Origin of the sequence: Streptomyces sp. NPDC004539 (assembly GCF_040610055.1) — a bacterium.
Lineage (GTDB): Bacteria > Actinomycetota > Actinomycetes > Streptomycetales > Streptomycetaceae > Streptomyces.
Genome location: NZ_JBEXLS010000013.1, coordinates 57,170 through 286,258 on the forward strand (window position 1 = coordinate 57,170; position 229,089 = coordinate 286,258).

Below are 229,089 nucleotides of genomic sequence, written 5' to 3' on the forward strand. Positions count from 1 at the left end.
AGGCCGAGGACCTCCGTGCGGTGGTCCGGGACGTCGACGAAGACCGGAGGTTCGCAGCCCGCCCACACGGTCGTGGGCAGCCGGTTGGCGACGTGGACGATGATCAGACCCGAACGGGAGCGGTGGGCCATGCCGATGGCGTACGCGAGGGCCCGCTCGCTCGACATGGAGCCGTCGAAGCCGACGACCACGCCGTGCTTGAAGGCGGGATCGCAGGTGGGACGTGCTTCTTCCGCCGCCTGGGGCTCGGCCGCCGTAGGGTCGGCGACGGGCCGCTTGCGGTCTGCGGGTTCGAAGAATTCGTGACCGGCCATGGCTGTCTCGGCGAATCGATCCTTGTGTGGGAGGGCGACAGGAGCGGCGGAGCTGTTGTCCGGGAATCATCTTCCCAACCCCATACCCCCAAGGGTACGGCGGCACGCCTCCTCAGCCCATATCCCGCGCCTGTCCGGTGGGGGTTCCAGGGAGCATGCACGAGGTGGCGCCCGTAACGCAATGGTTGCTGCCCCGTACAGGCGGTTTGCACAGGATTCACTGACGCGGCCCCTACACCCGAGTGACCGACGGGTCGAACAGGCGTTGAACCCGGTGACCGACCGCCCCCACCACCGCCCCGCCACCGCCCCCGGGAGCCAGGGAGACCGCCGTGCCCGTACCCCGTAATACCTCCGAGGGACCGCCAGGGTCCGCCGACGACCGGACGACCGATCTCATCCGCTGGGCGGTCTTCTCCTGTCTCCTCGTACCCGTAGTACTCCTTTGGTACGGCACCTCCCTCGGCGGTACCGCCGGCACCGCCCTGGGGCTGGCCGCGGTGACGGCCGTGTGCCGGGTGCTGCTGCGGCAGTCGGAGCGCTGCGCGGCCCGGGTGCCCGCCGAGGAACGCGCGCCGCACACGCACCACCACAGGCGCCCCCCGCGTGCGGGCGCGGGCGTGCATCGAGGCGGACGTCACACCGGGGGAGGCTCACCGGTCGGTTGACCGGTTTCCGCGCACAACCACATCGCTTTTCAGCCAACTTCCCATACCTGTGCATCAGGTTGGCCAAACACCCCCCACCCCCCGTTTGACCTGCGCGGAAAGGGCTTCCAGGACCCCCCGCACCCTACGCAGATTGGCCACTGCCACGAGGCGCACTTCCCTGCGCGTCCCCGTAGTGCAACGCTTCGTGATCGAATGCTTTACGCCAAGTTGCCATGTCGACAATGTGCCGGGTGGAGAACTGGCCACCGCGGCACGACGCGACACAGTAGATTCGATCTTGACTGTCTACGGCGGGGGACTCGTGCAGGACCGAGGGGAAACGTGCAGGAGCGACACAACCGAGGAGCCGCGACCACCGAGGGGGGCTTAGCAGGATGAGCCACGACTCCACTGCCGCGCCGGAAGCCGCTGCCCGGAAGCTTTCCGGGCGCCGCCGCAAGGAGATCGTCGCGGTGCTGCTGTTCAGCGGCGGCCCCATATTCGAGAGTTCCATACCGCTGTCGGTGTTCGGTATCGACCGCCAGGACGCCGGCGTACCGCGCTACCGCCTGCTGGTGTGCGCCGGCGAGGACGGCCCGCTGCGGACCACAGGGGGCCTCGAACTCACCGCGCCACATGGCCTGGAGGCGATCTCCCGCGCCGGGACGGTCGTCGTGCCGGCCTGGCGCTCGATCACCGCGCCACCGCCCGAGGAAGCGCTCGACGCGCTGCGCCGGGCGCACGAGGAGGGGGCCCGCATCGTCGGGCTCTGCACGGGCGCCTTCGTCCTCGCGGCCGCCGGGCTGCTGGACGGCCGTCCGGCGACCACCCACTGGATGTACGCGCCGACCCTGGCGAAACGTTATCCGTCGGTGCACGTCGATCCGAGAGAGCTGTTCGTCGACGACGGCGACGTCCTCACGTCCGCCGGCACGGCGGCCGGGATCGATCTGTGCCTGCACATCGTGCGCACGGACCACGGCAACGAGGCGGCCGGCGCGCTGGCCCGCAGACTCGTCGTGCCGCCGCGCCGCTCGGGCGGTCAGGAGCGCTACCTCGACCGGTCTTTACCAGAGGAGATCGGGGCCGACCCGCTCGCCGAGGTCGTCTCCTGGGCGCTGGAGCACCTCCACGAACAGTTCGACGTGGAGACGCTCGCCGCGCGCGCGTACATGAGCCGGCGCACGTTCGACCGCCGGTTCCGCTCGCTGACCGGCAGCGCGCCGTTGCAGTGGCTGATCACCCAGCGGGTGCTTCAGGCGCAGCGGCTGCTGGAGACGTCCGACTACTCGGTGGACGAGGTCGCGGGCCGCTGCGGCTTCCGGTCGCCGGTGGCGCTGCGCGGGCACTTCCGCCGTCAGCTCGGTTCGTCGCCGGCCGCGTACCGGGCCGCGTACCGGGCCCGTCGTCCGCAGAGCGAGCGCCAGTTGGACAGTGATCCGCCGCCGGTTCCGCTGGGCCCGCCGTCCTCGGGGCTGCACTCCGAGGCGCCGGTGCCCATGCAGGCCCGCCGTACGGCGTCCGTCGGTTCCCCCGCGACCGCCGGACTCGCCCCGGACCACGCGGTCTCCCGCGACCGGGACCCGTACGCCGGCGCCCGCGCGGCCCTGCCGGGGCAGCGCAGCGGAGCGTGACCGTACCGATCGGTCGACCGGTCTGACGCCTGGCCCGGAAGGGGTAGTCCTTCCGGGCCAGGCTTCTGTCCGTCTCGGGGTGCACCTCTCAGGGGGTACCTCCCAGGTCGCGGTACACCCGATCGGTGGATGTCAGCCTTAGGGTGGACGCATGAACGATCGCATGGTGTGGATCGACTGCGAGATGACCGGCCTCTCGCTGTCCGACGACGCGCTCATCGAGGTTGCCGCCCTCGTCACCGACTCCGAGCTGAACGTGCTCGGCGAGGGGGTCGACATCGTCGTCCGCCCGCCGGACGCGGCGCTGGAGACGATGCCGGAAGTGGTGCGTCAGATGCACACCTCGTCCGGGCTGCTGGCCGAGCTGGCGGGCGGTACGACGCTGGCGGCGGCCGAGGAGCAGGTCCTCGCGTACATCCGCGAGCACGTGAAGGAGCCCGGCAAGGCCCCGCTGTGCGGGAACTCCGTCGGCACCGACCGCGGTTTCCTCTCCCGGGACATGCCCGCGCTGGAGTCCTACCTCCACTACCGCATCGTCGACGTCTCCTCCGTCAAGGAGCTGGCCCGCCGCTGGTACCCGCGCGCCTACTTCAACAGCCCGGAGAAGAACGGCAACCACCGCGCCCTCGCCGACATCCGCGAGTCCATCGCCGAGCTGCGCTACTACCGCGACGCCATCTTCGTCCCCCAGCCGGGCCCCGACTCCGACACCGCGAAGTCGATCGCGGCGCGACACGTACTCCCCGCGAGCTAGAGCCGCAGGTCCCCCGGAAGGGGTGCTGGGAAACCCGTGCGCGAGCACCCCTTCGGACCCTGTACACTTTTTCTCGGCCGGTCGGAGAGAAACAAACTCCAGTCGCCGGTCATGGTGGGTGTAGCTCAGCTGGTAGAGCACCTGGTTGTGGTCCAGGATGCCGCGGGTTCGAGTCCCGTCACTCACCCTCATCGGGCTAAGGGCCGATCTGCTCAGGCAGGTCGGCCCTTAGTCGTATGTGTGCTGCGGGATACCTGAGGGGGACGGGTATGAGGCCACCGGATCTTCGGCGGGCGGTCGAGGCGGCGCGGGCCACCGCTTCGGGGCTGGGTCTTCGGGTGGACGACATGCGGGTCGTCCACGACTCCGACCGGGTCGCCCTGCGGCTGCTCCCCTGCGAGGTGCTGGCCCGGGTCGCGCCGGCGGAGCAGGCGGCCGACTCGGCGTTCGAGGTGGAGGTCGCCCGGCTGCTCGTCGGGGCCGGCGCCCCGGTGGGTGGGCTCGATCCCCGGGCCGAGCCGCGCGTCCATGTGCGTAACGGCTTCGCCGTCTCGCTGTGGACGTACTACGAACCCGTGGGGACGGAGATCGCGCCGGACGCCTACGCCGACGTACTCACCCGGCACCACACCGCCCTGCGCCGGATCTCCCTGGACGCGCCCCACGTCACCGATCGGGTCACCACGGCGCTGCGCGAGGTGACCGAAAGAGCTCCCGAACTCCCCTCCGCCGAGCGGGAGTTCTTGATCGGCACGCTCCATCGCCTGGGAGCCGCCCTCGACGCCGACCGCTCCCGCGACCAACTCCTGCACGGCGAGCCGCACTCCGGGAACCTCCTGCACACGAGTCAGGGGCCGCTCCTCGTGGACCTCGGTACGTGCTGCCACGGCCCCGTCGAGTTCGACCTCGCGCATGCTCCCGAAGAGGTGGACGCGTACTGCGAAGGGGCCGACCGTCAGCTGATCCTCCGGTGCCGGGCCCTGAACTGGGCACTGTTCTCGGCATGGCGGTGGCGAGCGGACGACCGGATGCCTGACCGGGAACGACTGCGGGTGGAGGGGCTGGAGAGGGTTCGCTCGGCGCTGGACCGGTGTGAGGGGTAGGGAAGTTGAGGGGCGGGGTCGACGGGAGGGGGCTTCGACCGGGCGCCGGTCCTCCAGCTGCTCCAACTCCCCCAGCTTTTCCGGGAGCCCTACTCCGTCACCCTCCCCCGCTCCCCCGCCAACTCCCGCACGTCCGCGAAGCGTTCCTCCGGGTTCTCCCGGGTCGCCCGGCTGATCACCGCCGCCTGGGCCTCCGTGCCCCGCCATTCGCGTTCCTCGTTCCCCGCGTCCAGCAGCAGGCGCAGGGCACGTCCGAGGACGTACACCGTCGTCCGGGGGCCGATCCAGGAGCCTCGGTGCCACTCCTCGGGGGCCATGAAGCGGCGGGAGCCGGGGAGGCGGGCGGTGGTCAGGCGGAAGGGGGCGGGGCGGTACTCGTCGAGGTCGATGAGGTGGAGGGTCGCGCGGGGGAAGTCGTACAGGAGGGCGCCGTCGTAGAAGTCCACCGGTTGCCAGGCCGCCGACTCCACGGTCAGGTGGGCGTCCAGCAGCGTGTGCAGGGCCCGGTGGATCTCGGGGAGCGACAACCGGCGGAAACGGGACCGGTGTTGGGGCGTGTGGAGCAGGTCGCCACTCCGCCAGGGCAGTACCGCCGCCGGGCCCAGCCGGTGGAGCTGCGGGACGATCGCGGGGTGCCGTACGTCCTGGTGGAACCGCCAGGCCTGGTCCAGCGTGCGGTGCGCCTCCGGGGTCGTCGGGGCCTTCACGAACCAGCGCTCGCCGTCGGGGAGGCGTACACCGTAGGAGGTACACCCCGAGTCCTGCTCGGGTGCCGTGAAGCGGCGGAAGACCTCACCGATACCCGCGAGGTAGCTCTCCAGGGGGACGGGGACGTGCTCGACGTCCAGCAGGGGGTGCGGGGGCATGGCGGGGAGTGTGTCAGCCTCCCCTGCGCCGGTCCACCGAGAAACTGCCGGGTGGGGTCGGGGGTCGTATCGTCGAGATGTGGGCCGTTCGTGTGGTTGGGAGGCTCGGTATGTCGTACCAGGGATGGAGCAGTCCCAGTCCGGTGCCGCCGCCCGCCGCGCCGCGCCGTCGTCGGCTGCGTCGGCCGCACTGGCGGGTGCTGACCTGGGTGATCCTCGCGTTCAACGCACTGATGCTGATCTGGCTCGTCAGCGTGATCAGCACCGCCCCGAGGGACGGGGCGAAGTGCGGGGCGAGCGAATCGTGTCAGACGGTCAACGAGGTCAGCACCACCATCGCTTCCGGCCTCGTCCTCTTCGCCTGGGCCGCCGGTGCCGTCATCCTCGGCGTCGTCTGGCTCGTCACGAACCGAGCCTCGGGCCGTTCCGCGCGGCGTTCGGAGGCGCCTCCCCCGCCGGCGCCTCGCCGATGGTGAGCCCCGGTCGCCGCTGGGCCCCGGCCGGTGGTGCCGGCGTCGTCAGGACGACGCTCGTACCACCAGCTCCGTCGCCACCACGACCTGCCGGCGCTCCAGCCCCCGGGACACCGCCGGGCGGCGGTCCGCGATCTCGGTGAGGAGGAGGTCCAGCATGTGGCGGCCCATCTCCTCGATGGGCTGGCGGACGCTGGTGAGGGGCGGGGCCATGTGGCGGGCGATGGCGGAGTCGTCGTACCCCACGAGAGCTACGTCCTCCGGGGTACGGCGGCCGGCCTCGCGGAGGGCCTGGCGGGCGCCGGCGGCCATCACGTCGGAGCCGGCGAAGACGGCGTCCAGGAGGGGGCTGTGGGCGAGCAGGCGCTGGGTGGCCCGGTAACCGCTCTCCTCCGTGAAGTCCCCGGGCTCGATCAGCGGCTCCCGGCCCGCGTTCTCCATCGCGTCCCGGTACCCGTCGACGCGCCGCTGAGCACCGTACACATCGGGCAGACCGGTGATGTGGGCGATGTGTTCCCGGCCGCGCGAGAGCAAATGTTCCGTGGCGGACCGGCCGCCGCCGTAGTTGTCGGAGTCGACGGACGGCAGCGTCTCGGCGGCGGAGCGGGGGCCGCTGATGACGGAGGGGATCTCCAGCTGGGAGAGCAGGTCGGGGAGGGGGTCGTCGGCGTGCACGGAGACCAGCAGGACGCCGTCCACACGGTGCGCCGCGAGGTACTGCGCGAGCCGCTTCCGCTCCCGGTCGTTGCCCGCGAAGATCAGTAGCAACTGCATCTCGGTGTCGGAGAGTTCGGCCCCGACGCCGCGCAGGATGTCGGAGAAGTAGGGCTCGGAGAAGAACCGCGTCTCCGGCTCGGGGACGACGAGCGCTATCGCGTCGGTGCGGTTGGCGGCGAGCGCGCGGGCGGCCGTGTTCGGGACGTATCCGAGCTCCGCGACGGCCGCCTCGACGGCCGCCCGGGTGGCGTCGCTGACCCGCGGGGAGCCGTTGATCACCCGGGAGACGGTGCCCCGGCCGACCCCGGCGCGCGCGGCGACCTCCTCAAGGGTGGGGCGGCCACCGCTGCGGCCCCGCGCTCCGTGGGTTGCCATGGGCCCCGCCTTCCCTCGTTCGCTACGCACTGGCCTGGAATCTAACAGCCCTGTCCTGACATGAAACGGCCCGCACCACACCCTCGCCAGCGGGACCCGACCGGCCGAAAACCGATGCGCCCCGCTCTCAGTTAACGTCCCGATAACTGAACGCATCTCTCCGCGTCGACGCCCTTGACACCCCCGCCGGAACCGACGACTCTTCAACACATCACTTGTGGGAGCGCTCCCACACTACCTGACACATACACATCCCGCACGTTCCCCGCCCGAGCCGCAGCGAGAAAAGAACGGGCCCAACCATGCAGTTGGCCGGGGGGTCGGCACGTCAGGGCAACAGGAGGACGCAATGCGAGCACGATCCCGAACCTCCCGTCGGGTGGTGGTCCTGGCGGCTGCCGTGTCGCTGGGCGCCGGGCTGCTGGCCGGCTGTGCCGACGACAGCGGCAGCGGCTCCGACGACCCGTCGGCGTCGTCCGGTGGCGGTGGCGGCAAAGGGCAGACGACGATCACCCTCGGTCTCTTCGGTACGCAGGGCTTCAAGGAAGCCGGGCTCTACACCGAGTACGAGAAGCTCCACCCGGACATCAAGATCGCCGAGAACGTCGTCGAGTCGAACGACAACTACTACCCCGCGCTGCTCAACCACCTGACCACCAACAGCGGTCTGATGGACATCCAGGCCATCGAGGTCGGCAACATCGCGGAGGTCGTCGCGACCCAGGCGGACAAGTTCGAGGACATCGGCAAGGCCGAGGGCGTCTCCAAGAGCAACTGGCTGGACTGGAAGTGGTCGCAGTCGACGACCAAGGACGGCAAGACGATCGGCCTGGGCACGGACATCGGCCCGATGGCCATCTGCTACCGCACGGACCTCTTCAAGGCGGCGGGGCTGCCCACGGACCGTGACAAGGTGAGCCAGCTGTGGGCCGGGGACTGGAAGAAGCTGCTGGCCGTCGGTGAGCAGTACAAGTCCAAGGCGCCCAGCGGGACTTACTTCATGGACTCGCCGGGCGGGCTGTTCAACGCCATCACCAGCGGCGAGAAGGAGAAGTTCTACAACGCCGCCGGAGACGTCATCTACAAGACGAACCCCGCGGTGAAGGCCGCCTTCGACCTCTCCGGGGAGGCCGCGCAGAAGGGCCTCGTGCAGCCGGTCGCACAGTTCGAGACGCCGTGGCAACAGTCCATCGCCAACACCAAGTTCGCCACGATCTCCTGCCCGCCGTGGATGCTCGGCTACCTGAAGGGGAAGTCGAAGCCTGACGCGGTCGGCAAGTGGGACGTCGCCCAGGCGCCGCAGGTCGGCAACTGGGGCGGCACCTTCCTCGCCGTCCCGAAGGCCAGCAAGCACGTCAAGGAGGCCGAGGCGCTGGCGACTTGGCTCACCCAGCCCGCGCAGCTCGCCAAGCTCTTCGCCGTCCAGGGCAGCGTCCCGAGCACGCCGGCCGCGTACACCACGCCCCAAGTCCTCGACGCCAAGAACGAGATGACCGGTGACGCCCCGGTCGGCAAGATCTTCACCGAGGCCGCCAAGAACGTGCCGGTCCAGTCGATCGGCCCGAAGGACCAGATCATCCAGACGGGTCTGACCAAGAACGGCGTGCTCCTCGTCGCGACGGGCAAGTCGATCCAGGAGGCTTGGGACAACGCCACCAAGACCATCGACAACAACCTGGACAAGTGACCCGGATGGCCAGTCACGACACCGCCGCGCCCCCCGTGAAGGGGGGCGCGGCCCCGGGCCGCCCCGCGCCCGGTGAACCCTCCGAGGCGGAGAAGCGCCGCCGGGCCCGGCTCTCGCGGCGCTGGCAGCGGGACATCAAGTGGAGCCCGTACACGTTCGTCTCGCCGTTCTTCCTGCTCTTCCTGGCCTTCGGGCTGTTCCCGCTGATCTACACCGGCTGGTCCTCGCTGCACCAGGTGGAGCTGACGGCGCCCACCGACATGAAGTGGGTGGGGCTGCGCAACTACACGCGGATCTTCGACGACGAGTTCTTCTGGAACGCCGCGAAGAACACGCTGACGATCGGCATCATCTCGACCGTGCCGCAGCTGCTGATGGCGCTGGGACTCGCGCACATCCTCAACTACCGGCTGCGCGGCTCGATTTTCTACCGGGTCGTCATCCTCGCGCCGTACGCGACGTCCATCGCCGCCGCCTCGCTCGTCTTCGCGCTGCTCTTCGGGCACGACTACGGGATGATCAACTGGGGCCTGGATCTGGTGGGTCTCGGCCCGGTCGACTGGCAGAGCGACAAGTGGGCCTCGCAGATCGCCGTTTCGACGATCGTCATCTGGCGGTGGACCGGCTACAACGCGCTGATCTACCTCGCGGCGATGCAGGCGATCCCGGGCGACCTTTACGAATCAGCCGCGTTGGACGGCGCGAGCCGCTGGCAGCAGTTCATCCACGTGACGCTGCCGTCGCTGCGGCCGACGATCCTCTTCACGGTCGTCGTCTCGACCATCGGCGCGAGCCAGATCTTCGGCGAACCCCTGCTGTTCGACTCGGGCAAGGGCGCGTCCGGCGGCTCGGAGCACCAGTTCCAGACGCTCGGCCTCTATCTGTACGAACAGGGCTGGGTCAACCAGCACTTGGGCCGCGCCTCGGCGATCGCCTGGACGATGTTCCTGATCCTCATCGTGATCGGCATCGTCAACTACGTCATCTCGCGCCGCCTGCGCGCCAGCAGTGGCAGTTAGGAGTACGACGGTGACGACGACGTTGCCCAAGCCCGCCCCGGAGGAGGCGGCACCGAAGGCCACGCGCCGCCGGCTCGCCAAGTCGGGCCGCGCGGGCGGACAGTTGCACGGCGGCCCGATCGCCTACATCGTCCTCGGACTGTTCACGTTCGGCTCGCTGGCCCCGCTGATCTGGACGGCGGTCGCCGCCTCCCGGGACACCAACCGGCTGGCCCAGACACCGCCCCCGTTCTGGTTCGGCTCCAACCTCTTCAAGAACCTCGACAAGGCGTGGACCGACGCCAACCTCGGCAAGGCGTTCTTCAACACCACGATCGTGGCCGGGACTTCGGCGATCACCATCGTGATCCTGTCCACCATCGCCGGGTTCGCCTTCGCCAAACTCCGGTTCCGGGGGCGGGGCGCGATGATGCTGATCGTCATCGGGACGATGATGGTGCCGCCCCAACTCAGCATCATCCCGCTGTACATGATGGTCGCGAAGCTGGAGTGGACCGACCAGCTCCAGTCCGTGATCCTGCCGTCGCTGGCGAGCGCCTTCGGGGTGTTCTTCATGCGGCAGTACCTGATCCAGGCGCTGCCCGACGAACTCATCGAGGCGGCCCGGGTGGACGGGGCCGGCAGCTGGCGGATCATCTGGCACATCGTGTTCCCCGCCGCGCGGCCCGCGATGGCCGTCCTCGGCATGCTGACGTTCGTGCAGTCCTGGAACGACTTCCTGTGGCCGTTCCTCGTCCTGAGCCAGACCGGCAACCCCACGGTCCAGGTCGCCCTGGCCGCACTCGGCCGCGGCTACACCCCCGACCAGTCCCTCATCATGGCCGGCGCCTTCCTCGGTACCGTCCCCCTCCTGCTCGTCTTCGCGATCTTCGGCAAGCAGATCGTGGGCGGGATCATGCAGGGAGCGGTCAAGGGCTGAACTCCGTGACTCCGCAACGGAGTTCGGGTACGGCCTCCCAACGCGGGGCAGATGTACGAACGGCCGGCGGGCCGGGACGAGCCGTACGGCCCCGTCGACGCCGCCGGGAGCCGGGCCGACGTCGCCCCGGCTCCCCGCCCGGCCCAAGTCCCCGGTACCGGGCGGGGGTTGCCTCCCCTCGGCCCAACTCCGCCCACCCATCCCCCACTTGCCGAACCCCGCAGGCTCGCCCCACCATCCCCCCTCCACTCTCCGTCGGTCTCGACGACCACCTATGGGAGCGCTTCCATGTCTGAGCCCATTACCCCCGTCTCCTTCCCCTCCACCTTCCTCTGGGGCGCCGCCACCTCCGCGTACCAGATCGAGGGGGCGGTGCGGGAAGGCGGCCGTACCCCGTCGATCTGGGACACCTTCAGCCGTACACCGGGAAAGACCGCCGCAGGTGAGACCGGTGACATCGCTGTCGACCACTACCACCGCTACCGCGACGACGTGGCGCTGATGGCGGAGATGGGCCTGTCCGCGTACCGCTTCTCGGTCTCCTGGTCGCGGGTGCAGCCCACCGGGCGCGGGCCCGCCGTCCAGGTCGGCCTGGACTTCTACCGGCGGCTCGTGGACGAGCTGCTCGCGGCCGGGATCAAGCCGGCGCTCACGCTCTACCACTGGGACCTGCCGCAGGAGCTGGAGGACGCCGGGGGCTGGCCGGCCCGGGACACGGCGCTGCGGTTCGCGGAGTACGCGCAGATCGTCGGCGAGGCCCTCGGGGACCGGGTGGAGCACTGGATCACTCTCAACGAGCCCTGGTGCAGCGCCTTCCTGGGGTACGGCTCCGGAGTGCACGCGCCGGGGCGGACCGACCCGGCCGCCGCGCTGAAGGCCGCCCACCATCTCAACCTGGGCCACGGGCTGGCCACTTCGGCGCTGCGGTCCGTCATGCCGGCCCGTAACTCGGTGGCGCTCAGCCTCAACTCCCATGTCGTACGGCCCCTTTCGCAGGACCCGGCCGACCTCGCCGCCGTCCGCAAGATCGACGACCTCGCGAACGGGACCTTCCACGGGCCGATCCTGCACGGCGCGTACCCGGAGAGCCTGCTGGCGGCGACCTCGTCCGTCACCGACTGGTCCTTCGTCCAGCACGGGGATCTGCGTACCGCGAACCAGCCGCTCGACGCGCTCGGGCTCAACTACTACTCGCCGACGCTGGTCTCGGCGGGCGGGGCGGTGGCGCCGGGGAAGCGGGCCGACGGGCACGGGGCCAGCTCGCACACGCCCTGGCCGGGCGCCGACGACGTCGCCTTCCACCAGACGCCGGGCGAGCGGACGGAGATGGGCTGGACGATCGACGCGACCGGGCTCCACGAGCTGATCATGCGGTACACCCGGGAGGCGCCGGGGCTGCCGCTCTACATCACCGAGAACGGTGCCGCCTACGACGACAAGCCGGACGCGGAAGGGCGGGTGCACGATCCCGAGCGGATCGCCTATCTGCACGGGCATCTCGCCGCGGTGCGGCACGCGCTGGCCGACGGGGCCGATGTCCGCGGGTACTTCCTGTGGTCGCTGCTCGACAACTTCGAGTGGGCGTACGGGTACGGGAAGCGGTTCGGGGCGGTGTACGTGGACTACTCGACGTTGGCGAGGACTCCGAAGTCGAGTGCGCGGTGGTACGGGGAGGTGGCTCGGACCGGGGTGCTTCCGGGGGCGGAGCCGGGGGTCGGCGGGGCGGCGTAGCTCGTCGGAGGTATGTGGCTCGGAGGCATGCGGCTCGGAGGTATCCGGCTGTCGCGTGGCTCGGAGGTACTACGGGTACTCGGGGTGCGGCACGTGGAGGGGACGTGCCGCACCCCGTCCGGGCTCGTCCGGGCTCGTCCGGTCTCACAGGGGCCGCTCAGGGTCCCCGCAGGCGCCTCTCAACTGCCGGGAGTTCCCTGGTCGTACGGGTGATACCCGTAGATCTTCGGGAGGACGGCATGGGGTTCATCACGCTGGTGGTGCTCGGGGTGGTCATCGGCGGGGCGGTGATGTTCGCGAAGCGGCGGGAGGTTCGGGGGGTGGCACCGTCGTACGGGTCCTACGGGTCTCACGGGGCGCCCGAGGGGCCGTACGACGTGGGGGTGGACGCCGCCGCCGAGGCTCATCGGTGGGTCGAGCGGCTCGGTGGGGCGATCTCCACGCTGGACGCGGGGAGCGATCGCGCGGCCCGGCAGTGCCTCGCGGACGCCGCCGAGCGGCATCGGGCCGCCCAGGGGCAGTCGGCCACCGCCTACTCCCCCGCCCAGTACGCCCTGGTGACCCGAACCGCTCTGGAGGGGCTCCACCATGTGCGGGCCGCGCGGACGGCCCTGGGGCTCGATCCCGGTCCGGCGCTGCCCGCGGCGAACGAGGAGGTGGCCTCCGGCGGCGAGGTGAGGGTCGGCGGGCGGACGTACTCCGCGTCGGCCGTTCCGGGGGCGGACACGCCGTACTACCACCCGGGCGGGGTGGTGGGCGGGCGGGCCGTTCCGGGTGGGTGGTACAGCGCGCCGTGGTGGAAGACGGCCGCTGTCGCGGGGGCGGCGGGGGTGGGTGGGATGTTGTTGGCGGATGTGCTGCTGGACGGGTTTCATCACCATCCGCACGGGCCCGGGGGCGGGGCGGGGCCTGGGGGGTTCGGGGGGCCTGGGGGCTTCTGAGGGGGGTGGGTTTCAGGGGGTCGGGGCTCTGAGGGCACGCCCACACCCGCACGCCGACGCCCGCACGGCCGCACCCGCTGAGGCGGAGACGTGTCCGCCCCCTCGATCCGCACGCCCGCACGGCCGCACCCCGGCACCCCGGCACCCCGCACGCTCATACCGGCATCCTGCGTCCCAGGACCTCACACCCCTACCGCCCGCGCCCGCACCCCGCACGCCTCACAGCCACGCCCCACGCACCCCACACCGGCCACGACTCACGCGCCGCACTCGGCACGCGCCGCGCCCCCCCCTGTCCCACCCCGCCGCGCCCATCACCGCCCCACGCCGCCCGCGAAGCCCGCCGGCGATACCCCGCCCCCTCCCCCCCCCACCCCCACCTCACCGGAACACCGAAGCCGGCGGCACCGGAGAAGGCACCGCCGACGCGTCGGTGACCGGCGTCGCGCCGCCCGTGAAGTCCGTGAGGGCGCGGCCGTGTTCGATGCGGACGGGGTGGGGGTCGGAGGCGGCGCGGCGGGTCAGTTCGGGGAGGGGGAGGGGGCTGTCGGAGGCGGCGAGGATCGCGTTGCCGAAGCGTTTGCCGCGCAGGACCGTCGGGTCCGCCAGGAGGGCGAGGTGGGGAAAGCGGGCCGCCGCGGTGGCTATCTGGGCGCGGAGGTACGTCAGGGGCGGCCCGTCGGCCAGGTTCGCGGCGTAGACGGCTCCCGGGCGCAGCGTACGGCGGACCTCGTCCAGGAACTCCGTCGACGTCAGGTGGGCCGGGGTGCGCGCGCCGCTGAAGACGTCGGCGACGACCAGGTCCGCCCAGCCGTCCGGAACCTTCGCGAGGCCCTCGCGCGCGTCGGTCGACCGGACGCGAATACGCGCCCCCGGGTCCAGCGGGAGTTCCCGGCGGACGAGTTGGACCAGGCGCGCGTCCCACTCGACGACCTGCTGGGTGGACCGGGGACGCGTCGCGGCGACGTACCGCGCGAGCGTCAGTCCACCGCCGCCGAGGTGTACGGCGTGGATCGGCTTGCCCGGGGGCGCGACGAGGTCGATCACATGCCCCAGCCGGCGCTGGTACTCGAACGACAGGAACCCCGGATCGTCGAGATCCACATGCGACTGCGGCGCCCCGTCGATCAGCAGCGTCCACGCCCGCGCGCGGTCCCGGTCCGGCACCAGCTGCGCCAACCCGCCGTCGACCTCCTCCACCACACCCTCGGCATCGCCCCGCCGACCACCCTTGCCCTTCGCCATGCCCCCATCGTCGCAGCCCCCACTGACAACCGCCGACCGGCGCCCCCTCCCCCGCCCACCGCAAGCCGCCCCGCCGCGAGCCGCCCCGGAAGGGCCGCCCCCACCCACGCGCGCGGGGCCAGTCAATTCCGCGCCCCGGCAAGCGCACTCCGTACACACACCCGCGAAGCCCCGCCTCCGGCGCGCTCCCGCGCGGACCGCGCGAGCACTCCCCCACCCCTGAAGGACCGTTTCCGCTCCCCCAGGGAATGTTCAGCGGCAGCTGTCCGCGGCCTCGATCAGCCGGGCCGCCTCGCCGAGGGCGCGCCTCAGCTGGGTGGGGTCGGTCGCGAGGTCCGTGTCGCCCGGGGGAAGGAGCCAGTCGGAGCCTTCGACAGGGGGATCGGGGGTGAGCCGCAGGCCGCGGCCGTCGGTCTCCGTGCAGGTGCTGCCGGGGACGTCCCAGGCGGCAGCGGTTCCTGGGGGGACGAGGAAGCCGAGGGTGCGGCCGTCGTCGTCGTGAAGGACGGGGCCGACCGCGTCACAGGCGCCGCGGCGGAGGATGTCGACCGCCTCCAGGCCCTGGCGCGTCGGCACCGTCACGAGATCGCACGGCGCCGTCGACGGCGTCGTACAGGGGTCGTTGCTCTGGCTGGTCTCCATGCCGGCCTCCACCGCGCAGCCTGATTGCAGTCCACAGCGTTCAACGCGTCACTCCGTCAACGGCTACGGCGGAAGTCAGCCGCAAAGGATGGCACTTCATGGCAGATCGCGCATGAGATATCCGGTTTGTAGCCAAATCCCGTGTGGCGACCCCGGAACAGCAGGTACGTTCTTGCCCGCCGGAAACAGTTGGATACACCGGATACAGCCCGATACAGGGTCTCACTCGGTCAAAGCCCCCTGAAACCGGCATGGTTCGACGGTTCGCACGAGAGGACCCGGCCATGGCGTCGTCAACGGTGACCCCACCCCGTCCCGACCGGCCCGCACGCCCCAATCACGCCTTCCGGCGCCTGCGCGGACAGCGCTCGCCCGCCGAGTTCGCCGCCCTGGTGCGGCGGGCCGCGCGGGAGATCGGGGAGCGGGTCAGTTGCGACGCGCGCTACATCGGGCGGGTCGAGGCGGGCGAGATCCGCTGCCCCAACTACGCGTACGAACGGGTGTTCCTGCACATGTTCCCCGGCCGCACGCTCACCGATCTGGGTTTCGCCCCCCGCGCATCCGTCCGCGGACGCGGGGCGCGCGCCCCCGAGAACGCGCCCCGCGCGCACATCCCGAGCCCCACTCGCACCACCGAGTCCGCGGGGAGGACGGGTGAACCGCCGACGGCGGGTCACCCGTATGACACGCAGGACCCGTACGACTCGCACCACGACCACGAGGAGAGCGACGTGCTGCGTCGCGCATTCATGACCGGCGGGGGCGCCACCGTGGCAGCCGCCTCGCTGGGCTCCCTGGGCCTCGCCACCGACGCGTACGCCTCCGGCGGACGGCCTTCGCGCCGCGCCGGGGCGGGCGACGCGGGCGCCCTGGAGGAAGCGGTCCGCAGAATCCGCCTGCTGGACGACCGGCACGGCGGGGACAGTCTGTACCGGCGCGCGGCGGAGCCGTTGCGCCGCGCGTACGCGCTGCTGGACGCCGGGGCGACCCGGCAGGCGACCGCCGACCGGCTGTACTCCGGCGCCGGGGAACTGGCCATCTCGGTGGGCTGGCTGGCCCACGACTCCGGGCGGTACGAGGAGGCCCGCTCGCACTACGCGGAGGCTCTGGCGACCGCCCGGATGACCGGCGACCGCGCGCTGGAGGCGCACGCCTTCTGCAACACGGCGTTCCTCTCGCGCGACGCCGGGCGCCCGCGCGAGGCGGTGCGCGCGGCGCAGGCCGCCCAGCGCGTCGCGCGCCCCCTGGGCTCCGACCGGCTGCTGTCGCTGCTGGCCCTGAGGGAGGCCGGCGGCTGGGCCGGGCTCGGGGACCCGACGGGCTGCACCCAGGCGCTCACGCGCGCGCGTGCCCTGTACGAGCGAGGCCACTCGGACGCCGACCCCGAGTGGATGAGCTTCTACGGGGAGGCCGAGCTGGCGAGCCTGGAGGCGCAGTGCTGGTCCGCGCTGGGCGACTGGTCCCGGGCGGCGCGTCGCGCGCGTGACGCCGCCGATCTCCAGGACCCCGACTTCAGCCGCAACATGGCCCTGTACACCGCCGAACTCGCCGACGACCTCGCCCGCGACGGCCGTCCCGACGAGGCCGCCCGCGCGGGGCTGCGCGTCCTGGACCTGCTGGGGCACGTCCAGTCGTCCCGCATCCGCTCGATGCTGGACGACACCGCCCGCGTACTCCTCCCGCACCGCCGGACACCCGAGGTCTCGGAGTTCCTGGAGCGACGCGCTTCCCGCCCGAGGAGGTTGTGAAACACCCGGGACCGCCGGGGACCGGAGATCGGGGCGAGGGGTTCACCGGGACGACGGGTTCGTCGGCCGCGGCCGTGAGGCGGGCACGCGCCCGCGCGGAACGTGTCGCTCAGGCGCGCGCCCGCGCGCGGGTACGCGTTCCGTGAGCCGAGTGCCCCGGATGAACGGGCCGGCCAGGGGTACCTAGGACAGGTGCCCCAGGTCGTTCCAGCTCTCGATCGCCGGTTCGCCGTAGGCCCAGCCGAGGACGGACAGGGAGGTCGGGTTCAGGCGTATCCGGGCCGCGAAGTCCAGCGGCAGCCCGAGCCAGCGGGCCCCGATGGAGCGGAGGATGTGGCCGTGGGCGAAGACCAGGACGTCCCGGTCGGCCTCGCGCGCCCAGGCGACGACGTCGTCCGCGCGGGCGGCCACCTCCGCGAGGCTCTCCCCCTCGGGCACGCCGTCACGCCAGATGAGCCACCCGGGACGGACGGCCTGGATCTCGTCCGGCGTGAGCCCCTCGTACGCTCCGTAGTCCCACTCCATGAGCGTGTCCCAGGAGGTCGCGCGCTCGCCGAACCCGGCGATGTCGCACGTCTCACGCGCGCGTGCCAGCGGACTCGTGCGCACCTCGACCCCCGCGAGACCGTCGTACGGCATCCTGTGGAGCCGTTCACCGAGCAGCTTGGCGCCCCGGCGGCCCTCCTCCAGGAGGGGGACGTCGGTCCTGCCGGTGTGCTTGCCGGACAGCGACCACGCCGTCTGTCCGTGCCGGGCCAGCAGGATGCGCGGTGCCATGGGGGACCTTTCCGGGAGAAAAACGGGAGCGGAACTTCTCCATCATCGCGCACCGTGGATCAGGGCAACCCGGCGGGCGATCCCGACGTCTTCACAGGCCGAGGGCGCCCGGGGCGGGCGCGCACATACGCCGTAAAGTGACACGTCCGCACGGCTTGGCGACTACTGTCGGAAGGGGAGGCGATCGGATGCCGAAGACCGAGACACCGGGCACCCAGGAGGCTCCCCCGGGACGGCTCCGCTGGTGGACGGAGCTGCCGCTGATCCTGCTGGTGTACGCCTGCTACTCGGCGGGCCGCCTCCTCGCGCGCGGGGACGTCACGACCGCCGTGGACCACGGCCTGGCGATCCTCAAGGTCGAGAAGGCCCTGCGGATCAACGCGGAGCACCCGCTGAACCGGCTGTTCACGCGCGAGCCGTGGATCGGCGTCCCGGCGGACTTCTGGTACGCCTCGCTGCACTACGTCGTCACCCCGGCGATCCTGATCTGGCTGTTCCGCTCGCGCGTGGTGCGCTACCGCGCCGCGCGCACCTGGCTGATGACGTCCACGTTCATCGGCCTGATCGGCTTCACGCTCCTGCCGACCTGCCCGCCCCGCCTCCTCGACGCGGGGCACGGCTTCGTCGACACGATGGCGCAGTACAGCTCGTACGGCTGGTGGGGCGGCGAGGCGAGCGCCCCGCGCGGGCTCGGCGGCATGACGAACCAGTACGCCGCGATGCCGAGCCTGCACGTCGGCTGGGCCCTGTGGTGCGGCGTGATGCTGTGGCGGTTCGGCGGCACGCGCTGGACGAAGGCGGCCGGCGTCGCCTACCCGCTGATCACGACCATCGTGGTCATGGGCACGGCCAACCACTACTTCCTCGACGCGGTGGCCGGCGCGGCCGTGATGGGCGTCGGGCTGCTGCTGGCGCCGTACGTGATGCGCGCGGCCGACGGCCTCAAGGCCCGTTTCCGGACGGCTCGGACGCCTGTCGCAGCCGCCTCGGTGGCCGCACCGGCCCCGATTGTCAGTGGCGGATGCCAGACTTCGACGGGTGAGCACTTCTCCCGGCCCCGCGACTCCCGAGCCGAGCCGAGTGCCTCCTCCGCGGACGCGGGGGACGGCGCTCCGGCAGCAGCTCGCTGAGCTGCGCGGCCCCGACGTCCCGGCCAAGGCGCTGGACGCCCGCGCCCTCGCCGCACTCGCCGCGAACCCGGGCTGCGGGCGCCGCGCCCTCCTCGACGGCGCGGGGGTGGACAAGACGGCGCTGGCGAGCGCGCTGGGTTCACCCGCGGTCTTCGGCCAGTCCCAGTTCGCGCTCACGCGCGGCAACGCCTTCGAGGCGAAGGTCAAGGCCGACGGCGGCGCGGAACTCCTGCGCCTGGCGCACGCGACGCTGGACGCGTCGGCAGAGCCCCCCGTCTCGGCGGCCGTCCCCGACCTGACGGCCGCGGGCCCCGAGGGGCGTACGGCGCGTACGGCGCTGGCGCTGCGCGAGGCGGCCTCCGCGCCGGGGATGTGGACGCTGCTGGACCACCCGATGCTCGCGCTGGACGTCGCGGGTTCCCCGGCCTTCCTGGAGCCGGACGCGGTGGTGGTGCACCCGGACGGCGCCTGGACGGTCGTCGAGATCAAGTCGTTCCCGATGCTGGACGGTTCGGCGGACCCGGCGAAGGTCGGCGCGGCGGCCCGGCAGGCGGCGGTGTACGTCCTGGCGCTGGAGCAGGTCGCGGCGATGCTCCCGGCGCCCCCGCGCGTGCGCCACCGCGTCCTGCTGGTCTGCCCGAGGGACTTCTCCAACCTCCCCACGGCGTCGGCGGTCGACGTCCGCAAGCAGCGCGCGGTGACGGCCCGCCAGCTGGCCCGGCTCACCCGGATCGAGGAGATCGCCGCCGCGCTCCCGGAGGGCACGTGTTTCGCCCCGGGGCTGCCGGCCGAGGAGCTGACGGCGGCCGTCGAGTCCGTCCCGGCGACGTACACCCCGGAATGCCTGGCGACGTGCGAACTGGCCTTCCACTGCCGCGCCCGCTCCCGCGCGGCCGGCGCGGTGACCACCCTGGGCCGCTCGATCCGCGCGGACCTCGGCGGCCTGAGCACCGTGGAGGGCGTCCTGGCGGCGGCGCGCGGCGAGGAGGGCGATCCGGACGACCCGGCGGTGGCGGCGCTGCGCAGGGCGGCCGAGTTGCGCGCGGAGGCGCTGGAGGGGTCCCTGAGCGCTGTTCCAGCTGGAGGTGCGGCCCGATGAGCGGCTCCTTCCGCGGCCCCCGGCACCCCGAGGTGGTCCCATGTCGCTGATCTCCACCCTGGCCCGCCTGGAGGCGGACGCCACGGGCCGCGCGCAGCCGACGGCGACGGTCCGCCACCGGCATCTGTCGCAGCGGCCCATGGTGCTGGTTCCGTTGATCACGGGCGGCGAGGCGGGGGCCCCGCTCGGGGTGCTCGTGGGGACCGACCGCGACGCCCCGCGCGTGTTCGTCGTCCCCCAGCCGCGCAACCCGGAGCTGCGGTTCGCGTTCCTGTCGCGGCTCGCCGACGTCGTCCTGCCGTACATCGACGAGTTCGGTGACGTCGTGGAGGCGGCGGAGCGGAGCGAGACGGACGCGGAGACCGGGAAGCGCGTCAAGGTCGAGGTCGAACTGTGCGCGGACGCTCCGCAGTTGATCGTCCCGAGCCGGGGCGGTGTCGATCTGCTGCGGCTGCTGGGGCGGTCGATGAGGTTCCGGCGGACGGCGGAGCAGGACCCGGAGGCGCCCTACCCGGCGCCCCCGTACGTACCGCTGCTGGGGCGCTGGCTGACGCACTACGCGGAGCGCGCGCGGGTGCCGGGCTCGTCGCTGCTCCTGGCGCTGACGGACGTCCTGGCGCTCCACTGGGCGACCGGGCAGTCCAGCCTGGAGGACCAGCACCTCGGTTCGCTGATGGCGTGGATCGACCCCCCGGAGGGCGCGTCCGGCGCGCGCGAGGCGCTGCGGGTGGAGCTGGAGCGCGACGGCGACGGCCAGTTGACGCACCCCCCGGCGGGTCCCGCGACGGACCCGGCGTTCGACAACAAACTGCTCGCCCCGGCGATCGAGCGCTACGACCGCGCGCGGACGGCGCTGGCACTCGCCGAGGACGGCCTGGAGGCGGACGACCGGCTGGGCGCCCTGACCGCCGCCGAGGAACGTCTGCGGGAGCTGGTGCTGAGCCGGACCCTGCCGACCTGGGAGCGTGTCTGGCGGGGCCTGGACCTGCTGCGGGAGCTGCCGCCGGGGGCGCATGTCGACGAGCGGTGGACGCGCGACCGGTGGTCCTTCACCGGCCACCGCGACCGCGTCCGCGCGGGCGAGCCGCCCCAGCCCCGCCGGGACGACGCGGTGACGGCCGCGAACAAGCTGGCCACGCGCGAGCGCGAACAGGCCCGCCTGGACGCGCAGGAGGCGCTGGACGACGCTCTCGTGATGGCCGGCCGGCGGCTCACCGGGGAGGCGTTCGCCGGGGAGGTCGTCGACGTCGAGATGGCGTACAGCGAGGGCCGTTCGCCACGCCCGCGCCCGCTGGTCACCGTCCGCACCGACGACCGCCCGCAGCTCGGCGGGCGCGTCAAGGTCTACCGCTCGCTCGCCGGCAAGCCCCAGGCCGCCGAGTTCGTCACCGCCGAGGCGGACGGCGTCGTCACGCTGCGGCTGCTCGACAAGATGGGCCGCGGCAAGGAACCCGACCGGGGCTCCGTCCCGGAGAAGGGCGACCTGATCTGCTGGACCCTCTTCGAGCACGAACAGCGCGGCGGCGCGAAACTCCCCGACCCCGAGGACACTCCGTGGACCCACGGCGGGCCTCCCGGCGAGCCGGTGACCGAGGCGGCGGACCCGGTGACCGAGGAGGACGTCCTGTGAACGCGCGGCGCGGGCTCGGGAGGGGCGGCTGCGAGCGGCGGGGCGCGGGGGCGTACGGCGCGGGGTGCCTCGTACGGGTCGTGGCTCGCCCGGCATGCGGCTGCCCCGGCGGCCTCCGGGGGGCGGCGGGCCGACCGCTTCGGGAGGGCCACGCGCGCGTGGTGGTCGGGCCGCCCCGGGAAGGGCGCCTCCGGAAGGGGCGCTCGCCCGATCGCGTGTCCGGTCACGTCCGGTGGGGGCACGTGCCCAGCCGTGTTCTCCTCGCCTCCGCAGCCCCCACACCCCTCACCCCGCAGGACGGCCCGTGACCACTCACCTCGACCCCGGTACCGCCGCCGCCCAGGCCACAGACGCCATCCTCCGCGACACCCTGCACGGCACCGCGCGCGGAGTCGTCGTGGACTCGCCGCCGGGGGCCGGGAAGTCGACGCTCGTCGTCCGCGCGGCGCTCGAACTGGCCGAGGCGGGGCGCCCCTTGATGGTCGTGGCGCAGACGAACGCGCAGGTGGACGACCTGGTGCTGCGGCTCGCGGAGAAGGCGCCGGAGCTGCCGGTGGGCCGGCTGCACAGCAGTGACGCGGACGCGTACGACAAGGCGCTGGACGAGCTGCCGTCCGTACGGAAGTCGGCGAAGGCCGGGGATCTCGCGGGACTGCCGGTGGTGATCTCGACGGCGGCCAAGTGGGCGCACGTGAAGGTCGACGAGCCGTGGCGGCACGCGATCGTGGACGAGGCGTACCAGATGCGCTCCGACGGGCTGCTGGCCGTCGCCGGGCTGTTCGAGCGGGCGCTGTTCGTGGGCGACCCGGGGCAGCTGGACCCCTTCTCGATCGTCGGCAGCGAGCAGTGGGCGGGGCTGTCGTACGACCCGGCGGCGTCGGCGGTGACGACCCTGCTGGCGCACAACCCGGGGCTGCCGCAGCACCGGCTGCCGGTGTCCTGGCGGCTCCCGGCGTCCGCGGCGCCCCTGGTGTCCGACGCGTTCTACCCGTACACGCCGTTCCGCAGCGGTACGTCCCACGCGGACCGGCGCCTGACGTTCGCCGTCCCCTCCGACGGCTCGGGGCCCGACCGCGTCATCGACGAGGCCGCGGCCTCCGGCTGGGGCCTGCTGGAGCTGCCCGCGCGCCACACCCCGCGCACCGACCCGGAGGCCGTCCGCGCGGTCGCCACGGTCGTACGGCGCATGCTGGACCGCGGCGGCGTGGCGACGTCCGAGCGCTCGCCCGAGCCCGCGCCGGTCACCGCCGCGCGGATCGCCGTCGGCACCGCCCACCGCGACCAGGCGGCGGCCGTCCGCGCGGCCCTCGCCGAACTGGGCGTATCGGACGTCACCGTCGACACCGCCAACCGCCTCCAGGGCATGGAGTTCGACGTCACGGTCGTCCTCCACCCCCTCTCCGGCCGCCCCGACGCCACCGCCTTCCACCTGGAGACCGGCCGCCTCTGCGTCCTGACGTCCCGCCACCGGCACGCGTGCGTGGTGGTGTGCCGGGAAGGCGTCGGCGACCTCCTGGACGACTACCCGTCCACGGAACCGGTCCAGTTGGGGACGCTGGTGAAGTTCCCGGACGGGTGGGAGGCGAATCACGCGGTGCTGGGGCATCTCGCGGAGCACCGGGTGCGGTGGAGGCCCTGAGCCGCCCTTGGCTCTTGCGGTGGACGCCGTGTGGCGTGGAGGCCCTGAGCCTTGCGGTGGACGCCGTGTGGCCTGGTGTCTCGGGTGGGTGGGAACACCCCGTGCGTCCCGCGCGTTGGTTCTCGGGGTCACCGTCGGAGTGCCTCTTGCGTTGGCGGGGGACAATGAAGGGTGGTCCGGAATCGCACCGTACGAGGAGGAGAAGACATGGCGGAGCCCACGCCGCGTCGGAACGAACCGCGGTTACGCCCCGCGCCCCTGCTCTTCGAGCCCGCGGAGGCGGCCGGGGACCCGGAGCACTTCTTCGACCTGGAGTCGATAGAGGACCCTTCGGCGCTGCTGGCCCGCTCCAGCGAGCTGGCGCACGCGTTCCGCGCGGCGGCGGACCGGGCGACGGAGTTCCAGGCGATGGCGGCGGCGCAGCTCGCCGACCCCCGCCGGTTCGACCGGCTGACCCCGGCGGACATCGCGGAGCGGGCGGAGTGGACCGAGGACTACGCGAAGAAGATGGTGGAGTTCGGGCGGGATCTGCTGCGGGGCGAGGCGGCGGGCGAGAGCCACAGCCGGGTGGAGCCCATCTGAACGCGCCCGTCCCGGCCCACCCGGTCCGGCGGGCGGTTCCGGTGGTCCGCCCGGTCCGTCGGCTCCGGCCCGTCCCGATCCACCCGGTCCACCGGTTCCAGTGGCCCACCCGGTCCGCCCGCTCCGGCCCGCCCGGCCCACCGGTTCCGATGGCCCGCCCGATCCCCTACGGGTAACCCCGTACCCCTCCGGCGGCAGCCACCGGCATATGCCAGGCGGGCAAGATACCTCCCCCACCACCCATCCGTCCCGGTTTCCCGCAACTCTCCGAGATCCCTCGCTCACCCCCGGTAGATCTTTATCCCATGAGAGGTTCTTGGGACGAATGCGGGGACATCGGCGGGGTCACCCCCGACGGCGCGGCGTGGCTGGCCTCGGCGGGGGCGCATCCGCGCAGCCTGCTGTCCTTCTGGGAGGAACGGCCGGACGCCCCGGTCGTGCTGTCGTGCGGCGCGGTGTTCGACGTCGTCAGCACGGCGGCGGTCTTCGGCCGGCGGATGCTGGACCGGCTGTGGGGCGAGGGGGAGGGCACGGGCCCGGTGGCGGTGTTCCGGGGCCGGATGCTGCTGTTCGCGGCCCCGGGGACGGCCCAGCGGCTCCCGTCGCTGCTGTCCTGGGAGGAGTGGGGCAGCGACGGCAGCCGTACGGCGTGCCTCCCGCCGCTGCTGTGCCACGGCCCCGGCGACGCGATCACCGTCCCCGCGGTCACCGGCGAGGCGACCGCGGCGGCCCGCTGGCTGGTCGCCCCGGACACGCGTCACCCCTGGCTGCCGGGGGCGGAGGTGCTGCTGTGGGCGGCGGTACGGGCCGCCCGGGCGGCCGTCCGTTTATCAATTTCGCCGCGCCCGGATCAGGGTGCTAAGGTCTACGACGTCAGCAGGCGCCGCTAGCTCAGTTGGTTAGAGCAGCTGACTCTTAATCAGCGGGTCCGGGGTTCGAGTCCCTGGCGGCGCACTTGACGAGAAGGCCCTTCGCGGAAGCGGAGGGCCTTTCGCATGCCCCCCAAACCCCCTGCCGCCAAGCCCCTAGCCCCCTAGGGGAGCCGCGAGTACTACGGGTATCACCGGGGCGTGATCTTCACCGTCCACGCCCCCGAAGCCGTCCGCCCCTCCACCTCCACCCGTACCGCCCGCTCCCCCGGCACGGCCGGCACGGTGAAGCTCTCCCCCGCCGCCACCGGCGCGTCCGCGAGCGGCGGGTAGACGGACCGCTCCCAGCACGCCTCGGTACGCGGATGCGCGTCGACGACCTCGACGGGCCCGCGCCCGGAGTCCGCCGCGCTGTGCACCCGGTAGACGAGCACCCCGGCCCGGCAGGCGGCGGCGTCGTCACCGACGGGCCCGCGCGCCTCGAAGGCGAGCGCGCTGCCCGCCCCGGTCCGGACGACCGCGAGCTTCGTCCCGTTGCCCAGCCCGAACGCCGGCGAGCCGGAGGCACGGGTGACGGGTACGCCCGGCCCGGCACCCAGCGGTTCGAGGGTGAGCCGGGTCGTCCCCGCGTCCCGTACGCAGACCACCTGCCGGGGCTGGAGCCACCCCAGCTTCCACTTGTGCCAGCCGAACAGGTCCGGCGCCAGCCCGAACTGACTCCCCATCAGATCCCAGTCTCCGACGTACGTGTCCCAGTCCCCCTTGCCGTCGGCGGGCCGGTGGTAGAGGTCGGGGAGGTCGAAGACGTGCCCGGTCTCGTGGGCGAGGACCAGCCGGTCCGGCGGATGCTGCTCGAAGACGGTGACGACACGCCGGATCGCGGCACCGTCCGCCCGCAGCGGCACGTCCAGGTTGACGACCTTCGTCGCGTCGGAGTCGACGCCGGGCGCGTCCGGATCGGCGACGAGGTAGACGACGTCGTACCGCGAGAAGTCGACGTCCGGATCGGCGGCGGCGAGCGCGTCGCGCAGGTAGGCGGCGCGGTGCTCGGCGTTCCAGTCGCGCTGTATGGCGTACGACGTGGACGGCTTCGGCATCCTGATCCACCGCTTGAGGGGGTGCGCGCGCAGCGTGAAACGGCCGTAGGAGGCGCGGCGGAAGAAGTCGGAGGTGGCCGGGAAGTGGTCGGCGGCCAGCTCGGCGGGGGTGGTGAGCGGGCGGCTGTCGGGGAAGGAGAGGAAGATCATCACCGCGTCGAGGGAGCGGGCGGGGCGCGGGTAGGCGGCGTTCCAGGTGTCGAGGCCCTCGGAGTGGTGGGCGGTGGTGCGGGTGAGGGCGCAGGGGGCGGTGGAGAAGGGTTCGGCCACCGAGGGGACGCCCGCGAGGGAGCTCGCGGCGAGCGCGGAGATCGTCGTGAACACGGCCGCTGACGTGCGCAGGCGGGGGCGCGGGAGCGGACGCGGCACGAGGACCTCCGGAGGCGGCGGATCTGGGGACACCTCCACCCACCCTGTACGGGTTTGTCATACCGCGCGCTGTTTGCCTGCCCCGGACGAGTGAGTCGTACGACGAACCGGGCGACCCCCGACACCCCGGAACACTCACGGAACGTCACATGTGGTCCCAGGTCCGCAGAACCGGTCCGGCTGCGGGCAGAAACGATCTGTCAGAAGAGTGGGTAGGTCATGGACACTTGGCAGTGGCTGCGGTGGTCCGGGCCCAGCCTCTATGATCGGCACACTTTCCTGACACTTTCCTGCGCGGACAGAGATCGAGTGCACTGCGGGAGCGAGCGGTGAGCGGAACGTCCGAAGGGCCGACGCCCGCGGCAGACCTCGACCGGTCCGCCGTTACAGAGAGTGACACTTTGGCATCGGATGGTGCCCGGGGGCCGAACGGTGCCCTCGGCACGTCCACGTATCAGGCGGTCTTCGCCGCGTCCCCGTCGGCGATGGCCGTCGTGGGGCGGGACGGGGTGATCGTCTCCGTCAACGCGGCCTTCGGGGAGATCCTCGGGGCCGCGGCCGAGGGGCTGGTCGGGCGGGTCGCCGCCGATCTGCTCGACCTCGCGTCCGACGCGCGCACCTGGCACGCCTACCGCGAGGTGCTGTGCGGCCGGCAGGCCGAACTGCGGTGCGCGCGGCGGCTGAAGCAGCCCGACGGGCGGGCCGTGTGGGCGCGGGTGACCGTGTCCCCGCTGGGCGGCGACACGCCCGGGGTGCTCCTGTCGGTCGCCGACATCAGCGCGCGGCGCGAACTCCAGGCGCGGCTGCGCCATCTCCAGATGCACGATCCGGTCACCCGGCTGCCCAACAGGGCTCTGTTCTTCGAGCGGTTGTCGGCCGCGCTGGAGCCCGACACGTACGAACGCGGCGGGACCGGGCGGATCGGGCTGTGCTATCTCGACCTCGACGGCTTCAAGGCCGTCAACGACACGCTCGGGCACCGGGTGGGCGACCGGCTGCTGGCCGCCGTCGCCGACCGGCTCAACTCCTGTGCGGAGGAGGCCGGGAGGGCCAGAGCAGCCGCGCCGCTCGTGGCCCGGCTCGGCGGGGACGAGTTCGCGCTGCTCGTCGCGGACTCCACGGGGACCGACCAGCTCGCGGAGTTGGCCGAGGCCGTCCTCAAGTCCCTTCAGGCACCGTTCGATCTGGACGGCCAGCGGCTCAACGTCACCGCGTCCATCGGGGTCGTGGAGCGGCACGCCGCGGGGACGACCGCGACCGGGCTCGTCCAGGCGGCGGACACGACGCTGTACTGGGCCAAGGTCGACGGGAAGTCCCGGTGGACGCTGTTCGACCCCGAGCGCAACGCCCATCTGATGACCCGTCAAGCCCTGGCCTCCACACTGCGGCCCGCCATCGAGCGGGGTGAATTCGTGCTGGAGTACCAGCCGTTGGTCGGGATGTCCGACGGACGACTGCGCGGGGTCGAGGCGTTGGTGCGCTGGGACCATCCGCGTTTCGGCCTGCTGCCGCCGAATCGGTTCGTCGGTCTGGCCGAAGAGGACGGCTCCATCGTGCCGTTGGGCCGGTGGGTCCTCGCGAGCGCCTGCCGGCAGGCGCGCCGCTGGCAGTTGGACCATCCGGACGAGACCCCGCTCTTCGTCAGCGTCAACGTCGCCGTCCGCCAGGTCTGGGACTCCGATCTCGTCGCGGACGTCGCGGAGATCCTCGCCGAGACCGAACTGGCGCCGGGACTGCTCCAGTTGGAGCTGACGGAGTCGGCCGTCATGGGGTCCGCCGGCCGTCCCCTCCAAGCGCTCCAGGCGCTCAGCGACATGGGCGTCCGGATCGCCATCGACGACTTCGGGACGGGGTACTCCAACCTCGCCTACCTCAGCCGGCTGCCGGTGTCCGTCCTGAAACTGGACGGTTCCTTCGTCCGCGGCTTCCAGTACGACGGGTCGGGGGCGCCGCCCAACCCCGCCGACGAGGTCGTCGTCGAGGCGATGATCGACCTCGCCCATCGGCTGGGGCTCACGGTCACCGCGGAGTGCGTGGAGACGGCTTCGCAGGCGGCCCGGCTGCGGCGGATCGGGTGCGACACGGGGCAGGGGTGGCTGTACTCGCGTCCGGTGTCGGCCGAGCGGATCGCGGAGTTGCATGTGGGTGGGGGGCAGGGGGCCGTGTCGGGGCCGGGGGTCGGGCCGGGCTCGGGGCTGCCGGGGCCGGGTGCGGGGGCGGAGGTGGGGGCGGAGGTGGGGCCGGGCTCGGGTTCGGGTGCGGCTTCGAGTGGGGGGCCGGGTGCGGGGTCGGGCGCGGCTTCGGCTGCGGGGTCGGGCGCTGGTTCGGCGCCCGGGAAGAACGGGGAGGTTCGGGCTCTGGGGAGGCCGTAGGGGTGGCGGGACGGGGTGTTCCGTGGGCGATATTCGGCCAACTGTCCGCGAGCACCTCGGGTGTTGCCGTTCGCCCCTCCCAACTCACCTTGCTCATACGTCGGTCGGCGGGACGGCGTCGTATCACGCTCCGCGACCGGTGGGCCGACGGACACCGCGTCGCCGGGCGTCACTCCACGCCCGGCGACCTCACGGCCGTACCGCCGGCACTCTCACACCGTGGGCAACCCGTACGCGTCCGCGATCAACTCGTACGAGCGCAGCCGTAGTTCACCCCGGTGCGCGTGGCTCGTCAGCATCAGTTCGTCGGCTCCCGTGCGCTTCTGGAGGTCGTCCAGTCCGGCGCGCACCTCGTCGGCGGAGCCGTGGACGATGTTCGCGGTCCAGGAGTCGATGAACTCGCGTTCGAGTTCCGACAGTCGGTGGGCCTCCGCCTCCTCGGGGGAGGGGAAGAGGCCGGGGCGGCCGGTGCGCAGGCGGACCATGTTGAGGCCGGTGGCGAGGAGTTGGCGGCGGGCCTCGGCCTCGTCGTCGGTGGCGAGCGCGGAGACGCCGATGAGGGCGTAGGGGGCGTCGAGGACGGCGGAGGGGGTGAACGACTCCCGGTAGAGGTCGAGCGCCGGCACCGTGTTCTGCGCGGAGAAGTGGTGCGCGAAGGCGAAGGGGAGCCCGAGGACACCGGCGAGGCGGGCGCTGAAGCCGGAGGAGCCGAGGAGCCAGACCGGCGGGCGGTGGGGGGACTGGACGCCGCCGGGCGAGGTGCCCTGGACCGGGCCGGGGATGGCGTGGATGCGCCGGTAGGGGTGCCCGTCGGGGAAGTCGTCGTCGAGGAAACGCGTCAACTCGGCGAGCTGCTCGGGGAAGTCGTCGGCGCCCTCGTGGAGCCGGTCGCTGCGGCGCAGGGCCGCCGCGGTCGCGCCGTCCGTCCCGGGGGCCCGGCCGAGCCCGAGGTCGATCCGGTTCGGCGCGAGCGCCTCCAGCGTGCCGAACTGCTCGGCGATGACGAGCGGCGCGTGGTTGGGGAGCATGACGCCGCCGGAGCCGAGCCGGATGCGCTCGGTGTGCGCGGCGAGATGGGCGAGGATCACCGCGGGCGAGGAGGAGGCGACCCCGGGCATCGAGTGGTGCTCGGCGACCCAGTACCGGTGGAACCCGCGCCGCTCGGTGAACTTCGCCAGCTCCACGCTCGTCCGCAGCGCGTCGCTCGCGGTCCGTCCGCTTCCGACGGTCACCAGGTCCAGTACGGACAGGGGCACCGGTGCCGTCCCCTGAACCGTCCCGCGGATCTCCTCCACCGATACCTCCTGCGTCGCGTCCTCGACTGACTGGCCTTCGGGCGACAACAGGAGACAGTCTCCGCTTATTCCCGTACCGGGTCGTACCCGTACCCCTCAGGTCGTACCCGCCGGCCTGCGACCTCGGACGTACCCCGCGTCCGCAGCGGATGCGGGCCGGCGTGCGGGGACGGCGTCCCGCTCACGCCTGGACGATCGGCTCCCGGGTGAAGAGGGTGCCCAACCGGGGCGCGTTGACGCGGCGTTCGGTGAGGCGGAGGGCCTCCCAGACGGTGATCTGGTGAGCGGTGAGGACGGGTTTGCCGAGCTGCCGTTCGAGGGCGGGGAGGTGGGTGACGGTGCGGAGGGAGGTGTCGGGCAGGAGGAGCGCCTGGGCGTCCGCGTGGGCCGCGGGGTGCGCGGAGGCGGCGAGGTCGGGGCCGAGGGGCGTCGTGGAGACGACGCTCACCCCGCCCGCGCGCAGGAACTCCGTGAAGGCGGGGTCCTCGTGCGCGGTCACCACGGCGACCCGGGTCACCCCGAGCTCCCGGGCCGCGCGCACGAACCCGAACGCGGTGGACGACGCCGGCAGCCCCGCCGTCCGCGCCAACCCCCTGACCTGCCCGTTCGCCCCCTCCCACCCCTCGGCCACGGCACCGGTCACACTCGCCCACACGACGGAGTCGGCCCCGGCGAGCCGCAGCTCCTCGGTGCACGCGGCGAGCCGCTGCGGCGAGTCCCCGGCAGGGTCCGCCCGGATCAGGTCGATCCGGATGTCACTGCCGAGGAGCTGCTCGACACGGGGGTAGTCGTCCTCGGCGGGTTCGCCCGGGACGAGCAGTCCGAGTGCGGTCATGGTGGGTGGCCCTTCCTCGCTACGGCGGCTGCTTCTCGGTCACGGCGACGGCTTCTTCGTACGTACGACCCGTACGACCCCTACGGGTCACCCGTCCCGATTCCGGCTGTCTCCCTCCGCCGGGTACCCCGTACGGCGCCCACCCCCGCACGGCTTCCCCCGCAGCCATCCGTACGGCCCTGTTGACGCCACCCGGCGGTGGTGCCAGCGTGTTCCCACCCACCGGCACGAGCCAGGTCACGAGGTGCCATGTCCGCCCCCACCCTCCTGGTCCTCGACGCCGACCCCCTCCCCCGGCTGGGCCGGCTGACCGGCCGGGCCAAGGTCGTGCACACCGACCCGGCGGGACTCGCCGCGCGCCTGCCCGAGGCGGACGTACTGCTGGTGTGGGACACCGCCACCGACGCCGTACGGGAGCGGTGGGCCGGGGACGGGGCGCGGCCCGGGTGGGTGCATGTGGCCGGCGTGCCCGTGGACCGGGTGCTGGGTCCCGAGTTCGCCGCCTCGGACACCGTCCTGACGAACGCGCGGGGTGTCTTCGAGGAGGCGGTGGCGGAGCACGTCGTCGCGCTGGTGCTGGCGATGGCGAAGGGGCTGCCGGGGGCCTGGGAGGCGCAGCGGGCGCGGCAGTGGCGTCACCGGGAAGTACTACGGGTAGGGGGGACCCGGGCCGTGGTGGTCGGGTCGGGGCCGGTGGGCCGTACCGTCGCGCGGGCGCTGAAGGCGGTCGGGGTGGGGGTGGCTCTGGTGGGGCGGGTGCCGCGGACCGGGATTCACGGTCCCGGGGACCTGGACCGGCTGCTGGCGCGCGCCGAGTGGGTGGTCGCGGCGGCGCCGCTGACCGGGGCGACGCGCGGGATGTTCGACGCGCGGCGGTTCGGGGTGATGCTGCCGTCGGCGCGGTTCGTGAACGTGGCCCGGGGTGAGCTGGTGGACGAGGGGGCGCTCGCCGAGGCGCTGCGCCGGCGCTGGATCGCGGGGGCGGCGCTCGACGTCTTCTCTCAGCAACCGCTTGCACAAGGCAGCCCGCTGTGGGACGTGCCGGACCTGCTGGTGACGCCTCGCACGAGCGGCGCGTTCGTGGGCCATCACGACCGGCTGGCGGCGCAGTTCGTGGAGCTGTGGGAGCGGTGGGAGGCGGGGAGACGGCTGGTGAACGTGGTGGACAAGGCCCGCGGGTACGTCCCCGGCCACTGACGCCCGCCGCCGATGCCGTAGATATTTCCGCTCGGGGTGCCCCGGGCGGCCCGCCGACTGTGCGACGTGTGCACGCCAAGCGTGCAGGTCCAGGCTCCGGTTCATGTCAATGGCATATGCCTGTCGAACATTGCCGCACGTGGGAGGCCCTACGGTCACCCCACGTTCTCGTCAACACCCCCTCCGTATCCGGTGGTTGGCGGTTATCGTGGAGGAGATCCGCCACCCGGATCACGGCCTGGAAGCGACCGCAGGGGGAAAACCGTGGCGCTGAAGCACGAGCCGACCACGCCGCACCACTCCGCGCGGGAGGCGTTGCGTGTCCTGGAGACCATCGCCGGGCACGCCGACGGTGTCACCGACACCGCGCTCGCCCGCCGCACCGGCCTCGGCGACCGCAGACTGACCCCGCTGCTGCTCATGCTGCGCCGCGAGGGGTACGTCGAAAGGACCAGCGACGGCGCGTACGTCGCGGGCGCGGCCCTCGCCCTCATCGACTCCACCCGGGACCGGGAGAGCGCCGTACGCGAGAAGCTCCAGCAGACCCTGGACCGGCTGCGGGACTCGGTCGGCGCGGCGGTCTACATGAGCCGGTACGTCGACGGTGAGATAAAGGTCGACCAGTACGCCGCGGGACCTACCACTCCCGTGGTCCACGAGTGGGTGGACTTCCGCTTCTCCGCGCACGCGACCGCGATCGGCAAGAGCCTGCTGGGGCAGCTCGACCGCGACGGGCGCCGGGACCATCTCGCCCGCCACAAGATGGCCCGCCTCACCTCGCGCACGATCACCAGCGACAAGCTCCTGCTGTCCCGGCTGGAGTCCCAGCCCCCTAGTACTCCGGTACTCGACCTCCAGGAGTACGCCGTGGGTACGGTCTGCGCGGCCGTGCCGATCCCCTCCGGGTCGTCCGTGGGGTGCCTGGCGCTGTCGCTGCCGGTCGAGGACGCGCACCGGCTGCGGCAGGCGGCCGACAGACTGCACCGGCACGCGGCGCCGCTGCTGCTGTCGCTGGCGATCTGAGCAGACCGTCCGCGGGGGGCGCGGGCATGGTCATGAGCACTCTTGCGGACCAGGTAGTATTTTCTCTGTCGCCGGGAGAAAGCAGTACAAACCCGGCGAGAGTCACGCGCCGCTAGCTCAGTTGGTTAGAGCAGCTGACTCTTAATCAGCGGGTCCGGGGTTCGAGTCCCTGGCGGCGCACAAACGAGGAGCCTCCTACTTCGGTAGGGGGCTCTTCTCGTGCCATCAGGCGGAACTCGCCGCCCGACCGCCGCCACACCGGGTCCCCGCACCGCACCCCCTCCTTCCGCAGCCCCGCCCGCTGGATCTTGTTCGTCGCCGTCACCGGCATCCGCTCCAGGACCCGCACGAACCGGGGCGCCATCTTCGTCCCCAGATCGGGCTGGGCGCGCAGGAACGCGGCGAACGACTCCGGCTCGAACCGCCCGGCGATCGCCGCCATCACCTGGTCCCCGGTCACCTCGTCCGGCACCGCGTACACGGCGACGGCGTCGGCACCCTCGTACCGCGCGAGGATCGCCTCGATCAGCGCCGCCGCCAGGTTCTCCCCGTCCACCCGGATACGGTCGTCCCCGCGCCCGGCGAAATAGAGGTAACCGTTCTCATCGCGGTAGAAGAGGTCGCCGGTCCAGTACGCGCCGTCGCGCCGGCGTTCGGCCTCGGCGGCGGGGTTGCGCCAGTACCCCTCGAAGGGGCTCGGCGCGTGGTTCACCAACTCCCCTATCGCGTCGTCCCCGTTGAGCAGTTCCCCGCCCGCCCCGAACACCGCCGGCGGGCAGACGGCGGAGGTCAGCGGATCGCGTACGACGAGACCGGGCGCCGCCGGACCGACCGCGCCGGCGGGTGTCCCGGGCGCCCACTGGATCGCCGCCCCGCCCTCGCTGGAGCCGTATCCCTCCACGAGCCGGGCGCCGAACCGCCGTTCGAAGGCCGCCGCGTCGACCGCGCCCGCCTCGGTGCCGAACCCGGTCCGCAGCCGGTGGTCGCGGTCCTCGTCCGGTCGGGGCGGCGTGGCGAGGACGTACTGGATCGCGCGGCCGACGTAAGTGAAATACGTGGCCTGGTAACGGCGTACGTCGGCCAGGAAACCGGTTGCCGAGAAGCGGTCGCGCAGGGCGACTCCGGCGCCGGCGGCGAGGGCGGGGGCCCAGCCGGCGATGACGGCGTTGCCGTGGAACATCGGCATGCAGAGGTAGTGGACGTCGTCCTCCTTCACCGCGAACTGCTCGGCGAGGCGGTGCCCGGCCGCCGCGAGGCGCCCCTGTGTGCAGAGCGCGGCCTTGGGGGCGCCGGTGGAGCCGGAGGTGAAGTAGAGGAGGAGGTGGTCGGCCGGGGTGGCGGCGCTTTCGTAGAGAACGGTTGCCGAGAATTGTGCGAGGAGGGCGTCGTACTCGTCCGTGCCCGTGACCAGGAGGCGGACGCCCGGGAGGTCGAGGCCGCGCAGGAGCGGGAGCCGGGCGGGTTCGGTGATCAGGAGGGCGCAGTCGGTGTGGAGGATGTCGCGGGCGAGGTCGGGGCCGCGGTGGGTGGGGTTGACGCCGGCGACGGCGGCGCGGGCGAGGGCCGCCGCGGCGAGCCAGTGGACGAACTCCGGTGTGTTGTCGAGGAGTACGCCGATGTGGGGTGGCGCGTCCGGGCGGCGGAGGGCGGTCAGCAGGGCGGCCCTGGTGGAGGCTTCGCGGGCGAGATCGTGGTGGGTGAGGACGGTGTCCCGCCACCACAGGGCCGGGCGGTGGTCGGCCCAGCCCCGGGCGACGAGTTCGGCTGCGGTGGTGGTGTACTCCATGGCGGAGCACGGTAGTTGACGGACCGTCAGATGAGGATGGTCACGGCGTGGGGAAGTCGGTGGGGAAGTCGGACGGAAGGTCGGCGGGCAGGTCGCTCGGGCCGCCGCCGAAGAAGCCGTCCGAGAGGTCGAAGAGGTTGTGCGCGCCGATCATGAAGGCGACGCAGATCGCGGCGAAGACCCCGAGGAAGGCCAGCAGCACACCGGACTCCGCCAGGAGGCGGCCCCGCATCGGCGGCAGCGCGGTCGCCCGCTCCGGGTGCTCCGGGGTGTAGTGGACGGTGACGAAGTCCCCCTCGATCACGGTCCCCGGGCCGTTCGCCTCGTCGAAGCGGACGGTGCGGCCGTCGCGGCTCGTGAACTCGTAGACGTGGTGCAGGGTCGTACGGGTATGACGGTGTTCGCCGACGCCGCCGCTGGTCGTCGTGTACGCGCGCAGGCAGCGGGCCTCGGCGGTGAGGCCGCTGTTCCACGCGCCGGTGATCCGCCGGGAGCGGCGGATCACGACGGCGGCCATGCCGACGGCTCCGGCGAGCATGAACGACGGGACGAGGTAGAAGATGACGTCCATGGCGGGTTCCCCTGGTGTGCTGGTCAGTGCACGTGTGGGGAAACTACCCCCGAGGTACTACGGGTTGTCTCAGGGGAAGCTCAGAGTTTCGGGCCCCGGGTCCCGTCAGGCCCCGCCCTCCCCCCGCCCGGCGCAGAACGCGACGGTGAGGTCCTTCACCAGCGCCTTGCGCTCGTAGTCGTCCAGTTCGACCAGGCCCCGCATGGTGAGCCGGGTGACCGTGTCCTCCACGGAGTCGACGACCGAGGTGAGGACGGTGGCGCGGTGCTGGGCGTCGAGCGCGGCGATCCGGCGGCGGTGCATGGCGGCGGCGACCTCGGGGGCGTACTCGACCCGGACCGGCTGGACGGAGTACACCTCAAGTCCGATGGCCCCGGCGTCCGCCGCGACCAGCCGGGTCAGCGCGTCCCCGGCCGTCTCGACCGGCCCGCGCCCGGCGCCCGGCATCTCCACCGGCACCCTCGCCAGCGCCGCCTCGACGCATTCCCGCAGGTAGGTCTCGTGGTCCTCGACCCCGAGCGTGGCCCGCGCGGTGTCGCGCACCCGCCAGACGACGAGGACGACGGCCCGGAGCGCGACCCCGCTGCCGTCGGCGGCCGGCATCGGCTCGCTGCGCCAGTGCCGCAGCCGGACGTCGACGCGGCGGCGCAGCAGCAGGGGGTTCACCCACAGCAGCCCGGTACGGCGGACCGTCCCCCGGTAGCGTCCGAACAGCCCGAGCACCCACGCCCGACCGGTCCGTCCGCGGGCCAGCCCGCCGAACCCGAACAGCCCGAGCGCCCCGGACCCGGCGTACGCGGCCCACTGGACGAGGCCGAGCCCGGTGCCGCCGTACACCGGCAGGTGGAGGGCCTCGGTCGCGAGGTGCGGGAGGACGCCGGCCCACCAGGAGGTGGCGACGCAGCCTGCGGCGCCGCAGGTGCCGGCGAGGACACCGACGGTGCCGGGGAGGACCCGGGCGGGCCGCTCCACCAGGGCGGGGTCGACCTGGGCCGCCGGGCGGGGGGTGTGCCGGCCGGGGCGTCTGAGGCGGGGGGTGGGGGGTGGTCCCTGAGTACTACGGGGGTACCCGGAGGACCCGAGAGGGAGCCCCGGGGCACCGATCCCGCCGGTCTGCGGGCGTCCGATCGCCGCGGGGTCCACGGGTAGTAGGGGTCCCGGCTCGGGGTCGTCCCGGAAGAGGAGGTGTACGGGGATCTCGGTGGTGGCCTCGTTCTGGATGAGACGGGCGGGACGGGGGGCGTCCTTGGTGTCTTTGCCGGGGCCGAGGCCGATGGCGGGCCCCCCGCCGGGAGCGGCCCCCGTGCCCCTGGGCTCCCCGTCCGGCCGTTCCTCCGCGGGCCCCCCGGAACCCGCCGTCTGTGAAGTGGTCGTACTGCTCATGTCTGCCTCCAGCCTCCGCGCCAGATGCGTCACGTCTGTTCGGTCTGCGTCACGACAGGGTCAGGAGAAGAGGCGCCTCCAGGTCTCGGGGCCGGGGTAGCCGTCGGCGGCGGCGCCCCGCCAGCCCTGGGCCCGCTGGAACGCCTCGACGGCCCGCCGGTCGGCGTCCCCCCAGCGAGGGGTGGGGCCCGTCCCGTAGTACCTCCCGTACCCCTTGCGTACGAGCTGTTCGCCCAGCCGGGTGACGTACGGGTTCTCCGCGCCCGGCCTGAAGTACGCGCGCCCCGGGAAGGCGGGGGCGGCGGGCGACGGGAGGGTGGGCGGCGGGGAGGCGGACGAGGGGGCGGGCGGGCCGGGGGTGCCGGTGACGATGTCGCGGCCCTTGCCGGTGATCAGCAGCGCCCAGGTGTCGGGGCCGGGCAGGCCGTCCGCGTCGGTGCCCTTCCACCCCTGGGCCTGCTGGAACGCCTGGGTGGCACGCCGGTCCGCGTCTGACCAGCGGGGGCCGGGGCCGGTCGTATAGAAACGTTTCGCCCCTCGGTCGACGAGCATCGTGCCGAGGAGGGTGACGTGGGCGTTGTTGGCGCCGGGGCCGAAGTAGGCGCGGCCCGGGAAGAGGGTGGTCTCGTCGGGGGCGGTTCCGTTGGGGGCGGTCCCGTCGGGGGGCGCACCCTGAGTACCCGTAGTCACTCCGGTGTAGCGGTAGGCGAGGTACCGGTCGGAGTGGGTCCAGTAGGCGTAGGGGGTGGCCTGGCGGCGGGTGCCGGGGCGGGTCTGCTCGTACGCGATGTAGTAGCTGTGCGTGTAGTCCGTCCAGCCGCCGAAGATCACGACGTGGGACCCCTTCTGGGGGTCGACCGGGTTGTGGAACAGGAGGATGTCGCCGGGCTGGAGGTCCTCCTTGGCGATCCGGGTGCCGTACCGGTCGAGGGTGCCCGTCCACTCGTTGCCGGGCAGGCCCCACGCCATCGAGACGAACCCGGAGCAGTCCTGGCGGTACCCGTCCGACCAGAACGCGGTCATGCTGTACGGCACTTTCGCGGCGACCCAGGTCTTCGCGCGCTTGATGATGTCGGCGCGGGTGGTCGCGGGGGCCTTGACCGGGGCGGCCGGACGGCCGGCCGGACCGTGCAGCGGGGTCGCGCTCCCCTGGGGGGTCTCGGGCTCGTCACCTGCGGGAACGGCACGGGTCTGGAGGCGCGACGCGGCCTGGGCGGGAGGTGCGTGCGCGGCGCCGAGAGCCGCGGTGGCGGCCGACGCGGTCGCGACGACGATCACCGCGCGGGGGGTGACGGCGAGCGCGGGGCGGGCGGGGCCGCCGAGACGCCGCCGTACGCAGCCCGTGCAGCCGCAGTCGCTCGCGGGATCGATCTCCTCGAACACCGGAGTCTCCATGAGACGCCCCTCACACTCCGCCGGACATATCCAAACTCGTGCACATTCGTCAGTTTCTCAACTGTCGTCCCGGCTCGCATGTTGACGGTCCGAATGATGTACCCGCGAGGTATCACCCGGCCCGGGCGTTCGGACGACAGTTCGGCCGGTCGGGAGCACGGTCCGTAGTCCTGTAGAGTTACGACGTCAGCAGGCGCCGCTAGCTCAGTTGGTTAGAGCAGCTGACTCTTAATCAGCGGGTCCGGGGTTCGAGTCCCTGGCGGCGCACAGACGAGAGAAGCCCTCCGATTCGTCGGGGGGCTTTTTCTTGTTCGCCGAGGGATTGCCGTTACTGCTCCTCCCACCGGGGTAGGTGCCGCGCCAGGGGGCGGCCGGAAGGGGAGCGCGCATGCAACACACCACCCGGGAAGGCCGGTTGGCGGCGGCGCTGCTGGAGGCCGCGGACACCCTGACGGACGGCTTCGACACCACCGCCCACCTGCGCCGCGTCTCCGGCCGCTGCGCGGAGCTGCTCGGGGCGCGGGCCGTGGGCATCATGCTCTTCGACGGCTCCGGCGAGACCGTCGCGTCCGCCGGCAGCGGCCTGCTCGCGCTGCTGGCGGCCCAGCAGGGCGGCGGGCCGTGCCCCGAGAGCCACCGCACCGGCCGGCCGGTCCCGCCCGTCTCCCTGAACGACCCCGAAGTCGCCGCCCGCTGGCCGGAGTTCACCGCGTGCGCGCTGCGGCACGGGATCGGTACGGCCTTCGCCGTGCCCTTGAGACGCGGCGGCGTCCCCCTCGGGGCACTCGCCGTCTTCGACCCCGACCGGCAAGGGACCGGAGGCGGTTCGGCCTCGGTCGTGACGGCACTGTCGTTCGCGGACGCCGCCGCGCTCGGCCTGCACAACCATCGCGCCCACGACCGGTTCCGCACCCTCGCCGGGCAGTTGCAGCACGCGCTGACGAGCCGGGTGCGCATCGAGCAGGCGAAGGGGATGCTGGCCGAACGCCGGCACGTCGGCGTGGACGAGGCGTTCGAGGTGCTGCGCGGCTATGCCCGCCGCAACCGGCTGCCGATCGACACGGTCGCCCTCTCCGTCGTCGAACAAACCCTGGACGACACGGAGTTGGGGCGCGGCGAGAGGCGGCCACCCCTCGGGCCGTCGTACACCTGGCGGGACACCTGCGGAAATGACGGATAGTCACGTGTCCGGGACTCGGCGTCGGAACGGCCTGGGCCCGAGTGCCTGAACCGTTCCACGGTCTTTCTCGGAACCGCCCCTCCTCGGCCCTACAGCCTTGTGCCCCGGCTCCGTTAGTCTTCTCAGACGGCCCCAGTCCCCGGCCGGAACACAACCACCGAGGTTTCCACGAGCCTCCCGCGCCTGCCGCCGGGTTTCTCCCGCAGCCCGTGCGCGCGCGGTCGAGGACCTGCCCGGTCGGCGGTTTCGGGGGAGCGGGCCGCCGGCCGGGACAGGTGTACTCCGTTGAGGGCGGAGGCAGTTGGGCGTCAGGGGCCCGTTCCCGTGAGGTACGCCGAGACGATCACGTTCGCCGTGTAGCTGCGGCTGACCCGGTCGAACGTGCCGCCGCAGGTGATCAGCCGTAGCTCCGCCCGGCCCGACTCCCTTGTGCCGTAGGCCCGTTGGGCGTCGAAGCGGTCGCGCTGGACGACCTCCACGTCGTCCACCGTGAACTCGGCGACCTTTCCGTCGCCGCGCGTCACCCGGACCGTCTCGCCCGCCTTCACCGTGCTGAGCTTGTAGAAGACGGCCGGACGGGTCTCCGTGTCGACGTGTCCCACCAGCAGCGCGGTGCCCCGTGCGCCGGGAGTGACGCCGGCCGCGTACCAGCCGACGACGCCCGCCTGGTCGTACGGCGGCGGGTCGATCGCGCCCCGGGTGTCGAGGCCGCGGGCCACCACCGGGGCCTGGACGCCGAGTTCGGGGATGTCGACGCGTTGCGGGAGTGCCGATCTCAACGGGCTTGCGGCGGGCGGGAGTTGGCGGTCGGGAGGACGTCCCACCGCGGCTATGTCGCCAGTTGTGGGGGACGATATGCCGTGGCGGACCTCGGTGACCTCGCGCCCCCAGAGCCAGAGTCCGAGCAGGAGGACCGCCCAGGCGACGCCGGTGAGGAGGCGGGCGGAGTGGGGGCGGGGGTGGTCGGACACGGGTCAGTTCTTTTCGGGGGCCGGGGTGGGGGGTGTCGGGGCGTTCGGGGTGTTCGAGGCGTTCGGGGCGTTCGGGGCGGGTGCCGTGGGGGCGGGCGCGGCGGTGCCGGTCAGGGCGGTTCCGGCGGCGCTGCTTCCGAGGGTCGCCGAGCCGGTGCTCAGAGCCGCCGCGTTCCGTCTGCGCAGGACGCCCCGGAGGGCGAGGACCGCGAGGGCGGCCAGGCCGGCGAGGGTGAGGCCGGTGACCGTGTGGGCCGTGTTGGGGGCGGTGGCCTCGGGCTGGGCCAGCGTTCGGGGGCCGGCGTCGGGACGCGCGTCCGCCTTGTCCCGTGCCTGCGCCGCGAGTTGGTCCGCCGCTCCGCCGCCGCCCGCGTGGACGGGGGCGACCGGGGTGGCGTGCGGGGTCGCGCCGGGGCCGGCGACCGTGATCCGGCCCTTGAGCTCCAGATCGGCGCAGGTGATCGTCACGTCGTAGGCACGCGGTTCGGCCGTCGAGCGGATCTTCGTCTCGCCGGCGAGGGTGCCGCCGGTGCCGATCAGCCGGGCGTCCGAGACGAAAGCGTCTGAAACCGCTTTCGCCGTCTTTCCGGTGCAGCCGCTGACCTTGAGCGCGACCTCGCCGCCGGCCACCGGCGTCGACGGGATCACCGAGACGCCCCGGCCTCCGTCCGCCGCGTACGCCGCTGGTGTCACCGGGGCGAGGACGAGGGCGGTGGCCAGCGCACCGGTACAGAGTGTGAAGCGGGGTGAACCCATCGTGAACCTCCAAGTATCTGGAGGCTCTCTCACGGGGCTGCCTCGTGCACCCTCAGTAGGGGGTGGGCTACTCCGTACGGGTGGGGGTACGGAAGGGCCGGGCGGCCCCGGAGGGTGTCAGATCCGCTCGACGAGGTCGGCGATCGAGCCGACGATCTTCGAGGGGCGGTACGGGAAGTTCTCCACCTGCTCGGGCTGGGTGAGCCCGGTGAGCACCAGGTAGGTCTGCATGCCCGCCTCGATGCCGGCCAGGACGTCCGTGTCCATCCGGTCGCCGATCATCGCGCTGCTCTCGGAGTGCGCGCCGATCGCGTTCAGCCCGGTCCGCATCATCAGGGGGTTCGGCTTGCCCGCGAAGTACGGCTGCTTGCCGGTCGCCTTCGTGATCAGCGCGGCCACGGCGCCGGTCGCGGGGAGGGGTCCCTCTGTGGAGGGACCGGTCTCATCGGGGTTGGTGCAGATGAAACGGGCGCCGTCGTTGATGAGCCGGACCGCCTTCGTCATCGCCTCGAAGGAATACGTGCGGGTCTCGCCGAGGACGACGTAGTCCGGCTCGTGGTCGGTCAGGACGTACCCGATGTCGTGCAGCGCGGTCGTGAGGCCGGCCTCGCCGATGACGTACGCGGTGCCGCCGGGCCGCTGGTCGTCCAGGAACTTGGCGGTCGCCAGCGCCGAGGTCCAGATGTTGTCGACGGGCACCTCCAGGCCCATCCGGCGGAGCCTGGCGTGCAGGTCACGGGGGGTGTAGATCGAGTTGTTCGTCAGCACCAGGAACGGCTTGCCCGACTCCCGCAGCTTCTTCAGGAACGCGTCGGCCCCCGGGATCGGGACGCCCTCGTGAATCAGCACACCGTCCATGTCGGTGAGCCACGATTCGATGGGCTTGCGGTCTGCCATGTGCGGGGTCTCCTGCCGTGCCGTACGCGAACGCACCGTGAGTGCGTCGTGGGGCCAGACTATGCACAGGTCGGATCTTGAGGGAATGGGTGGATTTCCTGGGGGCGGCCGGATCGGCGTACGGCGGGGTGGGGGTACTGGTAGGGGGTACCTGAGGGGGAGGTACTCCGGAGGTACGGGATCGCCCTGACTACCGGTAGTACTTCCTGCGTACGACGATGAGGGCCGCCCCCGCCGCGACGAGGCAGCCGGCGACGGCCGCCACCCCCGCGACGGCCGGCCGGAGCCCGGTACCGGCGAGTTCGTGGGCCCCTGCGACGGGGGAGCCGCTCTCGTGCGGCGAGGTGGGTGCGGTGGAGCCGGGAGCCGCCCGGACGGTGAAGCGGTAGGCGTCGGACTGGCCGACCCACTCCCCGTCGTCGCCCCTCTTCTGGACGACGGCGGCGCGGGCGGTGATGTCGTTGGCGACGGCGTCGGAGGTGAGGGAGAGGCGGAGCTTCACGGTGAGGGTGCGGTGGGCGGGGACGGTGAAGCCGGGGAATCGGGTGTCGGGGGTGTTGGGGGTATGGGGGATGTCGGCGTCGCCGCTGCCCGCGCCGGAGGCGGCATCGCCGGTCGCGGCCCCGGCATCCTCACCGAACGGCCCGACCAGTTCGTCCGCGTCGGTCTTCTCGAACGGGACCGCGCGGGGCAGCGGACCGTCGTAGAACTCCAGCCGGGCCTGCCCCGCCTTCAACTCTCGTCGCCCGTCGACCAGTACGACCACGGGGTGGACCCCGGTGCAGTCGCGGGCGGTGGTGTTGACGAGGTCCAGGTACCAGACCCCGTACCCGCCCCCGGCCTCGTAGCTCTCAGGTCCACCCCGGAGCCGGGCGGCGAGGGGGAAGTCCCGGGCGTCGGGGGCGGCACAGGCGGGCACCTCGGCCGCCTGCGCGGGCAGGGCGGCGGGGCCCAGAAGGAGGGCGAGGACGGGGGCGCCGAGGAGGGCGGGGCCAAGGACGGACCCGGCTGGTCGGCGGGCGGGGGACGGGCAGGGTCGCATGGTCACGTGAGCCTGCCGCAGCAGGGCCGGGGTTGCGGGGTGACGCTCCGGCGCGGGGGTGGAGTCCGCCCGTTCAGCTCATACGACGTACACATGATCGGCGGGCGGCGGGATGGCGGTGGGCTGATTGCGGAGGGTGGTGGCGGTCGCCGGTGGATCGCCGAGGGTGGTGGCGGTCGCGCGTGGATCGCCGAGGGTGGTGGCGGTCGTGGGTGAGGGCGGCGGCGAGTGAGGGCCGGAGGCGAAGGGGCCGCGAGTGAAGACGGCGGCGAGTAGAGGCCGTGAGTGAGGGCGGCGGTGGCGTCCGGCCGCGGGTGTCCCCGAGGCGGCGCGTCAGCCCCGTACCCCTCCAGAGCCACGCCCCCTACCTCCCGAGCCCTACCCCCTCCCGAACACCGGCCCCAGCCACAACTGCGCCGCCCCCGCCGCGACCCCCCACGCCCCGCCCCCGGCGACCCGCACCGGCACCTCCCCCACCACGGCGGAGACCCCGGCCACGAACACCTCCGGCGCCTGCGCGACCCGGCGCCCGCCCAGCAGCACCAGGTCGATGTCGAGCAGCCCCACGAGGTTCGCGGCCCCCACCCCCAGCACCCGGGCCGCCTCCCCCAGGTCCCCCCGCCCCAGGGCGGCCAGGCACAGGACCTCGACGCAGCCGGACTTTCCGCAGGGACAGCGGGGCCCGTCGAGGAGGATCACCTGGTGGCCGAACTCCCCCGCCCCGGTCCGCGCCCCCCGGTGCACATGTCCGCCGACGACCAGCCCGGCGCCGAGCCCCGTACCGAGGTGGAGGTAGGCGAAGGAGCCTCGCTCTCCGACGGAACTCCCCATCTCGACGGCGCTCCCCGTCCCGGCGGAGCCGCCCGTCCCGACGGAGTTCCCCGCATCGGCTCCGCTCCCCACCCCGACGGAACCCTTCTTCCGAGCGGCGCCCTCCTTCACGGCAGACCCGCCGGAGCCCTCCTCCCCGACCCCGTCGGCAGACCCGCCCGCACCCCCCTCCCCCGACACCGCGAGCCCGAGCGCGGCGGCGTTGGTGTCCTTGTCGACGACGACCGGCACCCCCAGCTCCCGCGTGAGGACGTCCCGTAGGGGAAACCCCTCCCAGTCCGGAAAGCCGGTCACCCGCCCCAGCACCCCCCGTGCGTGGTCGAGCGGCCCCGGAAGGGCGACCCCGACCCCCAGAAGTCCTACGACCCCTCCCCCGAGCACCCCCCGCACCTCACCCACCACTCCCCCTACGACCTCGGAGGCACCCGCCCCTAGGTCCAGCGGGGTACACCGCTCGGCGACGACCCGCCCGTCCAGCCGGACCAGTACGACCCGTAGCTCGTCCCGGTCGAGGTGCACCCCCACCGCGTGCCCGGCCTCGGGGACGAGCCGCAGGACGGTACGGGGTTTGCCGCCGGTGGACGCCCGGTGCCCGGCCTCCGCCGCGAGCCCCTCCTCCCGCAGCCGTGCGGTGATCTTGCTGACGGCCTGCGGGGTGAGCCCGGTCCGCTCGGCGAGTTCGAGCCGGCTGATCCCTTCGGCGCCGGCCGTGCGCAGCAGGTCGAGCACGAGCGCGGTGTTGTGCCCGCGCAGGGCGAGGAGGTTGGCGCCGGTCGTACGCCCCGGATCGTTCGTCCTGTTCACGCCTCCATTCTCGCCCGCGCTTGCACTTTGGCAACAGCGTTGCGAAAGTGGGTGGTATGAGTACTGGCGCTGCTGCGAACCCCCTCCGCGTGGGCCTGATCGGCTACGGCCTCGCGGGCTCCGTCTTCCACGCCCCGCTGATCGCCGCGACGAAGGGCCTGGCCCTCGACACGGTCGTCACCTCGAATCCGGAACGTCAGGCGCAGGCGAGCGCCGAACACCCGGGCGTCCGGATCGCGGCGACGCCGGACGAACTATTCGCGCGGGCGGGCGAGTTGGACCTGGTGGTGATCGCCTCCCCGAACAAGACCCACGTCCCGCTGGCCACCGCCGCCCTCGACGCGGGGCTTCCGGTCGTCGTCGACAAGCCGATCTCGGGCACCGCCGAGGAGGCCCGCGCGCTCGCCGCGCTCGCCGACGAACGCGGTGTGCTGCTGTCGGTGTTCCAGAACCGCCGCTGGGACAACGACTTCCTGACCCTCAAGGGCCTCCTCGCCGACGGCGCGCTCGGGGACGTCTGGCGGTTCGAGTCCCGCTTCGAGCGCTGGCGCCCGCTGCCGAAGGGGGGCTGGCGCGAGTCGGGCGACCCGGCAGAGATCGGAGGTCTGCTGTACGACCTCGGGAGCCACGTCGTCGACCAGGCACTGGTCCTCTTCGGCCCGGCCACGTCGGTGTACGCCGAGGCGGACGTTCGCCGGCCGGGCGCCGAGACCGACGACGACACGTTCATCGCCCTGACGCACGCGAGCGGCGTCCGCTCGCATCTGTACATGTCCGCGACGACCGCCCAACTGGGTCCGCGCTTCAGGGTGTTGGGCTCGAAGGCGGGATACGTGAAGTACGGGCTCGACCCGCAGGAGGCGGCGCTGCGGGAGGGCGCGCGGCCGGGGGCGGGCTGGGGCGTGGAACCCGAGGAGCTGTGGGGGCGGGTCGGCGCCGGGGAATCGCCGGTCAGCGGGGGCGGCGAGGCCGTACCGACCCTACCGGGGGACTACCCCGCCTACTACTCTGCGGTGACCGAGGCACTGATCGGCGGCGGTCCGAACCCGGTGCCCGCGATCGAGGCGGCTGCCGCCCTCGACGTCCTGGAGGCGGCCCGCCGTTCGGCACGAGAAGGATTGACGGTGACCCTGTGATGGCGACCCCCGAGATCACCCCGAGCGTGCAGGAGCTGGAGGCGCAGGAACGCCGCCTGGTCTTCCGGCAGTTCACCCATGACGACGCCTGGGCGCTGGGCTCGCTGCTGGTGGAGCTGGCCCGGGAGCGCCAGGCGCCGGTGGCGATCGACATCCACCGCGCGGGCCAGCAGCTCTTCCACGCCGCCCTGCCCGGCTCGGCCCCCGACAACGACGCGTGGATCGCGCGCAAGCGCCGGGTCGTCGAGCGGTACGGGTCGGCGTCATACCTGGTGGGGACGCGGTTCAGGGCGAAGGGGACGACGTTCGAGGAGTCCTCGCGGCTGGACCCCGACGAGTACGCGGCGCACGGCGGGTCGTTCCCGATCACCGTCGAGGGCGTGGGCGTGATCGGGGCCGTGACGGTGTCGGGGCTGCCTCAGCTGGAGGACCACCGGTTCGTGGTGGAGGCGCTGGAGGAATTCCTGAGCAAGGGCTGAACGCATTCACGTTCAGGGGGTGCCTTCTTTTTCAGAGGGCACCCTTTTCTCATGCGTCCTTGAATTCCTGCCGCTGCCTTCCGAGCCCTTCGATCTCCAGTTCCACCACATCCCCGGAACGGAGATAGGGCTTGGGCTCGGGCTCCCCCAGCGCGACCCCGGCGGGCGTCCCGGTATTGATGACGTCCCCGGGATAAAGGGTCATGAACTGACTCACATATCGCACGACCTCACCGACCGGAAAGATCTGCTCGGCCGTGGTCCCGTCCTGCTTCAGTTCGCCGTTGACCCACAGCCTGAGGGCGAGTTCCTGCGGGTCGGGGACCTCGTCTGCGGTCACCAGCCACGGCCCGAGCGGGTTGAACGTCTCGCAGTTCTTCCCCTTGTCCCAGGTCCCGCCCCGCTCGATCTGGAATTCCCGCTCCGACACGTCGTGCGCCACCGCATAACCGCCGACATGCGCGAGCCCGTCCGCCGCGGATTCCAGATAACGGGCGGTGCGGCCGATGACGACCGCCAATTCGACCTCCCAGTCCGTCTTCACGGAACCGCGCGGCACGAGAACGGTGTCATAAGGCCCTACGACGGTGTCGGCGGCCTTGAAGAAGATCACCGGCTCGGCGGGCGGCTCGGCACCGGTCTCCCGGGCGTGGTCGTGGTAGTTGAGCCCGATGCAGACGATCTTCCCGATCCGTGCGAGAGGCGCCCCGACCCGCGCCGCGCCGGGGTCGAGCACGGGCAACTCACCGCCGGCCACGGCGTCCCGGACCCGCGCCAGGGCCGCCGCGTCCGCGAGGAGGGCGCCGTCGACGTCGTCCACGATCCCCGAGAGATCCCGTAGTACTCCAGCGGTGTCCAGCGCCGCGGGGCGCTCCGCTCCCGCCGTGCCGACTCGCAGCAGCTTCATGGCCGTGCCTCTCCCTCGCCGGCGGTGCGTGTCCCCGGCAGCCCCAGTCATCCGATGTCTGCTCGATCCTCCGACCTCCCCGTTCCGTACGCAATACCCCGTTCACGTACTGGACCGAAGCGCCCACCCGCCGGACCGGAGCCAAGGGGTCACCTGTAGAGCAGCACGCGCTCCGCCGTCCCCCACGCCGTGCTCGTCACGATGTACAGCGCGGCGGCCAGGGGGACGACGGCGACGCTCACCAGCGTGAGGAACGACATGAACGGCATCGCCCGGGTCAGCGCGCCGAGCCCCGGCACCGCGCTGCCCGAGTCGACCGGCAGGCTCGCGCTCATGGTGCGCCGGCTCTGCCGGTACCCGAACCACGCGACGACCGTGACGAGCGCGAACAGTCCGAGGTAGACGAGGCCCGCCGGGCCGAACAGCCCGCCGTCGCCCAGCGCGTCGGTCCAGCGGTCGCCCAAGGGCGCGGCGAGCAGCTCGTGTTGGAGCAGGCCGTTGGTCTCGCCGCCGATCGTGGGGCGGGAGAAGAGGGTGAACAGGAGGAAGAACGCGGGGAGTTGGAGGAGGCCCGGCAGGCAGCCCGCGAGCGGGGACACCTGTTCCTTCGTGTGCAGTTCCAGCACGGCCCGCTGGAGTCGCTCGGGGTCCTTGGCGTGCTTCTTCCGCAGTTCGGCGATCTTCGGCTGGAGTGCCGTCCGTGCCTTCTGGCCCCGTGCGGACGCCCGGGACAGGGGGTGGACCAGGAGGCGTACGAGCAGGGTCAGGAGGATGACCGCGGCGGCTGCCGCCGAGGCGTGGAAGAGCGGTTCGAGCAGGTCGGCGAACCGCTCGACCAGGGACGCGAAGACGGACATGGGTGAGCCCTCCGGGGGTCTCGTCGTGCCGGAAGTGGGGGCGGTGCGGCGGCATGACGAACCCACGCGGGGTACCCGGGTAGTACTACGGGGTGACTCGGCCCTTGGCCTGCGGGTGCCCTACGCGGATGTCGTCCGGAGGGTGCGGCCGGGCGCTCGGGGGCGGGGGCGGCCCGAGGCGTCGGGGTCGCGCTGGGGCAGGAAGGCCGTACGGCGGGCCCGGTCCCGGATCGCCGTGCGGACGCGGTTGCCCGGGACGGGGGTGGCGCAGCGGGCGGCGAGGAGACAGCAGACGGCGAAGGCCGAGCCGATCGCGGCGGCCACGGCGAGGGCGGTGAAGAGGGGGCCGGTGTCCAGGAGGAGGGCGCCGAGGAAAAGGACGGCGAGGGCGCCGAACGCCCTTACCGGTAGCCGGCTTTGGAGACGCGCCATCGTTCACTCCCCCCGTTGCCGTTCGGCTGTTCTCGCGGCTGGACCGATCACCGCCTGCGCTCTGAAGACGAACGGGGCCGGCAGGTGGTTCCCGGGCCGGGGCGGTCTTTCAGCTCCGGGAACCGGTGGCGTTCTGGGAGTCGCCTGAGTTCCGGGCCTCGGTGGAGACCAGTTTCCCCCACACCACCAGCCGGTACCGGGAGGTGTACTCCGGCGTGCAGGTCGTCAGGGTGACGTACGCCCCGGGTATGTCGTACCCGTACCCCGGGTGGACGGTGGAGCGGGGTACGACCCGTAGTACTCCGGAGTCATGGGCGGAGGTCTGCGGCAGGACGCGGTCGACGGTGTACGTGTACCGGGTGGTCGCCGTCTCCACCCGGACCGTGTCGCCGCGCCGGAGCCGGTCGAGGTGCCGGAAGGGCTCGCCGTGGGTGTTGCGGTGGGCGGCGAGGGCGAAGTTGCCCTGCGCGCCGGGCTGCTGGGTGCCGGGGTAGTGACCGGCGTACCCCTTGTCGAGGACGGCCCGCTTGTCGATGCCCTCGGCGATGGGGACGCGGACGCCGATCCGGGGGAGGACGAGGACGGCGTACGCCTGGGAGCGGCGGGGCGCCGGCGTCGTACGCGGTGAAGTGCCGTTGCCGGAGGGGGAGTCGCCGGACATGTCCGTCTCCGGGGCGGGGTCCGCGGCCGGGGAGCCGCTGCCGTCCGCCCCTCCGCTCCCCCACTGCCGCTCCAGCGCCCGCACCTCGCGTTCGGCGCCCGCTCTGGCCTCCTGGTTGGTCCACCACAGCTGGTGGACGACGAGCAGCAGCCCCAACACGCCTGCGGTGACGAGGAGTTCGGCACCGGTCCACAGGAACCGTCGGCGCCGGGCGCGACGGCGCAGGACACGGTGCTGTACGACGGCGCGCGGCACGCGGGATCACCTCCGCCACCTCCGGGTCCACGGACGATAAGGGCTGCGGGCCGAAGTCTCCAGACCCGTATGCGCACCGCGTCACGTTCGTCCCGTCGAACCCTTCTTCCACAGGTTTGCGAAAGGGGTGTCAAAACTCTCGACAACACGCCTGACGCACCTGATGCTTCCTGTCACACCCCCACAAGGCCGGTTGGACGACCGGCCCTCCCCCAACCGTCGATCGACGACGATCGAAGCGGAGTAGCCATGATCCGACGCAGAACCCTGCTCGCTGCCACGGGCGGCGCCTTCCTCGGCAGCGCCCTGGCCACCGGCACGGCCCACGCCGACGCGACGATTTCCGTGAACCCCGCGACCACGTACGGCACTTGGGAGGGCTGGGGCACCTCGCTGGCCTGGTGGGCGAACGTCTTCGGCGGGCGGGACGACTTCGCGGACATCTTCTTCACCACCAAGTCGACGACGTACAACGGCACTTCGCTCCCCGGCCTGGGCCTGAACATCGCCCGCTACAACCTGGGCGCGTGCAGCACGAACTCGGTGAGCGGCGAGTCGATGGTGGCCTCGCCCAACATCCCCGCGTTCAAGCAGATCGAGGGCTACTGGCAGGACTGGAACAACGAGGACCCCACGTCCTCGGCGTGGAAGTGGACGGCGGACACCACCCAGCGGGCGATGCTCCAGAAGGCCGTCTCGCGCGGCGCGACGACCGAGCTGTTCGCCAACTCCCCCATGTGGTGGATGTGTTCCAACCACAACCCGTCCGGCGCGTCGGGCGGCGGCAACAACCTCCAGACCTGGAACTACCGCCAGCACGCCTCCCACCTCGCGGCGGTCGCCCTGTACGCCAAGAACAACTGGGGCGTGAACTTCGCGACGGTCGACCCCTTCAACGAGCCCTCGTCGTCCTGGTGGACGGCGACCGGCACGCAGGAGGGCTGCCACATGGACTCGACCGTCCAGGCCGCCGTACTCCCCTACATGCGCAGCGAGTTGGACAAGCGGGGCCTCACCGGCGTACGCATCTCCGCGAGCGACGAGACCAACTACGACACGGCGCGCAGCACTTGGAGCGCGTTCTCGTCGACGACGAAGGGGTACGTCAACCAGGTCAACGTGCACGGCTATCAGGGCTCGGGCGGCCGAAGGGACCTGCTGTACACGGACGTCGTGACGACGTCCGGCAAGAAGCTGTGGAACTCCGAGACCGGTGACAACGACGGCACCGGTATGTCCATGGCGAGCAACCTGCTCTACGACTTCCGCTGGCTGCACCCGACGGCGTGGGTCTACTGGCAGGTGATGGACCCGTCGTCGAACTGGGCGATGATCGCGTACGACGCGAACACCCTGGCGCCGGGCGCCGTACAGACGAAGTACTACGTGATGGCCCAGTTCAGCCGGCACATCCGCCCCGGTATGACGATCCTCGACACGGGGGTGAGCTACGCGGTCGCGGCGCTCGACCGGTCGGCGGGCCGGCTGGTGATCGTCGCGGCGAACACGGCGACGTCGGCGCAGACGCTGACGTTCGACCTGTCCCGCTTCACCACCGTCTCCGGCGGCTCCGGGGGTCTCGTCCCCCGCTGGAACACGGTCACGACCGGCGGCGGCGACCTCTACACGGCCCGCTCCGACATCCGCGTCTCCGGCAAGACGGTCGCGGTGCCGTTCGCGGCGCAGTCGGTGCAGACGTTGCAGATCGACGGGGTGGCGGTGTAGCGGAGTCGTACGGAGGTACTACGGGTCCGTAGGGGTCCGGCCGTCCGGAATGCGCCGACGACCGGCGGCAGTACAGCCCCGTACGCCCCGTACTACCCGCACTACCTGTGGACCCCGTACATCCGACGGTGTACGGGGTCCACGACCGCGGGCCGGTGCGCGGGCTGAGGCACGGGCCGGTGCCGGGGACCCACTCCGGCCTGCGGATACCTCACCTTTGTCACCGGCGGGCAGTACCGTGTCGTCCATGCGCCCCGACACGCCCGCCGAGAACGTCGACCACACCGCCGAAGCCGCCCGCCTGGAACGCACCGTCGGCCTCCACCCGGAGGACGCGGAACCGCTCCTGCTGCGGGCGGCGGCCCACCTGGAACTGGCCGGCGACCGCCCCGCGGCAACCGCTCTCTACGACCGTCTGCTGGCGACCCCGGACACCCTGGACGCCCCGCACCTCACCCGCGCCCTGAAGGCGGCCAACCTCTGGGAGTACGGCCACGAGGCCGAGGCCCGCGCGATCATCGACGGCATCCGCGTGGCCGCTCCGCGCGACCCGGCGCCGTGGGTGATCGTCGCGGAGGCCCTGGAGTCCCACGACGAACTGGAGCAGGCGGAGGCGACGTTCACGGAAGGCGCCCGCCTCCTCTTCACGAACGGCTCCGAACCCCCGTACTCCGCACACCCGTTGCTCTTCGGCCGGCACCGCGTACGGCGCATGCTGGGCGCCGACCACGACGACTGGGACCGCCTCGCCGACACCCTCCACACCTCGCCCGTCTCCCTCGACGAACTCCACGACCCCAAGCGGGTCTGGTCGTTGGGCTCGGAGAACCCCGCGGAGCTGGAGGCCGAGATCTCCCGGCTGCGTGCCGAACTCGGCGCCTACCGGGAGGAGTTGTCCCGCCCGTTCCCGGTGGCGATCCTCCACTGGCCCACCGCCGAACTGACCGAACTCCTCGCGGCGTACCCCTCCCTCACCACCGAATACCCCTCCCACGACGCCCACTTGTCGACCATAGAGTCCTCCCTCCGCGAACTCTCCGCCTCCGGCACCCCCAACCTCGGCATCGTCACCGGCACGGTCCCGTCCTACGAGGCGTTCGCGGCGTCCGAGGGCACGTCCCCGTCCGACCCGACGCTGCTCCCCCAGTACGCGACGACGTTGGCGGCGCGGGGGCGAGCGGTGGCGTGGCCGCCGCAGCGGGGGGCGGAGTGTTGGTGCGGGTCGGGTGACGCGTATGGAGAGTGTCACGGAGTGAACTGACGGTCCGCCGTCTGCTTCGCGCCTTGGGGCTGCGCTAGCGCGTCGAGTATCCGGTGCCGGGCATGGCCCGCCGCCGGATCGGCGGTTTCTTCTGGCACGGCTGCTCGGAGCACGCCTCAGCGTGGAGAAAATAGCCTGAAAAGTTCGCACATCACGTCTTCGTCGACTGCCTCTCCATCTTCCGATGAAGCTCCTTAGCCCTGTCTCGAAGCTTTCCTTGAAGAGCCTTCCGATTAACGCCCCGAGTCTTTAGAGCATGACAGTTCGGACAGAGAGCGATCATCGACTCAGGCACGTCTTGGCCGGTAAGTGCCAGCCCGTTCACATGATCCACTTCAAGGATGGGCTGGCCCGCATCAGTCTTCTCAAGAGAATGACCAGGGCAGGCCAGATTTTCACATCGGCCATCGCTCCGTATGATCACTGCTTCACGGGCAGCAGGAGATCTCATATACCGCTCCACCATGACAGTTTTGGATGGCTTGCGACGGCCTCCTTGCGCTTCCCGTGCAGCTTTCGCGAGTCGCCTATACCTCTCTTGGCGAGTGAGGTCCTTCCCACACACCAAATCCTCCACCTCGACAGGAAAAATTTCCTCGGACTCGTCATGAACGGTCTTATCATCCCGTTCGAGATACTTGATTATGTCGGCAGGCCAGGTATCGCGCATAGGCGATGGAACAGGGGCAAGGACCCAAACGTACTCTCGACGCGGTTTCTTGTCTTCTCCCTTACCCCATCGCCGATAGCATTGAACGACGACGACCCATGACTCGAAAGACCAGTTTCCCCGATGCGGCTGGTGCCAGTATCGAAGAGCCCTCTCCGCTTTCTGATACCTCTGCAAGGATAGATTTCCGTTGGTCATGGCCTGATCGCCGCGCAAGCCGTCTCCGGTGTAAGCCACCCACCCCGTCTCAGGGATGAGATGATCGGAATACGGACCCTTCTCGCGCGAGTAAACCGCAAGGATTCCATCCTCAAGAGGAGTAATTCCTCCCGTACCATTACCACCATAGATATCTCTGATAACGGTGCGATTCTTGTGAGTCTCGCCAGCGATTGGGCGCAAGAAATAATCGACTCGTTCCGACCAGAATCCCGCCAAGTTCAAGGATTGAAGCAGAAGGGTAGACTTCTCCGGAAAGAAGCGCACCATCAGATTACTGACAGCCCGGGCTGCCACTTCTGGATCTCTCACCAATTGGTCGTAGTCCTTCTGTGGCAGACCTGCGTGAGGATTCACTTCCTCCAGTTCGGCAAGTTTCAGCCGCTCCCCCCGCGCCGAATGATGGGGCGTTTCCCAGAGCCCATCACCCTGAAGAGCTTGGAAGGCTGCCACGAGTTCGCGCTCATCCTGGCCACCCGCGAACTCCCCAAAAAGCAGCTGCACTTCTCGCTTCACTACAGACCACGGTTGAAGACGCGGACGCCCGTGCAGAGCTTGAGCGATGCCCCACAGGACGAGCAACGGGCGATGCAGGGGCATACCTGTACGTCGCTCCTTGGGCCTCAGCCACCCGATCCGAGTGAGGAAGTCCCGCTCGTCAGCCATCACACACTCCAGTCCCCGAGTACTTGCATGACTATCTGACCAGACGGCACTGACAGTGGCCTCGAGAGGGCCCCGAGAGAGCCCCGAGAGAGCCCCGGGAGGAGCGAAGCGCCGACTCCAGCTTCGTCGGGTGCTCCTGTTAACTGGTCCTTCGCAACACGCGATCAAGGGGGTCAAAGTGGTTCGACCAGGGGACATGTCACAGCCTGTGCCTGGTGTGTACGAGGAACTCGTCACCGAAGGCATGCAGGCACAGTTCGCTCAACTGGACAAGGCCGGCTGGAAGCCGATTCAAGGCGAGGTCAGCGCCGAGTCCTCGCCTCACGTGTTGGCCCGCTACATCGGCAACGCCGTGGGACGCCGGCTGAGCCAGCTGCCACACGACAAGCAAGTTGCCGCGGCCAACCAGATCATGCAAGCGCTGATCCGGAGCGCGCCCGACCCCGACGTGGACGAGGCCATGACGACCATCGCCGATGGTCCCCGTCAACTCCTGGCCATGGCCGAGCAAGAGGCCCCCGGCGTCTTCGCCATCAGACCCCTAACGCCGTTGTCCGAGACCGCGCTGATCACCAATGCTCCCGACGACCCAAGCCTGGGAGCGGAGTTGCGGGCTGAGCTTGCCACTGCTGACCGCGTCGACCTGCTCTGCGCGTTCGTGAAGTGGTACGGGATAAGAGTCCTTGAGGATGCGCTCCACGCAGCCAAAGAGCGCGGCGTTCCTATCCGGGTCATCACCACCACTTACATCGGCGCAACCGATCGCCATGCGCTGGATCGACTCGTACGTGATTTCGGCGCTACGGTGAAGGTCAACTACGAAATCCGGTCGACGCGGCTACACGCCAAGGCATGGCTGTTCCGTCGAAACACTGGTTTCGATACGGCGTACGTCGGCAGTTCCAACCTATCGAAAGCAGCTTTGCTCGATGGATTGGAGTGGAATGTACGCCTGTCGTCAGTAGCCACTCCTCGGGTACTCGACAAGTTTGAGGCGACCTTCGATGCATATTGGGCTGACTCGGCATTCGAGTCGTACGACCCCGAACGCGACGGAAATCGGCTAGCCACTGCGCTTTCTCAAGCAGGGAAAAATGAAAGCACACAGGGACTCAAAATCAGCCTTTCAGGTCTTGAAGTGCATCCCCTCCCTCACCAGAAAGACATGCTGGAGCGTCTCCAGGTAGAGCGCACTGTTCGTGGACGCAACCGCAATCTCCTTGTCGCAGCGACAGGGACGGGGAAAACGGTCATGGCTGCGCTCGACTACCGCAGAATGCGTGACGAGCAAGGCGGAAAGCTCCCCCGACTCCTCTTTGTTGCCCACCGCAAGGAGATCCTTGATCAGTCACTGCGGACGTATCGAGAGGTGCTCGACAACGCTTCTTTCGGCGAGCTCCTCCACAGCGGTAAAGAGCCACGCGATTGGACGCATGTTTTTGCGAGTGTCCAATCACTCAACCTTCGCCGACTGGAGCAACTGTCCTCCGACAACTTTGACGTTATCGTGATCGATGAGTTCCATCACGCTACCGCTGAAACGTATAGGCGAGTTATCGATCACTTCGATCCGTCCGAGTTGCTGGGTCTTACAGCAACTCCGGAACGGATGGACGGACTTAATGTTCAGGACGAGTTCTTCAATGGCCGTATCGCCGCTGAACTACGCCTCTGGGAAGCTCTAGAGAATGACCTCCTCTGCCCCTTCCACTACTTCGGCATTCCGGACGGCACAGACCTGACTCGCCTGAACTGGCGCTCCGGCACCTACGATCGCGATCAACTCGGCCATCTCTTCACCGGCGATGAAGCTCGGGCGCGGATCGTCATCAAGCAGGTCGAGGACAAAATCTCCAATCCGGCAGGGATGCGGGCACTTGGGTTCTGCGTCACCAAGGCCCACGCACACTTTATGGCTGACTGCTTCCGCAGAGCAGGATTCCAGGCAGTAGCTCTCGACAGTGATTCGCGTACCGACGTACGTGAGCAGACACTCAAAGACCTCAAAGAAGGGCGAATTCAAGTAGTTTTCTCTGTCGACCTGTTCAATGAGGGGTTGGATGTCCCTGACGTCGACACGCTATTGCTTCTTCGCCCCACCAACAGCGCGACAGTCTTCCTTCAGCAGCTTGGACGCGGCCTGCGTCGCACTCCGAACAAGCCTGTCCTGACCGTCCTTGACTTCATTGGTCAGCATCGTGCCGAATTCCGCTTCGAGGAGCAGTTCCGGGCTCTGACTAACCTCTCCCGTAATCGTCTCTTCGAGAGCATCGACCGAGGTTTTCCACAACTCCCATCTGGCTGCCAGATCATCCTGGAAGGGAAGTCGAAGGACATCATCCTCGACAACATCCGCGCCCAGATCAAGGCCACGATCACCACGCTGACGAAGGAAGTAAAGGACTACAACACCCCACAACTCTCGGACTACCTTCGCGAAAGTCGACGCGATATTCAGGAAGTCTACAAGAGCGACAATTCTTGGACCAAGGTACTACGCAAGGCAGGATTCATCCAGGAGGAAGCGCCTACCGGTGAGGCTGAACTCCTCAAGCGGGTTCACGCTTTCCTCCATGTGGACGACCCTGACCGAATCCATGCGTACCTACGTCTACTCACCGATGATGCACCGAGCTACGACTCCCTCCCTACTCGGCAGCAGGCATACGCCCGCATGCTCTTCTTCAACTTGTGGGATAACGCCGGAGAGTTCACCAGTTATCAGCAAGGACTTGAGTCGCTGCGTTCCCAACGGGAGCTGCGGGACGAACTACGGCAAGTCCTGTTGTACGCACTCGAAAAAGCCGACCATTTTCCCCTCCCCCTCGATGGACCCCTCGCTGACGTCCCCTTGAAGATCCACAGCTCTTACAACCGCTCCGAGATCCTCTCGGCTCTGGGAGTAGCTGAACTGGGTGGACAGATGCCGAGGGACTTCGGACAAGGGGTCCGTTGGATTCAGGAACTCAAAACCGATGCCCTTCTCATCACCTTGGAGAAGAACGAGCGCGACTTCTCACCTACTGTCAGATACCAGGACTACGCTCTGAGTCCTACACGTTTCCACTGGGAATCGCAGAGCACTACACCGGAAAACTCCGCGACAGGTATGCGTTATCAGCAACACACGGAACAAGGAAGTCACGTTCTCCTGTTCTTGCGTCGCTACAAGCGCAACAGCATCGGCAAAGCCGAACCGTGGATGCTTCTGGGACCGGCCACCTATGCGGGCCACACCGGTAGCAAGCCCATGGCAATCACCTGGGATCTGCACCACGAACTTCCTGCCGATGTGAGTGCCTACGCCTCGATTAAGAACTGATCCAACCTGCCGCTCGGACGGGGGTACGGGCCCCGGCCTCGTGTGGAGGAGGTCGAGACGATGTCGATCGCGGCCTCCTCCGCTTGCACCATGCTCAGCAGCCCCGAACTGTCACCTGGCAGCAGGTGACTTTGCGATCGACGCGCAATTCGACGCTCCAACGTACGGAGATGGCGTCGACAAGTGTCATCCTCCACCCGTCCGCGAAGTCCGTTCCAGGCATGGTCGCCCTTCATGACTCCCCTACGCCACACAGACCCACACGGTTGAGCAGACACACGCCGCCCCACGTGGTCAGAATGGCCCATGCACCGTCTCGTAGTCATCGACGCCCCCTCCAACCTCGGCCTCCGCCCGCCCACCGAAGGCACTGTGCCCGGCTGTTACAAACTCGCGGGCGCGCTCCGTGAGCAACGGATCGTGCAACGTCTCGGTGCGAATGAAGGTGGAGTCGTCGTTCCGCCCCGCTATGACCGTGGTGACTGGCAAGAGGGCGATGGTGTGTTCAACGCCGAGGCGATCGCCGTGTACACCCGCAGGCTCGCCGACCGCATCGAACACCACGTCCGTGCCGGGGACTTCCCTGTCGTGCTGGGCGGGGATTGTTCCATTCAACTCGGGGCCTCGCTCGCGCTGCGCCGTATCGGACGGTACGGGCTTGCGGTCATCGACGGGTCCGCCGACTTCCGGCACCCCGGCAACTCCGACCGTGTCGGTGCGGCGGGCGGTGAGGAGTTGGCCATTGCGACGGGCCGGGGCCAGCGGGACCTGTCGGACCTCGAAGGGCTGCGGCCGTACGTGAGGGACGAGGACGTACAGGTCCTCGGCATCCGGGACTACGACGAAGAACGGGCCGAACTCACGGAGTTGAGGATCTCGAACGCCACGGTCGGTGAGATCCGGAAGTGGGGTGCCGAGGACATCGCGGGCGCGGTCGTGCAGACCCTCGAAGTGCCGGTGACCGACGGGTTCTGGGTGCATCTGGACGCCGATGTCCTGGACCCGTCCGTCATGCCCGCCGTCGACGGCCCCGACCCCGACGGCCTCCTTCCCGCCGAACTCACCCCGCTGCTGAGGACCTTGGTGCAGTCGGAACGCTGCGTCGGGTTCAATCTCACGATCTACGACCCGGACCTCGACCCCGACGGCTCCTGCGCGGCCCTCCTCGCCGACATCGTCCAGGCGGCCTTTCAGCCACCCCTGTTGAGTTCGTGAGACATCTGGGCACCATCACAGGCGGAACCGGCGGCTTGCGACATCTCTGAGGAGATCTGATGACGACTTCCACTCCCTGGCAGCAGCGACTCGCCACCGGTACCGAGGACATTCAGGACGAGGTCGTCACCCTTTACCGGCAGAGCCGCAGCAGCAGGGCGTTCCTGCCGACCATGATCTGGGGCACGCTCCAGACGGAGGAATACGCGACGGTGATTCTCCGGCAGGTCGTGGAGTTCCTCGGGGTACCGGACGACGTGCCGGCCGGGGTCGCCAAACGGATGGAGCGGCAGGGCGTGCTGTACGACGGGGAGCACGAGTACGAGGTGGTTCTCGGAGAGCAGGCGCTCTATACGAATGTCGGCGGCGCGAAGGTCATGCGGGGGCAGCTGGAACGGCTGCTCAGGGAGATCGAGTTGCCCTCGTTGAAGCTCGGCATCCTTCCTGCGACGGCGGAGACGGACGTCATCCCCATGCCCGGCTTCAACATGTACGACGGCACCCTCGCGTCGTACGAACTCGTGTCCACCGGCGTCGACATCACCGACCCCGCTGAACTCGCCCTCCACGTCAAGGCGTTCGAGGCCATCAGCCGGGCGGCGGTGTACGGGGACGACGCCAAGTTGCTGATCTCCGAGGCTCTCACCCGCTGGAGCGGCGGGAGTTGAGGAATGCCGAGATCGCCCCGTACAACTCGCCGGGCCGGTCCAGGTGGACGTCGTGGCCCGCGTTCGGAATGACGGTGATGTGGGTGTGGTCCGGGCGGCGGGACCGCATCTCCGGGGGTTCCGAGTGGGGCATCGTGCCCTGTGCGCCCCGTACGACCAGGGTGGGACAGCGGAGGCGTTCCCACTCCGCCCAGCGGTCCCGGGTGGCTGGTTCGCGGACGGCCGCGGTCATCATGTCGCGGTCGACGCGGGGGTGGCCGGTTCCGTCGGGGTGCCAGTTCAGACCGTCGGCCCAGGCCGTGTGGCCCAGGAAGGCGACTGCGTCTTGGTACGACGGGAAGGGCACCGGCCAGCTGTCCAGCCAGGCAGCGATCTGCTCGGGGAGGTCGGGGGCCGCGATGGCGGGGCCCGCCTCGATCAGGATCAGGGCTTCGACGAGATCCGGGTGGGCTGCCGCGGTGAGGAGGGCGGTCAGGCCGCCGAGGGACTGGCCCAGAAGTACTACGGGTCCTGTTCTCAGGGTCGTCAGCAGAGCCACCGCGTCCGCCGTCGCCGCCGCGCGGGACATGTCCGGTGGGTTGCGGGTGCTGGCGCCGTGGCCTGCCGCGTCGTAGCGGATCACTCGGTGGCCGGCCGTGAGGAGGCGGGTGGTCAGGTCGTTCCATTCGCCCATGTGGCCTGCGAGACCGTGCAGGAGGAGGAATGGAGGGACCGGTTCGGGGTGGGGTGGGTGTTCGTCGTAGTAGGCGAGCCGGGTGCCGGTGGCGGTGTGAAGGAAAGAGGGCGGGGGTGGGGACAAGGGCATGGGGGGAGTCTGGCCGATTGGCTGCCGCCCCCGCCTTCGGGTTTCCGGGGGTCCGTCAGGGCTTTCGCATCAGTTCCGCCCTGCCGAACAACAGCGCGTAGCCCTGCGGGAGTTGGTTGATGATGCGGGCCGTCAGGGTGGGGCCCGCCAGGTGGGACAGGACGGTGAGGACCGAGGTGACGTGCCAACGGGCCTTGTCCGGGGATTCGTTGTTCAGGTGGGCGGCGACTGCCGTGACGAACTCGGCTGCGGGGGAAGGGAGGTTGGCGGGGGTGCGAGGGGTGAGGAGTGCCGCTGCCTCTGGGGGGAGGGTGCGGGTGAGGGCCGTGCGTTCCGGGGCGGGGAGGAGCGGGGCCAGGGACGTCAGTGTGGTGCGGGTGATCCGCTCCGCGTCCGCCGTCGTGGGGTACTGGCCCGTGCGCTTGACCCTCGCCACCAGGTGCGGCCAGGGCTCCGGGGTGCGGATCAGGGAGTGTCTCGGGGCCGGGATCGCCCTCCCCGAGGTGTCCTCGGCCGGCTTCGGGTCGGTCGCGTGAGGCTCCGTCTTGGTCATCTTCTCGTTTCCGCTCGGCGTTCCCTCTTGTTCCCCGTCTGTCGCTCCTGCCCCGGATTTCCGCGTCGACACCTCCGGGAAGTTGACAGAGGTGCACTCAGGTTCGAGGGCGCCTGGTGGGTCGGGGTTAGCCTCGGGGTGATCCCTAGGAGGTACTCCATGGCCAAGGTTCCCAGCTCGCTCGTCGCCGCCGGTGGGCTCGTCGGTGGGTACGGTGTCGCCCGCTGGACGAAGAAACGGCATCTCGGCGGGGTCGTGCTCGCCGCCGCCGGGGCCGCTGCCGCGTGGCAGTGGAAGGAGCGGGCCGGCGGGAAGGCCGCGGGGGCGCTGGGGGTCGCGTATCTCGCCGCGTTCGCCGGGTCGCATCCGCTGGCGAAGAAGGTCGGCGCCTGGCCGTCCGTGTTCGGGGTCGCGGGGGCCGTGGGGCTCGCGTCGTGGGCGGTCGCCGACCGCAAGGGGGTCTGACGGGGCAGGGGACTACGGGGGCAGGGGGGTACTGGAGTACTACGGGTAGTACGACCTTTAGCTCCCGGGAGGCGAGGGCGGTGAGGTGCGGGTGGGCTCAGGGTCGTAGGGGTACGGCCTCCCCTCCAGTACCCCGGCCCCCTCCCCCCATCTACGACGCCCCAGCCCCCTCCCCTCGAAACGCCCGCCGGTACCCCTGCGGGCTCGTCCCCACCACGCTCCGGAACCGTTCCCGGAACGCCGTCGGTGACCCGAAGCCCACCTGCGCCGCGATCCGCTCGACCGGATACGGCGTCGTCTCCAGCAGGTACTGGGCCCGCCGCACCCGCGCCCGGTGCAGCCAGCGCAGCGGCGTCGTTCCGGTCTGCTCGCGGAACCGCCGGTTGAGGGTCCGGGTGCTCATCCCGGCCCGCGCGGCGATCTGATCCAGCGTCAACTCCCGCGCGCACTCGGCTTCGAGCCACTCCAGCAGGGGTTCCAGCGCGGTGCCGGACGGCGCCGGGGGCAGGTCGTGGACGATGAACTGCGCCTGGCCGCCCTCGCGTTCGAGCGGCATGACACACATGCGGGCGGTGTGCGCGGCGACGGCCGAGCCGTGGTCGGTGCGGACCATGTGCAGGCACATGTCCATCGCCGCCGCGGCCCCCGCCGACGTCAGGAACTGGCCGTTGTCGACGTACAACACGTCCGGGTCCACGTCGACTTGGGGGTAGCGCGCGGCCAGGTCGGACGCCGCGAACCAGTGGGTCGTCGCGCGCAGCCCGTCCAGCAGACCGGTCGCCGCGAGGAGGAACGCGCCCACGCAGACGGAGGCGATCCGGGTGCCGTTCGCCGCCGCCGCGCGCAGTGCCTCGGCGACTCCGGGCGGGAGTTCGGACGGTGGCTCGTCCACCCCGGGCAGGATGATCGTGTCGGCCTCGGCGAGCAGTTCGAGCCCGTACGTCGGCCGCATCGTGAACGCCTGTGTCCGCATGGCGACCCGGACGTCGTCCTCCGCCCGCACGCCGCACACCTTCACGTCGTACGGCGGACGCCCGTCCGGCAGCCGCGCCCAGCCGAAGGCGTCGATCGGGAGGGAGAGGTCGAAGGGGATGACCCCATCCAGCGCGAGCACGGCCACGGTATGCATGGCGAGATTCTATCGATCACCGGGTTCCAGCCACATCCCGGCTCCCTTCACGCCCCCGTCGTCGACCCCGGCCGTACGATCATCAGGATCGTCACCGTCGCCCACAGCAGGTTGAACACCCCGGTGAACATGCCGAGTCGAGCCGTCGTCCGGACATCCCCGCCGCCCTCGACGAGCACCTCCTGCCGGGGCAGGACCAGGACCACCAGCACGAGTGCGGCGGCGACCGTCAGGGCCGTCGACACGACCAGCCACGTGTCCCCCATCACGCCCATCGCGCTCGCCGTGGCGAACCCGAGCACCGGCACCGCGATGCCGACCCCCGCGTACACCCGGCAGATCCGGTGCAGGAGCCGTACGGCGGACCCCGCCCGTTCGTCCTCCGGCGCGGCCAGCGCCTTGCGGGCGGCCGGCGGGAACATGCTGGCGGCGACGGTGACCGGACCGACGGCGACGATCGCGGCGAGGACGTGCAGGGAGAGGAGGAGCTTGGTCATACGGCGACGGTAGGAGGAGCGCCGATCTTGGAGAAGTGGCGGAACTGACAGGGTTCAACGGATTCTCGCCAGGACTGTGTGCCCCTTCGTGTCCCTGACACCTCGCGGCAGAAAACCCCCGCAACCGCTTACCCCACTTTTCGTTATCGCCCCCACCTCCACCCCGTCTCCCCCGCATGCACCTCACCCGACGCACCCTCCTCAAGACCACCGCCCTGACGGGAGCCGCCCTCACCGGAGCCACCGCCCTCACCCTCCCCACCGCCAGCCCCGCGACCGCGGCCCCCGCCTCCTACGCCCACCCCGGCCTCCTCCACACCACCGCCGACCTCACCCGCATGGCCGGCAAGGTGAAGGCGAACAAGGCCCCGTACACGGCCGGTTACGCGAAACTCGCCGCCAACCGCCACTCCCAGACCACCTGGAACCCCAACCCGCAGCAGACGGTGTACCGAGGCTCGGGCAGCCCGCAGAACTACGGCATCCTCTACAACGACCTGCACGCCGCCTACCAGAACGGCCTGCGGTACCACGTGACCGGCGAGGACGCGCACGCCGACACCGCCGTGAAGATCCTCAACGCCTGGTCGGGCACGCTGACCTCACTCCAGGGCTCCGCCGACCGCTTCCTCGCCGCCGGCCTCTACGGCTACCAGGCCGCGAACGCTGCTGAACTGGTCCGCGACCACCCGGACTTCGAGCTGGACCGGTTCCGGCAACTGCTCACGAGCGTCTTCGCGCCGATCAGCGACAGCTTCCTGCTCCACCACAACAACGCGGTCGTCACGAACTACTGGCCCAACTGGGACCTGACCGCCCTCGCCTGCGTCCTCGCGACCGGCATCTTCTGCGACGACAAGGCCCAAGTCGCCCGCGCCGTCGACTACTTCAAGAACGGCGACGGCCTCGGCGCGGTCCGCAACGCGATCCCGGTCGTGCGCGACGACGGCCTCGCCGAGTGGCTGGAGGCCGGCCGCGACCAGGGCCACTCCCTGCTGGGTGTCGGACTCATGGGCACCGTCTGCGAGATGGCCTGGAACCAGGGCATCGACCTGTACGGGTACGACGACAGCCGTTTCCTGAAGGGCGCCCAGTACGTCGCGAAGTGGTGCCTTGGCGAGTCCGTCCCCTACACCCCCAACACCCGTGCGAAGGGGGCGATCGGCGGCTGGTCCGGCAAGGAGACCGCGTCCGCCGCGGCCGGCGTGAACCCCGACATGACCCGCCCGGTCTGGGCGATGATCGCGAACCACTACACGAAGCGCCGCGGCCTCGACGCCTCGTACGTCACCCGTATCGCAGCGAAGTCGGCCCCCGAGGGCGGCGGCGGTGACTACGGCCCCAACAGCGGCGGCTACGACCAACTCGGCTTCGGCACACTGTCGTTCACGCGGGACAAAGCGACAGGGAACGGGCGGCTCCCGGGAGTCGGCGCGAGAGCGGGCGCCGCGAGCCCCACCGCGAACGCCACCGCAGGCACCGACGCTGACGCCAACACCGGCACCGGCACCGACACCGGCACCAGCCCCGCCCCCTCGACCGCCCCCAACCACCCGAAGACCCAGGACCTGGCCGCCACCGGCCCCACCGACCTCGCCCCCTGGGCCGCCGCCACCGGCCTCACCACCCTCGCCGCCGGCTTCCTCCTCCTACGCCGCCGCAACAGGAACCGCGAACTCCAGCCCCAGGCCCAGCAGACCCCGCCTCAGTAGCCCCCGGGCCCACCGCCCCGGCCCGACCGCCCCCGGCACCTCGGCACCCCAGCCCCCAGCCCCCAGCCCCCAGCCCCCAGCCCCCAGCCCAGCACACCCGACAAGACCGCCCCGAACACCCCCGGCAGGCACCATCCCCCCGCCCCGCCTCAAGCCCCCACAGCCCGCGACACCGTGTAGATCAGCACCCCGGCGAGCGCCCCCACCACCGTCCCGTTGATCCGAATGAACTGAAGGTCCCGCCCGATGTGCGCCTCGATCTTCCGCGTCGTGTGCTCCGCGTCCCACCCGGCCACCGTGTCCGTGATCAGGGACGTGATCTCCGTCCGGTACGTCGTCACGACGTGCACGGCCGCCCCCTCGACCCAGCCGTCCACCTTCTCCTGGACGGAGGGTTCGGCGGCCATCCGCGCGCCGAGCGACAGCAGCGCGGCCCGTACCCGCAGGCGCAGTTCGCTGCGCTCGTCCTCGGCGGCGGCGACGATCATGGAGCGGACGGCGGTCCACGCGGAGGCGATGAGGTCCTGGACCTCGCCCCGGCCGAGGACCTCGGTCTTGAGGCGCTCGACCCGCGCGCGGGTGTCCGTGTCGGACTGGAGGTCGGCGGCGAAGTCGGCGAGGAAGCGGTCGAGGGTGCCGCGCGCGGGGTGCGAGGGCATGTCCCGCATCTCCGTGACGAACCGGAGCAGCTCCTTGTAGACGCGCTCGCCGATCCGCTTGTCGACGAACCGGGGTGTCCAGCCGGGCGCCCCGCCCTCGACGGCGTCCATCACGGAGTCGCTGTGCAGCACCAGCCAGTCGTGCGCCCGGGTCACGATCAGGTCGACGGCCCGTTTGTGGCCGCCGTCGGCGACGACCTTCTCCAGCATCTTGCCGATGCCGGGGGCGATCTCCTGCGCGTCCGCGCGCCGGGTGATGGCCTCGCCGACGACGGCCTGGACGTCGGAGTCGCGCAGGACGGCGAGCGCGCCCCGCAGCGCCGTGGCCAGCTCGGCGGTGACCCGGTCGGCGTTCTGCGGCTCGGCCAGCCAGGCGCCGAGGCGGCTGCCGATGCCGACGGAGCGCAGCCGCTGCCGTACGACGTCCTCGGAGAGGAAGTTCTCGCCGACGAACTCACCCAGGGACACCCCGAGGGCGTCCTTCTTGGTGGGGATGATCGCCGTGTGCGGGATGGGCAGGCCCATGGGGTGGCGGAAGAGGGCGGTGACGGCGAACCAGTCGGCGAGCGCGCCGACCATGCCGGCCTCGGCGGCGGCGGCCACATAGCCGGCCCAGGCGCCCGCGCCCTCGTGCGACGCCCACTTCGCGAGGACGTACACCACGGCCACGAACAGCAGCAGCCCGGTCGCGGTGAGCTTCATCCGCCGCACCCCGCGCCGCCGCTCCTCGTCGGCCTCGGTGAAGGCGGTCATGGTCCGGTACGACGGGGCAGGCCGGCCGGGGCCCGCGGAACCCTCCGCACCCCCAGAGCCCCCGCCACTCCCCGCACCCGAAGCGCCCGAAGCACCGGAAGCACTCAGACCTCCCGCAGCACCCGCACCTTCCGAAGCACCCGACCCGCCCGGCACACCCCCACCCTCTCCGACAGCCCGCACCCCCTCCGCACCGCGCACCCGCTCAGCGTCCCCCGCGTCCACTCCACTGCGTTCCATAGGCTCCACCCGTTCGCCGATCTCCTCCCCATTGTCCTTCTTGCTCCTGGAACGGGAGAGGCGTCCCCGATGGTTCCCACGATCCCCGCGATCACTCGCGCGGGTGACGCTCCCCACGCCGGTGGGACTCGCCCAGCAGGTCATGGACCGAGTCGCGGTGGCCCTCCAGCATGCGGCGCCCCTCCCGCTCCTCCCGGCGGTCCCCCCGCCGCTCCTCCTTCAGCCGGCGCCGCTCCTCGCGCCGGTCCAGCTTCTCCTGCCGCAGCGCCGCCTTCGTCCGCTTGCGCTCGATGTCGACGCCGCCCCAGAACGCGAACCCGGTGATCACGACGCGCGGCGCGCCGGGCCCGGCGGGCACCCCGCTCTCGCGGTGGCTGAAGTCGCCCATGATCCCGATCCCCTTGGAGACGATCTCGACCCCGGGCGGCACGATCACCTGAAGACCGCCCATGATCGCCACACAGTTGATCTGGACCTCGCCCGCCGAGAAGTCCGCCTCGCGCAGATCGATCTCGCCGCCGCCCCAGAAGGCGACGCAGTTCATCCGCCGGGGCACGGTCCAGCGCCCCTTGCGCTGGAAGCCGGCCATCACCGCAACGGCCCAACTCGGCGACGCGTCACCGCCACCGATCACCTGCCCGGTCCAACTCCCCTCGGGAAGCGGCTCCTTGACCAGGTTCACCGGCGCCTGCGGCACCCCTCCCGGCGCGGGCAGATCACGGGTGATCGGCGCCAACTCCCCGTAGGTGCGCGCCGTGTACGTCGCTTCGAGGCGTTCCTCGAACTCCTCCATGTCGAGCCGGCCCTCCGCGAGGGCGTCCCGCAGGATCTCCGCGACGCGTTCGCGGTCGGCGTCCGATGCGCGCAGTTCCGGAGCGTTGTCGGTCATACGGCCAGCCTACGAGGAACCGGCGTACGGCACTATGCGGTGGCCCTGTCCGACGGCGGCCCGGGGGTGTCCCCCAGCGAGCGCAGCATCTTCGCGATCACCGCCTCGATGTCCGGCTCGCGCACCGACAGGTCGACCAGCGGGCACTCCGCCGCGATCCGCGCGACCAGGGGCGCGGCCGACTCGGACGCCGGGAACGCGAGCCACTGCCGTACGCCGTCCACGCGGACGACGCGGGCGCGGGGGCCGGCGTCGATGGGCGGGAGTTCGCGTTCCAGGTCGACGACGAGGACGCGTTCGCTCTCCCCCACCTCGTGCAGGCCGGCGAGGGGGCCGTCGTACATCATGCGGCCGTGGTCGATGACCATCACGCGTTTGCAGAGCTGCTCGATGTCCTGGAGGTCGTGGGTGGTGAGCAGCACCGTCGTACCGCGTTCGGTGTTCAACTCCCGCAGGAAATCACGGACCTTGGCCTTGGAGACGACGTCGAGGCCGATGGTCGGCTCGTCGAGGTAGAGGACGTCGGGGTCGTGCAGCAGAGCCGCCGCGATGTCGCCGCGCATCCGCTGGCCCAGGGAGAGCTGGCGGACCGGGCGGTCCAACAGGTCGCCGAGGTCGAGGAGTTGGACGAGGCGGTCGAGGTTCTCGGCGTAACGGGCGTCGGGGATGCGGTACATGCGGTGCATCAGGCGGTAGGAGTCGATGAGCGGGAGGTCCCACCAGAGCGTCGTGCGCTGCCCGAAGACCACGCCGATGCGGTGGGCGAGGCGGGTTCGTTCGCGGGCGGGGTCGATGCCCGCGACGCGCAGCCGGCCGGCGCTCGGGGTGAGGATTCCCGTCAGCATCTTGATGGTCGTGGACTTCCCGGCGCCGTTCGGGCCGATGTAGCCGACCATCTCGCCGCGCGCGACGGTGAACGTCAGGGAGTCGACCGCGCGGACCTGGCTGCGCTCGCGCCGCAGGAACCCGGTCTTCCTGCGGACGTCGAACACCTTCTCCACGTCGTCGAGTTGAATGAATTCGGCCACGCTCAGCTCCCTGTGCTCCGGTACGTCCTGAGGCCCGCCCGCCAGCCGATCCCGGCCAGCGCGCAGCACAGCGCGGCGACCAACGGCGGTGCCCACGCGGCCCCTTCGGGCAGGCCCAGCGGATAGGGGCGGCCCAACACATGTGACGCGGGCACCCAGTTGACGAACGCCAGCGGGAAGACGAACGTCACCCCGCGCACCAGCTCCTTGGCGAACACGGTCGGCGGGTACTGGAGCATCGTCCCCCCGCCGTAGGTGAACGCCGCCTGCACCTCCGAGGCGTCCTGCGCGACGAACTGGAAGGCGCCCCCGGCGACGAACACCGCCGAGAAGATCGCCCCGCCGGACAGCACGGTCACCGGCACGAGGAGGACCTTCTCCGCCGTCCAGGGGATGTCGAGCGCAGTAAGCGCGTACACAAAGATCAGCGCGCCCTGCGTGATCCGGCTCAGCCGGCGCAGCGCGAACCGGTCCGCCGCGACCTGGACGAGCACCGGCGCGGGCCGGACGAGGAGGGTGTCGAGGGAGCCGTCGCGGACCCGGGTGCCGAGGCGGGCGACCGAGCCGATCACGAGGTCCGCGAGGCCGAACGACATCGCCGCCAGGCCGTACAGGAAGGCCACCTCGGGCAGGGTCCAGCCGCCGAGGGAGTCGACCTGCGAGAACATCAGGACGATCCCGACGAAGTCGAGGCCGGTCAGCAGCAGGCCGCTGACCAGCGTCATCGCGAAGGACGCCCGGTAGGCGAGGGTGGAGCGCACCCACATGCCGGCGATCAGCAAGTACGCCCGCAGCCCCTCCGTGAGCCGGTTGCCGACGCGCTCGCCGGCGTCGTACGCGGCAGGGTCCCGAAGCCGGTCAGCCACCTTGGACCACCACCCTGCGGGTCGCGGCGCCCGTCAGGAGGCGGCCGGCGGTCAGGAGGAGCAGGGCCCAGGCCGCCTGGAAGGCGAAGACGTGGAGGGCGGGGGTCTTGCCCATCAGGAGGTCGGCGGGCATCTGGAGCTGGGCGGCCCAGGGGAGGGCCTGGACGACGTCGCCGAGGGCGCCCGGGAAGGCGTTCAGGGGGAGGGTCATGCCCGAGCAGAACAGGCCGGTGATCATCATCACCTGGATCGCGCCGGTGCCGTCCATCAGCCAGAAGCCGCTGAGAGCGACCAGAAAACGGATACTGAAACTCACCAGCGCCGCCAGGAACAGCGCGACCAGGAAGAGCAGCCAGCGCAGCGGGTCGACGGGCAGGGCCGTGGGGAAGAGCAGGGCGCCCACCACGAACGGGATCACGCCCCGGCCGACCAGCTGGAACGCCGCGCGGCCGAGGTCGGCGGCGAGCCACCAGAGCTGGAGGTCGACCGGGCGGTACAGGTCGACCGCGATGTCACCGGAGCGGATGCGCTCCATCAGGTCCATCTCCATGCCGCCGCTCTGGAGGGCGAGGGTCGCGAAGAGGGCCTGGCCGAGCCAGACGTACGTCACGGCCTCCGCCTGGTCGTATCCTCCGAGGTGCGGACGCTCGTCCCACAGCGCGAGATAGGTGTAGACCAGGATCAGGCCGAAAACCGTGTTCGTGAACACCCCTGCGGCGGTCGCCACCCGATACGTCGCGTACCTTCTGAACCCCCCTGCCACAACGGCCGCGTACAACCGCGCCGGACCCACGGCAACCGGCCCCCTGTTCTCTGTTTCTCTGTGACATTCCTCGCACGACACCGAAGCGCAGGAGCCTAGTGCGCAGGATCGGTGACCTGCCACGCGTTTTCTTCACCAACGCGTGCCGATTGCCGGGAACGGTTCGCATGGTGCGAGAGTCTTCAAACCAGGGGCGCGCGAAAAATCGAGCACAACAGGCAGTAACAGACAGTAACAAATGGCAACGAGCAGGAGTCCGAGCAACACATGAGCGACGAGCCGCAGCCGCAGCGACCGACCCAGGGGTGGGCGCCGAGAGAGCCCCTGGGCGACGCCACGGGCGTCCCGGACGCCCCTGAGGACGGCAAGGTCAAGAAGGCCAAGCGGCCGAAGCGCACCGGGTGGCGGCGGATCATCCCCACCTGGCGGATAGTGCTCGGCACCTTCATCGTCGGCGTCCTCGGGCTCGTCGGCCTGTTCTACCTCGGCTACTCGATGGTCAAGATCCCCCCGGCCAACGCGCTCGCCACCAAGCAGTCCAACCTCTACCTGTACGCGGACGGCACCGAGATCGCCCGCGACGGCGAGGTCAACCGCGAGAACGTCACCCTCGCGCAGATCTCCAAGGACGCGCAGCACGCCGTACTCGCCGCCGAGGACCGCGACTTCTACAGCGAGTCCGCCATCGACCCCAAGGCGATGCTCCGGGCCGGCGTCAACACCGCCCTGGGCAAGGGCAAGCAGTCCGGCTCGACCATCACCCAGCAGTACGTGAAGAACTACTACCTGGCGCAGGAGCAGACCGTCTCCCGCAAGGTGAAGGAGTTCTTCATCTCCATCAAGCTGGACCAGGAGCAGAGCAAGGACAAGATCCTTGAGGGCTACCTGAACACGTCGTACTTCGGACGTAACGCGTACGGCATCCAGGCCGCCGCCCAGGCGTACTACGGGGTCGACGCGACCGCCCTCACCCCGGCCCAGGGCGCCTACCTCGCCGCGCTGCTGAACGCCCCCAGCGAGTACGACGTCATCGCGCACCCCGAGAACAAGTCGGCGGCCCTGGCCCGCTGGAACTACGTCCTCGACGGCATGGTCAAGAAGGGCTGGCTGGAGCAGTCGAAGCGGACCGGGATGAAGTTCCCGACCCCGCTGGAGTCCAGCGGCGCCGCGACCGGCATGTCCGGGCAGCGCGGGTACATCGTCACCGCCATCAAGGACTACCTCAAGGACAACAAGATCCTCACCGAGGAGCAGCTCGACGGCGGCGGCTACCGCATCACCACCACCCTGGAGAAGGCCAAGCAGGACGCCTTCGTCAAGTCGGTGAACGACAACCTGATGTCGAAGCTCGACAAGAAGGACCGCAAGGTCGACAACTACGTCCGCGCGGGCGGCGCCGCCGTCGACCCCAAGACCGGCAAGGTCCTCGCGATGTACGGCGGCATCGACTACGTCAAGCAGTACACGAACAACGCGACCCGCCAGGACTTCCAGGTCGGCTCCACCTTCAAGCCGTTCGTTTTCACCTCGGCCGTCGACAACAAGTCGGAGACCCAGGACGGCCGCCTCATCACCCCGAACACGGTGTACGACGGCACCAACAAGCGTCCCGTGCAGGGCTGGAGCGGCGGCAGCTACAACCCGGCCAACGAGGACGACGTCAACTACGGCAACGTCACCGTCCGCACCGCCACCGACAAGTCGATCAACTCGGTGTACGCGCAGATGGCCGTGGACGTCGGCTCCGACAAGGTCAAGGAGACCGCGATCGCCCTGGGGCTGCCCAGCAGCACTCCGGAGCTCACCGCCTCCCCCTCGATCGCGCTCGGCGTCGCCACCGGCAGCGTCCTCGACATGGCCCAGGCGTACGCCACCCTCGCGAACCACGGCAAGCACGGCACGTACACCCTGATCGACAAGATCACCAAGGACGGCAAGACGACGCTGGAGCTGCCCGAGCAGAAGTCCAGCCAGGCCGTCAGCCGCGAGGCCGCCGACACCACCACCGCGATCCTCCAGAGCGTCGTCGAGAACGGCACCGCGACCGCCGCGCAGGCCGTCGGGCGGCCCGCCGCGGGCAAGACCGGCACCGCCGAGGAGGACCAGGCCGCCTGGTTCGCCGGCTACACGCCCGACCTCGCGACCGTCGTCGCCGTCATGGGCCAGGACCCGGAGACCGCCGCGCACAAGTCGCTGTACGGCGCGATGGGGCTGCCGCGCATCAACGGTGGTGGGGCGCCGACCGAGATCTGGGCGCAGTTCATGAAGGACGCGCTCAAGGGGACGCCGTCGTCCGAGTTCGACCTCCAGCTCCAGGACGGGGCGGACGTCGTGCAGGACGTGCCGTCGACGCCGTCGGACACGGAGAGCACGGGGCCGGAGGACGGGGCGTCGCCGACCGCCGGGGCGACCGACGGGGGTGCCGATCAGGGGCAGTCCCAGGGAGCCACCCAGGGGGCCGCTCAGGGGGCCACCAACGGGGGCAACACCGGGGCGACCGGGGACACGTCGTCCGGAAGTACTGCGGGTACCACGGCCGGGGACACGTCCGCGGGGACCACTGCCGGGGATACCTCCAGCGGTAGTACCGCGGGTACTACCGCCGGGGATACCTCAGCGGGCACTACGGCCGGGGACACCTCCGCCGGGACCGGGACGTCGGTGGGGCCGGCGTCGGGCGGGGCGAACGGGGGGAACACCGGGACGCAGGGGTAGTACGGGTAGTACGGGTATCGGGACGTAGGGGTACTCAGGTACTACGGGTAGTACGGGTGGGGCTCAGTGGCCGGAGGTCGCTTTGAGCCCCACCACTGCTATGAGGAGCAGGGCGACGAAGAAGATCCGCGCGGCCGTGGCCGGCTCGCCCAGCGCCGTCATCCCGACGACCGCCGCACCGGCCGCGCCGATCCCCACCCAGACGCCGTAGGCGGTGCCGATGGGGAGCGTACGGGCCGCGTACGACAGCAGGAGCATGCTGGTGACGATGCCGGCGCCGGTGAACAGGCTGGGGACGAGACGGGTGAAGCCGTCGGTGTACTTCATGCCGATCGACCAGGCGACCTCGATCAGACCGGCGACGATGAGCAGAATCCATGCCATGACGGCACCTCCGGAGACGGGACTCGTACGGGGTGCGTCGTCTTTGCGTCTGCCCGGTACGGCGCGTCTCGTCGGGTGGTACCCACGCTAGCAAAGGAACGGCAAAGGGGGCCGGTGACGATGGTCACCGGCCCCCTCCCTGGTATCGGGGTACCGCCCCTACCGCTCGGGTACTACAGGTACAGCCCCGTGGAGTCCTCCGACCCCTCGAAGCGGTCCGCGGCGACGGCGTGCAGGTCGCGCTCGCGCATCAGGACGTACGCCACGCCCCGCACCTCGACCTCGGCACGGTCCTCCGGGTCGTACAGGACCCGGTCGCCCGGCTCCACGGTCCGGACGTTCTGCCCGACCGCGACGACCTCCGCCCAGGCCAGCCGCCGGCCCACCGCCGCCGTCGCCGGGATCAGAATCCCGCCGCCCGAACGCCGCTCGCCCTCGCTGCTGTCCTGCCGTACCAGCACCCGGTCGTGCAGCATCCGGATCGGAAGCTTGTCGTGCTGGGTACCGCGCTCTCCACTGTTGCCGCTCACACCTCGAACCTACCTGCCTCGGGGGGACCCGTACTCCCCAGGTACTAGTCCTTGCGGCGCCGGGTGCCCAGGACCAGGAGGCCGACGACGCCAGCCGCCAGGAGGGCGACGGGGACGATGCGTTCGACGCGGGGGGCGCCGTCGTCGTCCGTGAACTTGGCCGTGACGTCGCTCACGACCCGGTTGACCTGGACGTACGCGCGTCCGAGGGTGTGGTCGACGTTGGCGACGACCTTGGCCTTGGCGTCCCCGACGATCGTCTTGGGGTGAACCCGTACACCGATCTCGTCGAGCGTCTCGGCCAGCGTCTCGCGGCGGCGCTTGATGTCCGCCTCGATCTGCGCCGGGGATCTCGTGTCCGGCGTGTCCGCAGTGTCCGCCACCGTACGGCCTCCGAAGTCTGCTGATGCGTTGTTCCGCACAGTCTGTCAGTTTCCCGGCCGGGTGCACGGGCAGGGGCCGTCCTTGTCGCGCGCCCGCCTTGTCGCGCGCCCCGATACGCTGGCTGAATGAGCGAGCGACTCCAGCCCGGCGAACCGGCCCCCGCCTTCACCCTCTCCGACGCCGACGGCAACGAGGTGTCCCTTGCGGACCACAAGGGCCGCAAGGTCATCGTCTACTTCTACCCGGCGGCCCTGACGCCGGGCTGCACGAAGCAGGCGTGCGACTTCACCGACAACCTGTCCCTGCTGGCCGACGCCGGGTACGACGTCCTCGGCATCTCCCCCGACAAGCCCGAGAAGCTCGCCAAGTTCCGCGAGCAGGAGTCCCTCCGGGTGACCCTCCTCGCCGACCCCGACAAGGCCGTACTCGAGGCGTACGGGGCTTACGGGGAGAAGAAGCTGTACGGCAAAACCGTCGTCGGCGTCATCCGCTCCACGGTCGTCGTCGACGAGGCGGGGAACGTCGAGCGGGCGCTGTACAACGTCAAGGCGACGGGGCATGTCGCGAAGATCATCAAGGACTTGGGGATCTGACGGGCCGTCCGTCCGCGCCCGCGCGCCGGCGCCCGGTGGGCCGGCGTGCGGTACCTCCGCCGGGCGGGAACCCTCTCGCCCGGCACCTCGTCATCCCCGTACACTGAGTGTCGCCGGTCGAGCACGATGACCGTTTTGGGCGGCCGTGATGGAATTGGCAGTCATGCTGGGTTTAGGTCCCAGTGGGTTAACACCCGTGTGGGTTCGAGTCCCACCGGCCGCACCGAGAGAGCACAGAGGGGCCGCCCCGTCAGCGGCCCCTCTTCCATTTCTCACCCCAACAGCTCCCGCACCACCGGCACCAGCCCCCGAAACGCCTTCCCCCGATGGCTGATCGCGTTCTTCTCCGCCGCCGTCAGTTCCGCGCACGTCCGGGTCTCGCCCTCCGGCTGGAGGATCGGGTCGTAGCCGAAGCCGTTGGTTCCGCTGGGGGCGTGCCGGAGGGCTCCTCGGAGTTGGCCCTCGACCACCCGCTCCGTGCCGTCCGGCAGGGCCAGGGCCGCCGCGCAGGCGAAGTGGGCGCCTCGGTGTTCGTCGGCGATGTCGGAGAGCTGGGCGAGGAGCAGGTCGAGGTTGGCGCGGTCGTCGCCGTGGGTGCCGGACCAGCGGGCGGAGAAGATGCCGGGGGCGCCGCCCAGGACGTCGACGCAGAGGCCGGAGTCGTCGGCGACGGCGGGGAGGCCGGTCGCCCGGGCGAGGGCGTGGGCCTTGAGGAGGGCGTTCTCGGCGAACGTCACGCCCGTCTCCTTGACGTCGGGGACGTCGGGGTAGGCGTCGGCGCCGACCAGTTCGTGGGGCAGTCCGGCCTCGGCGAGGATCGCCCGGAGTTCGGCGATTTTGCCGGCGTTGCGGGTGGCGAGGATCAGGCGGGTCATGGGCCCCAGTATTACGGGGGCTACGGCTGCGGGGTCACGGGGTGGAGGTCGGCGGGATCACGGGGTGGAGGGGGTACAGGGCGGTGGGTTACAAACCCGAGGGGTACGGGGCGGAGGAGGTACGGGCGGAGGGCAGCGGAGTCCGGAGCCGAGGGCGGCGAGTTCGTGAACGTCACGGCGCCGACGGCGTCGTCCTCACCTCGCCGAGCCGCCGCCCCGCATGCCCGCCCCCACGCCCCGCCACCCTGTACGCCCCGAACGCCCGTGCCCCGTACGCCCCGTAGCCCCGCCAGGAACCGTCCTCACCCCACCGGCCCGCCCCCGCGCGCCCCGCGGAGCCCCGTACTCACCCGGCCCCCGCCCCCCGTACTCAAGAGCCACCCCTCACGGCGTGCAGACCTTCGTCAGTTCGCCCGCCGCGTCCGTCAGGGGGCTGAGGTCGGGTGTCTTGTCGCCGCTGTCCACCGCCTTGCGGACGTTCGTGACCGCCTCTCGGAGGCTGTCGACCGCCTTGTTGACGTCCGTGTCGTCGGTCTTGTCGCCGAGGCTGTTGAGGTCCTTGTCGATGCTGGCGAGGGATTCGTCCAGCTGGGTGGGGTTGGTGGCAGCGTTCTCCACCGCCTGCTGGAGGTCGGTGACGCTGTCGGCGACGGTCTCGGCGGTCTGGACGCAGTCGAGCGCCTTGTTGACGGCGTCGCAGCCGGTGGTGGTGAACCCCATGGTGAGGGCGACCGCAGCGGTGGCTGCGGCGATGGCGGTTCGACGACCTCGGCGTCGGCGGAGCGCGGCCATGCGGTGGTTCCTCCCGTTCGACAGGCCCCGACTCTCGCCGCGAGGCCCCCGTCCCCAAGGCTTCCGGTCGGAAGCCTCCTCTGTACTGCCCAAGACGCGAGGAAAAGCGGCACAGTTGCTCCACCGTACCGCTTTCCTTGGTTTTTTCTTTACCTTTCCAGGGCCTGCTCCAGCGCGGCCTTCTGGAGCGCCGTGAGGTCCGCGCAGCCGGAAACGGCCAGGTCCAGCAGGGAGTTGAGCTCGTCGCGGGCGAACGGCTCGGCCTCGGCGGTGCCCTGGACCTCGACGAAGCGGCCGTCGCCGGTGCAGACGACGTTCATGTCGGTCTCGGCGCGGACGTCCTCCTCGTAGCAGAGGTCGAGGAGCGGGACGCCGCCGACGATGCCGACGGAGACGGCGGAGACGGTGCCGATGAGGGGCCGGCGGCCCGCCTTGATCAGCTTGCGGCCCTGCGCCCAGCCGATCGCGTCGGCGAGGGCGACGTACGCGCCGGTGATAGCGGCCGTGCGGGTGCCGCCGTCCGCCTGGAGGACGTCGCAGTCGAGGACGATCGTGTTCTCGCCGAGCGCCTTGTAGTCGATGACGGCGCGCAGCGAGCGGCCGATGAGGCGGCTGATCTCGTGCGTGCGTCCGCCGATCTTGCCGCGGACGGACTCGCGGTCGCCGCGGCTGTTGGTGGCACGGGGGAGCATGGAGTACTCGGCGGTGACCCAGCCCTCGCCGCTGCCCTTGCGCCAGCGGGGGACGCCTTCGGTGACGGAGGCCGTGCAGAAGACCTTCGTGTCGCCGAAGGAGACGAGGACGGAGCCCTCGGCGTGCTTGCTCCAGCCGCGTTCCAGGGTGACCGGGCGGAGCTGTTCAGGGGTGCGGCCGTCGATTCGAGACATGGTGACGAGCCTATCCGTACGGGCGAAAGGGGCTGCTCCCGCCGTGGGAGTAGCCCCTCAGAGGTAGATCTCCGGTAGCCCCCGGAGCTCTAGTACCCCCGGCTCACATCATGTCCTCGATCTCGCCCGCGATCGGGTCCGCGTCGGTGCCGATGACGACCTGTACGGCCGTCCCCATCTTGACGACGCCGTGCGCGCCGGCGGCCTTGAGGGCGGCCTCGTCGACCAGGTCGGGGTTGATCACCTCGGTGCGCAGCCGGGTGATGCAGCCCTCGACCTCCTCGATGTTCTCGATCCCTCCGAGCCCGGCGACGATCTTCTCTGCCTTGGTGGCCATGTCGGTCTCCTCATGCACAGTTGGCCCAACTTCGCGAGCGATTGCGCCGTGTGTACCGAAAGATGGCGTCACAGCTTCCCAATCGTCGAGAACTGGTCTACACCACCTGACAGGCGGTCGCCAATCCATGAGTGCCGACAGTGCAGTGAGCCCGGCCCGTGCCCGCTGGGGCGCGGTGTTCCAGGGCTTGCAGAAGATGGGCCGCAGCCTCCAGTTGCCGATCGCCGTGCTGCCGGCCGCCGGAATCCTCAACCGGCTGGGCCAGCCGGACGTGTTCGGGGACGACGGGCTGGGCTGGACGAACGTCTCGAAGGTGATGGCGAGCGCGGGCGGCGCGCTGCTCAACGCGGATCTGGGGCTGCCGCTGCTGTTCTGCGTGGGCGTCGCGATCGGCATGGCGAAGAAGGCGGACGGGTCGACGGCGCTGGCGGCGGTCGTCGGGTTCCTCGTCTACCACAACGTGCTGCACGCGTTTCCGAAGGACTGCGCCGCGGGGGCGAAGGCGGTCCCCGACATCGGCTGCCAGGCGGCGGACGGCAGCGTGAGCGCGTTCACCTTCCAGAACCCCGGGGTGTTCGGCGGGATCGTGATGGGGCTGCTGGCGGCGTTCTTCTGGCAGCGGTACCACCGGACGAAGCTGGTGGACTGGCTGGGGTTCTTCAACGGCCGGCGGCTCGTCCCGATCATCATGGCGTTCGTCGCCATCGCGGTCTCCGCGCTGTGCCTGTGGGTCTGGCCGCCGATCGGTGACGGTCTGGAGAACTTCAGCGACTGGCTCAACGGGCTGGGCGCGTGGGGCGCCGGGGTCTTCGGGATCGCCAACAGGGCTCTGCTGGTGGTGGGGTTGCACCAGTTCCTGAACGTGCCGATCTGGTTCCAGTTCGGTTCGTACACGAAGCCGGACGGCACGGTCGTGCACGGCGACATCAACATGTTCCTCCAAGGGGACCCGCACGCGGGGCTGTTCACGTCCGGGTTCTTCCCCATCATGATGTTCGCCCTGCCTGCGGCGGCACTTGCGATCGCACACACGGCAAGACCCGGGCGCCGCAAGGAGGTCGGCGGTCTGATGCTGTCGGTGGCGCTCACCTCGTTCGTCACCGGCATCACCGAGCCGATCGAGTACTCGTTCCTGTTCATCGCGCCGGCCCTGTACGCCGTGCACGCGGTGCTGACCGGCGTCTCGATGGCGGTGACGTGGGGGCTCGGGGTGCATGACGGGTTCAGTTTCTCGGCGGGTCTCATCGACTACGTCATCAACTGGAACCTCGCGACGAGACCGTGGGCGATCATCCCGATCGGGCTCTGCTTCGCCGTCGTCTACTACGCGGTGTTCCGGTTCGCGATCGTCCGGTTCGATCTGAAGACGCCGGGGCGGGAGCCGGAGGAGGAGCGGGAGGACGTCACCAAAGCGTGACCGCGGGCGTCTTCACAGGGGACTTACCTCACCCACTCCCCCGTGCTACAAAAGGTCTACACCACTGACTGGTGTAGACCTTTTCGCCGTCCCCAGCACCCTTGAGGAATCCGTCTATGAGCACGGCCGGCACCGCTCCCGCGGCAGAGAAACAAGTCTCCCGAGGCACGGCCGTGATGGCCGTCATGCAGCGCATCGGCCGCAGCCTGATGCTGCCGGTGGCGGTGCTGCCCGCCGCCGCACTGCTGGTGCGCCTCGGCAACACCGACATGCTCGGCAGCCCGGACTTCCCCGGCTTCCTGACGAAGATCGCCTCCTTCATGGCGGCCGGCGGCGGCGCGATCCTCGACAACATGGCGCTGCTGTTCGCGGTCGGCGTCGCGATCGGGTTCGCGAAGAAGTCGGACGGCTCGACGGCGCTCGCGGCGGTCACCGGCTACCTCGTCTTCAAGAACGTGCTCGGCACGTTCACCGACAAGAACCTGCCGAAGGTCGCGACGGCCGTCGACGGCAAGGTCGTGATGGTGGACGCGCCCGTCGACGCGAAGGTGCTCGGCGGGGTCGTGATGGGGCTCGTCGTCGCGCTGCTCTACCAGCGCTTCCACCGCACCAAACTCCCGGACTGGGCAGGGTTCTTCGGCGGCCGGCGGCTCGTCCCGATCCTCTCCGCGTTCGCCGGTCTGCTGATCGGGATCGTCTTCGGTTACATATGGCCGGTGTTGGGCACGGGGCTGCACAACTTCGGTGAGTGGCTGGTGGGTTCGGGCGCGGTCGGGGCCGGGATCTTCGGTGTGATGAACCGGGCGCTGATCCCGATCGGCATGCACCACCTCCTCAACTCGTTCCCGTGGTTCCAGGCGGGCGAGTACCACGGCAAGAGCGGTGACATCGCGCGCTTCCTCGCCGGGGACCCGAGCGCCGGGCAGTTCATGACCGGGTTCTTCCCGATCATGATGTTCGCCCTGCCGGCCGCGTGCCTGGCGATCGTGCACTGCGCCCGCCCCGAGCGGCGCAAGGCCGTCGGCGGCATGATGTTCTCGCTCGCGCTGACCTCGTTCATCACGGGCGTCACCGAGCCGATCGAGTTCACGTTCATGTTCATCGCGCCGCTCCTGTTCGCGATCCACGCGCTGCTCACCGGCGTCTCCATGGCGCTGACCTGGGCGCTCGGCATGAAGGACGGCTTCGGCTTCTCGGCGGGCGTGATCGACTTCGGCCTCAACATCGGGATCGCGACGAACCCGTGGGGGCTGGTCCTGGTGGGCCTGTGCTTCGGCGCCCTCTACTACGTCATCTTCCGCTTCGCGATCACGAGGTGGAACCTGCCGACACCGGGGCGCGAGCCGGAGGGCGAGGACCTGACCAAGGGGTAGTACCTGAGAGGGACAAGAAAGCACCCGGCGCCCTGAACTGCGCCGGGTGCTTCTCTCATCCCTCAGATCTCGTACGACGCCCTCGCCGCCGCCAGTTCCACCGGGCCGTCGTACATCGCGCGGGCGTCGGCCAGGTTGACCCGGGGGTCGGTCCACGGGGGGATGTGGGTGAGGACGAGGCGGCGGACGCCCGCCCTGGTGGCCGTCTCACCCGCCTCCCGGCCGTTGAGGTGCAGGTCGGGGATGTTCTCCTTGCCGTGCGTGAAGGCGGCCTCGCACAGGAACAGGTCGGCGTCCCGGGCGAGTTCGTCGAGCACGGGCGTGACACCGGTGTCGCCGGAGTAGGCGAGCGCCTTGCCCCCGTGCTCCACGCGGATGCCGTACGCCTCGACCGGGTGGGCGACGCGTTCGGTGTGGACCGTGAAGGGGCCGATGTCGAAGGTGGACGGCTTGACCGTGTGGAAGTCGAAGACCTCGCTCATCGAGGACGCCGACGGCGTGTCCGCGTACGCCGTGGTCAGCCGGTGTTCGGTGCCTTCGGGGCCGTAGACCGGGATGGGGTCGCAACGGCCGCCGTCGTGGCGGTAGTAGCGGGCCACGAAGTAGGCGCACATGTCGATGCAGTGGTCGGCGTGCAGATGGGTCAGGAAGATCGCGTCGAGGTCGTAGAGACCGCAGTGGCGCTGCAACTCGCCCAGGGCGCCGTTGCCCATGTCGAGAAGCAGCCGGAAGCCGTCGGCCTCGACGAGGTAGCTCGAACAGGCCGAATCCGCGGACGGGAACGACCCCGAGCAGCCGACGACGGTGAGCTTCATAATGCAGAAACCTCCGCTGGCGGGAACCGAAGGGGACACCGGCGGTCACCGATGGCGCCGGGGGTCCGGATGCCACCGGCACTGCCGGGGATGGCCGGCGCCGCCGGGCCTCGCGAAGGAACCGGAAGGCCGGGAGTGCCGGTGGACCGGGCCCGAAGAGTGCGTGGGAACGGGCGTCGGGGGTCGTGCGGTCCGTAGAGCGTAAGGCGCAAAACCCCCCTTCGCGCCGTTGCCAGGGGCCGTTGTGGGGGAACTCACCTGCGGTGTCACCGGTTCGGCTGGAAGTGGGGCGTGTGGGGATCGCGAGAGGGCGCGCGGTGACCGGCGCGCGCCGGTAACGTCGTCCTCATGGACACGTCCTGGTGGCTGGCGCTCGCGGCGGTGGTGCTGCTCGCGCTGGTCGCCACGCTCGTCGACGGCTGGGGCCGGTCGGGCAGACCGCCGCGGCGTACGGCGCGCGGGCGGACGGACGCCGATCCGCGGCCGGCGGAGATCTGGTGGGCGGACGGTCACCGCTGTCTGGTGCTGACCGTGCACGCGGGGTACGTCACCGTCGCGCGGATCAGCGGGAAGTTCCGCGACGAGCGGTCCGGGGTGATCCCGCTGCCGCCCGGGGCGGTGGGGGACGCGCGGGGGCGGCCGAGTTTCCTGGAGACCGACGAGTTGCTGGAGGTCCCCGTGGGGGAGCTGCGGGAGCGGGTCGGGGTGGTGGACCCGGCCCTGTGGGACCAGGTCCGTCACCTGACCTGAGGTACTACGGGTACTACGCCCAGAGCTGGCCTTGCAGCGTCTTGATCGCTTCCTCCGTGGTCGCCGCGGTGTACACCCCCGTGGAGAGGTACTTCCAGCCGCCGTCCGCGACGACGAAGACGATGTCGGCGGACTCCCCCGCCGCCACGGCCTTGCGGCCGACGCCGATCGCCGCGTGCAGGGCCGCGCCGGTGGAGACGCCCGCGAAGATGCCCTCCTGCTGGAGGAGTTCACGGGTCCGGGTGACCGCGTCGGCGGAGCCCACGGAGAACCGGGTGGTGAGGACGGAGGCGTCGTACAACTCGGGGACGAAGCCCTCGTCCAGGTTGCGCAGGCCGTACACGAGGTCGTCGTAGCGCGGCTCGGCGGCGACGATCCTGACGTCCGGCTTGTGCTCGCGGAGGTAGCGGCCGACCCCCATCAGGGTTCCCGTAGTACCCAGACCGGCGACGAAGTGGGTCACCGAGGGGAGGTCCGTGAGGATCTCGGGGCCGGTGGTCGCGTAGTGGGCGCCCGCGTTGTCGGGGTTCCCGTACTGGTACAGCATCACCCAGTCGGGGTGCTCGGCGGCGAGTTCCTTCGCCACGCGTACGGCGGTGTTGGAGCCGCCCGCCGCCGGGGAGGGGATGATCTCGGCGCCCCACATCGCGAGCAGCTCGCGGCGTTCCTGGGAGGTGTTCTCGGGCATCACGCAGACCATGCGGTAGCCCTTGAGCTTGGCCGCCATGGCGAGCGAGATGCCGGTGTTGCCGCTGGTCGGCTCCAGGATCGTGCAGCCCGGGGTGAGCCGGCCGGCCTTCTCCGCCTGCTCGATCATGTGCAGCGCGGGGCGGTCCTTGACGGAGCCGGTGGGGTTGCGGTCCTCCAGCTTGGCCCAGATCGAGACCTCGGGGGACGGCGACAGCCGCGGCAGGCGCACCAAGGGGGTGTTGCCCACCGCGGCCAGCGGGGAGTCGTAGCGCATACCGGTATCAGGCCATGCCGCCGGCGACGGCCGGCAGGATCGTCACCGTGTCGCCGTCGGTCAGCTTGGTGTTGATGCCGTCCACGAAGCGGACGTCCTCGTCGTTGAGGTAGACGTTGACGAAGCGGCGCAGCTTGCCGTCGTCCACGATGCGGGCCTGGATGCCCGAGTGCCGCGTCTCCAGGTCGGAGAACAGGTCGGCGAGGGTCTCCCCGGCGCCCTCGACGGCCTTCGCGCCGTCGGTGTACTGGCGGAGGATGGTGGGGATGCGGACCTCGATGGCCATGGCTCAGGGCTCCTGTCGGAAGGTGGGCGGCGCAGGGACGTGCGAGTGGGCGCCGAGGCCCTGGGGGGGGCGTACGGCGCGGGCAGGGCCGGCGTCAACAGATGGCGGCGGCGCACCTGCACAGGTCGACGTGCAGCCGCGCCACGAGCAGCTCGCCCGGCGTCCTCGTGCTCACGTCGTTCACAACCATGGGCTCATCGTATCGATTCCCGTCCCGCCTTCCGGAAGACGCTTCCACATGCCGGACGGATTGCGACCACTACCTGAGATGTACGGGCTTCCCCGGCATACCTGAGATGTACGGGGCTCCCCCGTCGTACCTGAGGGGTACGGGGCTCCCCTAGGCCGACTCCCGTACCACCAGCCGCGTAGGCACCACCACCGACCCGGCGGTCCGCCCCTCGTACACCGCCCCGCACAGCAGCTCGGCCATCAGCCGGCCCATCCCCTCGACGTCCTGGTGGACGGTGGTCAGGGGCGGGTCGGTGGCCTCGGCGATCCGGGTGAGGTCGTCGAAGCCGACGACGGCGACGTCCTCGGGGACGCGGCGGCCCCGTTCGCGCAGGGTCTGGAGGGCGCCGGCGGCCATCAGGTCGGAGGCGGCGAAGACGGCGTCGAGGTCGGGGCGCCGGTCGAGGAGGGCGTGCATCGCGCGGGCGGCGCCGTCGCGGGTGTAGTCCGCGCGTTCCGTGAGGGCGGGGTCGGCGTCCGGCAGGACGTCGTGGTAGCCCGCGAGGCGGTCGTCGGCGGAGGGCTCCTGGTCGTAGGGGCCGGTGACGGTGGCGACGCGGGTGCGGCCGAGCGCGGCGAGATGGGCCACGGCCTGCCGGGCGCCGCCGCGGTTGTCGCAGTCGACGTGGACGTACGGGGTGTCGTCGGCGCCCGCGCGGGAACGGCCGCCGAAGACGGCGGGCAGGCCGGTGCGGGCGATGAGCGCGCCGAGGTGGTCGTCGGGGCGCAGGGAGAACAGGACCGCGCCGTCGACGTGGCCGCCGCCGAGGTAGTCGGCGACGCGCGCGTGGTCGTCGGGTTCGTCGAGGAAGAGCAGGACGGCCTGGGCGCCGTGCCGGGCGAGTTCGCGGCGCACCCCGCGCAGGAGGCAGTCGAAGAACGGGTCCATGAACAGGCGGTCCTGGGGCTGCGTCGCCACCACGGCGACGGCTCCCGTGCGCCGGGTGACGAGCTGGCGGGCGGCCTGGTTCGGGACGTATCCGAGGTCCGCGATCACCTCGCGGACCCGTTCGATCACCTCGGCGCGGACCTTCGGCGCACCGTTGAGGACTCTCGACACCGTGGTCCTGGAGACTCCGGCCCGGCGTGCTACGTCCTCGATCGTGGGGCGCCTTGCTTGCGTCAACACCGTCTCCGTCAGGGTGAGTTGGGTTGCGTACGACTCAACTCGGGCCGTACGGAGTCAGTATGCCGCGACGACCGTGACGTCCTCCTCGGTGATCTCGCCGTCGACGATGCGGAACGAGCGGAACTGGAAAGGCCCGTTGCCGTCGGTGTCGGCGGTGGAGACGAGGACGTAGTGGGCGCCGGGTTCGCCCGCGTAGGAGACGTCCGTGCGGGAGGGGTACGCCTCGGTGGCGGTGTGGGAGTGGTAGATGACGACGGGTTCCTCGTCGCGGTCGTCCATCTCGCGGTACAGCTTCAGCAGGTCGCCGGAGTCGAACTCGTAGAACGTCTGCGACATCGCGGCGTTCAGCATCGGGATGAACCGCTCCGGGCGGTCCGAGCCCGCCGGGCCCGCGACGACTCCGCACGCCTCGTCGGGGTGGTCCTTGCGGGCGTGGGCGACGATCTCGTCGTGCAGGGCCTGGGTGATGGTCAGCATGGTCGCCAGGATAAGCAGCGGGACGGATAGAGGCCCCGTAGTACCGAGGGGTGGTACTACGGGGCCCCTTGAGGCGTACGACCTGGGGGTTACCCCACCTGAGGGTTACCCCGCCTGGGGGTCACCCCACCTTGTCGTACGCCTCCCGGCCGTCGCGCCGGGTGACCTCGGGGCTCGCCTTCTTCAGGACGGCCCAGCCGACGGCCAGCGCGGCGACCCAGCCGGCCATCACGAGCAGGCAGATCCGCGCGTCGGCGTCGTACGCGATGATCCCCGTCACGAACAGCAGGAAGACGATGGCGATCCAGCTGCACACCGAGCCGCCCGGGGCCGGGAACGAGGAGGCGGGCAGGCGGCCCGCGTCCACGGCCCGGCGGTACAGGACATGGCTGATCAGGATCATCAGCCAGGTCCAGATGCCGGCGGCGGTCGCGACGGAGGTGACGTACCCGAACGCCTTCTCCGGGACGACGTAGTTGAGGACGACGCCGATGCCCATGAAGAGGACGGAGACGGTGATGCCGAAGGCCGGGGTCTTGGTGGACGACAGCTTCTTGAAGACGGCCGGGGCCTCGCCGTTCTCCGCGAGGTTACGCAGCATGCGACCCGTGGAGTACATACCCGAGTTGCAGGAGGACAGGGCGGCCGTGAGGACCACGAAGTTGACGATGGCGGCGCCCGCCGGGATGCCGATCTTCGCGAACGCCTCGACGAACGGCGAGACCCCGGGCTGGAACTCGGTCCACTTGACGATGCAGAGGATCACGGTGAGCGCGCCGACGTAGAACAGCGCGATCCGCCAGGGCAGCGTGTTGATCGCCTTGGGCAGGGTCTTCTCGGGGTTCTCGGACTCGCCCGCGGTGACGCCGACCAGCTCGACGGCGAGGTAGGCGAACATGACGCCCTGGAGGGTCATCAGGGAGGAGCCGACGCCCTTGGGGAAGAAGCCGTCGAAGGCCCAGAGGTTGGAGACGGCGGCGGTGTCGCCCGCGCTGCTGAACCCGAAGGTGATCACGCCGAGGCCGATGACGATCATGCCGATCAGGGCGGTGACCTTGACCATCGAGAACCAGAACTCCAGCTCGCCGAAGAGCTTCACGGAGATCAGGTTGACGCCGAAGAGGATCACCAGGAACACCAGCGCCGTCACCCATTGGGGGATGCCGGGGAACCAGTAGTTGACGTAGATCGCGGCGGCGGTCAGCTCGGCCATGCCGGTGACCACCCACATCAGCCAGTACGTCCAGGCGGTGAGGTAGCCGAAGAACGGGCCGAGGAACTCCCGGGAGTACTCCGCGAAGGAGCCCGAGACGGGGCGGTAGAGCAGCAGCTCGCCCAGTGCCCGCATGATGAAGAAGATGATCACACCGGCGAGGGCGTACATCAGGATGAGGCTGGGGCCGGCCTTGGCGATGTTGGCCCCGGCGCCGAGGAAGAGGCCGACGCCGATGGCGCCGCCGATGGCGATCATCTGCACCTGCCGGCTGCCGAGCCCGCGCTCGTAGCCCTCCTCGGGTGCTTTGTCCGTGCCGCCGTTCTCTGTGTCGACCTGAGCGGAGGTCATGTGTGTGGTGCGCCTTTCTCCATGCCGATCCGGGCCTCTCGTCGACCACGGATCGGGTTGCGATCCCCCCGGAACTGCTGGAGCGGGCCCCCTAGGGGATACCTCTGGGGTACCTGGGAGTGCCCTTGCCTGGCCGGCGATCGACCGGCTCGGTGGCGCACCCGGCGGCGCATACGGATGGTGCTCTCGCCGGGCGGTCGTGAAGATTTATCACGACTGCAATATCAATTGCCCGGGCGAGATGTGGCGCACCACACAGGAAGAAGCGGACGAACAGCTCATCGGCCAGCCAAAACCGGCTGAACCGGTGACGGGATCGTTATCCCGATTTGAGCGCCGTCTGAGCAAGTGCAAACGGCGAAGGATCAGGGCATCAGGGTGCCGACGAGGGTCTCCTGGAGACCTCCGAGCCACAGGTATGCCATGACCATGGGCTTACGGGGGTCGTCGTCCGGGAGGTGGTAGAGGACGTCGGTGTCGTCCTCGGCGGTGATGTCGAGGCGGGAGCCGATCGCGAGGCGCAGGTCGTTGAGGGCGCCGAGCCAGGTGCGGGAGTCGTCGGTCGACAGCTGGAGGACGGCGCCGCCGACGCCTTCGGAGTCCAGCTCGTCCAGGGAGCGGATCACCGCGAGGGCGTTCGCACGCTTGCCGGCCCGCAGGTCGTTCTCGGTGAAACGGCGGAACTCCGCGGAGTGCGCCCGCTGTTCGTCCTTCTGACGGGGGGTCGCCTCGGGATCGGTGTAGGCGTCCGGGAAGAGGCGCAGCAGCACCGGGTCGGACGGCGGTTCGCTCGGGCCCTCGGCGAAGAGTTCGGCGAGCGGGTCGGCGGAGGCGTCCTCGGCGGGCCCGGGGCCGATCAGCTCCAGGAGCTGGACCGCCAGCGAGCGGATGATCGAGATCTCGACGTCGTCGAGCGCGACGGCCGCGCCGCCGCCGGGGAGCGGTTCGAAGATGCCTGGCATGAGGTCTTTTCGCAGAGCTGGCGGGGACAGGGGTACTACCTCGGAGGGGCTACCTCCGGAGAGTCACTACTTGCGGTCCTGCTGGAGCGTCGCCCACAGCCCGTACCCGTGCATCGCCTGCACGTCCCGCTCCATCTCCTCGCGGGTGCCGTTGGAGACGACCGCGCGGCCCTTGTGATGGACGTCGAGCATGAGCTTGGTGGCCTTGTCCTTGCTGTAGCCGAAGTACGTCTGGAAGACGTACGCGACGTAGCTCATGAGGTTGACCGGGTCGTTGTGCACGATCGTGATCCAGGGGACGTCGGGCTCCGCCACGGCGAAGACCTCCTCCACCGTCTCGGTGCGTTCGATCTCTGCGGGAGCGGGTGACGTCACACGCCCCATGCTGCCACGCGACCCAGAAATCGTCACACTGACGAAATGGGAGTACGATCCGCTGCATGAACCCTGCGGACCTTGGGCTGCCGGTCGACGTCCCGTCCACGGCGCTCTTCACCGACCAGTACGAACTGACGATGCTGCGGGCCGCCCTGAAGGCGGGTACCGCCGAACGGCGCAGCGTGTTCGAGGTCTTCACCCGGCGCCTCCCGGAAGGCCGCCGCTACGGCGTCGTCGCCGGTACCGGCCGGGTGCTGGACGCGGTCGAGAACTTCCGTTTCGACGCCGGGGTGATCGGCTTCCTGCGGGAGCGGAGCATCGTCGACGACGAGACGCTGGACTGGCTGGCGGCGTATCGCTTCTCCGGGGACATCTGGGGGTACCCCGAGGGTCAGGTGTACTTCCCTGGCTCTCCGGTACTACGGGTCGAGGGCTCGTTCGCGGAGTGCGTGCTGCTGGAGACGGTGATCCTCTCCATCCTCAACCACGACTCCGCGATCGCCGCCGCCGCGTCCCGGATGTCCTCGGCGGCGGGCGAGCGCCCGCTGATCGAGATGGGCGCGCGCCGTACGCACGAGCTGGCCGCCGTCGCCGCCGCCCGCGCCGCGTACGTCGGCGGTTTCGCCACCACCTCCGACCTCGCCGCCGGTTTCCGGTACGGCATCCCGACCGTCGGCACCAGCGCCCACGCCTTCACCCTGCTGCACGACACCGAGCGCGACGCCTTCCGCGCCCAGATCGACTCCCTCGGCCGGGGTACGACCCTCCTCGTCGACACGTACGACGTCGCCGAGGCCGTCCGTACCGCCGTGGAGGTAGCCGGACCCGAGCTCGGCGCCGTCCGCATCGACTCGGGCGACCTGCTCCTCGTGGCCCATCGCGTACGACAGCAACTGGACGCCCTGGGCGCGACGGATACGCGGATCATCGTCACCTCCGATCTCGACGAGTACGCCATCGCGTCGCTCGCGGCGGCTCCGGTGGACGCGTACGGCGTCGGCACCCAGCTCGTCACGGGGTCGGGGCACCCCACCTGCTCGATGGTCTACAAACTGGTCGCCCGCGCGGAGTCGGCCGATCCGAAGGCGCCCCTGGTGCCCGTGGCCAAGAAGTCCTCCGGGGGGAAGACCTCGCTCGGGGGACGGAAGTGGGCCGCCCGCCGCCTCGACCCCTACGGGATCGCCGAGGCCGAGGTCGTCGGGACCGGGCCCGTGCCCACCGAACTCGCCGATCACCAGCTTCTCGTGGAGCTGGTGAAGGGCGGTGAGGTCGTCGCCCGTGAGCCGCTGGACGTAGTACGTGAGAGGCACATCGCCGTCCGGGCGAAGCTGCCGCTGTCGGCCACGCAGCTCTCCCGAGGGGAACCGGTTCTTCCGACGGAGTACCTCGTGGGGAGGTCGGGTAGTTAGGCCGGTGTGCCGCCCCCGCACGCCGAGGTACTTCCCGTAATACCTCGGTACTCCCGTAGTACCCGTAGTACCGAGGTACCTCCGTAACCGATTTCCCGTGACCGAAGGACACCGACCATGCGCCGCGCACTGATCGTCGTAGACGTGCAGAACGACTTCTGCGAGGGGGGCAGCCTCGCGGTCGCGGGCGGCGCGGACGTCGCCGCCGCGATCACCGAACTCGTCGGGCAGGCCGCCGGCACCGGCTACCGGCACGTCGTCGCCACCCGCGACCACCACATCGCCCCCGGCGGCCACTTCGCCGACGACCCCGACTTCGTCCACTCCTGGCCCGCGCACTGCGTCGCCGGCACCGAAGGGGTCGGTTTCCACCCCAACTTCGCCCCCGCCGTCGCCTCCGGCGCGATCGACGCCGTCTTCGACAAGGGGACGTACTCGGCCGCGTACAGCGGGTTCGAGGGGGCCGACGAGAACGGGGTACCCCTCGCGGAGTGGCTGCGCGAGCGGGGCATCGAGGAGGTCGACGTCGTCGGCATCGCAACGGACCACTGCGTGCGGGCGACCGCGCTGGACTCCGCCCGGGAGGGGTTCCGTACGCAGGTGCTGCTGGATCTGACGGCCGGGGTGGCGAAGGAGACGACCGAGCGGGCGCTGGAAGAGTTGCGGGGGGCGGGGGTGGAGTTGTCGGGGAAGCCGGTGGTTTGAGGGAGGGGTGAGCGGGGCGGGCGGGGTGTGGGGGACGGCGGGGGGCGGTCTGGGTGAGGCCGCCGGCGGGTGAGGGGGCGGCGTAGGGCGTCGCCAGGTGGTGGGGCCGTGTGCGTCTTGTCGGCGCTGTCGGCCCTGTCGGCCCTGTCGGCCTTGTGGGACCGTATGGGCCGGCGTCGGACGAGGCGTGTGCGCCATCGAGGCAATCCCCTTACGCCAGAGGGAAGTTCGGCCGGGCCGTCAGCCGGGCGGTCCCCACCCGCCCTCGGCCGTCCGCCGTGCACCCTCGGCCATGTCCCGCACCCCACCCGCGATTTCCCGTACCCGCCCCTCAAGTCCCCTCCCCCATCAGCCCGTTGCTCCGACCCGGCCCGTTCGGTTTCTCGTGTGGTGTGGCGGGGCAGGATCGGCTCGCATGTCATCCGCATGATCAGGAAGGGGCCGGAGATGCCGCAGCAGGGGACCGTCAAGTGGTTCAACGGGGAGAAGGGGTTCGGGTTCATCTCTCCGGACGACGGCGGCTCGGACGTCTTCGTGCACTACTCCGCGATCGTGGGGACGGGCTTCCGGAACCTGGAGGAGAACCAGCGGGTCGAGTTCGAGACGACGCAGGGCCAGCGGGGTCCGCAGGCCGCTGACGTACGCGGGGTCTGACCCTCCTCCGTACGGGCCCCCCTGTGCCGACCGATGAGTTTTCGCCGCCCGGCGAGTCCCATCTGTGTCATCGTCGTGGCCGTCGGCACAGGAGGAACCCATGACCCAGTTGGTGAAGGTCCAGAACTTCAACGTCTCCAGCGACGGGGTCGGTGCGAGCGAGAACCAGTCGCTCGAACACCCTTTCGGTGACGCGGTGGACCCCGGGCGACTCTTCGCCTGGGCCGGTGCGACGGCAAGTTGGCCGAACCGCACGGAGCCCGGCGGCACCCGGGGCCTGGACGACTACCTCACCCGGGACTTCGCGCACAACATCGGCGCCGAGATCATGGGCCGCAACAAGTTCGGCCCCCAGCGCGGGCCTTGGGCCGATCACGAGGAGTGGCAGGGCTGGTGGGGCGACGAACCCCCCTTCCACACACCGGTGTTCGTGATGACCCACCACCAACGCCCCTCCCTCACCCTCTCGGACACGACGTTCCACTTCGTCGACGGCACCCCGGCGGAGATCCTCGCGGAGGCGAAGAAGGCCGCCCAGGGCAAGGACGTCCGCATCGGCGGCGGTGTCTCCACGGTCCGCCAGTTCCTCGACGCCGACCTCGTCGACACCCTCCATATCGCCGTCTCCCCCTTCGAGTTGGGCACGGGGCTGCGCCTGTGGGACTCCCCGGACGACCTTCTCGACCGCTTCCACCTGGAGGTCGTACCGAGCCCCAGCGGGGTGGCGCACCACCTGTTCTGGCGGAAGTGAACCGAGCCGCCCCCTCGCCCGCCCGGAAGAGTTCGGAAACCGAAAGGCATGTCTCACGGGAGCACCGATAGAGTCACCCTGAGTAGCTACCCATACGATGAACGAGTCGTTCGTCGGCGGGTCGGTGCGACGGGAGGGGGAACCGGTGCGTGACGCGGAGAGTTCGGGCGGGACGTTCTTCGACGGGATGAGTCACGAGCAGATGCTGGCGTGGCTGGATCAGGCGAACTCGGGTGTGGTGTCGAGCGCCGCGACGCGCCTCGTGTCGGCCGCGGCGGAGATCCTGAGCATCGCGGAGGAGTTGAGGGTCCGTCCGCAGTGGGTGGCGTGGAAGGGGGACGGGGCTGACGCGTTCCGTACGTGGGCTTCGGACCTGGCGAACGCGACGCTTCGGCTGAGTGACTTCAGCCAGGAGTCGGGGACGTGGCTGTCTCAGGCGTCCGATGCGATCTCGCTGGCGCAGTCCTCGATTCCCCGTGATCTTCCCTCGGCTACGGCGAACCTCGCTGCCGCCGACTCGGCCCGTAATGATCCTGATGCTGCGGGCATCGCGTCCAAGTCCTCTGCTGAGCTTGCGGCGTTGGCTGCGGATCGGGAGAAGGTGCGGTTGGAGGCGGCGTCGCAGATGACGAAGCTGGCGCAGTCGTATTCGTGGTCGGCTGCGCAGTTGAATGCGTTGGAGCGGCCGAAACTTCCGCCGCCGCCGAAAGCGTTCCTTCCTGATGACGTCGGAAAGGTTGATGTCAGCACTGCTGACAAGACCAACCTGGGTGGCCTCTCAGGCATCTCATCCACGGCTGAACCCGGTCGCCTGTCCGGAGGAGGCAGTTCGGCTGTCGCTTCTCCTGCGGGGCGTGTCTCCGACACTCCCGTGGTCCAGCCGCGTGTCTCGGGTGAGACCTTGTCTCCGGTGCGTACGGGTATCGATTCGGTCGGCACCTTTCCGACGCAGACTCCTCCGGTGGAGGCTCCGCGTGTGCCGGTCGATCCGGGTGCGGTGAAGGGGGCGGGTCCTGTTCCCCCGTTGTTCGGTGGTGGGCAGGTCCTCCCGGTCAGCAGTCCGGCGCCGCAGGGGCGTGCGTCCGGTGTGGGCAGGGTTCCCCTGTCTCCGGTCGGTCAGGGTCCGGGTACGGTCTTCGGCCGCACCCCCGGCGTCCCGGGCGTCCCGGGTGGTGGCAGCGGCATCATCGGTGGCCGTCCGGTTCTGCCGTCCGAGGGCTGGCCCACCGGGGCCATCCCGCGCGGGATGGTCGTGGGCGGGGAAGGTACGCCCGTGCGCGGTCCGATGGGGCCGATGGGCCAGACCCCTGGCATGGCGAACCCCGTCGGCCGGGCGGCGGGTGCGTCCTCGGGTGTTCGTCCGGTGTCTCCGGCGGGTGGTGTCGTCGGTGGGCGTCCGGTGTCCGGCTCCGGCGTCGTAGGAGGCAACTCGGCTCAGCAGTCGGGGCGTTCGGGCGGGCGTGTGCCGGGTTCCGGGGCGATCGGGTCGGGTTCCGCGGCCGGGACGGGGCCACGGAGTGCGATCACGGGTGGTACGACCGTCCCGGCCCGCTCCGGCGAGGGCCAGGGCGCGGCGGCGGGTTCGGCGTCACGTTCGCCCCAGTCGACTCCCGGCCCGCACACGAGGGCCGGCAGCAACCGGCCGTACGGTGTGACCGAGGACGAGGAAACCTGGCGGCGAAATCAGCGGCCCACCGTGCCGCCGGTCGTCGACTGACGTGTGTCCGGGATGAGGGAGAACGAAGTCCATGGGTAGCGGTAGTACTCGACGCGAGGTCCGTCGTGTCGCGGCGGCGACGCTGCTCGGCCTGCTGCTGACCACCGCTGCCGCGACGCCTGCGGTCAGCGCTGAGACAATCCGCCAGGAGCAGTGGTACCTCGACCGGATGCAGGCCGAGGGCATGTGGAAGACCAGTACCGGCACGGGCGTCACCGTCGCGGTCATCGACACGGGCGTAGATCCTGCCAACCCCGACCTCGTCGGACGCGTTCTCCCGGGCAAGGACTACGCCACGGACCAGTCGGGCGACGAGCACACGGACTACGACGGTCACGGAACCGGCATGGCTGGGATCATCGCGGCGACGGGCGCAAACGGTGGTGGCCGGGGTTCCTTCGGTCTCGCCCCTGGAGCCAAGATCCTGCCGATCCGCCTGCCCAAAAGTGGCGTGGCAGCCAACTTGGCCGAAGGGGAAAAGGTCTTCAACGAAGCGCTGGCTCCCGCGATCCGTTACGCCGCCGATCATGACGCGAGGGTCATCAACATCTCCCAGGCCGTCCAAGGCGACACACCGGAAGTGGTCGATGCGGTCAAGTACGCCTTGAAGAAGGGTTCGTTGATCTTCGCCGGCGTCGGCAACGACGCGCAGAAGGGCAACTTGCCGATGCACCCGGCGGCCACCCCCGGAGTCGTCGGTGTCGCAGCGGTCGGCAAGGACCTGCACCGAACCGACTTCTCCCAGTACGGCCCCCAGGTCGACATGGCCGCCCCCGGCGAGGACATGGTCCACGCCTGCGGCGGCAAAACCGGTCTCTGCACCACCACCGGCACCAGCGACGCCACCGCCCTCGCCTCCGCCAGCGCCGCCCTCATCTGGTCCGCCCACCCCACCTGGACCAACAACCAGATCCTCCGCGTCATGCTCAACACCATCGGCGGCCCCACCGACGGCGCCAAACGCAACGACGCCATCGGCTACGGCATCGTCCGCCCCCGCATCGCCCTCCAGAACCCCGGCGACCCCGGCCCCGCCGACGTCTACCCCCTCCCCGACCTCGCCGAAGCCGCGAACTCCGCCTCCCCCACACCCTCCGCGAAGGCGAGTGAGCCAGCGAAGGCCGCCGCCACCCCCAAGAACGACAACAGCACAACCCCCTGGCTCGGCATCGGCCTCGGCACAGCCGCCCTCGCAGCAGCCGCCCTCGCCACAACAGCCGTCGTACGAAAACGACGCACCGCAACCACCCCACAACAACAGCCCCACCCGGCAACCACACCACAAGGCTTCGGCCCACCCCCCACCATGCCCGGCCACATCCCCCCACCCCCGAACCAACACCACCACCCCGAAGCCCCCTGACTCTCTTCTCGGGCGCCCAAGAGGAACCCTTTCCAAGGGCAGTTCGGCTCGGCGGAATCGGCCGAGCAGGAAGCTCGTGGCGGGTCGGGACGGCTGCCATGGCCGGGCCCCGGAGGGCGGCGTGTGCGGGATCTTGAGGTCGGGGGCGGGGCGTGGCAGGCTCGGGGCGCATGATCGATGAGTTCGCGAAGGGCAGTCTGCATGGGAGGCTGCGGCGGGATCGTGAGGCGTTGCTCTGGAAGCTTGACGGGTTGGCCGAGTATGACGTGCGTCGGCCGCTGACGGTGACGGGGACCAATCTGCTCGGTCTGGTCAAGCATGTGGCAACTGTCGAGGCCCGGTACTTCGGTGAGGTCTTCGGGCGGCCTTCTCCGGAACCGCTGTGCAGGTGGCAGGAGTCCGACGGCGGCGATCAGTGGGCGACCGAGGACGAGACCCGTGAGCAGATCGTCGGGTTCTACCGGCGTACGTGGGAACACTCGGACGCGACGATCGACGCGCTTCCTCTTGACGCGGTCGGCCATGTGCCGTGGTGGCCGGAGCCTCATGCCGACACGAACCTGTTCGCCGTCATGCTCCATGTCCTCGGCGAGTCCATCCGGCATGCCGGGCACGCGGACATTCTGCGGGAGGGGCTCGACGGGCGGACCGGGTTGCGCGCCGAGTATGAGGGGCGGGTCGATGAGGGGGCGCGGGCGGATCACTGCGCGAGGGTCGAGCGGGCTGCGAGGGCGGCTGCGGCGGTCAGAGGGTAGGGGGGCAGGGGGTAGAGGGGGCAAGGGGTAGGGGAGTTGGCTGGTCCGTCGCCGCGTGTATTCCGGCGCGCGGATTCGGACGGGGGGTGCCGGGTGGCCCTCCGGTGGGGGAGGTTCTTCGAGTCGTGGGGAGAGGGGGAGTTGGCGGAGGGGTGGGCTGCGGACGGTTCCACAGCCCTGGTCCGTCCGCGCCTCAGAGGGTGCCGGTTTTGAGGGCGGTGAGGAGGGTGGTGAGGGCGGGGTGGGGGTAGAGGATGGCGGGGCCGTGGGGGGACTTGCTGTCGCGGACGGCTATGAGGCCGTCGTACGGGGCGAGTTCGACGCAGTTGCCGTCGCCTCCCGATGCCGACGCCTTCTGCCATGCGACATCGATCGTGGATGCGTCAGCGATGCTGTACTGCGACATTCCTAGCCATCCTTGCGGTAATCATCGAGGTGACGCTCGATCAGCTTCAGCGACTCCGGCCCTCGGAGCGAGTCTGCCATCATCAAGTGCCTGAACAGCCTGCTGTATTCCTGCACTTGCTCGGTCTCCTCCAGGAACCTGGTGCTGAAGAGGCCCTCCAGGTAGACGACGTCGGGCTCCCAGCGCTGGGGGAACGAGAGGATGACGAACGGTCCGAACAAGGCCCCGTGCGACGGTGATTCCTCCGGCAGTACGTGGATGTTGATCGTGCCGGGGTAGTCCTTGGCCAGACTCAGTAGCTGTTCGAGCTGGCCGGCCATGACCTCGGGGCCGCCGATGACATGTCGGAACACCGACTCCGAGATGACACCCCAGAAGACCAAGGGGCGAGGGCGGTCGAACACCTCACGCCGCTTGTCCCGGATCTCAAGTCGCTCTCGGCGCTGGTCCTCGGCCATGTTGGGGAACTGCTGGTCGAGGATGGCCGCGCCGTACTCGCGTGTCTGCAACAGCCCGGGAATCAGCATCGTCTCGGCGTTGTACATCTCCGCCGCGTCCGACTCGTAGCCGATGAAGTCGGCGTACAGAGGGCTCACGACCGAGCGGATGTCCGTCTCCCACCCCCGGACGTTCCCTCGCCGCCGCAGGTCGACGACGTAGCCGCGCAGGCTCCGGTCCTTGACGTCGTAACGGTCGAGCAGAAGTTGCAGGTCGCTCTCGCTGATTCCGAGCTGGCCGGACTCGATGCGGCTCAACTTGGATTCGGGCCAGCCGAGTTCACGGCAGATGACGGCCTGGCTGCCCTTCCTGCCGCCTTCCCTCAGACCGCGAAGGATGGACCCCAAACGGACCTGTCGCGCGGTCGGCTGCTTCATCCGGTTCGTCGCCATGGCTCACGCCCCCCTTTCCAGGTCTGACCAGCGATAGCAGACGCCGGAGCGCTCACACACCATACAACTCACCTACCACTCGAACGGGCGAACTTCCTCTACTGGCTTGTGCAACCCAACCATCAAGCTACAACCTTGCATCACTCACTCGGTGCCGTGCCGCCCGAAGGGACGTCAGCCATGTCCGAAACGTTCGCCACCTTCCACTACCCCACCACCAAACTCGCCGCCACCCGCGCCCGAACCGACTGCCGCAAATTCCTCCTCACCTGCGGCATCCCCGTGGACGACACCTTCACCGACGAACTCGTCCTCGTCGTCGACGAGTTGGTCACCAACGCCGTCACCCACGGCCGCGTGCCCGGCACGACGGGGCGTCAGGTTCGGCTCGGTATCGCCCGGGACGGCGACCTCTTTCGCGTCGAGGTGCGGGACACGCAGAGCGACCGGATGCCGCAACCTTGCAAGGCCGACGCGGACGACGAGGGCGGACGCGGACTCGCGCTCATCGACTCGCTCGCCACCTCCTGGGGAGTCGTCGGCGAGGTCATCGGCAAGACGGTGTGGGCCGAGAAGACGCTCACGTAGGACCTGCCGCGCGGCCCCCCGTCAACGCGCCGCAGGCAGAGGTTCCCGGTCACCCCCCGCTCGGCCGGTCGAGCCTCCGTCGGCACCTCGGGCGGTCCGCCCCGCCCGGGGTGTCGGCGTCACGAACGCCCCGACGACCACTCCGGAGCCGTACGCCATGGGACGCCTGCTCGCAGCACTGCTTTCGTACCGACGCCGCCGACAGGAGCGGCGGCACGGCCGTACCCGTAGTACCCGCACCACCCCGTACGTCCACGACCCCTACGTCTCCCCCCTCCTCACCCTCGGTCACTCCTCCCTACAACCCCTCCCATTTGAACGCATTACCCCCACCATCCGTGAAACAGGACAACCGCACACCCCCGGCGCCCCACCCCACCCCCCGGTGAGGCGCCCCGGAACGACAGGGGACCCCACGGTGACGACATCCCCCGAACCCCCCGAGGACCCCCCGCACACCCGCGCGGCGAACCTCTACCGCGACTGGCTCGTCCACGCCGCCTCCTGCAAGGGCACGTGTCGCATACAGGGTGTGGACTGCGAGGAGGCCCGTCACCTGAGGGAGGAGTACCGCGCGGCGAGCGACGCGGTGAGGGCATTTCCGGAGGGGTGACCCGCCCCCTGACGCGGGGATGAACAACGGCTCCCGGTATCTCCACACGACCCCCACCGGTTTACTTGACTTACGCAACCTCAATCTGATTGCGTAAGTAAAGCAAGTAGATGACGCGCTGAGTCTCGACCCCACACGAGAAGCAGGAGACGCCCATGAACCGCGCCCTGATCGTCGGCGCCTCGGCCGCCGGGCTCGCCGCCGCGGAGACGCTGCGCCGGGAAGGCTACGAGGGGACGATCACGCTGGTCGGGGATGAACCGTACGACCCGTACGACCGGCCACCCCTGTCGAAGCAGGTGCTCGCGGGCGAGTGGCCACCGGAGCGGGTGAGGCTGCGTACCTCTGAGGAACTAGGGGGCGTAGAACTGCGGCTGGGCACCCCGGCGACCGCGCTGGACACGATCAACCGGGTAGTACTTCTGAGGGACGGGACGACCCTCCCGTACGACGGACTCGTCATCGCGACCGGCGTCCGGCCGAGAAGGCTCGCCAGCGCCAGCGCCGACACCGGCACCGGCACCGGCACCGGCACCCCGCACGTGCTGCGCACCCTGGACGACGCCCTCCGCCTCCAGGCCCGCCTCACCCGCGGCCGGCGCCTCATCGTCGTCGGCGCCGGATTCCTCGGCGCGGAGGTCGCCGCCGTCGCCCGGAAGCTCGGCGTGGAAGTGATCATGCTGGAGCCCGCCGCCGTACCGCTCGCGCATGCCGTCGGCGAGGACGTCGGCCGCGTGCTGACCGAGGCCCACCGCGAGCACGGGGTGGACCTGCGCTGCGGGGTCTCCGTGACCGAGACCCGCGAGGGAGGGGTACGGCTCGCCGACGGGACGGAGATCGAGGCGGACGACGTCCTCGTCGCGATCGGGTCGGTGCCCAACACGGAGTGGCTGGCCGGGAGCGGGCTGACGCTGGACTCCGGCGTGGTGTGCGACGAGTACTGCGCCGCCGCGCCCGGCGTCTACGCCGCCGGTGACGTCGCCCGCTGGCACAACCCCCTCTTCGGCACGCCGATGCGCATCGAGCACCGGACGAACGCCGCCGAGCAGGGCATGGCCGCCGCCCGCAACCTCCTCTCCCCCGACGCCCCCAAGCCGTTCGCGCCGGTGCCGTACTTCTGGTCGGACCAGTACGACATGAAGGTGCAGGCGTTCGGTCACCTCCGCGAGCACGACGAGGTCGCCGTGGCGGACGGCTCCCTCGCGGACCGCCGCTTCATCGCCGCCTACCGCAAGGGCAACCGCCTCGTCGGCGCGCTCGGCGTCGGCATGCCGCCCAAGGCGATCCGGCAGTGGAGACAGTCCATCGCCGTCTCGGCAGGGTGGGACGACGCGGTACGCCCGTCGTCCGCCTGACCCGGCCACACCGGACGCCACCGACACCGGACACCGGCAGCCAGACGCCGGGCACCGGAAGTACTACGGGGCCTCATACCCGTACGCCCCGTAGTACCCCCATCTCCCGCACACCCCGTACGACCAGTACGACCCGCACACCCCACCCCGTAATACCCGTAATACCCCCACCCCCACCCCCTCCTCCCCCACCTCAAGGAGCCCCCCCATGACCACCACCGACGACCACTCCCCCACTGCCCCCTCCTACCCCTTCGACCAGCCCCAGGCCCTCCAGCCGCCCCCCGAGTGGGCCGAGGCCCGTCAGGGGTGCCCCGTGGCCCACGTCCGGATGGCCAGCGGGGACGTCGTCGGCCTGGTCACCGGGTACGACGACGCCCGCGCCGTCCTCTCCGACCCCCGCTTCAACCGCCGCCTCGACAAACCCGGCGCCGCGAAGACCTCGAACACCGAGGACGGCGGCCTCTACAGCCGGGAGAACGAGACGACGTCCGAGATGATGGGCGAGGGCCACCGCCGCTACCGGCGCCTGCTGACCTCGGCGTTCACGGTCAAGAAGATGGAGCTGTGGCGCCCCCGCATCCAGGAGATGACGGACGAGCTGCTCGACGACATGCTCGCCAAGGGCGGCCCCGTGGACCTGCGGACGGAGTTCGCGCTGCCCCTGCCCGTAAGGGTCATCTGCGCGCTGGTCGGCGCCCCCGCGAGCGACCAGGACCGGTTCTCGCACTGGTCCGAGGTCATGATGACGACGACGAAGTACACGCAGGCCGAGGTGGACGAGGCGCTGCGGGAGTTCCGGGAGTACGCCTCGGCGCTGGTCGAGGAGAAGCGGGCGGACCCGCAGGGCGACCTGATCAGCGAGCTGACGCAGATCTCGGACAGCGAGGACGGCCGGCTCAGCCACGCGGAGCTTGTGCAAACGGTTGTGGGCCTGTTGCTGGCCGGCCACGAGACCACCTCGAACATGATCGCCAAGATGACGGCCCTGCTCCTCGCGGACCGCGCGCTGTACGAGGCGATCGTGGACGACCCCTCGCTGGTGCCCGGAGCAGTCGAGGAGTCGCTGCGGCTCGACCCCGTGGGGGGCCTCGGGATTCCGCGGTTCATCACGGAGGACATCGAGGTCGGCGGGGAGCCGGTGGCGGCCGGGACGACCCTGTTCGTGAACCTCAGCGCGGCCGACCGCGACGAGCGCAAGTTCCCCGACGCCGACCGCTTCGACGCCCGCCGGGCCAACGCCCAGCAGCACCTCGCGTTCAGCGCGGGCCCGCGTTTCTGCGTCGGCCAGACCCTCGCCCGGGTCGAGCTCCAGGTCGTCCTCGCCAGCTTCGTACGGCGGCTGCCGGAGCTGCGGCTGCGTGACGATCCGGCGGCGCTCAGCATCCGCACCGGCGTGGTCGCCACCGGGCTGGACGAGCTGTGGGTCACCTGGTGAACCGCGCACGGCCGACGCGCTGATCCCCCCGACCCACGACCCCCACCCCACCCCACCCCGTAGTACGACCCGTAGTACCAAGGAGCCACCGACATGAAGATCACCGTCGACGAAGAGCTGTGCTGCGCAAGCGGTCTGTGCACCGTCCAGGCCGGTGAGGTCTTCGACCAGGACGACGACGGCATCGTCGTCCTCCTCACCGAGGCCCCGGACCCGGAGCACCACGACGCCGTGCGGGAAGCCGCCGCCGTCTGCCCGGCCGCCGCCATCCGTCTCACGGCGTAACCGGTTACTACCTCACCGCGGTCGCCCGCCGCAGCGCCTTGATCGGATGCCACAGCTCCATCGACCCGTCGGTCCGCCATATCAGCCCGTCGGGGTGGTGGAGCACGGCCGTGATCTCGTCCGGCGTAGGGGGTGCGGTATTACCTCTCAGGTACACCGCGCGCAGTCCGTTGTTGCGCAGGCGCGTGAGGGCGCGTGCCCGGTTCGTGGCGTGGACGAGAACCCGCACGACAGCGTCCGCGGCGGCCGGGCTGGGCAGGTTCAGAGCCACCACGACGGTGCCGCCGGGCAGCTTCGAGAAGCCTCCTGTGGCCATGCGGTCATACCCCCGTACGGGTCGGCGCCGAGGTCGGCGTCAGCGTCGGTGTCAATAAGGCGTGCACAGGAGGCACCTAAACACGATCGGCGGCAACCCGCCAGGGGGTTGCCGCCGATACGCTTCTGACCTGCGGAAATGCTGACTACTTGGTCGAGGGACCAACCTTCAGGGTGACCGTCTGACCGCTCAGCGGCTCGTTGACGATCTTGATCGAGGTGTTGGTGTCAGTGACCTTGACACCCGCGAAGGGGCTCGACTCGTCGTAGTAGCTCGACTTGCCGTCGTCGAAGACCGGGACACCGGGACGGGCCTTGATCGTCGTCGGGACACCCGCCTTGTGGAGGGTGATCCGGTCCGTCGGGTACCAGCTGAAGGTGGAGTCGAACGCCTGGATGCGGTTACGCATCAGGGTGCCGTCGGACCACTTCAGCGGGGCGGAGTGGGCGTCCACCGGAAGGACCAGACCGGTGCCCGGGTGGGCGCTGGTGTTGTTGTCCCGCTGCGAGGTGTCCCACTTCCAGATGAGCAGACCGTTCTGGTACGGGTAGTGCTCGACCCAGTCGGGACGGGTGTTCGTGAACCCGAAGTTGTACGGGCCGACCTTGAGGGTCTTGTCGTACGACACGTACTGGCGGTTCTCGGCGATGTAGTACTGCGCGTAGGTGTCCTTGATGGCCGCGCCGACCCGGGAGAACCCGTTCGCGGTCCACGCGGCGTCCGCGCTCTCCACGTCGTCGGAGAAGACCGTCGCGCCGTCCGCGGTGACCTTGATCTCGTCCGCGGTGAAGCCCTTGAGGGCGACGCCGCCGTCCGTCTGGTAGCGGAAGCGCAGCGAGATCTGCTTGCCGGCGTACGCGTCGAGCGAGAAGGTCAGCTTCTGGTGGGCGTCGACCGAGCCGGTCAGCGCCGGACGGCCGCTGCCGTCACGCGGGATCGCGGTGCCGTCGGCGAGGGTGCCGTCGACCGGGGTGTAGCTCGCGCCGCCGTCCGTGGAGACCTCGACGTACGCGTAGTCGAAGTCCTTCTCGATGTCCCACCAGGCGTCCAGGGCCAGGGCGGCCGAGGACTTGCCGGTCAGGTCGACCGAGCGGGTCAGGGTGTTGCGCAGGTCGTCACCGCTGCCGCTCCACCACTGCGTCGCGCCCTGGGCGGGAGGCACGATCTCCGTCGAGACCTCCTTCTCCGGGAGTTGGACGACGACGGCCTGCGGGTTCTTCGTGTTGTACTCGGCAACTCCGAGCTTGTGCGTCGACTTGACGCCCGCCTTCGCCACCTCGTAGTCCAGCCAGCCCAGTTGGAGCTTGTCCCAGGCGTTCATGTCGCCGGGGAGGTCGCCGATCTGGGTCTTGCCGGTGCCGAGCCAGGAGCCGGACGACATCAACGTCCAGAAGCCGGTGGAGTTTTCGCCGCCCGCGGTGTCGTACAGGTCGGGCAGGCCGAGGTCGTGGCCGTACTCGTGGGCGTAGACGCCGAGTCCGCCGTTCTCCGGCTGGATGGTGTAGTCGCCGACCCAGACGCCGGTGTCGCCGATCTGGGTACCGCCGAGCTTGTTGTTCGCGGGACCGGTGACGCCCTCGTCGGTGGAGAAGGCGTACCAGCGGTGCGCCCAGATCGCGTCGGTGCCCTGCGCGCCGCCGCCCGCGGACTCGTCCTCGCCGGCGTGCACGATCTGGAAGTGGTCGATGTAGCCGTCGGGTTCGTTGAAGTTCCCGTCGCCATCGAAGTCGTAGCGGTCCCACTGGTCGTACTCGGCGAGCGTCGACTTGATGACCGCGTCGGAGACCCCGGCGGCCTTCTGGCCGGCGACCCACGCGTTGACGCCGTCCTGAACTGCGTACCAGGCGCCCTGCGGTGCGAGGTTCGAGCCGTAACGGGCCTCGTTGTAGGGGACCTTGACCCAGTCCTGCACGGTGCCGTCGACCGAGTAGCGGCCCGAGGACTGCTTCTCGTAGTACTTCTTCACGGAGGCGTTGCCGTTGCCGAAGTACAGGTCCTGGAAGTGCTCGCGGTTGTAATCGGCCTGCCAGGCGGTCGAGTTGTCGACCGCGCGGTCCGGCTGGGCGATCTGGTTGTGCAGCGGACCGGGGGTGCCGCCGTAGCGGGGGTCGGTCTGGTCGCCGAACTCGACGAGAATCGTGAAGATCTTGTCGGTCTTCTCGCGGCCCAGCTCGACGTACTTGCTGTCGCCCTTCTTGCCCTTCAGCTGCACGACCTTCGAGCCGTCGCGGTTCTTGACCGCCGCCTCGCCGGATATGACCTGCTTCAGGGCCTCTTCGCGCTGCGCCGCCTGTGTCTTGCTGAGCGGGCCGTCGAAGTCGTGTTCCTTGTTCGCGACCGGCTGCGGGTCGTGCCGGTCCACCGCCGGGGCCGCCGCAGGGCCGTTGTCGGCCGCCTGAGCCACGGCGAACGTCGAGAACGTGGCCGAGGCCGCCGCGAGGGCGACGGTGATGGCGGCCGTTCTGAACGTCCAGGATCTACTGGTCACTTCTTGTCCTCCCCTGCACGCGCCCGCTCCGTGCAGGGGGTGACATGGGCATGACATAGGACATGCCGGATCTGCGCACGGGGATACGCGTGTTAGCCAAGTGCCGTCATTTGACTACTGGTTGAGAAGAAAAGACAGACCTTGACTCGACCATGGAACGTGCACTATTGGGAGCTGGCGTTCGCATTGCGGACACATGAACTTCACAACGCGGGCGCGCGCCCCGGCCTCGCGACCTGTGGCCATGACTCCGTGCGCCCCCTGTGCTCCGGGCCCGTGGGTCAGGTCACGCTTACCTTCCGTTCCGCTCGGGCATGCACGCGAATAGAGTCGAGATCTCCCCCGCATCCGAGGACACGATTGCCATGCCTCGTCCGACTGTCGCACAGCTCACGTACGGTACTTGCACCGTCATTCTTTCGACGCTGGCCATGCTGCTGCTGTCAGAGACCAGTTCGGGTCCAGGTGTCGCGGTGATCGCCGTCGCGGCCCTCGCCCTCGGCCTGCTCGTCGCCCTGACGGTACCGGCCAGGGCCTCCCGCACGGCACGGACCGCCTCTCCGGTGGTGGCCCGCTCCGCGGCCGAACGACCGGCGAAGGAGCCGGTGGCACCCTAGATCTTCCGTACGGCAGTTCCTCCGTACAGCACAGTAGAGGGCCCGAGTCGAGACACTCGGGCCCTCTACTGTGCTGTACGGGGCGGCAGTTGGCGCCCGTGGCCTCAGACGCTCACGACGACCGTCTTCGCCGCCTTGTCGTGCAGGCCCTGTTTGTAGGGCTTGTCGAAGTAGCTCCAGCCGCCGGAGATCGCGGTCCACACGCAGGCGCAGCAGAACGCGAACGGAATCCACAGGACCGCCGCCCTCGCGAGCGACGTCTGCATCGAGGGGGTCGAGCCGTTGTCCAGGTTCGCGACCCGCATGCCGAGCCACTTCTTGCCGAGGGTCTGGCCGGTGCGGGCGGTCAGGACGGTGTCGTACGCCATGTAGAGCACCGCGGCGACGAGCGACTGCCACAGCGACCTGCCGTAGTTCACGTCGTCGCCGCTCACGTCGTACTCGTTGACCCGCAGCGCCCAGGTGAGCAGGGCGACGACCACGCCGACCAGGATCATGTCGACGATCCTCGCGAGGGTGCGCTTGCCGCTCGGGGCGAGCGGGGGCATACCTGAGAGGGGGTCGTTGCCGTGGGGGGCGCCGCCGTACGGGTCGTTCCCGTAGGGGCCGCCCTGGTAGGGGGGCTGCCCGTAGGGCGGGGGCTGGTTCCCGTAGGGGGAGCCGTACGGGTCCCCCGAGGGGGGCTGCTGGTTCCCGTACGGGCTCCCGTAGGGGTCGCCGCCGCCTGCCGGGGGCTGCTTCCTGAACGGGTCGTCTTCCGGTGGCTGTCCGCCGGAGCCGGGTGGCGGTTCGGAGGTCATGGCCCGAGTGCACCGCGAAGCGCCCGGCTCCGCATCCGGCGGAAGGCCGTACGAGGGACCGGGTCGGATGGGCCGTACGCGGTAGGGGGTCAGCCCGCGACGAACGTATGTGCGGCCTTGTCGTGCCAGCACTGGCGCCACGGCTTGTCGAACACGCACCACAGGACCCCTACGACCCCTACGACCAGGAGTCCCGGGACGCTGTAGACGAGCCAGCGGCGCAGCGCGGCGCCGAAGCTCGGGGGTTCGCCGCCCTCGATGTCGCGCACCTCCAGGCCGCACAGCTTCTTGCCGAGGGTGCGGCCCCATCGAGCGGTGGGCAGCGCCTCGTACAGGACGCCGAAGAGGAGGAGGACGGCGAGGACGATGCCGAGGTAGCCGGCGGTCGTGCCGTCCAGGAGCCAGACGGTGACCGTGCGGCCGGAGAGCTTCGCCTCGTCGATCTTCGCGTTCACGTGGTCCAGGGCCTTCGTGCCCAGCGGGACCGCCGCGGCGCCGGTGACGGCGGCGAGGACGAGGGTGTCGACCAGGCGGGCGGCGAAGCGCTTGCCGAGGCCGGCGGGGCGGGCGGACGCCTGGCGGCGGGCGGCGGCCTGGAAGACGTCCTCGACCGGGGGGCGCCAGGGGGTGACGGCCTGCGGCTGGTCGTCGGCGGCGAGCTGGTGGACCTGCTGGGCCCAGGAGTGCTGGCCGGGGGCGGCGGCGGGGGGCGGGGAGTCGTCGGGCCGGTCGAGGAAGGCGGGGGCGGGGACGGTGATGCCGGGGGGACGGGAGGGGGCGGGGGTGCCCTGAACGCCGGGGGCACCGATCGCGCCGGGGGCGCCGGAAGTATTAGGGGTACTAGGGGGTGCCGAAGCCGCGCCGCCGGGGCGGGACGTCGTCGTACCACCCGTACTACCCGTAGTACCCGCGCCACCCGAACCACCAGCACCGGCACCACCGACCCCACTGCCCGTGCCCTGCGCGGCAGCCCGTGCCGCCGCCGCCTTCCCCGCGCCGAACCCCGGCTTGGCCGGAGCCGTGCCCCCGGACTGCTCCCCCGTGCGCGGGCCCGGCGCACGGAAGGTGACCGTCCCGTGGTCGCCGTCCGGACCGGACGCGTGACCGGCGGGTGGCTCGGCGGACGCACCGGGGCCGGCGGGCCGCTCGGGTGCCCTGGGGTCCCTGGGCGCGCGGGGGTCGGGGGTCTGCGGTGAGCCCCAGGAGACGCGGCGGTCCTGGTCGCCGCCGAAACCGGACTGGCGGGCGGCGTCGGCGGCCCACGCGGAGGCGGGTTCGGCCGGGACGGGGTCCTCGTCGAAGAAGTGCGGGCCGGTCTCCTCGACCGCGGGGACCGGCCGGGCCGGCGCGCCCGGCGGGGGTGTGAGCGGGCGGCCGTCGGACGGGGCCGGGCGGCTGGTGCCCGGTACCCAGGCGGCACCGTTCCAGTACCGGACGTATCCGGGGATCGACGGGTCCGGGTAGTAGCCCTCGCGGGGCCTGTCGTCGCCGGGGGCCGGAGTTGGGGCGCTCATGTCCGTCGTCCCGCTATCTGCTCGGAGGTGGGAGGGGGCCGTCCGTCCATCTTCCCGGACAGGTCGTCCACGAGATGGGTGAGGGCGTCCACATCTACCAGAACCGCGCGCGGCCCAGCACCAGTCCGTCCGTACCGGTCCCGTTCCGGCCGGGCTCGCACACCGTCTTCACCCGTTCGGAAAAAACTTCTCCGAACCCGCGTAATGCTCCGCCGGAAAGCCGCTCTCTCCTCGCGCGGGCCCACTCCGGGGCCGCACAGAGAGGAGTACGGACATGCAGCCCACCGTGGTCGAGCGTGAACTGGAACTCAAGCTGATCCTGTCGCCGGAGCGCAGCATCCCGGTACCGGCACGGCTGAGCTACCGCTCGGACGACCCCTTCGCGATCCACGTCACCTTCCACATCAACTCCGCCCTGCCGGTCAACTGGACGTTCGCCCGCGAGCTGCTCGTCGAAGGTGTGTTCCGCCCCTGCGGCCACGGCGACGTCCGGGTCTGGCCGACGAAGGTGGACGGCCGCAGCGTCGTGCTGATGGCGCTCAGCTCCCCCGACGGCGACGCCCTTCTCGAAGCGCCCGCCGCCCAGATCTCCGCCTGGCTGGAGCGCACCCTGAGGGTGGTCCCCCCGGGCTCTGAGGGCGAGCGGCTCGGCCTCGACGACGGCCTCGCCGAGCTGCTCGCGGTCACCCCGGCCGACGACCTGTGGCTGCGCGACCCGTGGCCCTCGGACGAGTCGAAGGACGGCGAGTGAGCGGGGCCGCCCTGCGGCCCGGCACGTCCCTCTCCAGACCTACGGGGTCTCCCTCAGTACCTGCGGGGTACCCCTCAAGTTCTACGGGTCCCCCCTCCGTGCCCACAGGTCCCCCCTCCGTGCCCACGGGTCCCCCCTCAGAACAGCTTGCCCGGGTTCAGAATCCCCTGGGGGTCGAAGACCTCCTTGATGCGGCGCTGCATCTCCAGTCCCACGGGGCCGAGTTCCCGGGCGAGCCACTCCTTCTTCAGGATGCCCACGCCGTGCTCACCCGTGATGGTCCCGCCGAGCTCCAGGCCGAGGGCCATGATCGCGTCGAAGGACTCACGGGCGCGCCGGGACTCGTCGGGGTCGGTGGCGTCGAAGCAGACGGTGGGGTGGGTGTTGCCGTCACCGGCGTGGGCGCAGACGCCGATGGTGAGCTTGTGCTCCTCGGCGACGCGCTCGACCCCTTCGAGGAGGTCGGCGAGGCGGGAGCGGGGCACGCAGACGTCGTCGATCATCGTCGTCCCCTTCACCGCCTCCAGCGCGTTGAGGGACAACCGGCGTGCCTGGAGGAGGAGTTCGGACTCGGCGGCGTCGTCGGCGGGGACGACCTGCGTCGCGCCGGCGGCCTCGCAGAGCAGGCCCACGGCGGCGAGGTCGGCCGCGGGGTCGGCGGTGTCGAAGGCGCACAGCAGCAGCGCCTCGGTGCTCTCCGGCAGCCCCATGTGCGCGAGGTCGTTGACGGCCTTGACGGTCGTACGGTCCATCAGTTCGAGGAGGGACGGCAGATGCCCGGCCTCCATGATCGCGCAGACGGCGTCGCAGGCGGCCCGCGCGGAGGCGAACTCGGCGGCGAGGACGAGCTGTTGGGGCGGCTGCGGCTTCAGCGCGAGGGTCGCGCCCACCACGATCCCGAGCGACCCCTCCGAGCCGACGAACAGCCGCGTCAGGTCGTACCCCGCCACCCCCTTCGCGGTACGCCGTCCGGTGGACAGCAGACGGCCGTCGGCGAGGACGACGTCGAGGCCGAGGACGTACTCGGCGGTGACCCCGTACTTCACGCAGCACAGCCCGCCGGAGGCCGTGCCGATGTTGCCGCCGATCGTGCACATCTCCCAGCTGGAGGGGTCCGGCGGGTAGTACAGGCCGTGTTCGTTCACGGCCCGGGAGAGCGTCGCGTTGATCACGCCGGGCTCCACGACGGCGATGCGGTCGACCGGGTTGATCTCCAGGACGCGGTCCATCTTGACGAGGGAGAGCACCACGCAGCCCTCGGACGCGTTGGCCCCGCCGGAGAGTCCGGTTCTGGCCCCCTGGGGTACTACGGGTACCCCCAGCTCGGTGGCGACCCGCATGACGTGCTGGACCTGCTCGACGGTCCGGGGCAGGACGACGACCGCGGGGGTGCCCGCCGGGCAGAAGCTGGCCATGTCGTTGGCGTAGGAGGCGGTGACGTCGGGGTCGGTGAGGAGCGCTTCGGCCGGGAGGCCGTCGCGGAGTCGGGCGAGAAGACCTTCGGAACGGCTCATGATCACAGCGTCGCACCCGGGGCCATCGGTGTGAACCCCGCCGCGCAGGCCACCGGGTGACGTGATGTGTTCGTCGTATGGACGCACAGTAAGCGCATGCACAACCCTCGCGTCACGGACCACGCGGAGAACCCTGCGGAGCACCCCGTACCCCCCGTACCCCCCGTACTCCCCGTACTCCCCGTACCTCCCGTACTCCCCGTACTTCCCGAGCACGACCGGCACCCCCCGTACCTCGGAGCCACTCCCCGGCGTCTGCGCCCCCGGCTCCTCAAGGTCCTCGCCGGCTGTCTCACCCTCACCGGCGGGGTCCTCCTCTTCCTGCCCGGCGAGTCCGCGAAGGTCCACCGGGCCCCCGCGCCGGCCCCCGGCGCCCAGGCACACACGGCGGTCACGACCGGCATGGCCGCCGCGCTGCCCGACCTGACAGCGCTCATCGGCGAGCGGGAGGCGTTCGTGCGGCGCCATCCGGGGGACGCGCCCGCGTGGGCCGTGCTCGGTGCCGCGTACGTCGAGCGGGGGCGGCGGACGGGCGACGCGACCGTCTACTACCCGAAGGCCGAACACGCCCTGCGCACCTCCCTGCACGCGGCCCGCACCGCCGACGCCCTGACCGGGCTCTCCCAACTCGCGGTGGCCCGGCGGGACTTCCGGGGCGCGAAGGAGTGGGGCGAGGCCGCGGTGAAGGCGGCCCCGAAGCGCTGGCCGGCGTACGGCCCGCTGATCGACGCGTACACGGGCCTCGGCGACTACAAGAAGGCCCGCGCCACCCTGGAAAAGCTGACGGAGCTGCACTCCGGGCCGGCCGTGAAGGCGAAGGCGTCGGCGGTGTACCGGGACCGCGGCTGGCGCGAGGACGCGGCGGCCGTGCTGTACGACGCCTCGGCGAACGCGAACTCCCCGGCCGAACAGGCCGCGTTGCTGGAGCAGGCCGGTCAACTCGCCTGGGAGCGCGGCGATCTGCCGGACGCGCTGCGCCACTTCCAGGAGGCCGTCCGCCTCGACCCCGACCAGCGCGCGGCCCAGGCCGGCCAGGGCCGGACACTCGCCGCGCTGGGTCGTACGACCGAGGCGCTGGCCGCCTACAAGTCGGCGCTCGCCGGCCAGCCGCTGCCCGAATACGCCCTGGAGCTGGGCGAGTTGTACGAGGCGCTGGGCCTCGCCGAGCCCGCCCGCGCCGAGTACGAGGTGCTGCGCGCCCGGATCAGGCAGGACGGCGCGGCCGGGGTCGACAACGAGTTGCTGCTCGGCCGGTTCGAGGCCGACCACGGCGATCCCGAGGCGGCCGTGACGCGGCTGCGCGCGGAGTGGCGCCGTCAGCCGGGCATCGCGGTCGCGGACGCGCTCGGCTGGGCGCTGTACCGGGCGGGCGAGGCCAAGGAGGCGCTCGGGTACGTGTCGATCGCGACGGACGGCACGAAGGGCGGCGGGGTGCGCAGCGCGTCGTACATGTTCCACCGGGGCGTCGTCGAGCGGGAGTCGGGGAAGGACGCCGCCGCCCGGCGGCATCTCGCGGACGCGCTGCGGATCAATCCGCGGTTCTCCCCGCTGTGGGCGCCGCAGGCTCGCGCGGCGCTGGAGGCGCTGGGTGAGCCCGCGGACGTGCCCGTGCCGAAGTCCCGTAAGGGGTAGGCGGGTTACAAGTTGCCGCGCTTGGCCTGTTCGCGTTCGATGGCTTCGAAGAGGGCCTTGAAGTTGCCCTTGCCGAAGCCCATCGAGCCGTGGCGTTCGATGAGTTCGAAGAAGACGGTCGGGCGGTCCTGGACCGGCTTGGTGAAGATCTGGAGCAGGTAGCCGTCCTCGTCGCGGTCGGCGAGGATCTTCAGCTCCCGCAGGGTGTCGACGGGGACGCGGGTGTCACCGACCCACTCGCCGAGGGTGTCGTAGTAGGAGTCGGGGGTGTCGAGGAACTGGACCCCGGCCGCCCGCATGGTCTTCACGGTCGCGACGATGTCGTTGGTGTTGAGCGCGATGTGCTGGACGCCGGCCCCGCCGTAGAACTCCAGGTACTCGTCGATCTGGGACTTCTTCTTGCCGGGCGCGGGTTCGTTGATGGGGAATTTGACCTTCAGGGTGCCGTCCGCGACGACCTTCGACATGAGGGCACTGTACTCGGTGGCGATGTCGTCGCCGACGAACTCCTTCATGTTCGTGAAGCCCATGACGCGGTGGTAGAAGTCGACCCACTCGTTCATCCGGCCGAGTTCGACGTTCCCGACGCAGTGGTCGATCGCCTGGAACGTGCGCTGTGCGGGCGCCTCGACCAGGGGGGTCATCGCCGTGAACCCCGGGAGGTAGGGGCCGTCGTAGTCCTTGCGTTGTACGAGGGTGTGGCGGGTCTCGCCGTAGGTGGCGATCGCGGCGAGGACGACGGTGCCGTGCTCGTCCTTCAGCTCGTACGGCTCGGCGAGCGAGCGGGCGCCGTGTTCGACGGCGTAGGCGTGGGCGCGGCGGGCGTCGGGGACCTCGATGGCGAGGTCGACCACGCCGTCGCCGTGCGCGGCGACGTGGGCGGCGAGGAAGCGGCCCCGGTCGGTCGCCGGGCGGACGACGGAGGTGAACACGAAGCGGGCGGAGCCGCTCTCCAGGACGTAGCTCGCGGTCTCGCGGCTGCCGTTCTCCGGTCCGGAGTAGGCGGCCAGGCGCATGCCGAAGGCGGTGGAGTAGTAGTGCGCCGCCTGCTTGGCGTTGCCGACGGCGAAGACGACCGCGTCCATCCCCTTGACCGGGAAGGGGTCGGCCTGCCGGGCGGTGTCGGGGATGTGGTGTGTGGTCTGCGTCATACCGAAAGGGTCACTCCGGCTTCGCAAGGTGCGCAACGGTTCGCCGGGAAGCCGGGCAGGATGTACAGCGCGAGAGCGGTTACCGCGTCCTTTCTGTACAGGATGACCATCGAGGAGACCGGACCATGGGGATCGACCGGCTGGACGGGCGGATCATCGTGCTGCTGGCGCGCGAGCCGCGGCTCGGGGTGCTGGAGATGTCCCGGCGGCTCGGGGTGGCGCGCGGGACGGTGCAGGCGCGGCTCGACCGGCTTACGTCGAATGGAGTCATCCGCGGATTCGGCCCCGAGGTCGATCCGGCGGCCCTCGGCTACCCGGTGACGGCGTTCGCGACGCTCCAGATCCGTCAGGGCCAAGGGCCCGCGATCCGGGCGCACTTGAGCGGTGTGCCGGAGGTCCTCGAACTGCACACCACGACCGGCAGCGGGGACATGCTGTGCCGGCTGGTCGCGCGGTCGAACGCGGATCTCCAGCGGGTGATCGACCTGGTTGTCGGTTTTGATGGGATCGTCCGGGCCTCCACCGCGATCGTGATGGAGAACCCGGTGCCGCTGCGGATCATCCCGCTGGTGGAGGAGGCGTCGCGCGAGTGAGCTGAGGTGAACGTGTGTGAGCTTCTGGGAGTATCTCGACAACCGGCATCAGCAACTTCTGACCGACGCGTTGCAGCACGCGAGCGCGGTCTTCCAGTGCATGCTGCTGGCGACGGTCATCGGGGTCGCGATCGGGGTGCTCACCTACCGCAGTGACTGGGCGGGCAACCTCGCGACGACCGCGACTTCGACGATCCTGACGGTCCCCTCGCTGGCCATGATCGGCCTGCTCGTCCCCGTGGTCGGTCTCGGGGTTCCCCCTACGGTCATCGCTCTCACGTTGTACGGGTTGCTGCCCGTCGTACGGAACGCGATCGTCGGGCTGCGCGGTGTGGACCCCGCGCTGGTGGACGCCGCGAAGGGCATCGGGATGTCCCGGCCGGCCCGGCTGGTACGGGTCGAACTGCCGCTGGCCTGGCCGCCGATCCTGACCGGCATCCGGGTCGCCACGCAGATGCTGATGGGCATCGCCGCGATCGCCGCGTACGCCTCCGGGCCCGGTCTCGGGAACGAGATCTTCCGCGGGATCGCCTCCCTGGGCAGCAAGAACGCGCTCAACCAGGTTCTCGCCGGGACGCTCGGGATCGTCGTCCTGGCGCTGCTGTTCGACGCCGCGTACGTCCTGATCGGGCGGCTCACGATTCCGAGGGGCATCCGTGTCTGAGTCTCCGAGGGGTACCCGTGTCTGAGTCCCAGAACGCCGGCCGCTCCCTGGGCGCCTCCATCGAGCTGGAGAACCTCAGCAAGCGGTATCCGGGCAACCCCAACCCGTCCGTCGACAACGTGAACATGGAGATCAAGGCGGGCGAGACGGTCGTCTTCGTCGGCCCCTCCGGCTGCGGGAAGTCGACGACGCTGAAGATGATCAACCGGCTGATCGAGCCGTCCGGCGGCCGGATCAGGATCGGCGGCGAGGACGTCACCGACATCGACCCGGTGAAGCTGCGCCGCAAGGTCGGGTACGCGATCCAGTCGTCCGGCCTCTTCCCGCACATGACGGTCGCTCAGAACATCGCGCTGGTACCGAGGATGGTGGGCTGGGCGAAGGGCCGGATCAAGGAGCGGGTCGAGGAGATGCTGGACCTCGTCGGGCTCGACCCGGGCGAGTTCCACGGCCGCTACCCACGGCAGTTGTCCGGCGGCCAGCAGCAACGCGTGGGCGTGGCAAGGGCGTTGGCGGCCGATCCGCCGGTGCTGCTGATGGACGAGCCGTTCGGCGCCGTCGACCCGATCACCCGGGACCACCTCCAGGACGAACTCATCCGGCTCCAGCACGAGTTGCACAAGACGATCGTCTTCGTCACGCACGACTTCGACGAGGCGATCAAGCTCGGCGACCGGATCGCGGTGCTGCGCGAGCGGTCCCACATCGCGCAGTTCGACACCCCCGAGGCGATCCTCACCAACCCCGCCGACGACTTCGTGTCCGGGTTCGTCGGCGCGGGCGCGGCGCTCAAGCGGCTCAACCTCACGCGTGTGCGGGACGTGCCGATCACCGACTACCCGACGGTGACCGTCGACGATCCGCTCCAGGTCATCTTCGACCGGCTGCGCGACAGCGGGACCAACGAGATCCTGCTCCTCGACAAGCGGGGCCGTCCCTACAAGTGGCTGCGGCGCGGGGACTTGATGCGGGCCAAGGGTTCGCTCGCGCGGGCCGGGACGCTGGTCCACGACACGGTGACCCGGGACGCGACGCTGCGGGACGCGCTGGAGGCCGTCCTCACCGACAGCTCGGGGCGCACGGCCGTCACCGGGCGGCGCGGGGAGTACACAGGGGTCGTCGACATGGAGACGCTGATGAACTCCGTGCACGAACTCCTGGAGGCCGACCGGCTCGAAGCGATGGAGCACCAGCACGAGTTGGAGGAGACCCGGGCGGCGCGCACGCATGCCGAGCAGGAGGGTGACGGCGGGGAGGCGAAGGCGTGAGCACTCCAGAGGTGGACTCCCCCGAGACAGAAGCAGATGCGGAGGCCGACGCCTCGGGCGAACCGACGCCCACGGCCGTCGGCAAGGCCCAACCCCGTATCGGCTGGCCCAAGTTGACCGTCCTCCCCGGCTTCCTCGTCGCCCTCCTGCTCGGCACCTGGCTCTGGTTCCAGCAGGCCGACCTGGACCCGATCTCCGAGAACGCGCTCTCCGGGGGCCAGGTCTCCAAGGCGCTGTGGCAGCATGTCCAACTCACCGCGATCTCCACGTTCTTCGTGCTGATCATCGCGATCCCGCTCGGTGTCCTGCTCACCCGGGGCGCCGCCCGCAAGGCCGCGCCGGTCGTCATGGCGATCGCCAACATCGGCCAGGCCACCCCGGCGATCGGCCTGTTGGCGCTGCTCGTGATCTGGCTCGGCATCGGCGAGAAGGCCGCGCTGATCGGCATCATCGCCTACGCCGTCCTGCCGGTCCTCTCCAACACGATCGCCGGGCTGCGCGCGAACGACCCGACGCTCCTGGAGGCCGCCCGGGGCATCGGCATGTCCCCCGTCGGGGTCCTCTCCCGCGTCGAACTCCCCCTCGCCGTACCGCTGATCCTCGCGGGCGTCCGTACGGCGCTCGTCCTCAACGTGGGTACGGCGGCGCTGGCGACGTTCGGCGGGGGCGGAGGGCTCGGGGTGCTGATCACGACCGGGATCACCAACCAGCGTATGCCCGTACTGGTGTTGGGCTCGATCCTCACGGTGGCGCTCGCGCTGCTCGTGGACTGGCTGGCGTCGATCGCCGAACTCCTGTTGCGGCCAAGGGGATTGGAGACCGGCCGATGAGACGCTGGATCACCTTCCTCGGTGTCGCCGCCCTGTTGTCCGGCTGCGGGCTGACGTCCGGCTCGCCCATGGTCGACGACGTCGAACCGGGGACCATCGGGCAGGGCAAGCCCCTCAAGGGGGCCGATCTGACGGTGACTTCGAAGTCGTTCACCGAGAACCTCATCCTCGGCGCGATGATGGGCATCGCCTTCCAGGCGGCCGGTGCGCACGTCCTCGACCGGACCGGTATCCAGGGGTCCATCGGGGCCCGGGAAGCGGTCAAGAAGGGCGACGCGGACGGGATGTACGAGTACACCGGGACCGCCTGGATCACCTACCTCGGCAACAGCAAGCCGATCACCGATCCGCAGGCCCAGTGGGCCGCCGTCCGCGCGGCCGATCTGCGCAACGGGCTGACCTGGCTGCCCCAGTCGCAGGTCAACAACACGTACGCGCTCGCCATGAACCGTTCGGCCTACGAGAAGTACCGGACCAAGACCCTCTCGCAGGTCGCCGCCCTCGCGAAGTCCGATCCCAAGGCCGTGTCGCTGTGCGTGGAGAGCGAGTTCGCGAACCGGGCGGACGGGTTGCCGGGGATGCAGAAGGCGTACGGGATGAGTGTGTCGTCGTCGCGGATCACACAGATGGACTCCGGGATCATCTACACGCAGACGGAGAAGGGGCACTGCACCTACGGCGAGGTGTACACCACCGACGGGCGCATCAAGGCGATGGACCTCGTCGTGATGGAGGACGACCGGCACTTCTTCCCCAACTACAACGCGGCGCCCGAGATCAACTCCGAGGCGATGAAGAAGTGGCCCGCGATCGCCGAGGTGCTGAACCCGATCTCGGCCCGGCTGAACAACACGGTGGCGCAGGAGCTGAACGCGAAGGTGGATGTGGACGGGGAAGATCCGCATCAGGTGGCGTTGGAGTGGATGAAGGGGCAGGGGTTCGTCAAGTGAGGTGAGACGGGCGGGAGTTCGGCGCGGCAGAGTTGCAAAGGGTTCGTTGCAAAAAACCCTTGCAGAGATTTCTTTGCATGGCTATCGTCGTACCTGTGACCGACCCTCAAGACCCCCAGGCCCCCCAGGACCTCCCAGACCCCCAGGTGCGCACGATCGACGCCCGCTCCCTCCGAGGGCTGGCCCACCCCCTGCGCATGCGCCTGCTGGACTCCCTCCGCTTCGGCGGCCCCGCGACGGCGTCCCAACTCGCCGAGAAACTGGGCGAGTCCAGTGGCGCGACGAGCTATCACCTGCGGCAGCTCGCCGAGTACGGCTTCATCGAGGACGACCCCGAGCAGGGCAAGGGCCGCGAACGCTGGTGGAAGGCCAGCCACACCGGCCTGGTGTTCGGCGACGACCTCCTCACCGACCCCGACCCGGCCGTACGCGGAGCCGCCGACCTCTACATGCACGAGGTGGCGACCAAGCACACCAGTGAACTGTCGACCTGGCTGGGCAACCGCGCCTCATGGCCCGAGGAGTGGAACCGCACCTGGGACATGAGCAGCACGACCCTGCGGCTCACCCCGGAACAGGCGCAGGAGTTCATCGCGGACATCCACCGCGTCTACGAGGAGTACCGCGTCCGCGCCGCCGCCGAGGACACCCCCGGCGCCCAGCAGATCCGCGCCCACAGCCACGTCTTCCCCCTGATCTGAGAGGAACTCCCGTGTACCACCCCGACTTCCACCTCCCCCTCCACCACCAACGCACCGCCGAACTCCAGGCCCGAGCCGCCACCCACCACCTCGCTCACACCCCCACCCCACCCTTAAGGGTCCGCGCCGGCTGGACCCTCGTAGCGGTCGGGCTGCGGCTCGCCACCACCTCCCGGCGGCCCGCGATCAGCAGCTAGGGACGCTGCCCTTGCCGGTCTCCAGGGCCTTCAGGGACCCCACGGCACCCTTGAGGTCGGCGACCGGGATCAGCCGCAGGCCGGAGGGGAGTTCGGACTTCGCGTCGGCGCACTCGTCCTTGGGGACGAGGAACACCGTCGCCCCGTCCCGCCGCGCCGCCTGCGTCTTCAGCGCCACCCCGCCCACGGCCCCCACCGTGCCGTCCGCCGCGATCGTCCCGGTCCCGGCGACGACCCGCCCGCCCGTGAGGTCTCCCCCGCTCCCGTCGCCGTCGAGCTTGTCGATGATCCCCAGCGTGAACAGCAGACCGGCGCTCGGCCCGCCCACGTCCGACAGCTTCAGGCTCACCTTGACGTCCTTCGAGGACCGCCCCAGATACGTCAACGCCGCCTCGGTGGCGGCGTCCTGGGACTGCGTCATCTGCTCGGTGTTGTGCCGCTCGATCTCCTTGACGGAGTCCCCGCTGGGATAGACGGAGTCGCGGGGCATCACCGCGGAGTCCGTCCGGAACCAGCCGTCGACCACATCGCTCAACGACACCTTCGCTTCGGGGCCGGTCGCGACGATCGTCGTCATCCGCAGTTGCCCGGTCGTCTTCCGCACAGTCGTCCCGGACACCGTGATCACCGCCTCCCCCTTGTTCTCCCCGAGCACGTCGGCGGTCATCCCGGGCTGGGCGATGGCGAAGGGCAGGGGGGCGAAGAGGGCCACACCGAGCAACGCCACGAGGGGCACACCGCAGACGGCAACGGTCTGGACACGGGAGAGACGAGAGAGCACGACTCAAATCTAACGTGACGCGATGTACCTCAGGAGTACCCCCTACCTCAGGGCTACCCCCGCACCCCAGAAGTACCCCGTACCTCGGGGCTACCCCCGCACCTCAGAAGTACCCCGTACCTCGGGAGTACCCCTACCGAAGCGCCTCCGCCACCTCCCGAGCCGCGTCCACCACCCGAGGCCCCACCCGCTCCGGCACCGCGTCGGCCAGCATCACGACCCCCACGCTGCCCTCCACCCCGGTCACGCCCAGCAGCGGCGCGGCGGCACCGCTGGCCCCCGCCTCCAGCTCCCCCTGCATGAGACAGAACCCCGGCTCCCCCATGGGCTTGCGCCGCCCGGCGAGTATCGCCATCCCCGCGGCCCCCCGGTCCAGCGGATGCCGGAACCCCGCCCGATAGGCGACGTGATAATCCGTCCACGTCGGCTCGACGACCGCCACGGCCAACGCCTCCGCCCCGTCCACCAGCGTCAGATGAGCGGTCGCCCCGATGTCCTCCGCGAGCGCCCGCAGCGCGGGCAGCGCGGCCTCCCGTACCAGCGGATGCACCTGCCGTCCGAGCCGCAGCACCCCGAGCCCCACCCGGGCCCGCCCCCCGAGATCGCGCCGGACCAGCGCGTGCTGCTCCAGCGTCGCGAGCAACCGGTACACGACGGTCCGGTTGACGCCCAGCTTGTTGGACAACTCGGTCACGGTCAGCCCGTGGTCCGTGTCGGCCAGCAACTTCAGAACCCTGAGTCCCCGGTCGAGCGTCTGGGAGGTCTCCGCGGTCACGACGCCCACTCCTTACGGTGATGAGGCGCAGCTCTTTCACACGGCTGCACTCTGCGGCGGCACTGCCACAGGGCGTGTGCGTAGCGGGACAGTAACGGGGTGGGTTCGCTGAGCGGAAGACTCCGTCCAGAATCCGGTCAATGACCGGTATGGACTACTTGGAAATGTCCCGATACGCGGGACCCCACTTCACAGGGGCCCCACAGTCCCCTCATTTCATCCGCGTCGCCCACTCCTGGACCTTCGCGATGCGCTGCCGCAACTGCCCGCCGGTCGCCTCGGCGCTGGCCGGCCCGCCGCACACCCGCCGCAGCTCGGTGTGGATCACGCCGTGCGGCTTCCCGCTCTGGTGGACGTACGCGCTGACCATCGTGTTGAGCTGTTTCCGCAGCTCCATCATCTCCTTGTGGGAGACGACGGGACGCCGCTCGGCGGGGAGTTCGAGGAGGTCGGCCTCCGCGTCCGGGCGCTTCTTGCTGTGGGCGATCTGCTTGGCCTGGCGCTTCTGGAGGAGGAGCTGCACCTGGTCGGGTTCGAGGAGACCCGGAATACCCAGGTAGTCCTGCTCCTCCTCACTCCCGGGGTGGGCCTGCATACCGAACTCGGCGCCGTTGTACATGACGCGGTCGAAGACGGCCTCGGACTCCAGCGCCTCGAACTTGAACTGCTCCTGTTCGCCGGTGTCCTCGTCCTGCTGCTTCTCCGCCTCCGCGAGGAGTTTGTCCTCCTCGGCGTACGGGTCCTCCTCGCCGCCCTTCTTGGGCTTGTCGAGGGCGTGGTCGCGCTCGACCTCCATCTCGTTGGCGAAGGTCAGCAGGTCGGGAACCGTCGGCAGGAACACGGACGCGGTCTCGCCGCGCCGCCGGGACCGCACGAAGCGGCCGACGGCCTGGGCGAAGAAGAGGGGGGTGGAGATGGTGGTGGCGTACACGCCGACCGCCAGGCGCGGGACGTCGACCCCTTCGGACACCATCCGCACCGCGACCATCCAGCGGTCGTTGCCGGCGGCGAAGTCGTCGATGCGTTTGGAGGCGCCGGTGTCGTCCGAGAGGACCACCGTCGGCTTCGTGCCGGTCAGCTCGCGGATCAGTTTCGCGTACGCGCGTGCCGAGTCCTGGTCGGAGGCGATGACCAGCGCGCCGGCGTCCGGGATGGCCTTCCTGACCTCGGTGAGGCGCTGGTCGGCGGCGCGCAGCACGCTCGGCATCCACTCGCCGCGCGGGTCCAGCGCCGTACGCCACGCCTGGCTGACGGCGTCCTTCGTCATCGGCTCGCCGAGGCGGGCCGCGATCTCGTCGCCGGCCTTCGTGCGCCAGCGCATGTTGCCGCTGTACGACAGGAAGATCACCGGGCGGACGACGTGGTCGGCGAGGGCGGAGCCGTAGCCGTAGGTGTAGTCGGCGGACGACCGTCTGATGCCGTCCGTGCCCTCCTCGTACGTCACGAAGGGGATCGGGTTCGTGTCCGAGCGGAACGGCGTACCCGTCAGCGCGAGGCGCCTCGTCGCCGGTTCGAACGCCTCCAGGCACGCCTCGCCCCAGGACTTGGAGTCGCCGGCGTGGTGGATCTCGTCCAGGATCACCAGGGTCTTGCGCTGCTCGCTGCGGTTGCGGTGCAGCATCGGGCGTACGCCGACGCCCGCGTACGTCACGGCGACGCCGTCGTACTCCTTGCTGAGCGGGCCCGCGCTGTACTCGGGGTCCAGCTTGATGCCGACCCGCGCCGCCGCGTCCGCCCACTGCTTCTTCAGGTGCTCGGTCGGGGCGACGACGGTGACCTGCTGGACGACGTGGTGGTGCAGCAGCCAGGACGCCAGGGTCAGCGCGAACGTCGTCTTGCCGGCGCCGGGGGTGGCGACGGCGAGGAAGTCTCTCGGCTGTTCCTGGAGGTACTTCTCCATCGCCCCCTGCTGCCAGGCCCGGAGCTTGCTCGCGGTACCCCAGGGCGCACGGCCCGGGAAGGCCGGGGAGAGGTGGTGGGAGGGGGCGGAAGAGGCGGCGGTGGTAGTCACGGTCTCCGGTTCGGGGGGTGGGTCTCGGGGGGCGGGGGTCTGGGCCGGCGGGCCGGGTTGGGGGCTGGTGGGGCGGGTCGGGGGGCGGTGCCCGGGTTCGGGGCCGGCTTGGAGGTCCGGCACCGGTTTCCGGGAGCCAGTAACGGTCCCAGAGGTCCGGTGTCGGTCCCAGGGGTCCGGTGTCGGTCCCGGGGTCCGGTGCGGGCGGGTCCCGGTGTCGGGCGGGCCCGGGGTCGGGGAGCCCGGCTCCGAGGGGGCGGGTTCCGGGGCGCTTGGGTCTCGGGGGCGGCTCCAGAGGTGCCGGATGCCTGGCGCCGGGTACGTGTCCCGCGTCCCGGTTTCGGGTGGGTCCCGTGTCTCGGGAGTCACGGTTCCGGGGGGATCACGTGTTCCGGTGTCTCGGTTCCGGGTCGGTCTCGGCTACGTATGACAACCGGGCCACCCTACCGGCGCGGGCTCCCGAGAGGGGTGCGGACAAGGCCGGAGCGAGCCCGGTTGGGACCCACGTCACAACCCCCTCAGCCGTCCCGCGATCACCCCCACGTCCCCCTCCTCACCCGACGCCACCTCCACGACCAGCGCATACGCCGCTTCCTGATCACACCCGCTCATGTCGACGCCGTTCACCCCGAGGAACGTCACCGCGGCGAGCCACGCCGTGCGCTTGTTCCCGTCCACGAGGGGGTGGTTCACGGCGAGGGCGTGCAGCAGGGCGCCGGCCTGCTCGTACACGTCTCCGTACGCCTCCGCCCCGAACATCCGGGCGCGGGGCCTGTGTACGGCCGACTCCAGCAGCCCGGCATCCCGAGCCTCCGGCGCCCGCCCCCCGAAGGCGACCCTGGCAACCTGCTCGACCTCGGCAACAGTGAGAAACCTGGCCACGCCTACTCCCCCAGCCTCTTCAGCAACCCGGCATGCGCCACGGCAAGCCCCTCGGCAACAGCGAGCACCCGCCCTCGCTCCCCCTCCACATAACCCCGGACGACCTCCCCCACAAGCTCCTCCACCGTGCGGCTGGTGGCATCGGCAAGGTCTTCCAGGCGCGCGTGGAGGTCTGAGGGCAAGGCGATCCGATCCATGCCCCCGAGGCTAACAACCCCCTTCATGAACGCCGTATGGCAGTCACATTGCAGCCCCACGGGTCCCCTTGATCCCCCAATCCGCCCCGCCGTACGGTTCTTCCACCAAGCCGGGGAAGCCCGGAGAACTTGGCCGTGTGCCCGAGTGGTTTAGGGGCTCGCCTGCGCTGCATCCAATAGCGAGCTCCGCTCGCGGGGAGTTACGCGGGTTCGATCCCCACCACGGCCAGACAACTGAACAGCAAGTACACGGCCGTGTGCCCGAGTGGTTTAGGGGCTCGCCTGCAAAGCGAGTTACGTGGGTTCGATTCCCGCCACGGCCTCTCATCAGCGGCGAAGGGCGAGCCCCCGAGGTTGTTCGGGGGCTCGCCTGCGCTGTGTCTGTCAGCGAGCTCCGCTCGCGGGGAGTCACGTGGGTTCGATTCCCGCCACGGCCTCTTTTTGATCAGCCAGCGTTCCGTGGCGCATTCCTGTGGGATCGAGCCTCGGTCCTGGCAGAGCGGATCGCTTCGCCCGAGCCGTCGCTCTCACCAATGCACGCAGTTCCGGGGGTGTGGGCCAGGGGGCGCTGCGGTGGATCATGCGGTGGCAGTTGGAGCAGATCAGGGCGAGGTCTGCGAGTTTGGTGGTGCCTTCGCCGGCCTCGTGGAGCGGTATTACGTGGTGGCATTCGATATAGCCCTGCCCGCGCTCACCGTAGAACTCGTGGAAGTTGAAGTCGCATACTTCGCAGGCCAGAACTCCGCCCTTCTTGAGGACTGCGGCGATCTTTTTCGAGCGGAGCGCCTTGTTCCGTTCGCGGGTCCGGTGGCGGCGGTAAAGGACACGGCCTTCCGGCGCGCTGGCCTCGTCGTCGATGCCGTCGTCGGGCGGGGTGGGATGCAAGTCTCCGGACCGGAGCCCCGCTCGAAGCAGCTCCGCGGCCAACGCCATCTCCACCGGCCGTCGTAGAAAGTCCTGCAACACCTCACGGTCCAGCTGCCCGCCATTGGTCGGAGCTCCCCGATAGTCGGGGTGGAAGCTGGCGATGTTCAGCGTCTTGTAGGCGGCGCCGTTGCGGTTGCGGTACTGAGCAGCTCGTTCTTCGGGTGGATAGGCCGCCAGCAGCTGAAGGAGTTCGGACAGCTCGCCAATCCGGGGGTCGGAGGCAGACAGTCCGTGCCAGCCGTTCCGCGCGACCACATCGCACGCCAGGATCAGCTCGTCTCGCGTCCACTTCGGGCTCCGTGAAACTCCGACCTGGAACCCCTCGCGCTTGAGCCAGTCCACGGCATGCCCAACGCCTCCGCTGAACTCCTGCCAGGTGAGGGGACGGCCGTGCCGGTACTGGTGGGCCACGGCTGCGATGGCTTTGGAGTCGTACTCCCTGCCCTCGTGCAGGATGAGGAACTTACGGGCCGCCTTGAAGCCGTACCGCTGGAGGAACTCCGGTCCCCCCACCTCGTCGTACTCCTGCATGGCCTTCAGAATGTCGTCCCGCGAGATCGCACCCTTTTCCATGGCCAAAGCGTACGGGCCCAGTTGAGCCGGGCTACGCGTACAGCCCGCCCCCGGACTCGTCTCCGAAGACCTCTGGCCAGTAGCGCCAGTCGTCGGTGGGGGTCGGGGGGACGGCGGTGGGGTCGAGGGTGGCGAGGGTGTGGGTCATGGCTTGGGTGAGGTGGTCGTAGGTGGCGGTGAGGTCGTGGAGGGCGTCGAGGGTGCGTTCGCGGTGGATGAGCCAGAGGGTGAAGGCGAGGGTGGAGAGGTCGGCGTTGAGGGGGCGGAGGGTGCGGTCGGGGAAGGTGTAGGAGAGGACCGCGCCGGTTTCGCCGTCCAGGAGGAGGCTCGTGTCTTCCAGGAGCGCGCCCAGGCGGATCAAGTGGGCCGTGCGGGGCGGGAGTTCGTGGGTGGGGAGTTCGTCCGCGCAGTAGTCGGCGAGCGTGCGCAGGGGCGCGTCCGTGTCGAGGGTGAACCAGACGGCTTCCTCGGGGAGGCCGACGGAGGTGAGGAAGTGGCGGGAGGAGGCGTGGGTGAGGGCCTCGGGGACGTCCATCTCCTCGAAGCGGACGATCTCGCCCTGGCCGTACTCCTCGTCGAGGAGGCGTGGGGGGAGGTCCAGGGCCAGGCCCGAGGTCGTGCCGGGGCCGGCGATCAGGGAGAGGGGGCGGATCACCGCGACGGTCTTCCAGTACGGGGCGATCTCGCCGTCCGTCTCGCCCTCGTAGAGGGAGAGGAGGTGTTTCGTCGCCTCGGCGACCGCCTGCGCGCCGAAGCGGCCCGCGTACGAAGCGAACTGGCCGCGCAGGGCCGCCAGTTCGTCCGCCGCCGTGGCGAAGCGGACCAGCTTCTCCAGGGAGGGGGCGAGCGGGCGGACGTCCATCAGGTCGGGGCGGTCGTGGAGGAAGTACGTCGTCGAGACCGCGCCCGTCGCGCCGTCGAGGAGGACCGACTCCGTCTCCTGGCCGCGCGCGCCGAGGAGGCCGCCGATGACGAGCTGGTCGCGGAGGTCGGCGGCGAGGACGCCGCGGGCCTCTCCCGTCGAGTCCCCCACCGTCCGCAGGCCGTCTCGGCGCAGCGCCTCGAAGGTCAGCAGCCCGCCCACACCGGGGAGTCCGGGGCCGGTCAGCCAGCGGCGGGTCGGTGCGTGCGTGACGTACGGGTCCAGCGCGTCCTCGGTGAAAGTGATCGTCGTCGCCGTGCCGTTCATTGCTGCCCCCGTGCCTGAACATGGTCGTTCACCAGGCGGAACGCCCCGCTCGCACCCCGAGCCGCCCCACTGCCCAGAACACTACGCCGCCCCACTGACAACGCCCCGCCACCAGCCAAGACGTCACTCCACGCACGCACGTTGCCTCTCGGCGAGACTTTTTCGACCGTCGAGCAGGACGAGGCCCTCGGGAGGGATCTCGTGGAGCGGGACGGGCCGCTGCGAACGCGTCAGCTGTACGCAGTGACGGCCGCGCGGGAGGCAGGCCGGAACCACCTCTCGCCGACACCAGCGTGACAGCCGGCTTCCCCGACACCAGCGTGACAGCCGGCCTCCCCGACACCATCACCCCGATGATCGGAAAAACGCCGCGCGGAGATCCCGCCCGGCAACCGCCCGCCCCCTACTGCGTCACCACCGCCGCCTGAGGCCGTATCGGCAACCGGTTCACCGGCCGCCCCGTAGCCGCCCGCACAGCCGACGCGACAGCCGCCGGAGACGTCACCACGGGGACCGCGCTGACCGCCTTCGCCCCGAACGGTGCGACGACGTCACGTTCCTCGACGAGCTTGACGATGGTGATGTCGGGGGCGTCCAGGGAGGTGGGGAGGGAGTAGCCGGTGAGATCGGGGTGGCGGATCAGCCCGCGCGGGGTGCGGAGGTTCTCCGTGAGGGCGATGCCCACCCCTTGGGTGACGCCGGCCTCGATCCGGGCAGCCAGTTGCGAAGGGTTCAGCACCCGCCCGACGTCCTGGGCGACGGCGAGTTCGACGACCCGCACGGAACCCAGCTCGATGTCGACGTCGACGACCGCGCGGACGGCGCAGAAGGCGAGTCCGACGAAGGCGTCGCCCTGACCGGCCCCGTCGAGCGGCTCGGTGGGGTGCGGACGGCACTGCGCGGTGGCCCACAGCTCCTTGCCGTGCAGCTCCTCGGCGACGGTGGTGGAGAGCACGCCGTCGTAGGACGTGATCTTCCCGTCGGTGATCTGGAGCAGCTCGTGGGACATGCCGAACTTGTGCGCCAGGGGCTGCAACAACTGCGTACGGACCATCTTGGCGGCCCGCTCGACGGCCCCCCCGGAGACCCAGGTGTGCCGGCCGCGGCAGCCGGGGCCCGCGGGCGGCTGGTCGGTGTCGACCGGCGCGACGTGCACCTCGTCGATCCCGAGGGTCTCCTGGACGATCTGGCGCGCGAGCGTGGTGAACCCCTGGCCGGACTCGACGGCCGCGCACAGCACGGTCGCGACGCCGCCCTGCACCTTCACGGTGGCCGTGGAGACCTCGTCGGCGCCCTCGGCGCCGAGCATGTGGACCATGCCGAGCCCGTACCCGACGCCCCGGCGGACGGCAGCGGGCTCCCCGGCGCCCTCGGGACCGCCCGGGAGGAGCCACTCGTCCTCGGGGGTGTCCTTGGGGAGCGCGGGCAGGGGGTGCTCCTGGACGGCCTGGAGCAGCTCCGCGACGGGCGCGGGGCAGGTGACGGTCTGGCCGGTCGGCAGGACGTCCCCGGTGGCCATCACGTTGCGCAGGCGCAGCTCGGCGGGGTCGAGCCCGAGCTTCTTCGCGAGCTTGTCCATCTGCGCCTCGTAGGCCGCGCAGACCTGCATCGCGCCCTCCCCGCGCACGTGCCCGGAGGGCGGGTTGTTCGTACGGACGGCCCACCCCTCGATGAACGCGTTCGGGACGACGTACGGGCCGCAGGCGAACGACACGGCGGCGGCGAGCGCCTCGGACGACGTGTCCGCGTACGCGCCCGCGTCGAGCAGGATCTGCGCCTCGACCTTGACGAGCCGGCCCTCGGCGTCGGCGTGGTGGCGGTAGCGCAGGAGCGTGGGGTGGCGGTGGGCGTGCCCGAGGAACGACTCCTCGCGCGTGGCGGTGAGTTTCACCGGGCAGCCGGTCTTCAGCGCGAGCAGCCCGAGGGGCAGCTGGAAGCCCTGGTCCTCGCGGTCGGCGGTGGCCCCGGGGACACCGGTGACGACGATCTTGACGCGCTCGGCGGGCAGTCCGTAGACGGCGGCGGCGGTGTCGCGGTCGGTGTGCGGGTCGGTGGAGGCGAGGTACAGCTCGACGCCGCCGTCCGGGCGGGGCACGGCGAGTCCGGCCTCGGCGCCGATCGGGGCGGGGTCGGCGCGGCCGATGCGGTACTGGCCCTCGACGACGATCTCGCCGACCGCCTCGGGGTCGCCGTGGCGCAGCGGGATGTGCCGGATCAGGTTGCCGTCCGGGTGCAGCGGTTCGGCCTCGAACGCCTGCTCCGGGTCGGTGACCGGGTCGAGGACCTCGTACTCGACGATGACGGCGGCGGCTGCCATCCGCGCGGTGTCGGGGTGGTCGGCGGCGACGGCCGCGAGGGGTTCGCCGTGGTGGCGGACGATCTCGGAGGCGAACACCGGGCGGTCGACGACGCCTCTGCCGTGCCGGGGGGTGCCGGGGACGTCCTCGTGGGTGATGACGGCGCGGACGCCGGGCATCTCGCGCGCGTGGGACGTGTCGATCGACACCACGCGCGCGCGTGGGTGCGGTGAGCGCAGGACGGCCGCCCAGAGCAGCCCCTCCGCCCACAGGTCGGCGGCGTAGGGGAAGGTCCCCTCGGTCTTCGCGCGCGCGTCCGCCGGATGCAGCGACGAACCCAGCCCGTGCGCGATCGCCTCGGGAACGGGCACCGCCTCCGCGACGATCGGCGGCGGCACGGCGGCGACAGCATCCTGACTCACGCCTGGCCTCCGTCCTGGCCGAACACCTGGCCCTGACCTCCCAAGGTCCCCGTGTCGAAGACCGACGGGTGTGCCCCGCCGGACCCCGGGCCCGCCTGATGCGGAATACGTGCCCCGTCGCCGTCCGACTCAGCCTCGGCGGCGGCGATGGCCTCACGTTCCTGGACGACCTCCTGGACGGCGTCCAGGACGCCCCGGTAGCCGGAGCAGCGGCACAGGTTGCCGCACAGGGCCTGGCGCGCCTCCAGTTCGGTGGGCGCCGGGTTGCCCTCCAGCAGGTCGTGCACGGTCATCGCCATCCCGGGGACGCAGAAGCCGCACTGGACGGCGCCGCACCGCGCGAGCGCGCGCTGGACGTCGGACGGCTGTCCCTCGACGGCGAGACCCTCGACCGTACGGATCTCGCTCCCGGCGGTCGTCACGGCGGGGACGAGGCAGGAGGCGACGAGCCGGCCGTCCACCTGGACGTTGCAGGCGCCGCACTCGCCCTGCGAGCAGCCGTCCTTGGCGCCGGCGAGGCCGAGGCGCTCGCGCAGCACGTACAGCAGCGACTCGCCGATCCACGCGTCGGTGACGGGCCGGTCGGCGCCGTTGACGGACAGGACGTAGGAGGCGAGGGGGTGTTCCTCGGCGGGCGGCGGGGCGACTTCCTCGGCCTCGTCCGCCCCCGCGTCCCCCTGAGCCCCGTCCAGGCCCTCGGAGCCACTCGGGGTGACCTCGGGGTCACTCTCGGCCTCGGAGGCGCTCTCAGCGCCCTCCACGGGCTCCTGCGGGGCTTCGTACGACGGTTCGACGGTCGGGGTCTCGGCCGCATCGCCGGACCCACCCGCGCCGGACGACCCACCCGCGCCGGACGGCTCGCCCGAACCGGACGGCTCGCCCGAACCGGACGGCTCGCCCGAACCGGCGTCCGGGACCTCCTCGGCCTCCGGCGCGAGCCGCTGACCGGCGCCCAGCGTCAGCCGGTTGATGGCGGCGGAGGCGGCGTCGGGCTCGGCGACGGTGTGCGCGCCGCCCCCCGACTCGACAGGGGCATGACCAGCGGAAGCGGCCGACTCGCCGGACGGACCAGGGAGTTCGACCCCGCGCCCGTCGGTGTGCCCACCGAACAGATCGACACCCCGCCCCTCGGAGTGCCCGTCGGGGTGCCCCTCGCCCGGCTCGCCGCCCGGCACCTCGGGATAGCCCACCCCGTGCCCGTCGGAATGCCCCACCGACCCGGCGTAGTCGACACCGCGGCCGTCCGAGTACCCGGAGAGACCCGGGAGTTCGACCCCGCGCCCCTCGGACCCGTCGGCGTGCGCCCGCTGCTCCCATCCCGCCTCGGCCCAGGGCTCGGCGGCCCCGCCGGGCAGGCTCGGCGGCTGATCGCCGCCCCACTGCTGCTCGACCAGCGCGGAGGCGGTGAACTCCCCGGACTCGTCCGGCAGATCGCCCCCGGCGACGGGGATGGACCACTGTCCGGTGACGTCGTGCGCGGGCGCGGCGGGCGGCGGCTCCTCGTAGGTCCACTGCCCGGTGTGCTGCCCGGGGTAGGTGAAGCGGTCGTGCCCGGAACCGGAACCGGAGCCGGGCCCAGGGCCGGTGGGCGCCGGCCATTCGACGCCGTCCGCGGGGGCGGCCCAGTTCTCGGCGCCCGGCGTGGGCGCTATCGGCGGCGGGACGTAGCCGTGGCCCGGCGCGGCGAGGGGCTCGCGCGCGAGGAGCGCGTCCACGCCGCCCTCGGGCAGCTTGACGAAGGCCGTCGCGCCGTCGTCGTAGTCGCCCTGGGGCAGCGGGTCCCAGCGGCTGACGCCCTGGGGCGTGCCGTGTTCCTGACTGTGCTGCTCGTCGGTCACGACAGCGCCCTCCCCAGTGCTCGTCGGGCCAGCGCGGCGACGGTGCGCCGCAGGTGCAGTACGGCGGGCGGCAGCGGGACGACGCTGCCGTCGACCTCCGGGACCGGGTCGGGGATGCAGGCGGCGGCGACGTACTCGCCGAAGGCGGTGAGCGCCTCGGGGACGAGCCGCCGGTTGTTGTCCCAGTCGATGAGCCGGGCGACCCACGCCTCGGCGTCCAGCGGGCGCAGCGGCATCGGGGCGATGGCGCCGACCGCGCACCGCACGCCGCGCCGGGCGGGGTCGAGGACGAGGGCGACGGAGGCAACGGCGCGGCCCGGTCCGGTGCGGCCGGTCGCCTTGAGGAAGACCTGGGGGGCGTGCAGCAGCGGCACGCGCACGTACCCGATGAGTTCGCCGCCGCGCAGCATCTCCATGCCGGCCAGCAGGTGGGAGACGGGGATCTCGCGGCGCGCGCCGTCGGCCCCCGCGATGACGAGGGTGGCCTCCAGGGCGGCGAGCACCGGGAGCGCGTCCCCGGTGGGCGCGGCGGTGGCGATGTTGCCGCCCAGCGTGCCCGCATTGCGGATCTGCGGAGGGCCCGCCGCGCGCGCAGAGGCGGCGAGGGCGGGGATGAGGGCGGCGAAGTCGGGGCGTCCCATGCGCGCGTGCGTGAGGCCCGCGCCGAGGAGGGCGTGGCCGTCCTGGTACTGCCAGCCGCGGATCTCGCTGATCCGGCCGAGGCCGACCAGCGCGGCGGGCCTGAGCTGGCCGGAGTTGACGGCGGCCATCAGGTCGGTGCCGCCCGCCACGGGGACGGCCGTGGGCATCGCCCCGAGGGCCGCGACGGCCTCGTCCAGGGTCGTGGGCAGCGTCACGGACTGCGCCGCCTGCGGTGCGTGCGTGGTCAAAACCGGCTGCCCCTTCCCGCTGCCCCACCTGGTCCCACCTGTTGCGCCGTACGGTACGTGCTGACAGGGCGGACGTGGCAACTCTGGCACATGTTCGCAACACCCGAGGACAGGGGTCCACTTGGGGACGTTCGCCCACCTCAGACCCGTTTTCTCCGACCGTCCCCGCTCTGCTCGAATTGCCCCTCTTCGGTGACCCTGAGCGGATTTTCCCCTACATACCTACAAGGTGCGTATCGGAACCCGCCCGAGCGCACGGAAGCCTCCGGCACGCGCACACACGCGCGTGCCGGAGGCTTCCGTCGAGACCGGCCGAGCTACTTCTTGCCGTCGCCGCCCTTGTCGTCCCCGGAGCCCATGGACTCGTAGATCTCCTTGCACATGGGGCACACCGGGTACTTCTTGGGGTCCCGGCCGGGCACCCAGACCTTGCCGCAGAGCGCGACGACGGGAGTCCCGTCGAGGGCGCTCGCCATGATCTTGTCCTTCTGGACGTAGTGCGCGAACCGCTCGTGGTCGCCGTCGCCGTGCGACACCTGCGGCGTCGGCTCGACGAGGGTTCCCGTACCGGTTCCGCGCTCGGGTTCGAGAGTGCTCATGGGCCCAGGGTACTGAAGCTCACACCCGTCAGTTGAGCGAAGGGTCGTCCGGGTACGTGGCCACCATCGCGAGCTGGCTGCGCTGGCGGCGCAGGACCTCGCGCCAGAGTCTCTCGGGGGCCGGCGAGGAGACGTCGCCGGGTTCCGACTCGACGACGTACCAGGCGCCGTCCCCCAGCTCGTTCTCCAGCTGTCCCGGGCCCCAGCCGGCGTACCCGGCGAAGATGCGCAGCGAGCCGAGCGCCTTCGCGAGGAGCTCGGGCGGGGCCTCCAGGTCGACGAGGCCGATCGCGCCGTGCACCCGCCGCCAGCCGAGCGGGGCGCGCTCCCCGGAGGCGCCGCCGGGGATCACGGCGACACCGAGCGCGGAGTCGAGGGAGACGGGGCCGCCCTGGAAGACGACGCCGGGTTCACCGGCGAGGTCGGCCCAGCCCGCCAGGATGTCACCCACGCCGACGGGCGTCGGGCGGTTGAGGACGACACCGAGGGAGCCCTCCTCGTCGTGGTCGAGGAGAAGCACCACCGCACGGTCGAAGTTCGGGTCCGCCAGGGCGGGCGTTGCCACGAGCAGCCGCCCTGTGAGCGAGGACACCTCGGTCATGCCAGACATGATCCCGCATCTTCCCCGCGCGTGGGGAGGCAATCCGCTCAGAGCCGACCTGGAGAGATCCGGGCAGCTCCGGGCACCTGAAACGTGCTCCACGCGTGCGTGCCCGGTCAGTGACCGCACGTACCCGGCACCACACCGATCGTGTTGTGACACGGCTATGACGGTCCTGAGCGCCTCCCGGGCTTCCGGAAGGGGGGCGAACGGCGATTACCCTTTCCCTTCTGGCCCCTGACCCACTCCACGGAACGCGAGATTCATGACCGTCAACGGCTCTGACGACGTACTGATTGTCCACGGCGGGACTCCGCTGGAGGGGGAGATCCGTGTCCGCGGTGCGAAGAACCTCGTACCGAAGGCCATGGTCGCCGCCCTGCTGGGCAGCGAGCCGAGTCGGCTGCGCAACGTTCCGGACATCCGTGACGTGCGTGTCGTACGCGGACTGCTGCAACTGCACGGGGTGACGGTCCGTCCGGGCGAGGAGCCCGGCGAGCTGGTGATGGACCCGACGTACGTGGAGAGCGCGAACGTCGCGGACATCGACGCGCACGCGGGCTCCAGCCGTATCCCGATCCTGTTCTGCGGTCCGCTGCTGCACCGGCTCGGGCACGCGTTCATCCCCGGGCTCGGGGGCTGCGACATCGGCGGCCGGCCGATCGACTTCCACTTCGACGTACTGCGGCAGTTCGGCGCGACGATCGAGAAGCGGGCGGACGGTCAGTACCTGGAGGCGCCGCAGCGGCTGCGCGGTACGAAGATACGGCTGCCGTACCCGTCGGTCGGCGCGACCGAGCAGGTGCTGCTGACGGCGGTGCTCGCCGAGGGCCTCACCGAGCTGTCCAACGCGGCGGTCGAGCCGGAGATCGAGGACCTCATCTGCGTCCTGCAGAAGATGGGCGCGATCATCGCCATCGACACCGACCGCACGATCCGCATCACCGGCGTCGACAAGCTCGGCGGCTACACCCACGCGGCCCTCCCGGACCGCCTGGAGGCCGCCTCCTGGGCTTCCGCGGCCCTCGCGACCAACGGGAACATCTACATCCGCGGCGCCCAGCAGCGCTCGATGATGACGTTCCTGAACACGTACCGGAAGGTCGGCGGGGCCTTCCAGATCGACGACGACGGCATCCGCTTCTGGCACCCCGGGGGCCGGCTCAAGTCCATCGCGCTGGAGACCGGCGTGCACCCCGGCTTCCAGACGGACTGGCAGCAGCCGCTCGTGGTCGCCCTCACGCAGGCCACCGGGCTCTCCATCGTCCACGAGACGGTCTACGAGTCCCGCCTCGGCTTCACCTCCGCGCTCAACCAGATGGGCGCGCACATCCAGCTCTACCGCGAGTGCCTCGGCGGCTCCGACTGCCGCTTCGGGCGCCGCAACTTCCTCCACTCGGCGGTCGTCTCCGGCCCCACCAAGCTCCAGGGCGCCGACCTGGTCATCCCCGACCTCCGAGGCGGCTTCTCCTACCTCATCGCCGCCCTGGCCGCCGAGGGCACCTCCCGGGTCCACGGCATCGACCTGATCAACCGGGGCTACGAGAACTTCATGGAGAAACTCGTGGAGCTCGGCGCGAAGGTCGAACTTCCGGGCAAGGCGCTGGGTTAGAAAGCCTTTGAGTACGACGTCGGGGCGGCCCTCCCGGAAAGGAGGGCCGCCCCGACATTTGTTTTAGCGAGGCTAGGCCGTGGGGCCTTACTTGCCCTTCGCCGCTTCCTTGAGCTTGCTGCCCGCGGAGACCTTGACGGAGTAGCCCGCCGGGATCTGGATGGGGTCGCCGGTCTGCGGGTTGCGCGCGGTGCGAGCGGCACGGTGGGTGCGCTCGAAGGTCAGGAAGCCGGGGATCGTGACCTTCTCGTCGCCCTTGGCGACGATGTCACCGACGACCTCGGCGAACGCGGCCAGCACGGCGTCGGCGTCCTTACGGGTCACCTCGGCGCGGTCGGCCAGCGCGGCCACCAGCTCACTGCGGTTCATGTTGTTACTCCCGTGTTCTTCATTGCTGTTGGGGCGTGCCCTGCGGCAAAGCCTCGGGCACAGCGAAGCCGATACGCTCGCGCCCAGGGTCGCATCCTGCCCCTACCTGCGGCGCGAAAGCCAATCCGGCACCCCTAGGGGTCGTGAGAACCCCCCTGGGAGTCACACGAAAAGCGCCTGTTCGGCCGCAACCCTAGAGTCAACGCCTGTGTGCGCGGTTTCGCGACGCGCCGGGCAGGAGGCGTGGGAAGTCTCACAGAAACCGCGTCCGGGGGCGCGAGGATTTACCCCCCGACCGCCCCCGGACGCGCGTTCTTACGACTATTAGGAGGCCGAGGTGGAAGCCGACGCGCCCGCCGCCTTCGCCGCGTCCCGGACGGCCCCGGCGACCGCGCCGGCGACCTTGTCGTTGAAGACGCTCGGGATGATGTAGTTCGGGTTCAGCTCGCCCTCGGTGACGACGTCCGCCAGCGCCTTCGCGGCCGCAAGCATCATTTCCGTGTTGACGGTCCGGGACTGCGCGTCGAGGAGACCGCGGAAGACACCCGGGAAGACCAGCACGTTGTTGATCTGGTTCGGGAAGTCGGAGCGGCCCGTGGCGACGACGGCGGCGGTCTGCCGGGCGACACCCGGGTCCACCTCGGGGTCCGGGTTCGCGAGCGCGAAGACGATCGCGCCCTCGGCCATCGCGGCGACGTCGTCCCCGTCGATGACGTTCGGCGCGGAGACCCCGATGAAGACGTCCGCCCCGCGCACGGCCTCCTTCAGCGTCCCGGTGAGGCCCTCGTGGTTGGTGTTGTCGGCGATCCAGCGCAGCGGCGAGTCCGCCGGGGCGTCCACGAGGTCCGTACGGGCGGCGTGGACGACGCCGTGGATGTCGGCGACGACGGCCTGCTTGACGCCCGCCGCGAGGAGCAGCTTGAGGATCGCGGTACCGGCCGCGCCCGCGCCGGACATGACGACCCTCACATCGGAGACGTCCTTGCCGACGACCCGCAGCGCGTTGGTGAGGGCGGCGAGGACGACGATGGCGGTGCCGTGCTGGTCGTCGTGGAAGACGGGGATGTCGAGGGCCTCGCGCAGCCGGGCCTCGATCTCGAAGCAGCGCGGCGCGGAGATGTCCTCCAGGTTGATGCCGGCGAACCCGGGGGCGATGGCCTTGACGATCGCGACGATCTCGTCGGTGTCCTGGGTGTCGAGGCACAGCGGCCAGGCGTCGATGCCGGCGAACCGCTTGAAGAGGGCCGCCTTGCCCTCCATGACCGGCAGGGCGGCCTTGGGGCCGATGTTGCCGAGGCCGAGGACCGCGGAGCCGTCGGTGACGACCGCGACGGAGTTGCGCTTGATGGTGAGGCGGCGGGCGTCCTCGGGGTTCTCGGCGATCGCCATGCACACGCGGGCGACGCCCGGGGTGTAGATCATCGAGAGGTCGTCACGGTTGCGGATGGGGTGCTTGGACTGCATCTCGATCTTGCCGCCGAGGTGCATCAGGAACGTACGGTCCGAGACCTTGCCGAGGGTGACGCCCTCGACGCCGCGCAGCTTCTCGACGATCTCCTCGGCGTGCACGGTCGAGGTGGCCGCGATCGTGACGTCGATACGGAGCCGCTCGTGACCGGACGCGGTCACGTCGAGGCCGGTGACGGAGCCGCCGGAGGATTCCACGACGGAGGTGAGGGCCGATACGGCGGTCCCGCCGGCGGGTACCTCCAGCCGGATCGTCATCGAGTAGGAGACGCTGGGCGCCGTTGCCATGGCCGACTTCCTCTTTCACCGTAAGAACTTCACCGTAGGCTTCGCCGTTCGGCTGAATCTTGCTGTCCGATCGTCGCACCTACCGTCGGGTAGGCGTTAGCCGGTCCCGCATTGCGAACCTTTTGTTCACGACGCGAAGAGGCCCCCGTCCGAACGGACGGGGGCCTCCTGCGTCAAGCCTGCGACACCGGCCCGCCATGCTCGCCTCGCGGCAAGTGGTCGCTCGAAGCGACTAAGGTTGGGCCCGGGGGCTTGGATCGAGCCGGTGTCACAGCAAGGCTAACAAACACCCGCCACCGAACCATTCCCGTCCGGGGAGTTCACAGGAAACCTAGGCCGTGTCTTTCGGATCAGCCCTGGGCGCGGGGCGTGGCACGCACATCTGCCGCGTTGTCGTCAGTCGCCGACGCGCCGCGTCGACTCCCTCCTCCGCCTTGCAGCTGCACGCACCACGCCCCGCTCACCGGCGTTACGAAGGCACCGCCTCTTGAGGCGGACTGATCCGAAAGACACGGCCTAGTCCCGCAGCAGGTCCGGGACGCCCTCCCCGTCCGGCTGGTCGCGGTCCGCCGAGACGACCGTGAGCTGCTGGGTGGCGCGGGTCAGGGCGACGTACAGGACGCGCAGGCCCGCCGGGGACTCGTCCGCGATCTCCGCCGGGGAGACGACGACCGTCGCGTCGTACTCCAGGCCCTTCGCCTCCAGGCTGCCGAGGGCCACCGCGCGGTCGCCGAGGCCGTCGAGCCAGCGGCGGGCCTCCTCGCGGCGGTTCATCGCGACGACGACGCCCACGGTGCCGTCCACCTGCTCCAGCAGCCGCGCGGTCTCCTCGCGGACCGTTTCCGCAAGCGTTTTCCGTACGGTGCCGGCGCGCTCGCCGTTCGTGCCGTTCACGCCGTTCGCGGCGCTCGGGCTGCTCGCGCCGTTCATCGCGACGAAGCGCGGGACGATCCCGGTGGAGCGCACCGCCCTCGGTGACTGCGCGCCCGGCATCGCCAGGGCCAGCACCTTCGCGGCGAGGTCGGCGATCTCGGCCGGGTTGCGGTAGTTGACGGTGAGGGTGAAGCGGCGGCGCGGCCGGGTGCCGAGGGCCTCGTCGCGGGCCTCGGCGGCCTCGTCCGGGTCGGACCAGGAGGACTGGGCGGGGTCCCCGACGACCGTCCAGGTCGCGTGCCGGCCCCGGCGGCCGACCATCCGCCACTGCATCGGCGTCAGGTCCTGCGCCTCGTCCACGATGACGTGCGCGTACTCCACCCGTTCCTGCGCGAGCCGCTCGGCGCGCTCCCGCTGGGACTCCTCGCGCACCGGCATCAGCTCGTCGAGGCCGGTGAGCTGGTCCAGGGGGTCCAGTTCGCGCTTCTTGCGCGGCCGGGCCGGGGTCCCGAGGATCGCCTGCAACTCGTCGAGCATCGCGATGTCGTGCACGGAGTGGCCGTCCCGCTTCAGCGAGCGCGCGACCCGGCGCACCTCGCCCGGGTTCAGAATCCGCCGCGCCCAGCGCCCGAGGCGCCGTTCGTCGGACATCGCCGCGAGCACGCCCTTCGGGGTCAGCTCGGGCCACCAGGCGTCCAGAAACTCGATGAAAGCGTCTTCTGTCGACACGTCCTCGTCGAAGGAGAGGCGCAGTTCGGCGGCGAGTTCCGGGTCGGTGTGCCGGGTCGCCGCGCCCGACCGCTCCCACAGCGCGTCCAGCAGCAGCTTCCGGGCGCGCGGGCGGAGCATGTTGACGGGCGCGGTGCCGCTGAGCGCGGTGTGGCGGACGCGCTCCAGGGCGGGGGCCTCCAGCTCCAGCCGCCGGTTGAAGGCGACGACGCGGAGGCGGGTGGGGGGACCGGGGGGTACGGGGTGTACGGGGGACGCGTCGGGGTCGTCACCGAAGGCGAGCTGACCCGTAGTACCCGTAGTACCGGTACCCGAGCCCGTAGTACCCGTAGGGGTCACCTCCAGCGCCCCCCGGGCCGCCTTCCGCAGCACCCTCAGCATCCGGTACGACCCCTTGGCGCGGGCGACGGCCGGCGCGTCGTACAGGGTGGCCTCCGCGCCGTCGACGAGGGAGCCGATGGCCCGGATCGCCACCTGGCCCTCCTCGCCCAGGGACGGCAGCACGCCCTCCGTGTAGGCGACCAGGAGCGGGGTCGGGGAGACGATCAGGATGCAGCCCGCGTAGCGGCGCCGGTCCTGGTAAAGGAGGTAGGCCGCGCGGTGCAGGGCGACGGCCGTCTTGCCGGTGCCGGGCCCGCCCTCGACGTACGCGACGGACGCGGCGGGGGCGCGGATGACGAGGTCCTGCTCCGCCTGGATGGAGGAGACGATGTCGCGCATCGTGTGCGTACGGGCCTGGCCGAGCGCGGCCATGAGGGCGCCGTCGCCGATCGCGGGGAGCTTCGCGCCGTCCAGGAACGCCGTCAGCTCGGGGCGCATCAGGTCGTCCTCGACGCCGAGGACGCGGCGGCCCTTGGAGCGGATGACCCGGCGGCGGACGACGCGGCCGGGGTCGACCGGGGTGGAGCGGTAGAACGGCGCGGCGGCGGGCGCGCGCCAGTCGATGACGAGGGGGGCGTACTCCTCGTCGAGGACGCCGATCCGGCCGATGTGGAGCGTCTCGGCGATGTCGGCGGTGTTGTCCTCCCGGATGACGCCCTCGGCGGGTTCGACGGCGGTGTAGGCGCCGTCGGGGCCCTTCTTGCCGTCCTTGCCGAGGAGCAGGTCGATCCGGCCGAAGAGGAAGTCCTCGAACTCGTTGTTCAGCCGGTTGAGATGGATACCGGCGCGGAAGACCTGGGCGTCCCGCTCGGCGAGTGCGCCGGGCGTACCGACCTGGCCGCGTTGCGAGGCGTCGTGGAGCAGGAACTCCGCCTGATGGATCTTCTCCTCCAGGCGCCGGTAGACCCGGTCGAGGTGTTCCTGTTCGACGCTGATCTCGCGGTCCCGTACGGAGTCCTGGACCTGGTCCTGGACCGTCGTGGTCGCTGATCCGAGCGCGGTTTCCTGTTGAGCCTGAGCGGCCACCGGGCCCCCTTCTGACGTGCTGGGCAGCCGTCAACCGTACGCGAAAGGGGCCCGTACGTGGAAGTCACGCGCGCGTGTGCGCCGTTTTGGACTCAGGCGTCGATCTGGACGAGCTTCTTGCCGCCCAGGGTGACGACCTCGTAGTGGTCGATCTGGTCGGGTGTCATGGACGTGCCGCCCATGACGTAGAGCGGGTTGCGGGCCTGCTCGGTCTTGGCACCCGGGAGGCCGTAGCCCCATTCCGGGACGGCCCAGGTGGAGACGGTCTCCCGCTCGCCGTTCTTGCCGACGGCGATGAGGACGCACTTCTCCGGACCGGCCACGTTCTTCAGTTCGATCACGGCCTCGGTGCCCCACGCCTTCTTGGCGTAGGCGACGGTGCCGGTGACCTTCGTGGAGGCGTCGGTCGCGGTCTTCTTGTCGGAGAGCGTGCCGAAGACGTCCTTCGCGGGGTTCGCGGAGGCCACGACGTTCTTGTCCTTGGCGCCGCCGCCGTCACTGCCGCCGGTCGCGGCCATGACGCCGAGCGGGCCGCCGATGATGAGCGCGGCGGCTGCCGCCACCAGGAAGAACGAGCGCCGGCGTTTGACCGCGCGGCGGTCGGCGACCTCGTCGACCAGCTTCTCGACCAGGCGGGGGCTGGGCTTGGCGGAGAGCGACTCGCCGATGGCGGGGGTGCCGGTGCCCGGGAGGTCCGCGAGGGCGGCGAGCATGGGCTCCATGCCGGCCAGCTCGTCGAGTTGCTGGGCGCACCATTCGCAGCCCGCGAGGTGAGCCTCGAAGGCGGTCGCCTCGGCGTCGTCCAGAATGCCGAGGGCGTAGGCGCCGACCGTCTCGTGCTCGTTGGGAGCCGGTGCTCCCTGCCTGGGGCTCATGGGTCCAGACATACCCGGACCACCTGTGCCGAATCCGCCGCCGTGTCCCCCGTACACACTCATCACGCCGTCACCCCCCGCTCCTCCAGAGCCAGCTTCATCGACCGCAGGGCGTAGAACACCCTGGAACGGACGGTTCCGCTGGGTATGCCCAGGGTTTCCGCCGCCTCATTGACGGTACGCCCCTTGAAGTACGTCTCGACGAGCACCTCCCGGTGGGCCGGGGTCAGGTCGTCGAGCGCGTCCGACAGGGTCATCAGCCACAGCGCCTTGTCGATCTCGTCCTCCGCGGGGATGACCTCCAGCGGTGACGGGTCGACCTCCTGCGGCCGGGCCTGCCGGCTGCGGTGTCCGTCGATGACGATGCGCCGGGCGACCGTCACCAGCCAGGGGCGTACCGATCCGGTGGCTCGATTGAGCTGTCCGGCGTTCTTCCAGGCACGGATGAGTGTCTCTTGTACGACGTCCTCGGCGCGTTGGCGGTCTCCGGCGACCAGGCGCAGGACATATGCGAGGAGGGGTCCGGCGTGCTCCCGGTACAGGGCACGCATCAGCTCCTCATCAGGCTCCGAGGGCTGGGACATGCGATGTCGGGCCCTCGATCCACGTTCATTGGCCACGACGGAATCCTTGCGCACGCCCACCTCCGATGTCCGGGGGTTCCCCCAGTCGGTCGCTCCGCCACGAGTACGGGCGGGGTGTTCGGAGTGTTCAAGGTCATCGACAACTTTCCTCGCGGTGCCGTGACGAGGTGGACATGGCCGCACATTCCCACCCGCGGTTCTTTACATTTCCGCCACATCGACAAGATCGCGCCAGCTGCCCGGGGGTCACACAAGTGAAACGGAGTGTTGTCGAAATCACTTCAACTGGTGCGGGGAGGTGATACGGCGTTTCCCGGCGAATGCTCTATATGGGACAGCCGCCTCACAGTTTGACGCCCCATCAAACCCACTCTCCCCTCGAACCTTCGTCCGCAATACGGGATTTCACGGCCTGTCGAAGGGGTTACGCCCCGGCAAACACCAGACCCCCCTCCGATACCCACCACCCCCCATCTTTCAAGCACCCCCCAACTCCCCACCCCCACACCCACCCCCACTCACCCCCCTCCCCAAGCACTCGGCGCCGGAGGCGGGTTGGCGGAATACCGACGGCGGGGGTGGGGGGAGGACTCCACGCCATGAGGACGAATCAGGGAGAGAAGGACAGCAACCGAAGAACCGAGGCGCAGCACAGGGACCCCTCCCCTCCCTGCCTGCAACCGACCGGCCGAGCCGCACCACCCACCCCCTCAGGGGCGCGGGGAACTGCGCGAACACCCCCCACCCACCCGCACCCGCACCCCAACCCGCCCTCACCCCACCCCCCTTCAAGCCCGAGCCAACGCAGCCCTACGCCGATGCCGGGCCACCCTCTCCCTGTTCCCGCAGATCTCGCTGGAGCACCAACGGCGTCGGCGTCCGCGGGAGGTGTCGAGGTAGACGATGGGGCAGTTGTCGCCCTCGCACTGGCGCAGGGCGGAGAGGGAGCCGGGATCGGTGAGGAGGTCGAGGGCGTCGCGGGCGAGGGTGGAGAGGAGGGCGGGACAGGTGGGCGGTTCGGCGAGACGGCTGGTGAGGCGACCGTCGTCGAGAAGGACCGCACGGGGAACGGGAGGCGCGGGCCGGGCGGCGTCGTTGAGGACGGCGAGGGGACGGTCGTACGGATGGACGTCGTACGCGACGCCCTCACGCGAGCCGGCGTCGTACAGACCCGCGTCGTACAGACCCGCGTCGTACGGACCCGCGTCGTAGGAACCCGCCCTCCGCCGCACCCCCTCCGGATGGAGCACCGCGTGGATCAAGTGGCCGACCGCGTCCCGGAGTTCGCGGAAGGAGGTCAGCCAGGGCGGGGTGGCGTCGGGGAGGGGGGTGGACGGGGGGAGGAGGCCGGAGGCGGTGATCCAGGTGGTGAGGGAGGGCAGGTCGGGGAGGCGTTCGTGGGGGTGGGTGGTGGCGAGGAGGTCGAGGCAGAGGCGTCCGGCGTCGAAACGGGGGAAGGGGGGTCCCGGGACCGCCGCCGTACGTAGCGTCATGTGCCTGTCACCACCCGGGGGAGGACGGAGAGGAGCGTGTTCCCTCCCCACAGTGCCTGCCCGGCCCACTCCACCGGAACCCCTCCGTACCCAAGCCGTACGGTTCCCCGCGTGAGCGCTCGCGCACTGTCCCCGAACGAAAACAGTGGGTCGCCGACGAACCCCCGAGCCGCCCCCACACACCCCACGCCCCCTGGTACACCCCCACCGGCACAAACCGGAGCCCACCCGCACGGCCCCCTCACACGAGACCCCTCCAGCCTGGCCCGTACAAGCCCCCACCCCTCCCAGACCGACCCCCCGCACACGTCCCACCGCCCCCGCCGGCGCGCGGGCGCTTCCCCACAGACACAAGCCGCCCCTCGCCCTCCCAACCCCCAGCCCCGCCCTTACCCCCTCCCCCCTCCCGATCCCCCGCACGCATACGCCCCCCTCCCCTCCGCCCCAGCCGGCCCTCGCGCACTCCCCACTCCGGAAACCGGCCTCCGCCCGCCCCGGCCCCTTTCCCCCGCACACAAGCCACCCCTCACCCGCGCGATCACCCTGCCCCCCACCCCACCCAACCTCTCAAACCGTCCCCCCGCGCGGTGAGACCAACGTTCCCTTCCGGTCACCGCCTGGCACAGCCTGGAAACGCGTGGTCCCTACCTTCGGGACAGCAGCCGAGTCCAGGACCCACCGTGGAGGCGTCATGACATCCCCCGGCACACTTCCCGCAGCGCCCAAGAAGGGGCGCTGGATAGAGAACTGGGACCCGGAGGACGAGGCGTCCTGGAACGCGGGCGGTGAGAAGATCGCCCGCCGGAACCTGATCTTCTCCGTGCTGTCGGAGCACATCGGCTTCTCGATCTGGACCCTGTGGTCGGTCCTGGTCCTGTTCATGGGCCCGGAGTACGGCCTGACCCCGGCGGACAAGTTCCTGCTGACGTCGATGGTGACCTTGGTCGGCGCGGTCGTCCGCGTCCCCTACACCTTCGCCGTCGCGATCTTCGGCGGCCGGAACTGGACGATCATCTCGGCCGCCCTCCTCCTCATCCCGACGATCGCCGCGTTCACGGTGATGGAGCCGGGCACGTCGTTCGGGACGTTCCTGCTGGTCGGCCTGCTCGCAGGCATCGGCGGCGGAAACTTCGCCTCGTCGATGACGAACATCAACGCCTTCTTCCCGCTCCGCAAGAAGGGCTGGGCGCTCGGCCTGAACGCGGGCGGCGGCAACATCGGCGTCCCGGTCATCCAGCTCATCGCCCTCGCGGTGATCGGCGCGAGCGGCGGCCCGCGGGTCCTGCTCGGCATCTACATCCCGCTGATCGTGATCGCCGCGACCCTGGCCGCGCTGTTCATGGACAACCTGACGTCCGTGAAGAACGACACCGGCGCCGCGATCGACGCGGCGAAGGACGGCCACACCTGGATCATGTCGTTCCTGTACGTCGGCACGTTCGGCTCGTTCATCGGCTACTCGTTCGCCTTCGGCCAGGTCCTGACGAACCAGTTCGGCCGCACTCCGCTCCAGGCGGCCTACCTGACCTTCATCGGCCCCCTGCTGGGCTCCCTGATCCGCCCGGTCGGCGGCTGGCTCGCGGACCGCTACGGCGGCGCCCGCATCACCCTGTACAACTACGTCGGCATGGCGGCGGCCACGGCCGCGCTGGTCGTCGCGAGCATGCAGAAGTCGCTCCCCTTCTTCGTCACCGTGTTCATCGTCCTGTTCGTCCTGACGGGCCTCGGCAACGGCTCGACGTACAAGATGATCCCCGGCATCTTCCAGGCGAAGGCGCAGGCCAAGGGGCTGACGGGCGAGGAGGCCGCGGCGTACGGCCGGCGCCTGTCGGGCGCGTCGATGGGCCTCATCGGGGCGGTCGGCGCACTGGGCGGCGTCGGCATCAACATGGCGTTCCGCCAGTCGTTCCTGTCGTACGGCTCCGGCACCGGCGCGTTCGTCGCCTTCCTCGCCTTCTACGCCGCCTGCTTCGCGGTGACGTGGGCCGTATACCTTCGCAAGCCCGCCCCCACGATCATCACCACGGAGTCGAAGCCGCAGCTCAGCTACGCCAAGGTGTGACGTAACACCGCCGACACCGACCGGAACCGAGCCTGTCACGCACCGTTGACAGGCTCGTCGGTCATGCGGCCTCAGTAACCGGGACGCCTCAGCAAGCCGGGACGAGAGTGACTATGTACGACGAACAGCAGCGACCGGAACACGGTCCCCTCGCCGGATTCACCGTCGGCGTGACCGCCGCCCGCCGCGCCGAGGAGCTGGGTGCCCTGCTCCAGCGCCGGGGCGCGGCGGTCGTCCACGCGCCCGCGCTGCGGATCGTGCCGCTGGCGGACGACAGCGAGCTGCTGGCCGCGACGAAGGACCTCATCGACCAGGCGCCGGACATCGTCGTCGCGACGACGGCGATCGGGTTCCGCGGCTGGATCGAGGCGGCGGACGGCTGGGGCCTCGGCGAACCGCTGCTCGCCCGGCTCGCCTCGGTGGAGGTGCTGGCGCGCGGGCCGAAGGTGAAGGGCGCGATCCGCGCGGCGGGGCTGACGGAGGAGTGGTCGCCGTCGAGCGAGTCGATGGCGGAGGTCCTGGACCGGCTGCTGGAGCAGGGGGTGGAGGGTCTGCGGATCGCCGTCCAGCTGCACGGCGAACCGCTCCCGGGGTTCGTGGAGGCGCTGCGGGAGGCGGGCGCGGAGGTGGTGGGGGTGCCGGTGTACCGCTGGATGCCCCCGGAGGACCTGGCGCCGCTGGACCGGCTGCTGGACGCGGCGGTCTCCCGAGGGCTCGACGCGGTGACGTTCACCAGCGCGCCCGCCGCCGCCTCGCTGCTGTCCCGCGCGGAGGAACGCGGGCTGCTGACCGAGCTGTTGACGGCGTTCCGGCACGACGTCCTCCCGGCCTGCGTGGGTCCGGTGACGGCACTTCCCTTGCAGGCGCTGGGAGTTGACACGGTCCAGCCCGAACGCTTCCGGCTCGGGCCGCTCGTCCAGCTCCTCTGCCAGGAACTCCCGTCCCGCGCACGGGCGTTGCCCGTCGCCGGGCACCAGGTCGAGATCCGGGGGCACGCGGTGCTGGTGGACGGGGAGTTGAAACCGGTGCCGCCGGCCGGGATGTCCCTGCTGCGGGCACTGTCCCGCCGCCCCGGGTGGGTGGTGGCCCGCTCCGAACTGCTGCGGGCGCTGCCGGGGGCGGGGCGGGACGAGCACGCCGTGGAGACGGCGATGGCCCGGCTGCGTACGGCACTTGGGGCGCCGAAGCTGATCCAGACGGTGGTGAAGCGGGGGTACCGGCTGGCGTTGGACCCGGCGGCGGATGCGAAGTACGCGGACGCGTGAGGGGGTGGCGGTTACGGGGGGGCAGGACGGTTGGGCGGGCCTGGACGGGCCTGGACGGGGCAGGGCGCAGCCAGGCGGGGCGGGGCGGGGCGGGGCGGGGCGGGGCGGGGCGGGGCGGGGCGGTGACGAACGTCTGCGGGGTGTCCGGCGTCTCAGTCGCGTGAGGCTGAGCCACAGGAGGACCCATGCGCCGTCTGCTCGTGTCGACCGTCGTAGCCGTGACGATGTCCGTGGGGGGCTGCGGGAGCGGCCTCACGGCGAACTCGGGGGGTCCCGAGCGCGGGGGGACGGAGAGTGCGCCGCCTTCCGGTGAACGGGCCCGGCAGGTGGCCGCCGCCTGGAACGGCTCGCGGGCGGCGGCGAGTTGGCGGGCGGGGTACCACCCGCTGGGTGAGTGGACCCGGTATCCGGCGGGGGCGGAGAACGCGAGCCTGACCCTGCGGACGAACCTCCCCGACCCCCCGGCCACTCCAGGCCGGATCAAGTGGCCCGACGGCACATCCGTCACCCGCCCGCTCCAGCCCGCGTCCACGGCGTACGACGTCCTGAACCGCTACGCCGGATACGGCCCCCAACTCGCAGTCACCTCGGTGAAGTTGGGCGAGACGACCCTGCCGACGACCCGGGGCCCGGCAACGGTCCCGGCGTGGCTCTTCACGGTCGCCGGGTACGACACTCCCGTGACCCGAGCCGCCGCACTCCCCTCCGAACTCCCCGAGAGCCCCATAGCGGGCAGCCGCGTCGAACAGTGGTCGGTGAGCCGGGTGGCAGCGGTACGGGGCGCCACGCTGAACGTCATCGTCCCGCACGGCACTTGCGCCGCCGGAGCCTTCGTGGATGCCCTGGAGACGCCGGGCAGCGTCGTGCTGTCGGCGCACGTCCCGGACCCCGAACCCGGCCCGTGCACGGCGGACTTGAAGCTGGACCCGGTGACGGTACGGCTGACGGCACCGCTGGGCACCCGGGTCCTCCTGGAGGCGTCGACGGGGCTGCCCGTGCCGTACGACCTCCCGAACGGCTCGTCCCCGTCCTGGAGTTGAATGACGGGGTGAGCGAAGAGACGGCTGCCCGTTCGGTGTTCGGGGCGTTGGGCGGGATCGTGGAGATCGGTGCCGTGACGGCGGCGGGCGGGGATCTCCGGTCGGCGTCGGTGGGGGAGTTCGCGCGGACGCACTCCGCCACCACGGACAGGCTGATGCAACTGGTCCGTGAGACGGGCGACTTCGGCGATGCCGTCATGGGGATCGGCGAGGAGCTGTGCTGGCGCCGGGACCACGAGGTGACCGTGCCGTCCCTGCTGCTGTCCGCCGGATGGAACGGCGGCCTGGAGGAGGACGCGGAGTCGGTGCGGCGCCTGTGCGAGGTGGGCGCGGACCTCCAACTCGCCCTGTTCCTGGACGGCTTGCTGGAGTCCGCGCTGACCAGGACGCCCCGCCCCACGGACCCCGGCCCCATCCCCGAGGCCCTGGAGATCGCCGTCCGCCTCACGGGTCTGGCCCACCGCGTCACACCGTCCGGCGTCTTCCGTACCTGGCGCGCCGGCTTCCTCCCGGCGATCCTGCGCCCCGACTCGTCCGCCCCCGACTGGGGCCGCGAGGGCTACCGGACCCTCACTCGCGCTCTGGAGGACACGCTGGACCGGTAGGCATCCGCATCTCGAACCACACGGCCTTCCCGATCCCGTAAGGCCGGGGCTCGGCACCCCACTTGTCCGCGATCGCCGCGACGAGCGCGAGTCCGCGCCCGCTCTCGTCGAGCGGGCCCGCGTCCCGGGGCGTGGGCAGCGTGTTGTCCGCGTCCTCCACGGCGACGCGGAGAACGTCGTCGTGCAGGACGGCGTGCGCGTGGACCTCCCGCCCGGGGACCTTGGCGTGCCGATAGGCGTTCGTCATCAACTCGCTCAGCAGCAGCACCGCGTTGTCGACGACGTCGTCCGGCAGCTTCCACGCGGTGGCCTGCTCACGGAAGAAGAAACGGGCCTGACTCGCGGCACGGCGGTGCCGGGCGAAGCACCAGCGCATGTGGTGGGTTGGTGAAGGGAACATGGGCGAGCGGTTCCTTTGCGTGTGATTCTCCGACGTTCGCCCAACACAGACTGCTCACCTCCACTTACTCTCGGAAGTCACAGCGCGGCTACACCGAAGTGCTGTAGCCACCCCGTACACAGGGCGAGAGGGCGGGTTCGACAGTGAGTTCGGAGGAACCCCAGAAGACGCAACCCAACTGGCGGTACTGCGGCGACCAGATCAAGCTGTGGCGCGAGGAGTCCCAACTCAGCCGCCAGAAGCTCGCGGACGCCACCGAGTACTCCTACGACTACGTCAAGGCGATGGAGAACGGCCGCCGCAAGCCGACCCTACGGTTGTTGCAGACGGCGGATCAACTGTGCGGGGCGAAGGGGAAGTTGGTCGCGGCGTACGAGTTCTTGAAGCCGGAGCCGTATCCGGCTCGGTCGCAGGAGTACATGGACCTGGAGGCCGAGGCGATCGCTGTACACGACTACGCGCTCGGGCTGATTCCGGGCCTGTTGCAGACGGAGGAGTACGCCAGGGCATTGATCAGCGAGACCTGTCCGCCGCTGGACGACGAAACGGTGGAGGAACGCGTACAGGGACGGTTGAAGAGGCAGGAGGCCCTGAAGCGGCGCAAGGGCACGGTGTACGGCTTCGTGATCCACGAGGCCGCGCTACGAACTGTCGTAGGTGGGCGGGACGTTATGCGTCGTCAGCTGCTGAACCTTTTGGAAGTCGGCGAGTTGCGCAACGTGTCCATCCAGGTACTGCCGTTCGGCAGGTGCAACGGACTGGCGCTTCACGGCTCGTTCATCCTGCTGGAGTCCAAAGAACATGAGCACTACGCCTACGTCGAGGCTCCGAAGACGGGCGTACTGCACGAACATGGGGACATCCTGAGCAACCTCACACAGATGCATGGCATGATCCGCATGCAGGCTCTGAGCGTGGAGGAGTCGGCGGAGTTCATCAGAAAGCTGGCGGAGGAGCTATGAACGAGCGGCTGACCTGGTTCAAGTCGAGCTACAGCGACTCGGACGGCGGTGCCTGCCTCGAAGTAGCCCTCACCTGGCGCAAGTCGAGCTACAGCGACTCACAGGGCGGCGAATGCCTCGAAATCGCCCCCTGCCCCCACACCCTCCACATCCGCGACTCCAAACTCGGCCCGGACAGCGCCCACTTCACGGTCGCCGCCGACACCTGGGCCGCCTTCCTCACCTACACCACCTGACCGGAAGGGGCGGCCCCTGAACCCCCAGCCGGCCGCCCCCTCTCGATCACCGACTCGCGCTTCACGCTCCCCCAGCGGCGAGATACACCCGGGCCTTCCGCAGAGCCACCGACCCGGCCCGGAACCTGATCCCGGCCCCCTCACTCCCCAAGGCGACGGAAACCACCCCGCCCGGCCGAACCCCCACCTCGAACCGAGCGGCCTCGACGGAACCCCACCCGTCGACCGAGAACTCTTCGACGCCTGGGAAGAAGAGGAAGAACTCCAACGTGTTGTACTCCACGCCGAGCCAGGCGTCCGCCGGATACGCCGGCATGACCTCCGTCTGAAATCCCACCGTCACCGACTCCCCTCGTTCATCGACATGAACATAGAAAAGTCGGCAATCCCCGGCAGCCGGTACGGAATCCCCGTAGTACCGACCAAGGGAATCGGGCGACGCAAGAATCTCACCCCAGTCAGAAGCGCTCATAGTACGTCCTCTCACAAGTCCCCGGAAGCGACTGGTACAGCCGATTCTCCAGCCGCTTCAAATGAACCCGCGGACCCCCGTCCATCCCATCCCCCTGAATCTTGAACGCACCCACCCGCCCAACGGTGACCGAGTCCGAACACTCAAAGGAAATCCCCACCTCCCGCCCCACAGGTCGAACCTCCACCCGAATCCGCCGACGCTCCAGCCGCGAAACCACGCCCACCCGGGCGACAACCGGAGGACGCCACCCCTCCATGTCCAGCCGCCCGACATCCAGAAACCGCAACTGACACTGCACCGTGTCCAATCCGGCCTCTCTCCATTCCTGCGGCGCGAATTCAGGAAAAGAAGCGAGATCCACCCGCAAGGTCACCGTAGGCCCGATCCAGTTCAGATTGACAGAACGCAACCTGAGATCCCCGGCCAACGGCAACACGTCCCCGTAGAGCGGGCCCAGCACATCTGAGTTCGCGACAAATTCATCAACGGTCATAGTAGTAATGCTCCTGTGCTCCAGGCACCTGTCCATTTCGGGTGTCTTCATAAGGTCGCACATGCACATGCGACGGCTGATGTCCCGGTGTACCAGGTTCCTGATGACCAAAATGATGGTCCTGGAAAACGATCAGGTCGCGTCCGTTAGGATGCTCGTACACCTCTTCGGTGTAATAAATGGGCTGATGATTCTTATCCAGCAACTGCTTACCGCCCTGCCATTCAGGCAACGTGGCTGGAACGTAGTTATTCACCTCCAGCGGCTCAGCACCCTCCGGAATGCCCGCATCGCGCAACGCCTCCGCTTTCGCATCTGCAAGGCTCTTCCCAACCTTGCGCGGATATTCAGGCGCCAATCCGAGCGAGTCGCACCAGTTATGAGGGTTATGGACATAGGTAGATGGATTGTATGCCGGCGCCAGCCCAAGTGGATCAGATGTAAGATACCGGGCGGCCTCAGGGTCGTAGTGCCGAAAAAAGTTGTAGTGAAGACCGGTCTCGGAGTCGTAATACTGCCCGGGAAAACGTAGCGGTGTGTAGGTCGTACTGTTGCTGGTCCAGGCTGTAGAACCCCACAAAGTGGATCGAGTACGCCAGGCGATCTCCCCTTGTTCGTCCACCAGTTCGGTCGGCGTGCCTACGAGGTCCGTGACGATCGCGAAGAAACGGGAGTCGATCTCGTTCTGTGGGGCTTCCGCTGCTGTGATGCGCTCCGTCTGGGAGATCGGATAGAGACCCCGGTGGTCCCAGGTGACCGTGACCGGGTTCGGTAGGTCGGGGGATGTTGTGGTCTGTTCGCAGAGGGTGGTGCCGTCCCAGGTGAAGTCGACGCGTTCCACGACCGTTTCGCCGTCGTCCGCGAGGCGGAGTTTTGAGGTACGGCGGCCGAGGGGGTCGTAGGTGTAGCGCCAGCGGGTGCCGTCTGGGGTGGTGACCGAGGTCAAGCGGTCTTCCGGGTCCCATGCGTAGCGCCAGGTGTCCGGCTTGCGGGAGAGGCGGGTTTTCTGGCGGAGGGTGACGCGGCCCAAGGCATCGTGTTCGTAACGGACCTGGCCCGCACGGGTGATACGGGTGCCCGTGTAGGCGCGGGGGCCGGTCGCCTCGTGGCCGGGGTGGGTGGCCGGCCAGTCCGCCTGGGTCTGGTTGCCCGCCGCGTCGTAGGCGTACGTCTCCGTCCAGTCGGCGGCGTGGACCGCCGTGACGCGGCCGGTCGCGTCGAGGTCGAAGCGGCGGAGGCCGATCAACTGGTCGTCGATGCCTGTGAGGTTGCCGTCGGCTCGGTACGTGTACGCGCGGTGCTGGACCGAACGGCCCGCCCGGTCGGTCACCGACTGGGCTGTCAGGCGGCCGAGTTGGTCGAAGGTGTGGGAGAGGGTGACCGACTCGCCGATGTGGCGGGCGAGTTCACGGCCGGCCTCGTCGTACGTGAAGTCGATGTCCCGGCCGGACGCGCGCATGTCGGTTCGGCGACCTGCCGCGTCGTAGGACCAGGTGGTGACGGCGCCGGTCGGGGTGGTGCGGCCGGTGCGGCGTCCCAGGTCGTCGTAGGTGTAGGTGACCGTGCGGTCGCCGACCGTCTCCGAGCGGACTCGGCCGAAACGGTCGCGCAGGATGCTGAGGATGGTGCCGTCGGGGCCGGTCGCCAGGGCGAGGCTGTCCGTCAAGTCGTAGGCGTACGTGGTGACTTGGCCTGCCGAGTCCTTGCGGGTCGGCCGGTTCAGGTGGTCGCGCTCGAAGGTGGTGGTCTCACCGAGGGTGTTCGTACGGGAGACCAGGCGGCCCGCGAGGTCGTAGGCGTACGTCAGGACACGGTCGTCGAAGTCCGTCTCCGTGGTGAGGTTGCCCGCGGCGTCGTAGGTGTAAGTCCAGGTCAGGCCCTGGGGGTTGGTGACCTTGGTGAGGCGGAGTTCGGAGTCGTGGTCGAACTCGTAGCGGACGCCGTCGGGGCCGGTGCGGGCGGTGAGGAGGTCGAAGTGGGTGTGCTCGAAGCGGGAGACGCCGCCCAACTGGTCCGTGTGGGTGGTGCAGTTGCCCTCGCCGTCGTACGTCCACGACTCTGTGGTGCCGTCCGCTGCCGTGCGGCGGGTGAGGTGGCCCTCGGTCGTCCACTCCAGGTGGGTCGGCGCGCCTGTCGGGTCGGTGATCGTCGTGGGGCGGCCGTGGGCGTCGCGAAGGTAGCGGGTAGTCGCCCCCAGGGGGTCGGTGACGCGGAGGGGCAGGCCCGCGCGGTCGGCGACGATCGTCGTCGTGTTGCCGTCGGGGTCGGTGATGGTGGTGAGGTGGCCGGCCTCGTCGTGGGTGAAGTGGGTGGTGCGGCCGGCGGGGGGTGTGACCGAGGTGCGGTTGCCCCTCGTGTCGTACGTCTGGCGGGTCGTCGTGCCGTCGGGGGCGGTGAACTTCACCAGCAGGCCGAGGTCGTCGTACTCCGCCTTCGTCTCCCGGCCGTCGGGGCGGACGATCGAGGTGAGGTTGCCCCGCTCGTCGTAGGTGAACGACGTGGTGTGGTCCAGGGGGTCCGTGTGGGAGAGCAGCCGGTTGTAGCGGTCGCGCCGGTAGCGGGTGACGGCGCCCAACGGGTCGATGTCCGCGACGACTTGGAGGTCGTCGTTGATCAGGAAGCGGCGAGTGTGGCCCTCGCCGGTGGTCGTGGTGGTGACCCTGAGACCGGTCTCGGGGTCGGTGTCGTCGTACGTGACACGCAGGGCCATGTGACCGGCCGCGCCGGTCTCGGCGACACAGCGGTCCTGGTCGTCGTACTCGTACGCGTAGCTACGGTCGTTGGTGTCGGTCCAGGAGGTGACCCGGCCCGCCTCGTCGTACGTGAAGCGTAGGGGTAGCCCTGAGGAGTTGACGACCTCGGTGAGGTTGCCGTCCGTGTAGCCGTAGCTCTTGAGTACCTCGTACGTGGGAGCCAGGAGGAGGGCCGTGATACGACCGTCGGTGGTGGTGACCCGGATGTCGTGGCCGGAGCTGGAGACGATGCCCTGGGGAATGCCTTCGGCGTCGTACTCCAGAGTGATCCAGTTGCCGTTGCGGTCGTCGATCTGTTCCAGGACGGCCAGGCCGGTGCCCCGGTCGCCGAAGTGGTGGACACGGCCGGTGAGCGGGTCGGTGACGGTGTAGCCGTCGTCCTCGCGGTCCAGCAGCCGGCGGGGACCGTGGCTCGGGAGGGTGGGGACACCGGGCGCGGGGTGCGGGTAGGCGAGGAGCAGACCGTCCTCGGTGACGAGGACGACGCCCTCGGCGTCGATCTCCAGGCGCTGGTCGAACGTGGAGGACCAGGAGGGGCCGAACCAGCGGCCGAGACGGTATCCGGACTCCACGCGCCTCTGGAGTACTACGGGTAGGGGGCCGGGAAGCGTGACGTCCGTCTGCGGCAGGTACATCTTCCCGCTGGCGAAGTCGATGGGGTCCGAGCCGGTGCTCTCGACGCTGTCGTCCGTACGGGACACCTTGCTGGGGCCGTCCGAGACGGTGTCCCGCGCGGAAGCCTCCCCCGCCTCCTTCACCCCGCCACGCACCGCCGCCCGCTCGGCGGCGCCCTCCGCCCCTTCCCGTGCTACCCGTAGTACCCCCTTCAGCTCCCCCAGCCCCTTGGAGCCGAAGGCGTCGGGGAGGAGGCGGCCGATTCCTTCGGAGGGGTCCTTCTTGAAGCCGTCCCACATGGCGTCGAGGGTGCGGCCGGGGTGGGCGCTCGCGGAGACGAGGCCGGAGAGGGTGAGGCTGGCGTTCTGGAGGTACTCGGCGGGGTGGGTGAGGTTGTAGGGGTCTATGGGGTTGAGGCCGCGGGCGAAGTTGACCAGGCCGCCGGTGCCTTTCACCACCCCGCCCGCCACGTGCAGGATCTCGGTGTTGGCGGCGGTCAGGCCGTCGGAGAGGTCGGACTTGAGGCGGTCCAGGGGCGGGGGTTCCTGGGGAGCGTGGGCCAGGGCCGCGCGTACGCTGCCGGCGGCCGTCGCCCCTGCGGAGTTGCGCTGGCGCCGGGCTTCGGCGAGGACCGCGCGAGCGCGGGTGATCAGGGATATACCGGGGTCGGTGAAGGGTTCGGGACGCGGACCGGGGTCCTGGTCGGCGGCGATCTTCGCGTTGTACGCGTCGACTTTCTTGTTGTACGAGGTCCTGGCCTGCTCGGACGCCTTCTTGCCCTGCGTGTAGAGGTCGATGGCCTCCTGGGCCTGCCCCTGCGCCCAGGTCACCGTTCCGGCGTAACTCTCCAGAGCCACGGCGGCCTGCTCGCAGGCGGCGGCAGCGTTGAGCCACTGCTCGGGGTGGCGGATGAACTTCTCCCGGAAGGTGTCGGCCGCCGCGCCCTTCCAGGAGGCGGAGTCCACCTTCTTCAGCCCCGAGGCGACGGTGTCGAACGCCTTCTGGAAGTCGCCCAGGTGCTTCGCCGCGGCGGTGATCGCCTTGGGGTTGCCGTGGATCAGCTCGTTCGCCTGGTCGGTCGAGCCGAGTTCCTGTTCGCCCGGCGTAGCTCCCAGGTCTGACGCGAGCTGGTCTCCGAGGTCCTCGACCTTGTCGGCGAGGCCGCCCGCGCCGATCTTCTCCAGGCCGTCGCCGACGAGTTCGCTGCCCTTGTCGATACCCTCGCCGAGCATCTTCTTGCCCGCGTTCCAGCCGTCCTCCAGCTTGCCGAGGCCGGAGTTGACCAGGTCGTCGAAGCCCATCAGCGCGACTGCCCTTCCTGCTGGGCCTGTTGCTGGGCCTGCTGGGCGCGCTCCTCGGGCGAGGGGCCGAAGGTGTGGTCCAGCATCTGTTCGTACTCGGCGTCACTCACCCCGGCCGCACGCCGCAGGCTCTCGGGGGTCGGGCCCAGCACCCCCATCGGGCCCAGCGTCTCGGACGTCATCACGTCCCGGCCCGCGTCCTTCCAGCCCTGCTTCGCGGCCTCGGCCGCCTTCTGGAAGGACTCCGCGCTGTAGTCGGGGTTGGTGACGGCGTCGTACTGGCCGAGCGCGATGTCGTTCCAGCTCTTGGCCTCCACCTCCTCCTCTGAGGCGTAAGGGCTGCCGCCCAGAACGGAGTTGGCGAGGACCTTCACCGAGCCGCTCACGTATTGGTCCGTCTCGTACAGCAGCCCCGCGGCGAGGCCCACGGATTGGGCGAAGGCGTTCGCCTGCACCACCAGGGCGCGCACCCCCCAGTCCCAGCGCTCACAGAACGTGGAAAACTGCGAGCGCAGCTCTTCGTTGCCCAACTCCAGCCCGGAGAGGGAGAGTTCGGAGAAACCGCGCCCCGCTCCCGCGAGGCTGTCGATGCCGATCTCCCGGAGTTCGTCCAGGGTCAGGGTGATGCCCTTCGCGACCTCGGCCATCCCCGCGGTGTTCAGGTCGTCACCCGCGCCGCCGGCCGGCTTCCGCTGCACCGGATCGATGTTCACCGTCGTCCCTCCCCGTCCGTCCCCATGTCCGCGGCCGTCCCGGAATCCACGGCCGCCCCGTCCGGCACGATCCCCCTCACAGGCGGGAACAGCACGCCCTCGCCGTCGCTGCCGACGTCCAGCGCGACACCGCACGGCACCCCGGCGACCACCGTCCCGACGTCCAGCAGCCGGGCGCCGAGCACGCGCCGGTACGGCCATTCGCGCTGGATCTCCCCCCTCGCGATCGCGAACCTGCTGAGCGCCTCCTCGTTCGAGAAGGCGTAGATCCAGCGGATTCCGCCGAAGTCGGCGACCAGAGGTGCGCCGCCCTCGGCAAGCGGCAGGAGGACGGGGGTGCGGCGGAACCCGCCGAGCAGGGCGGCGAATTCACGGCGGCGGGCGGCTTCGGCGGGCTCGGATGCGTTCTGTGGTGGCGCAGAAGGTGGCGGGGGCGGGAGTTCGGCCGCCGCGTCGGCGGTCTTCCCGAACTCCGTGCCGGACACCGGCCCCAAGCCCCCCTGCGACGACTGCGGGTTGCCCGGAGGCGGGTCCAGATAGTCGCGCAGGCGGGACGGGCGCACCGGCCCCGCTGTCTCCTCGCCCCCGTTCTCAGCCATGCCCGGAATCATCACACCTGCGTATCGCGAACCGCAACGCAGGTTGTGGGTGAGACCGGGCGGGGCTCAGCGGGCGTGGGTTCGGGAAGTGTTCCGGCGGGTTCCGGGGGGTTTGCCGTTCGGCCAGAGGGTGGGGTGTCGGCCGGCGGCGAGGTCCTCGACCCAGCCGAAGGCGAGGACGCAGAGGGCGGTGAGGAGCCAGGTCAACGGGAGGACGGGCCAAGGGGAGTTGAGGAGCCAGGGGGTGTGCTGTTCGAGGAAGGGGATGCTCCAGGCGTGGTCCCAGAGGGGTTCGGCAATGACGATGCAGAGGTTGTGCCAGAGGTAGATCGTGACGGCACGGGAGTTGAGGAGGGTGATCAGGCCGTCCCAGCGGCGCAGCGCGGGGGGCCAGCTCTGCCAGCTCGGGCTGAGGTGGAGGAGCAGCAGGACCGTCGCGAAGGACCAGAGGGACTGCGCGAAGGGCATGTCGTCCAGGTCGTGGTCCTGGTGGAGATCGTGCGCGAGGGCGTACCAGAGAGCTACGGCGGCGACGGCCGGGGCCAGAGAGGGGACGGTGTACCGGGGCAGCCGCTGGAGGACGCCCTGATGGTGGGCCATACCCAGGAGCCAGCAGGAACCGAACGTCGCGAAGTCGGTCAGCGTGGAGTCGAGGCGCCAGCTCGTGGTGGTGGCCGAGGTGAACTCCAGGGCACCCGAAAGTACTAGGGGGGCCAGAATCGTCGGCCAGGGCGCGGCGCGCAGGGCCCGGCGCAGCAGCGGGGAGAGGAGGACGAACCAGAGGTAGGCCCTGATGTACCAGAGAGGTACGCCGAGCGCGGTGGGCCAGTCGTCCGCGACGAGCCCCTGGATGCCGTGCGAGACCTCCGCGTACGGGGGGTCGCTGAGCGGGAGGACCCAGTACCCGAGGTGGAGCCACCACCACACCGGGCGCCCCTCCGCATCGGGGCCCCAGCCCGCGAGGAGCATGCCGGTCACCCCGATCACTCCCAGGAGCCACAGGGGCGGGAGCAGCCGCCGTAGCCGACCCCGGATGACCTCCGGCGCCGGACGCCTGTCCAGGGAGCGGGACATCAGGTTCCCCGCGAGGGCGAACATCACGCCCATCGAGGGGAACACGATCGGCAGCCAGGCCCACCCCATGAGGTGGTAGAGGACGACCCGGAACAGCGCGATCGCCCGCAACAGGTCGAAGTACCGGTCCCGTCCGCCCTTCCGCCCCGCCGGAGGGGCCCCCGCCTCCGCGGCGACGGGGACCGTCACCGTCTCGAAGGCGGTGGTCGCGTCCAACTTCCCGTCCGTGTACGACTCCGGCGTCCTCGGCGCCGGGATCTTCGGCGTGGGAATCTTCGGGGTGGGAATCTTCGGCGCCCGTCGCCGTCCGGAACCGGGCGCCGGCGAGGCCCCCGGCTCCGGTATCCCGGAAGTGCTCGTCATCCCCGCCCCCCGTTCTCCGCAGCCAACTGCCCTGGCGGGGCCGCGACTTGGCCCACCCGCCGCAGCTTCTGCCAGCGCAGCCGGCCGCCCGTCAGCGCCGTGATCCAGGACTGGAGCAGGACGATGTACATGAGCTGCCGATAGAGGATCTGTTGGAGCGGCAGAGAGATCAGCGGCGTCAGACGCTCCTTGTCGAGGGCGAACGCGTAGGCGGCGCAAGCCCCTTGGATCGCGAGGACGGCGAACCAGGCCGCCACGGTCTTGCCGGTCGGCCCGAAGATCAGACCGTAGATCAGGAACAGGTCGATCAGCGGGGCGAGGAGCGGCGCGACGACCATGAAGAGGGAGACGAGCGGGAGGCCGATGCGTCCGAAGCGGCCCGAGGGGCCTCGTTCGATGACGGCGCGGCGGTGTTTCCAGATGGCCTGCATGGTGCCGTAGCACCAGCGGTAGCGCTGCGACCACAACTGCTGGACGGATTCCGGCGCCTCGGTCCAGGCGCGCGCGTTCTCCGCGTAGACGACCCGCCACCCGTCACGGTGCATCGCCATGGTGATGTCGGTGTCCTCGGCGAGGGTGTCGTCGCTCATCCCGCCGACCCGCTCCAGCGCGGTCCGCCGGAACGCCCCCACCGCGCCGGGGATCGTCGGCATGCAGCGCAACACGTCGTACATCCGCCGGTCCAGGTTGAAGCCCATCACGTACTCGATGTGCTGCCAGGCCCCGATCAGGGTGTCCTTGTTGCCGACCTTCGCGTTCCCCGCGACGGCCCCGACCCGCGGATCGGCGAACGGCTGCACCAACTCCCTTACGGTGGACGCCTCGAAGACCGTGTCACCGTCCATCATGACGATCAGGTCGTGCGACGCGTTCGCGATCCCCCGGTTCAGCGCGGCCGGCTTGCCCGCGTTGAGCTGGCGCACCACCCGCACACCGGGCAGGGCGAGTTCCTCCACGATCCGCGCGGTCCCGTCACTCGACCCGTCGTCGATCACCAGGATCTCGATGGGGTGCTCACTCTCCATCAGCGAACGCACCGTGTTCTCGATGCACTTGGCCTCGTTGAACGCCGGGACCAGCACCGTCACCGGCTCCGTCACCGGCGCACCCGGACCCCAGGTGAAGCCCCGGCGCCGGGTGCGGCGGGTGTGCGCGGCGGACAGGAGCAGCATCAGGCCGAAGCGGGCGAAGACGAGGAAGCCGATCACCGCGAGGCCGATGACGAGGACGCCGGTGAGTTCGTCGGAGGCCGTGACGAGGGCCGTCCACGCCTTGCCCTTCCACAACTCGGCGCCGGTGACCGGGATATGGGCGCTGGGGGCGTCGAGGGCCTCGGTGAGGTTCTGGAACTTGTAGCCGCGCGCCTGGAGTTGGGGAAGGTAGCGGTCGAGGGCCTGGACCGTCTCGTGCCGGTCGCCGCCGGAGTCGTGCATCAGCACGATGCCGCCCTTGCCCTTCGGCGGGGTCGAGTTGGCGATGATCCTGGCCACCCCGGGCTTCTGCCAGTCCTCGCTGTCGACGCTCGTGAGGACCGTGAGATAGCCCCGGCTGCCGACATAGCGCACGACCGGCCACGAGTTGTCGTCGAGGGCCTCGGCCGTCGAGGAGTACGGCGGCCGGAAGAGCGAGGTGCGGATACCGGCCGCGCCCGCCAACGCCAGCTGGTTCTGGGTGAGTTCCCAGTCGATGCGGGACCTGGACTGGTAGGAGAGGTCGGGGTGGTTGAAGGTGTGCAGGCCGATCTCGTGGCCCTCGGCGGCCATCCGCCGGACCAGGTCGGGGTAGCGGGAGGCCATCGTGCCGGTGATGAAGAAGACGGCGTGCGCGTGGTGCTTCTTCAGGACGTCCAGCACCTCGGGCGTCCAGCGCGGGTCGGGGCCGTCGTCGAAGGTCAGGACAATCTTGCGGTCGGGGATGTCCATGCTGGTCGCCTGGCCGCCCCGGGTGTCCACGACCGGGCCGCCGTTCAGGATCTTCTCCGGCACGCTGTCCGACGCCGCCTCCGGACGCACCCGGTAGTCCGCGAGGATCTCGCTGTGCACGTAGCCCCGCAGCATCAGCATCGCCATCACCGCACAGAGCAGGAGAAGCGGGAGCAGATGCCGCATGGGGAGAAAACGGCGGCGGGGGGTGGAGGGGGGCGGGGACGCGGAGGGCGCGGGAGGAGGCGCCTGGTACGACGACGTCGGTGGCTCTTGGGAGGGATGCGGGGTACCCCCCGTAGTACCCGTAGTACTCGAACCGCCCGACCCCGGGCCGCCCGTAGTACCCGTAGTACCCGCGCCGTCCGACGCCCCCCGCTTCCGGCGCGTCCCCCCCCTACGACCTGAGGACGACCCCGGGGACCGGTGCGAGGGTAGGGCTGAGGAACCGGTCGACCCCTGTGCGGATCGCCGGTGTGGACGTGGTGCCATCAGGAGACGCCCTCCGCCGAGGAGAGGGGCGCGGTGGAGGCGAGCGCCTTGCGTGCCACGAGCACTCCGGCGCCGGATCCGGGCGCGCTCTCGGGCGCGTCGATGTTCGCCGCCAGGACGGACCCGGGCGTGTCGGCCCCGGTCGACGAGCCACCGGAGGCGGCCCCGCCCGACCCGGACGACCCGGACCCGGACGACCCGCCCGCCCCGGACACCGACGCGGGCGCCACCTTGCCCGAAGCGGGCGACGACGCGGGCGAGGCCCCCACCACGGACGGCGCGGGACTCCCCGCGACCGTGCCCCCGCCGCCCGAGGCCCCGGACGCCTGCCGCTTCTCCGTCACCCCTTGCGAGGCCGACGCGTCAGGCGACGGGTCCGGCGAGGGCGCCGCCGAGGACGGTGGCGGCGACGACACCGCCGGGCTGCTGCCGGCCGGCGACGGGCTGCCGGTGCCGATACCGGGTCCGGGCCCGGTCCCCGGCTTGGTCGCGCCGGCGCTCGGCGAGGCGGTGGCCGAGGAGGACGGCCGGGGCGACGCGGCTGCGGTGCCCGAGGCGGACGGCCCCGGGGTCGCGCCGGGGGCCCTGGTCGTCGTACCGGACGCGGTGGCCGACGAGGTGCCGCCCGGGGCGAACACGTCGCCCGGCGTGGGTCCCTCGGAAGTACTAGGGGTACGGGTCGCCTCGACCTGGCTCGCGGGCTTGCTGTCGTCGCCGGGACCGGGCAGCGGGAGCCAGGGGGCGCCCGCGTTGCCGGAGAGGAGCGTGCCGACGATGACGGCCGCGTAGGCGCCGCACGCCACGCCGACGGCGAGTCCGAGGCGCCGGAAGGTACGGCTTCGGCGGCCCGACTCGTCGACGAACACGGGGCGTTCGGACGCGTCGCCGTCGGACTCGCCGCCCTTGAGCGGGTCGAGCTGGACGGTCACCTCGGCGGGGTCCTGCCCCTCACCGGCCTGCCCCGCCACACCCGACGCCCCGTCCGCCGCGCCGCTCCCGTCCCGTACACCCCGTACTCCCGGAGAGCCACCCCCACGGTTCGGCCCCCCGTCCGCTCCGCTCTTCGCCCGACGCCCCCGAGGAGCCACCGGCCACCCCCCACCACTCGCCCCACCGGAATCGGCCCCGGACCCCGACGCCGACGACCCCGACGACCCGGACCCCGACCCCGAGGCCCTGCCTCCGGACCCGTACGACCCCGAACCCCCCTCAGGGTTCGCCCCCCACGGGTCCCGCCCCACCGCCCCACTCCCCCGAGCCGACTCCGCCGAAGCGACCGACAGCGGCCGACCCGACCCCGACCCCGAGCCCAGTCCCACCGACCCAAGTCCCAGCGAACCCCGTCCCACCGAACCCGGCCCAACCGACCCCGGCCCGACCGGCATCGGCACAGCCGAGTCCGGCACCCGGGTCGACGGGTCCGGTGCCCGCCGCCCGCTGTCGAGGACGTCGTCCGGGAACCCCTCCCATCCGGTCAGCCCCGGCAGGGCCCGCTCACCCGGTTCCCCGGATATCTCCCGCCGTTCACCGTCGGCCGGCACCGGCCCGGGAAACGTCTGGGTCCCGCCCCCGACCGCCGCGACCCCCTGCGTCGGCGACGCAGGCTCGGGCCATTCAGGTTGGGCGTCTTCTCGCCATTTCTTCACGTGCGCACTTCCCCCCACGGGAGCACTCCGGGAACACCCGGGTCCATCCCGGGAAACAGTTCTGGGCGCGTGTTCGACTACCGAGCACACGTCGCACGACCAGGCCCCCACCCGGTCTCACGCGCCCCGGATGTCTCACCGTGCTCGGGGCGCCGAATCTAGCGCAGCGAATGTGCGCCGCGTGTGCGATGTGTCATTTGTATGTTGATGCCATGCTCATGTCGATGGCTGGAATCCATCCACCGCTCGGAATCTCCAACCACGATTCCTCGACCGCGAGTTCGAGCGCAGATTGACGCAGTACAGCCAAGGCCGGATGGACCAGCCCCTTTCGCCACACGAGTGACACGGGGGACAAAGGGACGGGCTCGACGAGCGGTCGCCGGACCGTCCCCGGCATGGCCGGAAAACCCTCCACGGCGAGCACCGGCCAACTGGACCGGGCCATGACACGCCGGAACTCCTCCTCCCCCACGGCCATCGGCGTCGGCGGCGCGACCCGCACACCCCGCCCCTCGAACAACCGCCGTGCCAGATCGGTCCATTCGGGGGTGCGCGGATTCCCGGCCCCCGCGTACACCGTCTCCCCCGCCAACTCCGCCACCGGCACCACGTCCCAGGAGGCCAGCCGGTGGTCCTCGGCAAGGACGACGGCCATGGGCTCGTACCGGACGAGCTGATGGTCGAGGCGTGCCCGCAGCGCCGGGTCCAGCCCGGCGTACCGCCCGAACGACGCGTCCAGCCGGCCGGCGATCATCTCGGCCGCGGCCCAGGTCAGCCCGCTCTCGAAGCGGGCCATCAGCTCGTGTTCCGGGGCGAGCCGCCGGGCCCGTTCCAGGACGAGCGAACCCGTCGCGAGACGCGGTGAGTTGAGGTCGACGAGCAGCGCGCGGGCCTGGCCGAACGCGGCACGCAGCTCCTCCTGCGCGTCCAACACCCGCCGCGCGTACGGGATCAGACGCTCACCCTCCGAGGTGAGGGCGACCTGCCGCGTCGTCCGGACGAACAGCTCGGCCCCCAACTCCCGCTCCAGCCGCCGCACATCACGGCTCAACGCCTGCTGTGCGACGAACAGCCGCGCGGCGGCCCGCGTGAAGTGCAGCTCCTCGGCCACGGCGAGGAAGACCCGGAGCAGTCGGGGGTCGAGATCCTGAGACATCCGGCGAACCTAACAAGGACTGACAACACAGGTGCGTGAATTACCGCTCGGCAGGTGTTGGACCGGACGATCACCGCCGTACGACCGTGGACGACATGCCCGACGCCCACAAGGAATCCCCACGCACCCCCAGAAACGCACCGGAAACCCTTTACACAACGACCGCCGACACCCTGATCGCCGTCGACTTCACCCCGCGAACCGCCCGAGCCGCCCGCCGCGACGCTCACGCTCAGCCCGCCCGAACACCCCGCACCCCCAAACCCCCTCGCCCCACCCGAACCCCCCACACCCCCCGAACCCCCGGCCCCTACCGCCGCCTCCTCTCCCACCCCGGCGCCCGAGCCTTCACCGCCGGCAACCTCGTCGCCCGCCTCCCCTCGGGCATGTTCAGCGTCAGCGCGGTGATGATGATCGCCGAGCTGCGCGGCTCGTACGCGCTGGCCGGAGCGGTCACCGCGACCGGCCTCGCGGCGACGGCGGTCGTCGCCCCCTGGACCGCACGGCTCGTCGACCGGCACGGCCAGGCCCGTATCGCCGTCCCCGCGGCCCTGTTCGCGGCGCTCGGCTCCCTCGCCCTCGTCCTGTGCGTCCGCCACGACGCCCCGGCGTGGACCCTGTTCGCCGCGTACGCCGCGACGGCGACCACCCCCAACACCGGCGGCATGTCCCGCGCCCGCTGGGCCCACCTCCTGGCCGGCGACGAGGAGGCCCTGCACACGGCGAACTCCTTCGAGCAGTCGGTGGACGAACTCTGCTTCCTGCTCGGCCCGTTGCTCGCGGCGCTGCTCTGCGCGAACGTCTTCCCCGAGGCCGGCACGCTCACCGGCGCCGCCCTCCTCGTCACCGGCATCCTCCTGTTCGCCGCCCAGCGCTCGACGGAACCGCCCCCGCACGGCCGCACCACCACCGGCTCCCCGCTCACCGCCCCCGGGATGCCGCCCCTGCTCGTGGTGTGCCTCTGCCTGGGCACGGTGTTCGGAGCGACCGAGGTGGTGACGGTCGCCTTCGCGGACGAGGCAGGCCATCGGGCCGCCGCCGGGCTGGTGTTGGGACTCCAGGCGGGCGGATCGGCCGTCGCGGGGCTGGTGTTCGGAGCGCTGGCGAGCCGCGCCGAACCGGCCTCCGGCACCGAGCCGACCACCACACCCGCCAACCCCAGCCCAGCAGAACGCCGTTACCCCTGGTGCATCGCCGCCATGACCACCCTCCTCACCCTCCCCCTCCTCGCGGCCTCCCTCACCGGCTCCCTCCCCCTCCTCGCCCTCGCTCTCCTCGTCGCCGGTGCCGCGACCGCCCCCACGATGATCACCGGCATGACCCTGATCCAGCAGCGCACCCCCGAGGGCCGCCTCAACGAGGGCATGACCCTCGCGGTCACCGGCCTCCTCGCCGGCATCGCCGCCGGCAGCGCGACCGGCGGCTGGACAGCCGAACACGCCTCCCCCGCAACGGGGTTCGCCCTACCGGTGGCAGCGGCGGGCACGGCACTGCTCGTCTCACTGCTGCGCCGAGGACGAGGGCGAAGGCGAACACCGCACGAACGACCGCAGCACGGCCGACCGAACAGCTGACGACACGCCCGAACACCCCCACCGAAGAACCCCCACCCCTCACCACCCCCCACCAGCGCCTCTCAGTCGAATCGCTTCCGCCATTCCCCGCCACCCCATTGACGCACCCCCACCCACCCAATAACTTCCTCCGTCGAAGCGCTTCGACGTCACGCATCGAATCGATTCGACGGACATCGCGTGACGCCGGCCCGGCCCGAAGACCCATCCGACTCCCTTGGAGACCAAGGATGTTGACGGCACAACGGCGGACACTGACGACAGCGGCGGCGGCGCTGAGCGCGGCCCTCCTCCTCGCCTCCTGCGGCGGCACGGACAGCGGGGAAGCCGACGGGAAGACCCTGCGCCTGTGGCACTACGAGGCCCCCAACAGCGCGATGGGCGCGGCCTGGACGGAGGCGATCAAGGAGTTCGAGGTCCAACACCCGGGCGTGAAGGTGAAGTTCGAGGAGAAGAGTTTCGAGCAGATCCAGAAGACGGCCCCGATGGTCCTCAACTCCTCCGACGCACCCGACCTGATGGAGTACAACAAGGGCAACGCAACGGCGGGCCTCCTCTCCAAGCAGGGCCTGCTGACCGACCTCACGGACGAGGTGACGAAACGCGGCTGGGACAAGCTGCTGAGCCCGGGCGTCCGTACGACCAGCCAGTACAGCACCAACGGCGTGATGGGTTCGGGCAGTTGGTACGGCGTCCCGAACTACGCCGAGTACACGATGGTCTACCTCAACAAGGACCTCTTCGAGAAGTACGCCGTCCAGGTCCCGACAACGTTCTCCCAACTCACCTCGGCCCTCCAGAAGTTCAAGGAAGCCGGCGTCACCCCGCTGGCCAACTCCGGCGCCGAGTACCTGGCCCACCAGTACCTCTACCAGCTCGCCCTCTCCAAGGCCGACCGCTCCTGGGTCGACGCCTACGAGCTGTACAAGGGCAAGCCCGACTTCCACGACGCGGCCTGGACGTACGGCGCCGAGACGTTCGCGGACTGGGTCGAGAAGGGGTACATAGCGAAGAGTTCGAGCGGGGCGACGGCCGAACAGGCGGGCGTCTCCTTCCTCCAGGGCAAGGCGCCGATCCTGTTCTCGGGCAGCTGGTGGTACGGCCGCTTCCAGTCCGAGGCGAAGTTCGACTGGGGCACGACCCTGTGGCCGGACTCGAAACTCACGCTCGGCTCGGGCGGCAACCTGTGGGTCGTACCGAAGAGCGCGAAGAACAAGCAACTCGCCTACGACTTCATCGACATCACCCTGTCGAAGAAGATCCAGAACCTGCTGGGCGAGAAGGGCGGCGTCCCGGTCGCGGCGGACGCGAACGCGATCACCGACCCCAAGTCCAAGCAACTCATCACGGACTTCAACACGTTGAGCACCCGCGACGGCCTCGCGTTCTACCCCGACTGGCCCGTCCCCGGCTTCTACGACGTCCTGGTCTCCGAGACGCAGAAACTCATCACCGGCAGCGCGAAGCCCGAGGAGTACCTCGACGCGATAGGAAAGGCGTACGACAAGGGCGCCCCGGCCTCATGACAGCCCCCCGTCGCCCGCTCACCGCCTCCTACGCCCCCTTCCTCCTCCCCGGCGTCCTCGCCTTCCTCGCGGTCGTCATCGTCCCGTTCCTCATGAACACCGGCCTCAGTTTCACGAGTTGGCAGGGCGTCGGCACCCCGGAGTGGTCGGGGCTCGCCAACTACCGTGAGCTGCTGGACGATTCGGCGTTCTGGGAGTCGTTCCGGCACAGCCTGTTCATGGTCGTGGCGATGGCGGCGCTGCCCACGGCGATCGGACTCGTCCTGGCCGCCGCCCTCTTCGACCACATCGGCAAACACTTCGGGAGCCGGATCACGACGGTCCTGCGGGCCTGCTTCTATCTCCCGCAGGTCCTGCCGATCGCGGTCGCGGGCATCGTCTGGAGCTGGATTCTCGCCCCGGAGAACGGCTCCCTGAACGAACTCCTCGCAGCGGTCGGCCTGTCGAGCTGGCAGCAGGACTGGCTCGGCGACCCGGACTTCGCGCTCTACAGCGTCATGGGCGTCATGGTCTGGGTCCAACTCGGCTTCCCGCTCGTGGTGTTCATGGCCGGCCTGGAGCGCATCGACCCCCAGCTGCACGAGGCCGCCGAACTGGACGGCGCCGGCTGGTGGCGCCGCTTCTGGCACATCACGCTGCCGCAGCTCCGCCCCGAGATCTCCGTCGTGCTGACCTGGTGCACGATCGCCGCGCTGAAGGTGTTCGGCGCGGTGTACGTCCTGACCAAGGGCGGGCCCGGCGGGGCGACGGACGTGCCGTCGTACTTCTCGTTCACCACGTTCTTCGAGAAGACGCAGGTCGGGTACGGGGCGGCGATCTCGACGGTGCTGACGGTCCTGATCCTCGCGCTGTCCCTGATCGCGCTGCGGCTCCAGAACAGGCAGGAGGAGACGCAGACATGACAGCCCCGAGCCGTTCCGAACACCACCCCGCCCTCACCCGCTACCCCGTACTCCTCGCCCTCTGCCTCGCCGCCCTCCTCATGATCACCCCCTTCCTCATCGTCACCCTCAACGCCCTCAAGTCCCCCACGGAGTACGCCCAGAACGGCCCCCTCAGCCTCCCCGACGGCCTCTACCTCGACGGCCTCAAGGACTTCTGGACCCGCGTCGACTACACCCGGAAACTCGTCAACTCCACCCTGATCAGCGGCGCGGTGGCGATCCTCGCGACCGCCCTCTCCCTCCTCAACGCCTACGCGATCGGCATCGGCCGCATCAAGGGCCGCCCCTGGATTCTCGCCTTCTTCGTCCTCGCGAACATGATCCCGCAGGAGGCCCTGGTCTACCCCGTCTACTACTTGAGCAAGCAACTCGGCCTGTACGACACGAGGTTGAGCGTCATCATCGTGTTCACGGTGATCCAGGCAGCGTTCGGCACCTACCTCCTCTCGGCGGTCCTCGGCAGATTCCCCCGCGAGGTGATCGAGGCGGCTCACGTCGACGGCGCGGGCAAGTGGCAGGTGCTGTGGCGGATCGTCGTCCCGATGAGCCGTCCCACCCTCGGCGTCCTGCTGGTCTTCTTCTTCGTGTGGACGTGGAACGAGTTCCTGCTCCCGCTCGTGATGCTGATCTCGAACGACAACCAGACGGTGTCCGTCGCCCTCGGCGTCCTCCAGGGCCAGCGGCTGATGGACGCCACCATGACCAACGCGGCAGCCCTGCTGGGCGTGTTGCCCGCCCTCGTCTTCTTCCTCGCCTTCCAACGCACGCTCACCCGAGGCATCGCCGTGGGCGCCGTCAAATAAGTCCCCTCCAGTCGAGTAAGGACCAGCCCCGTGAAGTTCACCGATGGTTACTGGCTGTTGCGCGACGGCATCACCGCGGCCCACCCGGTCGAGGTGCTCGACGTCGCCGCGTCGGACGGCGCGCTGGAGATCCACGCGCCGACCCAGCCCATCCGCCACCGCGGCGACCTCCTGAAGGGACCGGTCGTGACGATCAGCGCGCACACCCCGATGCCCGGCGTCATCGGCGTCACCTTCACCCACTTCCGCGGCGAACGCCCCCAAAGCCCCCGATTCGACCTGTCAGCCGAGGAGTTCACCCCACAGCTGTCCTACGACGACGACCACGCGACCCTCACCTCCGGCGAGCTGTCCCTGAAGGTCACCCGCACCGGCCCCTGGCACCTCGACTTCCGCGCCCACGGCCGCTCCCTGACCTCCAGCGGCCCCAAGAACATGGGCATCATGCGCGACACCACGACCGGCGCCCACTACCTGCGCGAGCAACTCGCCCTGGGCGTCGGCACGTCGGTGTACGGACTCGGCGAGCGGTTCGGCCCGCTCGTCAAGAACGGCCAGACGGTGGACATCTGGAACGCCGACGGCGGCACGGCCACCGAACAGGCGTACAAGAACACGCCGTTCTACCTCACCGACGCCGGGTACGGCGTCTTCGTCGACCATCCGGGCAAGGTGTCGTTCGAGGTCGGCTCCGAGGCGGTCTCCCGGGTCCAGTTCAGCGCGGAGGCACAGGAGTTGACGTACTACGTCATCCACGGCCCCACCCCGAAGGACATCCTCCGCAAGTACACGGCGCTCACCGGCCGGCCCGCGCTCCCGCCGCCCTGGTCGTTCGGGCTGTGGCTGTCCACGTCGTTCACCACGTCCTACGACGAGGCGACCGTGACCTCGTTCATCGAGGGCATGCGGGAGCGCGAACTCCCGTTGTCCGTCTTCCACTTCGACTGCTTCTGGATGCGCGAGCTGAACTGGTGCGACTTCGAGTGGGACCCGCGCGTCTTCCCCGACCCGGAGGGCATGCTCGCCCGGCTGAAGGCGAAGGGGCTGCACGTCTGCGTCTGGATCAACCCCTACATCGCCCAGCGCTCCCCGCTGTTCGCGGAGGGCAAGGAGCTGGGCCACCTCCTGAAGCGGCCGGACGGCAGCGTCTGGCAGTGGGACCTGTGGCAACCCGGCATGGCCCTGGTCGACTTCACCAGCCCGACGGCCCGCGACTGGTACGCGGCGAAGCTGGAGCGGCTCCTCGCCCAGGGCGTCGACTGCTTCAAGACCGACTTCGGCGAGCGCGTCCCCACGGACGTCGCCTGGTCGGACGGCTCCGACCCGGAGCGCATGCACAACTACTACACCTACCTGTACAACCACACGGTCTTCGACGTCCTGCGCAAGCACAGGGGCGAGGGCGAGGCCGTCGTCTTCGCCCGCTCGGCCACCACCGGCAGCCAGAAGTACCCCGTCCACTGGGGCGGCGACTGCGAGTCGACGTACGAGGCGATGGCGGAGTCGCTGCGCGGCGGCCTCTCGCTCGGCCTGTCCGGCTTCGGCTACTGGAGCCACGACATCGGCGGCTTCGAGGGCACCCCGACCCCGGCCCTGTTCAAACGCTGGCTCGCCTTCGGCCTGTTGTCCTCCCACAGCCGGCTGCACGGCAGCTCCTCGTACCGCGTGCCGTGGCTCTTCGACGACGAATCCGTGGACGTGCTACGGCTGTTCACCCGTCTGAAGCTGCGCCTCATGCCCTACCTGTACGAGGCGGCGCGCGCCGCGCACGAGGAAGGGCTGCCGGTGATGCGCGCGATGGTCCTGGAGTTCCCGGACGACCCGGGCTGCGCGCATCTGGAGCGCCAGTACATGCTGGGCCCCGACCTGTTGGTCGCGCCGGTCTTCAACGACCAGGGGGACGTGCGGTATTACGTCCCCGAGGGCGTCTGGACCGACTTCGTCACCGGGCGTACGGTCACCGGCCCGCGCTGGGTGCGCGAGACCCACGGGTTCCTGAGCATCCCGCTGCTGGTGCGGCCCGGCGCGGTGATCCCGGTGGGCGCGCACGCCGACCGGCCCGACTATCCGCACGCCGACGGGGTCACGCTGCGCACGTACGGTCTGGAGCGGGGCGCCCAAGTCACCTTGCGGGTCGGGGAGGTGAGCTTCACCGTCGTACGGGAGGGCGACACGCTGCGGGCGTCCGCCGGTGATCCGTCGGCGCCCTGGGCGCTGGCCGCCGGGGACCGGGTGGCTCGGGCCGAGGCCGGATGCGGTTTCCTGACGGTGGAGTTGGGCTGATGGTCAAGATCACCGATGTGGCACGGCTGGCCGGTGTCTCGCCGAGCACGGTGTCGTACGCGCTGAGCGGCAAGCGGCCGATCTCCGAGCAGACCCGGCGCCGGGTGCACGACGCGATCCGCGACCTCGGCTACCGGCCGCACGCCGGGGCCCGCGCGCTGGCCGGCAGCCGCTCCAACGTGCTCGCCCTCGTCGTCCCCTTACGCGCCGGCATGCATCTCCCGGTCGTCATGCAGTTCGTGGTGTCGGTGGTGACGGCCGCCCGCCACTACGACCACGACGTGCTCCTCCTGACGCAGGAGGAGGGCGAGGACGGGCTCCGGCGGGTCGCGGACACGTCACTGGTGGACGCGCTGATCCTGATGGACGTCCAACTCCACGATCCCCGGCTGCCGTTGCTGCGCTCCCCGGTCCGGCCGACGGTGATGATCGGCTTCCCCTCCAGCCCGCAGGGCCTCACCTGCATCGACCTCGACTTCCGGGCGGCGGGCGAGGCGTGCGTGGACCATCTCGCCGAACTCGGCCACCGCGCGGTCGCGTTGGTGGGCTCACCGCCCGAGGTGTACGTCCGGCAGACCGCGTTCGCGCAGCGCGTCGTCCAGGGTTTCACCGCCGCCGCCGACCGCGCCGGGCTCCAGTCGGCCGTCCACCCCTGTGCGGCGACGCCCGGGGCGGCGCGGCGGGTGGCCGAGCAACTGCTGCGGGAGCAACCGGCGTTGACCGGGGTCGTCGTGCACAACGAGGCGGTGCTGGAGCCGTTGATCGACGCGTTCCGGGAGCTCGGGCTGCGGGTGCCCGGGGATCTGTCGGTGGCCGCGATCTGTCCCGCCGACCTCGCCGAGCACCTCCAGGTCACCGCGGTCGCCCTGCCGTCGGGGCAGGTCGGCACGCGGGCCGTGGAGCTGCTGATGGAGAAGCTCGCCGGGGAGCCGGTGCCGGAGTCGACGCTGCTGCGGCCGACGCTGACGTGGCGGGCGAGCACCGCCGCGCGGAACGCCTGAGCCCGCGGCACAAAAGCCGAGGGCCCCGCTGCTCGGAAGCAGCGGGGCCCTCGCCCACATGGGATGAGTGGAGATGGCGGGAATCGAACCCGCGTCCAACGGTGCAGAATCAGGACTTCTCCGTGTGCAGTTCGCTGTGATTTTCTCGGCCCCGGCAATCACGCGAACAAGTCGCCGACGGGCCCAGCCACTGTTTGATTTCCCGTCTCACCCCGTGACCGGGTCAGACGGTTTAGTCCCCTAGATTATGCCAGGGTCCGGGTCGGGAACACTCCCGGGCTGACACCCGTTAAGGGCCTCCGCTCACTGCTTATTAGGCAGCGAGGGCGAAGGCGCGGGAATCGCTCTTGTTATTGGCGATTATTTTTTGCGACATATGGTTAACGAGATCATTGCCGCTTTCTCGACACGCTTCCCCTGCTTCGACAACCGCTGTCGAAACCGATCATCCCCATGTTGATTTTTCAAACCCCCGAGGGGGTGCGCACCGACCGGAGTCGGCGTTGATGCCATCGTACGTGACCAACGCGCACGCATGCCACCGTATTCCCCGTGGCTACACGCCCCGCTGCCGGCGCTTCGCCGCCGCGATCGCCCGGTCGGTCTCACGCCGGTCCTGCTGCTCGCGCAGGGTCTGCCGCTTGTCGTACTCCTTCTTGCCTCGCGCGAGCGCGATCTCGGCCTTGGCGCGGCCGTCCTTGAAGTACAGGGCGAGCGGCACGATCGTGTGGCCGGACTCCTCCGCCTTGGCCGCGAGCTTGTCGATCTCCTCGCGGTGCAGGAGCAGCTTGCGCTTGCGGCGGGCGGAGTGGTTGGTCCAACTGCCCTGGTGGTACTCCGGGATGTGGGCGTTGTGCAGCCACGCCTCGCCGCGGTCGATCTGGACGAAGCCGTCCGCGAGCGACGTACGGCCCTCGCGCAGCGACTTGACCTCCGTGCCGGTCAGCACGAGACCCGCCTCGTACGTGTCGACGATCGCGTAGTCGTGCCGCGCCTTCTTGTTCTGCGCGACGATCTTCTTCTTGCCCCCCTTCTCGCCGTCCCGGCTCTTGCCGCCCCCGCCGCCCTGCTTGGGCTGGGACTCCTTCGGTACGTACATTCCCTTGCTCATAGTCCCGCCATTTTCGCACCAGCCGGGCCCCGGAGGGAAAGCCGTTTCCGCAAGGACGGCCCGCTCGCCCCTAGGGCGCCCGCCCCGACCCGCTCAGCACCCGCTCCGCCCGCTCCAGCACCCCGTCCGCCACCTCGAGGTCCGGTGTGATCCCCACCCCGTCCACCGCGTGCCCCGAAGGGGTGCGGTAGTGGCCGACGGTCAGTTCCGCGACCGAGCCGTCCGGCAGCCGGGTCGGCATCTGGACGGAGCCCTTGCCGAAGGTCCGCCCGCCGACGACGACCGCGCGCCCCCGGTCCTGCAAGGCCCCGGTGAGCAGCTCCGCCGCGCTCATCGTCCCCCCGTCGACCAGGACGACCAGGGGTCTCGCGGTGTCACCGCCCGCGTCGGCGTGCAGGGCGCGCTGCGCGCCGTCCATGTCGTACGTCGCGACGAGGCCGCCGTCCAGGAAGACCGAGGCCACGCCGACCGCCTCGGTGACCAGCCCGCCCGAGTTCCCCCGCAGATCCAGCACCACACCTCCCGAGGCCGCCCGGACGGCGGACCGTACCGACTCGCCCACTCCCTTGGTGAACGCGGAGACTCGAACAAGAGTTCCCCCGCCGCGGATCTTCTCCGCGCTCACCGGTTCCGTCGAGAGCGTCGCGCGCCGGACGGTCTCGGCCCACGCGCGCGTGCCGCGTTCGAGGCCCAGCCGGACGGCCGTCCCGGCGGGCGCGTCGGTCGCGTCACCGCGCAGTAAGGAGAGGACGTCGGTGACGGGCAGGCCGTCCACCGCACGGCCGTCGACGCTCTTCAGCCGGTCCCCCGCGCGGATGCCGGCCTCGGCCGCGGGCGAGTCGCCCCGCACCTTGCTGACCGCGATCCGCCCGTCCGACTCGCGCCGCGCCCAGAGCCCGACGCCGGTGTACTCCCCGTCGAGGGACTGCTCGAACTCCTCGTACTCCCCCTCGGAGTAGACGGCCGCCCAGCGGTCCCCGCTACGGCTCACCGCGCGCTCGGCGGCCTCCGTCGGGGACTTGCCCTCGGCCATCGCCTCGGCCGCCGCCTGCGCCACCTGCCGCCGCGCGTCGGGGACGACGGACCGGGCCGCCCCCGTCTCCTCGCCCCCCTGCGGCAGCGATCCCGTCGCGGCCCCCGCCACCAGCACGCTCGCGAACACCAAGGTCAGGGCGGCCCCGCGGCCGAGGCGGCGGGGCTGGGAGAACAGGTCGGGACCTGACATGGCGGTGAGTCTAGGGGAAGCGAAAGGGCCGTACGGGCAGTTGTCCGTACGGCCCTCTTGGCATGTGTCACACCTTCAGGTACTTGCGCAACGCGAAGAACGCGGCAAGGGCGGGCATCAGCAGGCTCGCCGCGAGGATCAGCGGGAGCTTGGTCAGCAGGGCGTCCCAGCCGATGAAGTTGATGAGTTTCATCTTCTCCGCGAGGTCCATGCCGTGGTCGATCGTGAAGTACCGGCCGAGCGTCAGCCCGACGCAGGCGAGCACCCCGCCGATGAACCCGGCGACGGCCGCCTCCGCGATGAACGGCGCCTGGATGTAGAAGCCGGAGGCGCCGACCAGCCGCATGATCCCGGTCTCACGCCGACGGCTGAAGGCGGAGACGCGCACGGTGTTGACGATCAGCATCAACGCCACGATCAGCATCAGCGCCATCACCCAGAGCGCCGCCCCGTTCAACAGGTTCAGCAGCTCGAAGAGGTTGTCCAGGATGCCCTTCTGGTCCTGCACGGACTGCACGCCGTCGCGCCCGTTGAACGCGGTCGCGATGACCTGGTACTTCTCCGGGTCCTTCAGCTTGATCCGGTACGACTCCTGCATCTGGTCCGGCGTGAGGGACGCGGCCAGCGGCGAGTCGCCGAACTGCTCCTTGTAGTGCTTGTACGCCTCGTCCTGCGATTCGTACGTCACCGTCTGGACGACCGACATCTTCTCCAGGTCGGTCTTGATCTGCTTCTTCTGGTCCGCGGTGACCGCGCCCTTGGCGCAGTTGGGGTCCGACTCGGCGTCGCTCTTGTTGCAGAGGAAGATCGAGACGTTGACCTTGTCGTACCAGTAACCCTTCATCGTGCTGACCTGGTCGCTCATCAGCAGCGAGCCGCCGAAGAGCCCCAGCGAGAGGGCCACGGAGACGATGACCGCGAAGGTCATCGTCAGGTTGCGGCGGAGACCGACACCGATCTCCGAGAGGACGAACTGGGCGCGCATGGCGCTTCAAGCCTTTCCGTGGGACCGGGGGACGGTCAGTGCTGGTAGCCGTAGACGCCGCGGGCCTGGTCGCGGACGAGGCGGCCCTTCTCCAGCTCGATGACGCGCTTGCGCATCTGGTCGACGATGTTCTGGTCGTGCGTCGCCATGATGACCGTCGTACCCGTCCGGTTGATGCGGTCGAGCAGCTTCATGATGCCGACGGAGGTCTGCGGGTCGAGGTTGCCGGTCGGCTCGTCCGCGATCAGCAGCTTGGGGCGGTTGACGAAGGCCCGCGCGATGGCGACGCGCTGCTGCTCACCGCCGGAGAGCTCGCCGGGGCGGCGGTCCTCCTTGCCGCCGAGGCCGACGAGGTCGAGGACCTGCGGCACGGACTTGCGGATCTCGCCCTTCGACTTGCCGATGACCTCCTGGGCGAAGGCGACGTTCTCCGCGACCGTCTTGTTCGGCAGGAGGCGGAAGTCCTGGAAGACCGTCCCGAGCTGGCGGCGCATCTGCGGCACCTTCCAGTTGGACAGCCGGGCGAGGTCCTTGCCCAGCACGTGCACCTGGCCGTGCGTGCAGCGCTCCTCGCGCAGGATGAGCCGCAGGAACGTGGACTTGCCGGAGCCGGAGGAACCGACGAGGAAGACGAACTCGCCCTTCTCCAGCTCCAGGGAGACGTCCCTGAGCGCGGGGTGGGTCTGCTTGGGGTAGACCTTGGAGACGTTGTCGAATCGGATCACGGGTGCACCACGGGTCGCCGGGGGTAGATGAGCGTGACCATACGCGAAGCGGGTGAGGGAGCGCAGGCGCCCGTCACTGTTGGGTGTGGCTTGTGGGTATTTGCGTGCGCGCGGTGAAGGGGTGGCCGCCCTCGTACGGAGCGATCCGGCGCGGGTCCCGGGGGAACCTGGCACAGTAGGAGGGAAGGGAACGTATCCGTTTCCCGGTGCGTTGTAGAGAGAAGAACCGGGTTGTAGAGAGCAGAACCTGTGCGAAGGAGGGCGAGCGCATGACGTACGACCGGCTGGTGTGCGCCAACTGCGCGGCGCCCGTGAGCGAGGGCCGGTGCCCCGTGTGCCGGGCGAACCGCGAGCGGTTGCAGCAGGAGAACTGGCTGGGCGGGCTGGGCGGGCTGAGCCCCGCGGCCCTGGTCGCCGCGCTCGTCGTCCTGATCGCGGCGGTGGCCCTGCTGGCCCACCAGACCGCGTAGCGGCCCGTACGGACACCCGCGCAGACGCCGAGGGGCCCGGAGCTTGTGACAAGCTCCGGGCCCCTCTTCGCTACTGAGCGTGTACGACCCGCCGGTCGCGTACGACCGTCAGTGACGGTCAGGCGGCAGCGCCGCCACGGCCCTCGGCGAGGCGCGGGAGCACCCGGAAGCCGACGCCGCCGACGATCATCGTCGCCGCGCCGATCACCAGGAACATGGTCTGCCCGGCACCGGTCTCGGCCAGCTCCTCGTTCCCGCCCTGCGCGGTGGCCTCCGAGGAGGACGACGCGCTCGACGAGGTGTCGGTCAGCGCGGAGCTGCCGAGGTCCTGGGTGGAGGCACCGCCGGTGGAGCCGCCGGTGGACTCGGGGGTGGCGCCACCGGTGGTGGAGCCGCCGTCGGTGGACCCGCTGGTGCCGGTCGAACCGCTGGTGCCCGTCGAGCCCGTGGTACCGGTGGAGCCGCTCGTGCCCGTGGAGCCCGTGGTCCCGGTCGAACCCGTCGAGCCGCTGGTACCCGTCGAACCCGTGGTGCCGGTCGAGCCGGTGGTGCCCGTAGTACCCGTAGTACCCGTGGTCCCGGTGGTGCCCGTAGTACCCGTGGTCCCGGTGGAACCGCTCGTACCGGTCGAGCCGCCGATGGACGCCACGCCACCGACCGACGCCACACCACCCGCGTTGTCACCGCCACCGGCGTTGTCACCGCCACCGGCGGAGTCGGTACCGCCAGCGGAGTCGGTACCACCCGCAGAGTCAGTGCCACCGGCGGAGTCGGTACCGCCGGCGGAGTCCGTGCCGCCGGCCGAGTCCGTACCGCCCGAGTCGGTGCCACCGGCAGTCGTCGGGTCCGTGCAGACCACGATCGTGCAGTCGTCCGGCGGCGGCGGGTCGGCCGGGTCGGCGGAGGCGATGCCCGCCACCGTCAGGGACGCGCCGGCGGCGACGATCGCGCCGGCGGCTACACGCGCTATACGGACGCGCGTCTTCTTGGTCATATGGCTGCTACCCCCAGTAGCTGTTCGTCAGGGAGGGACAGCGTCGTCGAAGCGGTGATCGACGGGGGACGGCTGAGTCGATCCACGTCCCCCGGTTCACATGCGCCTCGCAGACAACGCGTGCCAGCTTGCACCCTCCCGATTTTCCCCAGCACCGTCAAGGCCGTTGCGCGCGCAATGTCCACCTGCGCACGCTATGCCGGGCGTCGGATTCTGTGAGTGTGACGTAAAACCCAGAACCACAGCCCACACCGGAACGCGAAAGGCAATCGCCCCCGGTCCGGGGGCGATTGCCTTGTCGACAAACCTACAGAACTACTTCTCCTGCTGCTTGCGCCAGCGAATCCCGGCCTCCAGGAACCCGTCGATCTCGCCGTTGAACACGGCCTCGGGGTTACCGACCTCGAACTCGGTCCGCAGGTCCTTCACCATCTGGTACGGGTGCAGGACGTACGAACGCATCTGGTTGCCCCAGGAGTTGCCGCCGTCCCCCTTGAGCGCGTCCATCTTGGCCTGCTCCTCCTGCCGGCGCCGCTCAAGGAGCTTCGCCTGGAGGACGTTCATCGCGGTCGCCTTGTTCTGGATCTGCGAGCGCTCGTTCTGGCAGGAGACGACGATGCCGGTGGGAAGGTGGGTCAGCCGCACCGCGGAGTCGGTCGTGTTGACGCCCTGCCCGCCGGGCCCGGAGGACCGGTAGACGTCGACCCGCAGCTCGGACTCGTCGATCTCGACGTGGTCCGTCTGCTCGACGACCGGCAGCACCTCGACCCCCGCGAACGACGTCTGCCGCCGCCCCTGGTTGTCGAACGGCGAGATCCGCACCAGCCGGTGCGTCCCCTGCTCGACGGAGAGCTGGCCGTACGCGTACGGCACGTGCACCGCGAACGTCGTCGACTTGATGCCGGCCTCTTCGGCGTACGACGTCTCGATCAGCTCGGTCTTGAAGCCCTTCTGCTCCGCCCACCGCAGGTACATCCGCTGGAGCTTCTCCGCGAAGTCCGCGGCGTCCACGCCACCGGCCTCCGCGCGGATGTTGACCAGCGCCTCCCGGGAGTCGTACTCGCCGCTGAGCAGCGTACGGACCTCCATCTCGTCCAGCGCCTTGCGGACGGACGCGAGCTCGGACTCGGCCTCCGCGCGGGTGTCCGGGTCGTCCTCCTCGTCGGCCATCTCGAAGAGGACGGCGAGGTCGTCGATCCGACCGCGCAGGGTGTCCGCCTTCCTGACCTCGGCCTGGAGGTGGGAGAGCTTGCTGGTGATCTTCTGCGCCTCGTCCGGGTTGTCCCACAGGGACGGGGCCGCCGCCTGCTCCTCAAGCACGGCGATGTCTGCCCTCAGCTTGTCGAGGTCCAGGACGGCCTCGATCGACTCCATGGTCGAGGAGAGGGACTTCAGCTCTTCGGATACATCGACGACTGCCACACCCCCAGCCTAACGGCAACCACCGACAGAGACTCCGCGCGCCCGGGAAGTACGGCCTCAGGGGGCGGCGGGCGAGGTGTTCCCGGTCTCCTGCGCGGGCGCCGAGCCGTCCGACGTCGCGAACCAGGCGCCCACCCCCACGGCGGCGGCGACCGCGACCCCGGCGACGCCGATGACGACGCGACGGCGGCGGGCGGCGGGCCGGTTGCGCGCGGAGCCCGGCCGGGGAGCGCCGGAGGCGCGCGGCACGCGCGCGGTGCCGTGCGCACCGCCCGCCAGCTCGTCGGCCGCGGGGACGCGCATCGAGGTGTGGGTGTCCCGGTTGGAGTCGGGCTTGGCGCCGGGCACGAGCGGTACGGCGCCCCGGCGGACGGCGCCCCGGGGGGTGGCGTCCGCCTCCGCGTCGTCCGGTGCCGCCTCCGCGGGCTCGGTCTCGGGTTCGTCGACGTCCAGGGGCGGCATCCCGGCGAGGGACGGCAGCAGCTCGCGCAGCCGCGCGGCCAGCTCGGAGGCGCGCAGGCGCGAGGCGGGCGCCTTGGCGAGGCACTGGACGAGGAGCTGCCACAGCTCGTCGGGGATGCCGGGCAGGGGCGCGACGGACTCGGTGACGTGCCGGCGCAGGACGGCTCCGGGGTGGCCGCCGCCGAACGGGGTGAAGCCGGCGAGGAGTTCGTAGAGGACCGTCGCGAGGGCGTAGATGTCGACGGACGCGCGCGGGGGGAGCCCTTCGACTATCTCGGGGGCCAGGTAGTCGGGCGTGCCGATGATCTTCGTGGCCTTGGTCCGCTTCGGCGTGTCGATCAGCTTCGCGACGCCGAAGTCCGTCAGGAGCGCCTGGTGGGACCCGCCGGGTCCGAGGGGTCCCTGCATGTCCAGGAGGACGTTCTCGGGCTTCACGTCGCGGTGGACGACCCCTGCCGCGTGCGCGGCGGCGAGTCCCTCGGCGATGTCGGCGACGATCGCGACGGCCGCCTCGGGGGCGAGCCGCCGGTCGCGGTCCAGGCGGGTACGGAGGTCCGTGCCCCGGACGAGGTCCATGACGAGCGCGAGGTCGTTGCCGTCGACCACCAGGTCGCGGACGGAGACGACGTTCGGGTGGGACAGCCCGAGCAGTGCCGTGCGCTCCTGCACGAACCGTCCGACCAGCTCCTCGTCCGAGGAGAGGTCCTCGCGCAGCAGCTTGATCGCGACGGGCCCCTCGGGACCCTCACCGAGCCACACCGTGCCGGCGCTGCCCCGCCCGAGGATCTGGTGGGCGGTGTACCGGCTGCCGATCTTCCGTGCCAAGACTGCTCCTACCGACGCGTGTTGCAGACAACGTACGCGCCCGGGGAGCCAACCTCCGCAGCGGAGGCGGAAATCACCCGCCGGATGTCGACAAATCCCCAGACTCGCCGATCAATTGCCCGTTCGGCCGCCCGTTCAGTTCCCCGACAGGGTGTCGAACCACCCGGTGACCGAGTTGAACCAGTCGGTCAGCTGGTCCCAGTAGCCCTTGCCGCTCCCGATCCAGTCCTGGAGGGGGGAGAACTCCCAGATCAGCCAGCTCGCGACGAACAGGATGACGATCGTGAAGAGGCAGCCCTTGAGGCAGCCGAGCCCCGGGATGCGCATCGGGTTGGCGCTGCGCCGGCGCGGCTCGCGGGACTCGCGCTCGCGCGGCTCGGGGGCGGGCCGCTCGGGTCGCCGCCGCTCCGGCGCGGGCGCGGGCGCGTACCGCTGCTGTTGCTGTTGCTGTTGCTGGGGAGGCGGCTGCGGGGGCGCGTACTGCTGTTGCTGGGGCGCCTGTTGCTGCTGGTAGCCGTACGCCTGGGCGGACGGGGCCTGCTGCCGCCCCTGGGGCGGGCGGCCCTGCGGCGGACGCCCGGGGGGCGGGCCCTGGTGCGGCGGGCCCTGCGGGGGCTGCTGCGGGTGCTGGGGGCGGGCCACCTGCCGCTGGGGGCGGCGGCGCAGCGGGTCCTCGCCGGGGTCGAGGTACTGGACCTGCGTCTGTTCGTTGCGGTCCCGGGCCGCGCGCAGCTGGTTCTGCCAGGGGTGCGGCTCCTGCGGGCCGGGGCCCTGCTGCTGGCCCGGAGGGACCGGCGGGAGGACGGCCGTGGGGTCCGCGCCGGTGTGCGGGAGGACGGCGGTCGGGTCGGCGGCGCCCGCGGGGTGGGGCGCGCCGGTGTGCGGGAGCACGCTGGTGGCGGCGTTCGGGTCGTACGCGCCCCCGGGGGCGCTGTGCGGCAGCACCTGTGTGGGGTCGGCGGAGCCGTCGGCGCCGGGGACGGCCGCGGGGGCCGGGTCGGGCGTGAGGATGTGGCCGACGCCCTCGGCGGCGGCGATCTGCATCGAGTTCGCGTGCACGCCGATGCCCTCGGCGACGATGCGCAGGGCGCGCGCGAGGCTCTGCGCGCCGGGGCGCTGTGCCGGGTCCTTGCGCAGGCAGCGCTCGATGACCGTCCACAGGGGTTCCGGGACGGTGGAGGGGCGGCGCGGTTCGGCGCTCAGGTGCTGGTGGAGGACTTCGAGGGCGGAGCCTCCGGCGAACGGCGGACGGCCCGTGACCAGCTCGTACATCAGGATGCCGGCGCCGTAGATGTCGACGGCGGAGGTCTGCGGGCGGCCCTCGGCGGACTCCGGCGCGACGTACGCCGGCGTGCCGACGAACTCGCTGGTGCGGGTGAGGCCCGGGGAGTCGGCGAGGCGGGCGATGCCGAAGTCGGTCAGCAGGGGGTGCATCCGGCCGTCGTACTGGCGCAGCAGGACGTTGGCCGGCTTCAGGTCGCGGTGGACGACGCCGTCCGCGTGGCTCGCCGCGAGCGCGTCGGCGACCTGGGCGGTCAGCAGGGCGGCGGCGACGGGGCTGAAGGGGCCGTTCTCGCGGAGGTAGCGGTGCAGGTCGGGGCCCTCGACGAGGTCCATGACCAGGGCCAGCAGATCGCCCTCGACGACGAGGTCACGGACCCGGACGATGTTCGGGTGGGTCAGGCGCAGCAGGACCGAGCGCTCCCGCAGGAACCGCATCACGACGTCCGGGTCGCTCGCCAGCTCCTCCTTGAGGACCTTGATGGCGACGGTCTCACCGGGCTGTCCGGCCACGGCGGCCTCGGCACCCGCGGCCTCCCGCTGGCGGGCACGCCAGACGGTGCCCGTGGCGCCGCGTCCGAGCGGCTCCTCAAGCAAGTACTTGCTGCCGACTGGCCGCACGTCACGCGCTCCCTGGTGATTGCCGATGTGCCTGCATATGTTCCGACCCACTGTAGTGCTGTGGCCCCCGGAGGGGGCTGTCGTCCTGCTATGGGTACGGGCGTCCTCCCGCGCGCGTTCGAGGTCCTGCCGACGTCCTGTCAACTCCATGACGGCGAATGACCGGGTAAGACCGGGAAGTCCCCCGGCTTCCCCGGAAAGACGCGTTCCGCGGTCCGATGGTTGCCGGTCCCGAAACGTGACGGATCTCAAGTGATCATCGGCGGAACATCCGTCAGGCACTTTTACGGGCAGAGCCGACCAATCAAGATCACTCGGCGGCCGGTGGCGTCCACGTTGTCAGTGACAGGTGCGAGGATGCCCCCAGTACTGGCCGACGTGCTCGTGCGGGGCGGGGGAAGCCTCCGCCCGGGGCAGAAGGGACCGCTGACGGCGATGCAGATCCGGCTGACCGTCGTAGACCCGCAGGCCCCGGTCTCGGAGGGCCGGGGCCGGACCGCGAGCCGCGACGTGCTGGTGACGGCACCGGCGGGTACGGCGCTGTCCGCGGTCGCCTCCGCGCTGGCGTCGGCCGTGACCGGCGAGGCCCCCGGAAGCGGGGCGGTCGCCCTGTACGCGGGCGAGCAGCGGCTGGACGCGACGCGTACGACGCTCGGCGAGCCGCCCCTGACCGACGGCGCCGTCCTCTCCCTGGCCGCCCCCGCCGCCCCGGAGGCCCACCCCGAGATCGACGACGCGCCGGCCCGCCTGCACGTCGTGGCGGGCCCGGACGCGGGCGGGGTCCACCTCCTGCACGGCGGGCAGATCCGCGTCGGCCGCTCCACGGAGGCGGACGTCCCGCTGGACGACCCGGACGTCTCGCGCGTGCACTGCGCGGTGACCCTCTCCGCCGACGGCCGCGTCACCGTCACCGACCTGGGCTCCACGAACGGCACCACCCTCGACGGCGCGCGCGTCGCCGACCGCCCCGTCCAATTCCCCCCGGGCGCCCTCCTGCGCATCGGCGAGTCCGCCCTCCGCCTGGCCCCTCCCGGCGACGCGACGTCCCGGGTACCGACCACTCCGGACGGCGAAGGCCACGTCCGCGTCGCCCACGCACGCGTGGAGCACGAGAACGGGTCCACGGCCCATGCATACGGCGCTCTCGACCCGGAGTGGGGTTCGTCGCGTCCCTCGCACGCGGGCGCGGGCGCCGGGCGGCTGGTGCCGGGACAGGGGGGTGCGCCTCGGATCGAGAGCCACGCGGGGGACGGGCGTGCCGACGGGGACGGCCGGGCGCGGTTCGACGGGACGCTTCCCGGAGGGGCCCGCCCGGTCGGCAGGCGCTCCGGTGGGGGCACCGGTGCTTCCGACGGGGCCTCGGACTCGTACGCCGCGGCGCCCGGCTCCGGTGAGACCCACGGCGGTCGTTCCGGGTTCGGGTCCGTCGCCGAGCAGGCCGAGGTGGCGCGCGCACGCGCGGGCGACGGTGTGCACGGCGCGCAGGAGGAGCCGTCCCAGGGCGGTGGCCGCAGGCGCGGGGGCCTCTCCGCGTGGGCGCGCCGGCTGACCGGGAACCGGAGCGCGCAGGAAGCGGGCGGCCCGGAGGACGACGCGCAGGACCGCGCCTCCGAGGACGCGCCGACGGCCACCGCCGCGCCCGGCCCCGAGATCTGGCCCGACCCGGCGGCCCTGCTGCTCACCGCGCTGGGCCCGGGGCCCCGGCTGTGGGAGCGCGCCCCGGAGCACTCCGAGTTCCTGACGGTCCGCCTCGCGACCGCCGACCGCACGACGGCCGACGGCGCGGTCCTGCCCGCCGTCCCGGTCACCGCCGGCCTGCGCGAGGCGGGGGCGCTGGGGCTCGCCGGTCCCCGTCCCCGGCTGTCGGGGCTGGCCCGCGCGGTCCTCGCCCAGTTCGCGGCGCTGCACTCCCCGGACGCCCTGGAGGTCGTGCTCCTGACGACCGACCGGGCCCGCCCGCTGGAGGAGCGCGTAGCCGAGTGGTCCTGGCTCGGCTGGCTGCCGCACGTCCGCCCGGCCCACTCCCAGGACTGCCGCCTCCTCCTGGCGCACGACCACGACCAGGCGACGGCCCGCGTGGAGGAGCTGCTGCGCCGGCTCGACGAACGCGACACCCCGCGCGCGGGCGCACCCTCGCGGGGCGCCGGAGCGACGCCCGGGACCGGTACATCGTCCGGAGTGGTCCTCCCGGCGCAGTCCCGGGGGCCGGCCGCCGCCTCTCCAGGGCCGGCCGGCACCGAACGGCGCCCCTCCTGGGCGCGGCCCGACGCCGCGCCGGTGTTCCCGGGGCCGTACGCCGTCGTCGTGGTGGACGGCGACCCCGGCACGCCCGCGCTGCGCGAGGCGCTGGTCCGGCTGGTGCGGCGGGGGCCCGAGGCCGGGGTGCACGTGCTGGTGCTGTCGGAGACGGACCCGGGGTCGCTGACGCTGCCCGTGGCGGGGGCGTACGAGGCCGCGTGCGCGGTCGTGCCGCTGTTCCGGGAGTGCGGGGCCGTCGGGCTGCTCGGCGGAGACGTGGCGACGGTGCTGCGGCTCGCGCGGGTCGCGCCGGGCGCCGGGCCCGTGGGCGAGGGCACCGCGGGCGCGGTGGACGCCGTGTCCGCCGCGTGGGCCGAGCGGTTCGCGCGGGCGCTGGCCCCGCTGCGGCCGGACGCGGCGCCGGGCGACAAGCACGCGCGCGTGGCGGTCCCCCTGCCGCAGTCCGCGCGCCTCCTGGACGAACTGGGGCTGGCGCGGGCCACCCCGGCGTCGCTGATGGCCCGCTGGGCGGACGCCGCGGACGACGCCGAAGCGGTCGGCGGACGCGCGCTGGCCGTCCTCGGCGCGGGCGCGCGCGGGCCGGTCTTCGCCGACCTCGTCGCCGACGGCCCGCATCTACTGATCGAGGGCCCGGACGGCAGCGGCCGTACGGAGCTGCTGCGGGCGATCGTCGCGTCGCTGGCGGCGGCCGAGCGCCCGGACCGGCTGAGCGTCGTCCTGATGGACGGCCGGGACAGCATCGGCCGCTCCGGCGAGGGCCTGCGGGTGTGCACGGACCTGCCGCACGTCACGACCCACCTGACCGCCAACGACCCGGTCGTCATGCGGGAGTTCGCCCAGTCGCTGACGGCCGAGCTGAAGCGCCGCGCCGAGCTGCTGGGCCGGACCGACTTCACGGACTGGCACACCCACCGCACGCTGTCGGGCCGCCTGGTCGACCAGCGCGCGGCGTCGCCGCAGAGCGCGCAGCGCCCGGCGCAGGACCAGGCGCCGCAGGGCACGGCGTCCGTCCCCGCCCAGAGCGCCCCCGCGCACAGCGCCGCGGCGCAGGTCGCCGCGGGCCAGAGCGCGCACGCGGGCGGCTCCCGGGCCACCGCGAGCCCGACGCTGGCCCCCCAGACCGCCCCGCACTCCCCCGGCGCCGCCGACCTGGACGCCCCGCCCAGCACGACCCTGCGGCTGCGCCCGAACGCCGCGAAGGCCCGCCGCGAGGCGGACGCCGCGCCCCCGCTGCCCCGGCTGGTCGTGGTGGTCGACGACCTGGACGCGCTGATCTCGCCCGCCCTCGGCTCCCCCGGCCGCCCCTCGGCCGGGTCGGTCACGCGCGCGTTGGAGGCCGTCGCCCGGGAGGGCGCGCGGCTCGGCGTGCACCTGGTGGCCGCGGCGGGCCCCGGGGGCCGTACGGCGGAGTCCGAGCCCGCCCGGCAGGCGACCCTGCGGGTCACGCTGGAGGCGCCCGGGACGGCCGCGGAGGACCCGGTGGCGGGCCGGGGCCGGCTCGGCACGCCGGACGGCCGTACGGCGCCGTTCCAGGGCGGCAGGGTCACCGGCCGCATCCCGCGCACGGCGACGCTGCGGCCGACCGTCACGCCGCTGGAGTGGCACCGCATGGGCGACCCGCCGACCCGCCGCCCGGTCCGCGAGCTGGGCAACGGGCCGACGGACCTGGCGCTGCTGGCGAGCGCGCTGGAGCGGGCGGCGAAGGAGGTGTCGGCGGCGGAGGTGGCTTCGCTGCTGACGAGCTGAGAGGGCAGCGCCTGAGGCGGTGCGAGAGCTGAGGGGCGCGCGAGAGCTGAGGGGTGCACGAGAGCTGACAGATCCTCAACTCCGGCCCCCGGAAGCACCGTCCGTCATCACGACGCCGTCACAATCACCCGCTTGACACCGTATGCGCTCTTGCCGACCCCCTCCACCCGGCGTAGACCCGTAGGACCAAAGTCCACAAGTCAGCAAACCCACGGGGCAGTGATGCGCAGCAGCACCGGCAGAACCGTGAAGACAGCGACCGCGACCCTTCTCGCGGGGGCCCTCGCGCTCTCGCTCGCCTCCTGCGGCGACGGCGGGGACGACAAACCGAGCGGCGACAGCAGCAGCAAGGGAACGGAGACGACGGGAAGCGGCCTCACCCTTCCCAAGCTGAACGGCACCACGCTGGAGGTCGCCGCCGTCTGGACAGGAGCCGAACAGGCCAACTTCAAGAAGGTGCTGGCGGAGTTCGAGAAGCGGACCGGGGCGAAGGTGACGTTCGTCCCGGCGCAGGACCCGATCATCAACTTCCTGGGATCGAAGATCGCGGGCGGCAAACCGCCGGACATCGCGCTGCTCCCGCAGCCGGGCGCGATCAAGCAGGCGGTCGACAAGGGCTGGGCCAAACCCGTGACGGGCGAGGCTCTCAAGGAGGTCCAGAAGAACTACGCGCAGGGCTGGCAGGACATCGGGAAGGTGGGCGGCAAGCAGTACGGGGTCTACTACAAGGCCGCCAACAAATCGCTGGTCTGGTACAACGCGAAGGTCTTCGAGAACGCGGGCGCGACCCCGCCGGACACCTGGCCCGAACTCCTCAGCACCGCGCAGACGATCTACGACTCCGGGGTGACCCCGTTCTCCGTACCGGGCGCGGACGGCTGGCCGCTCTCCGACTGGTTCGAGAACGTCTACCTCTCGCAGGCGGGCCCCGAGAAGTACGACCAGCTCACCAAGCACGAGATCAAGTGGACGGACCCATCGGTCGCGCAGGCGCTGAAAACGCTTGCACAAATCTGGGGGAAACAGGACTACCTGGCGGGCGGCGCGAGCGGCTCGTTGCAACTCCAGTTCCCCAACTCGGTGACGCAGACGTTCACCGGCGGCGACCAGCCGAAGTCGGCAATGGTCTACGAGGGTGACTTCGTGCAGGTCAACATCGGCCAGACGAAGGCGAAGATCGGCACGGACGCGAAGGTGTTCCCGTTCCCGAAGGTCGGCTCCACCGCGCCGGTCGTCTCGGGCGGCGACGCGGCGGTGATCTTCAAGGACTCGCCGGGCGCGCAGGCCCTCGCGGCGTTCCTCGCCTCGCCGGACGCGGCGGTCATCCACGCGGGGCTGGGGGGGTACCTCTCGCCGAACAAGAGCGTGCCGTTCTCGGCGTACCCGAACGACGTGCAGCGCACGATCGCCGAGGCGCTGATCAAGGCGGGGGACGACTTCCGCTTCGACATGTCCGACCAGGCGCCGCAGGCGTTCGGCGGGACACCGGGGAAAGGCGAGTGGAAGGACCTCCAGGACTTCCTGATGAAACCCTCCGACGTGGCCGGCGCGCAGGCGAAGCTCGAAGCGAACGCAGCTGCCGCGTACGGGAACTGACGTGGTGTCGGCCAAGTCGGCCACGCCCGGCGGAAAGAGTGTGACCGGCACCAGGAGAACGGTCGCGGCGCTGTTCCTGCTGCCGGCCCTGGTGCTGCTCGGCGCGCTCGTGGTCTACCCGATCGGGTACTCGGTCGTCAGGAGTTTCTACGACCAGTCCGGCGATTCCTTCGCCGGGATCGACAACTACAAGTCGCTCTTCTCGGACGACGGAATCCGAACGGCCCTGAAGAACAACGTCATCTGGGTCGTCTTCGCGCCGACCCTGACGACCGCGCTCGGTCTGGTCTTCGCGGTGCTGACCGAACGGGTGCGCTGGGGAACGGCGTTCAAGCTGGTCGTCTTCATGCCGATGGCGATCTCGATGCTGGCCGCCGGGATCATCTTCCGGCTGGTGTACGACCAGGACCCGGACAAGGGTGTCGCCAACGCGGTCTGGGTGGGCGTGCACGACACGTTCGCCCAGTCCTCGGCGTTCCCGAAGGCGCACCCGGGGCGGGACTCGCCGCTGGTCGCCGAGGGGGACGGCTTCATCACCAAGTCTCCGGTGCGGATGGGTGATTCGGTGCTGCTGCCGCTGGTCGGGGTCGCTCCGGACCAGCTGCCGGACGACGCGAGACGTGCCGTGGTCAAGGCGCCGCAACTGGGCAAGGTCACCGGCACGACCTGGCAGGACTTCACGCGCGGCAAGGGCGTCGGACGCCTCGGGCAGCCGGACCCGGCCGAGTTGGGGTACGCCGGGATGAAGGTCGAGGCGGTGAAGGACGGCAAGGTCGTCGCCTCGGCCGAGGCGGGGGCCGACGGCTCCTTCACGCTTCCCGCCTCCGCCGACGGGGCTCAACTCCGGCTCCCCGGCAGCAACTTCGGGGCGCCCTACAACGGACTCGACTGGCTGGGCCCGTCGTTGGTGACCCCGGCGATCATCGGTTCGTACATCTGGATGTGGGCCGGGTTCGCGATGGTCCTGATCGCCGCCGGACTCGCCTCGGTGCCAAGGGAGTTGATGGAGGCCGCGCGGGTGGACGGGGCGAACGAGTGGCAGGTGTTCCGGCGGATCACCGTGCCGATGCTCGCGCCGGTCCTCGCGGTCGTCACCGTCACGCTGATGATCAACGTGCTGAAGGTGTTCGACCTGGTGTTCATCATCGCCCCGGGCTCCTCGCAGGACGACGCGAACGTCCTCGCGCTGGAGCTGTACCGCAAGGGATTCTCCGAGGACCAGCCGGGGGTCGCGAGCGCCATCGCGGTGTTCCTGCTGCTGCTCGTCATCCCGGTGATGTGGTTCAACGTACGGCGGCTGCGGCGGGAGGTGCGGCGGTGATCGCGAAACTGGTCGAGAAGGTCAACAGCGGTGCCGTACGCGTCTTCCTGGTCGTCGTCGGGCTGTTCTGGCTCGTGCCGACGATCGGGTTGCTGCTGTCGTCGCTGCGGGCGCCGGACGAGATGAGCGCCAGCGGCTGGTGGAAGGTGTTCGAGGAACCGTCCCGACTCACGTTCTCCAGCTACGAGAAGCTGCTGGAGAACAGTGACATCACGGACTCGATCCTCAACACCGTGCTGATCACCGTGCCGGCGACCGTGCTGGTCGTCGTGATCGGGGCGCTCGCGGGGTACGCGTTCGCGTGGATGGAGTTCCCGGGGCGGGACTGGTGGTTCCTGGGCGTGGTGGGCCTGTTGGTCGTGCCGGTGCAGGTGGCGCTGATCCCGATCGCCGAACTCTTCGGGAAACTGGGGCTGTTCGGCTCGGTGTTCGGGGTGATCCTGTTCCACACCGGGTTCGGGCTGCCGTTCGCGGTGTTCCTGCTGCGCAACTTCTTCGCGGAGATCCCGCGTGAACTGCTGGAGGCGGCGCGGCTCGACGGGGCGGGTGAACTCCGGCTGTTCACACGGGTCGTGCTGCCGCTGGGGGGTCCGGCGATCGCGAGCCTCGGCATCTTCCAGTTCCTGTGGGTGTGGAACGACATGCTGATCGCGCTGGTCTTCACGGACGCCGACAGCCAGCCGATCACGGTGGCGCTCCAGACGCAGGTGAGGCAGTTCGGCAACAACATCGACGTGCTGGCGCCGGGCGCGTTCATCTCGATGGTGATCCCGCTGGCCGTGTTCTTCGCGTTCCAGCGGCAGTTCGTGTCGGGGGTGATGGCGGGGGCGGTGAAGTAGCCGGTCCCGGTGCGGCGAGACAGCCGGCCGTGTTTCGGCAAGCGGTTGCACAACCCGGGGGCGCGTCGGCCGTCTCGCGCACGGCGCGTCCCCCGGATGCCGTAACCCTGCGTAACCAACGCACGTGGGAGCGCGTTGCCGGGCAGAACGCCCGCGCCGACCCATGGATGTCCCCCTTGCCCAGGTTCAGTGTCATCGTCCCCGCGTACAAGGTTCAGGCGTATCTCCACGAGTGCCTCGAATCCGTCCTGTCCCAGTCGTACCGGGACTTCGAGCTGATCGCCGTGGACGACGGCTCGCCGGACGCCTGCGGCGAGATCATCGACGAGTTCGCCGCCCGGGACGCCCGGGTGAACGCGCTGCGCCTGCCGGAGAACGCCGGTCTCGGCGCCGCCCGCAACGCCGGGATCGCGCGGGCCACCGGCGACTACCTGGTCTTCCTCGACGGGGACGACACCCTCACCCCGGACGCGCTGCGGGCGATCGCCGACCGGCTGACGGAGACGGGCGAGCCGGAGGTGCTGGTCTACGACTACGCGAGCGTCCACTGGACGGGCGACCGGGTCCGGGACCGATTCGCGGACCAGCTCAGCGAGTTGGGTCCGGCGCCGTTCACTCTGGAGGACCGGCCGGGGCTGCTGCGGGTCCTGATGGTCGCCTGGAACAAGGCGGTCCGCCGCGACTTCGCCGCCCGCGAGAGCCTCTCCTTCCCGCCGGGCTACTACGAGGACACGCCCTGGACCTATCCGGCCCTGATGGCCGCCGGGTCGATCGCGACCCTGGACCGCGTCTGCGTGCACTACCGGCAGCGCCGCCAGGGCAACATCCTCTCCACGACGAGCCGCCGGCACTTCGACGTCTTCGACCAGTACGACCGGGTCTTCGCGTTCATCGACCAGCGCCCGCAACTCGCGCGCTGGCGGCCGGTGTTGTTCCGCCGCATGGTCGACCACCTCTCCACGGTCTTCACCCGGCCGGGCCGGCTCCCCGAGGACGCCCGCGCCGAGTTCCTCCGCACCGCCCGTACGCACTACCGCCGTTACCGGGTCCCCGGCGCGAAGGTCCCGCTGCGTTCCCGGCTGCGGCACTCCCTGGTCCACTTCGGCCTGCACCGCACCTACCGGGCCGTCCAGTCGGCGACGGCCCTGCGCGGCCGGGTCCGGAAGTTCAACTCGCAGGCCCGGCGCGCTCTTCGGGCCGCGCTCCTCCAACTCCACTACCGCATTCAGCTGAAGCTCCCTCTGCGCGGCAACTCGGCGGTGTTCTCGGCCTATTGGGGACGCGGATACGCCTGCAACCCGGCGGCCCTGGAGTCCGCGTTCCGGGTGTTCGCGCCGCACGTCCGCACGGCGTGGATCGCCGACTCGGAGCACCAGCACACGATTCCGCCGGGCCCCCGCCGCGTCACGCCCGGCACGGCCGCCCACTGGACGGCGCTGGCCCGCTCCAAGTACCTCGTGAACAACGTCAACTTCGACCGCAGGCTGGTCAAACGGCCCGGCCAGGTCTTCGTGCAGACCCAGCACGGCACCCCGCTCAAGCACATGGGCCTCGACCTCCAGGACCACCCGGCGGCCGGCCGCGACCTGGACTTCGCGGAGCTGCTGCGGGGCGTCGACAAGTGGGACTACGTCCTCTCCGCGAACCGCCACACCACGCTCACATGGGAGCGGGTCTACCCGGGCGGCTACCAGACCCTGGAGACCGGCTACCCGCGCAACGACCTTCTCCTGCAAGCGACTTCGGACGACGTGGCACGCATCCGCGCCTCGCTCGGCATCCCGCACGACACGGTCGCGATCCTCTACGCCCCCACCCACCGCGACTACCGCCGCTCGCAGCGCGTCTCCCTCGACCTGGAGCGGGTCCTCGCCCGGCTCGGCGAGGGCTTCACGGTCCTGGCCCGCGCCCACTACTGGCAGCCGGACGTCCTGCCGCGCGGCGGCCGGGTCATCGACGTCACCGGCCATCCGAGCGTCGAGTCCCTCTGTCTCGCGGCGGACGCGCTCGTCACGGACTACTCGTCGATCATGTTCGACTACGCGGTCCTGGACCGGCCGATCGTCGTCCACGCGGACGACTGGGAGGCGTACGAGGCGGCCCGGGGAACCTACTTCGACCTGCGCGCCTTCCCGCCCGGCGCGGTCGCCCGCAGCGAGGACGAGCTGATCGACATCTTCGCCACCGGCCACTGGCGCGGCTCCCGCTCCGCCGAACTGCGCGCCGCGTTCCGCGACCGCTTCTGCCCGTACGACGACGGCCACGCCGCCGAACGCGTCGTACGGCGGGTCGTGCTGGGCGAGGACACGGCGTCGCTGCCCCCGTTCGTCCCCCCGGCGGGGCGGGCGCCGGCCGCCTCGGCGCGGCCCGGTGTCCCCCGCCCGGCCGGGGTCGACTCCCTGTCGCCGCAGGGCAGTTGAGACCACGGCCCGTCCCGAGGAAGTCGCAGTCCGGACCGGCAAGACCACAGGAAGACCGGCATGCCCCGTTTCAGCGTCATCGTCCCGTCCCACGGCGTCGCGGGCCGGCTCGCGCTCGCGCTGGACTCCGTACTCGCCCAGCGCTTCTGGGACTTCGAGGTGCTCCCGGTCTGCGACGGCCCCGACTGTCCGGCGGCGACGGTGGCCGCCGGGTACGCCGAGCGGGACGTCCGGGTCGTCCCGGTCCACTCGCCGCCGTCGGCCGGGCTGCCCGGGGCCCGCAACACCGGTCTGCGCGCGGCGCGCGGGACGTACGTGCTGTTCCTGGACGGCGACGACCGGCTCACGCCGGACGCGCTGACCGCCGTGGCCGCGCGTCTCAAGGAGACCGGCGAGCTGGACGTCCTGCACGTCGAGCACGAACGCCTCCCGTGGTGGGAGGGCGAGCCCACCAACCCGACGGCCAAGTCCCGCGCGCCGAAAGGGGTGTTCGGCCCGGCGCAGGCCCCGCACCTCACCGGCGTCCAGCAGCCCGCGTGGAGCGCGGTGTACCGGCGGGCCTTCCTGGCGGACCATCAGATCGAGTTCCCCGAGGGCCACTTCACGGACGTCGGCTTCGGTGGTCTGGTGGCGCTGCACGCCGAGCGGGTCGCGCTGCTGCGCGAGGTGGTCGTACGGCATCTGCTGCGGCGGCAGGGCGGGCGGCTGAATCTGCCGGGGGAGCATCACCTCCAACTCCTCGACCAGGCGGAGCTGGTGCTGTGGCGGGCGGTGGGGCTGAAGCTCGCTCCGGAGCGGTCGGGGCCGCTGTTCGCGCAGCTCTTCGCCGCCGTCCTCAAGACCGCCGCGCACCCCGGCCGGCTCACGGGGTGGCGGCGGCGGGCCTTCTTCCGGCGGGCGGGGCGGATGTACCGGCGGTACCGGCCCGCCGGGTTCCGCCGGCCCGGGGGGAGTCTCGGGGTGCAGCATCTCCTGCTGGCGGCGGGCGCGTTCACGCTGTTCGGGGCGGTGCAGCGGGCCCGCCGGAAGGCGACTGGGCTGAGGCTGCCGCGCTGGAGACGCCCGGCCGCGCTGCCGCCGCTGGACCCCAACCTGGCGGTGTACTGCGCCTATTGGGGCCGGGGGTACGTCTGCAACCCGGCGGCGATCCACGCCGAGGCGGGCCGGCTCGCCCCGCACATCAGGTCGGTGTTCCTGGTCGAGCGCGGCTGGGAGCACACAGTCCCCGAGGGGGTCGAGTACGCGACGCTGGGCAGCCGGCGCGCCGGGGAGCTGCTGGCCACGGCCGCCTACCTGGTGAACAACGCCAACTTCCCGGCGGCCGTGGTGAAACGGGAGGGCAGCGTCCACCTCCAGACCCAGCACGGCACCCCCTTGAAGAAGATGGGCGTCGACCAGGCGACGTACCCGGTGGTCGCCTCGGTCACCGGCAGCTACACGACCCTGATGCGCAAGGTGGACCGCTGGGACTTCAACCTCTCCTCCAACAGCCACTCCACCCGGGTCTGGGAGCGCGCCTTCCCCAGCTCCTACCAGCAGTTGGAGTACGGCTATCCGCGCAACGACGTCCTCTACACGACGACCGCCGACCAAGTCGCCGCGATCAGAAGGACGTTGGGTGTTCCCGACGGCAGGACGGCCGTCCTGTACGCCCCGACGTACCGCGACTACCACGCGGGCTTCGAACCCGGCCTGGATCTCGCGGAGTTCGGCGCGGCGGCCGGTGAGGACGTCGTCGTCCTGCTGCGGGCGCACTACTACTACGGCCGTGGCCACCGGCCCGGCACGGACCGGGTCATCGACGTCACCGGGCATCCGTCGGCCGAGGAAGTCTGCCTGGCCGCCGATGTGTTGGTGACGGACTACTCGTCGATCATGTTCGACTACGCCAACCTGGACCGGCCGATCGTGGTGTACGTCCCGGACTGGGAGGTGTACGCCGAGACGCGGGGCGTGTACCTCGACCTGCCCGGGGCGCCGCCGGGGCCGGTGGCGCGGACACCGGAGGAACTGGCCCGGATCTTCGCCGAGAGGACGTACGCGTCGCAGGAGTCGACGGCGCTGCGAGCCGAATTCCGGTCCCGTTTCTGCGAGTTCGACGACGGGCGGGCCGCCGAGCGGGTCGTCCGCCGGGTGCTGCTGGGCGAACCCCCGGAATCCCTCCCGCCGTTGATCCCGCTCGCGGAGCGCACCCCCGCCCCGTCGGCCTCGCCCGTAAGGAGCTGACGTGCCTCGTCTCAGTGTGATCGTGCCCTGCTTCCAGGTCCGGAGCTTCCTGCGGGAGTGTCTGGACTCGCTGTTGGAGCAATCCTTCGGGGACTTCGAGGTGATCGCCGTCGACGACTGCTCGCCGGACGACAGCGGCGCGATCCTCGACGCGTACGCGGCCCGCGACGAGCGGGTGCGGGTGCTGCACCTGCCGGAGAACGGCGGCCTCGGCCCCGCCCGCAACGCGGGGATGCGACTGGCGCGCGGCGACTACCTGTTCTTCCTCGACAGCGACGACACCCTCACCCCCGGCGCCCTCGCGGCGATCGCGGACCGGCTCGCGGAGAGCGGCGACCCGGACGTCCTGGTCTTCGACTACGCGCGCTCCTACTGGTGGGGCGGTCTGCGCAGGAACGTCCTCGCGCCGGTGCTGGCGCGGACCGACGGGGTGTTCTCGGCGGCCGAACTCCCGGAGATCCTCGACCTGATGATGGTCGCGTGGAACAAGGTGCAGCGCCGCGACTTCGTCGAGCGGGAGGGCCTCGCGTTCCCGCCGGGCTACTACGAGGACACGCCGTGGACGTTCCCGCTGCTGTTCGGCGCCGAGCGGATTGCGCTGCTCGACCGGATCTGCGTGCTCTACCGCCAGCGCCGCCAGGGCAGCATCCTGTCCACCACGAGCCGTCGGCACTTCGACGTCCACGAGCAGTACGGCCGTGTCTTCGCGTTCCTCGACTCCCGTCCTGAGCTGGCGAGTTGGCGTCCGTTCCTGCACCGCAAGCTGGGCGAGCACTGCCTAGACATCCTCGGCAGGCCGAACCGGCTGCCGCCCGCCGACAGGGCCGAGTTCTTCCGCCGCACGGCCGAACTGTTCCGCGCGCACCGCCCGGACGAGGAGTCGATCCCGCCCGAACTGCGGGTGCTGTACGGGAGTTGGGCCGCCTACCTCGCCCGGCGCCGCGCCGAAGCGCTCCGCGAGCGGCTGCGGAAGGCGGCCGTGCCCCGGGCGCGCCGGACAGTCGCCAGGGCCCGGCTGAACCGGCCACTGGACCCCGACCTGGTGCTGTACTCGGCGTTCTCGCACCGAGGTGTCCTGGGCGACCCGGCCGCGATCTACCACAAGGCCCGTGAGATCGCCCCGCACCTGCGCGGGGTGTGGGTCGTCCGGGACGAGGCGACGCCGGTCCCGGAGGGCGTGGAGCGCGTCCTGCCCGACTCCCGCGCCTACCGTCAACTGACCCTCAGGGCCTCCTGCTTCGTCAACAACGTCACCTGGCCCGCCGGTCTCGTGAAGCGCCCCGGCAGCACGCACATCCACACCCACCAGGGCACCCCGCTCAAGTTCATGGCCGCCGACCTCCTCACCAAACCCGGCGCCCGCTACGGCCTCGACGTGCCGAGGACGCTGCGCCAGGCCGACCGCTGGGACCACAGCCTGGTCGCCAACCTGCACTCGGAACTAGTGTGGGAGCGGGCCTACCCGTGCCACTTCACGTCGGCGCGTACCGGCAGCCCGCGCAACGACGTCCTCGTGACCGCCGTACCCGACAAGGGAGTTGCCGTCCGGGAGCGGCTCGGCATCCCGGCCGGGCACACCGTCGTCCTGTACGCCCCGACCCGCCGCGACCATGTCCGGGGCGGGCACGTCGACCGGATCGACCTCGCCCGGTTCGCCGCCGGCCTCGGCGAGGGCCACACCCTCGTCGTCCGCCTGCACCCCTCGCTCGCGGCGGGCCCGGTGCGCGGGATGGGGCTCACCGAGCTGCACCGGCGCGGGGTGCTGGTCGACGCGACGGACGAACTCCACGTCGAGGACGTCATGTTGGCGTCGGACGTCCTCGTCACCGACTACTCGGCCCTGATGTTCGACTACGCCAACCTGGACCGCCCGATCGTCGTCCACGCCGACGACCTCGCCACGTACACCGCCGCGCGGGGCCTGTACTTCGACGTCACCGCCGAACCGCCCGGCCATGTCACCCGCAACCAAAGCGAGTTGGCGGCACTGTTCGCGTCCGGAAGCTGGCGGGACGAGGAATCGGCGCTGCTGCGAAAGGAGTTCAGGGAGCGGTTCTGCGCGTTCGACGACGGGCGCGCCGCCGAGCGCGTCGTAAGGACCCTGCTGCTCGGTGAACCGGGCTTCGGCGAACCGGGGTGAGGACGCGGACCTGGGCGTGGCTGCTGGCGGCGCTGTTCGCCGTGTGCCAACTCGCCAATGTCACAGGGCGGGACACGCCCGACACGAAGAACTACCTGTCGTACGCGCTGTCGTTGAGCGGTGACGGCAAGCGGGCCGCCGCCTCGGCGACGATCGACTACGTGTGCGCGGGCCGGGGTGCGACGGCCTCGCGGCGGCAGGGGGTGGACGTCACCCGGTTCCGCGAGCCGGACCCGGGGGCGCGGGTCGCCGCCCGGTGCCGGGCGAAGGAGTGGCGGGCGGTCGACGCACGGCTGCGGGCGGGCCAGGCCGGGGGCCGGACCGTGCCGTTCGCGTCCGCGCGGTTCATGCGGATCTTCGAGGCGCGGCCCGGGTATCCGGTGTATCTCGTGCCGTTCCTCGCGGTGCTCGGGGTGGCGTGGGGGGTGTGGGCGGCGAGCGTGACCGTGGCCGTCCTCGGGGGGCTGCTGGTGTTCCTGATCCTGCGGACGCTGCGCGCCCCGCCGTTCGCCTGCCTGACCGGGCAGGGCCTGTACTACGTCCTGCCGGTCGGCACGACCGCGATGCGCCCGATGACCGAGGGCCTGCTGCTGGCGCTCACCCTGGCGGCGCTGTGGGGGTGCGCGCTCGTCCTGGAGGGCCGGCGGGGCGGCGCGGGGCTCTGGCTGATCGGCGCGGCGCTGGCCGCGCTGTTCACCGTCAAGCACGCGCAGGCGCTGTTCCTCGGGGTGTGCCTCGGGGTTGCAGCAACCGTTTGCTGGTTCTTGTGGCGTCCGCGCCGGGTGCTCGCGGTCGCCGGGGTGGGGTTCGGCGGGGCGCTGGGGGTGGTGCTGCTGGCCCGGCTGCTGCACTTTCCGTCGGCCTCGGAGAGCGTGCAGGACCTGCTGACCGGGCATTTCGCGGACCCCGACCGGGCGCGGCCGTGGGCGGAGCTGCTGCGTCTGGAGGCGCGTTTCTGGGTGGAGTGGCTGCGGCGGCAGTTGTGGGAGCCGTTGCTGCTCGTCTCCGTCGCGGCCGGGGTGTGGGGGGTGCTGCGCCGGCGGGCGTTCGGGGTGTTCGCGGTCGGCGCGGCGGGCACGGGAGTGCTGACGCAGGCGGGGCATCCGGACATCGGGATCTGGGGCGGACGGCTGGTCGTGCTGGTGTGGGTGGTGGCGGTGGTGGGGGTGCCGTTGTTGCTGGAGAGGCCGGGGAGCGGGGTGCGGGGTGGCGGGGAGCCGGTGGAGGGCGCTTCGACGCGGGAGGGCGAGAGGCCGGCGCAGGTCGCTTCCGCGCGGGAGGGCGAGGCCCGCTTGTGCGATCACCCGACCGGGTGATCGTCAGCTAAAGCCGCTCCCCGCGCCGGGAAGACACTCGGAATGCCGCTGATCCCCCTCCTGTCCCCCACCCGGTGAGCGCCGACGCCCTGACCCGTCGTCCCGCGCGCGGGGCGACGGCGTTGCGCGGTGGCCGGGTGTGGCGGCCGAGCCCCTATCAGGTGGCCGGGTTCGGGTTCTTCCTGGTGATGACGCTGGCGTGCTGGCGGGTGCCCCTGTGCTGCGACGCCGGGCAGCACGCGGCGGTGATCGAGCGGCTGAAGGCGGATCTGCTGAACCCGCGCCACCCGACGGCCGACCTGCCGGGTACGGGCAGCCCGTACTACTCGCCGTACGCGCTCGCGCAGGCGGTGTTCGCGCGGCTCACCGGGCTGACGGGCTGGGAGGTGCTGCGGCTCGCGGCCCCGCTGAATCTGCTGGTGCTGCTCACCGGGCTCGGCCGGCTCGTGCGGGTGCTGACGCCGCGCCCCTGGGCGCCCGTGCTGGCGCTGGCCGCGATGACGCTCCTGTGGGGCACCGACCGCGCCTGGTGGAGCGGCTATCTGGGCCTGATGTCGATGACCGGGACGCTGCCGTACCCATCCGCGTTCGCCGTCGGGCTGACCTTCTGGGCGTGGGCCCTGACGGGTGCACGCGCGCGTGACGCGCGCCGGGTGCGTTTCGTCGGCCCGCGCGGGATGCGCGGTTTCACCGGGTACGCCGCCGTGGGGGCGCTGTACGGGGTGATCCTCCTGGTGCATCCGATCACCGCCGTGGCCGCGTTCCTCGGGGGTGCCGCCTTCGTCCTCGGCTGGGAGCGGGCGTGGCGCTCGGGCGCGCTCGCGCGCTGGGCGACGGCCGGTGCCGTGGCCCTCGCCGTGGCGGCGGCCTGGCCCTGGTACGACGTGTTCGCGCTGGCCGGGGACACCGGTGTCGACGGCATCCACAAGCGCCTGTACGTCGACCTGTGGGGCCACTTCTGGCTCGCCCTGCTCGGCCTCCCGGCGCTGTGGGCGCGGGCTCGGCGCTCGGCGCGCGATCCCCTGGTGCTGCTGTTCGTCCTGGAGTGCGCGGTGGTGGCGTACGGGTGGGTGAGCGGGCACTACACGTACGGGCGCGTGCTGGGGCTCGCGTTGGTGCCGCTCCAGTTCGCCCTGGCCGTGGAGCTGGCGGCGCCCCGGCCCTGGGCCCCCGGGCGCCGGGTCCTCGCGGTGTGCGCGGCGGTCGCCGCCTGTGCGGGGTTCTGGACGGTGCAGGCCGGCGCCGTCGTCCCGCGCGCGCTGGACCCCGTCGGCTTCGACCAGCCCCCGGACTGGCCGTCGTACGACTGGGCCGCCCGGCACATCCGGCCCGGCGAGGTCGTCGTCACCGACGGCTACCACGCGGTCCACGCGATCGCCGGGTACGGCGCGAACCTGGCCGCGCCGGTGTGGCCGGACGCGTCGGTCGCCGAGGAGGTGCGGGCGGCGCGGCTCGCGGACGTGCGCGCGTACCTGGCCCCCACGACCGGTCCCGCCGAACGGGCCGCGCTGGGCCGGCGGTACCACGTGCGGTGGCTGCTGCTGACGCGGTGGCATCGGGTGCCCGGGGAGGCGGTGGTGGTGGCGTGGAGCAGGCGGACGGGGGAGGTGCTGGCGCGGGTGGGGTATTAGCGGGGGTGGCGGAGGGGCGGGTGCCGAAGCGGAGGGGTACCGGAGGGCGGGCCGTCCGGAGGGTTTGCCTGGCGACCCGACGTTCCGGAAGGTCGTCCCCACGCACGCGCCACCGCCGTAACCCGGCCGCTCGCCGGCCCCCACCCCTCCCCCGGCGCGACACGCCGAAGGCCCCTCAGGCTGCCTGGAAGGCCGTTCCGTCCAGCCGGGGGAAGTTGGACGGAACGGCCCACCGGACGGCCTGAGGGGCCTTCAGGGGGCTTTCCCGGGGCCCTCGGGGCCGCCGGTGGGGGCGGGTCGGGCGACCCACCCCGGGGCGAAACGATTACTCGATGACGAGGTCGACCTCGACGTTGCCGCGGGTGGCGTTGGAGTACGGGCAGACCTGGTGGGCGGTCTCGACCAGCTTGCGGCCGGTCGCCTCGTCCACGGTGTCGGGCAGCTCCACGCGGAGCGTGACCTTGAGGCCGAAGCCCTCGCCCTGCTTGCCGATGCCGACCTCGGCGGTCACGGCGGCGTCGCTCACGTCGACCTTGGCGTTGCGGCCGACGAGACCGAGCGCGCTGCCGAAACAGGCGGCGTAACCGGCGGCGAAGAGCTGCTCCGGGTTGGTGCCCTGGCCGTTGCCGCCCAGCTCCGCCGGGGGAGCCAGCGCGACGTCGATCTTGCCGTCGTTCGTGAAGGCCCGGCCGTCACGGCCGTGCGTGGCGGTGGCGACTGCGGTGTAGATCGCGTCCATGGTTGAACCATCCCTCTGGATAAGTCGTGACGGGGGTGGCCGGTCCTTCCGCGTCTCCGCCTCGGGACCGCCTCACGGAGATAAGTAGAGCACACAATTAAATTGTGCACAACTAAATGGCCCGCAAGAGCTACTCTGGGGTCATGAGCCCGACGACGCCGACGCCCGCCGCAGCCGAAGAGAGCTGGCTGCGCCTGGACCGCCAGATCTGCTTCTCCCTGCACGCCGCCTCGCGCGCCTTCAACGGGGTCTACCGAGTGATCCTCAAGGACCTCGGCCTGACCTACCCCCAGTACCTCGTGATGCTGGTCCTCTGGGAGGAGGGCACCCTCCCGGTCAAGAGGCTCGGCGAACACCTGCGCCTCGACTCCGGCACCCTCTCCCCGCTCCTCAAGCGCCTGGAGTCGGCCGGTCTCGTCCGGCGCGAGCGCAGCGCGCGCGACGAGCGCTCCGTGGAGGTCCGCCTCACCGACGAGGGCAGCGCCCTGCGCGAGCGCGCCCGCCAGGTGCCGCGCCGCATCCTGTCCGCGACGAGCTTCGACCCGGAGGAGATCCGCGCCCTGAAGAGCCAGCTGGACGCGCTCACCACCGCGCTGGACGAGGCCGCGCAGAGCGAGGCGGCACCGGAGGAGGCGCGCTCCTAGGAACCCGCGGGACCCCTACGAGCGGCCCGCGTCCGAGTCCTTGCGGACGTAGAGCCGGATCACCGTGCCGCGCAGGACGGCGACCTGGCTGGGCCGCGCCGCGACGAAGTCGTCCTTGACGATCGCCAGCTTGGCCTTCTCGACCGGGTCCTGCGGCGCCCACTCGCTGCCCTTCCACAGGGTGTACGACTGGGAGACCACCCAGAGCCGGTCGACGCCCTTGAGCCCGGCCCGTATCTCCTCGGGGGACAGCGCCGTCCCGTAGAGCGTCCCGGAGTCGGGCCCGGACACGGCCAGCGTCGTGTCCCGGGTGCCCCGGAAGTCGGCCGGGTAGGCCAGTTCGGAGCGGCGCGAGATCTCCGGCAGGTACATCACGTCGTCCCCGGGCCGCATCATGCGCGCGGCGGCGGCGCCGACCTGGGCGAGGTCGTCCGCGCGCGAGGCCGTCGTCCGCTCGACCCGCTGGACCGGGAGCTGGAACACGAAGGTGCCGGCGATCGCCAGCACCCCCGCGAGGGCGACCGCCCCTTGCAGCAGCACGCGCGTACGCCCGCGCGCCTGTCCGGCGGGGGGCACGTCGGACGGCGGTCCCGAGGGCGCCACCGGTACGACGGGGAGGCCGCGTCCCTCGGAGTCGTCGCCCCGCGCGGGCGCGCCCGCCGGCACCGGGTCGAGCCGCAGGGCGAGGGTCGGCGCGTCCACGCGCGCGGGAGGGGCCCCGGTCGCGTCGTCCCCCGCGCGCGGGGTGATCCGCGCCGCCGCGAGGGACACGCCCCGCAGCACCCGGTCCGCTCCCGCGGCGACCAGCAGGGGCGCTCCGGCGAGCGCGTACAGGATGTACCGGTCGTCGTACATGGGCCGTTCCTGGGAGACCAGGAGCAGCACGGCGGGCGGGAGCACCAGGAGGGGCGCGGCGACGGTGGCGACGGACAGGCGGCGCCGGCTCGGCAGGGCGACGAGGGCGAGCAGCAGGCTCGTCCAGTAGACGGCGCCGTACGTGCCGAAGAACTCGCGGGTCAGGCTCTCGACCCGCTCCAGGTCCGGCCGGGCCAGCCAGGACACCTGCTTGGACTGCCCGTTGGAGATGTAGACGAGCGGCAGGAGGGCCAGCACGGCGGCCCCGGAGGACGCGATCCAGCGGGTCCAGGTCCGTCGGGAGGCGCCGGACAGGACGAGGGTGACGCCGTGGGCGAGCAGGACCAGCACGGCGAACTCGTGCAGGACGCAGGTGACGGCGACGGTGAGGCCGTAGGGCCACCAGGAGCGGCCGTCCAGGGCCCGCAGGAACAGGAGGGTCGCCCCGAGCGCGCCGGCCGCCACGAGGGCGTAGGAGCGGCCCTCCTGGGCGTAGTGGGAGACCATCGGGGTGCAGGCGAACAGCAGGCCCGCCCAGAGCCCGACGCGGGGCCCGGCGAGGCGGGTGCCGAGGGCCGCGACGATCCCGGCGGCGAGCGCGGCGCCGACGACGGAGGGCAGCCGCAGGGTGACCTCGCTCGCGTGCACGCCGAGGACGACGTGCATGAACAGGTAGTACAGGCCGTGCACGGCGTCGACCTCGTGCAGGAGCCGCCAGATCTGCGGCAGCGACCGCTGTCCGACCTCGTAGGTCACCGCCTCGTCGCGCCACATGCCGCCGCGGTCGATCCGCCACAGCCCGAGGGCGGACATGACCACGACAGGTATGGCTATGGGAACGGCGGCGGCAAGTCGCGAGCGCGCGGAGCGAGTGGTCGTCACGGGCCGATTCTGCGGCATCTGAGCCATAGGAGCGGTCTTACCTGGGATTCACTGTGTTCTAGGTGTCCATTAGTGCAGCAACGGGATACAGCCCGCTTACGATCCGGCAAATGACCACCCCTTCCTCCCGCCTTCCAGGCGGTGTGAAGAAACGTCATCGCCTGCTCGTTCTCGGCGCCGGATGGCTCTTCACGCGCGCGTGGATGCTCTGGCTGCTCACGCACGGCGACGCGCGATGGCTCGGCGAAGGCAGCGTCACCCGCGAGGTGTGGCGGCTGTACCACGACTGGTATCTCGTCCTCGTCCACGGCACGTTCCCCACCCACGACGCCCTGTGGCAGTACCCGCCGGGGGCGGGCGCGGTCATGCTCTCGCCCGCGCTGTTGCCGTTCCTGTCGTACTTCCAGGCGTTCGTCGCCCTGACCCTCCTGTGCGACGCGGTGACGACGGCCGTCCTCGCGCGCGCGGGGCTCGCCCCGGGCCGCTCCCTGGCCGGCGCCGCCCTGTGGGTGGGCGGTCTGCCGCTCCTGCTGCACACCCCGCTGGCCCGGTACGACGTCCAGGTCACCATGCTCGCGGTGATCTCCCTGGTGACAATGGCCCGGCGCCCGCGCGTGGGAGGCGCGTTCGCGGCGCTGGGGGCGCTGGTGAAGGTGTGGCCGGCGCTGCTGCTCCTGGGGGCGCCGAAGGGCCGTCCCACGCGCGGGGCGTGGGCGGGGGCGGCCGTCACCGCGGTGACCGTCCTCGCCGTCCTGGTGGCGGCGTTCGCGCACCCGTTCTCGTTCCTGCGGGAACAGGGCGGGCGGGGCGTGCAGATCGAGTCCCTGGGCGGCACGTTCCTGATGTTCGCCACGCACGCGGGCTGGCCGGGCGTCGTCCGCTACCAGTACGGCGCCATAGAGTTCGTCGGCCCGCACGTCACGGCCGTCGCCGACGCCTCCCTGGCGCTGACGGCCGTCGCCTTCGCCCTGCTCCTGCTGTGGCGGCTGCGCTCCCGGCGCCACACCTCCGCGACGCCGTTCGACGCGGCCCTGTGCGCCGTCCTGCTGTTCACGGTCACCAGCCGGGTGATCAGCCCGCAGTACATGATCTGGCTGATCGGCCTGTCCGCGGTGTGCCTGACCTCCCGGCACACGGCCCAGCGGCCGGTCACCGTACTGGTCCTGGCGGCGACGGCGGTCAGTTCGGCCGTGTACCCGGGCCTGTACTTCACGCTCACCACCTGCTCGTGGACCGGCTGCTTCCTGATGCTGCTGCGCAACGGCCTGCTGCTGGCGGCGGCGGTGCTGTCCTTCGTCCGCCTCTGGCGCACGACCACGGGCCGCGCCGAGGGCGGTACGGAGAGTTATCCACAGGCTCTGCGCCGGGAGCCCGCGCCTGCTTGACTGGGGTGAACGAGGCCGAGACGTGGAGGGGAAGGCCGTACATGACGTGGCTGATCACGGGGGGCGCCGGCTACATCGGCGCGCATGTCGTCCGGGCGATGACCGAGGCGGGCGAGCGGGCGGTCGTGTACGACGACCTGTCGTCGGGGATCGCCGAGCGGCTCCCGGCCGGGGTGCCGCTGGTGGAGGGGTCGACGCTGGACGCGGAGCGCCTGGCGTCGACGCTGGCCGGGCACGGCGTGACGGGCGTGGTGCATCTGGCGGCGAAGAAGCAGGTCGGCGAGTCGGTGGAGCGCCCGCTGCACTACTACCGGGAGAACGTCGAGGGGCTGCGCGTCCTGCTCGACGAGGTGACGAAGGCGGGCGTCGCGTCCTTCGTGTTCTCCTCCTCGGCGGCCGTCTACGGCATGCCGGACGTGGACCTGGTCACCGAGGACACACCGTGCCGTCCGATCTCGCCCTACGGGGAGACGAAACTGGCGGGCGAATGGCTGGTGAACGCGACCGCGCGGGCGACCGGCCTGTCGACGGCCTGCCTGCGCTACTTCAACGTCGCGGGCGCGGCGGCCCCCGCCCTCGCCGACACCGGCGTCTTCAACATCGTCCCGATGGTCTTCGAGCGCCTCACCGCCGGCGAGGCCCCGCGCGTCTTCGGCGCCGACTACCCCACCCCTGACGGCACGTGCGTGCGCGACTACATCCACGTCGTGGACCTGGCCGACGCCCACGTCGCGACGGCCCGCGCCCTCCAGGCGTCCCCCGGACGCACCCTGACCCTCAACATCGGCCGCGGCGAGGGCGTCTCCGTCCGCGAGATGATCGACCACATCTCCGCCGTCACCGGCCACACCCTCCCCCCGACCCTCCACCCCCGCCGCCCCGGCGACCCCGCCCGCGTGGTCGCCTCCGCCGAGCGCGCCACCGCCGAACTGGACTGGAAGGCCAAGCACGACGTCCGGGACATGATCTCCTCCGCCTGGAAAGGCTGGCTCCGCCTGCACCCCGAGGCGGCCTCCGAGTAAGACTCCGGCGCGGAAGGGGCGAGTTATTAGGAAGACGGTAGGAAGGGGGCCGGTGTCCACAGACCGGAAGCAGAAGCAGGTGTCCCGGCTCTCCCGCGCGACCGGTGCCGTCCTCGGCTCGGCCGTCGGGGACGCGCTGGGCGCGCCCTTCGAGTTCGGCCCCGAGGGGGCGTTCTCCGCGCGGTTCCCGCCGGGTGTCCCGGCCGAGGAGATGTGCGGCGGCGGAGGCTGGGACCCCGGGGAGGCCACGGACGACACGCAGATGGCCGTCCTCGTCGGGGAGTCCCTCCTGGAGCGCGGCGGGCTCGACCCGGCGGACGTCTTCGGCCGCTTCCGGCGCTGGGCGGCGGCCGACCCCAAGGACATCGGCCTCCAGACCGAGGCGGTCCTCACCGGCGGGGACCCCTGGGACGTCGCCGCCGCGCTCCACTTCCAGGTGAGCCAGCGCGCGGCGGGCAACGGCGCGCTGATGCGGGCGGCCACCTCGGCGGTGTACTTCGCCGGCCGGGGACAGACCGCCACGCTGGACGCGGGCCGCCGCCTCGCCGCGCTCACCCACGGCGACGCGGCGGCCTGGGAGGGCACCGCCGCCCTGCACGAGCTGATCCGGGCCGCCCTCACCGGCACCGACCCCCTGACCGCCGTACCGAGCACGCTCGCGCTCCTCCACCCCCGCCACCGCGACCGCTACGCCACGGTCCTCGCCCCGGACTGGCACCCCGACCGGGCGACGGAGTTCAACGGCGCGGTCTGGCCCTGTCTCGGCTCCGCCGTGTGGGCGCTGCGCACGACCGGCGGTTTCGAGGACGCCCTGCGGGCCGCGATCGACCTCGGGGGCGACACGGACACGGTGGCGGCCGTCACGGGAGCGCTGGCCGGGGCGGTGTACGGGGCGGAGGCGATACCGGAGCGCTGGGCGCGGGCGGTACGCGTGCCGTTGCCGGGGTTCGGGAGGCGGGTGCTGGGGGCGGGGGAACTGGTGCGGTTGGCGGGGCAGTTGGCGGAGTCAGGGAGCGGCCGGACGCACCCCGCCCCCTGAGAACCACCCCTACGAGATCGCCCTCAACCCTCTCCCCCGCTCCCCCCGCACCCCCTCCAACACCCCTTCCGTCACCTCGTCCGCCGCGAGATAGACCACCAGCTGCTGGGCGTCGTCGGTGAGTTCGAGGGTCTCCCGGTGGAAGCGCAGGACCGCCCCCGAGGGGTGGGTGAGGCGGAGGGGGCCCCGGCGGGGGACGACGTGGCGGTGGACGCGGGTGGTGAGGGCCTCGCCGGCGTCCGGGGCGAGGGCGGCGGTGAACCAGGCGGAGGACTCGGCGGAGGGGCCGAGCCAGAGGTCGAACGCCTGCTCGTCGGCGACGTCGTCCCAGTCGGGGAAGAGGTCCCGCGCGCGGGGGTCGGTGAAGACGTAGCGGGTGAGGTTGGGGGCGGCGGGGTCCAGGAGGCCGGAGGCGGCGGTGAGGGCGGCGAACGCGGGGGTGTGGGCGAGGATGTCGCCGAGGCGGTTGGTGAGCGTCGCGGGGGCCGGCTCCAGGAGGCGCAGGGTCGCCAGGGCCGCCGGGCGGACCTCGCGGGACGCGGGCGCGGGCACGAGGTGCGAGGGGCAGGCGCCGCCGGTGATCTTCGACAGGTAGCGCAGGTGGCCCCGTTCCGCGCGGTCGAGGCAGAGGGCGTCCGCGAGGGCGTTCACCACGGACGGCGACGGATTGCGGTCACGGCCCTGTTCCAGCCGGGTCAGGTACTCGACGCTGATGCCGGCCCGCTCGGCGAGGTCCGACCGGCGCAGCCCCGGCGACCTGCGCCGCCCCCGCTCCGGCAACCCCAGCTCCGCGGGCTGGATGCCGTCCCTCTTGGTCCTGACGAAGTCCCCGAGCGGTGTCCCCATGCCCCCGAGCGTACGACCGTCCCGGCGCCCTGGCGTGGCCCTGCGGGGGCCAGCCTGAGGCCGGTCTGGCTGCTTGCCGCGCCCGCCCCGAGGGTGGACGGCATGAACACCGTCAAGCCCCGGCTCGTCATCGTCGTCGGCAGCGTCCGCACCGGCCGCTTCGGCCCCGTCGTCGCCTCCTGGACCGCCGAACAGGCCCGTCTGCACAACGCGTTCGAGGTCGAGGTCGTCGATCTCGCCGACGTCGAGCTCCCGTTGGAACTGCCCGCCGCGTCCCCGAAGCACGCCGGGGACGACTACCCCCGGCCCGCCGGGATGGCCCCGCTCACCGCCGCGCTCGACCGCGCGGACGCGTTCGTCGTCGTCACCCCGGAGTACAACCACAGCTATCCCGCCGCCCTGAAGGCCGCGATCGACTGGCACTTCACCCAGTGGACGGCGAAACCGGTCGCCTTCGTCAGCTACGGCGGCGCCGCGGGCGGCCGGCACGCCGTGCTGCACCTGGAGAACGTGCTGACCGAACTCCACGCGGTGACCGTCCGGGACGGGCTGTCGTTCGCGCGGTACTTCACCGCGTGGGAGGACGGCAGACCGCTCGACCTGGAGGCGGAGGGGTACGCGAAGGCCCTGTTCGACCAGTTGGCGTGGTGGGCGCGGGCGTTGCGGACGGCTCGGGCGGCGGTGCCGTATCCGGGGTGAACCCGGGGTGAACCCGGGGTGCGGGTGCGGGTGCGGGTGCGGGTGCGGGTGCGGGTGCGGGTGCGGGTGCGGTCAGATGCTCATCACACTTACGAGCCCCTCGCCACCAACCCCGTCACCAACCCCGCCATCAACCCCACCCCGCCCGCCCCCTACGCGTTGTTGAGGTACGCCAACACCGCCAGCACCCTCCGATGCCCGCTGTCCGTCGGCGGCAGCCCCAGCTTCAGGAACACGTTCCCGATGTGCTTGCTCACCGCCCGCTCGGTGACCACCAGCATGCGCGCGATGGTCGTGTTGTCCCGCCCCTCGGCCATCAGCTTGAGCACCTCGCGCTCGCGCGGCGTCAACTGGTCGAGCGGAGAATCACGCCGACGGGTCATCAGCTCGGTGACGACCTCGGGGTCGAGCGCGGTCCCCCCGGAGGCGACCCGCTCCAGCGCGTCGAGGAACTCGTCGACGCGCCCCACCCGGTCCTTGAGGAGATAGCCGACCCCGCTCGCACCCCCGCCGAGCAGCTCGGCGGCGTACGACTCCTCGACGTACTGGGAGAGCACCAGCACCGGCAGCCCGGGGATCTTCTCGCGCGCCTGGAGCGCGGCGACGAGCCCCTCGTCACGGAAGTCCGGGGGCATCCGGACGTCGAGGACGGCGATGTCCGGACGGTGCTCCAGGAGCGCGGGCAGGATCTCGGGACCGCTGCCCGCGACCGCCGCCACCTCGTGACCCGCGGACGTCAGCAGCAGCACCATGCCCTCCCTGAGCAGGGCGTTGTCCTCGGCGATGACGACCTTCACAGCGTTCCCCACCCCTCCTTCACGGCATTCCCCGCCTCCCGCCCCCCGCCGCTCACAGCGCCCTGAGCGCGGCGGCGGTCGTGCGCGCGAGGTCGGCCGGATACGCCTTGTCGACGTCCTGGCGCACGACCAGCGCCCGCCAGTACATCGGCCCGGAGACCAGGTCGAGGGCCAGCTCGTCGTCGAAGTTCTCGTCGATCTCGCCGCGGTTCATCGCGGCCAGCAGGATCTTGTTCGCGACGCCCTCCTGACCGTCCCGCAGCGCCTTCTGGACGGCGTCGGCGATCTCCGCGTTGCGCGCGGACTCGGCCTGGAGGTCGGGGACGATCTGCGAGACCACGGGGTGGCGCAGCGCCCGCGACATGAACTCGTACAGCAGCCGCAGGTCGCCCTCCAGGCTGCCCGTGTCCGGCACCGGCAGGCCCTGCACCGCGACCGCCGAGACGATCTCCAGCACCAGGTGCAGCTTCGACTTCCAGCGCCGGTACACCGCCGTCTTGCCGACCCCCGCACGCCGAGCGATGCCCTCGATCGACATCCGCGCGTAGCCGACGGACGCCAGCTCCTCGAAGACGGCCGCCCTGATGGCCTCCGTCACGTCCTCTCGGAGCACCGCGGCCCCGGCCGGCGCCCTACGGCGCGTCCGCGTCCCGGCACTCTCGGCGTTCGTCGTCATGCGCCCCAGCATAGGGCGTCGCGACGATACGGTCCCGTCCCCACGCAAATCGCCACGACGCGACTGTTCCGTCCCGACGTCCTCACGGCTCCAACTCCCCGCGACCATACCGCTCCACCTCCCGCTCCACGCCACGACGATACGGTTGCGTTCCGACGCCCCGTCGGCCTACGCTCACGTTGCGACGATACGGTGCCGTCCCGTCGTAAGAGAACATCAAGAGAACCGTAAGAAAACACGGCCCCCGAGGCGTTCCCACAGCGACGACGGCAACAGTGAACGCACCCTTCCGGATCGCGCACCCCCACCCCCCGAAAGAAAGCAGCGGATGTGAGCCAGGCACTCGACACACCGCCCCGCAGCACCACCCCCGCCCCGCCCCAGGACCTCAGGGCGCTGGCCGAGCGCCACGGGCTGTCGGTGAGCGGGGCGCGCCCGTCGCTGCCCCAGTACGTCCGCGACCTGTGGGCCCGCCGCCACTTCATCACCGCGTTCGCCACGGCGAAGCTGACCGCGCAGTACAGCCAGGCGAAGCTGGGCCAGGTCTGGCAGGTCATGACGCCGCTGCTGAACGCGGCCGTGTACTACCTGATCTTCGGCGTGCTGCTGGGCACGAAGAAGGGCGTCCCGGACTACATCCCGTTCCTGGTGACGGGCGTGTTCGTGTGGACGTTCACGCAGAGCTCGATCCTGGCGGGCACCCGCGCGATCTCCGGCAACCTCGGCCTGGTGCGCGCGCTGCACTTCCCGCGCGCGGCGCTGCCGATCTCCTTCTGCCTCCAGCAGCTCCAGCAGCTGATGTTCTCGATGGCCGCGCTGGTGGTGATCCTGCTGGCGATGGGGGTGCCGCCGGCGGTGTCGTGGGTGCTGATCATCCCCGCGCTGACCCTCCAGTTCGTGTTCAACGCGGGCGTCTCGATGGTCATGGCCCGGCTCGGCGCGAAGACCCCGGACATCGCGCAGCTCATGCCGTTCGTGCTGCGGACCTGGATGTACGTCTCGGGCGTCATGTGGAGCATCGACCAGCTCGTCAAGAAGCACCACGACTGGCCCGCCTGGGCCGGCCACCTGCTCCAGGCCAACCCGGCCTCCGTCTACATCGACCTGATGCGCTACGCCCTGATCGACAGCTTCCACGCGAGCCAGCTCCCGCCGCACGTCTGGCCGCTGGCCACGGGCTGGGCGCTCCTCGCGGGCGTCGGCGGCTTCATCTACTTCTGGAAGGCTGAGGAGACGTACGGCCGTGGCTGAGAACCCCGACACCGCACAGAGCACCACGCAGGGCGCCGCCCCCACCAACGCCCCCACCAACGCCCCCGGCACCCCCCTCGCCCCCACCCCCGAAAACCTCGTCCCCACCGTCGTCGCCGACGGCGTGGACATCATCTACCGCGTCAACGGCACCGGCAGCCGAGGCTCCGCGACAGCCGCGCTGAACCGCATCGTCCGCCGCAAGAAGACGGAGAAAGCGGCCGGCACCCGTCTGGTCCACGCCGTCAAGAACGTCTCGTTCGTCGCCTACAAGGGCGAGGCGATCGGTCTCATCGGCACGAACGGCTCCGGCAAGTCGACGCTACTCAAGGCGGTCGCGGGCCTGCTCCCCGTGGAGAACGGCAGGATCTACACGGACGGCCAGCCCTCCCTCCTCGGCGTCAACGCGGCCCTCATGGGCGACCTGACCGGCGAGCGCAACGTCTACCTCGGCGGCCTCGCGATGGGCATGTCCCGCGAGCAGATCAAGGAGCGCTACCAGGAGATCGTCGACTTCTCCGGCATCAACGAGAAGGGCGACTTCATCTCGCTCCCCATGCGCACGTACTCCTCCGGCATGGGCTCCCGGCTGCGCTTCTCCATCGCCGCCGCCAAGGACCACGACGTCCTCCTCATCGACGAGGCCCTCGCGACCGGCGACGCGAAGTTCCAGCGCCGCTCCGAGGAACGCATCCGGGAGATGCGCCGGCACGCGGGCACGGTGTTCCTGGTCAGCCACAACAACAAGTCCATCCGGGACACCTGCGAGCGGGTGCTGTGGCTGGAGCGGGGCGAGCTGCGGATGGACGGGCCGACCGAAGAGGTCATGAAGGAGTACGAGGACTTCACGAACGCCGGCACCAAGAAAAAAGCTGCCTGAGTAACAGTTCTTTTCATATGCCGCCTCGCGTAAGGGCGGCACCGACAAGGGCGCCCCCGACCGAACCCGGCCGAGGGCGCCCTCATCGTCGTACAAGCCCTACAGAGTCGTACAAGCCCTACAGATGCGTACGCAACATCGTCCGCATCGTCCGCATGGCCACCGACAGATTCGCCAGGTCGAACGAGTCCGACCCCTGGATCTCCTCCAGCGTCACCCGGGCCCGCCCGAGGATCGCCGAGTTCTTCGACTCCCACACCTTGAACCGCTGCTCGGGCGTGGACGTGCCGTTCCCGACGGCCAGGACGTCGGCCGTGAGGGAGGCGTGCGCGGCGTAGAGGTCCTCGCGGATCGAGGCGCGGGCCATGGACTGCCACCGGTCCGCGCGCGGCAGCTCGATGATGCGGTCCATGAGCTGCGTGATGCTCAGCCGGTCGGCGAGGTCGTAGTAGACGTCGGCGACGTCCAGCGGGTCCTTCCCCATCCGGTCGCCGACCGACACGATGTCCAGCGTCGGGAAGGCGGAGGAGAACCCGGCGACGCGCGTGGCGCACTCGTCGGGCACCCCGGCGGAGGTCAGCTCGTCGTGGATCTGCTGGTACCACTCCAGATCGGCCCCCCGCAGCAGCTTGGGCAGCCGCGACCAGACCAGTTCGACGCGCTCGGCGAAGAAGTCGACGGTCTCGGCGAGCTGGAGCGGCTGGGGCCGGTTGTTGAGCAGCCAGCGCGTGCCGCGCTCGACGAGCCGGCGGGAGTGCAGCCGGATACGGGTCAGGACGTCGGCCCGGACCCGGTTGTCGAGGCCCTCGACCGCGTCCCACACCCCGGCCGAGCGGAAGATGATCCGCGCGGCGGTCTGCGCGCGCACGATCTCCTCCAGCGAGGCGCCGGTCTCCTCGCGCAGCCGGTGCAGGTAAGTCGTACCGCCGGTGTTGACGGTGTCGTTGACCAGGACGGTCGTGGTGATCTCGCGGCGCAGCGGGTGGCTGTCGATCTGCTCGGCGAACCTCTCGCGCAGGGCGCTCGGGAAGTAGGCGTGGAGCAGGGTGGCGAGGAAGGGGTCGTCGGGGAGCGAGGTCTGGAGCAGCTCGTCCGAGACGGTGATCTTCGTGTACGCCAGGAGGACGGCCGTCTCGGGGCTGGTGAGCCCCTGTCCCGCGGCGAGCCGTTCGCGGATCTGGCGGTCGGTGGGCAGGAACTCCAGGGCCCGGTCGAGGTGCTTCTCGCGGACGAGGTGCTTCATGAACCGCTGCTGCGCGTGGAGCATGTCGCCGGACTGGGCGAGCGCGTTGGCGAGCGCGGTGTTCTGCGCGTAGTTGTTGCGCAGGACCAGGTGTCCGACCTCGTCGGTCATCTCGGCGAGGATCTTGTTGCGCTGCTTGACGGTCATGTCGCCCTCGGTGACGAGCCCGTTGAGCAGGATCTTGATGTTGACCTCGTGGTCGGAGGTGTCGACACCGGCGCTGTTGTCGATCGCGTCCGTGTTGATCTTCCCGCCGGCCAGCGCGAACTCGATGCGCCCGAGCTGCGTGAGCCCGAGGTTGCCGCCCTCGCCGACGACCTTGACGCGCAGGTCGGCGCCGTCCACGCGGATCGCGTCGTTGGCCTTGTCCCCGACGTCGGCCTGCGATTCGGCGGACGCCTTGACGTACGTCCCGATGCCGCCGTTCCACAGCAGGTCGACCGGCGCCTTGAGGATCGCCTTCATCAGGTCGGCCGGGGTGACCTTCGCGATGCCGGGCTCGATGCCGAGGGCCTCGCGGATGTGGCTGTTGAGCTGGATCGCCTTCGCGCTGCGCGGGAAGATCCCGCCCCCGGCGGAGAGCAGGTCGACGTTGTAGTCGCCCCAGCTCGACCTCGGCAGATCGAAGAGCCGCCTCCGCTCGGCATAAGAACTGGAAGCGTCAGGATTCGGGTCGATGAAGATGTGCCGGTGGTCGAAGGCCGCGACGAGCCTGATGTGCTCGGAGAGCAGCATGCCGTTGCCGAACACGTCCCCGGACATGTCCCCGACGCCGACGACGGTGAAGTCCTCGGTCTGCGTGTCGACGCCCAGCTCCCTGAAGTGCCGTTTCACCGACTCCCAGGCGCCGCGCGCGGTGATCCCCATGCCCTTGTGGTCGTACCCCGCCGACCCGCCGGACGCGAAGGCGTCCCCGAGCCAGAAGTCGTACGACTCGGCGACGGCGTTGGCGATGTCGGAGAAGGTCGCCGTCCCCTTGTCGGCGGCGACGACGAGGTACGTGTCGTCCTCGTCGTGCCGGACGACGTCCTGGGGCGGGACGACCTCCCCGCCGGCCAGGTTGTCGGTGATGTCGAGGAGCGCCGAGATGAACGTCTTGTAGCTGGCGACCCCTTCGGCGAGCCAGGCGTCCCGGTCGGCGTTCGGGTCGGGCAGCTGCTTGGCGACGAACCCGCCCTTCGCGCCGACCGGCACGATCACGGTGTTCTTGACCATCTGCGCCTTGACCAGGCCGAGGATCTCGGTGCGGAAGTCCTCGCGCCGGTCGGACCAGCGCAGCCCGCCGCGCGCGACCTTCCCGAACCGCAGGTGGACGCCCTCGACGCGCGGCGAGTACACCCAGATCTCGAACGCCGGGCGCGGCGCGGGCAGATCGGGGATGGCCTGCGGGTCGAACTTCATCGACACGTACGCGTGCGGCGAGCCGTCGGCCGTCTTCTGGAAGAAGTTGGTGCGCAGGGTCGCCTTGATGACGGTCAGGAACGAGCGCAGGATGCGGTCCTCGTCGAGCGAGGCGACCTGGTCGAGGGCGGCGTCCAGCTCTTCGAGCAGGGCGTCGACGATCTCGCGCCCGGCGCCCTGCCGCCCCGGGGACATCCGCGCCTCGAAGAGGGAGACCAGCAGCCGGGTGGTGTGGACGTTCGTGCGGAGGGTGTCCTCCATGTAGTCCTGGCTGAACGTGGACCCGGCCTGGCGCAGGTACTTGGCGTAGGCGCGCAGCACCATCGCCTGCCGCCAGGTCAGTCCGGCGCCCAGGACGAGCGCGTTGAAGCCGTCGTTCTCGGCGGCGCCGGTCCAGGTCGCGGCGAACGCCTCCTGGAACCGCTCACGCCCGTCGTCGCCCAACTGGTCGCCGTTGCCGGTGAGTTGGGGGATGCGCAGGCCGAAGTCGTAGATCCAGGCGGACGCGGACCGGTCCGCCGTCCGCAGTTCGTAGGGGCGTTCGTCGACGACCTCGACGCCGAGGCGGCTGAGGACCGGGAGGACCGCCGACAGGGAGACGGGCTCGCCCTTGCGGTAGATCTTGAAGCGGCGCTCGTCGGGGGCGGCGCCCACCGGCTCGTACAGGCTGAGCGCGAAGTCTTGTCGCTCGCCCAGGCGTTCGAGGTGGACGAGGTCGGCGACGGCGGCGCGCGGGGTGTGGTCGGCCTTGTAGCCCTCGGGGAACGCGGAGCCGTAGCGGCGGGCGAGTTCGGCCGCGCGCTCCTCGCCGCACTCCGCGTTCAGCGCCTCCGCGAACGCGTCCGCCCAGGACCGGGCGGCCTCGACGAGCCGGGCCTCGATCCGGTCCTTGTCGGCCTCGGAGAGCTGCGGCAGCTCGGTGCCCTGCGGTACGCGGACGACGAAGTGCAGCCGGGACAGGATGGATTCGGTGTTCCAGGCGGTGAAGTCGACGTTCGTACCGCCGAGTTCCTCGCGCAGGATGTCGATGATCCTGAGGCGTACGCCCGTTGTGTACCGGTCGCGCGGGAGGTAGACCAGCGCCGAGTAGTAGCGGCCGTACTCGTCCTGGCGCAGGTACAGGCGCAGCCGGCGGCGCTCCTGGAGGTACAGCACGCTCGTGACGATCGACCGCAGCTCGTCCACCGGGATCTGGAACAGCTCGTCGCGCGGGTAGGTCTCGATGATCTGGAGGAGGTCGCGCCCGTCGTGGCTGTTGCGGGTGAACCCGGCGCCGGTCAGCACCTCGTCGACCTTGCGGCGGATCACGGGCACCCGCAGCACCGACTCGGTGTACGCGGCCGACGAGAACAGCCCGAGGAAACGCCGCTCGCCGACGACGTTGCCCTCCGCGTCGAACTTCTTCACGCCGACGTAGTCCAGGTACGAAGGCCGGTGCACGGTCGCCCGGCTGTTGGCCTTCGTCAGCACCAGCAGCTTGTGCTCGCGGGCCTTGGCGCGGGCGTCCGCCGGGAGCCGCTCGAAGGAGGGGCTGACGGGGTGGGACTCGTCGGCCGCGTGATGCGGGTCGGAGCGCAGGATGCCGAGGCCCGTACCGGGGACGGCGCCCAGCGAGTCGTCGTCGCGGAGTTCGTACTCGCGGAAGCCCAGGAACGTGAAATGGTCGGCGGCCAGCCAGCGCAGCAGCTCGCGGGCCTCCTCGACCTCCGGGGAGGGCAGGTCGCCCGGCACGGACTCGGCGGGCAGCTCGTCGGCGATCCTGAGGGCCGCCTCGCGCATCTTCTCCCAGTCCTCGACGGCCTCCCGGACGTCCGACAGGACGCGCAGCAGGTCGGCGGTGATCTGCTTGAGGTCCGCGCGGTCCGTCTCGCGGTCGATCTCGACGTGAATCCAGGACTCGACGTGCGCGTCGTGCGGGAGGTCGGCCCGGGAGCCGAGGATCTCGATCAGCTTGCCCGTGACGTCACGCCGGACGACGACCTGGGGGTGGACGACGAGGTGGATGCCGCGGGACTGGCGGGACAGCTCGTTGGTGACCGAGTCGACCAGGAACGGCATGTCGTCGGTGACGACCTCGACGACCGAGTGGCTGCACGTCCAGCCGTTCTCCTCGACGGTCGGGGTGTGCACGCGGACGTTCGCGGTGCCCTGGGGGCGGTTCTCGGCCAGCCGGTGGTGGGAGTGGGCGGCGCCGAAGACGTCGACCGGGTCGCGGTCGCCGAGGTCCTCGGGGGCGGTGTGGAGGTAGTACCGCTGAAGGAAGGTGAGCACGGAGTCGTGGTCCGGGGGCGAGACGGCCGAACCGGGGGGATCGCCGGGGGTGCCGTCCTCGGTCGTCCCGGTCGGTAGGTGCCCCCCGACCGGGCTGTTCTCAGCGACCCGGGCGGCCCTTTCGAGCAGCTCGGCCTTGGCTTCGTCCAGCTTGGTCTGCATTGTCCTCTGGCTCCTGTCGCGCGCCGTTGCGTGACGTTGAAGGAAGTTCGGTCTCTTCCCCCGGCACGGGACGCCTCGACGCGGGGTGTCCGGTCTGTTTCGACGCTATGCCGCGGGGGGAGATGAGCGAGGAGATATCCACGCCTCGAAGGTGTGACGCCGCTCTCGGCGCCGCCGTCCGGGGTGTGTACGACGGCCAGGGAACCGTCTGTTTCCCGCCTCGCCCGCGAAGACCAGCGACCGCCGCCCGGTGCCGGAGAGAATCCGTGCCGACCGGGCGCAGGGCAGGGGAAAACGCACCCCCGCGAGATATCGCGCTGATCACGCCACCAGGCTATCGCCCTTCACCGGGGGGTCGTCATGAGCCGTATGTGTACAAAACAGAGCACTGATCTTCGACACCCTGCACACCCCGAGCACGAAATGCCCCCCATGCTCCCCCCGCCCGCCCCCTTGCCCTCCCCGCCCGCCCCTACCGATGCCGCCCAAACCGACCTGGGTTCCTACCGGCCTCTCACCTTCGGGGGCGCCGGCCAGTGCGAGGCGGGGTCGGTGGGGTGGGTTTTCGAGGCGAGGTCGGCCGGTTCAGGGTGGCGCCGGTACGACGCTCTCCCTACGGCGCGATCCGCCCCGCCAGTTCCACCGCCTCCGCCAGGGAGTCCACCACCGGTACGCCGGCCTCCTCCAGGCTGGCGCGGCTGTGGGAGCCGCCGGTGTAGAGGACGGCGTGGGCGCCGACGTGGCGGGCGGCGAGGGCGTCGTCCGAGGCGTCTCCGATGACGACCGTGCGGTGGGGGTCGACGCCGGTGAGGGACTGGAGGTGACGGACCATGTGCTCGGCCTTGCTGCCGCCGGAGGGGCCGATCCGACCCTCGACCCGGACGAAGTGCGGCTCGATACCGAAGCCGCGGACCAGCGGGACCAGTTCGTCGTGTTCGTACATGCTCAGGATGGACTGGCTGTGCCCCGCGTCCGCCCACTGCCCGAGGAGGTCGGCCACGCCGTCCGTGAGGGAGCAGAGGGAGCTGTGGCGGGCGTAGTACCGATGGAAGAGAACGTCCATGACCTCCCACTCCGCCTGGGTGGGCAACCGCCCCATCAGCCGCTCATAGAACCGGGGCACCGGAACCGTGTACAGCTCGCGGTACCGCTCCATCGTGATCGGCGCGAGCCCGACCTCCGCGAACGCCGCGTTCGTCGCCCCGATGACCGCCTCGTTGTCATGAAAGAGCGTGCCGTTCCAATCCCAGACGATGTGCGTCCCCGCGTACTTCCCCATACCCGCAAACGTACCCGCCCCCACCGACAATCCCGTCCCCTGGGGGCTGCTCCGCAGGTCAGCGAAGGGGAGGCAGGCTCGGCGGGTGAGCGGGCCGGGGCTCGGCGCATCGGCCACCGCCCGCCCGACCCACCCGGTGCGGCTCAGCCGCCCAACCCCACCAACCCCGGGATCTCCTGCGTCGCGAACCACAGCAGTTCGTGGTCCTCGGCGCCGTCCACCAGGAACTGCGCGTCGTCGTCGCCGGCGTCCGCGGCGGCGAGGGCGTCGGCCGCCGCGGCGACGTCGCTCTCCGCGTCGGACGCGTCGACGTGGACGGCGGCGGCCTTGCCGAGGCGTACGTCACCGGAGACCCGCACCTCGCCCAGCGCCGCCGGATCGAGCCCGCGGTCGGGGTCGGCGGCGGCGCGCCCGTCGGGGACGTCCACCGCGACGACCACCCGGCGCCGAGGCGCCCCGGGGTCCGCGGCGAGCTGCCGGAGAGAGGCGAGGGCGGCACGGCTGAGGGCGGCGTACTCCAGCTCCTCGATGTCGTCCGAGAGGTACCACTCACGCAGCGCGGGCGTCACGGCGTACGCGACCAGCGACCCGGCGCCCAGCTCACCCGTCTTGTACGACTCGGCGAGCCCGGGAAGGGTCAGGGGGACGTAGACGCGCATGGACGGCCGCTTTCCTGCTCGGAGACTCCGCTTGATTCCCCCCGAGGATACGTGCGGCGGTCCCCTTTCGAGTCCCCCCACCTCTCCGGGAAACCGTCAACGCCACGAAAAAACCAGCTCATCGCACGGCCGCCGGACCAGCACGGATCGCCCCGCGTTCACCCGTAACGGTTGACTTCCCCCCACTTTTCCCGGCCCAGGAGACCCCCTTGCACTCCACACATCACTCCCCGTACAAGATCCGCAACGGAAAGTTACCGACGAGTACTCACGACACCGAGAAACGGGGACCCCCATGCGCAAGGTCATGACGAGGACGGCCCGGACGGCGAGCACGACGACCGCGACGAGCACGCAGAACCGCACCACCACCCCCGCACCCCCCGGAGGCCGCCCCCCAGGCCCCCCGAACACCCGCACCGCACCCCCCTCCGGCCGCCCCCCGAACAACCGCCCCACCTCCCGCACCCGCCCCACCGACAACCGCCCGCCCACCACCCGCACCCCCCTCACGACAGCCACCGCCCCGACCACCCCCCGAGTCCCCGCCCAATCCCCCCGCCGCCCCATCGCCCCACCCCAGCCCCACCCCACCGACCTCTTCGCCGAACGCCTCCTCGCCGTCCTCACCGGCCGCCGCCCCGTCCACGCCATGCTCCGCCACACCCTCGGCACCGCCTACGACGACCTCGCCCACCTCGCCGAACACGGCCCCCTCCGCGCCCAGGACAGCCGCGGCACCCGAAGCTGCGCCCCTCTCCTCCGCGACGTCGGCTACGAGATCCCCCGCCCCGGCGCCATCGAAGCCTTCGCCCGCATCACCACCGGCCCCCGCCTCCGCGCCATGGCCTTCCGCCTGGAACTCGGCACCGACCGACGCTGGCGCTGCACAGCCGTGGAACTGGACGGTCCCCGGGGACGCAGGCCCCAGGACACCTGAAACCCGAAGGGCCGGACACCCACCAGGTGTCCGGCCCTCTCGGTCTACCTCAGACGGCGTACGTCACTTCCTCCGCCGCCGAGTCCCCTTCGCCTGCTTCCGCCGCTCCGCCCGCGTGAGCCCGTCCGCCTCGGACCGCACCGGCTCGTCGTCGGCGTCGAACTCGCCCTCGATCGTCCCGCCCTCCCCGTCGACGGTCGGGGCGGAGAAGTGGAGCGCACGGCGCTGCGGCGCGTCCAGCCCCTTCGCACGGATCTCCGGCCGCGAACCCGCCTGCGCGGGAACCGCGTCCTGCTTCTCCAGGTCGGCCGGCGCGTCGGAGACGGGCACCTCCTCGACCTGCTGCTCGACCTGGACCTCCAGGTTGAACAGGTAGCCGACGGACTCCTCCTTGATCCCGTCCATCATGGCCGTGAACATGTCGAAGCCCTCGCGCTGGTACTCGACCAGCGGGTCCTTCTGGGCCATCGCGCGCAGCCCGATGCCCTCCTGGAGGTAGTCCATCTCGTAGAGGTGCTCACGCCACTTGCGGTCGAGGACGGACAGCACGACCCGCCGCTCCAGCTCCCGCATGATCTCGGAGCCGAGCTGCGTCTCTCGGTCCTCGTACTGCGCGTGGATGTCGTCCTTGATGGACTCGGAGACGAACTCGGCGGTCAGCCCGGCCCGGTCGCCCGCGGCGTCCTCCAGCTCCTCGACGGTGATCTTCACCGGGTAGAGCTGCTTGAACGCGCCCCACAGCCGGTCGAGATCCCAGTCCTCCGCGAAGCCCTCGGCGGTCTCGGCGGAGACGTACGCGTCGATCGTGTCGTCCATGAAGTGGACGACCTGCTCCTGAAGGTCCTCGCCCTCAAGCACCCGGCGGCGCTCGCCGTAGATGACCTCGCGCTGCCGGTTGAGCACCTCGTCGTACTTCAGGACGTTCTTACGCGTCTCGAAGTTCTGCTGCTCGACCTGCGACTGCGCGGAGGCGATCGCGCGGGTGACCATCTTGTTCTCGATCGGCACGTCGTCCGGCACGTTCGCCATGGACATCACGCGCTCGACCATCTGCGCCTTGAAGAGCCGCATCAGGTCGTCACCGAGGGAGAGGTAGAACCGGGACTCGCCGGGGTCGCCCTGACGGCCGGAACGACCGCGGAGCTGGTTGTCGATACGACGCGACTCGTGCCGTTCGGTGCCGAGGACGTACAGCCCGCCGGCCGACTCGACCTCGTCCTTCTCGGCCTTGACCGCCTGCGTGGCCTTCTCCAGCGCGGCGGGCAGCGCCTGCGCCCACTCCTCGATGTGCTCCTCGGGGTCGAGGCCGCGCTGGCGCAGCTCCGCCTCGGCGAGGTCCTCGGGGTTGCCGCCGAGCTTGATGTCCGTACCGCGGCCGGCCATGTTCGTCGCGACCGTGACGGCGCCCTTGCGGCCGGCCTGCGCGACGATCGTCGCCTCGCGCTCGTGGTGCTTGGCGTTCAGCACCTCGTGCTGGATGCCGCGCTTGGAGAGCTGCTGCGAGAGGTACTCGGACTTCTCGACGGAGGTCGTGCCGACCAGGATCGGCTGGCCCTTCTCGTGCTTCTCCGCGATGTCGTCGACGACCGCCTCGAACTTGGCGACCTCGGTGCGGTAGATCAGGTCGGACTGGTCCTTGCGGATCATCGGCCGGTTGGTCGGGATCGGGACGACGCCGAGCTTGTAGATCTGGTGGAACTCGGCGGCCTCGGTCATGGCCGTACCGGTCATGCCGGACAGGCCCGGCTGTTCCTTGTCGTTGTGGTCGTGGCGCTTGTAGAGGCGGAAGAAGTTCTGGAGGGTGATCGTGGCGAGGGTCTGGTTCTCGTCCTTGATGTCCACCCCTTCCTTCGCCTCGATCGCCTGGTGCATGCCCTCGTTGTAGCGGCGGCCGGCGAGGATACGGCCGGTGTGCTCGTCGACGATCATGACTTCGCCGTCCATGACGACGTAGTCCTTGTCCTTCTTGAAGAGCTCCTTCGCCTTGATGGCGTTGTTCAGGTAGCCCACCAGAGGGGTGTTCACCGACTCGTAGAGGTTGTCGATGCCCAGCCAGTCCTCGACCTTGGAGACCCCGGACTCGTGGATCGCGACCGTGCGCTTCTTCTCGTCGACCTCGTAGTCGCCGGTCTCCTCCAGGCCCTTGAGCGGGTTGCCCGCCTCGCCCTTCTTCAGGCGCAGTACGAGCTTGGCGAAGTCGCCGTACCACTTGGTGGCCTGGTCGGCCGGGCCGGAGATGATCAGCGGGGTACGGGCCTCGTCGACCAGGATCGAGTCGACCTCGTCGACGATCGCGAAGTTGTGGCCGCGCTGGACGAGTTCGTCCTGGGACCACGCCATGTTGTCGCGGAGGTAGTCGAAGCCGAACTCGTTGTTCGTGCCGTACGTGATGTCGCAGGCGTACTGCTCGCGGCGCTGGGCCGGCGTCATGTTCGCGAGGATGCAGCCGACTTCCAGACCGAGGAAGCGGTGCACGCGGCCCATCATCTCGGAGTCGCGCTCGGCCAGGTAGTCGTTGACCGTGATGAGGTGCACGCCCTTGCCGGACAGCGCGTTCAGATACGCCGGCAGCGTACCGACCAGGGTCTTGCCCTCGCCGGTCTTCATCTCCGCGACGTAGCCCATGTGCAGGGCGGCGCCGCCCATGATCTGTACGTCGTAATGCCGCTGCCCGAGGACACGCTTGGCGGCCTCACGGACGGTGGCGAACGCCTCGGGCATCAGGTCGTCCAGAGTCTCACCGTCGACGTAACGCTGCTTGTACTCCTCGGTGAGGGCCCGCAGCTCGGCGTCGGAGAGGTCGGCGAAGTCCTCTTCGATGGAGTTGACCTGGTCCGCGATGCGGTGCAGTTTGCGCAGGATCTTGCCTTCGCCTGCACGCATGAGCTTCGAGAGGACGGACACGGGGGTTGGTCTCCTTGCCGGTCGGGCCTGGGACGGTCGGGTTCCTTTTGAATTGCTGAGCAACGGCCATCGTATGCGAGGACCCCGCCACGCCGGGAGGCCCGCCGTGACACAGCCCACCCGCCGCCCCACAACTCCTTACACCCCCCACAACGCCCGGCCCCCACGGATAGTGCCGCCCCCACCAACCAAATCTCCACGAATTGTGATCAACCGCTTGCGGGGAGGGAGGAGGGGGCGCGGGAGGAACGATGAGGACGCGGGAGGGAGGAGGGCGGCGCGGCGCCGAGTTCCCGTCACCACCTCCAGCACTCCCCTTCCCCCTCCCCCCAGCTCCCCCGCTCCCCGGCGCCAGGTGGCGCCACCCTGGCGCACAACGGCAAAAAGTTGACGCCCGGCGCGCGCCCCCGCGCAGAATCGCCCGATGGAACCCGTCACCCTCACCTCGGCCCGCCTGATCCTGCGCCCGGTGGTCCCGGAGGACACCGAAACGGTCCACGCCGCCGCCCAGGACCCCGAGATCCAGCGCTGGACGACCATCCCCTCGCCCTACCTCCCCGAGCACGCCCACGCCTTCACCACCGAGATCGCCTCCACCGGCTGGGCCACCGACACGATGTACACCTTCGCCGTCTGCCTCCCCGACGGCCCCCTCACCGGCATGCTCAGCCTCACCCCCCGCACCCCCGGCACCACGGAAATCGGCTTTTGGACCGCCAAGGAACACCGCTCCCACGGCTACACCACCGAGGCCACCCTCACCGCCGCCCACTGGTCCTTCACCCACCTCTCCACCGACCGCCTCGAATGGCGAGCCGAGGTAGGCAACACCCCCTCCCTCTCCGTAGCCCAAAAAGCAGGCTTCACCCTGGAAGGCACCCTCCGATCAGCCATCACCAACAAAGGCACCCACCGAGACTGCTGGCTGGCCTCCCTACTCCCCCAAGACCTCCACCTCCCCCCGACAACCCCCTACACCCCCACACCCACCCCCCAGTAACCCCCGGCCCCCACCCCAAGACCAACCACCCCACTCCACAAACCCCGCACGCCCCGCAGACCCCGCAGACCCCGCAGACCCCGCACGCCCCGCACGCCCCGCACGCCCCGCACGCCCCGCACGCCCCGCACGCCCCGCACGCCCCGCACGCCCCGCACGCCCCGCACGCCCCGAGCAAGCCTTACCGCCCGGCCTCAGCCACTTCCAGCCCGTCCGGCGCTTGAGGACAAGGCCCGTCCAGGGCCGACCCACCCACCTCAATCCCCACCCACTCGCTCTCCCCCCACCCACCTCGCTCTCCCCACCCTCCTCGATGCCCCCTCCCGCCCCCCGAACATCCCACCCCAGCCAAATCCAGCCCGTCCGGCGCTTGAGGACAAGGCCCCTTCAGGGCCGCCCCCCACCCACCCACGATCAGCGCCCCCACCCCACCCACCCCCGGGGTCGAAGGGGCGGAGCCCCTGGTGGATGGGACGGGTAGGGGCGGCGGGGGCGAGAAAACCCCCAGCCCACCCCCCACTGTCAGACCCACCCTCTATCGTCCGACCCCATGACGCCCCTCCCACCCCCAACCACCACCCTCACCCCGGACGAAGCCCGCCGCATCATCCTCAGAGCCCAGGGCCTCCTAGGCACCCCCGACCGCAGATCCGGCGTCCGAGGCACCCTCCGCCACCTCGGCGCGATCCAACTGGACACCATCTCGGTCCTGGCCCGCTCCCACGAACTCATCCCGTACGCCCGCCTCGGCGCAGTAGGCCGCACCACGGTCGAATCCGCCTACTGGACCCCCACCACCCCGGCCAAGACCACCCCCACACCCCCACACGCCTTCGAATACTGGTCCCACGCCGCCTGCATCCTCCCCATCGAGGAATGGCCCCACTTCGCCTTCCGCCGCCGCGCCTACCGAAACCGCCCCCACTGGAACCACGACCTCCCCACCGGCGCCTACACCCAGGTCCTCGACCAACTCCGCGCAGAAGGCCCCCTCACCGCCACAGACCTGGGCGGCGCGAAGAAGACGAGCGACTGGTGGGACTGGTCCGGCACCAAGGTCGCGGTGGAACGCGCCCTGATGTACGGCGAAGTCGTCTGCGTAGAACGCCGAGGCTGGAAACGCGTCTACGACCTGGCAGAACGGGCCATCCCCCAGCCCCTCCTGCACGACGACCTGACCGACAGAGAATGCGTACGCCGCCTGGTCCGCCTGGCCGGCGAGGCCCTCGGCGTAGGCACGAAGGCCGACATCGCCGACTACCACCGCCTCAAATCCGACCAGGTGGACGACGTCCTGGCGGACTCGGGCCTGATCCCGGTCACGGTGGACGGCTGGCCCAAACCCGCCTGGGCCGACCCGAAGGCCCTGGAGACCACCCCGAGGGGCCGCCACCGCACCACCCTGCTCTCCCCGTTCGACTCCCTCATCTGGGACCGCGCCCGCACGGAACGCGTCTTCGGCTTCACCCACCGCCTGGAGGCATACGTCCCGAAACCCAAACGCGTACACGGCTACTTCGCGATGCCGGTCCTCGCCGGCGGCAGACTCGTCGGCAGAGTCGACCCGGCGAGAGAACCAGGCACCCTGGTCGCGAAACAGGTCTCCCTGGACGGCCCGAAAGCCGTCCCGGCGGTCGCCCAGGCCCTGATCGAGGCCGCGAGCTGGGTCGACCGCATGGACATCAGGGTCGAACGGGTGGACCCCCCGTCCCTCCAGGACGCCCTGGCGAAGGAGACGAGAAGAGCCCTGATCACCGCCCTACGCTGACCCCGCCCACCACCGGCGGACCCCCTCACCGAATTTCGAGGATCTTCTCCCGCATCGCATAGACCACGGCCTCCATCCTGGAGTGCAGCTGAAGCTTCTCCAGGATGTTGCGCACATGGTTCTTCACGGTGTTCTCGGAGATGAACAACTCCTTCGCGATGTCCCGGTTGTTCATCCCCGTGGCGACCAGCTTGAGCACTTCCAGTTCCCGGTCGGTGAGCCGGGGCGCGGGCACGAGCCGCCGCTCGTCCGTCCGCTGGATCATCGATTTGAACTCGGTGAGCAGTTTCGACGCCATCGACGGACTGATCTGCGACTGCCCGTCGGCGACCGCGCGAATCGCGGTGGCGACCTCGTCCGTGGAGATCTCCTTGAGGAGATATCCCGTGGCCCCCGCCTTGATCGCGTCGTAGAGGTCGGCTTCCTCGTCGCTTATGGTCAACATGATGATCTTCGCGCTTGGGGCCACCTCCTTGATGGAGGTACAGGCTTCGATCCCCCCGCGCTTGGGCATCCGCACATCCATCAGCACGATGTCCGGCAGCAGATCCGCCGCCTTGTCGACGGCCTCCGCCCCGTCCCCCGCCTCCCCGACGACCTGGATGTCCTCCTCGGCCGCGAGCACGATCTCCAGCCCCCGGCGGAACAGCGCGTGGTCGTCCACGACCAGCACTCTGATCGGCTCCCCTCGCGAGGTGCCCGCGTCCGGGCCCATGCCGACGACGCCGTCGCGCGCGTCCTCGTCCCGCATCGGTCCGAAGCTGTCCGCCATCGTTCCTCCCCCTGAGGCTGGGGCCGTTGGTCCTGTGCCATCGCCAACCCGAGGCAACGGCCCACTCGTTGAGCCGCCCTGGCCATGATTCCATGCCTGGGCGACAACGCGGTGACGGAGCAAGGCGTGAAGTGGTCGCACGGGGGTGCCCCTGGGGGCGCACACGCGCTCCAGGGGCACCCGTCGGGTCATCACCCGCGCGGTCAGCCGCCGAGCGTGCCACCGGAGTCGGAGGCGTGCGCCTGTGCGGTGACCATCGTGTCGGTCTGGAGGTGGATCACGCCGTAGTCGTAGGCGTGCCGCCGGTAGACGACGCTGGGTTCCTTGGTCTCGGAGTCGACGAAGAGGTAGAAGTCGTGTCCGACCAGTTCCATCTCGTAGAGCGCCTGGTCGAGGGTCATCGGGGCCGCGACGTGGGTCTTCTCCCGGACGACGAGGGGTCCGTCGCCCTGCACCTCCAGCGAGCCCATCCGCTTGGTGGGCACGCCGTTCGCGTGGTCGGGGGCGGCCGGCTCGCCGTTTCCGCTGAGAGTGGCCACGCCCGGGACGTGGTCGGGGACCTCCGCCGCCGTCAGCCGGCGGGAGCCGCGTCGCGTGTAGCGCTTGTCGTGCTGCTTGCGCAGCTGTGCGTCGAGCTTCTCCGCCGCCAGGTCGAGTGCCGCGTACGGGTCGCTGGCCGCCGCTTCCGCCCGGATCACCGGGCCGCGGGAACGCAGCGTGATCTCCACCCGGTCGCACCGGTCGGCCTGTCGGGGGTTCGGCTCCTTGGACACCTCGACGTCCAGGCTGATCACCTTGCCGTCGAGCTTCTGGATCTTCTCCAGGTTCAGCTTCTCGGCCACGTGCTTGCGGAACCGCTCGGCCACTTCGGTCTTACGGCCCTTGACGACGATGTCCACGCAGAACTCCGTTCCCGGATCGCTCCGCTCCGTCGCGGAGCGTCTCCCTTTCGCACCAGATTCCGGTGAGCCCCGGAACCTTCTGACTCGGTGACGTCCACCTCCTCCCCCGAAGGAGAGATCCACATCCTGGGTGCCGCGGGTGATTTCCCGAAACCGCAGCACGGCATTCGGATTCGAGAGATACGGCCTGCGGCTTTGTCTCTCCGAACCGAACATATCTCGCCCGGACGGATGTCGTCACCCTCTACCTCGGCGTACCTCCGTTCAGGTGAATTGCGCCTCTCACCAGCTGCAACGAAGCACCTTCTCGATCAGTTCCGGTTTATTTCAAAAGAATCCGGTGACCCCGCGACCACGGCCGCGCACAGCACTCCACGCCGCCTCCTCTCCACCGGGTCGGGCCCTTCCAGGGCGACTCCACCGGACACTTCTTCACCTCCCCCCTCACACGCCTCTCCAATCACCCGCGCCGCCTCCGCGAGCGAAGCCCCGGTCGTGACGACGTCGTCGACGAGCACCACCGCCCTCCCCCTCAGCAGCCGGGCCCCCGCACCGCTCACCCTCAGCGCCCCGTCGAGGTTCTCCCACCGCTCCCGGTACCCGAGCCCGGCCTGGTCGAGCACCCCCGACCGCTGCCGCAGCACGGACGCGACCCGCACCTCCGCCCCACGCCTCCGCAGCACCCCCGCCGCCGCCAGCGCCACCCGCCGCACCGGATCATGCCCCCGAGCCCGCACGGCCCCCCGCCCGGAGGGCACCGGCACCAGCAGCACCCCACCACCCCCGGCCCTCACCTCACCGGTCCCGGCCCCGGCCCTCACCCCACCACCCCTGCCCGGCCCTCGTCCGCAAACCTCTCCCACCCCGGCCCCCACCTCGGCCGGCTCACCCACCCCCGTCCCGTCCAACCCCACCCCGACCGCCCGGGCCAACCCCTCCCCCAACGCCCCCACCAGCCCCAACGCCCCTCGCTCCTTGTGCGCCAGCAACACCCCCCGCACCGCCCCCGCGTACGGCCCCGCCGCACACACCGGCGGCAACCCGGCCGGACCGCCCACCGGCCGCACCCACCGCGCCGAAACCCCGCTCAACTCCTCCCGACACGCCCCGCAGAGCACCGTACGAACCCGCCCGCACCCCGCGCACTCACCCGGCAGCACCAGGTCGCCGAGGTCTCTCCACCACCGCCGTACTCCGTTCACACACCCCACTGTGCCCACGCCGAAGCCCGCCCGCCACCCCTGTGGAAAACTCCCGACATGCCCCCATCAACCCGCTACCGACCCGGTCACCGGCGCCGCCACGACTCCGCCTCCGACCCCCCGCCACCGCCCCGACGCAAAAGGGCCTGTCACCGCGACCGACCCCGGTGACAGACCCCCTGTTCCGCGGCCCTCACCCCGGATAGAACGCCACCGAAGCCGTCGGCTTCAGCGTCCGCCACCCGCCCCCACCCGGCAGCCACAGCAACCCGTCCTTGGACGTCGCGAACAACGGCGCCTCACTGTCCTCGGACGCCGCGATGCTCTGCACCTCCGTCAGCCCGGGCAGCGCCCCGGTCTCCGGCAGCGATCCGTCGCACTGGACGTACTGCACCTGCTCGACGCCCCCGGTCTCCTTGCCGACCACGACGAGCCGGCTGTCGGAGGCCCAGGAGACGGCCGTGACCTGCTCCAACTCGGGCGTCGCGGACCGCAGTTCCTGCACGGACACGACCTCCTGCCCGGCACTCTCCCGCTCCCGCTCGACCCGCCCCACGAACAGCGACTGCCGCCCCCCGGACTCGACGACGAGCGCGATCCGCACCCCGTCGGCCGCCACCCGCACCGCGTTGATCCGCCCGTCGAGCCCCGGCGTGCTCACCACGACCGGCGTGTCGTCGCCCTTGCCGAGCAGATGGAGCCGCGGCGCGGCGGGGTTGCGGTCGGCGACCCACAGATCGCCCTGGGCGTCCCAGCTGGGCGTGGTGAACCGGTCCTTCTCGGTGGCCCCGACGCTGGTCAGCAGCGGATTGCCGAGCGGGCTCCCGGACGACAGGGAGGTGACGTAGAGCTGCTTGCCGTCGAGGGTCACCCCGGCGGCCTCGTGCTCGTCGCGGGAGACGGCCACGGACCGCAGCGCCTTGCCGCCGTCCCCGAAGGCACCGGGCACGGACTCCGGGACGGCGTCGCTGCCGAGACTCATCCGCTGGAGCCGGTGCTCGCCGTCGATGAAGTACAGGTGCTCGGGCCCGTCGGCGGAGCCCCGCGCGGCGATCCCCTCCGAGCGGCTCTCGGTGAGCGAGCACAGCCGCCGTCCGCCGGCCTTCAGTTCGACCTCGTCGACGGCCGGGGTGAGGCTCTGGAGCGTGAACAGCATCTGCGCGGCCATCGCGTCGCACTTCGCCTGCCCGACGCCCTCGGCCTTGTCGTTGAGCGGCACGGTGAGCCTGTTCTGGTCGTCCGGCGCGAGCGGCCCCGCGTCGTCCGCGAGGGCCGTCCCCGTGGGGAAGCCCGACCGGACGACGGGCCGCAGCCAGTTGGTGGGCCCGGCGAGCAGCGAGCGGACCATCTGGGTCGTCGGATCGACGCGCTTGCGGACGTACACCGGGTCCGCGACGGCAGCGGAGGCGGTGCCCACGCGCGCGTCGGACGCGAAGTAGTACTTGTTGACGGACATGTAGTTACGGACGAAGTCCGACTGCCCCATGACGACGCCCTGGGGCACGTCGTCGATCCGCCACTGGTCCTTGTCGTCCTGCACGAGGTGCAGCGTCTGGAGGTATTTGCCCTCGGCGGGCGTGTACGACTGCTGGTCGTCCACGGCGGCCACGCGCGTGCCGTCCAGGGTGAACGACACGTCCCCGCCCTCACGCCCTCCGGAACGCTCCGGTGTCGCCCGGGGGCCGATGTCGAGGACGGTGGTGGAGCTGTCCGGCTTCCAGTTCTTCGCGGCCTTGCCGACGAGGTACTTCCGGGCCGTCGAGTAGGTCGGGTCGTCGCTGGTCAGCGCTTCGAGGAAGCCCTGGACGATCACCACGGGCGACGCGCCCTCCTGCGGCGGCATCGCGAACACCCGCACCTGCGTGTCCTGGCGGGGCGTGGACTCCACCCCGCGCAGGTCGCCGTGGTCGGGCATCGAGGCACAGCCGCCCAGCAGGACGGCCCCGCAGACCGCGTACGCCGTCGCGCGCCCCGGCGTGCGCCGTGCGCCCCCCTCACCGCCCACGAGCGGCCTCCCCTTCCTCGTCGGGAGCGCCGGGGGCGCCGTCCCGTCGTACGTCCGCGGGAACCGCTGTCCCCGCGCGGGGCACCACCCGGGCACCGCTGCCCGGGAGGGCCGTCGGATCGGCCGTGGGCGCGACGGCCGCTCCCACGCGCGGGAGGCGGCCGGCGGTCTGCTGCACCGGGACGGTGGCGCTCTTCTCGCGCGCGCGGGAGACGCCCTCCGGGCCGCGGTTCCTGCGCGAGTCCTTCGGCTCCAGCGGTATCGGCGATCCCCGCAGCGGCTCGTCGGCCGTCCTCGGCAGCGTCAGCCGGAACTGCGAGCCGCCCCCGGGCTCGCCCCACGCCTGGAGCCAGCCGCCGTGCAGCCGCGCGTCCTCCAGGGCGATCGACAGGCCGAGCCCCGTTCCCCCGGTGGTACGCGCGCGTGCCGGATCGGCCCGCCAGAAGCGGCTGAACACGCGCGTGGCCTCACCCGGCTTCAGCCCGACGCCGTAGTCGCGCACGGCGATCGCGACCGCCCCGCCCGCCGAGGCGAGCTTGACGACGACGTCCTTGCCCTCGCCGTGCTCCACGGCGTTGACGACGAGATTGCGCAGCACCCGCTCCACCCGCCGCGCGTCCGCCTCGGCGACGACGGGCTGCTGGTCGCCGACGATCCGTACGGTCGTCCCCTTGCGCTCGGCGAGCGGCGCGGCCCCGCCGACGACCCGCCGGACGACCTCCCGGAGGTCTATCGGCTCGGCCTCCAGCGCCGCCGCGCCCGCATCGAACCGGCTGATCTCCAGCAGATCCGCGAGCAGCGTCTCGAACCGGTCCAGCTGGTCGGCGAGCAGTTCGGCCGACCGCGCGGTCATCGGGTCGAAGTCCTCGCGCGCGTCGTGGATGACGTCGGCGGCCATCCGTACGGTCGTCAGCGGGGTGCGCAGTTCGTGCGACACGTCCGACACGAACCGGCGCTGCATCCGGGAGAGGTCCTCCAGCTGCTGGATCTTCAGCTGGAGGTTCTGCGCCATCTTGTTGAACGCCTCCCCCAGGCGCGCGATGTCGTCCTCACCGGTGACCTTCATCCGCTCCTGGAGACGCCCCGCGGACAGCCGTTCGGCGATCCCGGCGGCCATCCGCACGGGCGTGACGACCTGCCGGACGACGAGCCAGGCGATCGCCCCGAGGAGGACGACGACGAAGAGCCCGGCGGTCGCCAGGGTGCCCTTGACGAGGCTGAGGGACTTCTCCTCCTGGGTGAGCGGGAAGAGGTAGTACAGCTCGTAGGCGGCGCCGTTGGGGTCGCTCAGCCGCTTGCCGATGACCAGCGCGGGCTGGGACTCCTTGCCGCTGTCGTAGCGGATACGGGTGTAGCTCTGGGCGGCGGACGTGCTGTCCTTGATCCGCGCGCGCAGCGCCTCCGGCACGCTCGCGGTGGGACTGACGCCCCCGGAGGCACGCGGACCGGGCCCGCCCTCGCCACCGTCGGTGGGCAGCGTGACGACGTCGAAGGCGCCCTGGCCGCCACTGGACAGGGACGACACGAGGTCGCTGAGCCAGGGGCTGACGTTCTGCGCGGAACGGTCGGTGGAGGAGGCCGGGCCGTCGCCGCCGGCGGCCTCCGTGTCGGCCTGCTGCTTGGCGACCGCGAACCCGCCGGTCGCCTGGCTCTGCGAGGCCCGCACCTTGGCGTCCAGCAGCCCGTTGCGGACCTGCCCGATGACGACGAACCCGAGCAGCAGGACGACGCCGAGGGACATCAGCAGGGTCGTGACGACGACCTTGAGCTGGATGTTGCGCCGCCACAGCCGCATGACCGGCAGCAGCGGTCGCCGTACCCAGCGCAGCAGCAGCCGCAGCACCGGGCTGCCCTGTACGCCGCCCTGGAGCAGTCCGCCCTCCAGGAGCCGCCCGAGGCGGTCGCGGGGCGCCGTACGGCCCTTGTGGCCGCTCTGAGGGGCACCGGGCCGCTCCGGCCGGGCCCCGGACCCGCCGGGCGCCGACGCGGCACTGTGCCCGGACATGTCAGCTCGGCCCGGCCTTGTAACCGACACCGCGGACGGTCACGACGATCTCCGGCCGCTCCGGGTCCTTCTCGACCTTGGAGCGCAGCCGCTGGACGTGCACGTTGACCAGGCGGGTGTCGGCGGCGTGCCGGTAGCCCCACACCTGTTCGAGGAGGACCTCGCGGGTGAAGACCTGCCACGGCTTGCGGGCGAGCGCGACCAGCAGGTCGAACTCCAGCGGCGTGAGCGCGATCGACTGGCCGTCCCGCTTCACGGAGTGCCCGGCGACGTCGATGACCAGGTCACCTATCGTCAGCTGCTCCGGCGCCGGCTCCTCGGACCGCCTGAGGCGTGCCCTGATCCGCGCGACCAGCTCCTTCGGCTTGAACGGCTTCACGATGTAGTCATCGGCCCCGGACTCCAGGCCCACCACCACGTCGACGGTGTCGCTCTTCGCCGTCAGCATCACGATCGGCACCCCGGACTCAGCCCGGATCAGCCGGCACACCTCGATCCCGTCCCGGCCCGGCAGCATCAGATCCAGCAGCACCAGATCCGGCTTGGCCTCCCGGAAAGCAGCCAGCGCCTTGTCACCGTCGGCTACGAAAGACGGCTCAAAACCCTCACCACGCAGCACGATGCCGAGCATCTCGGCCAGTGCGGTGTCGTCGTCGACGACAAGGACTCGTCCCTTCATAAACGACATCATCCCATTCTCATAACGGTGCCCGGAGCGCAGGTGAGGCAGGTCACTGACCCGTGACCATAGCCGCAGTCGGCGGTCACTGTCTGCCCTGGCCCCCCTGCACCCCCGCGCGGAGCCCGCGCACCGCTCAGATCGTCACCCGCCGTGACCTCGCGCACAGCCCGGCGAGCGCCTGCGCGGTCACCGGCGAGACGGCACCCTCCTCGGTGACGATCGCCGTCACGAGCTCCGGCGGCGTCACGTCGAACGCCGGGTTGTACGCCTGCGTACCGAGCGGCGCCACCGGCACCCCGCCGCCCGCCCCGACGACCGGCGCCTGCGGGGAGACGGCCTCGGTCACCTCGTACCCGGGCCGCTGCTCGACCTCGATCGACGCCCCGTCGGGCGTCTCCAGGTCGACGGTCGTCACCGGGGCGACCACGACGAACGGGACGTGGTGGTAGCGGGCGAGGACGGCCAGCGGATAGCTGCCGATCTTGTTCGCGACCGACCCGTCGGCCGCGATCCGGTCCGCCCCGATCAGCACGGCGTCCACCTCCCCGGCCGCGAACAGCGACCCCGCCGCGTTGTCCGTGAGCAGCGTGTACGCCATCCCGGCGCGCGCCGCCTCGTACGCCGTCAGCCGCGCCCCCTGG

General features: G+C 70.9%; 196 protein-coding genes, 7 tRNA genes, 1 other RNA gene, 1 pseudogene and 1 riboswitch (2 of these 206 only partly in view). Of the genes and pseudogenes, 97 read left to right on the forward strand and 108 right to left on the reverse strand.

Annotated features, from left to right (window positions below; genetic code table 11):
• Positions 1–314: the 5' portion of a universal stress protein gene (locus tag ABZX85_RS25955; RefSeq protein ID WP_355873079.1), read on the reverse strand. 214 nt of this gene lie to the left of the window's left edge; 314 of the gene's 528 nt are visible here — the first part of the coding sequence; it begins with the start codon at positions 312–314; the stop codon falls past the left edge of the window.
• Positions 315–646: 332 nt separating this feature from the next.
• On the opposite strand from ABZX85_RS25955, the gene ABZX85_RS25960 reads away from it, so the two are divergent.
• The 5 genes from ABZX85_RS25960 to ABZX85_RS25980 all read left to right on the forward strand — a co-directional run bounded on the left by ABZX85_RS25960 (position 647) and on the right by ABZX85_RS25980 (position 4,455).
• Positions 647–982 carry a hypothetical protein gene (locus tag ABZX85_RS25960; protein ID WP_355873081.1) on the forward strand — a complete coding sequence of 112 codons (336 nt, stop codon included), beginning with the start codon at positions 647–649 and terminating at the stop codon, positions 980–982.
• Positions 983–1,359: 377 nt separating this feature from the next.
• Positions 1,360–2,598, forward strand: coding sequence for a helix-turn-helix domain-containing protein (locus ABZX85_RS25965; protein WP_355873084.1), 1,239 nt, complete (start codon positions 1,360–1,362; stop codon positions 2,596–2,598).
• A gap of 151 nt (positions 2,599–2,749) precedes the next feature.
• Positions 2,750–3,352, forward strand: coding sequence for an oligoribonuclease (orn, locus tag ABZX85_RS25970; protein WP_355873087.1), 603 nt, complete (start codon positions 2,750–2,752; stop codon positions 3,350–3,352).
• Positions 3,353–3,466: 114 nt separating this feature from the next.
• Positions 3,467–3,539 (forward strand) — tRNA-His (locus tag ABZX85_RS25975).
• Positions 3,540–3,621: 82 nt separating this feature from the next.
• Entirely contained in the window at positions 3,622–4,455 is an 834-nt protein-coding gene (locus ABZX85_RS25980) for an aminoglycoside phosphotransferase family protein (protein WP_355873090.1), read from the forward strand.
• Between the two features lie 89 nt (positions 4,456–4,544).
• Here ABZX85_RS25980 and ABZX85_RS25985 read toward each other — a convergent pair whose 3' ends face one another.
• Positions 4,545–5,321: a serine/threonine protein kinase gene (locus ABZX85_RS25985; RefSeq protein WP_355873092.1), complete on the reverse strand. Its 777-nt coding sequence runs from the start codon at positions 5,319–5,321 to the stop codon at positions 4,545–4,547.
• Between the two features lie 110 nt (positions 5,322–5,431).
• Here ABZX85_RS25985 and ABZX85_RS25990 point away from each other — a divergent pair, with 110 nt between their 5' ends.
• On the forward strand, positions 5,432–5,797 hold the full coding sequence (locus tag ABZX85_RS25990; protein ID WP_355873095.1) for a hypothetical protein: 366 nt from the start codon (positions 5,432–5,434) through the stop codon (positions 5,795–5,797).
• 42 nt (positions 5,798–5,839) lie between these two features.
• Here ABZX85_RS25990 and ABZX85_RS25995 read toward each other — a convergent pair whose 3' ends face one another.
• Entirely contained in the window at positions 5,840–6,886 is a 1,047-nt protein-coding gene (locus ABZX85_RS25995; RefSeq protein WP_355873096.1) for a LacI family DNA-binding transcriptional regulator, read from the reverse strand.
• Between the two features lie 349 nt (positions 6,887–7,235).
• On the opposite strand from ABZX85_RS25995, the gene ABZX85_RS26000 reads away from it, so the two are divergent.
• The 5 genes from ABZX85_RS26000 to ABZX85_RS26020 all read left to right on the forward strand — a co-directional run bounded on the left by ABZX85_RS26000 (position 7,236) and on the right by ABZX85_RS26020 (position 13,183).
• Positions 7,236–8,573 carry an extracellular solute-binding protein gene (locus ABZX85_RS26000; RefSeq protein WP_355873099.1) on the forward strand — a complete coding sequence of 446 codons (1,338 nt, stop codon included), beginning with the start codon at positions 7,236–7,238 and terminating at the stop codon, positions 8,571–8,573.
• A 5-nt stretch (positions 8,574–8,578) separates the two neighbouring features.
• A complete protein-coding gene (locus ABZX85_RS26005) occupies positions 8,579–9,592 on the forward strand; it encodes a sugar ABC transporter permease (RefSeq protein ID WP_355873101.1) in 1,014 nt (337 codons plus the stop codon).
• 10 nt (positions 9,593–9,602) lie between these two features.
• Entirely contained in the window at positions 9,603–10,511 is a 909-nt protein-coding gene (locus ABZX85_RS26010; protein WP_355873104.1) for a carbohydrate ABC transporter permease, read from the forward strand.
• 288 nt (positions 10,512–10,799) lie between these two features.
• A complete protein-coding gene (locus tag ABZX85_RS26015; RefSeq protein ID WP_355873107.1) occupies positions 10,800–12,242 on the forward strand; it encodes a GH1 family beta-glucosidase in 1,443 nt (480 codons plus the stop codon).
• A gap of 239 nt (positions 12,243–12,481) precedes the next feature.
• Positions 12,482–13,183, forward strand: a complete 702-nt coding sequence (locus ABZX85_RS26020) for a hypothetical protein (RefSeq protein ID WP_355873109.1) — start codon at positions 12,482–12,484, stop codon at positions 13,181–13,183.
• A gap of 381 nt (positions 13,184–13,564) precedes the next feature.
• Here ABZX85_RS26020 and ABZX85_RS26025 read toward each other — a convergent pair whose 3' ends face one another.
• Together ABZX85_RS26025 and ABZX85_RS26030 are read right to left on the reverse strand one after the other, a co-directional pair.
• Positions 13,565–14,428 (reverse strand): fused MFS/spermidine synthase, encoded by an 864-nt coding sequence (locus tag ABZX85_RS26025; protein WP_355873110.1) that lies wholly within the window; start codon positions 14,426–14,428, stop codon positions 13,565–13,567.
• Between the two features lie 252 nt (positions 14,429–14,680).
• The gene (locus ABZX85_RS26030) at positions 14,681–15,070 is read right to left on the reverse strand and encodes a hypothetical protein (protein WP_355873112.1); all 390 of its coding nucleotides are present in this window, start codon (positions 15,068–15,070) and stop codon (positions 14,681–14,683) included.
• A 284-nt stretch (positions 15,071–15,354) separates the two neighbouring features.
• On the opposite strand from ABZX85_RS26030, the gene ABZX85_RS26035 reads away from it, so the two are divergent.
• A complete protein-coding gene (locus ABZX85_RS26035; RefSeq protein ID WP_355873114.1) occupies positions 15,355–16,818 on the forward strand; it encodes a hypothetical protein in 1,464 nt (487 codons plus the stop codon).
• Between the two features lie 183 nt (positions 16,819–17,001).
• Here ABZX85_RS26035 and ABZX85_RS26040 read toward each other — a convergent pair whose 3' ends face one another.
• On the reverse strand, positions 17,002–17,595 hold the full coding sequence (locus ABZX85_RS26040) for a histidine phosphatase family protein (protein ID WP_355873116.1): 594 nt from the start codon (positions 17,593–17,595) through the stop codon (positions 17,002–17,004).
• Between the two features lie 188 nt (positions 17,596–17,783).
• Here ABZX85_RS26040 and ABZX85_RS26045 point away from each other — a divergent pair, with 188 nt between their 5' ends.
• From ABZX85_RS26045 to ABZX85_RS26075, 7 genes are all read left to right on the forward strand, one after another.
• Positions 17,784–18,725 (forward strand): phosphatase PAP2 family protein, encoded by a 942-nt coding sequence (locus tag ABZX85_RS26045; RefSeq protein WP_355873117.1) that lies wholly within the window; start codon positions 17,784–17,786, stop codon positions 18,723–18,725.
• Positions 18,676–19,824 carry a hypothetical protein gene (locus tag ABZX85_RS26050; RefSeq protein WP_355873119.1) on the forward strand — a complete coding sequence of 383 codons (1,149 nt, stop codon included), beginning with the start codon at positions 18,676–18,678 and terminating at the stop codon, positions 19,822–19,824. The genes ABZX85_RS26045 and ABZX85_RS26050 overlap by 50 nt, the downstream gene beginning before the upstream one ends.
• Before the next feature lie 40 nt (positions 19,825–19,864).
• Positions 19,865–21,454: a hypothetical protein gene (locus ABZX85_RS26055; RefSeq protein WP_355873121.1), complete on the forward strand. Its 1,590-nt coding sequence runs from the start codon at positions 19,865–19,867 to the stop codon at positions 21,452–21,454.
• A 304-nt stretch (positions 21,455–21,758) separates the two neighbouring features.
• Positions 21,759–23,093, forward strand: a complete 1,335-nt coding sequence (locus ABZX85_RS26060; RefSeq protein ID WP_355873123.1) for an AAA family ATPase — start codon at positions 21,759–21,761, stop codon at positions 23,091–23,093.
• 207 nt (positions 23,094–23,300) lie between these two features.
• A complete protein-coding gene (locus tag ABZX85_RS26065; RefSeq protein ID WP_355873125.1) occupies positions 23,301–23,675 on the forward strand; it encodes a hypothetical protein in 375 nt (124 codons plus the stop codon).
• A gap of 305 nt (positions 23,676–23,980) precedes the next feature.
• Complete coding sequence (locus ABZX85_RS26070; protein ID WP_355873127.1) at positions 23,981–24,565, forward strand: bifunctional DNA primase/polymerase; 585 nt, start codon at positions 23,981–23,983, stop codon at positions 24,563–24,565.
• Positions 24,556–24,629: transfer RNA gene (locus ABZX85_RS26075), tRNA-Lys, on the forward strand. Before ABZX85_RS26070 ends, ABZX85_RS26075 begins: the two co-directional genes overlap by 10 nt.
• 106 nt (positions 24,630–24,735) lie before the next feature.
• Here ABZX85_RS26075 and ABZX85_RS26080 read toward each other — a convergent pair.
• Complete coding sequence (locus ABZX85_RS26080) at positions 24,736–26,010, reverse strand: M6 family metalloprotease domain-containing protein (protein ID WP_355873129.1); 1,275 nt, start codon at positions 26,008–26,010, stop codon at positions 24,736–24,738.
• A gap of 329 nt (positions 26,011–26,339) precedes the next feature.
• On the opposite strand from ABZX85_RS26080, the gene ABZX85_RS26085 reads away from it, so the two are divergent.
• Entirely contained in the window at positions 26,340–28,382 is a 2,043-nt protein-coding gene (locus ABZX85_RS26085) for an EAL domain-containing protein (protein ID WP_355873131.1), read from the forward strand.
• 212 nt (positions 28,383–28,594) lie between these two features.
• Here ABZX85_RS26085 and ABZX85_RS26090 read toward each other — a convergent pair whose 3' ends face one another.
• A complete protein-coding gene (locus tag ABZX85_RS26090; protein ID WP_355873133.1) occupies positions 28,595–29,677 on the reverse strand; it encodes an LLM class flavin-dependent oxidoreductase in 1,083 nt (360 codons plus the stop codon).
• Between the two features lie 181 nt (positions 29,678–29,858).
• Positions 29,859–30,512 (reverse strand): decarboxylase, encoded by a 654-nt coding sequence (locus tag ABZX85_RS26095; protein WP_355873135.1) that lies wholly within the window; start codon positions 30,510–30,512, stop codon positions 29,859–29,861.
• 249 nt (positions 30,513–30,761) lie between these two features.
• Here ABZX85_RS26095 and ABZX85_RS26100 point away from each other — a divergent pair, with 249 nt between their 5' ends.
• The 3 genes from ABZX85_RS26100 to ABZX85_RS26110 all read left to right on the forward strand — a co-directional run bounded on the left by ABZX85_RS26100 (position 30,762) and on the right by ABZX85_RS26110 (position 32,912).
• Positions 30,762–31,709, forward strand: coding sequence for a D-2-hydroxyacid dehydrogenase (locus tag ABZX85_RS26100; protein WP_355873138.1), 948 nt, complete (start codon positions 30,762–30,764; stop codon positions 31,707–31,709).
• Between the two features lie 264 nt (positions 31,710–31,973).
• Positions 31,974–32,732, forward strand: coding sequence for an IclR family transcriptional regulator C-terminal domain-containing protein (locus ABZX85_RS26105; protein ID WP_355873140.1), 759 nt, complete (start codon positions 31,974–31,976; stop codon positions 32,730–32,732).
• 106 nt (positions 32,733–32,838) lie between these two features.
• Positions 32,839–32,912: transfer RNA gene (locus tag ABZX85_RS26110), tRNA-Lys, on the forward strand.
• Here the strand turns inward: ABZX85_RS26110 and ABZX85_RS26115 are convergent.
• From ABZX85_RS26115 to ABZX85_RS26130, 4 genes are all read right to left on the reverse strand, one after another.
• Positions 32,878–34,518, reverse strand: coding sequence for an AMP-binding protein (locus tag ABZX85_RS26115; RefSeq protein ID WP_355873143.1), 1,641 nt, complete (start codon positions 34,516–34,518; stop codon positions 32,878–32,880). The genes ABZX85_RS26110 and ABZX85_RS26115 overlap by 35 nt on opposite strands.
• Positions 34,519–34,558: 40 nt before the next feature.
• Entirely contained in the window at positions 34,559–35,089 is a 531-nt protein-coding gene (locus ABZX85_RS26120; protein WP_355873146.1) for a DUF3592 domain-containing protein, read from the reverse strand.
• A gap of 105 nt (positions 35,090–35,194) precedes the next feature.
• Positions 35,195–36,472: an SPFH domain-containing protein gene (locus ABZX85_RS26125; RefSeq protein ID WP_355873149.1), complete on the reverse strand. Its 1,278-nt coding sequence runs from the start codon at positions 36,470–36,472 to the stop codon at positions 35,195–35,197.
• A 60-nt stretch (positions 36,473–36,532) separates the two neighbouring features.
• Positions 36,533–37,867, reverse strand: a complete 1,335-nt coding sequence (locus ABZX85_RS26130; protein WP_355873152.1) for a peptidoglycan-binding protein — start codon at positions 37,865–37,867, stop codon at positions 36,533–36,535.
• Between the two features lie 193 nt (positions 37,868–38,060).
• Between ABZX85_RS26130 and ABZX85_RS26135 the strand changes: the two genes are divergently transcribed.
• Both ABZX85_RS26135 and ABZX85_RS26140 read left to right on the forward strand, forming a co-directional pair.
• Positions 38,061–38,134 (forward strand) — tRNA-Lys (locus tag ABZX85_RS26135).
• A gap of 121 nt (positions 38,135–38,255) precedes the next feature.
• Entirely contained in the window at positions 38,256–39,047 is a 792-nt protein-coding gene (locus tag ABZX85_RS26140) for a GAF and ANTAR domain-containing protein (protein WP_355873155.1), read from the forward strand.
• Between the two features lie 308 nt (positions 39,048–39,355).
• On the opposite strand, the gene ABZX85_RS26145 is transcribed toward ABZX85_RS26140, so the two are convergent.
• The 5 genes from ABZX85_RS26145 to ABZX85_RS26165 all read right to left on the reverse strand — a co-directional run bounded on the left by ABZX85_RS26145 (position 39,356) and on the right by ABZX85_RS26165 (position 44,348).
• Positions 39,356–40,018: a class F sortase gene (locus tag ABZX85_RS26145; RefSeq protein WP_355873158.1), complete on the reverse strand. Its 663-nt coding sequence runs from the start codon at positions 40,016–40,018 to the stop codon at positions 39,356–39,358.
• Between the two features lie 3 nt (positions 40,019–40,021).
• Positions 40,022–40,774 carry a hypothetical protein gene (locus tag ABZX85_RS26150; RefSeq protein WP_355873161.1) on the reverse strand — a complete coding sequence of 251 codons (753 nt, stop codon included), beginning with the start codon at positions 40,772–40,774 and terminating at the stop codon, positions 40,022–40,024.
• 117 nt (positions 40,775–40,891) lie between these two features.
• Positions 40,892–41,671 carry an HAD-IIA family hydrolase gene (locus ABZX85_RS26155; RefSeq protein ID WP_355873164.1) on the reverse strand — a complete coding sequence of 260 codons (780 nt, stop codon included), beginning with the start codon at positions 41,669–41,671 and terminating at the stop codon, positions 40,892–40,894.
• 190 nt (positions 41,672–41,861) lie between these two features.
• The gene (locus ABZX85_RS26160; RefSeq protein ID WP_355873166.1) at positions 41,862–42,713 is read right to left on the reverse strand and encodes a hypothetical protein; all 852 of its coding nucleotides are present in this window, start codon (positions 42,711–42,713) and stop codon (positions 41,862–41,864) included.
• Positions 42,714–43,091: 378 nt separating this feature from the next.
• Positions 43,092–44,348: an ROK family transcriptional regulator gene (locus ABZX85_RS26165; protein WP_355873169.1), complete on the reverse strand. Its 1,257-nt coding sequence runs from the start codon at positions 44,346–44,348 to the stop codon at positions 43,092–43,094.
• Positions 44,349–44,404: 56 nt separating this feature from the next.
• On the opposite strand from ABZX85_RS26165, the gene ABZX85_RS26170 reads away from it, so the two are divergent.
• Entirely contained in the window at positions 44,405–45,484 is a 1,080-nt protein-coding gene (locus tag ABZX85_RS26170) for a Gfo/Idh/MocA family oxidoreductase (RefSeq protein WP_355873172.1), read from the forward strand.
• Positions 45,484–45,963, forward strand: coding sequence for a heme-degrading domain-containing protein (locus ABZX85_RS26175; RefSeq protein ID WP_355873175.1), 480 nt, complete (start codon positions 45,484–45,486; stop codon positions 45,961–45,963). The genes ABZX85_RS26170 and ABZX85_RS26175 overlap by 1 nt, the downstream gene beginning before the upstream one ends.
• A gap of 49 nt (positions 45,964–46,012) precedes the next feature.
• Here ABZX85_RS26175 and ABZX85_RS26180 read toward each other — a convergent pair whose 3' ends face one another.
• The 4 genes from ABZX85_RS26180 to ABZX85_RS26195 all read right to left on the reverse strand — a co-directional run bounded on the left by ABZX85_RS26180 (position 46,013) and on the right by ABZX85_RS26195 (position 49,075).
• The gene (locus ABZX85_RS26180; protein ID WP_355873177.1) at positions 46,013–46,870 is read right to left on the reverse strand and encodes a fumarylacetoacetate hydrolase family protein; all 858 of its coding nucleotides are present in this window, start codon (positions 46,868–46,870) and stop codon (positions 46,013–46,015) included.
• A 149-nt stretch (positions 46,871–47,019) separates the two neighbouring features.
• Complete coding sequence (yidC, locus tag ABZX85_RS26185) at positions 47,020–47,727, reverse strand: membrane protein insertase YidC (RefSeq protein WP_355873179.1); 708 nt, start codon at positions 47,725–47,727, stop codon at positions 47,020–47,022.
• Between the two features lie 120 nt (positions 47,728–47,847).
• The gene (locus ABZX85_RS26190) at positions 47,848–48,159 is read right to left on the reverse strand and encodes a DUF6412 domain-containing protein (protein ID WP_355873180.1); all 312 of its coding nucleotides are present in this window, start codon (positions 48,157–48,159) and stop codon (positions 47,848–47,850) included.
• 109 nt (positions 48,160–48,268) lie between these two features.
• Positions 48,269–49,075, reverse strand: coding sequence for a class E sortase (locus ABZX85_RS26195; protein WP_355873183.1), 807 nt, complete (start codon positions 49,073–49,075; stop codon positions 48,269–48,271).
• Positions 49,076–49,324: 249 nt separating this feature from the next.
• Between ABZX85_RS26195 and ABZX85_RS26200 the strand changes: the two genes are divergently transcribed.
• Positions 49,325–50,800, forward strand: a complete 1,476-nt coding sequence (locus ABZX85_RS26200) for a beta-1,6-galactanase (RefSeq protein ID WP_355873185.1) — start codon at positions 49,325–49,327, stop codon at positions 50,798–50,800.
• 247 nt (positions 50,801–51,047) lie between these two features.
• The gene (locus ABZX85_RS26205; RefSeq protein ID WP_355873188.1) at positions 51,048–52,061 is read left to right on the forward strand and encodes an SEC-C domain-containing protein; all 1,014 of its coding nucleotides are present in this window, start codon (positions 51,048–51,050) and stop codon (positions 52,059–52,061) included.
• A 151-nt stretch (positions 52,062–52,212) separates the two neighbouring features.
• On the opposite strand, the gene ABZX85_RS26210 is transcribed toward ABZX85_RS26205, so the two are convergent.
• On the reverse strand, positions 52,213–53,454 hold the full coding sequence (locus tag ABZX85_RS26210; protein WP_355873190.1) for an HNH endonuclease signature motif containing protein: 1,242 nt from the start codon (positions 53,452–53,454) through the stop codon (positions 52,213–52,215).
• Between the two features lie 358 nt (positions 53,455–53,812).
• On the opposite strand from ABZX85_RS26210, the gene ABZX85_RS26215 reads away from it, so the two are divergent.
• The 3 genes from ABZX85_RS26215 to ABZX85_RS26225 all read left to right on the forward strand — a co-directional run bounded on the left by ABZX85_RS26215 (position 53,813) and on the right by ABZX85_RS26225 (position 58,821).
• Positions 53,813–56,938, forward strand: a complete 3,126-nt coding sequence (locus ABZX85_RS26215) for a DUF3427 domain-containing protein (protein WP_355873193.1) — start codon at positions 53,813–53,815, stop codon at positions 56,936–56,938.
• Between the two features lie 306 nt (positions 56,939–57,244).
• Positions 57,245–58,153 carry an arginase family protein gene (locus tag ABZX85_RS26220; protein ID WP_355873195.1) on the forward strand — a complete coding sequence of 303 codons (909 nt, stop codon included), beginning with the start codon at positions 57,245–57,247 and terminating at the stop codon, positions 58,151–58,153.
• 59 nt (positions 58,154–58,212) lie between these two features.
• Positions 58,213–58,821, forward strand: a complete 609-nt coding sequence (locus ABZX85_RS26225; protein ID WP_355873197.1) for a DUF5753 domain-containing protein — start codon at positions 58,213–58,215, stop codon at positions 58,819–58,821.
• Here the strand turns inward: ABZX85_RS26225 and ABZX85_RS26230 are convergent.
• Positions 58,796–59,626, reverse strand: coding sequence for an alpha/beta hydrolase (locus ABZX85_RS26230; RefSeq protein ID WP_355873200.1), 831 nt, complete (start codon positions 59,624–59,626; stop codon positions 58,796–58,798). The two genes, ABZX85_RS26225 and ABZX85_RS26230, sit on opposite strands and share 26 nt — an antisense overlap.
• A gap of 55 nt (positions 59,627–59,681) precedes the next feature.
• The gene (locus tag ABZX85_RS26235) at positions 59,682–60,179 is read right to left on the reverse strand and encodes a DUF2267 domain-containing protein (RefSeq protein WP_355873203.1); all 498 of its coding nucleotides are present in this window, start codon (positions 60,177–60,179) and stop codon (positions 59,682–59,684) included.
• A 159-nt stretch (positions 60,180–60,338) separates the two neighbouring features.
• Between ABZX85_RS26235 and ABZX85_RS26240 the strand changes: the two genes are divergently transcribed.
• Entirely contained in the window at positions 60,339–60,644 is a 306-nt protein-coding gene (locus ABZX85_RS26240) for a hypothetical protein (protein WP_355873205.1), read from the forward strand.
• A gap of 151 nt (positions 60,645–60,795) precedes the next feature.
• Here ABZX85_RS26240 and ABZX85_RS26245 read toward each other — a convergent pair whose 3' ends face one another.
• Positions 60,796–61,773: a helix-turn-helix domain-containing protein gene (locus ABZX85_RS26245; RefSeq protein ID WP_355873208.1), complete on the reverse strand. Its 978-nt coding sequence runs from the start codon at positions 61,771–61,773 to the stop codon at positions 60,796–60,798.
• 47 nt (positions 61,774–61,820) lie between these two features.
• Positions 61,821–62,270, reverse strand: a complete 450-nt coding sequence (locus tag ABZX85_RS26250) for a hypothetical protein (protein ID WP_355873211.1) — start codon at positions 62,268–62,270, stop codon at positions 61,821–61,823.
• A 176-nt stretch (positions 62,271–62,446) separates the two neighbouring features.
• Here ABZX85_RS26250 and ABZX85_RS26255 point away from each other — a divergent pair, with 176 nt between their 5' ends.
• Positions 62,447–63,982: an alginate lyase family protein gene (locus ABZX85_RS26255; protein WP_355873213.1), complete on the forward strand. Its 1,536-nt coding sequence runs from the start codon at positions 62,447–62,449 to the stop codon at positions 63,980–63,982.
• A 149-nt stretch (positions 63,983–64,131) separates the two neighbouring features.
• Here the strand turns inward: ABZX85_RS26255 and ABZX85_RS26260 are convergent, their stop codons facing one another.
• From ABZX85_RS26260 to ABZX85_RS26280, 5 genes are all read right to left on the reverse strand, one after another.
• Positions 64,132–65,394: a DUF445 domain-containing protein gene (locus ABZX85_RS26260; protein ID WP_355873216.1), complete on the reverse strand. Its 1,263-nt coding sequence runs from the start codon at positions 65,392–65,394 to the stop codon at positions 64,132–64,134.
• Between the two features lie 331 nt (positions 65,395–65,725).
• Positions 65,726–66,523, reverse strand: a complete 798-nt coding sequence (locus ABZX85_RS26265; RefSeq protein ID WP_355873219.1) for a DUF1707 domain-containing protein — start codon at positions 66,521–66,523, stop codon at positions 65,726–65,728.
• Between the two features lie 32 nt (positions 66,524–66,555).
• Entirely contained in the window at positions 66,556–67,557 is a 1,002-nt protein-coding gene (locus ABZX85_RS26270) for an ATP-binding cassette domain-containing protein (RefSeq protein WP_355873570.1), read from the reverse strand.
• Complete coding sequence (locus ABZX85_RS26275; RefSeq protein WP_355873572.1) at positions 67,554–68,318, reverse strand: ABC transporter permease; 765 nt, start codon at positions 68,316–68,318, stop codon at positions 67,554–67,556. The genes ABZX85_RS26270 and ABZX85_RS26275 overlap by 4 nt, the downstream gene beginning before the upstream one ends.
• A gap of 91 nt (positions 68,319–68,409) precedes the next feature.
• Positions 68,410–69,210, reverse strand: coding sequence for an ABC-2 family transporter protein (locus tag ABZX85_RS26280; protein WP_355873221.1), 801 nt, complete (start codon positions 69,208–69,210; stop codon positions 68,410–68,412).
• Between the two features lie 237 nt (positions 69,211–69,447).
• Here ABZX85_RS26280 and ABZX85_RS26285 point away from each other — a divergent pair, with 237 nt between their 5' ends.
• A complete protein-coding gene (locus tag ABZX85_RS26285) occupies positions 69,448–71,895 on the forward strand; it encodes a transglycosylase domain-containing protein (RefSeq protein ID WP_355873224.1) in 2,448 nt (815 codons plus the stop codon).
• Between the two features lie 63 nt (positions 71,896–71,958).
• Here the strand turns inward: ABZX85_RS26285 and ABZX85_RS26290 are convergent, their stop codons facing one another.
• From ABZX85_RS26290 to ABZX85_RS26300, 3 genes are all read right to left on the reverse strand, one after another.
• Positions 71,959–72,279 carry an SMR family transporter gene (locus tag ABZX85_RS26290; protein WP_355873227.1) on the reverse strand — a complete coding sequence of 107 codons (321 nt, stop codon included), beginning with the start codon at positions 72,277–72,279 and terminating at the stop codon, positions 71,959–71,961.
• Between the two features lie 31 nt (positions 72,280–72,310).
• Positions 72,311–72,384, reverse strand: a riboswitch (guanidine-III (ykkC-III) riboswitch).
• 68 nt (positions 72,385–72,452) lie between these two features.
• Positions 72,453–72,755 (reverse strand): co-chaperone GroES, encoded by a 303-nt coding sequence (locus ABZX85_RS26295; RefSeq protein ID WP_355873574.1) that lies wholly within the window; start codon positions 72,753–72,755, stop codon positions 72,453–72,455.
• Between the two features lie 98 nt (positions 72,756–72,853).
• A complete protein-coding gene (locus ABZX85_RS26300; RefSeq protein ID WP_355873230.1) occupies positions 72,854–73,192 on the reverse strand; it encodes a DUF3618 domain-containing protein in 339 nt (112 codons plus the stop codon).
• A 126-nt stretch (positions 73,193–73,318) separates the two neighbouring features.
• On the opposite strand from ABZX85_RS26300, the gene bcp reads away from it, so the two are divergent.
• Positions 73,319–73,786: a thioredoxin-dependent thiol peroxidase gene (bcp, locus tag ABZX85_RS26305; protein ID WP_355873233.1), complete on the forward strand. Its 468-nt coding sequence runs from the start codon at positions 73,319–73,321 to the stop codon at positions 73,784–73,786.
• Between the two features lie 139 nt (positions 73,787–73,925).
• A tRNA-Leu gene (locus ABZX85_RS26310) sits at positions 73,926–74,009 on the forward strand.
• A gap of 49 nt (positions 74,010–74,058) precedes the next feature.
• Here the strand turns inward: ABZX85_RS26310 and rdgB are convergent.
• The 4 genes from rdgB to ABZX85_RS26330 all read right to left on the reverse strand — a co-directional run bounded on the left by rdgB (position 74,059) and on the right by ABZX85_RS26330 (position 76,677).
• Positions 74,059–74,661 (reverse strand): RdgB/HAM1 family non-canonical purine NTP pyrophosphatase, encoded by a 603-nt coding sequence (gene rdgB, locus ABZX85_RS26315; protein WP_355873236.1) that lies wholly within the window; start codon positions 74,659–74,661, stop codon positions 74,059–74,061.
• 384 nt (positions 74,662–75,045) lie between these two features.
• Positions 75,046–75,453 carry a hypothetical protein gene (locus ABZX85_RS26320; RefSeq protein WP_355873238.1) on the reverse strand — a complete coding sequence of 136 codons (408 nt, stop codon included), beginning with the start codon at positions 75,451–75,453 and terminating at the stop codon, positions 75,046–75,048.
• Between the two features lie 149 nt (positions 75,454–75,602).
• Positions 75,603–76,340, reverse strand: a complete 738-nt coding sequence (gene rph / locus ABZX85_RS26325) for a ribonuclease PH (RefSeq protein WP_355873240.1) — start codon at positions 76,338–76,340, stop codon at positions 75,603–75,605.
• A gap of 103 nt (positions 76,341–76,443) precedes the next feature.
• Positions 76,444–76,677, reverse strand: a complete 234-nt coding sequence (locus ABZX85_RS26330) for a PTS glucose/sucrose transporter subunit IIB (protein WP_355873243.1) — start codon at positions 76,675–76,677, stop codon at positions 76,444–76,446.
• Between the two features lie 127 nt (positions 76,678–76,804).
• Here ABZX85_RS26330 and ABZX85_RS26335 point away from each other — a divergent pair, with 127 nt between their 5' ends.
• On the forward strand, positions 76,805–78,094 hold the full coding sequence (locus tag ABZX85_RS26335) for a PTS transporter subunit EIIC (protein WP_355873246.1): 1,290 nt from the start codon (positions 76,805–76,807) through the stop codon (positions 78,092–78,094).
• 116 nt (positions 78,095–78,210) lie between these two features.
• Positions 78,211–79,467 carry a PTS transporter subunit EIIC gene (locus tag ABZX85_RS26340; protein WP_355873248.1) on the forward strand — a complete coding sequence of 419 codons (1,257 nt, stop codon included), beginning with the start codon at positions 78,211–78,213 and terminating at the stop codon, positions 79,465–79,467.
• Between the two features lie 62 nt (positions 79,468–79,529).
• On the opposite strand, the gene ABZX85_RS26345 is transcribed toward ABZX85_RS26340, so the two are convergent.
• A complete protein-coding gene (locus tag ABZX85_RS26345; protein ID WP_355873251.1) occupies positions 79,530–80,282 on the reverse strand; it encodes an MBL fold metallo-hydrolase in 753 nt (250 codons plus the stop codon).
• 348 nt (positions 80,283–80,630) lie between these two features.
• Between ABZX85_RS26345 and ABZX85_RS26350 the strand changes: the two genes are divergently transcribed.
• Entirely contained in the window at positions 80,631–81,032 is a 402-nt protein-coding gene (locus ABZX85_RS26350) for a type II toxin-antitoxin system PemK/MazF family toxin (protein ID WP_355873253.1), read from the forward strand.
• Positions 81,033–81,045: 13 nt separating this feature from the next.
• Here the strand turns inward: ABZX85_RS26350 and ABZX85_RS26355 are convergent, their stop codons facing one another.
• The 8 genes from ABZX85_RS26355 to clpS all read right to left on the reverse strand — a co-directional run bounded on the left by ABZX85_RS26355 (position 81,046) and on the right by clpS (position 87,029).
• Positions 81,046–81,996: a cysteine synthase gene (locus ABZX85_RS26355; RefSeq protein WP_355873256.1), complete on the reverse strand. Its 951-nt coding sequence runs from the start codon at positions 81,994–81,996 to the stop codon at positions 81,046–81,048.
• Between the two features lie 7 nt (positions 81,997–82,003).
• Complete coding sequence (locus ABZX85_RS26360; protein WP_355873259.1) at positions 82,004–82,282, reverse strand: MoaD/ThiS family protein; 279 nt, start codon at positions 82,280–82,282, stop codon at positions 82,004–82,006.
• A gap of 94 nt (positions 82,283–82,376) precedes the next feature.
• Positions 82,377–82,472: a putative leader peptide gene (locus ABZX85_RS26365; protein WP_355873262.1), complete on the reverse strand. Its 96-nt coding sequence runs from the start codon at positions 82,470–82,472 to the stop codon at positions 82,377–82,379.
• A 150-nt stretch (positions 82,473–82,622) separates the two neighbouring features.
• Entirely contained in the window at positions 82,623–83,642 is a 1,020-nt protein-coding gene (locus tag ABZX85_RS26370) for a LacI family DNA-binding transcriptional regulator (RefSeq protein WP_355873265.1), read from the reverse strand.
• A gap of 54 nt (positions 83,643–83,696) precedes the next feature.
• Entirely contained in the window at positions 83,697–84,119 is a 423-nt protein-coding gene (locus ABZX85_RS26375; protein WP_355873268.1) for a M67 family metallopeptidase, read from the reverse strand.
• A gap of 121 nt (positions 84,120–84,240) precedes the next feature.
• Positions 84,241–85,683 carry an amino acid permease gene (locus ABZX85_RS26380; protein ID WP_355873270.1) on the reverse strand — a complete coding sequence of 481 codons (1,443 nt, stop codon included), beginning with the start codon at positions 85,681–85,683 and terminating at the stop codon, positions 84,241–84,243.
• Positions 85,684–86,048: 365 nt separating this feature from the next.
• Positions 86,049–86,645, reverse strand: coding sequence for a DUF2017 domain-containing protein (locus tag ABZX85_RS26385; RefSeq protein WP_355873272.1), 597 nt, complete (start codon positions 86,643–86,645; stop codon positions 86,049–86,051).
• 66 nt (positions 86,646–86,711) lie between these two features.
• On the reverse strand, positions 86,712–87,029 hold the full coding sequence (gene clpS / locus ABZX85_RS26390) for an ATP-dependent Clp protease adapter ClpS (RefSeq protein ID WP_355873275.1): 318 nt from the start codon (positions 87,027–87,029) through the stop codon (positions 86,712–86,714).
• 56 nt (positions 87,030–87,085) lie between these two features.
• On the opposite strand from clpS, the gene ABZX85_RS26395 reads away from it, so the two are divergent.
• The 7 genes from ABZX85_RS26395 to ABZX85_RS26425 all read left to right on the forward strand — a co-directional run bounded on the left by ABZX85_RS26395 (position 87,086) and on the right by ABZX85_RS26425 (position 94,377).
• On the forward strand, positions 87,086–88,432 hold the full coding sequence (locus ABZX85_RS26395; protein WP_355873277.1) for a nicotinate phosphoribosyltransferase: 1,347 nt from the start codon (positions 87,086–87,088) through the stop codon (positions 88,430–88,432).
• Between the two features lie 117 nt (positions 88,433–88,549).
• Positions 88,550–89,137 (forward strand): nicotinamidase, encoded by a 588-nt coding sequence (locus ABZX85_RS26400; protein ID WP_355873280.1) that lies wholly within the window; start codon positions 88,550–88,552, stop codon positions 89,135–89,137.
• A 447-nt stretch (positions 89,138–89,584) separates the two neighbouring features.
• Positions 89,585–89,791 (forward strand): cold-shock protein, encoded by a 207-nt coding sequence (locus ABZX85_RS26405; RefSeq protein ID WP_355873282.1) that lies wholly within the window; start codon positions 89,585–89,587, stop codon positions 89,789–89,791.
• Between the two features lie 100 nt (positions 89,792–89,891).
• Complete coding sequence (locus tag ABZX85_RS26410) at positions 89,892–90,542, forward strand: dihydrofolate reductase family protein (RefSeq protein WP_355873285.1); 651 nt, start codon at positions 89,892–89,894, stop codon at positions 90,540–90,542.
• A gap of 97 nt (positions 90,543–90,639) precedes the next feature.
• Complete coding sequence (locus ABZX85_RS26415; RefSeq protein WP_355873288.1) at positions 90,640–92,259, forward strand: translation initiation factor IF-2; 1,620 nt, start codon at positions 90,640–90,642, stop codon at positions 92,257–92,259.
• A gap of 31 nt (positions 92,260–92,290) precedes the next feature.
• Positions 92,291–93,622 carry a type VII secretion-associated serine protease mycosin gene (gene mycP / locus ABZX85_RS26420; RefSeq protein WP_355873291.1) on the forward strand — a complete coding sequence of 444 codons (1,332 nt, stop codon included), beginning with the start codon at positions 92,291–92,293 and terminating at the stop codon, positions 93,620–93,622.
• Between the two features lie 170 nt (positions 93,623–93,792).
• The gene (locus tag ABZX85_RS26425) at positions 93,793–94,377 is read left to right on the forward strand and encodes a DinB family protein (protein WP_355873293.1); all 585 of its coding nucleotides are present in this window, start codon (positions 93,793–93,795) and stop codon (positions 94,375–94,377) included.
• 193 nt (positions 94,378–94,570) lie between these two features.
• On the opposite strand, the gene ABZX85_RS26430 is transcribed toward ABZX85_RS26425, so the two are convergent.
• Together ABZX85_RS26430 and ABZX85_RS26435 are read right to left on the reverse strand one after the other, a co-directional pair.
• The gene (locus ABZX85_RS26430; protein ID WP_355873296.1) at positions 94,571–94,783 is read right to left on the reverse strand and encodes a DUF397 domain-containing protein; all 213 of its coding nucleotides are present in this window, start codon (positions 94,781–94,783) and stop codon (positions 94,571–94,573) included.
• A gap of 2 nt (positions 94,784–94,785) precedes the next feature.
• The gene (locus tag ABZX85_RS26435; RefSeq protein ID WP_355873298.1) at positions 94,786–95,673 is read right to left on the reverse strand and encodes a helix-turn-helix transcriptional regulator; all 888 of its coding nucleotides are present in this window, start codon (positions 95,671–95,673) and stop codon (positions 94,786–94,788) included.
• 180 nt (positions 95,674–95,853) lie between these two features.
• On the opposite strand from ABZX85_RS26435, the gene ABZX85_RS26440 reads away from it, so the two are divergent.
• From ABZX85_RS26440 to ABZX85_RS26460, 5 genes are all read left to right on the forward strand, one after another.
• Positions 95,854–96,261 (forward strand): ATP-binding protein, encoded by a 408-nt coding sequence (locus ABZX85_RS26440; RefSeq protein ID WP_355873301.1) that lies wholly within the window; start codon positions 95,854–95,856, stop codon positions 96,259–96,261.
• 418 nt (positions 96,262–96,679) lie between these two features.
• Entirely contained in the window at positions 96,680–96,874 is a 195-nt protein-coding gene (locus ABZX85_RS26445) for a hypothetical protein (protein WP_355873304.1), read from the forward strand.
• 155 nt (positions 96,875–97,029) lie between these two features.
• Entirely contained in the window at positions 97,030–98,229 is a 1,200-nt protein-coding gene (locus ABZX85_RS26450) for an FAD-dependent oxidoreductase (RefSeq protein WP_355873307.1), read from the forward strand.
• Positions 98,230–98,437: 208 nt separating this feature from the next.
• Positions 98,438–99,667, forward strand: coding sequence for a cytochrome P450 (locus tag ABZX85_RS26455; RefSeq protein ID WP_355873310.1), 1,230 nt, complete (start codon positions 98,438–98,440; stop codon positions 99,665–99,667).
• Positions 99,668–99,760: 93 nt separating this feature from the next.
• The gene (locus ABZX85_RS26460) at positions 99,761–99,952 is read left to right on the forward strand and encodes a ferredoxin (protein WP_355873313.1); all 192 of its coding nucleotides are present in this window, start codon (positions 99,761–99,763) and stop codon (positions 99,950–99,952) included.
• 7 nt (positions 99,953–99,959) lie between these two features.
• On the opposite strand, the gene ABZX85_RS26465 is transcribed toward ABZX85_RS26460, so the two are convergent.
• On the reverse strand, positions 99,960–100,268 hold the full coding sequence (locus tag ABZX85_RS26465) for a hypothetical protein (RefSeq protein WP_355873316.1): 309 nt from the start codon (positions 100,266–100,268) through the stop codon (positions 99,960–99,962).
• 145 nt (positions 100,269–100,413) lie between these two features.
• Complete coding sequence (locus ABZX85_RS26470; protein WP_355873318.1) at positions 100,414–102,756, reverse strand: immune inhibitor A domain-containing protein; 2,343 nt, start codon at positions 102,754–102,756, stop codon at positions 100,414–100,416.
• Between the two features lie 365 nt (positions 102,757–103,121).
• Here ABZX85_RS26470 and ABZX85_RS26475 point away from each other — a divergent pair, with 365 nt between their 5' ends.
• Complete coding sequence (locus ABZX85_RS26475; RefSeq protein ID WP_355873321.1) at positions 103,122–103,373, forward strand: hypothetical protein; 252 nt, start codon at positions 103,122–103,124, stop codon at positions 103,371–103,373.
• 104 nt (positions 103,374–103,477) lie between these two features.
• Here ABZX85_RS26475 and ABZX85_RS26480 read toward each other — a convergent pair whose 3' ends face one another.
• Positions 103,478–104,173 (reverse strand): RDD family protein, encoded by a 696-nt coding sequence (locus ABZX85_RS26480; RefSeq protein WP_355873323.1) that lies wholly within the window; start codon positions 104,171–104,173, stop codon positions 103,478–103,480.
• A gap of 89 nt (positions 104,174–104,262) precedes the next feature.
• The gene (locus tag ABZX85_RS26485; protein ID WP_355873326.1) at positions 104,263–105,687 is read right to left on the reverse strand and encodes an RDD family protein; all 1,425 of its coding nucleotides are present in this window, start codon (positions 105,685–105,687) and stop codon (positions 104,263–104,265) included.
• 274 nt (positions 105,688–105,961) lie between these two features.
• Here ABZX85_RS26485 and ABZX85_RS26490 point away from each other — a divergent pair, with 274 nt between their 5' ends.
• On the forward strand, positions 105,962–106,438 hold the full coding sequence (locus ABZX85_RS26490; RefSeq protein WP_355873329.1) for an SsgA family sporulation/cell division regulator: 477 nt from the start codon (positions 105,962–105,964) through the stop codon (positions 106,436–106,438).
• A 137-nt stretch (positions 106,439–106,575) separates the two neighbouring features.
• Here ABZX85_RS26490 and ABZX85_RS26495 read toward each other — a convergent pair whose 3' ends face one another.
• Positions 106,576–107,952, reverse strand: a complete 1,377-nt coding sequence (locus ABZX85_RS26495) for an FAD-linked oxidase C-terminal domain-containing protein (protein ID WP_355873332.1) — start codon at positions 107,950–107,952, stop codon at positions 106,576–106,578.
• Positions 107,953–108,048: 96 nt separating this feature from the next.
• On the opposite strand from ABZX85_RS26495, the gene ABZX85_RS26500 reads away from it, so the two are divergent.
• Entirely contained in the window at positions 108,049–109,584 is a 1,536-nt protein-coding gene (locus ABZX85_RS26500; protein WP_355873334.1) for a tetratricopeptide repeat protein, read from the forward strand.
• A gap of 5 nt (positions 109,585–109,589) precedes the next feature.
• Here the strand turns inward: ABZX85_RS26500 and hppD are convergent, their stop codons facing one another.
• Positions 109,590–110,735, reverse strand: a complete 1,146-nt coding sequence (gene hppD, locus ABZX85_RS26505) for a 4-hydroxyphenylpyruvate dioxygenase (RefSeq protein ID WP_355873337.1) — start codon at positions 110,733–110,735, stop codon at positions 109,590–109,592.
• Between the two features lie 125 nt (positions 110,736–110,860).
• On the opposite strand from hppD, the gene ABZX85_RS26510 reads away from it, so the two are divergent.
• The 6 genes from ABZX85_RS26510 to ABZX85_RS26535 all read left to right on the forward strand — a co-directional run bounded on the left by ABZX85_RS26510 (position 110,861) and on the right by ABZX85_RS26535 (position 115,741).
• Positions 110,861–111,328, forward strand: a complete 468-nt coding sequence (locus tag ABZX85_RS26510; protein WP_355873339.1) for an Lrp/AsnC family transcriptional regulator — start codon at positions 110,861–110,863, stop codon at positions 111,326–111,328.
• A 16-nt stretch (positions 111,329–111,344) separates the two neighbouring features.
• Complete coding sequence (locus tag ABZX85_RS26515) at positions 111,345–111,992, forward strand: ABC transporter permease (protein ID WP_355873342.1); 648 nt, start codon at positions 111,345–111,347, stop codon at positions 111,990–111,992.
• A gap of 17 nt (positions 111,993–112,009) precedes the next feature.
• Complete coding sequence (locus ABZX85_RS26520; RefSeq protein WP_355873345.1) at positions 112,010–113,260, forward strand: betaine/proline/choline family ABC transporter ATP-binding protein; 1,251 nt, start codon at positions 112,010–112,012, stop codon at positions 113,258–113,260.
• Positions 113,257–114,090 (forward strand): ABC transporter permease, encoded by an 834-nt coding sequence (locus ABZX85_RS26525; RefSeq protein ID WP_355873347.1) that lies wholly within the window; start codon positions 113,257–113,259, stop codon positions 114,088–114,090. Before ABZX85_RS26520 ends, ABZX85_RS26525 begins: the two co-directional genes overlap by 4 nt.
• Positions 114,087–115,040, forward strand: coding sequence for a glycine betaine ABC transporter substrate-binding protein (locus ABZX85_RS26530; RefSeq protein ID WP_355873350.1), 954 nt, complete (start codon positions 114,087–114,089; stop codon positions 115,038–115,040). Before ABZX85_RS26525 ends, ABZX85_RS26530 begins: the two co-directional genes overlap by 4 nt.
• A gap of 77 nt (positions 115,041–115,117) precedes the next feature.
• Complete coding sequence (locus ABZX85_RS26535) at positions 115,118–115,741, forward strand: helix-turn-helix domain-containing protein (protein ID WP_355873353.1); 624 nt, start codon at positions 115,118–115,120, stop codon at positions 115,739–115,741.
• 186 nt (positions 115,742–115,927) lie between these two features.
• On the opposite strand, the gene ABZX85_RS26540 is transcribed toward ABZX85_RS26535, so the two are convergent.
• From ABZX85_RS26540 to ABZX85_RS26555, 4 genes are all read right to left on the reverse strand, one after another.
• The gene (locus ABZX85_RS26540; RefSeq protein ID WP_355873356.1) at positions 115,928–116,719 is read right to left on the reverse strand and encodes a S16 family serine protease; all 792 of its coding nucleotides are present in this window, start codon (positions 116,717–116,719) and stop codon (positions 115,928–115,930) included.
• 133 nt (positions 116,720–116,852) lie between these two features.
• Positions 116,853–117,494, reverse strand: a complete 642-nt coding sequence (locus tag ABZX85_RS26545) for a helix-turn-helix domain-containing protein (RefSeq protein WP_355873358.1) — start codon at positions 117,492–117,494, stop codon at positions 116,853–116,855.
• Positions 117,495–117,705: 211 nt separating this feature from the next.
• Positions 117,706–119,505: a DEAD/DEAH box helicase gene (locus tag ABZX85_RS26550; RefSeq protein ID WP_355873361.1), complete on the reverse strand. Its 1,800-nt coding sequence runs from the start codon at positions 119,503–119,505 to the stop codon at positions 117,706–117,708.
• Between the two features lie 507 nt (positions 119,506–120,012).
• A complete protein-coding gene (locus ABZX85_RS26555) occupies positions 120,013–120,387 on the reverse strand; it encodes a type II toxin-antitoxin system death-on-curing family toxin (RefSeq protein ID WP_355873362.1) in 375 nt (124 codons plus the stop codon).
• Positions 120,388–120,419: 32 nt separating this feature from the next.
• On the opposite strand from ABZX85_RS26555, the gene ABZX85_RS26560 reads away from it, so the two are divergent.
• The 3 genes from ABZX85_RS26560 to ABZX85_RS26570 all read left to right on the forward strand — a co-directional run bounded on the left by ABZX85_RS26560 (position 120,420) and on the right by ABZX85_RS26570 (position 120,907).
• Positions 120,420–120,563, forward strand: a complete 144-nt coding sequence (locus ABZX85_RS26560) for a hypothetical protein (protein WP_355873365.1) — start codon at positions 120,420–120,422, stop codon at positions 120,561–120,563.
• A 152-nt stretch (positions 120,564–120,715) separates the two neighbouring features.
• Positions 120,716–120,813 (forward strand) — tRNA-OTHER (locus tag ABZX85_RS26565).
• Between the two features lie 22 nt (positions 120,814–120,835).
• Positions 120,836–120,907: transfer RNA gene (locus ABZX85_RS26570), tRNA-Cys, on the forward strand.
• An 85-nt stretch (positions 120,908–120,992) separates the two neighbouring features.
• On the opposite strand, the gene ABZX85_RS26575 is transcribed toward ABZX85_RS26570, so the two are convergent.
• The 7 genes from ABZX85_RS26575 to ABZX85_RS26605 all read right to left on the reverse strand — a co-directional run bounded on the left by ABZX85_RS26575 (position 120,993) and on the right by ABZX85_RS26605 (position 129,920).
• Entirely contained in the window at positions 120,993–122,084 is a 1,092-nt protein-coding gene (locus ABZX85_RS26575; protein ID WP_355873368.1) for an HNH endonuclease, read from the reverse strand.
• Between the two features lie 31 nt (positions 122,085–122,115).
• Entirely contained in the window at positions 122,116–123,273 is a 1,158-nt protein-coding gene (locus ABZX85_RS26580) for an SUKH-4 family immunity protein (protein WP_355873371.1), read from the reverse strand.
• 403 nt (positions 123,274–123,676) lie between these two features.
• Positions 123,677–125,968, reverse strand: a complete 2,292-nt coding sequence (locus ABZX85_RS26585; protein WP_355873576.1) for a molybdopterin cofactor-binding domain-containing protein — start codon at positions 125,966–125,968, stop codon at positions 123,677–123,679.
• Positions 125,969–125,988: 20 nt separating this feature from the next.
• Entirely contained in the window at positions 125,989–127,830 is a 1,842-nt protein-coding gene (locus ABZX85_RS26590; RefSeq protein WP_355873374.1) for a 2Fe-2S iron-sulfur cluster-binding protein, read from the reverse strand.
• Complete coding sequence (locus tag ABZX85_RS26595) at positions 127,827–128,720, reverse strand: FAD binding domain-containing protein (protein WP_355873377.1); 894 nt, start codon at positions 128,718–128,720, stop codon at positions 127,827–127,829. The genes ABZX85_RS26590 and ABZX85_RS26595 overlap by 4 nt, the downstream gene beginning before the upstream one ends.
• Positions 128,721–129,037: 317 nt before the next feature.
• Positions 129,038–129,319, reverse strand: a complete 282-nt coding sequence (locus tag ABZX85_RS26600) for a DUF3039 domain-containing protein (RefSeq protein WP_355873380.1) — start codon at positions 129,317–129,319, stop codon at positions 129,038–129,040.
• Between the two features lie 28 nt (positions 129,320–129,347).
• Positions 129,348–129,920, reverse strand: a complete 573-nt coding sequence (locus ABZX85_RS26605) for a YqgE/AlgH family protein (protein WP_355873383.1) — start codon at positions 129,918–129,920, stop codon at positions 129,348–129,350.
• A 265-nt stretch (positions 129,921–130,185) separates the two neighbouring features.
• Here ABZX85_RS26605 and murA point away from each other — a divergent pair, with 265 nt between their 5' ends.
• Entirely contained in the window at positions 130,186–131,532 is a 1,347-nt protein-coding gene (gene murA / locus ABZX85_RS26610; protein WP_355873386.1) for a UDP-N-acetylglucosamine 1-carboxyvinyltransferase, read from the forward strand.
• Positions 131,533–131,619: 87 nt separating this feature from the next.
• Here the strand turns inward: murA and ABZX85_RS26615 are convergent, their stop codons facing one another.
• From ABZX85_RS26615 to ABZX85_RS26640, 6 genes are all read right to left on the reverse strand, one after another.
• Positions 131,620–131,901: an HU family DNA-binding protein gene (locus ABZX85_RS26615; protein ID WP_005486790.1), complete on the reverse strand. Its 282-nt coding sequence runs from the start codon at positions 131,899–131,901 to the stop codon at positions 131,620–131,622.
• A 324-nt stretch (positions 131,902–132,225) separates the two neighbouring features.
• Positions 132,226–133,656: an NAD-dependent malic enzyme gene (locus tag ABZX85_RS26620; protein ID WP_355873389.1), complete on the reverse strand. Its 1,431-nt coding sequence runs from the start codon at positions 133,654–133,656 to the stop codon at positions 132,226–132,228.
• A 516-nt stretch (positions 133,657–134,172) separates the two neighbouring features.
• Positions 134,173–136,665, reverse strand: a complete 2,493-nt coding sequence (locus ABZX85_RS26625) for a UvrD-helicase domain-containing protein (RefSeq protein WP_355873392.1) — start codon at positions 136,663–136,665, stop codon at positions 134,173–134,175.
• 92 nt (positions 136,666–136,757) lie between these two features.
• Entirely contained in the window at positions 136,758–137,540 is a 783-nt protein-coding gene (locus ABZX85_RS26630) for a zf-HC2 domain-containing protein (protein ID WP_355873395.1), read from the reverse strand.
• A gap of 62 nt (positions 137,541–137,602) precedes the next feature.
• On the reverse strand, positions 137,603–138,124 hold the full coding sequence (locus tag ABZX85_RS26635) for a sigma-70 family RNA polymerase sigma factor (protein WP_010039908.1): 522 nt from the start codon (positions 138,122–138,124) through the stop codon (positions 137,603–137,605).
• 788 nt (positions 138,125–138,912) lie between these two features.
• Entirely contained in the window at positions 138,913–139,617 is a 705-nt protein-coding gene (locus tag ABZX85_RS26640; protein ID WP_355873398.1) for a CGNR zinc finger domain-containing protein, read from the reverse strand.
• Positions 139,618–140,308: 691 nt separating this feature from the next.
• Between ABZX85_RS26640 and ABZX85_RS26645 the strand changes: the two genes are divergently transcribed.
• The 4 genes from ABZX85_RS26645 (at position 140,309) to ABZX85_RS26660 (ending at position 144,589) form a co-directional block, all read left to right on the forward strand.
• A complete protein-coding gene (locus ABZX85_RS26645) occupies positions 140,309–141,679 on the forward strand; it encodes a nitrate/nitrite transporter (protein ID WP_355873401.1) in 1,371 nt (456 codons plus the stop codon).
• 113 nt (positions 141,680–141,792) lie between these two features.
• Positions 141,793–142,944: a uroporphyrinogen-III synthase gene (locus tag ABZX85_RS26650; RefSeq protein WP_355873404.1), complete on the forward strand. Its 1,152-nt coding sequence runs from the start codon at positions 141,793–141,795 to the stop codon at positions 142,942–142,944.
• Positions 142,945–143,129: 185 nt separating this feature from the next.
• Positions 143,130–143,984, forward strand: coding sequence for a hypothetical protein (locus ABZX85_RS26655; RefSeq protein WP_355873407.1), 855 nt, complete (start codon positions 143,130–143,132; stop codon positions 143,982–143,984).
• An 8-nt stretch (positions 143,985–143,992) separates the two neighbouring features.
• A complete protein-coding gene (locus tag ABZX85_RS26660) occupies positions 143,993–144,589 on the forward strand; it encodes a hypothetical protein (protein ID WP_355873409.1) in 597 nt (198 codons plus the stop codon).
• Here ABZX85_RS26660 and ABZX85_RS26665 read toward each other — a convergent pair.
• On the reverse strand, positions 144,555–144,989 hold the full coding sequence (locus tag ABZX85_RS26665) for an ATP-binding protein (protein WP_355873412.1): 435 nt from the start codon (positions 144,987–144,989) through the stop codon (positions 144,555–144,557). The two genes, ABZX85_RS26660 and ABZX85_RS26665, sit on opposite strands and share 35 nt — an antisense overlap.
• 143 nt (positions 144,990–145,132) lie before the next feature.
• Between ABZX85_RS26665 and ABZX85_RS26670 the strand changes: the two genes are divergently transcribed.
• Complete coding sequence (locus tag ABZX85_RS26670; RefSeq protein WP_355873415.1) at positions 145,133–145,951, forward strand: helix-turn-helix transcriptional regulator; 819 nt, start codon at positions 145,133–145,135, stop codon at positions 145,949–145,951.
• On the forward strand, positions 145,948–146,187 hold the full coding sequence (locus ABZX85_RS26675) for a DUF397 domain-containing protein (protein WP_355873418.1): 240 nt from the start codon (positions 145,948–145,950) through the stop codon (positions 146,185–146,187). The genes ABZX85_RS26670 and ABZX85_RS26675 overlap by 4 nt, the downstream gene beginning before the upstream one ends.
• Before the next feature lie 61 nt (positions 146,188–146,248).
• Here the strand turns inward: ABZX85_RS26675 and ABZX85_RS26680 are convergent, their stop codons facing one another.
• From ABZX85_RS26680 to ABZX85_RS26720, 9 genes are all read right to left on the reverse strand, one after another.
• Positions 146,249–146,659: an Imm50 family immunity protein gene (locus tag ABZX85_RS26680; protein ID WP_355873421.1), complete on the reverse strand. Its 411-nt coding sequence runs from the start codon at positions 146,657–146,659 to the stop codon at positions 146,249–146,251.
• Positions 146,646–147,155: an Imm50 family immunity protein gene (locus ABZX85_RS26685; RefSeq protein WP_355873424.1), complete on the reverse strand. Its 510-nt coding sequence runs from the start codon at positions 147,153–147,155 to the stop codon at positions 146,646–146,648. Before ABZX85_RS26685 ends, ABZX85_RS26680 begins: the two co-directional genes overlap by 14 nt.
• Positions 147,145–151,824, reverse strand: a complete 4,680-nt coding sequence (locus ABZX85_RS26690) for a putative T7SS-secreted protein (RefSeq protein ID WP_355873427.1) — start codon at positions 151,822–151,824, stop codon at positions 147,145–147,147. The genes ABZX85_RS26685 and ABZX85_RS26690 overlap by 11 nt, the downstream gene beginning before the upstream one ends.
• Complete coding sequence (locus tag ABZX85_RS26695) at positions 151,824–152,537, reverse strand: hypothetical protein (protein ID WP_355873429.1); 714 nt, start codon at positions 152,535–152,537, stop codon at positions 151,824–151,826. Before ABZX85_RS26695 ends, ABZX85_RS26690 begins: the two co-directional genes overlap by 1 nt.
• Positions 152,534–153,136, reverse strand: a complete 603-nt coding sequence (locus tag ABZX85_RS26700; protein WP_355873432.1) for a hypothetical protein — start codon at positions 153,134–153,136, stop codon at positions 152,534–152,536. Before ABZX85_RS26700 ends, ABZX85_RS26695 begins: the two co-directional genes overlap by 4 nt.
• A gap of 66 nt (positions 153,137–153,202) precedes the next feature.
• Positions 153,203–154,573 carry an acyltransferase family protein gene (locus tag ABZX85_RS26705; RefSeq protein ID WP_355873435.1) on the reverse strand — a complete coding sequence of 457 codons (1,371 nt, stop codon included), beginning with the start codon at positions 154,571–154,573 and terminating at the stop codon, positions 153,203–153,205.
• A complete protein-coding gene (locus ABZX85_RS26710; protein ID WP_355873437.1) occupies positions 154,570–156,681 on the reverse strand; it encodes a glycosyltransferase in 2,112 nt (703 codons plus the stop codon). Before ABZX85_RS26710 ends, ABZX85_RS26705 begins: the two co-directional genes overlap by 4 nt.
• Before the next feature lie 305 nt (positions 156,682–156,986).
• Positions 156,987–157,955 (reverse strand): translation initiation factor IF-2, encoded by a 969-nt coding sequence (locus tag ABZX85_RS26715; protein ID WP_355873440.1) that lies wholly within the window; start codon positions 157,953–157,955, stop codon positions 156,987–156,989.
• An 871-nt stretch (positions 157,956–158,826) separates the two neighbouring features.
• Positions 158,827–159,792 carry a LysR family transcriptional regulator gene (locus ABZX85_RS26720; protein WP_355873442.1) on the reverse strand — a complete coding sequence of 322 codons (966 nt, stop codon included), beginning with the start codon at positions 159,790–159,792 and terminating at the stop codon, positions 158,827–158,829.
• A gap of 95 nt (positions 159,793–159,887) precedes the next feature.
• Between ABZX85_RS26720 and ABZX85_RS26725 the strand changes: the two genes are divergently transcribed.
• The 6 genes and pseudogenes from ABZX85_RS26725 to ABZX85_RS26750 all read left to right on the forward strand — a co-directional run bounded on the left by ABZX85_RS26725 (position 159,888) and on the right by ABZX85_RS26750 (position 167,923).
• Complete coding sequence (locus tag ABZX85_RS26725; RefSeq protein ID WP_355873444.1) at positions 159,888–161,366, forward strand: MFS transporter; 1,479 nt, start codon at positions 159,888–159,890, stop codon at positions 161,364–161,366.
• Between the two features lie 230 nt (positions 161,367–161,596).
• The gene (locus tag ABZX85_RS26730; protein WP_355873447.1) at positions 161,597–162,892 is read left to right on the forward strand and encodes an extracellular solute-binding protein; all 1,296 of its coding nucleotides are present in this window, start codon (positions 161,597–161,599) and stop codon (positions 162,890–162,892) included.
• The gene (locus ABZX85_RS26735) at positions 162,889–163,794 is read left to right on the forward strand and encodes a sugar ABC transporter permease (protein WP_355873449.1); all 906 of its coding nucleotides are present in this window, start codon (positions 162,889–162,891) and stop codon (positions 163,792–163,794) included. Before ABZX85_RS26730 ends, ABZX85_RS26735 begins: the two co-directional genes overlap by 4 nt.
• A complete protein-coding gene (locus ABZX85_RS26740; RefSeq protein ID WP_355873452.1) occupies positions 163,791–164,639 on the forward strand; it encodes a carbohydrate ABC transporter permease in 849 nt (282 codons plus the stop codon). Before ABZX85_RS26735 ends, ABZX85_RS26740 begins: the two co-directional genes overlap by 4 nt.
• A gap of 30 nt (positions 164,640–164,669) precedes the next feature.
• Positions 164,670–166,919: pseudogene (yicI, locus tag ABZX85_RS26745) on the forward strand (alpha-xylosidase); the annotation flags it as partial.
• Positions 166,920–166,921: 2 nt separating this feature from the next.
• Positions 166,922–167,923, forward strand: a complete 1,002-nt coding sequence (locus ABZX85_RS26750) for a LacI family DNA-binding transcriptional regulator (protein ID WP_355873455.1) — start codon at positions 166,922–166,924, stop codon at positions 167,921–167,923.
• A gap of 65 nt (positions 167,924–167,988) precedes the next feature.
• Here the strand turns inward: ABZX85_RS26750 and ssrA are convergent.
• From ssrA to ftsE, 5 genes are all read right to left on the reverse strand, one after another.
• Positions 167,989–168,376: a transfer-messenger RNA gene (ssrA, locus tag ABZX85_RS26755) on the reverse strand.
• A gap of 103 nt (positions 168,377–168,479) precedes the next feature.
• The gene (gene smpB / locus ABZX85_RS26760; protein WP_355873578.1) at positions 168,480–169,022 is read right to left on the reverse strand and encodes an SsrA-binding protein SmpB; all 543 of its coding nucleotides are present in this window, start codon (positions 169,020–169,022) and stop codon (positions 168,480–168,482) included.
• Positions 169,023–169,104: 82 nt separating this feature from the next.
• Complete coding sequence (locus ABZX85_RS26765; RefSeq protein WP_355873457.1) at positions 169,105–170,259, reverse strand: S41 family peptidase; 1,155 nt, start codon at positions 170,257–170,259, stop codon at positions 169,105–169,107.
• A gap of 67 nt (positions 170,260–170,326) precedes the next feature.
• Positions 170,327–171,244: a permease-like cell division protein FtsX gene (gene ftsX, locus ABZX85_RS26770; protein WP_355873460.1), complete on the reverse strand. Its 918-nt coding sequence runs from the start codon at positions 171,242–171,244 to the stop codon at positions 170,327–170,329.
• Positions 171,245–171,279: 35 nt separating this feature from the next.
• The gene (gene ftsE / locus ABZX85_RS26775; RefSeq protein ID WP_355873463.1) at positions 171,280–171,969 is read right to left on the reverse strand and encodes a cell division ATP-binding protein FtsE; all 690 of its coding nucleotides are present in this window, start codon (positions 171,967–171,969) and stop codon (positions 171,280–171,282) included.
• A gap of 269 nt (positions 171,970–172,238) precedes the next feature.
• Here ftsE and ABZX85_RS26780 point away from each other — a divergent pair, with 269 nt between their 5' ends.
• Positions 172,239–172,439 carry a hypothetical protein gene (locus ABZX85_RS26780; protein ID WP_355873465.1) on the forward strand — a complete coding sequence of 67 codons (201 nt, stop codon included), beginning with the start codon at positions 172,239–172,241 and terminating at the stop codon, positions 172,437–172,439.
• Between the two features lie 118 nt (positions 172,440–172,557).
• Here ABZX85_RS26780 and ABZX85_RS26785 read toward each other — a convergent pair whose 3' ends face one another.
• The 4 genes from ABZX85_RS26785 to ABZX85_RS26800 form a co-directional block, all read right to left on the reverse strand.
• Entirely contained in the window at positions 172,558–173,433 is an 876-nt protein-coding gene (locus ABZX85_RS26785) for a hypothetical protein (RefSeq protein WP_355873468.1), read from the reverse strand.
• A gap of 315 nt (positions 173,434–173,748) precedes the next feature.
• Complete coding sequence (gene prfB / locus ABZX85_RS26790) at positions 173,749–174,855, reverse strand: peptide chain release factor 2 (RefSeq protein WP_355873471.1); 1,107 nt, start codon at positions 174,853–174,855, stop codon at positions 173,749–173,751.
• 57 nt (positions 174,856–174,912) lie between these two features.
• Positions 174,913–176,142, reverse strand: a complete 1,230-nt coding sequence (locus ABZX85_RS26795; protein ID WP_355873474.1) for a serine/threonine-protein kinase — start codon at positions 176,140–176,142, stop codon at positions 174,913–174,915.
• 135 nt (positions 176,143–176,277) lie between these two features.
• Positions 176,278–178,044: a serine/threonine-protein kinase gene (locus ABZX85_RS26800; RefSeq protein ID WP_355873477.1), complete on the reverse strand. Its 1,767-nt coding sequence runs from the start codon at positions 178,042–178,044 to the stop codon at positions 176,278–176,280.
• Between the two features lie 435 nt (positions 178,045–178,479).
• Between ABZX85_RS26800 and ABZX85_RS26805 the strand changes: the two genes are divergently transcribed.
• From ABZX85_RS26805 to ABZX85_RS26845, 9 genes are all read left to right on the forward strand, one after another.
• Entirely contained in the window at positions 178,480–182,049 is a 3,570-nt protein-coding gene (locus ABZX85_RS26805; RefSeq protein WP_355873580.1) for an FHA domain-containing protein, read from the forward strand.
• Positions 182,050–182,271: 222 nt separating this feature from the next.
• On the forward strand, positions 182,272–183,645 hold the full coding sequence (locus tag ABZX85_RS26810; RefSeq protein WP_355873480.1) for an ABC transporter substrate-binding protein: 1,374 nt from the start codon (positions 182,272–182,274) through the stop codon (positions 183,643–183,645).
• A gap of 40 nt (positions 183,646–183,685) precedes the next feature.
• Positions 183,686–184,966: a sugar ABC transporter permease gene (locus ABZX85_RS26815; protein ID WP_355873482.1), complete on the forward strand. Its 1,281-nt coding sequence runs from the start codon at positions 183,686–183,688 to the stop codon at positions 184,964–184,966.
• Complete coding sequence (locus ABZX85_RS26820; RefSeq protein WP_355873484.1) at positions 184,963–185,805, forward strand: carbohydrate ABC transporter permease; 843 nt, start codon at positions 184,963–184,965, stop codon at positions 185,803–185,805. Before ABZX85_RS26815 ends, ABZX85_RS26820 begins: the two co-directional genes overlap by 4 nt.
• A gap of 176 nt (positions 185,806–185,981) precedes the next feature.
• Complete coding sequence (locus ABZX85_RS26825) at positions 185,982–188,225, forward strand: bifunctional glycosyltransferase family 2 protein/CDP-glycerol:glycerophosphate glycerophosphotransferase (protein ID WP_355873486.1); 2,244 nt, start codon at positions 185,982–185,984, stop codon at positions 188,223–188,225.
• 60 nt (positions 188,226–188,285) lie between these two features.
• Positions 188,286–190,451, forward strand: coding sequence for a CDP-glycerol glycerophosphotransferase family protein (locus tag ABZX85_RS26830; RefSeq protein ID WP_355873488.1), 2,166 nt, complete (start codon positions 188,286–188,288; stop codon positions 190,449–190,451).
• Between the two features lies 1 nt (position 190,452).
• The gene (locus ABZX85_RS26835; RefSeq protein ID WP_355873490.1) at positions 190,453–192,591 is read left to right on the forward strand and encodes a CDP-glycerol glycerophosphotransferase family protein; all 2,139 of its coding nucleotides are present in this window, start codon (positions 190,453–190,455) and stop codon (positions 192,589–192,591) included.
• The gene (locus ABZX85_RS26840; protein ID WP_355873493.1) at positions 192,588–193,907 is read left to right on the forward strand and encodes a hypothetical protein; all 1,320 of its coding nucleotides are present in this window, start codon (positions 192,588–192,590) and stop codon (positions 193,905–193,907) included. Before ABZX85_RS26835 ends, ABZX85_RS26840 begins: the two co-directional genes overlap by 4 nt.
• 74 nt (positions 193,908–193,981) lie before the next feature.
• A complete protein-coding gene (locus tag ABZX85_RS26845; protein WP_355873495.1) occupies positions 193,982–195,538 on the forward strand; it encodes a hypothetical protein in 1,557 nt (518 codons plus the stop codon).
• 325 nt (positions 195,539–195,863) lie between these two features.
• Here the strand turns inward: ABZX85_RS26845 and ABZX85_RS26850 are convergent, their stop codons facing one another.
• Entirely contained in the window at positions 195,864–196,277 is a 414-nt protein-coding gene (locus tag ABZX85_RS26850; RefSeq protein ID WP_355873498.1) for an organic hydroperoxide resistance protein, read from the reverse strand.
• A 143-nt stretch (positions 196,278–196,420) separates the two neighbouring features.
• Between ABZX85_RS26850 and ABZX85_RS26855 the strand changes: the two genes are divergently transcribed.
• Positions 196,421–196,921, forward strand: a complete 501-nt coding sequence (locus ABZX85_RS26855; protein ID WP_355873501.1) for a MarR family transcriptional regulator — start codon at positions 196,421–196,423, stop codon at positions 196,919–196,921.
• A 15-nt stretch (positions 196,922–196,936) separates the two neighbouring features.
• Here the strand turns inward: ABZX85_RS26855 and ABZX85_RS26860 are convergent, their stop codons facing one another.
• Positions 196,937–198,658, reverse strand: coding sequence for a glycosyltransferase family 39 protein (locus ABZX85_RS26860; protein WP_355873504.1), 1,722 nt, complete (start codon positions 198,656–198,658; stop codon positions 196,937–196,939).
• 110 nt (positions 198,659–198,768) lie between these two features.
• Here ABZX85_RS26860 and ABZX85_RS26865 point away from each other — a divergent pair, with 110 nt between their 5' ends.
• From ABZX85_RS26865 to ABZX85_RS26875, 3 genes are all read left to right on the forward strand, one after another.
• Positions 198,769–200,043, forward strand: a complete 1,275-nt coding sequence (locus ABZX85_RS26865) for a glycosyltransferase family 87 protein (protein WP_355873507.1) — start codon at positions 198,769–198,771, stop codon at positions 200,041–200,043.
• 41 nt (positions 200,044–200,084) lie between these two features.
• Entirely contained in the window at positions 200,085–201,065 is a 981-nt protein-coding gene (galE, locus tag ABZX85_RS26870; protein WP_355873510.1) for a UDP-glucose 4-epimerase GalE, read from the forward strand.
• 79 nt (positions 201,066–201,144) lie between these two features.
• Positions 201,145–202,104 carry an ADP-ribosylglycohydrolase family protein gene (locus tag ABZX85_RS26875; RefSeq protein ID WP_355873582.1) on the forward strand — a complete coding sequence of 320 codons (960 nt, stop codon included), beginning with the start codon at positions 201,145–201,147 and terminating at the stop codon, positions 202,102–202,104.
• Between the two features lie 9 nt (positions 202,105–202,113).
• Here ABZX85_RS26875 and ABZX85_RS26880 read toward each other — a convergent pair whose 3' ends face one another.
• Positions 202,114–202,950 (reverse strand): helix-turn-helix transcriptional regulator, encoded by an 837-nt coding sequence (locus tag ABZX85_RS26880; protein ID WP_355873512.1) that lies wholly within the window; start codon positions 202,948–202,950, stop codon positions 202,114–202,116.
• A 102-nt stretch (positions 202,951–203,052) separates the two neighbouring features.
• Here ABZX85_RS26880 and ABZX85_RS26885 point away from each other — a divergent pair, with 102 nt between their 5' ends.
• The gene (locus tag ABZX85_RS26885) at positions 203,053–203,649 is read left to right on the forward strand and encodes an NAD(P)H-dependent oxidoreductase (RefSeq protein ID WP_355873515.1); all 597 of its coding nucleotides are present in this window, start codon (positions 203,053–203,055) and stop codon (positions 203,647–203,649) included.
• A gap of 152 nt (positions 203,650–203,801) precedes the next feature.
• Here ABZX85_RS26885 and ABZX85_RS26890 read toward each other — a convergent pair whose 3' ends face one another.
• Together ABZX85_RS26890 and ABZX85_RS26895 are read right to left on the reverse strand one after the other, a co-directional pair.
• Entirely contained in the window at positions 203,802–204,446 is a 645-nt protein-coding gene (locus tag ABZX85_RS26890; RefSeq protein ID WP_355873584.1) for a response regulator transcription factor, read from the reverse strand.
• A 52-nt stretch (positions 204,447–204,498) separates the two neighbouring features.
• Complete coding sequence (locus tag ABZX85_RS26895) at positions 204,499–205,122, reverse strand: TetR/AcrR family transcriptional regulator (protein WP_355873516.1); 624 nt, start codon at positions 205,120–205,122, stop codon at positions 204,499–204,501.
• 330 nt (positions 205,123–205,452) lie between these two features.
• Here ABZX85_RS26895 and ABZX85_RS26900 point away from each other — a divergent pair, with 330 nt between their 5' ends.
• Both ABZX85_RS26900 and ABZX85_RS26905 read left to right on the forward strand, forming a co-directional pair.
• A complete protein-coding gene (locus ABZX85_RS26900; RefSeq protein ID WP_355873519.1) occupies positions 205,453–206,373 on the forward strand; it encodes an ABC transporter permease in 921 nt (306 codons plus the stop codon).
• Between the two features lie 124 nt (positions 206,374–206,497).
• Positions 206,498–207,253 carry an ABC transporter ATP-binding protein gene (locus ABZX85_RS26905; protein WP_355873586.1) on the forward strand — a complete coding sequence of 252 codons (756 nt, stop codon included), beginning with the start codon at positions 206,498–206,500 and terminating at the stop codon, positions 207,251–207,253.
• Between the two features lie 118 nt (positions 207,254–207,371).
• Here the strand turns inward: ABZX85_RS26905 and ABZX85_RS26910 are convergent, their stop codons facing one another.
• From ABZX85_RS26910 to ABZX85_RS26920, 3 genes are all read right to left on the reverse strand, one after another.
• Positions 207,372–212,330 (reverse strand): NAD-glutamate dehydrogenase, encoded by a 4,959-nt coding sequence (locus tag ABZX85_RS26910; RefSeq protein WP_355873521.1) that lies wholly within the window; start codon positions 212,328–212,330, stop codon positions 207,372–207,374.
• Between the two features lie 613 nt (positions 212,331–212,943).
• Complete coding sequence (locus ABZX85_RS26915; RefSeq protein ID WP_355873524.1) at positions 212,944–213,609, reverse strand: HAD family hydrolase; 666 nt, start codon at positions 213,607–213,609, stop codon at positions 212,944–212,946.
• 143 nt (positions 213,610–213,752) lie between these two features.
• Positions 213,753–214,268, reverse strand: coding sequence for a hypothetical protein (locus ABZX85_RS26920; protein ID WP_355873527.1), 516 nt, complete (start codon positions 214,266–214,268; stop codon positions 213,753–213,755).
• A gap of 295 nt (positions 214,269–214,563) precedes the next feature.
• On the opposite strand from ABZX85_RS26920, the gene ABZX85_RS26925 reads away from it, so the two are divergent.
• On the forward strand, positions 214,564–215,208 hold the full coding sequence (locus ABZX85_RS26925; protein ID WP_355873529.1) for an Rv3235 family protein: 645 nt from the start codon (positions 214,564–214,566) through the stop codon (positions 215,206–215,208).
• Positions 215,209–215,271: 63 nt separating this feature from the next.
• On the opposite strand, the gene secA is transcribed toward ABZX85_RS26925, so the two are convergent.
• Entirely contained in the window at positions 215,272–218,112 is a 2,841-nt protein-coding gene (secA, locus tag ABZX85_RS26930) for a preprotein translocase subunit SecA (RefSeq protein WP_355873532.1), read from the reverse strand.
• Between the two features lie 424 nt (positions 218,113–218,536).
• On the opposite strand from secA, the gene ABZX85_RS26935 reads away from it, so the two are divergent.
• Both ABZX85_RS26935 and ABZX85_RS26940 read left to right on the forward strand, forming a co-directional pair.
• On the forward strand, positions 218,537–219,112 hold the full coding sequence (locus ABZX85_RS26935) for a GNAT family N-acetyltransferase (protein WP_355873535.1): 576 nt from the start codon (positions 218,537–218,539) through the stop codon (positions 219,110–219,112).
• Positions 219,113–219,662: 550 nt separating this feature from the next.
• Entirely contained in the window at positions 219,663–220,880 is a 1,218-nt protein-coding gene (locus ABZX85_RS26940) for a crosslink repair DNA glycosylase YcaQ family protein (protein ID WP_355873538.1), read from the forward strand.
• Positions 220,881–220,905: 25 nt separating this feature from the next.
• On the opposite strand, the gene ABZX85_RS26945 is transcribed toward ABZX85_RS26940, so the two are convergent.
• The 7 genes from ABZX85_RS26945 to mtnA form a co-directional block, all read right to left on the reverse strand.
• A complete protein-coding gene (locus tag ABZX85_RS26945; protein WP_010356950.1) occupies positions 220,906–221,652 on the reverse strand; it encodes a response regulator transcription factor in 747 nt (248 codons plus the stop codon).
• 203 nt (positions 221,653–221,855) lie between these two features.
• A complete protein-coding gene (gene raiA / locus ABZX85_RS26950; RefSeq protein ID WP_355873541.1) occupies positions 221,856–222,551 on the reverse strand; it encodes a ribosome-associated translation inhibitor RaiA in 696 nt (231 codons plus the stop codon).
• Positions 222,552–222,865: 314 nt separating this feature from the next.
• A complete protein-coding gene (locus tag ABZX85_RS26955; protein WP_355873588.1) occupies positions 222,866–223,765 on the reverse strand; it encodes a ComF family protein in 900 nt (299 codons plus the stop codon).
• A 184-nt stretch (positions 223,766–223,949) separates the two neighbouring features.
• Complete coding sequence (locus ABZX85_RS26960) at positions 223,950–225,761, reverse strand: LpqB family beta-propeller domain-containing protein (protein ID WP_355873544.1); 1,812 nt, start codon at positions 225,759–225,761, stop codon at positions 223,950–223,952.
• Complete coding sequence (gene mtrB / locus ABZX85_RS26965) at positions 225,751–227,766, reverse strand: MtrAB system histidine kinase MtrB (RefSeq protein WP_355873546.1); 2,016 nt, start codon at positions 227,764–227,766, stop codon at positions 225,751–225,753. The genes ABZX85_RS26960 and mtrB overlap by 11 nt, the downstream gene beginning before the upstream one ends.
• A gap of 1 nt (position 227,767) precedes the next feature.
• Entirely contained in the window at positions 227,768–228,457 is a 690-nt protein-coding gene (gene mtrA, locus ABZX85_RS26970; protein ID WP_005316841.1) for a two-component system response regulator MtrA, read from the reverse strand.
• A 124-nt stretch (positions 228,458–228,581) separates the two neighbouring features.
• Positions 228,582–229,089, reverse strand: the final stretch of a protein-coding gene (gene mtnA, locus ABZX85_RS26975) for an S-methyl-5-thioribose-1-phosphate isomerase (RefSeq protein ID WP_355873550.1). It continues 638 nt past the right edge of the window; only the last 508 of its 1,146 coding nucleotides appear in the window; the start codon falls outside the window, past its right edge; its stop codon occupies positions 228,582–228,584.

Excerpts from the sequence above, each read along its gene's own strand:
- ABZX85_RS26675 (WP_355873418.1), top strand. The coding sequence starts at position 145,948 with ATGAACGAGCGGCTGACCTGGTTCAAGTCGAGCTACAGCGACTCGGAC.
- bcp (WP_355873233.1), top strand. The coding sequence starts at position 73,319 with ATGAGCGAGCGACTCCAGCCCGGCGAACCGGCCCCCGCCTTCACCCTC.
- ABZX85_RS26140 (WP_355873155.1), top strand. The coding sequence starts at position 38,256 with ATGCAACACACCACCCGGGAAGGCCGGTTGGCGGCGGCGCTGCTGGAG.
- ABZX85_RS26215 (WP_355873193.1), top strand. The coding sequence starts at position 53,813 with ATGTCACAGCCTGTGCCTGGTGTGTACGAGGAACTCGTCACCGAAGGC.
- ABZX85_RS26130 (WP_355873152.1), bottom strand. The coding sequence starts at position 37,867 with ATGGAGACTCCGGTGTTCGAGGAGATCGATCCCGCGAGCGACTGCGGC.
- ABZX85_RS26025 (WP_355873110.1), bottom strand. The coding sequence starts at position 14,428 with ATGGCGAAGGGCAAGGGTGGTCGGCGGGGCGATGCCGAGGGTGTGGTG.
- ABZX85_RS26810 (WP_355873480.1), top strand. The coding sequence starts at position 182,272 with ATGCGCAGCAGCACCGGCAGAACCGTGAAGACAGCGACCGCGACCCTT.
- ABZX85_RS26705 (WP_355873435.1), bottom strand. The coding sequence starts at position 154,573 with ATGACGAGCACTTCCGGGATACCGGAGCCGGGGGCCTCGCCGGCGCCC.
- ABZX85_RS26480 (WP_355873323.1), bottom strand. The coding sequence starts at position 104,173 with ATGACCTCCGAACCGCCACCCGGCTCCGGCGGACAGCCACCGGAAGAC.
- ABZX85_RS26635 (WP_010039908.1), bottom strand. The coding sequence starts at position 138,124 with ATGTCCCAGCCCTCGGAGCCTGATGAGGAGCTGATGCGTGCCCTGTAC.
- ABZX85_RS26920 (WP_355873527.1), bottom strand. The coding sequence starts at position 214,268 with ATGCGCGTCTACGTCCCCCTGACCCTTCCCGGGCTCGCCGAGTCGTAC.
- ABZX85_RS26450 (WP_355873307.1), top strand. The coding sequence starts at position 97,030 with ATGAACCGCGCCCTGATCGTCGGCGCCTCGGCCGCCGGGCTCGCCGCC.
- ABZX85_RS26225 (WP_355873197.1), top strand. The coding sequence starts at position 58,213 with ATGACGACTTCCACTCCCTGGCAGCAGCGACTCGCCACCGGTACCGAG.
- ABZX85_RS26655 (WP_355873407.1), top strand. The coding sequence starts at position 143,130 with ATGCGCCGTCTGCTCGTGTCGACCGTCGTAGCCGTGACGATGTCCGTG.
- smpB (WP_355873578.1), bottom strand. The coding sequence starts at position 169,022 with ATGTACGTACCGAAGGAGTCCCAGCCCAAGCAGGGCGGCGGGGGCGGC.
- ABZX85_RS26630 (WP_355873395.1), bottom strand. The coding sequence starts at position 137,540 with ATGAGCCCCAGGCAGGGAGCACCGGCTCCCAACGAGCACGAGACGGTC.
- mtrB (WP_355873546.1), bottom strand. The coding sequence starts at position 227,766 with ATGTCCGGGCACAGTGCCGCGTCGGCGCCCGGCGGGTCCGGGGCCCGG.
- ABZX85_RS26410 (WP_355873285.1), top strand. The coding sequence starts at position 89,892 with ATGACCCAGTTGGTGAAGGTCCAGAACTTCAACGTCTCCAGCGACGGG.
- ABZX85_RS26070 (WP_355873127.1), top strand. The coding sequence starts at position 23,981 with ATGAGAGGTTCTTGGGACGAATGCGGGGACATCGGCGGGGTCACCCCC.
- ABZX85_RS26485 (WP_355873326.1), bottom strand. The coding sequence starts at position 105,687 with ATGAGCGCCCCAACTCCGGCCCCCGGCGACGACAGGCCCCGCGAGGGC.
- ABZX85_RS26645 (WP_355873401.1), top strand. The coding sequence starts at position 140,309 with ATGACATCCCCCGGCACACTTCCCGCAGCGCCCAAGAAGGGGCGCTGG.
- ABZX85_RS26375 (WP_355873268.1), bottom strand. The coding sequence starts at position 84,119 with ATGCTGACCATCACCCAGGCCCTGCACGACGAGATCGTCGCCCACGCC.
- ABZX85_RS26475 (WP_355873321.1), top strand. The coding sequence starts at position 103,122 with ATGCCTCGTCCGACTGTCGCACAGCTCACGTACGGTACTTGCACCGTC.
- ftsX (WP_355873460.1), bottom strand. The coding sequence starts at position 171,244 with ATGCGCGCCCAGTTCGTCCTCTCGGAGATCGGTGTCGGTCTCCGCCGC.
- ABZX85_RS26680 (WP_355873421.1), bottom strand. The coding sequence starts at position 146,659 with ATGAGCGCTTCTGACTGGGGTGAGATTCTTGCGTCGCCCGATTCCCTT.
- ABZX85_RS26385 (WP_355873272.1), bottom strand. The coding sequence starts at position 86,645 with ATGCCAGGCATCTTCGAACCGCTCCCCGGCGGCGGCGCGGCCGTCGCG.
- ABZX85_RS26425 (WP_355873293.1), top strand. The coding sequence starts at position 93,793 with ATGATCGATGAGTTCGCGAAGGGCAGTCTGCATGGGAGGCTGCGGCGG.
- ABZX85_RS26005 (WP_355873101.1), top strand. The coding sequence starts at position 8,579 with ATGGCCAGTCACGACACCGCCGCGCCCCCCGTGAAGGGGGGCGCGGCC.
- ABZX85_RS26020 (WP_355873109.1), top strand. The coding sequence starts at position 12,482 with ATGGGGTTCATCACGCTGGTGGTGCTCGGGGTGGTCATCGGCGGGGCG.
- ABZX85_RS26245 (WP_355873208.1), bottom strand. The coding sequence starts at position 61,773 with ATGCATACCGTGGCCGTGCTCGCGCTGGATGGGGTCATCCCCTTCGAC.
- ABZX85_RS26925 (WP_355873529.1), top strand. The coding sequence starts at position 214,564 with ATGCGCAAGGTCATGACGAGGACGGCCCGGACGGCGAGCACGACGACC.
- ABZX85_RS26465 (WP_355873316.1), bottom strand. The coding sequence starts at position 100,268 with ATGGCCACAGGAGGCTTCTCGAAGCTGCCCGGCGGCACCGTCGTGGTG.
- ABZX85_RS26530 (WP_355873350.1), top strand. The coding sequence starts at position 114,087 with ATGAGACGCTGGATCACCTTCCTCGGTGTCGCCGCCCTGTTGTCCGGC.
- ABZX85_RS26495 (WP_355873332.1), bottom strand. The coding sequence starts at position 107,952 with ATGAGCCGTTCCGAAGGTCTTCTCGCCCGACTCCGCGACGGCCTCCCG.
- ABZX85_RS26340 (WP_355873248.1), top strand. The coding sequence starts at position 78,211 with ATGAGCACGGCCGGCACCGCTCCCGCGGCAGAGAAACAAGTCTCCCGA.
- ABZX85_RS26855 (WP_355873501.1), top strand. The coding sequence starts at position 196,421 with ATGAGCCCGACGACGCCGACGCCCGCCGCAGCCGAAGAGAGCTGGCTG.
- ABZX85_RS26175 (WP_355873175.1), top strand. The coding sequence starts at position 45,484 with ATGGCGACCCCCGAGATCACCCCGAGCGTGCAGGAGCTGGAGGCGCAG.
- ABZX85_RS26000 (WP_355873099.1), top strand. The coding sequence starts at position 7,236 with ATGCGAGCACGATCCCGAACCTCCCGTCGGGTGGTGGTCCTGGCGGCT.
- ABZX85_RS26910 (WP_355873521.1), bottom strand. The coding sequence starts at position 212,330 with ATGCAGACCAAGCTGGACGAAGCCAAGGCCGAGCTGCTCGAAAGGGCC.
- hppD (WP_355873337.1), bottom strand. The coding sequence starts at position 110,735 with ATGACGCAGACCACACACCACATCCCCGACACCGCCCGGCAGGCCGAC.
- ABZX85_RS25965 (WP_355873084.1), top strand. The coding sequence starts at position 1,360 with ATGAGCCACGACTCCACTGCCGCGCCGGAAGCCGCTGCCCGGAAGCTT.
- ABZX85_RS25980 (WP_355873090.1), top strand. The coding sequence starts at position 3,622 with ATGAGGCCACCGGATCTTCGGCGGGCGGTCGAGGCGGCGCGGGCCACC.
- ABZX85_RS26575 (WP_355873368.1), bottom strand. The coding sequence starts at position 122,084 with ATGGAAAAGGGTGCGATCTCGCGGGACGACATTCTGAAGGCCATGCAG.
- ABZX85_RS26865 (WP_355873507.1), top strand. The coding sequence starts at position 198,769 with ATGACCACCCCTTCCTCCCGCCTTCCAGGCGGTGTGAAGAAACGTCAT.
- ABZX85_RS26160 (WP_355873166.1), bottom strand. The coding sequence starts at position 42,713 with ATGCGACCCTGCCCGTCCCCCGCCCGCCGACCAGCCGGGTCCGTCCTT.
- orn (WP_355873087.1), top strand. The coding sequence starts at position 2,750 with ATGAACGATCGCATGGTGTGGATCGACTGCGAGATGACCGGCCTCTCG.
- ABZX85_RS26650 (WP_355873404.1), top strand. The coding sequence starts at position 141,793 with ATGTACGACGAACAGCAGCGACCGGAACACGGTCCCCTCGCCGGATTC.
- ABZX85_RS26535 (WP_355873353.1), top strand. The coding sequence starts at position 115,118 with ATGGCTATCGTCGTACCTGTGACCGACCCTCAAGACCCCCAGGCCCCC.
- ABZX85_RS26765 (WP_355873457.1), bottom strand. The coding sequence starts at position 170,259 with ATGTCAGGTCCCGACCTGTTCTCCCAGCCCCGCCGCCTCGGCCGCGGG.
- ABZX85_RS26430 (WP_355873296.1), bottom strand. The coding sequence starts at position 94,783 with ATGTCGCAGTACAGCATCGCTGACGCATCCACGATCGATGTCGCATGG.
- ABZX85_RS26885 (WP_355873515.1), top strand. The coding sequence starts at position 203,053 with ATGAACACCGTCAAGCCCCGGCTCGTCATCGTCGTCGGCAGCGTCCGC.
- ABZX85_RS26690 (WP_355873427.1), bottom strand. The coding sequence starts at position 151,824 with ATGGGCTTCGACGACCTGGTCAACTCCGGCCTCGGCAAGCTGGAGGAC.
- ABZX85_RS26605 (WP_355873383.1), bottom strand. The coding sequence starts at position 129,920 with ATGACCGAGGTGTCCTCGCTCACAGGGCGGCTGCTCGTGGCAACGCCC.
- clpS (WP_355873275.1), bottom strand. The coding sequence starts at position 87,029 with ATGGGGCGTGTGACGTCACCCGCTCCCGCAGAGATCGAACGCACCGAG.
- ABZX85_RS26440 (WP_355873301.1), top strand. The coding sequence starts at position 95,854 with ATGTCCGAAACGTTCGCCACCTTCCACTACCCCACCACCAAACTCGCC.
- ABZX85_RS26035 (WP_355873114.1), top strand. The coding sequence starts at position 15,355 with ATGGCGTCGTCAACGGTGACCCCACCCCGTCCCGACCGGCCCGCACGC.
- ABZX85_RS26500 (WP_355873334.1), top strand. The coding sequence starts at position 108,049 with ATGCACAACCCTCGCGTCACGGACCACGCGGAGAACCCTGCGGAGCAC.
- ABZX85_RS26095 (WP_355873135.1), bottom strand. The coding sequence starts at position 30,512 with ATGACCGCACTCGGACTGCTCGTCCCGGGCGAACCCGCCGAGGACGAC.
- ABZX85_RS26560 (WP_355873365.1), top strand. The coding sequence starts at position 120,420 with ATGCGCCACGGCAAGCCCCTCGGCAACAGCGAGCACCCGCCCTCGCTC.
- ABZX85_RS26055 (WP_355873121.1), top strand. The coding sequence starts at position 19,865 with ATGTCGCTGATCTCCACCCTGGCCCGCCTGGAGGCGGACGCCACGGGC.
- yidC (WP_355873179.1), bottom strand. The coding sequence starts at position 47,727 with ATGTCCGTCTTCGCGTCCCTGGTCGAGCGGTTCGCCGACCTGCTCGAA.
- ABZX85_RS25985 (WP_355873092.1), bottom strand. The coding sequence starts at position 5,321 with ATGCCCCCGCACCCCCTGCTGGACGTCGAGCACGTCCCCGTCCCCCTG.
- ABZX85_RS26295 (WP_355873574.1), bottom strand. The coding sequence starts at position 72,755 with ATGCTGCACGACCGGGTGCTGGTACGGCAGGACAGCAGCGAGGGCGAG.
- ABZX85_RS26945 (WP_010356950.1), bottom strand. The coding sequence starts at position 221,652 with ATGGCGGACAGCTTCGGACCGATGCGGGACGAGGACGCGCGCGACGGC.
- ABZX85_RS26785 (WP_355873468.1), bottom strand. The coding sequence starts at position 173,433 with ATGACCAAGAAGACGCGCGTCCGTATAGCGCGTGTAGCCGCCGGCGCG.
- ABZX85_RS26040 (WP_355873116.1), bottom strand. The coding sequence starts at position 17,595 with ATGGCACCGCGCATCCTGCTGGCCCGGCACGGACAGACGGCGTGGTCG.
- ABZX85_RS26360 (WP_355873259.1), bottom strand. The coding sequence starts at position 82,282 with ATGGCCATCGAGGTCCGCATCCCCACCATCCTCCGCCAGTACACCGAC.
- ABZX85_RS26395 (WP_355873277.1), top strand. The coding sequence starts at position 87,086 with ATGAACCCTGCGGACCTTGGGCTGCCGGTCGACGTCCCGTCCACGGCG.
- ABZX85_RS25995 (WP_355873096.1), bottom strand. The coding sequence starts at position 6,886 with ATGGCAACCCACGGAGCGCGGGGCCGCAGCGGTGGCCGCCCCACCCTT.
- ABZX85_RS26685 (WP_355873424.1), bottom strand. The coding sequence starts at position 147,155 with ATGACCGTTGATGAATTTGTCGCGAACTCAGATGTGCTGGGCCCGCTC.
- ABZX85_RS26490 (WP_355873329.1), top strand. The coding sequence starts at position 105,962 with ATGCAGCCCACCGTGGTCGAGCGTGAACTGGAACTCAAGCTGATCCTG.
- ABZX85_RS26415 (WP_355873288.1), top strand. The coding sequence starts at position 90,640 with ATGAACGAGTCGTTCGTCGGCGGGTCGGTGCGACGGGAGGGGGAACCG.
- ABZX85_RS26805 (WP_355873580.1), top strand. The coding sequence starts at position 178,480 with ATGCAGATCCGGCTGACCGTCGTAGACCCGCAGGCCCCGGTCTCGGAG.
- ABZX85_RS26615 (WP_005486790.1), bottom strand. The coding sequence starts at position 131,901 with ATGAACCGCAGTGAGCTGGTGGCCGCGCTGGCCGACCGCGCCGAGGTG.
- ABZX85_RS26220 (WP_355873195.1), top strand. The coding sequence starts at position 57,245 with ATGCACCGTCTCGTAGTCATCGACGCCCCCTCCAACCTCGGCCTCCGC.
- ABZX85_RS26850 (WP_355873498.1), bottom strand. The coding sequence starts at position 196,277 with ATGGACGCGATCTACACCGCAGTCGCCACCGCCACGCACGGCCGTGAC.
- ABZX85_RS26720 (WP_355873442.1), bottom strand. The coding sequence starts at position 159,792 with ATGTCTCAGGATCTCGACCCCCGACTGCTCCGGGTCTTCCTCGCCGTG.
- ABZX85_RS26260 (WP_355873216.1), bottom strand. The coding sequence starts at position 65,394 with ATGACCGCCTTCACCGAGGCCGACGAGGAGCGGCGGCGCGGGGTGCGG.
- ABZX85_RS26065 (WP_355873125.1), top strand. The coding sequence starts at position 23,301 with ATGGCGGAGCCCACGCCGCGTCGGAACGAACCGCGGTTACGCCCCGCG.
- ABZX85_RS26285 (WP_355873224.1), top strand. The coding sequence starts at position 69,448 with ATGAGCGACGAGCCGCAGCCGCAGCGACCGACCCAGGGGTGGGCGCCG.
- ABZX85_RS26750 (WP_355873455.1), top strand. The coding sequence starts at position 166,922 with ATGGTCAAGATCACCGATGTGGCACGGCTGGCCGGTGTCTCGCCGAGC.
- ABZX85_RS26640 (WP_355873398.1), bottom strand. The coding sequence starts at position 139,617 with ATGACGCTACGTACGGCGGCGGTCCCGGGACCCCCCTTCCCCCGTTTC.
- ABZX85_RS26170 (WP_355873172.1), top strand. The coding sequence starts at position 44,405 with ATGAGTACTGGCGCTGCTGCGAACCCCCTCCGCGTGGGCCTGATCGGC.
- ABZX85_RS26735 (WP_355873449.1), top strand. The coding sequence starts at position 162,889 with ATGACAGCCCCCCGTCGCCCGCTCACCGCCTCCTACGCCCCCTTCCTC.
- ABZX85_RS26150 (WP_355873161.1), bottom strand. The coding sequence starts at position 40,774 with ATGGGTTCACCCCGCTTCACACTCTGTACCGGTGCGCTGGCCACCGCC.
- ABZX85_RS26180 (WP_355873177.1), bottom strand. The coding sequence starts at position 46,870 with ATGAAGCTGCTGCGAGTCGGCACGGCGGGAGCGGAGCGCCCCGCGGCG.
- ABZX85_RS26405 (WP_355873282.1), top strand. The coding sequence starts at position 89,585 with ATGCCGCAGCAGGGGACCGTCAAGTGGTTCAACGGGGAGAAGGGGTTC.
- ABZX85_RS26350 (WP_355873253.1), top strand. The coding sequence starts at position 80,631 with ATGGACACGTCCTGGTGGCTGGCGCTCGCGGCGGTGGTGCTGCTCGCG.
- ABZX85_RS26045 (WP_355873117.1), top strand. The coding sequence starts at position 17,784 with ATGCCGAAGACCGAGACACCGGGCACCCAGGAGGCTCCCCCGGGACGG.
- ABZX85_RS26190 (WP_355873180.1), bottom strand. The coding sequence starts at position 48,159 with ATGGCGCGTCTCCAAAGCCGGCTACCGGTAAGGGCGTTCGGCGCCCTC.
- ABZX85_RS26120 (WP_355873146.1), bottom strand. The coding sequence starts at position 35,089 with ATGGACGTCATCTTCTACCTCGTCCCGTCGTTCATGCTCGCCGGAGCC.
- ABZX85_RS26510 (WP_355873339.1), top strand. The coding sequence starts at position 110,861 with ATGGGGATCGACCGGCTGGACGGGCGGATCATCGTGCTGCTGGCGCGC.
- ABZX85_RS26205 (WP_355873188.1), top strand. The coding sequence starts at position 51,048 with ATGCGCCCCGACACGCCCGCCGAGAACGTCGACCACACCGCCGAAGCC.
- rdgB (WP_355873236.1), bottom strand. The coding sequence starts at position 74,661 with ATGACCCGCCTGATCCTCGCCACCCGCAACGCCGGCAAAATCGCCGAA.
- ABZX85_RS26730 (WP_355873447.1), top strand. The coding sequence starts at position 161,597 with ATGTTGACGGCACAACGGCGGACACTGACGACAGCGGCGGCGGCGCTG.
- ABZX85_RS26200 (WP_355873185.1), top strand. The coding sequence starts at position 49,325 with ATGATCCGACGCAGAACCCTGCTCGCTGCCACGGGCGGCGCCTTCCTC.
- ABZX85_RS26015 (WP_355873107.1), top strand. The coding sequence starts at position 10,800 with ATGTCTGAGCCCATTACCCCCGTCTCCTTCCCCTCCACCTTCCTCTGG.
- ABZX85_RS26435 (WP_355873298.1), bottom strand. The coding sequence starts at position 95,673 with ATGGCGACGAACCGGATGAAGCAGCCGACCGCGCGACAGGTCCGTTTG.
- ABZX85_RS26915 (WP_355873524.1), bottom strand. The coding sequence starts at position 213,609 with ATGGGGAAGTACGCGGGGACGCACATCGTCTGGGATTGGAACGGCACG.
- ABZX85_RS26740 (WP_355873452.1), top strand. The coding sequence starts at position 163,791 with ATGACAGCCCCGAGCCGTTCCGAACACCACCCCGCCCTCACCCGCTAC.
- ABZX85_RS26235 (WP_355873203.1), bottom strand. The coding sequence starts at position 60,179 with ATGACCAAGACGGAGCCTCACGCGACCGACCCGAAGCCGGCCGAGGAC.
- ABZX85_RS26100 (WP_355873138.1), top strand. The coding sequence starts at position 30,762 with ATGTCCGCCCCCACCCTCCTGGTCCTCGACGCCGACCCCCTCCCCCGG.
- mtrA (WP_005316841.1), bottom strand. The coding sequence starts at position 228,457 with ATGATGTCGTTTATGAAGGGACGAGTCCTTGTCGTCGACGACGACACC.
- ABZX85_RS26275 (WP_355873572.1), bottom strand. The coding sequence starts at position 68,318 with ATGTGGGTGCGCTCCACCCTCGCCTACCGGGCGTCCTTCGCGATGACG.
- rph (WP_355873240.1), bottom strand. The coding sequence starts at position 76,340 with ATGTCTCGAATCGACGGCCGCACCCCTGAACAGCTCCGCCCGGTCACC.
- ABZX85_RS26345 (WP_355873251.1), bottom strand. The coding sequence starts at position 80,282 with ATGAAGCTCACCGTCGTCGGCTGCTCGGGGTCGTTCCCGTCCGCGGAT.
- ABZX85_RS26125 (WP_355873149.1), bottom strand. The coding sequence starts at position 36,472 with ATGAGCAGTACGACCACTTCACAGACGGCGGGTTCCGGGGGGCCCGCG.
- ABZX85_RS26710 (WP_355873437.1), bottom strand. The coding sequence starts at position 156,681 with ATGCGGCATCTGCTCCCGCTTCTCCTGCTCTGTGCGGTGATGGCGATG.
- murA (WP_355873386.1), top strand. The coding sequence starts at position 130,186 with ATGACCGTCAACGGCTCTGACGACGTACTGATTGTCCACGGCGGGACT.
- ABZX85_RS26580 (WP_355873371.1), bottom strand. The coding sequence starts at position 123,273 with ATGAACGGCACGGCGACGACGATCACTTTCACCGAGGACGCGCTGGAC.
- ABZX85_RS26320 (WP_355873238.1), bottom strand. The coding sequence starts at position 75,453 with ATGGCCGCGCTCCGCCGACGCCGAGGTCGTCGAACCGCCATCGCCGCA.
- ABZX85_RS26290 (WP_355873227.1), bottom strand. The coding sequence starts at position 72,279 with ATGGCATGGATTCTGCTCATCGTCGCCGGTCTGATCGAGGTCGCCTGG.
- ABZX85_RS26935 (WP_355873535.1), top strand. The coding sequence starts at position 218,537 with ATGGAACCCGTCACCCTCACCTCGGCCCGCCTGATCCTGCGCCCGGTG.
- ABZX85_RS26115 (WP_355873143.1), bottom strand. The coding sequence starts at position 34,518 with ATGGAGTACACCACCACCGCAGCCGAACTCGTCGCCCGGGGCTGGGCC.
- ABZX85_RS26365 (WP_355873262.1), bottom strand. The coding sequence starts at position 82,472 with ATGGTTGTGAACGACGTGAGCACGAGGACGCCGGGCGAGCTGCTCGTG.
- ABZX85_RS26460 (WP_355873313.1), top strand. The coding sequence starts at position 99,761 with ATGAAGATCACCGTCGACGAAGAGCTGTGCTGCGCAAGCGGTCTGTGC.
- ABZX85_RS26830 (WP_355873488.1), top strand. The coding sequence starts at position 188,286 with ATGCCCCGTTTCAGCGTCATCGTCCCGTCCCACGGCGTCGCGGGCCGG.
- ABZX85_RS26600 (WP_355873380.1), bottom strand. The coding sequence starts at position 129,319 with ATGAGCACTCTCGAACCCGAGCGCGGAACCGGTACGGGAACCCTCGTC.
- ABZX85_RS26940 (WP_355873538.1), top strand. The coding sequence starts at position 219,663 with ATGACGCCCCTCCCACCCCCAACCACCACCCTCACCCCGGACGAAGCC.
- ABZX85_RS26355 (WP_355873256.1), bottom strand. The coding sequence starts at position 81,996 with ATGCGCTACGACTCCCCGCTGGCCGCGGTGGGCAACACCCCCTTGGTG.
- ABZX85_RS26725 (WP_355873444.1), top strand. The coding sequence starts at position 159,888 with ATGCCCGACGCCCACAAGGAATCCCCACGCACCCCCAGAAACGCACCG.
- ABZX85_RS26620 (WP_355873389.1), bottom strand. The coding sequence starts at position 133,656 with ATGGCAACGGCGCCCAGCGTCTCCTACTCGATGACGATCCGGCTGGAG.
- ABZX85_RS26335 (WP_355873246.1), top strand. The coding sequence starts at position 76,805 with ATGAGTGCCGACAGTGCAGTGAGCCCGGCCCGTGCCCGCTGGGGCGCG.
- ABZX85_RS26895 (WP_355873516.1), bottom strand. The coding sequence starts at position 205,122 with ATGACGACGAACGCCGAGAGTGCCGGGACGCGGACGCGCCGTAGGGCG.
- ABZX85_RS26230 (WP_355873200.1), bottom strand. The coding sequence starts at position 59,626 with ATGCCCTTGTCCCCACCCCCGCCCTCTTTCCTTCACACCGCCACCGGC.
- ABZX85_RS26265 (WP_355873219.1), bottom strand. The coding sequence starts at position 66,523 with ATGACCGACAACGCTCCGGAACTGCGCGCATCGGACGCCGACCGCGAA.
- mycP (WP_355873291.1), top strand. The coding sequence starts at position 92,291 with ATGGGTAGCGGTAGTACTCGACGCGAGGTCCGTCGTGTCGCGGCGGCG.
- ABZX85_RS25990 (WP_355873095.1), top strand. The coding sequence starts at position 5,432 with ATGTCGTACCAGGGATGGAGCAGTCCCAGTCCGGTGCCGCCGCCCGCC.
- ABZX85_RS26330 (WP_355873243.1), bottom strand. The coding sequence starts at position 76,677 with ATGGCCACCAAGGCAGAGAAGATCGTCGCCGGGCTCGGAGGGATCGAG.
- ABZX85_RS26455 (WP_355873310.1), top strand. The coding sequence starts at position 98,438 with ATGACCACCACCGACGACCACTCCCCCACTGCCCCCTCCTACCCCTTC.
- ABZX85_RS26030 (WP_355873112.1), bottom strand. The coding sequence starts at position 15,070 with ATGGAGACCAGCCAGAGCAACGACCCCTGTACGACGCCGTCGACGGCG.
- ABZX85_RS26780 (WP_355873465.1), top strand. The coding sequence starts at position 172,239 with ATGACGTACGACCGGCTGGTGTGCGCCAACTGCGCGGCGCCCGTGAGC.
- ABZX85_RS26665 (WP_355873412.1), bottom strand. The coding sequence starts at position 144,989 with ATGTTCCCTTCACCAACCCACCACATGCGCTGGTGCTTCGCCCGGCAC.
- ABZX85_RS26255 (WP_355873213.1), top strand. The coding sequence starts at position 62,447 with ATGCACCTCACCCGACGCACCCTCCTCAAGACCACCGCCCTGACGGGA.
- ABZX85_RS26155 (WP_355873164.1), bottom strand. The coding sequence starts at position 41,671 with ATGGCAGACCGCAAGCCCATCGAATCGTGGCTCACCGACATGGACGGT.
- ABZX85_RS26880 (WP_355873512.1), bottom strand. The coding sequence starts at position 202,950 with ATGGGGACACCGCTCGGGGACTTCGTCAGGACCAAGAGGGACGGCATC.
- ABZX85_RS26240 (WP_355873205.1), top strand. The coding sequence starts at position 60,339 with ATGGCCAAGGTTCCCAGCTCGCTCGTCGCCGCCGGTGGGCTCGTCGGT.
- galE (WP_355873510.1), top strand. The coding sequence starts at position 200,085 with ATGACGTGGCTGATCACGGGGGGCGCCGGCTACATCGGCGCGCATGTC.
- ABZX85_RS26400 (WP_355873280.1), top strand. The coding sequence starts at position 88,550 with ATGCGCCGCGCACTGATCGTCGTAGACGTGCAGAACGACTTCTGCGAG.
- ABZX85_RS26250 (WP_355873211.1), bottom strand. The coding sequence starts at position 62,270 with ATGACCAAGCTCCTCCTCTCCCTGCACGTCCTCGCCGCGATCGTCGCC.
- ABZX85_RS26380 (WP_355873270.1), bottom strand. The coding sequence starts at position 85,683 with ATGACCTCCGCTCAGGTCGACACAGAGAACGGCGGCACGGACAAAGCA.
- ABZX85_RS26700 (WP_355873432.1), bottom strand. The coding sequence starts at position 153,136 with ATGGCTGAGAACGGGGGCGAGGAGACAGCGGGGCCGGTGCGCCCGTCC.